The organism is Cobetia sp. MMG027 (genome assembly GCF_027947415.1).
In the GTDB taxonomy this organism is placed as follows: domain Bacteria; phylum Pseudomonadota; class Gammaproteobacteria; order Pseudomonadales; family Halomonadaceae; genus Cobetia; species Cobetia marina.
Genome location: NZ_JAQJIO010000001.1, coordinates 173,015 through 403,700, shown reverse-complemented (window position 1 = coordinate 403,700; position 230,686 = coordinate 173,015). Strand labels below are relative to the sequence as shown.

Annotated in this window: 197 protein-coding genes, 3 tRNA genes and 1 riboswitch (1 of these 201 only partly in view); of the genes, 89 read left to right on the top strand and 111 right to left on the bottom strand. The window is 60.9% G+C overall.

Features of this window, described 5'->3' with window-relative positions; translation table 11 throughout:
• The 3 genes from PJK54_RS01725 to PJK54_RS01715 all read right to left on the bottom strand — a co-directional run.
• Positions 1 to 971, bottom strand: partial view of an IlvD/Edd family dehydratase gene (locus PJK54_RS01725; protein WP_271302075.1) — the 5' portion only. It extends 829 nt beyond the left edge of the window; only the first 971 of its 1,800 coding nucleotides appear in the window; the start codon lies at positions 969 to 971; its stop codon lies off the left edge, out of view.
• Positions 972 to 982: 11 nt separating this feature from the next.
• Positions 983 to 2,728, bottom strand: a complete 1,746-nt coding sequence (locus tag PJK54_RS01720; RefSeq protein ID WP_271302074.1) for an IlvD/Edd family dehydratase — start codon at positions 2,726 to 2,728, stop codon at positions 983 to 985.
• A gap of 758 nt (positions 2,729 to 3,486) precedes the next feature.
• A complete protein-coding gene (locus PJK54_RS01715; RefSeq protein ID WP_271302073.1) occupies positions 3,487 to 4,467 on the bottom strand; it encodes a LysR family transcriptional regulator in 981 nt (326 codons plus the stop codon).
• Positions 4,468 to 5,330: 863 nt separating this feature from the next.
• On the opposite strand from PJK54_RS01715, the gene PJK54_RS01710 reads away from it, so the two are divergent.
• Complete coding sequence (locus PJK54_RS01710; RefSeq protein WP_271302072.1) at positions 5,331 to 6,350, top strand: SMP-30/gluconolactonase/LRE family protein; 1,020 nt, start codon at positions 5,331 to 5,333, stop codon at positions 6,348 to 6,350.
• A gap of 462 nt (positions 6,351 to 6,812) precedes the next feature.
• Here PJK54_RS01710 and PJK54_RS01705 read toward each other — a convergent pair whose 3' ends face one another.
• Entirely contained in the window at positions 6,813 to 8,342 is a 1,530-nt protein-coding gene (locus tag PJK54_RS01705) for a UxaA family hydrolase (protein WP_271302071.1), read from the bottom strand.
• A 292-nt stretch (positions 8,343 to 8,634) separates the two neighbouring features.
• Between PJK54_RS01705 and PJK54_RS01700 the strand changes: the two genes are divergently transcribed.
• From PJK54_RS01700 to PJK54_RS01665, 8 genes are all read left to right on the top strand, one after another.
• Positions 8,635 to 9,939, top strand: a complete 1,305-nt coding sequence (locus tag PJK54_RS01700; protein ID WP_271302070.1) for an L-fuconate dehydratase — start codon at positions 8,635 to 8,637, stop codon at positions 9,937 to 9,939.
• A gap of 198 nt (positions 9,940 to 10,137) precedes the next feature.
• The gene (locus tag PJK54_RS01695; protein ID WP_271302069.1) at positions 10,138 to 11,190 is read left to right on the top strand and encodes a TRAP transporter substrate-binding protein; all 1,053 of its coding nucleotides are present in this window, start codon (positions 10,138 to 10,140) and stop codon (positions 11,188 to 11,190) included.
• Positions 11,191 to 11,264: 74 nt separating this feature from the next.
• On the top strand, positions 11,265 to 11,756 hold the full coding sequence (locus PJK54_RS01690) for a TRAP transporter small permease (RefSeq protein WP_271302068.1): 492 nt from the start codon (positions 11,265 to 11,267) through the stop codon (positions 11,754 to 11,756).
• Positions 11,753 to 13,009 (top strand): TRAP transporter large permease, encoded by a 1,257-nt coding sequence (locus PJK54_RS01685; protein WP_271302067.1) that lies wholly within the window; start codon positions 11,753 to 11,755, stop codon positions 13,007 to 13,009. Before PJK54_RS01690 ends, PJK54_RS01685 begins: the two co-directional genes overlap by 4 nt.
• 30 nt (positions 13,010 to 13,039) lie before the next feature.
• A complete protein-coding gene (locus PJK54_RS01680) occupies positions 13,040 to 14,497 on the top strand; it encodes an FAD-binding oxidoreductase (protein ID WP_271302066.1) in 1,458 nt (485 codons plus the stop codon).
• A gap of 2 nt (positions 14,498 to 14,499) precedes the next feature.
• Entirely contained in the window at positions 14,500 to 15,672 is a 1,173-nt protein-coding gene (locus tag PJK54_RS01675) for a fumarylacetoacetate hydrolase family protein (RefSeq protein ID WP_271302065.1), read from the top strand.
• 54 nt (positions 15,673 to 15,726) lie between these two features.
• A complete protein-coding gene (locus tag PJK54_RS01670; RefSeq protein WP_271302064.1) occupies positions 15,727 to 17,304 on the top strand; it encodes an aldehyde dehydrogenase (NADP(+)) in 1,578 nt (525 codons plus the stop codon).
• A gap of 318 nt (positions 17,305 to 17,622) precedes the next feature.
• Positions 17,623 to 18,615, top strand: coding sequence for a nucleoid-associated protein (locus PJK54_RS01665; RefSeq protein WP_271302063.1), 993 nt, complete (start codon positions 17,623 to 17,625; stop codon positions 18,613 to 18,615).
• Positions 18,616 to 18,721: 106 nt separating this feature from the next.
• On the opposite strand, the gene PJK54_RS01660 is transcribed toward PJK54_RS01665, so the two are convergent.
• Positions 18,722 to 19,600 (bottom strand): ABC transporter substrate-binding protein, encoded by an 879-nt coding sequence (locus tag PJK54_RS01660; RefSeq protein WP_271302062.1) that lies wholly within the window; start codon positions 19,598 to 19,600, stop codon positions 18,722 to 18,724.
• Positions 19,601 to 19,957: 357 nt separating this feature from the next.
• Here PJK54_RS01660 and PJK54_RS01655 point away from each other — a divergent pair, with 357 nt between their 5' ends.
• A complete protein-coding gene (locus tag PJK54_RS01655) occupies positions 19,958 to 21,985 on the top strand; it encodes a TonB-dependent receptor domain-containing protein (RefSeq protein ID WP_271302061.1) in 2,028 nt (675 codons plus the stop codon).
• 123 nt (positions 21,986 to 22,108) lie between these two features.
• Here PJK54_RS01655 and PJK54_RS01650 read toward each other — a convergent pair whose 3' ends face one another.
• Positions 22,109 to 22,714 carry a short chain dehydrogenase gene (locus PJK54_RS01650; protein WP_271302060.1) on the bottom strand — a complete coding sequence of 202 codons (606 nt, stop codon included), beginning with the start codon at positions 22,712 to 22,714 and terminating at the stop codon, positions 22,109 to 22,111.
• 169 nt (positions 22,715 to 22,883) lie between these two features.
• Between PJK54_RS01650 and PJK54_RS01645 the strand changes: the two genes are divergently transcribed.
• Positions 22,884 to 23,774 (top strand): LysR family transcriptional regulator, encoded by an 891-nt coding sequence (locus tag PJK54_RS01645; RefSeq protein ID WP_271302059.1) that lies wholly within the window; start codon positions 22,884 to 22,886, stop codon positions 23,772 to 23,774.
• A gap of 80 nt (positions 23,775 to 23,854) precedes the next feature.
• Here PJK54_RS01645 and PJK54_RS01640 read toward each other — a convergent pair whose 3' ends face one another.
• Both PJK54_RS01640 and gcvA read right to left on the bottom strand, forming a co-directional pair.
• Positions 23,855 to 24,307: a DUF417 family protein gene (locus PJK54_RS01640; protein ID WP_271302058.1), complete on the bottom strand. Its 453-nt coding sequence runs from the start codon at positions 24,305 to 24,307 to the stop codon at positions 23,855 to 23,857.
• Between the two features lie 233 nt (positions 24,308 to 24,540).
• A complete protein-coding gene (gene gcvA, locus PJK54_RS01635) occupies positions 24,541 to 25,482 on the bottom strand; it encodes a transcriptional regulator GcvA (RefSeq protein WP_271302057.1) in 942 nt (313 codons plus the stop codon).
• Between the two features lie 203 nt (positions 25,483 to 25,685).
• On the opposite strand from gcvA, the gene PJK54_RS01630 reads away from it, so the two are divergent.
• From PJK54_RS01630 to PJK54_RS01595, 8 genes are all read left to right on the top strand, one after another.
• Entirely contained in the window at positions 25,686 to 26,357 is a 672-nt protein-coding gene (locus tag PJK54_RS01630) for a cupin domain-containing protein (RefSeq protein ID WP_271302056.1), read from the top strand.
• Positions 26,354 to 27,466 (top strand): flavin monoamine oxidase family protein, encoded by a 1,113-nt coding sequence (locus PJK54_RS01625; protein ID WP_271302055.1) that lies wholly within the window; start codon positions 26,354 to 26,356, stop codon positions 27,464 to 27,466. The genes PJK54_RS01630 and PJK54_RS01625 overlap by 4 nt, the downstream gene beginning before the upstream one ends.
• Before the next feature lie 104 nt (positions 27,467 to 27,570).
• Positions 27,571 to 27,957, top strand: coding sequence for a DUF1360 domain-containing protein (locus tag PJK54_RS01620; protein WP_271302054.1), 387 nt, complete (start codon positions 27,571 to 27,573; stop codon positions 27,955 to 27,957).
• Between the two features lie 347 nt (positions 27,958 to 28,304).
• The gene (locus tag PJK54_RS01615; RefSeq protein ID WP_271302053.1) at positions 28,305 to 28,757 is read left to right on the top strand and encodes a carboxymuconolactone decarboxylase family protein; all 453 of its coding nucleotides are present in this window, start codon (positions 28,305 to 28,307) and stop codon (positions 28,755 to 28,757) included.
• A 69-nt stretch (positions 28,758 to 28,826) separates the two neighbouring features.
• Positions 28,827 to 29,063: a hypothetical protein gene (locus PJK54_RS01610; protein ID WP_271302052.1), complete on the top strand. Its 237-nt coding sequence runs from the start codon at positions 28,827 to 28,829 to the stop codon at positions 29,061 to 29,063.
• A 67-nt stretch (positions 29,064 to 29,130) separates the two neighbouring features.
• A complete protein-coding gene (locus tag PJK54_RS01605) occupies positions 29,131 to 30,255 on the top strand; it encodes an ABC transporter substrate-binding protein (RefSeq protein WP_271302051.1) in 1,125 nt (374 codons plus the stop codon).
• Positions 30,248 to 31,315 (top strand): FecCD family ABC transporter permease, encoded by a 1,068-nt coding sequence (locus PJK54_RS01600; protein WP_271302050.1) that lies wholly within the window; start codon positions 30,248 to 30,250, stop codon positions 31,313 to 31,315. The genes PJK54_RS01605 and PJK54_RS01600 overlap by 8 nt, the downstream gene beginning before the upstream one ends.
• Positions 31,309 to 32,058 carry an ABC transporter ATP-binding protein gene (locus tag PJK54_RS01595; RefSeq protein WP_271302049.1) on the top strand — a complete coding sequence of 250 codons (750 nt, stop codon included), beginning with the start codon at positions 31,309 to 31,311 and terminating at the stop codon, positions 32,056 to 32,058. Before PJK54_RS01600 ends, PJK54_RS01595 begins: the two co-directional genes overlap by 7 nt.
• Here the strand turns inward: PJK54_RS01595 and PJK54_RS01590 are convergent.
• Positions 32,036 to 32,935, bottom strand: coding sequence for a DMT family transporter (locus tag PJK54_RS01590; protein ID WP_271302048.1), 900 nt, complete (start codon positions 32,933 to 32,935; stop codon positions 32,036 to 32,038). The genes PJK54_RS01595 and PJK54_RS01590 overlap by 23 nt on opposite strands.
• A 969-nt stretch (positions 32,936 to 33,904) precedes the next feature.
• On the opposite strand from PJK54_RS01590, the gene PJK54_RS01585 reads away from it, so the two are divergent.
• The 6 genes from PJK54_RS01585 to PJK54_RS01560 all read left to right on the top strand — a co-directional run bounded on the left by PJK54_RS01585 (position 33,905) and on the right by PJK54_RS01560 (position 43,786).
• Positions 33,905 to 34,450, top strand: coding sequence for a hypothetical protein (locus PJK54_RS01585; protein WP_271302047.1), 546 nt, complete (start codon positions 33,905 to 33,907; stop codon positions 34,448 to 34,450).
• Entirely contained in the window at positions 34,447 to 36,012 is a 1,566-nt protein-coding gene (locus tag PJK54_RS01580; RefSeq protein WP_271302046.1) for a DEAD/DEAH box helicase, read from the top strand. The genes PJK54_RS01585 and PJK54_RS01580 overlap by 4 nt, the downstream gene beginning before the upstream one ends.
• A 334-nt stretch (positions 36,013 to 36,346) precedes the next feature.
• Positions 36,347 to 37,294, top strand: a complete 948-nt coding sequence (locus PJK54_RS01575; protein ID WP_271302045.1) for a site-specific integrase — start codon at positions 36,347 to 36,349, stop codon at positions 37,292 to 37,294.
• Between the two features lie 364 nt (positions 37,295 to 37,658).
• A complete protein-coding gene (locus PJK54_RS01570) occupies positions 37,659 to 38,573 on the top strand; it encodes a hypothetical protein (protein ID WP_271302044.1) in 915 nt (304 codons plus the stop codon).
• Between the two features lie 126 nt (positions 38,574 to 38,699).
• Positions 38,700 to 41,189, top strand: coding sequence for a hypothetical protein (locus PJK54_RS01565; protein ID WP_271302043.1), 2,490 nt, complete (start codon positions 38,700 to 38,702; stop codon positions 41,187 to 41,189).
• The gene (locus PJK54_RS01560) at positions 41,186 to 43,786 is read left to right on the top strand and encodes a site-specific integrase (protein WP_271302042.1); all 2,601 of its coding nucleotides are present in this window, start codon (positions 41,186 to 41,188) and stop codon (positions 43,784 to 43,786) included. Before PJK54_RS01565 ends, PJK54_RS01560 begins: the two co-directional genes overlap by 4 nt.
• 436 nt (positions 43,787 to 44,222) lie before the next feature.
• Here the strand turns inward: PJK54_RS01560 and PJK54_RS01555 are convergent, their stop codons facing one another.
• The 4 genes from PJK54_RS01555 to PJK54_RS01540 form a co-directional block, all read right to left on the bottom strand.
• Positions 44,223 to 44,897 carry a nuclease-related domain-containing protein gene (locus PJK54_RS01555; protein ID WP_271302041.1) on the bottom strand — a complete coding sequence of 225 codons (675 nt, stop codon included), beginning with the start codon at positions 44,895 to 44,897 and terminating at the stop codon, positions 44,223 to 44,225.
• Positions 44,898 to 45,248: 351 nt separating this feature from the next.
• The gene (locus PJK54_RS01550) at positions 45,249 to 45,590 is read right to left on the bottom strand and encodes a DUF427 domain-containing protein (protein WP_271302040.1); all 342 of its coding nucleotides are present in this window, start codon (positions 45,588 to 45,590) and stop codon (positions 45,249 to 45,251) included.
• A gap of 91 nt (positions 45,591 to 45,681) precedes the next feature.
• On the bottom strand, positions 45,682 to 47,001 hold the full coding sequence (gene egtB / locus PJK54_RS01545) for an ergothioneine biosynthesis protein EgtB (RefSeq protein WP_271302039.1): 1,320 nt from the start codon (positions 46,999 to 47,001) through the stop codon (positions 45,682 to 45,684).
• A 143-nt stretch (positions 47,002 to 47,144) separates the two neighbouring features.
• On the bottom strand, positions 47,145 to 48,140 hold the full coding sequence (locus tag PJK54_RS01540) for an ion transporter (RefSeq protein WP_271302038.1): 996 nt from the start codon (positions 48,138 to 48,140) through the stop codon (positions 47,145 to 47,147).
• Between the two features lie 425 nt (positions 48,141 to 48,565).
• On the opposite strand from PJK54_RS01540, the gene PJK54_RS01535 reads away from it, so the two are divergent.
• A complete protein-coding gene (locus tag PJK54_RS01535) occupies positions 48,566 to 48,916 on the top strand; it encodes a cupin domain-containing protein (protein ID WP_271302037.1) in 351 nt (116 codons plus the stop codon).
• A gap of 22 nt (positions 48,917 to 48,938) precedes the next feature.
• Here PJK54_RS01535 and PJK54_RS01530 read toward each other — a convergent pair whose 3' ends face one another.
• The 3 genes from PJK54_RS01530 to PJK54_RS01520 all read right to left on the bottom strand — a co-directional run bounded on the left by PJK54_RS01530 (position 48,939) and on the right by PJK54_RS01520 (position 52,807).
• The gene (locus tag PJK54_RS01530; protein WP_271302036.1) at positions 48,939 to 49,889 is read right to left on the bottom strand and encodes a LysR family transcriptional regulator; all 951 of its coding nucleotides are present in this window, start codon (positions 49,887 to 49,889) and stop codon (positions 48,939 to 48,941) included.
• Positions 49,890 to 49,994: 105 nt separating this feature from the next.
• A complete protein-coding gene (locus PJK54_RS01525) occupies positions 49,995 to 51,347 on the bottom strand; it encodes a sodium/glutamate symporter (RefSeq protein ID WP_271302035.1) in 1,353 nt (450 codons plus the stop codon).
• A gap of 146 nt (positions 51,348 to 51,493) precedes the next feature.
• Positions 51,494 to 52,807, bottom strand: a complete 1,314-nt coding sequence (locus PJK54_RS01520) for an NAD(P)/FAD-dependent oxidoreductase (protein WP_271302034.1) — start codon at positions 52,805 to 52,807, stop codon at positions 51,494 to 51,496.
• A gap of 395 nt (positions 52,808 to 53,202) precedes the next feature.
• Here PJK54_RS01520 and PJK54_RS01515 point away from each other — a divergent pair, with 395 nt between their 5' ends.
• The gene (locus PJK54_RS01515) at positions 53,203 to 53,661 is read left to right on the top strand and encodes an META domain-containing protein (RefSeq protein ID WP_271302033.1); all 459 of its coding nucleotides are present in this window, start codon (positions 53,203 to 53,205) and stop codon (positions 53,659 to 53,661) included.
• A gap of 178 nt (positions 53,662 to 53,839) precedes the next feature.
• Here PJK54_RS01515 and PJK54_RS01510 read toward each other — a convergent pair whose 3' ends face one another.
• Together PJK54_RS01510 and PJK54_RS01505 are read right to left on the bottom strand one after the other, a co-directional pair.
• On the bottom strand, positions 53,840 to 54,616 hold the full coding sequence (locus tag PJK54_RS01510; RefSeq protein ID WP_271302032.1) for an SDR family NAD(P)-dependent oxidoreductase: 777 nt from the start codon (positions 54,614 to 54,616) through the stop codon (positions 53,840 to 53,842).
• Between the two features lie 84 nt (positions 54,617 to 54,700).
• A complete protein-coding gene (locus PJK54_RS01505; RefSeq protein WP_271302031.1) occupies positions 54,701 to 56,497 on the bottom strand; it encodes an NAD(P)/FAD-dependent oxidoreductase in 1,797 nt (598 codons plus the stop codon).
• Between the two features lie 421 nt (positions 56,498 to 56,918).
• Between PJK54_RS01505 and PJK54_RS01500 the strand changes: the two genes are divergently transcribed.
• The 4 genes from PJK54_RS01500 (at position 56,919) to PJK54_RS01485 (ending at position 62,423) form a co-directional block, all read left to right on the top strand.
• Positions 56,919 to 58,958, top strand: coding sequence for a sigma-54-dependent Fis family transcriptional regulator (locus tag PJK54_RS01500; RefSeq protein WP_271302030.1), 2,040 nt, complete (start codon positions 56,919 to 56,921; stop codon positions 58,956 to 58,958).
• Between the two features lie 538 nt (positions 58,959 to 59,496).
• Positions 59,497 to 60,486, top strand: a complete 990-nt coding sequence (locus tag PJK54_RS01495; protein ID WP_271302029.1) for a DUF1852 domain-containing protein — start codon at positions 59,497 to 59,499, stop codon at positions 60,484 to 60,486.
• 97 nt (positions 60,487 to 60,583) lie between these two features.
• Positions 60,584 to 61,618 (top strand): methionine synthase, encoded by a 1,035-nt coding sequence (locus PJK54_RS01490; protein WP_107335139.1) that lies wholly within the window; start codon positions 60,584 to 60,586, stop codon positions 61,616 to 61,618.
• Positions 61,619 to 61,907: 289 nt separating this feature from the next.
• Complete coding sequence (locus tag PJK54_RS01485) at positions 61,908 to 62,423, top strand: flavin reductase family protein (protein WP_271302028.1); 516 nt, start codon at positions 61,908 to 61,910, stop codon at positions 62,421 to 62,423.
• 358 nt (positions 62,424 to 62,781) lie between these two features.
• Here the strand turns inward: PJK54_RS01485 and PJK54_RS01480 are convergent, their stop codons facing one another.
• The 8 genes from PJK54_RS01480 to PJK54_RS01445 form a co-directional block, all read right to left on the bottom strand.
• Entirely contained in the window at positions 62,782 to 64,617 is a 1,836-nt protein-coding gene (locus PJK54_RS01480; protein ID WP_271302027.1) for an AAA family ATPase, read from the bottom strand.
• A 43-nt stretch (positions 64,618 to 64,660) separates the two neighbouring features.
• Positions 64,661 to 66,319: an ATP-binding protein gene (locus tag PJK54_RS01475; RefSeq protein WP_271302026.1), complete on the bottom strand. Its 1,659-nt coding sequence runs from the start codon at positions 66,317 to 66,319 to the stop codon at positions 64,661 to 64,663.
• An 86-nt stretch (positions 66,320 to 66,405) separates the two neighbouring features.
• On the bottom strand, positions 66,406 to 67,104 hold the full coding sequence (locus tag PJK54_RS01470; protein ID WP_271302025.1) for a phospholipase D-like domain-containing protein: 699 nt from the start codon (positions 67,102 to 67,104) through the stop codon (positions 66,406 to 66,408).
• 222 nt (positions 67,105 to 67,326) lie between these two features.
• Positions 67,327 to 67,833: a hypothetical protein gene (locus PJK54_RS01465; RefSeq protein WP_271302024.1), complete on the bottom strand. Its 507-nt coding sequence runs from the start codon at positions 67,831 to 67,833 to the stop codon at positions 67,327 to 67,329.
• Between the two features lie 281 nt (positions 67,834 to 68,114).
• Positions 68,115 to 68,408 (bottom strand): nucleotidyl transferase AbiEii/AbiGii toxin family protein, encoded by a 294-nt coding sequence (locus PJK54_RS01460; RefSeq protein ID WP_271302131.1) that lies wholly within the window; start codon positions 68,406 to 68,408, stop codon positions 68,115 to 68,117.
• Between the two features lie 28 nt (positions 68,409 to 68,436).
• Positions 68,437 to 68,736 (bottom strand): hypothetical protein, encoded by a 300-nt coding sequence (locus tag PJK54_RS01455; protein WP_271302023.1) that lies wholly within the window; start codon positions 68,734 to 68,736, stop codon positions 68,437 to 68,439.
• A 51-nt stretch (positions 68,737 to 68,787) separates the two neighbouring features.
• The gene (locus tag PJK54_RS01450) at positions 68,788 to 69,150 is read right to left on the bottom strand and encodes a nucleotide pyrophosphohydrolase (protein WP_271302022.1); all 363 of its coding nucleotides are present in this window, start codon (positions 69,148 to 69,150) and stop codon (positions 68,788 to 68,790) included.
• A 107-nt stretch (positions 69,151 to 69,257) separates the two neighbouring features.
• Positions 69,258 to 71,648, bottom strand: a complete 2,391-nt coding sequence (locus PJK54_RS01445) for a DNA/RNA helicase domain-containing protein (protein WP_271302021.1) — start codon at positions 71,646 to 71,648, stop codon at positions 69,258 to 69,260.
• A 627-nt stretch (positions 71,649 to 72,275) separates the two neighbouring features.
• On the opposite strand from PJK54_RS01445, the gene PJK54_RS01440 reads away from it, so the two are divergent.
• Complete coding sequence (locus PJK54_RS01440) at positions 72,276 to 72,629, top strand: hypothetical protein (protein ID WP_240499551.1); 354 nt, start codon at positions 72,276 to 72,278, stop codon at positions 72,627 to 72,629.
• Between the two features lie 104 nt (positions 72,630 to 72,733).
• On the opposite strand, the gene PJK54_RS01435 is transcribed toward PJK54_RS01440, so the two are convergent.
• The 6 genes from PJK54_RS01435 to PJK54_RS01410 all read right to left on the bottom strand — a co-directional run bounded on the left by PJK54_RS01435 (position 72,734) and on the right by PJK54_RS01410 (position 80,096).
• On the bottom strand, positions 72,734 to 73,657 hold the full coding sequence (locus tag PJK54_RS01435; protein ID WP_271302130.1) for a LysR substrate-binding domain-containing protein: 924 nt from the start codon (positions 73,655 to 73,657) through the stop codon (positions 72,734 to 72,736).
• A 221-nt stretch (positions 73,658 to 73,878) separates the two neighbouring features.
• The gene (locus PJK54_RS01430; protein ID WP_271302020.1) at positions 73,879 to 75,429 is read right to left on the bottom strand and encodes an amino acid racemase; all 1,551 of its coding nucleotides are present in this window, start codon (positions 75,427 to 75,429) and stop codon (positions 73,879 to 73,881) included.
• A 136-nt stretch (positions 75,430 to 75,565) separates the two neighbouring features.
• A complete protein-coding gene (locus PJK54_RS01425; RefSeq protein ID WP_271302019.1) occupies positions 75,566 to 76,888 on the bottom strand; it encodes a dicarboxylate/amino acid:cation symporter in 1,323 nt (440 codons plus the stop codon).
• 345 nt (positions 76,889 to 77,233) lie between these two features.
• A complete protein-coding gene (locus tag PJK54_RS01420) occupies positions 77,234 to 78,223 on the bottom strand; it encodes an ABC transporter substrate-binding protein (RefSeq protein ID WP_271302018.1) in 990 nt (329 codons plus the stop codon).
• Between the two features lie 278 nt (positions 78,224 to 78,501).
• Positions 78,502 to 79,203, bottom strand: coding sequence for a pseudouridine synthase (locus tag PJK54_RS01415; protein WP_077372850.1), 702 nt, complete (start codon positions 79,201 to 79,203; stop codon positions 78,502 to 78,504).
• Complete coding sequence (locus PJK54_RS01410) at positions 79,203 to 80,096, bottom strand: nitrilase family protein (protein WP_176493057.1); 894 nt, start codon at positions 80,094 to 80,096, stop codon at positions 79,203 to 79,205. Before PJK54_RS01410 ends, PJK54_RS01415 begins: the two co-directional genes overlap by 1 nt.
• 404 nt (positions 80,097 to 80,500) lie before the next feature.
• Between PJK54_RS01410 and PJK54_RS01405 the strand changes: the two genes are divergently transcribed.
• From PJK54_RS01405 to PJK54_RS01395, 3 genes are read left to right on the top strand one after another with little or no spacing between them, the layout of a single operon-like run.
• A complete protein-coding gene (locus PJK54_RS01405) occupies positions 80,501 to 80,854 on the top strand; it encodes a DUF1904 family protein (protein WP_271302017.1) in 354 nt (117 codons plus the stop codon).
• Positions 80,851 to 81,831, top strand: a complete 981-nt coding sequence (rarD, locus tag PJK54_RS01400) for an EamA family transporter RarD (RefSeq protein ID WP_176502661.1) — start codon at positions 80,851 to 80,853, stop codon at positions 81,829 to 81,831. The genes PJK54_RS01405 and rarD overlap by 4 nt, the downstream gene beginning before the upstream one ends.
• Positions 81,832 to 81,868: 37 nt before the next feature.
• Positions 81,869 to 82,891 carry a YihY/virulence factor BrkB family protein gene (locus PJK54_RS01395; RefSeq protein WP_077372841.1) on the top strand — a complete coding sequence of 341 codons (1,023 nt, stop codon included), beginning with the start codon at positions 81,869 to 81,871 and terminating at the stop codon, positions 82,889 to 82,891.
• A 213-nt stretch (positions 82,892 to 83,104) separates the two neighbouring features.
• Here the strand turns inward: PJK54_RS01395 and PJK54_RS01390 are convergent, their stop codons facing one another.
• On the bottom strand, positions 83,105 to 83,536 hold the full coding sequence (locus PJK54_RS01390) for an OsmC family protein (RefSeq protein ID WP_077372838.1): 432 nt from the start codon (positions 83,534 to 83,536) through the stop codon (positions 83,105 to 83,107).
• A gap of 318 nt (positions 83,537 to 83,854) precedes the next feature.
• Between PJK54_RS01390 and PJK54_RS01385 the strand changes: the two genes are divergently transcribed.
• Together PJK54_RS01385 and PJK54_RS01380 are read left to right on the top strand one after the other, a co-directional pair.
• A complete protein-coding gene (locus tag PJK54_RS01385; protein WP_084208978.1) occupies positions 83,855 to 84,295 on the top strand; it encodes a hypothetical protein in 441 nt (146 codons plus the stop codon).
• 429 nt (positions 84,296 to 84,724) lie between these two features.
• Positions 84,725 to 85,888 carry an oxidoreductase gene (locus PJK54_RS01380; protein ID WP_077372832.1) on the top strand — a complete coding sequence of 388 codons (1,164 nt, stop codon included), beginning with the start codon at positions 84,725 to 84,727 and terminating at the stop codon, positions 85,886 to 85,888.
• Between the two features lie 71 nt (positions 85,889 to 85,959).
• On the opposite strand, the gene PJK54_RS01375 is transcribed toward PJK54_RS01380, so the two are convergent.
• From PJK54_RS01375 to rloA3, 9 genes are all read right to left on the bottom strand, one after another.
• On the bottom strand, positions 85,960 to 87,135 hold the full coding sequence (locus PJK54_RS01375) for an NAD-dependent epimerase/dehydratase family protein (protein WP_333781904.1): 1,176 nt from the start codon (positions 87,133 to 87,135) through the stop codon (positions 85,960 to 85,962).
• Positions 87,132 to 89,087 (bottom strand): ArnT family glycosyltransferase, encoded by a 1,956-nt coding sequence (locus PJK54_RS01370; protein ID WP_271302016.1) that lies wholly within the window; start codon positions 89,085 to 89,087, stop codon positions 87,132 to 87,134. The genes PJK54_RS01375 and PJK54_RS01370 overlap by 4 nt, the downstream gene beginning before the upstream one ends.
• Entirely contained in the window at positions 89,084 to 90,877 is a 1,794-nt protein-coding gene (locus PJK54_RS01365) for an ArnT family glycosyltransferase (protein WP_271302015.1), read from the bottom strand. Before PJK54_RS01365 ends, PJK54_RS01370 begins: the two co-directional genes overlap by 4 nt.
• Positions 90,874 to 91,347 carry a lipid-A-disaccharide synthase N-terminal domain-containing protein gene (locus tag PJK54_RS01360; protein WP_271302014.1) on the bottom strand — a complete coding sequence of 158 codons (474 nt, stop codon included), beginning with the start codon at positions 91,345 to 91,347 and terminating at the stop codon, positions 90,874 to 90,876. The genes PJK54_RS01365 and PJK54_RS01360 overlap by 4 nt, the downstream gene beginning before the upstream one ends.
• Complete coding sequence (locus PJK54_RS01355) at positions 91,347 to 92,318, bottom strand: glycosyltransferase family 2 protein (RefSeq protein ID WP_271302013.1); 972 nt, start codon at positions 92,316 to 92,318, stop codon at positions 91,347 to 91,349. The genes PJK54_RS01360 and PJK54_RS01355 overlap by 1 nt, the downstream gene beginning before the upstream one ends.
• 253 nt (positions 92,319 to 92,571) lie before the next feature.
• Complete coding sequence (rlmF, locus tag PJK54_RS01350) at positions 92,572 to 93,762, bottom strand: 23S rRNA (adenine(1618)-N(6))-methyltransferase RlmF (RefSeq protein ID WP_271302012.1); 1,191 nt, start codon at positions 93,760 to 93,762, stop codon at positions 92,572 to 92,574.
• A 295-nt stretch (positions 93,763 to 94,057) separates the two neighbouring features.
• Positions 94,058 to 94,924 carry a siderophore-iron reductase FhuF gene (gene fhuF, locus PJK54_RS01345; protein WP_271302011.1) on the bottom strand — a complete coding sequence of 289 codons (867 nt, stop codon included), beginning with the start codon at positions 94,922 to 94,924 and terminating at the stop codon, positions 94,058 to 94,060.
• 129 nt (positions 94,925 to 95,053) lie between these two features.
• Entirely contained in the window at positions 95,054 to 95,437 is a 384-nt protein-coding gene (locus tag PJK54_RS01340) for a thiol-disulfide oxidoreductase DCC family protein (RefSeq protein WP_271302010.1), read from the bottom strand.
• A gap of 102 nt (positions 95,438 to 95,539) precedes the next feature.
• A complete protein-coding gene (gene rloA3, locus PJK54_RS01335) occupies positions 95,540 to 96,157 on the bottom strand; it encodes a retropepsin-like aspartic peptidase RloA3 (RefSeq protein WP_271302009.1) in 618 nt (205 codons plus the stop codon).
• 312 nt (positions 96,158 to 96,469) lie between these two features.
• Here rloA3 and PJK54_RS01330 point away from each other — a divergent pair, with 312 nt between their 5' ends.
• Positions 96,470 to 97,156 (top strand): DUF4396 domain-containing protein, encoded by a 687-nt coding sequence (locus tag PJK54_RS01330; RefSeq protein WP_084208988.1) that lies wholly within the window; start codon positions 96,470 to 96,472, stop codon positions 97,154 to 97,156.
• Between the two features lie 223 nt (positions 97,157 to 97,379).
• Here PJK54_RS01330 and PJK54_RS01325 read toward each other — a convergent pair whose 3' ends face one another.
• From PJK54_RS01325 to PJK54_RS01300, 6 genes are all read right to left on the bottom strand, one after another.
• The gene (locus PJK54_RS01325) at positions 97,380 to 98,108 is read right to left on the bottom strand and encodes a YebC/PmpR family DNA-binding transcriptional regulator (protein ID WP_077372806.1); all 729 of its coding nucleotides are present in this window, start codon (positions 98,106 to 98,108) and stop codon (positions 97,380 to 97,382) included.
• Positions 98,109 to 98,318: 210 nt separating this feature from the next.
• On the bottom strand, positions 98,319 to 98,672 hold the full coding sequence (locus tag PJK54_RS01320) for a TusE/DsrC/DsvC family sulfur relay protein (protein WP_077372803.1): 354 nt from the start codon (positions 98,670 to 98,672) through the stop codon (positions 98,319 to 98,321).
• 83 nt (positions 98,673 to 98,755) lie between these two features.
• Positions 98,756 to 99,046, bottom strand: coding sequence for a sulfurtransferase complex subunit TusB (gene tusB, locus PJK54_RS01315; protein ID WP_084208989.1), 291 nt, complete (start codon positions 99,044 to 99,046; stop codon positions 98,756 to 98,758).
• 160 nt (positions 99,047 to 99,206) lie between these two features.
• Entirely contained in the window at positions 99,207 to 99,635 is a 429-nt protein-coding gene (gene tusC / locus PJK54_RS01310) for a sulfurtransferase complex subunit TusC (protein ID WP_271302008.1), read from the bottom strand.
• A 10-nt stretch (positions 99,636 to 99,645) separates the two neighbouring features.
• Positions 99,646 to 100,035, bottom strand: a complete 390-nt coding sequence (gene tusD, locus PJK54_RS01305; RefSeq protein WP_077372797.1) for a sulfurtransferase complex subunit TusD — start codon at positions 100,033 to 100,035, stop codon at positions 99,646 to 99,648.
• Positions 100,036 to 100,232: 197 nt separating this feature from the next.
• Positions 100,233 to 100,901, bottom strand: a complete 669-nt coding sequence (locus PJK54_RS01300) for a Bax inhibitor-1/YccA family protein (RefSeq protein ID WP_065392578.1) — start codon at positions 100,899 to 100,901, stop codon at positions 100,233 to 100,235.
• 254 nt (positions 100,902 to 101,155) lie between these two features.
• Here PJK54_RS01300 and PJK54_RS01295 point away from each other — a divergent pair.
• The 3 genes from PJK54_RS01295 to PJK54_RS01285 all read left to right on the top strand — a co-directional run bounded on the left by PJK54_RS01295 (position 101,156) and on the right by PJK54_RS01285 (position 102,919).
• Positions 101,156 to 101,246, top strand: a tRNA-Ser gene (locus PJK54_RS01295).
• Between the two features lie 196 nt (positions 101,247 to 101,442).
• Positions 101,443 to 101,533: transfer RNA gene (locus PJK54_RS01290), tRNA-Ser, on the top strand.
• Between the two features lie 174 nt (positions 101,534 to 101,707).
• Positions 101,708 to 102,919: a DEAD/DEAH box helicase gene (locus PJK54_RS01285; RefSeq protein ID WP_191236775.1), complete on the top strand. Its 1,212-nt coding sequence runs from the start codon at positions 101,708 to 101,710 to the stop codon at positions 102,917 to 102,919.
• Between the two features lie 74 nt (positions 102,920 to 102,993).
• On the opposite strand, the gene PJK54_RS01280 is transcribed toward PJK54_RS01285, so the two are convergent.
• From PJK54_RS01280 to PJK54_RS01270, 3 genes are all read right to left on the bottom strand, one after another.
• Entirely contained in the window at positions 102,994 to 104,124 is a 1,131-nt protein-coding gene (locus PJK54_RS01280; protein ID WP_167593029.1) for a GGDEF domain-containing protein, read from the bottom strand.
• Positions 104,125 to 104,322: 198 nt separating this feature from the next.
• Positions 104,323 to 106,032, bottom strand: coding sequence for a potassium/proton antiporter (locus PJK54_RS01275; RefSeq protein ID WP_271302007.1), 1,710 nt, complete (start codon positions 106,030 to 106,032; stop codon positions 104,323 to 104,325).
• 121 nt (positions 106,033 to 106,153) lie between these two features.
• Complete coding sequence (locus tag PJK54_RS01270; protein WP_084208992.1) at positions 106,154 to 107,113, bottom strand: hypothetical protein; 960 nt, start codon at positions 107,111 to 107,113, stop codon at positions 106,154 to 106,156.
• Positions 107,114 to 107,238: 125 nt separating this feature from the next.
• Positions 107,239 to 107,352, top strand: a riboswitch (TPP riboswitch).
• Between the two features lie 61 nt (positions 107,353 to 107,413).
• On the opposite strand from PJK54_RS01270, the gene PJK54_RS01265 reads away from it, so the two are divergent.
• The 3 genes from PJK54_RS01265 (at position 107,414) to PJK54_RS01255 (ending at position 110,183) form a co-directional block, all read left to right on the top strand.
• A complete protein-coding gene (locus PJK54_RS01265) occupies positions 107,414 to 108,166 on the top strand; it encodes an ABC transporter ATP-binding protein (RefSeq protein ID WP_077372784.1) in 753 nt (250 codons plus the stop codon).
• The gene (locus PJK54_RS01260) at positions 108,163 to 108,930 is read left to right on the top strand and encodes an ABC transporter permease (RefSeq protein WP_077372781.1); all 768 of its coding nucleotides are present in this window, start codon (positions 108,163 to 108,165) and stop codon (positions 108,928 to 108,930) included. The genes PJK54_RS01265 and PJK54_RS01260 overlap by 4 nt, the downstream gene beginning before the upstream one ends.
• A gap of 65 nt (positions 108,931 to 108,995) precedes the next feature.
• Positions 108,996 to 110,183 (top strand): ABC transporter substrate-binding protein, encoded by a 1,188-nt coding sequence (locus PJK54_RS01255; protein ID WP_240499555.1) that lies wholly within the window; start codon positions 108,996 to 108,998, stop codon positions 110,181 to 110,183.
• Positions 110,184 to 110,298: 115 nt separating this feature from the next.
• Here PJK54_RS01255 and PJK54_RS01250 read toward each other — a convergent pair whose 3' ends face one another.
• The 3 genes from PJK54_RS01250 to PJK54_RS01240 all read right to left on the bottom strand — a co-directional run bounded on the left by PJK54_RS01250 (position 110,299) and on the right by PJK54_RS01240 (position 113,484).
• The gene (locus tag PJK54_RS01250) at positions 110,299 to 111,549 is read right to left on the bottom strand and encodes an MFS transporter (protein WP_271302006.1); all 1,251 of its coding nucleotides are present in this window, start codon (positions 111,547 to 111,549) and stop codon (positions 110,299 to 110,301) included.
• 41 nt (positions 111,550 to 111,590) lie between these two features.
• Positions 111,591 to 112,427 (bottom strand): alpha/beta fold hydrolase, encoded by an 837-nt coding sequence (locus PJK54_RS01245; protein WP_077372775.1) that lies wholly within the window; start codon positions 112,425 to 112,427, stop codon positions 111,591 to 111,593.
• Between the two features lie 148 nt (positions 112,428 to 112,575).
• Complete coding sequence (locus tag PJK54_RS01240; RefSeq protein ID WP_271302005.1) at positions 112,576 to 113,484, bottom strand: LysR substrate-binding domain-containing protein; 909 nt, start codon at positions 113,482 to 113,484, stop codon at positions 112,576 to 112,578.
• A 168-nt stretch (positions 113,485 to 113,652) separates the two neighbouring features.
• Between PJK54_RS01240 and PJK54_RS01235 the strand changes: the two genes are divergently transcribed.
• The 3 genes from PJK54_RS01235 to PJK54_RS01225 all read left to right on the top strand — a co-directional run bounded on the left by PJK54_RS01235 (position 113,653) and on the right by PJK54_RS01225 (position 117,179).
• Positions 113,653 to 114,705, top strand: a complete 1,053-nt coding sequence (locus PJK54_RS01235; protein WP_240499556.1) for a YeiH family protein — start codon at positions 113,653 to 113,655, stop codon at positions 114,703 to 114,705.
• A 178-nt stretch (positions 114,706 to 114,883) separates the two neighbouring features.
• On the top strand, positions 114,884 to 115,150 hold the full coding sequence (locus tag PJK54_RS01230; protein ID WP_077372769.1) for a GrxA family glutaredoxin: 267 nt from the start codon (positions 114,884 to 114,886) through the stop codon (positions 115,148 to 115,150).
• Positions 115,151 to 115,424: 274 nt separating this feature from the next.
• Positions 115,425 to 117,179: a monovalent cation:proton antiporter-2 (CPA2) family protein gene (locus PJK54_RS01225; protein ID WP_077372766.1), complete on the top strand. Its 1,755-nt coding sequence runs from the start codon at positions 115,425 to 115,427 to the stop codon at positions 117,177 to 117,179.
• Between the two features lie 92 nt (positions 117,180 to 117,271).
• Here PJK54_RS01225 and PJK54_RS01220 read toward each other — a convergent pair whose 3' ends face one another.
• On the bottom strand, positions 117,272 to 118,171 hold the full coding sequence (locus PJK54_RS01220) for a DMT family transporter (RefSeq protein WP_077372763.1): 900 nt from the start codon (positions 118,169 to 118,171) through the stop codon (positions 117,272 to 117,274).
• Between the two features lie 116 nt (positions 118,172 to 118,287).
• On the opposite strand from PJK54_RS01220, the gene PJK54_RS01215 reads away from it, so the two are divergent.
• Positions 118,288 to 119,058 carry a DUF1338 family protein gene (locus PJK54_RS01215; protein ID WP_077372760.1) on the top strand — a complete coding sequence of 257 codons (771 nt, stop codon included), beginning with the start codon at positions 118,288 to 118,290 and terminating at the stop codon, positions 119,056 to 119,058.
• A 376-nt stretch (positions 119,059 to 119,434) separates the two neighbouring features.
• Here the strand turns inward: PJK54_RS01215 and nhaD are convergent, their stop codons facing one another.
• Positions 119,435 to 120,742, bottom strand: a complete 1,308-nt coding sequence (gene nhaD, locus PJK54_RS01210) for a sodium:proton antiporter NhaD (protein WP_271302004.1) — start codon at positions 120,740 to 120,742, stop codon at positions 119,435 to 119,437.
• Positions 120,743 to 121,016: 274 nt separating this feature from the next.
• On the opposite strand from nhaD, the gene PJK54_RS01205 reads away from it, so the two are divergent.
• From PJK54_RS01205 to PJK54_RS01185, 5 genes are all read left to right on the top strand, one after another.
• Positions 121,017 to 121,919, top strand: a complete 903-nt coding sequence (locus tag PJK54_RS01205; RefSeq protein WP_176493044.1) for an acyltransferase — start codon at positions 121,017 to 121,019, stop codon at positions 121,917 to 121,919.
• The gene (locus PJK54_RS01200) at positions 121,906 to 122,856 is read left to right on the top strand and encodes a LysM peptidoglycan-binding domain-containing protein (RefSeq protein ID WP_271302003.1); all 951 of its coding nucleotides are present in this window, start codon (positions 121,906 to 121,908) and stop codon (positions 122,854 to 122,856) included. Before PJK54_RS01205 ends, PJK54_RS01200 begins: the two co-directional genes overlap by 14 nt.
• A gap of 324 nt (positions 122,857 to 123,180) precedes the next feature.
• Complete coding sequence (locus tag PJK54_RS01195; RefSeq protein WP_084208998.1) at positions 123,181 to 124,338, top strand: glycosyltransferase family 4 protein; 1,158 nt, start codon at positions 123,181 to 123,183, stop codon at positions 124,336 to 124,338.
• A complete protein-coding gene (locus tag PJK54_RS01190; RefSeq protein WP_077372749.1) occupies positions 124,310 to 124,861 on the top strand; it encodes a phosphatase PAP2 family protein in 552 nt (183 codons plus the stop codon). The genes PJK54_RS01195 and PJK54_RS01190 overlap by 29 nt, the downstream gene beginning before the upstream one ends.
• A gap of 75 nt (positions 124,862 to 124,936) precedes the next feature.
• A complete protein-coding gene (locus PJK54_RS01185) occupies positions 124,937 to 125,698 on the top strand; it encodes an alpha-ketoglutarate-dependent dioxygenase AlkB family protein (protein ID WP_084208999.1) in 762 nt (253 codons plus the stop codon).
• Here PJK54_RS01185 and PJK54_RS01180 read toward each other — a convergent pair.
• On the bottom strand, positions 125,690 to 126,613 hold the full coding sequence (locus PJK54_RS01180) for a LysR family transcriptional regulator (RefSeq protein ID WP_084209000.1): 924 nt from the start codon (positions 126,611 to 126,613) through the stop codon (positions 125,690 to 125,692). The genes PJK54_RS01185 and PJK54_RS01180 overlap by 9 nt on opposite strands.
• A 427-nt stretch (positions 126,614 to 127,040) precedes the next feature.
• Here PJK54_RS01180 and PJK54_RS01175 point away from each other — a divergent pair, with 427 nt between their 5' ends.
• The 3 genes from PJK54_RS01175 (at position 127,041) to PJK54_RS01165 (ending at position 129,288) form a co-directional block, all read left to right on the top strand.
• On the top strand, positions 127,041 to 127,742 hold the full coding sequence (locus tag PJK54_RS01175; RefSeq protein WP_077373240.1) for a CoA transferase subunit A: 702 nt from the start codon (positions 127,041 to 127,043) through the stop codon (positions 127,740 to 127,742).
• Positions 127,743 to 127,834: 92 nt separating this feature from the next.
• Entirely contained in the window at positions 127,835 to 128,497 is a 663-nt protein-coding gene (locus PJK54_RS01170) for a 3-oxoacid CoA-transferase subunit B (RefSeq protein WP_084209001.1), read from the top strand.
• 584 nt (positions 128,498 to 129,081) lie between these two features.
• Positions 129,082 to 129,288, top strand: a complete 207-nt coding sequence (locus PJK54_RS01165) for a cold-shock protein (RefSeq protein WP_077372737.1) — start codon at positions 129,082 to 129,084, stop codon at positions 129,286 to 129,288.
• Between the two features lie 277 nt (positions 129,289 to 129,565).
• Here the strand turns inward: PJK54_RS01165 and gcvT are convergent, their stop codons facing one another.
• Positions 129,566 to 130,699 carry a glycine cleavage system aminomethyltransferase GcvT gene (gcvT, locus tag PJK54_RS01160; protein WP_271302002.1) on the bottom strand — a complete coding sequence of 378 codons (1,134 nt, stop codon included), beginning with the start codon at positions 130,697 to 130,699 and terminating at the stop codon, positions 129,566 to 129,568.
• Between the two features lie 145 nt (positions 130,700 to 130,844).
• The gene (locus tag PJK54_RS01155) at positions 130,845 to 132,206 is read right to left on the bottom strand and encodes an alanine/glycine:cation symporter family protein (RefSeq protein WP_373996116.1); all 1,362 of its coding nucleotides are present in this window, start codon (positions 132,204 to 132,206) and stop codon (positions 130,845 to 130,847) included.
• An 877-nt stretch (positions 132,207 to 133,083) separates the two neighbouring features.
• Between PJK54_RS01155 and gcvH the strand changes: the two genes are divergently transcribed.
• Complete coding sequence (gene gcvH / locus PJK54_RS01150; RefSeq protein ID WP_077372729.1) at positions 133,084 to 133,476, top strand: glycine cleavage system protein GcvH; 393 nt, start codon at positions 133,084 to 133,086, stop codon at positions 133,474 to 133,476.
• 207 nt (positions 133,477 to 133,683) lie between these two features.
• On the top strand, positions 133,684 to 136,578 hold the full coding sequence (gene gcvP, locus PJK54_RS01145; RefSeq protein ID WP_271302001.1) for an aminomethyl-transferring glycine dehydrogenase: 2,895 nt from the start codon (positions 133,684 to 133,686) through the stop codon (positions 136,576 to 136,578).
• Between the two features lie 156 nt (positions 136,579 to 136,734).
• Here gcvP and PJK54_RS01140 read toward each other — a convergent pair whose 3' ends face one another.
• From PJK54_RS01140 to PJK54_RS01110, 7 genes are all read right to left on the bottom strand, one after another.
• Positions 136,735 to 138,387 carry an ABC transporter substrate-binding protein gene (locus tag PJK54_RS01140; protein WP_240499748.1) on the bottom strand — a complete coding sequence of 551 codons (1,653 nt, stop codon included), beginning with the start codon at positions 138,385 to 138,387 and terminating at the stop codon, positions 136,735 to 136,737.
• 317 nt (positions 138,388 to 138,704) lie between these two features.
• Complete coding sequence (locus PJK54_RS01135; RefSeq protein WP_271302000.1) at positions 138,705 to 140,711, bottom strand: DUF4955 domain-containing protein; 2,007 nt, start codon at positions 140,709 to 140,711, stop codon at positions 138,705 to 138,707.
• 214 nt (positions 140,712 to 140,925) lie between these two features.
• The gene (locus PJK54_RS01130) at positions 140,926 to 141,198 is read right to left on the bottom strand and encodes a DUF2160 domain-containing protein (protein ID WP_043334560.1); all 273 of its coding nucleotides are present in this window, start codon (positions 141,196 to 141,198) and stop codon (positions 140,926 to 140,928) included.
• 73 nt (positions 141,199 to 141,271) lie between these two features.
• Positions 141,272 to 142,072, bottom strand: coding sequence for a carbohydrate ABC transporter permease (locus tag PJK54_RS01125; RefSeq protein WP_077372718.1), 801 nt, complete (start codon positions 142,070 to 142,072; stop codon positions 141,272 to 141,274).
• Between the two features lie 11 nt (positions 142,073 to 142,083).
• Positions 142,084 to 142,953, bottom strand: coding sequence for a carbohydrate ABC transporter permease (locus PJK54_RS01120; RefSeq protein ID WP_077372715.1), 870 nt, complete (start codon positions 142,951 to 142,953; stop codon positions 142,084 to 142,086).
• The gene (locus tag PJK54_RS01115) at positions 142,953 to 144,167 is read right to left on the bottom strand and encodes an ABC transporter ATP-binding protein (protein WP_271301999.1); all 1,215 of its coding nucleotides are present in this window, start codon (positions 144,165 to 144,167) and stop codon (positions 142,953 to 142,955) included. The genes PJK54_RS01120 and PJK54_RS01115 overlap by 1 nt, the downstream gene beginning before the upstream one ends.
• Positions 144,167 to 145,333, bottom strand: a complete 1,167-nt coding sequence (locus tag PJK54_RS01110; RefSeq protein WP_084209007.1) for an ABC transporter ATP-binding protein — start codon at positions 145,331 to 145,333, stop codon at positions 144,167 to 144,169. The genes PJK54_RS01115 and PJK54_RS01110 overlap by 1 nt, the downstream gene beginning before the upstream one ends.
• A gap of 438 nt (positions 145,334 to 145,771) precedes the next feature.
• On the opposite strand from PJK54_RS01110, the gene PJK54_RS01105 reads away from it, so the two are divergent.
• Positions 145,772 to 147,796, top strand: a complete 2,025-nt coding sequence (locus tag PJK54_RS01105; protein WP_271301998.1) for a sigma-54-dependent Fis family transcriptional regulator — start codon at positions 145,772 to 145,774, stop codon at positions 147,794 to 147,796.
• 141 nt (positions 147,797 to 147,937) lie between these two features.
• Here the strand turns inward: PJK54_RS01105 and PJK54_RS01100 are convergent, their stop codons facing one another.
• The 6 genes from PJK54_RS01100 to PJK54_RS01075 form a co-directional block, all read right to left on the bottom strand.
• The gene (locus PJK54_RS01100; RefSeq protein WP_077372706.1) at positions 147,938 to 148,789 is read right to left on the bottom strand and encodes an ABC transporter permease; all 852 of its coding nucleotides are present in this window, start codon (positions 148,787 to 148,789) and stop codon (positions 147,938 to 147,940) included.
• A 3-nt stretch (positions 148,790 to 148,792) separates the two neighbouring features.
• Positions 148,793 to 150,094, bottom strand: a complete 1,302-nt coding sequence (locus PJK54_RS01095) for an ABC transporter permease (RefSeq protein WP_077372703.1) — start codon at positions 150,092 to 150,094, stop codon at positions 148,793 to 148,795.
• 158 nt (positions 150,095 to 150,252) lie between these two features.
• Positions 150,253 to 151,410: an extracellular solute-binding protein gene (locus tag PJK54_RS01090; RefSeq protein WP_271301997.1), complete on the bottom strand. Its 1,158-nt coding sequence runs from the start codon at positions 151,408 to 151,410 to the stop codon at positions 150,253 to 150,255.
• A gap of 100 nt (positions 151,411 to 151,510) precedes the next feature.
• Positions 151,511 to 152,650, bottom strand: coding sequence for an ABC transporter ATP-binding protein (locus PJK54_RS01085; protein WP_373996111.1), 1,140 nt, complete (start codon positions 152,648 to 152,650; stop codon positions 151,511 to 151,513).
• A 432-nt stretch (positions 152,651 to 153,082) separates the two neighbouring features.
• Positions 153,083 to 153,244, bottom strand: a complete 162-nt coding sequence (locus PJK54_RS01080) for a YqaE/Pmp3 family membrane protein (protein ID WP_043334518.1) — start codon at positions 153,242 to 153,244, stop codon at positions 153,083 to 153,085.
• An 82-nt stretch (positions 153,245 to 153,326) separates the two neighbouring features.
• Entirely contained in the window at positions 153,327 to 153,587 is a 261-nt protein-coding gene (locus PJK54_RS01075; RefSeq protein ID WP_240499559.1) for a hypothetical protein, read from the bottom strand.
• Between the two features lie 335 nt (positions 153,588 to 153,922).
• On the opposite strand from PJK54_RS01075, the gene PJK54_RS01070 reads away from it, so the two are divergent.
• From PJK54_RS01070 to PJK54_RS01055, 4 genes are all read left to right on the top strand, one after another.
• Positions 153,923 to 154,672, top strand: coding sequence for a glutathione peroxidase (locus PJK54_RS01070; protein WP_077372697.1), 750 nt, complete (start codon positions 153,923 to 153,925; stop codon positions 154,670 to 154,672).
• A 114-nt stretch (positions 154,673 to 154,786) separates the two neighbouring features.
• A complete protein-coding gene (locus tag PJK54_RS01065; protein WP_077372695.1) occupies positions 154,787 to 156,271 on the top strand; it encodes a dihydrolipoyl dehydrogenase in 1,485 nt (494 codons plus the stop codon).
• 212 nt (positions 156,272 to 156,483) lie between these two features.
• Entirely contained in the window at positions 156,484 to 156,903 is a 420-nt protein-coding gene (locus tag PJK54_RS01060) for a CBS domain-containing protein (RefSeq protein WP_084209010.1), read from the top strand.
• A gap of 655 nt (positions 156,904 to 157,558) precedes the next feature.
• On the top strand, positions 157,559 to 158,995 hold the full coding sequence (locus tag PJK54_RS01055) for a D-serine ammonia-lyase (protein WP_271301996.1): 1,437 nt from the start codon (positions 157,559 to 157,561) through the stop codon (positions 158,993 to 158,995).
• Here the strand turns inward: PJK54_RS01055 and PJK54_RS01050 are convergent.
• A complete protein-coding gene (locus tag PJK54_RS01050) occupies positions 158,972 to 159,556 on the bottom strand; it encodes a YqaA family protein (protein ID WP_084209012.1) in 585 nt (194 codons plus the stop codon). The genes PJK54_RS01055 and PJK54_RS01050 overlap by 24 nt on opposite strands.
• 149 nt (positions 159,557 to 159,705) lie before the next feature.
• Positions 159,706 to 160,521 carry a transcriptional regulator GlcC gene (glcC, locus tag PJK54_RS01045; protein ID WP_077372683.1) on the bottom strand — a complete coding sequence of 272 codons (816 nt, stop codon included), beginning with the start codon at positions 160,519 to 160,521 and terminating at the stop codon, positions 159,706 to 159,708.
• A gap of 360 nt (positions 160,522 to 160,881) precedes the next feature.
• On the opposite strand from glcC, the gene glcD reads away from it, so the two are divergent.
• From glcD to PJK54_RS01025, 4 genes are all read left to right on the top strand, one after another.
• Positions 160,882 to 162,381: a glycolate oxidase subunit GlcD gene (glcD, locus tag PJK54_RS01040; protein ID WP_271301995.1), complete on the top strand. Its 1,500-nt coding sequence runs from the start codon at positions 160,882 to 160,884 to the stop codon at positions 162,379 to 162,381.
• A 181-nt stretch (positions 162,382 to 162,562) separates the two neighbouring features.
• Positions 162,563 to 163,765 (top strand): glycolate oxidase subunit GlcE, encoded by a 1,203-nt coding sequence (gene glcE, locus PJK54_RS01035; RefSeq protein WP_271301994.1) that lies wholly within the window; start codon positions 162,563 to 162,565, stop codon positions 163,763 to 163,765.
• Between the two features lie 28 nt (positions 163,766 to 163,793).
• Positions 163,794 to 165,119 (top strand): glycolate oxidase subunit GlcF, encoded by a 1,326-nt coding sequence (gene glcF, locus PJK54_RS01030; protein WP_176493034.1) that lies wholly within the window; start codon positions 163,794 to 163,796, stop codon positions 165,117 to 165,119.
• A 73-nt stretch (positions 165,120 to 165,192) separates the two neighbouring features.
• Complete coding sequence (locus tag PJK54_RS01025; RefSeq protein ID WP_271301993.1) at positions 165,193 to 165,600, top strand: GlcG/HbpS family heme-binding protein; 408 nt, start codon at positions 165,193 to 165,195, stop codon at positions 165,598 to 165,600.
• A gap of 123 nt (positions 165,601 to 165,723) precedes the next feature.
• On the opposite strand, the gene PJK54_RS01020 is transcribed toward PJK54_RS01025, so the two are convergent.
• Positions 165,724 to 166,629 (bottom strand): LysR family transcriptional regulator, encoded by a 906-nt coding sequence (locus PJK54_RS01020; RefSeq protein WP_271301992.1) that lies wholly within the window; start codon positions 166,627 to 166,629, stop codon positions 165,724 to 165,726.
• Positions 166,630 to 166,821: 192 nt separating this feature from the next.
• Here PJK54_RS01020 and mgrA point away from each other — a divergent pair, with 192 nt between their 5' ends.
• The gene (gene mgrA / locus PJK54_RS01015) at positions 166,822 to 167,850 is read left to right on the top strand and encodes an L-glyceraldehyde 3-phosphate reductase (protein ID WP_191236757.1); all 1,029 of its coding nucleotides are present in this window, start codon (positions 166,822 to 166,824) and stop codon (positions 167,848 to 167,850) included.
• Between the two features lie 187 nt (positions 167,851 to 168,037).
• Here mgrA and xylB read toward each other — a convergent pair whose 3' ends face one another.
• The 10 genes from xylB to PJK54_RS00965 all read right to left on the bottom strand — a co-directional run bounded on the left by xylB (position 168,038) and on the right by PJK54_RS00965 (position 179,128).
• Complete coding sequence (gene xylB / locus PJK54_RS01010; RefSeq protein ID WP_271301991.1) at positions 168,038 to 169,555, bottom strand: xylulokinase; 1,518 nt, start codon at positions 169,553 to 169,555, stop codon at positions 168,038 to 168,040.
• Positions 169,556 to 169,579: 24 nt separating this feature from the next.
• Positions 169,580 to 170,281 (bottom strand): nucleoside/nucleotide kinase family protein, encoded by a 702-nt coding sequence (locus PJK54_RS01005; RefSeq protein ID WP_307722823.1) that lies wholly within the window; start codon positions 170,279 to 170,281, stop codon positions 169,580 to 169,582.
• A gap of 60 nt (positions 170,282 to 170,341) precedes the next feature.
• Positions 170,342 to 171,184, bottom strand: a complete 843-nt coding sequence (locus PJK54_RS01000; RefSeq protein WP_141392384.1) for an L-iditol 2-dehydrogenase — start codon at positions 171,182 to 171,184, stop codon at positions 170,342 to 170,344.
• Between the two features lie 26 nt (positions 171,185 to 171,210).
• Positions 171,211 to 171,921, bottom strand: a complete 711-nt coding sequence (locus PJK54_RS00995; RefSeq protein WP_240499560.1) for an HAD family hydrolase — start codon at positions 171,919 to 171,921, stop codon at positions 171,211 to 171,213.
• A gap of 26 nt (positions 171,922 to 171,947) precedes the next feature.
• Positions 171,948 to 173,195 carry an ABC transporter ATP-binding protein gene (locus PJK54_RS00990; protein ID WP_271301990.1) on the bottom strand — a complete coding sequence of 416 codons (1,248 nt, stop codon included), beginning with the start codon at positions 173,193 to 173,195 and terminating at the stop codon, positions 171,948 to 171,950.
• A gap of 90 nt (positions 173,196 to 173,285) precedes the next feature.
• Positions 173,286 to 174,170 carry a carbohydrate ABC transporter permease gene (locus PJK54_RS00985; protein WP_077373218.1) on the bottom strand — a complete coding sequence of 295 codons (885 nt, stop codon included), beginning with the start codon at positions 174,168 to 174,170 and terminating at the stop codon, positions 173,286 to 173,288.
• Between the two features lie 31 nt (positions 174,171 to 174,201).
• Entirely contained in the window at positions 174,202 to 175,089 is an 888-nt protein-coding gene (locus tag PJK54_RS00980) for a carbohydrate ABC transporter permease (protein WP_043334545.1), read from the bottom strand.
• Between the two features lie 258 nt (positions 175,090 to 175,347).
• Entirely contained in the window at positions 175,348 to 176,691 is a 1,344-nt protein-coding gene (locus tag PJK54_RS00975) for an ABC transporter substrate-binding protein (protein ID WP_077372660.1), read from the bottom strand.
• Between the two features lie 701 nt (positions 176,692 to 177,392).
• Complete coding sequence (locus PJK54_RS00970) at positions 177,393 to 178,349, bottom strand: sugar-binding transcriptional regulator (protein ID WP_077372656.1); 957 nt, start codon at positions 178,347 to 178,349, stop codon at positions 177,393 to 177,395.
• A 185-nt stretch (positions 178,350 to 178,534) separates the two neighbouring features.
• Entirely contained in the window at positions 178,535 to 179,128 is a 594-nt protein-coding gene (locus PJK54_RS00965; protein WP_077372653.1) for a Yip1 family protein, read from the bottom strand.
• A 289-nt stretch (positions 179,129 to 179,417) separates the two neighbouring features.
• Here PJK54_RS00965 and dctP point away from each other — a divergent pair, with 289 nt between their 5' ends.
• Together dctP and PJK54_RS00955 are read left to right on the top strand one after the other, a co-directional pair.
• On the top strand, positions 179,418 to 180,413 hold the full coding sequence (gene dctP / locus PJK54_RS00960) for a TRAP transporter substrate-binding protein DctP (RefSeq protein WP_271301989.1): 996 nt from the start codon (positions 179,418 to 179,420) through the stop codon (positions 180,411 to 180,413).
• Between the two features lie 163 nt (positions 180,414 to 180,576).
• Positions 180,577 to 181,572: a TRAP transporter substrate-binding protein gene (locus PJK54_RS00955; RefSeq protein WP_271301988.1), complete on the top strand. Its 996-nt coding sequence runs from the start codon at positions 180,577 to 180,579 to the stop codon at positions 181,570 to 181,572.
• A 110-nt stretch (positions 181,573 to 181,682) separates the two neighbouring features.
• Here PJK54_RS00955 and PJK54_RS00950 read toward each other — a convergent pair whose 3' ends face one another.
• The gene (locus PJK54_RS00950; protein WP_271301987.1) at positions 181,683 to 182,321 is read right to left on the bottom strand and encodes a LysE family translocator; all 639 of its coding nucleotides are present in this window, start codon (positions 182,319 to 182,321) and stop codon (positions 181,683 to 181,685) included.
• Between the two features lie 357 nt (positions 182,322 to 182,678).
• On the opposite strand from PJK54_RS00950, the gene PJK54_RS00945 reads away from it, so the two are divergent.
• Both PJK54_RS00945 and PJK54_RS00940 read left to right on the top strand, forming a co-directional pair.
• Complete coding sequence (locus PJK54_RS00945; protein WP_271301986.1) at positions 182,679 to 183,140, top strand: HIT family protein; 462 nt, start codon at positions 182,679 to 182,681, stop codon at positions 183,138 to 183,140.
• A 180-nt stretch (positions 183,141 to 183,320) separates the two neighbouring features.
• Positions 183,321 to 183,854: a hypothetical protein gene (locus PJK54_RS00940; RefSeq protein WP_271301985.1), complete on the top strand. Its 534-nt coding sequence runs from the start codon at positions 183,321 to 183,323 to the stop codon at positions 183,852 to 183,854.
• Positions 183,855 to 183,904: 50 nt separating this feature from the next.
• Here PJK54_RS00940 and PJK54_RS00935 read toward each other — a convergent pair.
• Both PJK54_RS00935 and PJK54_RS00930 read right to left on the bottom strand, forming a co-directional pair.
• Positions 183,905 to 183,978: transfer RNA gene (locus PJK54_RS00935), tRNA-Gly, on the bottom strand.
• 160 nt (positions 183,979 to 184,138) lie between these two features.
• Entirely contained in the window at positions 184,139 to 185,179 is a 1,041-nt protein-coding gene (locus PJK54_RS00930) for an adenosine deaminase (RefSeq protein WP_333781903.1), read from the bottom strand.
• 309 nt (positions 185,180 to 185,488) lie between these two features.
• On the opposite strand from PJK54_RS00930, the gene PJK54_RS00925 reads away from it, so the two are divergent.
• Entirely contained in the window at positions 185,489 to 186,559 is a 1,071-nt protein-coding gene (locus tag PJK54_RS00925) for a Bug family tripartite tricarboxylate transporter substrate binding protein (protein ID WP_271301984.1), read from the top strand.
• Positions 186,560 to 186,609: 50 nt separating this feature from the next.
• Here the strand turns inward: PJK54_RS00925 and PJK54_RS00920 are convergent, their stop codons facing one another.
• Positions 186,610 to 188,265 (bottom strand): MFS transporter, encoded by a 1,656-nt coding sequence (locus PJK54_RS00920; RefSeq protein WP_271301983.1) that lies wholly within the window; start codon positions 188,263 to 188,265, stop codon positions 186,610 to 186,612.
• A 392-nt stretch (positions 188,266 to 188,657) separates the two neighbouring features.
• On the opposite strand from PJK54_RS00920, the gene PJK54_RS00915 reads away from it, so the two are divergent.
• Genes PJK54_RS00915 through PJK54_RS00905 form a run of 3 tightly spaced genes read left to right on the top strand, consistent with a single transcriptional unit; the run spans position 188,658 to position 191,601 of the window.
• Entirely contained in the window at positions 188,658 to 189,644 is a 987-nt protein-coding gene (locus tag PJK54_RS00915; RefSeq protein ID WP_084209024.1) for a Bug family tripartite tricarboxylate transporter substrate binding protein, read from the top strand.
• A complete protein-coding gene (locus PJK54_RS00910) occupies positions 189,644 to 190,081 on the top strand; it encodes a tripartite tricarboxylate transporter TctB family protein (RefSeq protein ID WP_077372626.1) in 438 nt (145 codons plus the stop codon). Before PJK54_RS00915 ends, PJK54_RS00910 begins: the two co-directional genes overlap by 1 nt.
• Positions 190,081 to 191,601 carry a tripartite tricarboxylate transporter permease gene (locus tag PJK54_RS00905; RefSeq protein ID WP_077372623.1) on the top strand — a complete coding sequence of 507 codons (1,521 nt, stop codon included), beginning with the start codon at positions 190,081 to 190,083 and terminating at the stop codon, positions 191,599 to 191,601. Before PJK54_RS00910 ends, PJK54_RS00905 begins: the two co-directional genes overlap by 1 nt.
• A gap of 91 nt (positions 191,602 to 191,692) precedes the next feature.
• Here the strand turns inward: PJK54_RS00905 and PJK54_RS00900 are convergent, their stop codons facing one another.
• Positions 191,693 to 192,361 (bottom strand): helix-turn-helix domain-containing protein, encoded by a 669-nt coding sequence (locus PJK54_RS00900; protein ID WP_170877353.1) that lies wholly within the window; start codon positions 192,359 to 192,361, stop codon positions 191,693 to 191,695.
• A gap of 178 nt (positions 192,362 to 192,539) precedes the next feature.
• Here PJK54_RS00900 and PJK54_RS00895 point away from each other — a divergent pair, with 178 nt between their 5' ends.
• The 4 genes from PJK54_RS00895 to putP all read left to right on the top strand — a co-directional run bounded on the left by PJK54_RS00895 (position 192,540) and on the right by putP (position 199,314).
• Positions 192,540 to 192,905 carry a hypothetical protein gene (locus PJK54_RS00895; RefSeq protein WP_077372617.1) on the top strand — a complete coding sequence of 122 codons (366 nt, stop codon included), beginning with the start codon at positions 192,540 to 192,542 and terminating at the stop codon, positions 192,903 to 192,905.
• Positions 192,905 to 193,663, top strand: a complete 759-nt coding sequence (locus PJK54_RS00890; RefSeq protein WP_077372614.1) for an AraC family transcriptional regulator — start codon at positions 192,905 to 192,907, stop codon at positions 193,661 to 193,663. Before PJK54_RS00895 ends, PJK54_RS00890 begins: the two co-directional genes overlap by 1 nt.
• Before the next feature lie 408 nt (positions 193,664 to 194,071).
• Complete coding sequence (putA, locus tag PJK54_RS00885; protein WP_442870662.1) at positions 194,072 to 197,362, top strand: bifunctional proline dehydrogenase/L-glutamate gamma-semialdehyde dehydrogenase PutA; 3,291 nt, start codon at positions 194,072 to 194,074, stop codon at positions 197,360 to 197,362.
• Positions 197,363 to 197,832: 470 nt separating this feature from the next.
• Positions 197,833 to 199,314: a sodium/proline symporter PutP gene (gene putP, locus PJK54_RS00880; RefSeq protein WP_077372611.1), complete on the top strand. Its 1,482-nt coding sequence runs from the start codon at positions 197,833 to 197,835 to the stop codon at positions 199,312 to 199,314.
• 114 nt (positions 199,315 to 199,428) lie between these two features.
• Here the strand turns inward: putP and PJK54_RS00875 are convergent, their stop codons facing one another.
• The 10 genes from PJK54_RS00875 to PJK54_RS00830 all read right to left on the bottom strand — a co-directional run bounded on the left by PJK54_RS00875 (position 199,429) and on the right by PJK54_RS00830 (position 209,583).
• Positions 199,429 to 201,156, bottom strand: a complete 1,728-nt coding sequence (locus tag PJK54_RS00875; RefSeq protein WP_271301982.1) for a glucosyltransferase domain-containing protein — start codon at positions 201,154 to 201,156, stop codon at positions 199,429 to 199,431.
• Between the two features lie 165 nt (positions 201,157 to 201,321).
• The gene (locus PJK54_RS00870; RefSeq protein ID WP_240499561.1) at positions 201,322 to 202,161 is read right to left on the bottom strand and encodes a mechanosensitive ion channel family protein; all 840 of its coding nucleotides are present in this window, start codon (positions 202,159 to 202,161) and stop codon (positions 201,322 to 201,324) included.
• Positions 202,162 to 202,347: 186 nt separating this feature from the next.
• Positions 202,348 to 203,073, bottom strand: coding sequence for a hypothetical protein (locus PJK54_RS00865; RefSeq protein ID WP_084209027.1), 726 nt, complete (start codon positions 203,071 to 203,073; stop codon positions 202,348 to 202,350).
• Entirely contained in the window at positions 203,048 to 204,259 is a 1,212-nt protein-coding gene (locus PJK54_RS00860) for a hypothetical protein (RefSeq protein ID WP_271301981.1), read from the bottom strand. The genes PJK54_RS00865 and PJK54_RS00860 overlap by 26 nt, the downstream gene beginning before the upstream one ends.
• A gap of 5 nt (positions 204,260 to 204,264) precedes the next feature.
• The gene (locus PJK54_RS00855) at positions 204,265 to 204,684 is read right to left on the bottom strand and encodes a GtrA family protein (RefSeq protein ID WP_084209029.1); all 420 of its coding nucleotides are present in this window, start codon (positions 204,682 to 204,684) and stop codon (positions 204,265 to 204,267) included.
• Positions 204,674 to 205,780: a glycosyltransferase family 2 protein gene (locus PJK54_RS00850; protein WP_271301980.1), complete on the bottom strand. Its 1,107-nt coding sequence runs from the start codon at positions 205,778 to 205,780 to the stop codon at positions 204,674 to 204,676. The genes PJK54_RS00855 and PJK54_RS00850 overlap by 11 nt, the downstream gene beginning before the upstream one ends.
• A gap of 508 nt (positions 205,781 to 206,288) precedes the next feature.
• Positions 206,289 to 206,591 (bottom strand): cyd operon YbgE family protein, encoded by a 303-nt coding sequence (locus tag PJK54_RS00845; RefSeq protein WP_167593034.1) that lies wholly within the window; start codon positions 206,589 to 206,591, stop codon positions 206,289 to 206,291.
• 58 nt (positions 206,592 to 206,649) lie between these two features.
• Entirely contained in the window at positions 206,650 to 206,751 is a 102-nt protein-coding gene (gene cydX, locus PJK54_RS00840) for a cytochrome bd-I oxidase subunit CydX (protein WP_024951692.1), read from the bottom strand.
• A gap of 90 nt (positions 206,752 to 206,841) precedes the next feature.
• Positions 206,842 to 207,975, bottom strand: a complete 1,134-nt coding sequence (gene cydB / locus PJK54_RS00835) for a cytochrome d ubiquinol oxidase subunit II (RefSeq protein ID WP_271301979.1) — start codon at positions 207,973 to 207,975, stop codon at positions 206,842 to 206,844.
• Between the two features lie 6 nt (positions 207,976 to 207,981).
• Positions 207,982 to 209,583, bottom strand: coding sequence for a cytochrome ubiquinol oxidase subunit I (locus PJK54_RS00830; RefSeq protein WP_084209032.1), 1,602 nt, complete (start codon positions 209,581 to 209,583; stop codon positions 207,982 to 207,984).
• Between the two features lie 554 nt (positions 209,584 to 210,137).
• Here PJK54_RS00830 and PJK54_RS00825 point away from each other — a divergent pair.
• The 3 genes from PJK54_RS00825 (at position 210,138) to PJK54_RS00815 (ending at position 212,942) form a co-directional block, all read left to right on the top strand.
• Positions 210,138 to 211,001 carry a lipopolysaccharide kinase InaA family protein gene (locus tag PJK54_RS00825; RefSeq protein WP_271301978.1) on the top strand — a complete coding sequence of 288 codons (864 nt, stop codon included), beginning with the start codon at positions 210,138 to 210,140 and terminating at the stop codon, positions 210,999 to 211,001.
• 364 nt (positions 211,002 to 211,365) lie between these two features.
• Positions 211,366 to 211,959, top strand: a complete 594-nt coding sequence (locus PJK54_RS00820; RefSeq protein WP_065392614.1) for an OmpW/AlkL family protein — start codon at positions 211,366 to 211,368, stop codon at positions 211,957 to 211,959.
• A 278-nt stretch (positions 211,960 to 212,237) separates the two neighbouring features.
• Positions 212,238 to 212,942, top strand: coding sequence for an OmpW/AlkL family protein (locus PJK54_RS00815; protein ID WP_240499562.1), 705 nt, complete (start codon positions 212,238 to 212,240; stop codon positions 212,940 to 212,942).
• 81 nt (positions 212,943 to 213,023) lie between these two features.
• On the opposite strand, the gene PJK54_RS00810 is transcribed toward PJK54_RS00815, so the two are convergent.
• Positions 213,024 to 213,986 (bottom strand): DMT family transporter, encoded by a 963-nt coding sequence (locus PJK54_RS00810; RefSeq protein ID WP_271301977.1) that lies wholly within the window; start codon positions 213,984 to 213,986, stop codon positions 213,024 to 213,026.
• A gap of 160 nt (positions 213,987 to 214,146) precedes the next feature.
• Between PJK54_RS00810 and PJK54_RS00805 the strand changes: the two genes are divergently transcribed.
• Positions 214,147 to 215,772, top strand: coding sequence for an aminotransferase-like domain-containing protein (locus PJK54_RS00805; protein ID WP_271301976.1), 1,626 nt, complete (start codon positions 214,147 to 214,149; stop codon positions 215,770 to 215,772).
• On the opposite strand, the gene PJK54_RS00800 is transcribed toward PJK54_RS00805, so the two are convergent.
• Positions 215,769 to 216,656, bottom strand: coding sequence for a carboxylate/amino acid/amine transporter (locus PJK54_RS00800; RefSeq protein WP_084209035.1), 888 nt, complete (start codon positions 216,654 to 216,656; stop codon positions 215,769 to 215,771). The two genes, PJK54_RS00805 and PJK54_RS00800, sit on opposite strands and share 4 nt — an antisense overlap.
• 28 nt (positions 216,657 to 216,684) lie before the next feature.
• Here PJK54_RS00800 and PJK54_RS00795 point away from each other — a divergent pair, with 28 nt between their 5' ends.
• The gene (locus PJK54_RS00795) at positions 216,685 to 217,209 is read left to right on the top strand and encodes a DUF6314 family protein (RefSeq protein WP_271301975.1); all 525 of its coding nucleotides are present in this window, start codon (positions 216,685 to 216,687) and stop codon (positions 217,207 to 217,209) included.
• 78 nt (positions 217,210 to 217,287) lie between these two features.
• Here the strand turns inward: PJK54_RS00795 and PJK54_RS00790 are convergent, their stop codons facing one another.
• The 4 genes from PJK54_RS00790 to PJK54_RS00775 form a co-directional block, all read right to left on the bottom strand.
• Positions 217,288 to 217,971, bottom strand: coding sequence for an alpha/beta hydrolase (locus PJK54_RS00790; RefSeq protein ID WP_271301974.1), 684 nt, complete (start codon positions 217,969 to 217,971; stop codon positions 217,288 to 217,290).
• A gap of 636 nt (positions 217,972 to 218,607) precedes the next feature.
• The gene (locus PJK54_RS00785; RefSeq protein WP_254696438.1) at positions 218,608 to 219,369 is read right to left on the bottom strand and encodes a haloacid dehalogenase type II; all 762 of its coding nucleotides are present in this window, start codon (positions 219,367 to 219,369) and stop codon (positions 218,608 to 218,610) included.
• A 424-nt stretch (positions 219,370 to 219,793) separates the two neighbouring features.
• The gene (locus PJK54_RS00780) at positions 219,794 to 220,126 is read right to left on the bottom strand and encodes a hypothetical protein (protein WP_271301973.1); all 333 of its coding nucleotides are present in this window, start codon (positions 220,124 to 220,126) and stop codon (positions 219,794 to 219,796) included.
• Between the two features lie 116 nt (positions 220,127 to 220,242).
• A complete protein-coding gene (locus PJK54_RS00775) occupies positions 220,243 to 220,584 on the bottom strand; it encodes a hypothetical protein (RefSeq protein ID WP_271301972.1) in 342 nt (113 codons plus the stop codon).
• 927 nt (positions 220,585 to 221,511) lie between these two features.
• Between PJK54_RS00775 and PJK54_RS00770 the strand changes: the two genes are divergently transcribed.
• Positions 221,512 to 222,726, top strand: coding sequence for a DUF1853 family protein (locus PJK54_RS00770; protein ID WP_271301971.1), 1,215 nt, complete (start codon positions 221,512 to 221,514; stop codon positions 222,724 to 222,726).
• A gap of 274 nt (positions 222,727 to 223,000) precedes the next feature.
• Positions 223,001 to 224,341 carry a branched-chain amino acid transport system II carrier protein gene (brnQ, locus tag PJK54_RS00765; protein WP_219815740.1) on the top strand — a complete coding sequence of 447 codons (1,341 nt, stop codon included), beginning with the start codon at positions 223,001 to 223,003 and terminating at the stop codon, positions 224,339 to 224,341.
• Between the two features lie 114 nt (positions 224,342 to 224,455).
• Here brnQ and PJK54_RS00760 read toward each other — a convergent pair whose 3' ends face one another.
• A complete protein-coding gene (locus tag PJK54_RS00760; protein ID WP_077372558.1) occupies positions 224,456 to 224,956 on the bottom strand; it encodes a gamma-glutamylcyclotransferase family protein in 501 nt (166 codons plus the stop codon).
• 28 nt (positions 224,957 to 224,984) lie between these two features.
• Positions 224,985 to 225,350, bottom strand: coding sequence for a YqcC family protein (locus PJK54_RS00755; protein WP_084209041.1), 366 nt, complete (start codon positions 225,348 to 225,350; stop codon positions 224,985 to 224,987).
• Between the two features lie 76 nt (positions 225,351 to 225,426).
• On the opposite strand from PJK54_RS00755, the gene PJK54_RS00750 reads away from it, so the two are divergent.
• Together PJK54_RS00750 and PJK54_RS00745 are read left to right on the top strand one after the other, a co-directional pair.
• Positions 225,427 to 227,415, top strand: coding sequence for a cation:proton antiporter domain-containing protein (locus PJK54_RS00750; RefSeq protein WP_271301970.1), 1,989 nt, complete (start codon positions 225,427 to 225,429; stop codon positions 227,413 to 227,415).
• Positions 227,416 to 227,552: 137 nt separating this feature from the next.
• Complete coding sequence (locus tag PJK54_RS00745; RefSeq protein ID WP_084209043.1) at positions 227,553 to 227,810, top strand: late competence development ComFB family protein; 258 nt, start codon at positions 227,553 to 227,555, stop codon at positions 227,808 to 227,810.
• Between the two features lie 174 nt (positions 227,811 to 227,984).
• Here PJK54_RS00745 and PJK54_RS00740 read toward each other — a convergent pair whose 3' ends face one another.
• The 3 genes from PJK54_RS00740 to PJK54_RS00730 all read right to left on the bottom strand — a co-directional run bounded on the left by PJK54_RS00740 (position 227,985) and on the right by PJK54_RS00730 (position 230,386).
• The gene (locus PJK54_RS00740) at positions 227,985 to 228,749 is read right to left on the bottom strand and encodes an amino acid ABC transporter ATP-binding protein (RefSeq protein ID WP_077372546.1); all 765 of its coding nucleotides are present in this window, start codon (positions 228,747 to 228,749) and stop codon (positions 227,985 to 227,987) included.
• Positions 228,746 to 229,420, bottom strand: a complete 675-nt coding sequence (locus tag PJK54_RS00735; protein ID WP_077372544.1) for an amino acid ABC transporter permease — start codon at positions 229,418 to 229,420, stop codon at positions 228,746 to 228,748. The genes PJK54_RS00740 and PJK54_RS00735 overlap by 4 nt, the downstream gene beginning before the upstream one ends.
• A 231-nt stretch (positions 229,421 to 229,651) precedes the next feature.
• Positions 229,652 to 230,386, bottom strand: a complete 735-nt coding sequence (locus PJK54_RS00730; protein WP_103751385.1) for an amino acid ABC transporter substrate-binding protein — start codon at positions 230,384 to 230,386, stop codon at positions 229,652 to 229,654.
• Positions 230,387 to 230,686: the final 300 nt, after the last annotated feature.

Sequence of the window (230,686 nt, the reverse complement as noted above, 5' to 3'; positions counted from 1 at the left end):
TCGCTGAGATAAGCTCCAGCAGGCATAACGTTAGCTAACAGCGGTACTTCATGGCCCAAACGCTGCCAGTCGTCATTGTCGAGTTCGACTCCAGCGTGGCGAGCGATGGCGTTGATGTGGATCGGCGCGTTGGATGACCCCCCTAGCGCCGAGCAGGTAACGATGGCATTTTCGAACGCATTACGGGTCAAAATGTCGCTCGGCCGCAAATCTTCCCAGATCATGTCGACGATGCGTTCACCAGTCTCGTAGGCAACCGCCCCTCGCTCCTTGTAGGGCCCGGGGATCATCGCTGAACCGGGCAGGCTCATGCCTAGTGCCTCGGCCAGCGAGTTCATCGTCGAGGCGGTGCCCATGGTATTGCAGTGGCCCACGGAGGGCGCCGAATCGGCTATCCGCGAAAGGAACTCCGGGTAGTCGATATCCCCGGCGGCCAGTCGCTTGCGCATCTCCCACACCACAGTTCCGGAGCCGAGTCGTTCACGGCCTCGCCAACCGTTGAGCATCGGCCCGCCCGACAGCACTATGGCAGGGATATTAACTGTTGCCGCGGCCATCAGACTGGCCGGAGTGGTCTTATCGCAGCCGGTGGTTAGTACTACACCGTCCAGCGGATAACCGTGCAACACCTCGACTAGCCCTAGATAGGCCAAGTTACGATCCAATGCCGCGGTAGGCCGGCGCACATTTTCATGAATCGGATGCAATGGGAACTCGAATGGGACCCCACCAGCAGCGCGGATACCATCCTTGACTCGTTTCACCAACTCAATGTGGTGCCGGTTACAGGGCGCCAGGTCAGAGCCTGATTGGCAGATACCAATGATCGGCCGGCCACTGGTCAACTCCTCTAAAGTGACCCCCTGGTTCATGTAACGCTCTAAGCACAGAGCAGTGGTGCCCGGATGATCCGGGTTGTCGAACCAATAGCGCGAACGCAGGCGGTCCTTGGTCATAAGTCGTTTAGTCATAGGAATGCTCCTCAGTGCGAGTGGCACGGCACATCGGCGCCCCGCGAGCCAACCAGAAAATCGAAATCGCAACCTTCGTCGGCCTGCAACACGTGCTCAATGTAGAGCTGTCGATAGCCACCACTGCGGGCGATCTCTTTCGATACTGCAGTAGGGTCGCCCTCGGCTAGACGCGCCTCAAGTTCAAGTTCGTCGACTTCCAGGTGCAGCCGGCCGCTGTTGCAATCGAGCTCAATCCAGTCACCGTTGCGCACTGCGGCCAATGGCCCTCCTGCAGCCGCTTCCGGGGCCACATGCAGCACTACGGTACCGTAGGCAGTACCACTCATCCTGGCATCGGAGATGCGCACCATATCGGTTATGCCCTGCTCCAGCAGCTTGGAGGGTAAGCCCATGTTGCCGACCTCAGCCATGCCGTGATAGCCGCGTGGTCCGCAGTTTTTCATCACCAATATACTGTTGGCATCAACATCTAGGTCCGTGTCGTTGATACGCGCCTTGTAGTCGTCGAAATTCTCGAACACTACCGCGCGACCACGATGCTGCATCAGCTCGGGGCTTGCCGCAGAAGGCTTGAGTACCGCACCGCCCGGTGCCAAGTTCCCACGAAGCACGTACATACCACCATCCTCTCGCAATGGATTGTCGAGTGGACGAATCACCTCATCGTTGTACAACGGGGCGTCACAGACGTTCTCCCACAGGGTCTTGCCATTGACGGTCAACGCGCCCTTATGGGGCAGAAGATCGGCTTCACCGAGACGCTTGAGCACCGCAGGGAGTCCACCAGCGTAGTAAAACTCCTCCATTAGGAAGCGCCCAGAGGGCTGAAGATCGACAATGGTAGGCGTACCTCGGCCAACTCGTGTCCAGTCGTCCATTCTCAGGTCGACGCCTATGCGACCGGCGATAGCCTTCAAGTGAATTACAGCATTGGTGGAGCCGCCTATAGCTGCATTGGTGCGAATAGCGTTCTCGAAAGCATCCTTGGTCAACACTTTTGAAAGCTTCAGATCCTCATCGACCATTTCGACAATGCGGTTTCCGGAAAGGTGCGCCAGTACATAGCGACGTGAGTCAACTGCTGGAATCGCCGCATTATGAGGTAACGAGGTGCCGAGTGATTCCGCCATACAAGCCATGGTGGAGGCAGTGCCCATGGTGTTACAGGTACCCGCTGAGCGAGACATTCCGGCTTCGGCGGCCATGAAGTCGTGTATCGATATCCTGCCTGCCTTGACCTCTTCGGAGAGCTTCCATACCACAGTACCGGAACCGATATCCTGGCCCTCGTGTTTGCCGTTGAGCATCGGCCCCCCCGTCACCACAATCGTCGGCAGGTCACAGCTGGCAGCGCCCATCAGCAACGCTGGAGTGGTCTTGTCGCAGCCTACTAGCAATACAACTGCATCCATCGGATTGCCGCGGATAGCCTCCTCGACGTCCATGCTCGCCAAGTTACGAGTGAACATCGCCGTGGGGCGAAGATTAGACTCGCCATTGGAAAATACTGGAAATTCCACCGGGTAGCCGCCGGCCTCGAGTACGCCTTTCTTGACATGCTCAGCGATTTTACGGAAATGGGCGTTACAAGGCGTCAGCTCTGACCAAGTATTACAAATTCCGATGATTGGCTTGCCCTGAAACTCGTGATCGGGAATGCCCTGGTTTTTCATCCAGCTGCGGTACATAAAGCCATTCTTGTCAACGGTACCGAACCACTCGGCGCTGCGCAGCCAGCGCTTGTTATTTGGCATTAAAGCCTCTCCTCATCGCTTATCGCGGCCTGTTCTCATGTTGAGTGTCTCATCGTGAGCGTGCCCTTAGGGCGACGATCATAGAGTGACGGTAGCTGGACAATGCATCGTAGTCGACACATACAAAGGTATATGTTGAACACAAGACTCATATGAACAACATTTCGCCGCCGTAAAACCACCGTCACAACACAACAACAGATTCGATGGAGAGCCTCGACGCCCTACCTTAATATGCTCAGCTTGCTGATCACCGGCACAATGATGATGCTCGGCCTGACGCCAGCCCAAGCGGTGTAATACGAGTAGAAGTTGCTAGGCTCAAGAATCGCCGGCGACCCCATCTTCTAGATAAGGCAAGATGGGCTGACCGAATAGAAATCGTAATTGACAACGACCTAGATGCGGCCCCGCGCCTGGCTGCTAGTACTCGAGCATCGTACTAGTCATATTATGGTCTATGTCTGGCTGTCCGACGTCGAAGTGTGTCAAACCATGGTCCATGGCAGATCTACCCAGCCATCTTAGATTCGCCCATTACCTTGGTAGGTTGCGTGGCGATCCATCGCTTCCTGGCCCCAGTGCATTACCAAGACCAGTCGCAGGGCCTGCTACTTGGAGTACTGTCCGATGGCAATTCCCCCAGCGTCAAACGCTTGGTCGACGTCCATCGCGAGACCTAAGTTCCTAAAGATTTAGAAAGTTGTCATCAGAATGAACAGATGAAACAGTACGGGACGGCATTTGCCGTATCGTTTTCATTGAGAAACATCCGAATCGTCAGATAGCACCGAGTTATCTGTCAGATCAACGACTAGATCGCGCAAATGGTTGATTATCTCCTGTGCGACGGGCGACAGTGGCTCATTGCGCCGAGTTATGATGCCGTAGTAATCGAGAGGTTTACCAATCACACGCTTAAGTACCGCGTACTGCCCACTTTCAAGCGGTCGTCGTAATACCGAACGTGGCAGGACCGCCAGCATGTCGGATGCTTGCAACAATTGTAACGTCGCCTGGATCGAAGTAGTCTCGACAACATCGTTTGGCGAAGTTACGCCCTCCTCAGCCAATGCAGCTTCAAATACGCCTCGCATGGGACTACTCAAAGGATGCAGAATCCAAGGCCAGCGACTAAGTAACTCGAGGTCAGGCACTTTATCATCTAACACCAATGGATGATCATGTCGTGCAACCAACCGCAGCGGTTCATTAAGTAAGGGCTCGAAATCGAATAGGTTGTGTTGACTAATATGCGTCAGTCGACCAATTACCAAGTCAAGCCGCTTGCACTCGAGTTCAGCCAACAGCCGATCACTTGTCTGCTCTTGCAAGTCTATGGATAATCGCGGCCGTTGACGCTTAAGTCGCGCAATCGCCGCTGGCAGAATCTCAGGAGCCGCCGCAGGAATCGCGCCAATCAACAGCTGGCCATAGCCTCCTTCACGTAGATCATTAATATCACTGACAAGGCGATCAGCATCATTTATCAGTCGCCATGCATGGCGAATTACCTGTTCTCCAAGCTCGGTAGGCTGCATGGCACGCGGCAGTCGTTCGAAGATAGCGAAACCAAAATATTCCTCGAGATCACGCAACATCTTGCTCGCTGCAGGCTGGCTCAAATGCATCATACGAGCCGCTGAATGCATATTCTGACTCTGCGCTAGCGTTGTGATTAATGTCAGATGCTTAAAACGTAGCCAACCACGAAGGCTAGAAGATGACAGCTTTTCCATGATCACGGGAACCCATTGCAGTGCGAAAAATCTATACTCGTAACATGCCAGCATCATAATGACTTGAAAGGGATACTGGGTCACAAGCTCGAGTTAGCATTTACCGAGAACTCATCATAAGCTAATGTAGTTTTTCAGCAAGCCTTATTATAGCAGCATAGTAGATCTGTTTCTTTGACACTAAGCGCATGGTCACTAATGAAGACCCTCAGGCTCGGATGGAGACGAAGAAATAACGTTCAGTCCAAGACTTAGCTAGGATGCACTCAGCGCGCAGTCTACCAGATTTACTCGCTGAAGGCAGCGTGTAAAAATATTAAGCTAGGTAAATTACATTAAAACATTAGGATTATAGATCGCGAGTTGAGCGGACAGGCAGAGCTCCGATGACCGATGAAATATTCACGAGGATGCAGTATGAAATCCAAGAGATGAAGCGCAAGATCGGAGGGTGGAGTAAGAGAATAAAACATTAAAAGTCTAATACTCTCTTGACGACCGACTCTCGAAAGAATTCTTATTAATCTAGCGGTTTAAAGGGAGCTATACGAGACAGAAGTTATGTCAGATCTTTGGAGTACAGTTGAAACGGCCATTATTTCTTGAATCACCTGACAGCTTATCCAAGCTCGGATCGGATCATCACCACCATCAGGCCGCCTTGTACAGTGGTCAAGAGAAATACGCCTCATAGGGTGTCGCCTGCAAGCCCGAGAGCCGCTACGACGTAGCGGCCGTTCTACTTCGGCGGCGCCCCCCTGAAAATGTTAGCCATACGTATGTCGCAGTTACACATACGCTCCATCAGGTCATTCTCATTAAAGCACGCCGAACAACAAACACGCTTTCACATGAGGTGATATATGACGATTGGACGCCGTCAATTCCTGGTCGGGACCGCCGCACTGACCGCTGCGGCGAGCTCGCCCTCTCTATTCGCCCGCGCCGAAGCGCCCGAGCGCTATCCTAACGATTGCTGGGAGGTGCTCGACGAGCGGTTCGAACGCTACATGCTATTCAACTCACCGCTGCAGCGGATCTGGAGCGGCGGGCTGTGGCTCGAAGGTCCGGTTTGGAACGCCGTCGGCCGCTTTGCCGTGTTCAGCGACATCCCCCGCGCGCGCCAGATGCGCTGGGATGAGGCCAGTAACACGGTCAGTGTGCTGCGCCACGAGGTCGGTCACTCCAATGGCAACGCCTTCGACGATCATGGCCGGCTCATCGCCTGCGAGCACTCGCCCGCCAGAGTGGTCCGCTATGAGTGGGATGGCAGCGTGACCGTATTGGCCAACGACTGGCAGGGCAAGCGTCTCAACGCGCCTAATGACTTGGTCACGCTGCCCAACGGCGGCATCATCTTCACCGATCCCGGTTACGGCGCCCACGTGGACTACGAGGGCCACAAGCGCGATCTGGAGATCGAGCCGGCTGTTTATTACGTTGACGATACCCTAGACGAGCCGCTGCGCCTGACCACAGCGCCCTACAAGCCCAACGGCATCGCTCTCAGCCCGGACCGGCGCACACTCTACGTAACCGATACCGCGCCATCGCACTATCCCGACCAGCCACCCGCCATCTTCCGCTTCATGCTCGCGGAGGACGGCAAGGCCGTTTCAGACGGCGAGCGCTTGGTCGAAGGTCAGGGCGAAGGCTACGATGGAATGGCCGTGGACAAGGATGGCAATCTCTGGGTCGGAACCTCCGGCGGCGAAGGCAAGGACGGCGTCAGCATCTTCACCGCCGAGGGTGAGCGCATCGGGCGCATCCTGCTGCCCGAGGTCTGTGCCAATGTCTGCTTCGCCGGCGAGGACCGCAACCGACTACTGATGACCGCGAGCCGCTCCATCTACACCCTTTACACCGGTGCTCGCGGCATTTAAAGCCGCCTTGCCGCCGCTGGTGATCCTCGGAAATCTGTAGGCCATCCGCGCCGGCGCTCGATTCGTCAAAACCAATTTTAACCAACTGTTCCACCACGCGGATCGCGACCTTGAAACCATGGCCCGCGTGGCGGAACAGCCGGTCTTACCTACCATAAAGGTGGAGACCGGCGCCTACGCCGTACTACTTACCAGCGCTATGACACTACCAGGCGTCGAAGTCTAGCTGTGTAACTCCATCCGGTTGTTTACCCCCCCCCCAGCCGGCTATGCGGAAGCTGGTAATTAAGAGTGGAATGCGGTTGATAACCAAGACGCCACCCATCATAACCGACAAGGGCTATTTCGTAAGATATATCACCATAATATCACCGCCAATCCAGTACATTATGCATGTAATCATTTGACAAAATCACATAATCACCTTTAGCAATATATTTACGAAGCCGCCTCCGATTTTGATCAGGTAATTGCTCCAACCATCCAAGGTACGAATTCGTTATTACCGTAACCAAGAGTCTCGCTAGAGCTGAGCTGACCGGAGGCTACCGATATGATGTGTTCGAAAATCTCACGACCAACGCTATCTATGCTCCCTACCCCTTCGACGATGATACCGCAGTTGATATCCATATCTTCACGCATGGCCTCAAACATACGAGTGTTGGTCGCAAGCTTAAGGCAAGGCGCAGGCTTGAAGCCCGATACCGACCCTCGCCCGGTGGTGAAGCAGACCATATTGGCCCCCGAGGCAATCTGACCGGTCACCGATGCTGGGTCATAACCGGGGCTATCCATGAAATTGAGTCCGCTTCTCACGAGCGGCTGGGCATATTCGAGTACGTCATTGAGGCTCGATGTGCCACCCTTAGCTACTGCTCCCAACGACTTCTCGAGAATCGTCGACAAGCCTCCCGCCTTGTTGCCCGGCGACGGATTATTGTTGAGCTCTGCCCCATTAATGCGAGTATAATGCTTCCACCAGGCAAGGCGCTCAAGCAACTTGACCGCCACTTCTTTGTCGATGGCACGATCAAGCAATAGATGCTCCGCCCCATAGATCTCAGGCGTCTCGCTTAAGATCACGTTCCCGCCGTGTTTCACAATAAGATCTGCAGCATGGCCAAGGGCTGGGTTAGCTGAGATACCCGAATAACCGTCAGAACCACCGCACTGTAGCGCCACGGTCAAATGATTTAGCGCCGCCGGACGCCGCACCGCGGGGCCCTTCGCGCGAGCCATTTCCAGCACCTTCTCGCTGGCCAGTCGAATGCTTGCGCGAGTGCCCCCTGCCTCCTGAATATTGAAATAATAAATGCGCGAGATATCTGTCAGGCCTGACTTCTCGACCAGTTTCTTGACCTGATTCGTCTCGCAGCCCAGACCGATGATTAGCACGAAAGCAAAGTTAGGATGTCGGGCGTACCCCGCTATCACCCTTTCGAGAAAAGTGAAGCCGTCGGACTCGGTGTTAATGGCACACCCTGATCCATGAGTAACCGGAACAACACCATCAAACCCCAGCGCCTCGATATCTCCGCTGGCATTGAGTGATTCCGCCGCCATCTTGGCCACCGTCGCCGAACAATTCACCGTCGATAGGATGCCAATGTAGTTGCGTGTCCCAACCTGGCCATTGTCCCGATGGTAACCGTCGAAGGTCCGATCATTTTCCACCATCGCCGTCTTCTCGGCTGAAACGAAATTCATCAATGAAGAGTCGCGCTCACGCATTGCCAAGTTATGCGTGTGCACGTGCTCGCCGATATCAATATCTCGACTAGCAACACCGATGACTTGACCGTATTTGATGATCTCTTCGCCGTTAGCGATCGACATCACTGCCACCTTGTGTCCTGCATCGATATTCTGCTTGGCAAGATGTTGGCTACCGTCAACAGGATAGCCTTGAGGGATAGCTCGGGTAGCAACACCTACATTATCAGCATCATCCAGCCTGACCAGCACATGTAAATCATTGATCAGTTCCATGCCAGCACCTCGAAATAGATATTGCTAGGGGGGGGACTACCAATGCTTCCACGAGATGACACTTAAGGACAACAACCAAGAAACATACATTCGTATTTAAAAAATTTCTTTAAGGTGAATTCCTCCCCATGCTGTGCCCCCCCACCCGCAGAACATCAGGGCACCAGACCACCGATAACCAAAACGAATCGCTAAAACTTATTTTTGATTGGATAGATATCAAAGAGTACACATACGCTGCTAGGACGCTAGACCCTACCACGACTTAAAAAACGACCACCCAGGAGTAAAGATGACCACCATAACTCACCTCGAAGTGCGCGATATCCGCTTCCCAACCTCACGGGACCTAGACGGCTCAGATGCCATGAATGCTGCCCCCGACTATTCGGCCACTTACGTAGTACTTTCCACAGATGCAGACGACGGGCGCGAAGGTCACGGCCTGACTTTCACCATCGGTCGCGGAAATGAGGTGTGTGTAGCTGCCGTGAATTCCTTGTCCTCACGCATCGTGGGGCGTGAACTGGAAGCGATAACAGCCAACATGGGTAGCTTCTGGCGAGACCTAATCAGTGGAGATAGCCAGCTGCGCTGGTTGGGCCCAGAGAAAGGAGTTATCCACCTTGCATGTGCCGCTATCGTCAACGCCATCTGGGACCTTTGGGCTAAGCGCGAAGGCAAGCCCATCTGGAAGCTGTTAGCCGACATGACCCCTGAAGAACTAGTGCGCTGTCTGGACTTCCGTTTCGTCAGCGATGCCCTGACCCCAGGCGAAGCACTGGCAATCCTCAAGCGTAACGAGTCTGGAAAGTCCAAGCGCGAGGCGTATATGCGAGAGGCCGGCTATCCGGGCTACACGACATCAGCGGGGTGGCTCGGATACACCGAGGACAAAGTACGTCACTTGGCGCGAGAGGCACTTGCAGAGGGCTGGGAGCATTTCAAGCAGAAGGTCGGTGGTGACCTGACTGAAGATCGGCAGCGCGCACAAATTCTACGCGAAGAAATTGGTTGGCAGCGCACCCTGATGATGGATGCTAACCAGATGTGGGATGTCGACGAGGCTATCGCGAACATGCGCAGCCTCGCAGAGTACGCCCCGCTATGGATCGAAGAGCCCACCAGCCCGGACGATATCCTTGGCCATGCAGAGATCCGCGCCCGCCTTGCTCCATCAATCGGTGTTGCCACTGGTGAGCACTGTCATAACAGGGTGATGTTTAAGCAGCTACTCCAAGCCGAGGCAATTGACTTCTGTCAGCTCGACGCTGCACGGCTGGGTGGGCTTAACGAGGTGATCGTTGTGTTGCTGCTCGCAGCCAAGTACGACGTTCCAGTTTGCCCACATGGCGGAGGCGTTGGACTGTGCGAATATACCCAACATATATCCTTGTTTGACTACATTGCCGTTTCCGGTTCGCTTGAGGGTCGACTTCTTGAGTACGTGGATCATTTGCACGAGCACTTTCTCGACCCGGTTCGTATCAATAAGGGCCGCTATCTAGTGCCAGAGGGCCCTGGATACAGCATCACTATGCACCCCGAATCACTGGCACGCTTTCAGTTCCCAGATGGTGAAGCTTGGCAGCAATGATTTGACCTTCAACATATCTGCAGCACTTCGACCAATGGCCAAGTCTCATCAGGTGCCTCCTCGTGTAAGTTGAACATAAAGGAGGCATTGATAAACATAACTAAAATTAATGTAACCATAATCGGCCATACGTAGCGCACTGCGCTCGGATGGCACGCCGCGAAACGTAGACACGCTAGCCATATCAAGGAACCAAGCATGCACACAACCACAATGACGCGTGTGACTTCTCTGATCGGCGCCACACTGCTAGGTTTAACCACCTTACAGGCCAGCGCCGCACCTGAAATTCCACCAATTCCTGCCGTCCAAGGCGACGTTGTCCAAGCTGAAGGTGATTTCAAGATCAAGTTCAGTATCGGCACCACTCAGTCCGGTGCCCAATATCGAGGTCTAGAGTATTTCGAAAAGATCGTCGAACAGCGTAGCGATGGCCACATCCAGGTCGAACTCTTCCATAGCGCCCAGCTTGGAGATGACCTTCAAGCCGTCAGCAACCTTCAGTCCGGCACACTCGAGATGACCGCTCCCTCCACTTCGCCTCTAGTGGGAATGTTTCCGGAATTTGCTGTCTTTGACTTGCCATTCCTATTCCCCACCCCAGAAGTTGCCGATACGGTCTTGGACGGTGAGATCGGCCAGAAGATGCTCGATGACGCTTCGCGACAAGGACTTGTCGCTATTGGATGGGCCGAAAATGGCTATCGTCAGCTGACCAATAGCGCTACACCGGTTACGTCTCCCGACGACCTGGACGGCCTGAAGATTCGTACAATGCAGAACGATATCCACTTAGATATCTGGCGAACGCTCGGTGCCAACCCGACTCCAATGTCTTTCGCCGAGCTATTCACAGCGCTAGAACAGGGTGTGGTGGACGGCCAAGAGAACCCCTGGATCACTATCGAAGCCTCTAAGTTCATTGAGGTGCAGGACTACGCCAGTGAGACTAACCATGTCTACACGCCCTTTATTACGCTGGTGTCCGAACGTTTCTGGAACCGCCTACCTGCAGGCTATCAGCAGTTAGTGCGAGACGCTGCCAAGCAGATGGGTGACTACGAGCGCGAAGTTAGCCGTACCCTGAACTATCAAATCAAACAGCAGCTGAAGCAGTCCGGCATGCAGATAACTGAACTAACTCCGGAGCAAGTCGAAGTATTCCAAGAGAAGCTGGCCCCGGTTTATGACGATTGGCGCGACAAGATCGGCGGTGAGCTGATCGATGAGATCCGAAAGGCATCACAATAAACGCGGATATGCCGTAGTGGGGCGGCCAGCGCCGTCCCGCCTATACCTTAACGCGCCAGTCACAAGAGTCCGCCATGAACGCTAGCTCAATCTCCTCTCGTTCTTCAGTACTGGGGTTGCTCAAGCGCAGCCTCGAGATCGTCATTGGCCTGCTGGTCCTGGGGGTCGTCTTCTGTGTGGTATCTAACGTCTTCGGTCGCTTCGTACTCAACTACTCCTTCGTGTGGGCCGAAGAACTATCGCGAGTGCTATTCATCTGGCTAGTGCTGCTCGGCGCCGGATTAGGCAGCCTCAACAACGAGCATGTCTCGGTTACCTTCTTCAAGAACATGGCACCACCGAAGATCCGTAGAGTCTTCGGCATTCTCTCAGTACTAATCATCTATGTCGTATGCGTTTGTATCCTCCTCGGCTTCCAGCACTTGGTCGCCGGCTACATCAGCACAACCCCACTGCTAAAGCTTCCTAAAACCCTGCTATACAGTGCCATGCCCGTCATGGCGGTGCTGACATTGATTGCCAATACGATCTTCCTATTTCAGCTGCTAAAGCGGAGCCCGAAATGATTCTCTGGAGCCTGTTGCTAGGCCTAGCATTATGCATCGTGATCGGCATGCCGATCTCCTTCGGGCTCGCTGCTATCAGCCTGTTCATATTCGTCTCTGCTGACTACGCACTGAGCCCCATCGTTTCGGAGGCTGTTAACGGTCTTGATTCCTTCCCACTGCTAGCGATCCCCTTGTTCATCCTAGTAGGGGAGGTAATGAGTGAAGGCGGTATCGCCAAGCGTTTGGTGCGCCTCGCTAGCGCCATGGTCGGCTTCATTTCCGGAGGGCTCGGCCAAGTTGCAGTACTGACCTCAATGTTCTTCGGGGGCATCAGCGGCTCGGCAGTCGCCGATGCCTCGGCCGTCGGAAGTATGATGATAGATCCCATGAAGCGCCATGGTTACTCGGCCCCGATGGCAACTGCGATAATCGTTGCCGCCTCGGTGGTAGGCATCATCATCCCCCCATCAATCCCCATGATTCTGTTTGGCGTTGTTACCGGCACATCGATCTCGGCATTGTTCTTGGCCGGAATAGTTCCAGGGATATTGATCACTTTGGGGCTTGCCGTCACTACCTATCTCCAGTCGAAAAAGAATGGCAAGGCCCAGCCTTTCGATGCCAGCGAACTCTTGGCTGCATTGAAGAGCGCCTTTTTGGCTTTGCTGCTTCCTGTGATCATCGTGGGAGGGATTCTGAGTGGAGTCTTCACGCCTACTGAAAGTGCCGCAATCGCACTTCTCTATGCTCTAGTAGTGTCAATGTTCGTCTACCGCAGCTTGCCGCTGAAGCGTTTCTTCCAACTTTGTATCGCTACCGGCAAGCTTACCGGGGTCGTCATGCTGTTGTTGGCGTTCGCCAATGTTCTGGCCTGGCTATTAACCGCCAATATGATCCCCCAACAATTGGTCGCTAGTCTGTCGGCGTTGTCGGATAACATGTTCGTAATCCTAGGCATTTTGAGCTTATTCCTGCTCATCGTCGGCTTCTTTATGGACTTGACGCCCGCCATGGTCATCCTTGCCCCGCTGATGACTCCAATAGTAGTTAAGCTCGGCATCGACCCGGTCTATTTCGGTGTATTGATGTCGTTCATCCTTGGCATCGGTTTGATCACACCTCCAGTGGGTACCGTGCTTTACGTCGGTTGCGGCGTCGGCAAGGTCAGTATGGAGCACCTGGTCAAGAGCCTACTGCCCTTCTATTCCACACTACTCCTCCTACTAGCCCTATTCCTGGCCTTCCCCGGATTAGTTCTATGGTTCCGCTAACCCCACCAGATCAAGGAAGAGGAACTCAGTATGAACATTAGTTCTTCAGAAGTCATATACGCCTTGAACGCGCTACTTGGTGAGGGCGGCATCTTGGAGTCGTCGCAAGACCTGTCGCGCTACGCAGTAGATTGGGCAGGCGATAGGCTCGGCAGCCCTCTAGCTGTGGCACGCCCACGAACCACCGAAGAAGTGGCCGGGATTGTCGAATTCTGCCACCGCCATCGGGTGCCCATGGTCGCGCAAGGCGGTCATACCGGCCTAGTTGGTGGCGCCCTACCCGATGCCGGGCAACCAGAACTGGTAATCAGTCTAGAGCGCCTCAACCAGATTCGTGAGCTCGACCCTCTAAATTTCACCTTGAGCGTGGACAGTGGCTGCGTACTACAGACTATCAAGGACGTAGCCGCAGAACACGAATGCGACTTCCCCCTAAGCCTCGGTGCCCAAGGCAGCTGCCAGATCGGCGGAAACGTCGCAACCAATGCCGGCGGACTCAACGTTCTACGATACGGCATGATGCGCCAGCTAGTGTTGGGGCTGGAGGTAGTATTGCCCGACGGGCGTATTTGGAATGGAATGCGTGCGCTGCACAAGGACAACCGTGGCTATGACCTAAAGCAGCTGTTCATTGGAGCCGAAGGCACGCTAGGCATCGTCACTGGAGTGGTTCTCAAGCTATTCCCTCAACCCCAAGAAACGCGCACCGCGCTGGTCGCTGTGCCAGACGTTTTCGCTGCGCTAGGACTCTATGCTTTGGCAAGGCGCAGTTGCTGCGACCTCCTGAGCGCCTTCGAGCTGATCCCACGTGCCTGCATAGAACTCGCCTTCGAGGCAGCACCCGATTTGCCCGATCCACTGGAAACTCCAGCACCTTTCTATGTACTGCTGGAAATTACCGCCAGCGGTCCAGTCGATCTCGATGCCATGATTGAGCACCTTTTCGATAGTGGCATGCAAGCCGGACAAGTACTCGATGGTGTGCTAGCCAGTAGCGACGCCCAAGCTGCTCGCCTCTGGCGGATTCGCGAAGCCATGGTTGAGGGCCAGCAGCTCCATGGCGAGCATCTGCGCACCGATATAGCGCTACCGATCTCCACGCTGGGTAACTTCTTTAATGAAGCCAACCGAGCCATGGCTGCAATCTCACCTCAAACCACAGTCATCGCCTACGGACATATCGGCGACGGCAACCTTCACTTCAACCTACTGCCGCCTGCCGAGCTGGAGCTCACTGCCAAGCGCGTGCTGCTTCACGCACTCGAAACAGAACTATTCGCCATAGTCGAAGATTACCAGGGCAGCATCAGCGCCGAGCACGGCATCGGACGCACCAAGCAGACCGCTTTCCTCGATGGTCTCAGCGAGCTTGAACGCGAGCTGATCTCCGATCTCAAGCAACTTTTCGATCCAGATGACCTGATGGCCGCCGGACGAATTTTGCCTCGCGTGACAGCCCCAGCCATACACTACCAGTCACAGGAATGAGTATGCATCACGTCGATATCCATAAATGCCTCCCTCATGATCTCGATCGAGCTATGCTGATTGGCCGAGTCTGGCGCGAGATGCAGCACCCAGGCCCTGCAATCGTGATCGTCCGCGATGGCGAGGTGCTTGACATCTCTACACACATCGCGACCATCGCCGACCTGCTCGACCTAGCAGATCCTGCCGCCTTTGTTCGAAATGTTGACGGCGAATCGCTGGGGCGGGTCGAGTCTCTACTCGAGAACTCGCTGAACAATTCAAGCAATGCTCCCCGCCTGCTCGCGCCATGCGATCTGCAGGCAGTCAAAGCCTGTGGTGTAACCTTCGCGGTCAGCCTACTCGAGCGCGTGATCGAAGAGCAGGCTGCTGGCGACCCGCAGCGAGCCGGAGAACTACGTCGCGAGATTCAGTCCCTGATCGGCGGTGACCTGTCACGTATACGGCCAGGCTCTACCGAGGCCCTGGCTCTTAAAGCCGATCTCCAAGCCCGTGGCGCCTGGTCGCAGTATATGGAAGTCGGCATCGGTGAAGATGCCGAGGTGTTCTCCAAGGCTCAGCCGCTCTCATCAATAGGATTCGGAGAGTCCGTCGGCCTGCACCCCGCTTCGCGTTGGAACAACCCCGAGCCCGAAATAGTTCTCGCCGTAGATGCCTCAGGTACTCCGCGGGGTGCCAGCCTCGGCAATGACGTTAATCTGCGCGATATAGAGGGACGTAGCGCCCTGCTTTTGGGCAAGGCAAAGGATAACAATGCTTCCAGTGCCATCGGTCCCTTCATCCGCTTATTCGATGATCACTTCACGATGGATACCATTCGCCACGCGCAAGTCTCATTGCGCATCGAGGGGGCCGATGATGACTTCGTGCTGGAAGATTCTAGTGACATGCGCGAGATCAGCCGCGATCCGCTGGAGCTGGTATCGCAGACTCACGGCACTCATCACCAGTATCCCGACGGCTTCATGCTGTTTCTCGGCACTATGTTCTCGCCTGTTCAAGATCGTGATGGCCCCGACCAAGGCTTTACTCACCACCTAAACGATCGCGTGACCATCGCGACGCCCAGTCTCGGCGCCCTGATCAATCACGTCGATCGCAGCGATCGCCTGCCAGCCTGGACTTACGGGCTACGCTCACTCTTCTCCCATCTCGCCACACGTGGCCATTACTAAAGCGCTTCAAGAACGACCACTAGCATTTATCTCAACCATGAGTCAGGAGACTATATGACCCTGGAAGGCAAGCAACTCATTGGCCAACAGGCCGTACTCAGCAATGGCAATGCCATCCACGCAGTGGACCCCGCTACCGGCGAAACCCTCGAACCCGGCTATAAGGCAGGCTCGAGAGCGGAGGTCGAGCGTGCCTGTGAACTGGCCTGGACAGCCTTTGATGCCTACCGCGAGACTGGCCTCGAAGCCCGTGCGTGCTTTCTCGAAACCATCGCTGAGGAGATCGAGTCAATCGGGGATGATCTTATCGTGCGCGCCATGGCGGAGTCCGGACTGCCCCGTGGCCGGCTCGAGGGTGAACGGGGCCGTACATGCGGTCAGCTACGCCTCTTCGCACAGGTCGTACGCAATGGCGAGTGGCTCGATGTGCGCCTTGACCCTGCGTTACCTGAGCGTCAGCCAATGCCGCGGGTCGACCTGCGCCAGCGTCACATCGCATTGGGTCCCGTCGCCGTGTTTGGTGCCTCCAACTTCCCGTTGGCGTTCTCCGTAGCCGGCGGTGACACTGCCTCGGCGCTGGCCGCAGGCTGCCCAGTCATTGTCAAAGCTCACGCTGCACATCCCGGCACCTCCGAGCTGGTAGGTCGCGCCATACAACGCGCCGTAGCCAAAAGCGAACTGCCCGAAGGCGTGTTCTCACTACTCTATGGCTCCGGACGTGAGCTCGGCCAGGCATTGGTTCGCGATCCGCGCATCAAGGCGGTGGGCTTCACCGGCTCCCGCTCGGGCGGCACCGCTCTGATGCAAACAGCCCAAGAACGCCCCGAACCGATCCCCGTCTACGCCGAGATGAGCTCAATCAATCCAGTGTTCCTATTGCCTGAAGCACTCAAGGCACGCGGCAAGGAACTGGGTAATGCCTTTGTCGGCTCTTTGAACATGGGAGCCGGCCAGTTCTGCACTAACCCGGGCTTGGTCATCGCGGTAAAGGGCGAGGCACTCGATGCTTTCGTGGCTGCCGCCAGCGAGGCGGTAAAAGACTCCGCGGCCCAAACCATGCTGACCCCAGGCATTCATGATGCCTACGTGCAGGGCGTCGACGGTTTTCTGCAAAGCAGCACTGCCCGCGAAGTCGCCCGCGGCGGCGCCGGTGAGGGCCAAAATGCTTGCCAGACCGGGCTGTTCTTGACCTCTGCCAAGGACTTCATGAGCGATGAGACGCTACAGGCCGAAGTGTTCGGTGCCACTTCACTGGTGGTTGAGTGCACCGACCTCGACGAGGTCAAGCACGTGGCAGAATCGCTAGAAGGCCAGCTCACCGCCACCCTGCAGATGGACGAAGACGACCTAGGCGCAGCCCGTTATCTGCTGCCTGTGCTCGAGCGTCGCGCTGGTCGCGTGATGGCCAACGGCTGGCCGACCGGCGTCGAGGTATGCCACGCCATGGTCCACGGTGGCCCCTATCCTGCCACCTCTGATTCACGGACCACCTCGGTAGGTAGCGCTGCAATTTATCGCTTTCTGCGCCCAGTCTGCTACCAAGACCTGCCACAGAGCCTGCTGCCCGAAACACTGCGTGACGGCAATCCTGCCGGGATCAGCCGCTTGATCGACGGCCACCGCGAGACCTAAGGTTCTTGCGGTCTTAGAAAATATTACCAGAGTGAACAGGTGATACTGAACGGGACGGCATTTGCCGTCCCGTTGTCATTGGTAAGCATTCGAATCGTCAGACAATACAGCTAGAGATAAAAAGATATCGAGAGTTGATTGAAGGATTACTGCAACTGGCAGCGGGCTAAAGCATTCACTACGGGTATTTCGATCGCTCCCCCCCCTTGGGAAACCTGATTATACTGCCCAGGCCTAGTTGACCACTACAGCCCTACCACTGCCGAATCGTGGCAGGTATCATCCCCAGCCCGTTCATCGCAGCCGAGGGAGGTTTCCATGCCGATCCTGCACAGCATCATTCACCGTATCGACAAGGGCAATAGCGAGACGCCGGCCCAGCTGGTGCCTGCCGCCACCGCCCTGCCGGCATCCGATGCACTGGAGGATCTGGTGTCCGGGCTCAATGATGCCTACCACGGCAAGGCTAAGAACTGGGGGCGTTTCAATGAAGACGCACCTGCCGCCTTCCCCACCGAGCTGGCGTCTTTCCTCGCAGGTGATACCGATTTCGCGAGCCTGACCCAGACGCTTGCCGGTCGACTCATGCCATTGATCGATGACAACCTCCCGACAGGCGGCCATCTGCTGGTGGTGGATCACCAACAGGGCGAGACGCGCCACCTGTTCATGGCGTTGCTGCACCATCGTGACGGCTTCGCGATCGACGAGTCTCTCGCGGTAACCCCCGCCCGACAGCTCAACATGACCCAAATGTCGCTGGCCGCACGACTGGATATCAGTCAGTGGCAAGGCAGCTCGACGTCTCACCCCTATCTATCCTGGGCGCGCGATCGCGGACGCACCAAGCTCGCCGAGGCCTTCGCCGAAACGCTGGGCGCACAGGAGCAGCGGGATGCCGGCCAGGAAACTCGCACCTTGCTCAAGGCCTTCAGCGACTATGTCGAGAAGGAAGACATGGCCGAGGAGGCCAGCCGCGAGAAAACTGATACCCTGGTCGACTACGCCACTGATCAGGCCAAGCTCGGCGAGCCGATCACGCTGGATCAGCTGTCAGAGCTGATCGATGAGGAGCATCCGCAGGCCTTCTACGATCACATTCGCAACAGTGACTATGGGCTGTCGCCGGAAATCCCGCCGGACAAGAAGACGCTCAACCAGTTCAAGCGTTTCACCGGGCGCGCCGCGGGCGTCTCGATCAGCTTTGATTCGCACCTGCTGGGCGACTCGGTGGAATACGATGAAGCCACTGACCGTCTGATCATCAAACAGGTCCCGACCGGTCTGCGCGATCAGCTGAAGCAGCGCTAAAGCCTCTGATCAGACAACATCGCCTGATGCACATCAGGCAGACACACGAAGGCCAGGCAGATGCCTGGCCTTCGTGTGTCTGACAAGAAACCGTGTGCCCCGGCCTTTACAGCCCTTCGAGAATTTCATTCATCTGAGCACGCACACTCTGCAAGCCATTGCCGGAGAGATACCAAAGCCCCGGGGATAGCACGGTGACACCAATGTCCGCGCCGCCAGCATCGGCCAGCGCGGCCTCAAGCACGTCAGCATCCATCGGGGTCTGGCCAATGGCAGCACTGCGATCAACCACATACAGTGCATCTGGCGCCATCTCAGCAATGTTCGCCCATGACAGCGGATAGAAGGTGCGCTCGCCACGGCTGACCGGCTCCACGGAATCCGGCAACGCCGGCTGTTCGATCTGCAGCAGCTCAGTCACTACCGGCTCGTTACGCAAAGCATAGCGACCGTCATTGTGAGTCACGACCAGCACTCGAAGATCGTTAACGAGCCCCTCCCGTGCCGTATCGATTGCAGACTCAAGCGCTGCAAGATGATCGTGCGCCTTTTCCTTAGCATGATATGGGGACGCCAGGCTCAGCACCTTGTCACTAAATGCTTCGAAGTAATTGCCTTCTTCGAGAGTGACATCACGCGTCTCCGCCACAGCCTTGAGCGCCTCAAGCGATCCAGACTGACGGCCGGTGACCAGAATCAGATCCGGCTTCAATCCCGCGATCGCCTCGACATCAGGCTCCTTGAGTCCGCCGACATCTGCTCGATCTTTGATCAGATGCGACACATAGGCGGGTGCAGACTGATGTGGAACCCCGACGAGATGCTCGGCCAAGCCCAGCTCATCCAGCGTATCGGCAGCGCCCCAGTCCAAACTCACGACGGAAGGGCCATGCTCTCCCCCGGCGACTTCGTGTGCCTGTGCACTCAAGGGTAAAGCAGCCAACAACAGAGTAGAGACAGATAAGGTGAGCCCAGCGACGTTCATCGATACCCCTTTTATTGAATAATAATTAATATCATTTGTGTTTACGATCCTAGCACGGCTATTTCCTCAAAATCATGCAACTGTGCGTTGCACAATCCGCAATTTACGATCAACTTCATGCCATTACCGAGGGTTGCGTAGAACGCAACCCTGACGACAAAGAAACACACCTAAACTAAAAAATACGAATGTTTATCATTTGTTTTCGTAAATATGAATAAAAGATCGACACTGTTGCGATGGTGCCTGTCGCATTCCCTACCCGAAGTCGACGTCAACAGAGCACTCAGTGGCCCACAACCCTAAAAACCTCGTGGCCCAATAACGACATAATCGCGATCTCAAGGATTCAGGAACATGACAGCCCCCGCACTCCCCTTTGCTCGACCAGCCTTGGCTATCGGTATCACCGCCGCGTGTCTACCTACTGGCGCACAGGCTGACGATTCCAGCCAGTTGGAACCGGTGGTGGTGACAGCTTCCGGCTACGAACAGGTGATCTCGGATGCCCCTGCCAGTATCTCGGTCATTACCGGCGAGCAGCTCAACAAGCAGTCGTACACGGACATCACCGATGCCATGGATAATGTGCCTGGCGTCTATGTTACGGGGGGTGGGAATTCTCAGGACATCAGTATTCGAGGGATGGACAACAGCTACACGCTTTACATGATCGATGGCCGCCCTCTCTCGGCTGGCCGCTCCGTCAATACCAATGGCAATGATGAAGGCAAGCAGATCGGCCTCCCCCCGATCTCGATGATCGAGCGAGTGGAAGTGATTCGCGGGCCGATGTCATCGCTGTACGGCTCACAAGCCATGGGCGGCGTCATCAACATCATCACAAAAAAAGTGGCGGATGATTGGTCGGGATCTATCACGACGGAATACACCCATTCGCTCAACGACATCAGCAATGACGGGCAGCAACTGAGCTTCTATACCAGCGGGCCGCTCATCGAAGGCTTGCTCGGTCTCAAGGTCCACGGAAACTGGACCGGTTATGAAGAAAGCGATTACCAGGGCGGTAGCGACAATGCTGAAAGCATGCCCGACAGCGACACACGTCAAGGAGGAGCCGAATTCACGCTGACCCCAGATGAGGATAATGCGTTCACGCTCGGCTATACCGCGTCCAAGAAGGAATATACCCACAATGCTGGCGTGAGTATCGCAGACGACTCCGAGACCAGTCGCTACCGCTACGACAAGGATGTCTACACCCTGGGTCACAAGGGAAGTTACGGCAGCTTCCTCACGGACACCTATCTGCAGCACGACATCTCGGAGAACGTGCTGGATTCCGATGACGAAAAGCGCGAAGAAGTCACCACGCTCAACAACCAGACTACATACTTCTGGGGCGACCATATGCTGACCTTCGGCGGTCAGTACAAATTCGAGCAGCTGACCGATGAGACCAATGGTCTACTGGCCTCAAATGTCCCGGGGGCTGTTGATAACGTCGATCGCTGGATTGCCGCGCTATTCGTTGAGATGGAATGGAGTCTCACCGAAGATCTCAACGTCACCACCGGAATCCGCTACGACGACGATGAACTGTTTGGGGGCCACCTCTCGCCACGCGTCTACGCCAACTACCATCTTGACCCGCAATGGACACTCAAGGGCGGGGTCTCTACGGGCTACAGCCAGCCGAGTCTTTCCTCGGCGACAGAGGGCTTTGGACGTCGAACTGGCCAGGGCAGTGCCATCATCATCGGCAACGAGGAGCTGGCCCCGGAAACCAGCACCAACTACGAGCTGGGCACCGTCTTCCAGAACCAGTCAGGGACGCTCAGTGCCGGTGCTACCCTGTTCTACACCCAGTTCAAGGACAAGATCTCTGAAGATCGCCTCTGCCAAGGCCCGGATGCAGGTTTCTCAGATCCCGCCTTCCGCGAGTGCAGCTATGCCGGCACTGACTACTATTTCGTCAGCACCTATCGCAACATCGACGAAGCCGTCATGCAGGGGATCGAGCTGTCACTGGACTATGCCATCACTCCTAGCGTGAACCTGAGTTCCAGTTACACCTACACCGACTCCGAGCAAAAAAGTGGTGAGTTCAAGGGCGAGCCCTTGAACAAGGTCCCGGAACATATGCTCAACGTCGGGCTGGACTGGCAAGCGACTTACGACCTGAACCTGTGGGCACAGGGGAACTACCGTGGCGAAACCAGTGATTACCTGTCACGTACCAGCATGAGCGAAGGCACGCCCAGCTATACCTTCTTCGATGTAGGTGTCGTCTATGCCTTGAACGAGAACGCTCGCGTCAAGGCTGGCCTCTACAATATCGCTGACAAGGAAGTCACCAATGACACCTACGGCGTGGTGCTGGATGGCCGACGGTTGAACCTTGGGCTGACCATGGACTTCTGACCCTCGACCAGATCCATTCATGCTTACGCAACAAGGGGAGCCGAGGCTCCCCTTGTTGCGTTTCAGTTCCGAGCATCAATGCAGTTCACCAGTCACGATGACAGGTGCCTTTATCAGCCCCCATCAGGCATCCACAAAGATCACTTCTCCAGTGATGAACCCATCGACGGAGCGCTCGAACGCCTTGCCGACCAATGCGCTCGGCACTGGCTGGAAGCCCGGCATCATCTCGCCATACACCTCCCAGGCCTCTTCCAGCACGGTGGGATTGATGGCGTTGATGCGAATGCCACGCGGTAGTTCGTAGGCAACGCATTTGACGAAGGTATCGATCGCACCGCTGGTGGTGGCGTCCGCGATCGCCATGGGTATCGGCTTCACGTTGAGAATACCGCTGATCAGAGTGAATGAACCGCCCTCGGCAATGTAGCGCTGACCGACCCGAACGAGATTGATCTGGCCCATCATCTTGCTCATCACGGTGGTCATCCACTGGGATTCACTCATCTCGTCAAATGTCGCGTACTCGCAGTAGCCGACAGTATTGACTACCGCATCAAAGTGCCCGACCTGCTCGTAGAGATTGATGATCGACTGCTCATCCGTGATATCGACGATATGATCGACCTCCCCGGAACGCCCTGCAGTGATCACCTTGTGGTTTTTCAGTCCGCTCAGTGCCGCTTGCCCCATCTTGCCCAGTGCACCTATCACGATGACGGTTTTCATATTGCGCTTCCCCTGTGGTTGAAAGGTGGTGTGTCTTTCGAGTTCGCACAGTGTAGAAAGGCAAAAATACAAACAGAAACAATCGTTTCGTGTAGATGATACAAGCTATATTGGTATCACTGACACGACAGCGCGGCAGTTCTGATGCACTGATCTCACGAGGCACACCATGGCAAAGCTGGAACGATTGGACATCAAGCAACTGCGCGTCTTTCAGGCGTTGCTTCGCGAGCAGAATGCTTCCAGGGCCGCAGGACAGTTGGGGCTGACACAACAGGCAGTGAGCGAACAACTCAAGAAGCTGCGCGATATCTTTGGCGACCGCCTGTTCCTGCGCAAGACGCACGGCCTGGTACCGACGCCTCTTGCGCAATCACTGGCACCCAAGGTCGACGGGATCCTCCTCGAGCTACAGAGGTTGCTCACTCCACAGGAGTTTGACCCGGCAGCCGTGCAGGGCACCTTCGTCATTTCCGCCACCGACTACGCGCAGCAGATCGTGCTGCCAGCCCTGCTGGCCGAACTACGTCGCGAAGCCCCGGAACTCAAGATCGTGGTGAGAGACTTCGAGATCGATACTCTGCATGCCTTGATGGAGAGCAATCACGTCAACCTCGCCATCGCCTTTCCCGATTATCTTCCAGAGTCCTACCCCAGCCGGCACCTCTTCTCCGATCGTCATGTGTGCATGACCTCGAAGCACTCCTCGATCGCTGATCAATCCGTGGCACTTGCGGACATTGCCCGCCATCCGAACATCATTGCCTCGCCCTCACGCCCAAACCTGAAGGGCTCGCTGGATGACTGGTTCAAGGCGCAGGGCCTTGCCCGCAATATCGCGATCTCCGCCCCCTGCTTCTCGGTCGTCCCTGCTTACTTGGAAGCCACAGATTCAGTAGCGTTTCTCCCTGCCAGAGCGATCACTGGAGGTGAGCTGGTAGAGCTGGCACTCGAAGCGTTACCGGAGCCCTTTGATGTCACCGCCGCCTGGCACCCTCGCTATAACGACGACCCGCTGCATCAGTGGGTCGTGACCCAGCTCATTAATGTGACTGGCTGATGACCCGCCAGGCCAGACGTGAGCCAAGCAAAAAGCGCCCGGCAATATTGCCGGGCGCCTTGAGGCTTAATAGAGAGAAATCACTCAGCGTTGATCGGTCGATTTCTTTCCACCATGCTGACGGAAATTGCCAGGAAGAGAATGTCCTTCACCAGGAAGAAGTTGGCGACCAGTACGCCATCCGTGACCTTCCAGACATCAGGTGTCGTGAACAGAAAGCTCAGGGTGGACAGGAAGATGATGCTGCCGGCAATCCCTGCATAGTAGCCCACCTGGCGATACTTCAGTCCGACGATCATGGCGATCGCCACCAGTATCTCTGACAGCCCGACTAGATTGGAAACCATCTGGACTGACATCACGTCATACAACCAGCTCATGGCAAAGTGATTGGCCACCAGCGGCTCGATCAATCCCGCCTCCGTGGGCGTAAACTTGTAGATACCCAGCCACAAGAGCAGGAGCACTACGCCAAATACACCGACGTAGTAACCATAACGTCCCTGATTCACTGCCTGAGAACCCTGCTGCATACTGATATCTCCAATTGCATCACTTCGTGATAGAAGTCGATTAAGTATTCCGACAAGGCTGTCAGGTCAGCGTGTTGCACGGGCTGCTCATGACATCTCGCGTTCGATGCAGGGAGATACGGGTTTGCTATTCAACCGGATGCAGTAAAAAAGGGATTATCACTTTTCCTTTTCATCAGAGGACTCAGGGACCTTACATACTCCTCCAGACTTGCTTTTGACCGCAAAGCCACTCACAACGCTGGCGCCGAGGGTATTCGGCAACTGAGCCCGGCTTCTTCCAGCAACCATTCCCGGAATGCCTGTACCTTGGCCACATGAGTGACCTCGGGTCGGTGGATCACGTAATAAGCCAGGGAAGAGGCACACATCACCTCATCAAACAGCCTGATCAGACGCCCCGATACAATGTCATCGTGAACCATGACACCACGTGCCAACGCAATGCCCTGACCATCGATCGCGGCCTGCAGCACTGCGGCAGAGTTGTTGATCTGCAGACCACGCGATGAATCGGCATCAGTGAGGCCAGCCTTCCTGAACCAGCCGCCCCACGAGGGAAAGCCGTCATAGCCTTCCATGGACAAATCATGGATCAGGGTCTCGTCCAGAAGTGCTGCGGGACTTTGCAGGCGATGAGGGTCACGCAACAATTGTGGCGAGCAGACGGGATAGACTGCTTCATGCATCAGCTCCTGCGCCACCACGCCCTTCCACTTGCCTGGCCCGTAGCGTACCCCGATATCCACCCGCTCCCGCGAGAAATCGATCGGCTTGTGGTTGGTGTCCAGATGCACATCAATGTCCGGCCACGCCGCCTGAAAACGATGCAGTCGCGGCAGTAGCCATTTGGCGGCAAAGGCGGGACTGACCGTCACTGTCAGCACGCTACGCCGAGTGCCATCCTTGAGGCGCTCCACCCCGAGTGACAGCTTCTCGAACCCGGCGCGGATGTCCGGCAACGCCTGCTCTGCAAGCTCTGTCGGGACAAGGCGTGTCTTGCCGCTGTTGGCACGATGAAACAGCGAGTCACCCAGCCACTCCTCCAATCCCCGCACAAGTTGGCCGACAGCGGCAGGAGTCACGTGCAGTTCCTCTGCCGCAGCGGCAAAGCTCTTGTGGCGGGCGCTCGCTTCGAAGGCACGCAAGGCATTCAGATGGTTGGGTGATGTCATGGCGATAAAGTTTTTCTTTCCCTACTGCCTAGTTAATCTCGTTTGTTGAATGGGCAACCAGCTTCCAGAATACCCGCAATCACCGATCGTGACACCTTGCCGGTATGTGTCCAGTCCTGCTCATGCCATGACGCTCGAGTGTGATGACCGCCAGACATTGAAAAAGATTTTCTTCCCCTTTCGCCTACGTGGAGATGCTCTACATGCGCCTCAATGCCGACTTCTCACAACGTGCCAGCATCACACCCGATCACTACCAGTGGGTTCCGTCCCCCGAGGGAGGCGTCGAACGCATGATGCTGGATCGTATCGGGGAGGAGAAGGCACGGGCCACCAGCCTGGTCCGATATGCACCAGACTCCCACTTTTCAGCGCATGAGCATCCACAAGGCGAAGAGATTCTCGTGCTGTCCGGCACCTTCACGGAAAATGGCTCGCTCCACTTTCCTGCAGGCTGGTACCTGCGCAACCCGCCAGATTCGCGACACACTCCCAGCAGCACCGACGGCTGCGTGATCTTCGTCAAGCTGCGACAGATGCCGTCCGAGGAGCATGAGGCAGTACGCATCAACACGCGGGATCCGGCCAACTGGCATGAGCAAAATGGCCGGGAGATCTGCCCACTGTATACCAGTGCCACCGAGCAGGTGAGTCTGCAGCGCTTGGCGCCACATGCCGAGCTCCCGCTGATGACAAACACTGGCGGTGCCGAACTTCTCGTGTTGGAGGGCTGCCTGCACCCGGGGCACGGGGCCTGCCCTGCTGGCAGCTGGCTGCGTTTGCCACCCAGCGAACCGCTGATGCTTTCCGCCGGTACACAGGGGGTGACCTTCTACCTCAAGACAGGCCATCTGGCCATTCAGGAGACGCCATGAGTCAGCACTCATCAAGAGTCATCATCATTGGTGCCGGACTTGCAGGCCTGTATGCGGCCTGGCTGCTGGAACGCCGAGGCATGCGGGACTACCTCGTGCTGGAGGCTCAGTCAGCCCCGGGAGGAAGGATCGCGTCCCTGCAGCCAGCAGGCGTCGACACCGGTACGAGTCGGCGCCTGGACCTGGGGCCGACCTGGTTCTGGCCTGAGCATCAGCGCGAGATGGAACAGCTGATACAGACACTGGACCTGGAGTGCTTTGCACAACAAACGGCAGGCGCCAGCCTCCTCGAGCGCGCCACGGACAAGAAACCTCTGCGCACCGCTGGCATCAGGGATTCGCTGACCGCCATGCGTATGGTGGGAGGAATGGAGGCGCTGATCGAGCGACTGCGTCGCGATATTCCCGCGGACAAGGTATTGACTGGGAAGGTCGTCCGTCACCTCGAGCGCTTGCCAGACGGGATTGCGCTGAGCGCAGAGGATGGCAGCGGACATCGCATGAACTATGAGGTGGAGCAGGTCTTGTTGGCTGTTCCGCCACGCCAGGCACTCCAGCATATCCAATTCACGCCGGCACTCCCGAGCGCCTTGACGACACAGTGGCAGCAGACCGCGACCTGGATGGCTCCCCATGCCAAGTATCTCGCGGTCTACGATCGTCCTTTCTGGCGCGAGACCGGCTTGTCCGGTACCGCACGCAGCGCACGTGGCCCGATGGTGGAGATTCACGATGCCAGTCCAATGGAAGGCTTAGGTGCACTCTTCGGATTCGTGGGAGTACCGGCTGGTTACCGACGTCAGATCACGCCGGAGGCATTACGTCAGCACTGCCGCGCACAGCTGGGTCGCCTGTTTGGCCCTCAGGCGGCCAGCCCCCAAAGCGATGTCCTCAAGGACTGGGCTACCTCCCCATTCATCGCGAGCCCGGCAGACCTGGAAGACGTGGCATCCCATGTCTCGGTCCCGCCACCGGAAGCGAATGATGGTCCATGGCATCAACACCTGTTCGGCATTGCCAGTGAATGGTCGCCGCAATTCCCGGGCCACCTCGCGGGCGCCATCGATGCTGCCACCCAAGGTGTCAACCGGATGCTGACCGCACGCTAGACGGAAGGCTGAGAGATAACCAGACACCCGCATCGACAGACATTGAGCACGACCCACTCACTTTTCCTCACTCGTCAGTTTGACGAAGACACACAAGGATCCACATGACTACCGTATTTTCCCCCGAGACGCTGAACGCGCTATGGACCTGCTTGGTGATGGCCCTGGCGGCCAGCAGTATCGCGATCTCGATCACCCAGGGTGAGCTGTTCGCACCGTTGCGTCAGTACGCACAACGCTTTGGCCACATGATCGGCCACCTCTTCCAATGCTTCTTCTGCATCAGCCACTGGGTGGTCTTCGCTGGCATGGTGTTCTATCACCCGACCCTGACGAATAGCGGCTTCGTCCTGGTGGACTGGATCCTGGCCGGATTCTTCACCTTGACGCTCTCCACCCTGGTGAGTGGCTTGCTGTTCAAGGTGCTGTTGACCGGCATGGCGAAGAAAGTACGCGACAAGGAAGTAAAGGAAATCTTCGCGGCCAAATGACCACCGGGTCATGCCCCTGACCACATCGCACCAACTGACCTGCGCAGCTAGGCAATCCATTTCAGAGCTAACACGTGGCGATGCTCCTACTGCATCGCCCATCTCCGCATATTGCCACTTACCACCATCATTGCCGCACCTTGCGACAGGCACCACTACGACGTGGGTGCGTCACGGGGCATGGCTTTTTTCTAGACACAGGAAGCCCCATGTCACAGTCAAACTCCTTCCCGCAATCAAGCACCACCCTATCCTCCTCCCCCTCCCTGGCGGCAGGTCTTAAGACAAAACCACGTGTCACTCCTTGGCAAGACGGCGATGCCGTCCCTGCTGACCTGCTGGAAAGCATGCAAGCACGCCGCCCCAACCGAGAGCTGATCGGGATCGATCGCTATCTGCTCAAGAGTGTGCCCCTGGCCACGGGCTGGAATGGGCTGCTAGGCCGTGTTCGCAAGGACTTCACGCTCAGTCTGGAATATCGCGAGTTGATCATGTGTCGCGTAGCTGTGCTCAATCGGGCCGAGTTTGAATGGCAAGTACACCAACCCGCCTACCTGGAGGCCGGCGGCACACAGGAAAAATGTGATGCGCTGCGTGAGGAAGGCATTTCATCTCGTTTCAATGAAGAAGAACGTGCATTGCTGGCGTTGACAGATCAATCAACCCGCCAGGTGGAAGTCGATGGCGCCATCATCGAGACACTCAAGACCCTGTTCGGTGAACAGCAGACTGTTGAAGCCGTCGCCACGGTTGCCGCCTACAACATGGTCTCTCGCTTCCTGGTGGCCTTGGCCATCTGAGGGGACTGCTGACACAAAACGTTCAGAAAGCAGCGCTCGTCGTCTGAGGAGCCATCCCCGTGGTGTAAGGTGCTGCTGACCGCTATTTTCTCTCCCCCTTCTTCCGCCTTCGTCGGCCCCAGACAACGTCGCTTGCTGGGGCCGGTGCCGTTGGCCGACACCATCACACAATGTCGTTGCCTCTTGGAGTACCAGGTAACGGCACTGACGAAAAATCGAGACAACAGGGCCCATATCGACGCTCATTGGGAATTACTTCATAATCGCAACGCTGATGATAATGATATGCAACTGCTGATGATGTGAGCTCCTGTGTAAAAGTCAACATCTCCCCATCGCTGGCGTTGCCCCTCCACTTCTCAACGAGCACAACATGAAGCCCTTTCTCACCACCGCCGCCTGCGGGTTGTTACTCGCGGTAAGCAACAGCGTCTCTGCCGAAGTCATCACCCTGACCGATATCGCCGGCCGGCAAGTCACCCTCGACACCCCGGTCGAGCGCATGATTCTGGGCGAAGGTCGCCAAGTCTATCTGCTGGGCGCACTGGAGCCCGAGGCTCCTTTCGACAAGGTAGTAGGCTGGCGTGAGGACTTCTCTCAGGCGGATCCGGACAACTATGCCCACTATGCCGAGCGCTTCCCCGAACTCGAGAAGATTCCGACCTTCGGCGGCTTCAAGGATGGCACCTTCGATGTCGAGCAGGCAGCAGCCCTGAAGCCGGATGTGGTGCTGATGAATCTGGAAGCGCGTCAGGCAACCGAGGACGCAGCCTATGACGACAAGCTGGCACAGCTGGACATCCCGATCGTCTATGTCGACTTCCGCGAGGATCCACTCGAGAACACCACGCCGTCGATGCGCCTGATGGGCCAGTTGCTGGGCAAGGAAGACAAGGCGGAGGCGTTCATCGCCTACACCGAAGAGCAGATGGCACGCGTCACCGATGTCATCGCGAAGCAAGACCCACAGCGCCCTGACGTCTTCATTGACCGCGCCGGCGGTTACTCCGACGACTGCTGCATGAGTTTCGGGCCGGGCAACTTCGGTGAATACGTCGATCTGGCCGGCGGCCACAACATTGCCGAAGGCATCATTCCTTCCACCTTTGGCACCCTGAATCCCGAGCAGATCATCGCTGCCAATCCTGAACATGTCGTCGTGACAGGGGGAAGCTGGGATGCCTATGTGCCGGGCGGTAAATGGGTCGGTGTCGGCCCGGGGGCCGATCAGGATCTCGCTCGCGAGAAGCTTCAAGCTCTTACCCAGCGCACCGCCATGACGGGCATTCAAGCCGTCGACGATGCCAACTTCCACGCCATCTGGCATCAGTTCTACAACAGCCCCTACTACTTCGTGGCAATTCAGAAGATGGCCAAGTGGTTCCACCCGGAGCTGTTTGCCGATCTTGACCCGGAAGCCACCATGCAGGAGCTGCACGAACGCTTCCTGCCCGTGGACTACGCACCTGGCTACTGGGTATCGCTGAAAGATGAATGATGTCACCTCTTCCGCTCCCCTCTCGCAAGGGGGGAGCCACTACCGCGCCTCGGTGGTCAAACGACAACTGATTCTGGTGTCACTGGGCGTGGCACTGTTCCTGAGTCTGTGTCTGGACCTGTCGCTCGGTCCGGCACGCTTCCCTCTCGACGAGGTCATCGCGGCACTGATCTCACCGGACTCCGTCAGTAATCAGGTGCGTGTCATCCTGTGGGAAATCCGCATGCCCGTCGCCCTGATGGCGCTGGTGGTCGGTGCCAGCCTGTCGGTGGCAGGCGCCCAGATGCAGACCATCCTGAGCAACCCCCTAGCGAGCCCCTTCACTCTGGGCATCTCGGCAGGCGCAAGCTTTGGTGCAGCATTGGGACTCGCCTTCGGTGTCGCGATCATCCCGGCGGCCCTCGACTATGTCGTGCCGATCAATGCGTTCGTCATGGCCATGATCACGGCCTTCTTCATCCACGCCTTGAGCATGAAGCGTGGCGTGACGATCGAGACCATCGTGCTGCTCGGCATTGCCATGGTCTTCATCTTCAATTCATTGATGGCCCTGATCCAGTTCTTCGCCAGCCAACAGGCCGTAGCCGCCGTGGTCTTCTGGACCATGGGCAGCCTGACCAAGGCCACCTGGCCCAAGTTCTGGGTCTCGCTCGGCGTTCTGACGATCGTGCTGCCGCTGCTGGCGCGTCATGGCTGGGCACTGACGGCTATGCGCCTGGGGGATACCAAGGCGGAAAGCATGGGGGTCAAGCCCAAGGCGCTGCGTCTGGAAGTGCTGGTACTGGTCTCGCTACTGGCTGCCATCGCCGTGGCCTTCGTCGGCACCATCGGCTTCATCGGTCTGGTCGGTCCACATATCGCGCGACTGCTGCTGGGGGAAGATCAACGCTTCTTCGTGCCTGGCTCTGCCCTGTGCGGGGCACTGATTCTCTCGATCGGCTCGGTGCTGTCGAAGATCATCCTGCCAGGCACGGTGATCCCGATCGGCATCATCACCTCATTGGTCGGCATCCCCTTCTTCCTGTTCCTCATCCTGCGACAGAAGTCATCCTCATGGTAACGCTCACGCTTGATCGCTTGTCCGCCCACTATGGTCGCCGCCAGATTCTGGCGGAGGTCACGACGCCCTGCTTTGAAGGGGGCCAGGTGGTGGCCTTGCTGGGGCCCAACGCCGCCGGCAAGTCGACCTTGTTCCGGCGCATCCTCGGGTTGATCGACGGCGGTGGGGAGGCACGCGTCGAGGGCGCGACTCATCAGCGCCCCATCGGCTACATGCCACAGGACACCGGCGTCAATGCCGTGTTGACGGTCTATGAATCGGTACTACTGGCGCGCATGCAGGGGCGCAGCCTGAAGGTTCAGCCTGAGGACATGGCAGAGGTAGAGCGTGCACTGGACGATCTGGGAATCAGCGCGCTGGGCGAGCGGGACATCAGTGATCTGAGTGGAGGCCAGCGCCAATTGGTGGGGGCCGCCCAGGCGCTGGTGCAGTCACCCGAGATTCTGCTGCTGGATGAGCCAACCTCCGCACTGGATCTGCATCGCCAGCTGCAGCTGTTGACCATTCTGCGCCGCCTCGCCCGCGAGCGAGGCATGCTGATCATTGCCGCCTTGCACGACCTGGGCCAGGCATTGCGCTTCACGGACCAGGCCATGCTGCTTCAGAACGGCCGCCTCATCGCCAGCGGCCCGACCGCTGAGGTGGTCACCCCGGAGCGACTGCGTGAGGTCTATCGCGTGGCTGCCCGCATCGAGCCCTGCTCCCAGGGGCAGCCACAGCTCATCGTCGAAGAGGCCATCTGATCTGACGCCCTTCGAAGGCGGCCAGCCCTGCTCCTGCCAGCATCAGGGGCAGGGCAAACAGGAAGCCACTCGAGATGGGGGCATGGAAGATCAGCAGGTCCGCCAGAATCGGCCAGAGCAACGCGACATACTCGAAGGGTGCCAGGCGGGACGCCTCAGCGTAACGCAATGCCAGTGTCATGCAGATATGCGCGGCCCCCCCGAACAATCCCGACAGCACCAACAGTCCCAACGCCTCCTGGGAAAGCGGCGCCCACCCCATCGGTAGCGTCGCTAGGCCTGCCAAGGCCGAGACCAGGATGAAGTAGAAGGCGATCGCCCCGGCCGTCTCGGTACGCGAGATACGCCTCACCGTCAGCAACGCGCCAGTCGTCAGCAGTGCCGAGAGTACCCCCAGCACGTAGCCGGTCACATTGCCGGTACTGCTCTCGAGGTTCAGCGACGGCAGAATCAATACCAATACCCCCGCCAAGGCCAGTCCCAGCGCCAACGCCCGTTGCCGACTGAACCGCTCCCCCAGCAAGACCACACCACCCACGGCCATCATGACCGGCGTCAGCTGCGCCAGCAGGGTCGCCTCCGAAATGGGCAGCAAGGCAACCGCCGCAAAGGAGGCAAACATCGCGGCCGCACCAAAACCGGAGCGCAGCAGATGCCCTCCCGGTCGACGGGTCGCCAGACCACGCGGGAACTCCTTGCGCCACATCATGAAGATCATGATCGGAATCAAGGCAAAGGCCGAACGAAAGAACACCGTCTGCCCTACTTCCACCGCCTCGCTGACCGCCTTCACACACACCATCATGCCGGTGAACAACACACCGGACAGCAATCTGAGAACAATTCCGGCCAAAGGCCGATCCGCCAACTCCGTCATGACTGTCGATTCGCTACGCGGCTGAAAGAAAGGCAGCATTCTCCCGATTCCCTCGACGGAATGCCATGGCAACGTGCCACGCCAGAGGCGAATTTTAGCGGTATTGAGGCTACTCCAGAGCGAACGCTCCTTTTCCACCGTTTTCTTTCTCAGCCCTACCACGGATTAGAGAGAAATTGCTCATGACGCTGTCACATGGCCGCTCTCCCCTCATCGTGGTCACACTGCTTAGCAGTCGACAAGTCATCTCGCTAGCCAAGGCAGATCAATGGTTCTCGGACACTCAACATTCTCCAATGCCTCTGACGAAATGAAGTAGCGCACGAAACGAACCGACGGGTGATATTTACGGCCTCTCATTCATCTGCTAGATTTGGTTTATCGAGGCAAAATCCTCGGTCGGGTTTGGCGACTCGAATACCTCTAGGCGCATCAGCGCCCCAGACCATGACAGGCGCTTTTTTTGTGTCTGCCATGCGTTATGGCGGTCGTGCGTGGGAGACCTCCGGGTCTGCCGGTTTCCTAGAGTGCCGGTTCGCCAACCCGTGTACGGCCGCCCCCATCACTGTTTGGCGACAGCGGGTGCGGCTCCTCAACTCTAGGAGCTTCAACCATGGTCATTCAGACTACGGCATCTCCGCGTAGCCCCGATCTGCCTACCCCCTATGGCGGCTATCCCGATCCCCCTTCCCAAGACTGTCGCGCACGCGTCGTTGGCGACTGCAGCGAGGTGCTGTCATGACCTCGAATTCTTCTCACACCACACCAACACCCTCATCTACTCCTCTTGCGCCCTCTGCTACGGGCAAGGCAATAGCCGAGTCTTCCCAGACGCCTGGGACTTCGGTGTCACACGACTCGTCATCTACCGTCACCTCAGAGAGCCAGCGTCGCTCTCCTCCCCCTCACACCTCGAGCACTCCCACATTCCAAGATTCCTCGACTGCCGCAGCTTATCGGCGAGGACAGTTGATCAAACAGCACTTCCAGAAGTGGCTTAAAGCCTTGAAGGATAAACCGACTCATTTCACGAAAGTCAGCTGCCGCAACGAGCTGATGAAACATCCAGAGTTGGCGGGCTATAAACCCATTATTGTCCTGCAGCGTGTCGGTGACTTGATCGATCGCCTGGTCATTGATGGTCACGTTGTACAATCCGACACCATCGGCAAGCGTCGCCGTGTCTATCAACTCATCGATAGCACTTCGGAGCGCTCACCGGATATCCCACTGCCGAGCAATCGACAGGAACTGCCCACGTCGAAAACCGACAGCACATCGCACCTACCGCTCGATGCAGCACTGCAGGAACAACGTCGAGCCTTGAAAAAATCCATGCGGGCCGCGAGGGCGGAAGCCGAGCACCTCTATCAATTGGCAAAGGACTATCCGGAGGCGAAACCCGACATCGCTCCACTTCAGGAGGATGCAATTCAGCGCGCTTGCGAACTCCAGGGACAACTGGCTGCCGTGCTGGCGCTCTCTGCAAAACGCCATGCTGGAGGTGCCTCATGACACCGCGTCAGATCAATCGATTACTGCCCTCTCTGACAAGCCCAACACTCAGAGCCTGGCAAGCGCGTTGTATTGAGACAGCGCTTCAACGGCTTTCGGATCAGCGGCCCCATTTCCTGTGCCAGGCCACCCCGGGTGCGGGCAAGATGCTGATGGCCGCCGTCCTGGCTGAGGAGCTGATTCTCAACGGGAGCATTGATCACCTCATCTATCTCGGCCCCACCTCTGCCGTGGTGGAGCGTGCACGCGAGACGTTTTCGCAAATTCTGGGGCGGCCCATGCAGGGCAGGCTGGGGGACATCGGTATCGCGCTGACCTATCAAGCGCTCAGCTTCCGCCTGGAGGACCTCAAGCAACTCTGTCGCCAAGGGCGTGTACTGCTGGTCTGGGACGAAAGCCACCATGCCGCCGGCGCGACAGCGTGCGCCGCAAAAAACACCTACACCAGCTCGGCAGCCACCGGCGCCAATCAATGGGGATTGGCGCTCTTGGCATTGGAGCGCGATGTTCGCTTTACGCTCGCCTTGTCAGGCACTCCTTGGCGCACTGATGGCAGTTGCCTTCCGATGCTGCGTTATATGGCACCGAGCCATGAAGACGCCTCAGCGTCCGAGCCATCGGTGCCAACCCTGCCATCGGCGGACAGTGACCGCCTCGCGCTGATCCCAGACTTCACTTATCCCCTGCGTGATGCCATCCAAGATGATGTCTGCCGTACTCCCCAGATCTATTTAATAGATAACGACGACATACGTCTGGTGGCTGAGAAGCAGGCGCAGCACGAGACACTGTATTACCAAAGCATCCCGGCCTTGCTGCGTCACCCAGGGGTGCATTACGCCGCCTTGCTGCGTCACCCCGGACCTCAGCAGCATTTGCTGGACGTCAGCTGCCAACGCTTGCGACAGCTTCAGGAGAAAGACCCGACCGCCGCAGGATTGGTGGTGGCATCCAACATTTCTCATGCAGAAGACATCGCTGATTGTCTGAAACAGATGGGACAGACGGTGTGCCTAGTAACCAGCCAGACGGAAGGAGCGCACGCACAACTTGAGGCGTTTCGCTACGGCCATACCTCGTGGATTGTCTCCGTCAACATGGTCAGTGAAGGGATCGACATTCCCCGCCTGCAAGTATGTTGCTACCTCAGCCACGTCAGAACCGAGCAGTATTTTCGCCAGGTACTGGGCCGAATCATTCGGCGTCGACATGCACAGGATGATGCGTGCTATTTCTATGCGCTCAACGAAAGCACATTACGGCACTACGCCTACCGGCTTTTTGACGACTTGCCCGACGAGCATGCTGCGATCCAACTGGATCCCTTCTCTTCCCTGACACTACCCGCCCCAAACGTCTATCCAGCCAATGATTCGATAGGCTCCAACAATCCTGGCACAAGCGGAGAACTACCCACGATTGAAATGAATGGCGCGCTACATGCTCAGGCCCCCATGAGTGAGTGTGTGAGCCTGTCAGAGGAAATACGAGAGATAACTCTCGATCTGGCAAATGATGTGGCGTTCTCCAACGCCTTCTTGGCGCGCCTGGTATCGCTCTGACCACAGGCAGCGATTCGGCTGCACCGCCTGCACGACCAGGCAGATGATTTCACTTTTCTTCAACCCCATCCCAGATATAACACTCACATATCATGCACTTGCTAGTGGTATCCCTCCAATAACCCTAAGCATGCGTGACTCTCGACTCTCCATGCTTTCTGAGGCATGCATTTCGGGTTGGCTGATTTACGAAGGGTGATAGCGTGAAATTGGTTGGCCGCCTCACAAGCGCATGTCGGCCATCATTCCAACTTTTCGACATCGATGGAGATCCCTCATGGTGTCCAGACCACCGACAGGCATCCACCCGCCTCAAAGACGGAGACATCAGGCAATGCAAGTGATCCCCTATCAGGGAAACCAGGACTCTCTGCCGGGACTTTGCCTGACGGTCTCGGCACGAAAGCTGATCATGGCAAGCCTTGCACCGAGTACCATCCGAGCCTTCCAAAGCGACATACGGATGTTTCTCAGACGTGGCGGCACCCTCCCCAGCACCGACACGGAGATTGCCAACTACCTCACCCGGTGTTTCGAGGACGGTTATAAACCGAATACGCTCAAGCGACAGCTGTGCTCGTTACGGCGTTGGCACCTTGTCATGAATTGCCCCACCCTGGGCAATGAGCAAATGATCAAGGGGGTCATGCGCGGCTGTGCACGCCTCAATGAAGTGCCGGTGAAACGTGCACCAGCCTTGATGCGAGACGATCTGCATCAGCTGCTGAATAGCCTGAATTTGAGCGAGTTGCGAGATCTGCGCGACGCCGCCATGTTCTGCCTGACGTTCTATGGAGCATTTCGTTACAGCGAAGTCCTCAACCTTCGTGTCGAGCACCTCACATGGGATACACGAGGCGTGTTGGTCAGGCTCTCCCGCAGCAAGACCAATCAAGAAGGACGTCATGAAGTCAAAGCTATTCACCATGCGGATACCTCGCTCCCCTACTGCCCCGTCAATCTCCTGTATCGCTGGCTGAAAGCCGCCCATATCCAGAGAGGTGCGGTATTTCGCAGCGTCTCGCTGGGCGGCAGGCCAGGAGGCTCGAAACTCTCTCGAACTGCTTTTCAGAATGCGTTGATCAGGGGGCTTGAGCGGTCAAACCTGGCTTCACGCGGATTCAGCACACATAGCATGCGTGCTGGCCTGATCACTGAAGCTCATCTGCGGGGGAAGAGCCTGGAGCAGATACAACGCGTGACAGGTCACAGGCATCTCAGCACCTTGACGGAGTACATTCGGGTCGCAGACCCTTTCGAAAACAGCGCCAACGACTTTTGATAAACATGAGCAATGCATTAACGTTCAATAATCGATGAATTGACAAAAGCAATCGCTCGAGGGCTCGTAATACAAAATACCTACCAAGTTTGACGCCAAGAATCCCTAATGCTCTCGAAACGGTCGATTTTGACGGTTAAAAGATACCTTAGATTCTTGCCACTTGAGTTATGCTATTAGTACACACTGATTCATCTTGGATATATCAGGAGGCGGCACTCCCAGAGATATCGTTCTACAGGTCGGGTGTATTACTCGACTGATCATCACTACTCAAAGTTACTCGCGTTTGCTGGACATGAACTCGACGAATGATTCTCTCATACGTCTCGGCCCCCCTTTGCCTATCGTTGGAGTCATCAATATGCCAGATGCTACCTATACACCGTCACTAGTGAAAATCAGCGCTGACAAGACGCTTGTCATCTATCAGCGAGTACTCGAGGTGGACACCGCCGAGCTTATGAACGAGGAGCATGCTTTTCGACCAACGGTCGCGACAGAGAGCCTGCCCCTAGCGCCTGTCCGCTTCTGCAGCAACGTTCAGTCGACTCACACTTCCGAGGAGTTCGTGAATTTTCATGTCATCCAAGCCATCGTATCCACACAGAAAGTGCCCGTTTCACAAAGTGTATTTTGCATCGAGATCGATATCGGCAGACTCAACGAAGATGAAGTCCAGGTGGTGAGATTCTATTACCAGGTGCTACAGCCTCTGCTCGAGCTTGGCTGGGAATGGATCAATATCCACAACCTACATACCACTGGCGATATCAAAATAAACGAAAAGAAATTATGGAACCATATACTTATAAACTTCATTAGTGATGAAAGATTACAATACGCATGGAGCAATGTAGTCACTCAACGAAACTTGCCAATAACACGCAAGCAAATCTCATCAATGTTCAGGCATCGTTATTCTGTTGACTCGATCAGGAAATTTATGAACGAAATAAATAAAAACACAAATACTCACCAAAGCGGTGTATCTAAAGATAGGAATACGGTACACGCTGCTACTGCCGCTGAAACAAATAATAAAAACACAAATACTCACCAAAGCGGTGTATCTAAAGATAGGAATACGGTACACGCTGCTACTGCCGCTGAAACAAATAATAAAAACGCTCATAGTAAACGAAAAGATAATAGGAAGCAGCAACCAGATATCAATAAGAAAAGCAACGCTAAAGAAAAAAGCAAGCACTCGAATAACAAGGAGGAAACCGACTCGAATCCGCAAATGGGACTTGCACTTTCAAGTTCGCCTTACTGATAAACAGGAGGATTTCACGTGAGTGAACACCAACTACCTGACCAAATATTGGCTAATTACGACCTCAATGCGATCGGGTCCCGCTGGCCCCTTATACCGGAGTGGCTCAAGAGGAGCCTCCCACCCTTGATTGCCTCAGAATATCGCCTCAGTGCTCGCCTCTTTGCCGCCGATTACTCGGTGCCAGACCTTGTGCCCCAAGTAGAAGAGTTTCTAGAAAGCCAATTTTTTATGGAAGATGAGTCACATCGAAATCATAGAATGTCTCACTGCCTTCATTACACGGTGAACTACCGATTTACATCGCTCACTGATCCTCGCGTAAGCAGTATCCGAAAGCTGCTTAGACTGATTTTTTGTCAGCCTCGTCGTACTGTGAGACGTGGCTCTGCAATCAAATATTACGCCCAGATACTTGAGCTTAGAAAGACGCTTAAGCGGCTACTTGACTGGGGCGACCTGGATGATATTCACAACAGTTTCCCCAGACCCATTTCCCCTACCCTGGGAGAGCAGTTAGTTCCTCCTCCCGAGCATTTTTCTGATGCTGATTTGGAGCTGCTCGAACAGTTTCTTTATGCCTATGATACAGCAACTGATCGTCTATCGGAGCATCCCAACCATCTGCGCAATAAGAAAGCGACACGAGCTTTGCTTGACGAAATTTATCAGTCGAGCCAGCTCACTCGTAGCCCAATAATAAAACAGCATAGAGCTCGCAATGAAAATCAAAAAAGACGCCAACATGTCGATACCATTCTTCGTGATTCGCCACTTTGGGCCAGTGACAAATCTTACAAAATTCATGCTGAATATACCGACTATCGCTCCCTTGACAGGTCAATCCAAGCACTTGACCATGCCTTAATAGAGGATGATGAAGAGCTCACGGATGACAATGAAAATCAGAATGAATCATCATCTAATGATCTGAACCAAAGCAGTATCTCACCCCTCGACCCAGTGAAAGAGCTATTCCATAACACGCTGCTTTCACAAGGCGATCAGGCGCTTCACCTTGAGAGCGTACAGCTCTTGCAACAGGCCCGCAGTCTCAAGACATCTGCAGACATCAGCCTACGCCCACAAGAAGAGGTTCTAGCAGCTTTACGTATCTTCCAACCACCGAAAGATGAGGAATTTCTCATAGAATCTGAGAGTGCCATTGCAAACCGACAAGCCTTGGCATTTCTTAGCATTCTACTTTGCAGTGGAATAGCACCTGAGCGCTTGCTGCAGACGACGGTAATCTCCCGATCCCCCAAGCTGCCCCTCAATAGCGACAGCAATCGTGAGTGGATCATCTGCCAGACGCTGGATCAAATTCCCAGCTGGTCACCGGAGGAGGGGCTACTCCACTACTCTGTCAACAAGGCACCTACCGAAACCATCATCACGTTGCCCTTGCCCAACGCTCTCAATCACTCACTCATGGCCGAAAAGGTATGGCTCCCCGGCGCCCAGCCTTTCAAAGCACTGAAATCAATAATCGAGAAAAAACTCAAGCGCTGGGGGGATAATCGCCCGGGAAGTACCCTGACGTTGAGGCGCGTGTCTGCCAGTCATCATCATTGGGTGGTGCCTGCCTGTGAAGATGAAGTAATCGCGACCTGGTTGCGAGGCGAGCTCCCGCTCTCACTCTCTGCCCCGGCAACGTATCGAACGATACCTCTGCACAAGATTCAGAAGGCTTTTCTCTCGGCTCAAGCTGCGCTTGGCCTATTTCCCTTATTAGAAGAAGACTGTCGTACACCTCGCAAAGATCACACCGTGGGATCCACAAAAGCCCAGGAGCCGAGCTATTTCAAACGTCCGCTTCATTTGCTGACGCAACTTACCAAGAACCACGCCATGCTGGTTACCTCATTGATTACCTCACAAGGGAATCGTAGTAGCGACTTACGGGCAGTCGGCGAAGCCATTGCCCGGCAAGGTCAGATACTGGGAGCGCTGACCTTACTTGCATGGCAGCTCTGCACCTTGGCTCGCCCAATTGGATCCAAAACCCAATGTGAGCAGCTGGAAAATACGCTCTGGCTACGCGACAAGGATTCGGCTCGGGCACAGGAAGGCCGCCAAATTCCACTTGTCCCTGCCCTTGGCGCATTGCTCCGGCTTCAGCATGAGTGGCGGGAGGAATGGCAACGATGGTGGAAACGCCACGGTGGCAAAGCAGACTTTCTTAGGCATGAACAAGTCGCCTACCCCGTTCAATGGAAGTTCAATGCCTCGACAATGATGTTGACGCAGCAACGCATGCAGCATGCTGACTGGCGACAGTGGCTCAAGGATCTTCCAACATTCATGCCTTCGCCTTTAGCAACTGAATTGAGCCAGTGGGGCCACCAGCCTTCCAATATCACGCGCCACAGCATGCTCACCGCGCTCCAATCGCGACTTTCTCACGCTGAATTTAGCGCACTCGCTGGGCACACCACCCAGGGGCACTCACTCCAATCCCCGGCCAGTGATCGGAGCCTGATTCAATCGGCGACACGAAGCGCACTAACCGATATCGCCAGACTATGCGGCTTGACACCGGATCTGCTTCACAGAGACGACCTCCCATGGCCCATTGAGCACGCCGGACCAGCCATTCAAGGAGATAGAGGATGAGCGCTGTTACCCCCATTGACCTTCGGAAGAAAACCGATGTACCTGCCCAGGCCACGCACCAAGAGCTTACAACTCCGAAGCTGTCTCCGATCGAGCTTTCGAAAACACTGGGTAGGATATTCCGTCGCTGGGATGATCCAGGTCATCGCCTTTTCTCCTCTTCTGAAGAGCTCAGACATTTCCGCAAGAATGTCGCACGCTACGCCTGGCGACGGCATAAGAAAAAGGTAACCAGAGCACAGGCTAGAGCGCAAAGTGCGCCTTCCACCAAGCCGTCTCGCGCTCGACACAATGCCATACGCTTGAACCAGCGAGATGTACAAGCCTTGATTCGCAACGCCATCCAGCTTGCCAAGGAAACTGAACTTGACTTCAGCTCCCGAAAGGTCACCAAGGAAGTCGCGCTTGTACTGACTCATCTCAACCGAGAGCCTGACTTCGAGGCTACGATTCCAACCAGTATCAAACGCCCGGTCAGACCCTCATCCGCGGCTACCTCATCACGAGATATCAAGGTTCAGCAACGGGTGCTGGATTCGGTACGCGCCCTGCAGAGCATTCCCGCCAACCAATGCACGCCAGAGCAGTCTCTTCTCTTCCTGGCCCTGAGCATGGGTACCCTGCTAGGGATGGAGGAAGAAGTGATTCGCCATACCTTGCTGAACTTGAGCCCAGAGCACCTGCCACGCCTGAACACCAAGCGCGGCCCTCACTATTGGTTCATCGGCTGTCTGCCAGGGTTATCTCGATCACATCCAGCCCATTACCGGCTAAAAATCCCGAATCATCTCAGGAGGCTACTCAGGGCTTGCCGTCAGTCCCCTGCCCCCTCCTCCCAGCGAGCCGATGTATGGTGGTTCTCCTCGGATGCTACGCTGGATCTGAACAGTCCATTAGAAGCGCGAGCTGCCCATCTGGATCAGCTCTTGGTCACCGGTCTGTCACAGCTGCTAGATAGCCAGGCACCACGCAGGACTGGTTCCTCCGCTTCGCTGAAGAGTGTTCGATCATTGCTTCGTCATGCCTTTCGGTGCACGACATTGTTGGGCCCTGCGCCCATCTGGTCACAGCTGCTTCGGCGCTATCCCCTGCCGGTGTGTAGCTGGCGTTCTCCTTGGCAGCATGACGAAAGCCTCTTTTTATCGGCGGCATCCCTCCCTACCTCCGGTACGTCAAGCGCTTCCGGCGCCATGGATGTCTCTGAACCGAAAGACATCGAGACCGATCTTCACACCCCTGAACTTCTTATGGGAGGAGGCGACAGGAGCAACGAATCGTCACCATCTACCTCTTCCCGATACCGGCAGGATCAACTATCAACAGACTGGTATGTGAAAGCAGGCAACCAGCTATATGCGTATATCACCGAACTGGAGCATGAAGGTCTGATAACCCCCAGAGGGGAATCTGCGATCCAGCGGCATGACGCCATTACGTCTCGCTACGCGAAGAAGCTGATACACATGCTGGGCGAAGACAGCTACCCACTCTGGATACTGCTATGGCTGTCTTATCAATCGAGCACTCAAGGCAACAAAGCCAGCACGCTCAGGACTTACCTGAGTCGACTGACGCCCACCTCCTTGATGATGTTGCCCGATATCCCATGGTTGACGCTCTGGGATGGAGAACTGATGGAGGCGATCAGCGAACAGCTACCGACTCAGAAAGGCTGGGACACTTCGACGTCCCACAACTTCTTCCAGACGTTCAATCAGTTCATCAGCTTCTGCCAAGGTAACGATCGATTAACGGGTATTCCCCCCGTGCAGGGTGAGGGAGGTCGCTTCATCAGTACATTGCGTACACATCTGATCATGCCGCACGAGGCGGAACATCTGACCCGGGCGCTCTCCCGAAGACGGAGTGGATTGCGGCGCAGCTGGCTGATCGCCTTCCTCCTTGGCTACTACGGGGGCCTGCGAGCTGGAGAAGTCATGGCATTGACACTGCATGACGTCATCATCAATCAGCCGGGAGATGACGGCCCCACCTACTGTTACGTAGAAATCCATGCTGGGAAGACCGCAAATGCTCGTCGCAGCATTCCTCTTCACCTTTTGATATCCCCAGAATTGATGACGCTGGTGAAAGAATGGATTGATAGGCGCCGAGAGTCCTTTGCTGGCCAGCATCGTTTGAAGAACATTGCCTTGCTGGGGCCAGAAAGCTCTCCGCTGGGCTATTCAAGAGAGAGCCTGCTGACCCCGCTCATGGCATGGGCCCGGCAGTCTCTCCGAGGTGCCCTCACGCCCGGACTGAAGTTGGAGGACATCCACTTCGATTTTCATCTCTTGAGGCACAACGCGATCTCGTGGCTCGTACTTCGCCTCTACAGCGACGACTACCCTCAGCTCCTGGATCGTCTTTCCTCCGCCTGCCGAGGGCATTGGTCCTTCACTCCCCCAGCACTGGCGAACTGCCGCCGAGCGGTCTACGACGTACTGGAAAAAGATGCCAAGGTACGAGGTCATCGTCTCGAGTTACTCGCCAAGTTGATCGGGCACCGCAACTCTCAAACACTGACACATCACTACACGCATGTGCTGGGTGAGATACATGGTGAGGTACTTCTAGAGCTGATGAAGCGACGCTGAAGGCGAAGACCGCATACTCGCATACTGGCTGTCGCCTATCGAAGCCGAAGCGCAGGTGGACGGCGGGCTAGAGATAGCCCAACCCCGATGCATCACCCTCCATCACTTGCGGTGTTGCATTCAGAGTCCACCTGCGCCATCTCACGCTCCGCAGCCGGGATGAATCAGGAGGTGCAGTGGGCCGTCCGAGTCTGTACACACGGATGGAGCATTAGCAGTTCATGCGTGGTGCGATGATCTCCTTGATACTTTGACAGCCTGATCGCCCTCAATTGTCATGAAAGAGAAAAATCAAAGCGCTCACAGCCCGCATACTAACCATTTTCCCTGCAGGGAAAATTTATGGTTAGCTTCGCTATGTCTGGCTAATTATCCCTATAGGGATAATTTTTGGATTCATAGAATAATTGCAGCACTTATTCCCTGAATCCAAGCATCACACCGTCTGTGTCGCACGACACTCCGGATAGGCCGAGCATCCCCAGAACTGTTGGCCCTCTCGCGCACCGGCCTTGACAGTGCGCAGCACCATCCGGCTGCCGCATTTCTGGCATTCACGTCTCACCTGTGGAGCATTGCGCTGCTTGAGGTGCTGTACATGGGCACGCTGCGTCGCCCGAGTCGGGGCCAGACGCCCCGTCAGCAGCGCCTCATGCATGGCCTCGACCTGCGCCTCGCTGAAGACGGGGTTCTGGAATGACTGTACGAAGGGAACGAAGTCAGTGCCGCGCGTCACGTTGGCTGGCATCTCGCCTTTGAGCCTGGCACTACCAACGAAAATGATCACCGAATGCAGGTGTTCGAATGGCACGCCAAGCGTCGTCTCCAGCGCCTTGAGATGCTTGTAGTTCTGACGTAACGGGTTCTGAAAGCTGAACGACTGGCAAGGAAACTGCTGGGTCCAGTTCGCCTCATGCTCACTGCCGAAGATCCAGCCCTTCATGTTCTTGGTTTCCAGCACGAAGCAGCCGTAACGCGACAGCAGGACGTGATCGATCTGGGTCGTCCCGCTCGGCGTCTTGAGGGTGACATTGTGCAGCGTTCGGTAGCCTTGTTTGCCGAGGCGACGTGCCATCCAACGCACCCGCCACTCGCCGATGCGACCTTTCATGCGGGGGGACTTGAGGTAACGACTGACGAAAGACGCCAGGACGAGGCATAGCAGTACACTCATCACTGGCGCGATGCTCGAAGGGACAACCACTGTCTTGACTCCTGGTGCAGCCTGTACGGAAAGGAATCAAGCGGGGTGATTCGTCCAACCGGAGTACTGAGTCTGGATAAGGGAAAGATAAGGCTGCACTGCACCCGATGGCTGAGCGCGGTGCACCAAGCTGCAGGATTCTAACCCTCTGGCGAACGCCAAGCCACTGTTCTCTATCGGTTTATCTCTGAAGCAGAGCACGGTGAATCGTTGTGCATCGACGAGGGAATCAGGTTGGCGGCGAGCCATTCGTCTGAATCACTCCATCTCCAACGTGACCTTGTCAGCATCGAATGCCAATCGCTCGGCGATCGCCTGCATCTCCTCGATGGGCTGGTCGTAACTCCAAGCGATATCAGGAAGATCTGGCAGCGAGTAATAGGTGCTGTCGCCCTTGAAGGGACAATGGGTGACGGTGTGAGAGACCGAGAGCTTCGCCATTGCCACATCGATACGCGGCAGGTAGAGCCTCGGCGGATAGCCTTTCTCGCGCAATTCCAGCGCGTTGCCGGTGTCGGCGATCACCGTTTTGCCAACCAGAATTCGCACGCGTGAGGATAGCGGATGCAGCGTAATACGCGGTTCGGGGTGGCCGGCCATGAACACTCCTTTACGGATTGGAAGATGAAAGTGGCAGGTGAAAGCGACAGATGAAGTTGCTTGGCAACGCGTTCTGAACGGGATCAGCCCATCATGCCCCACCGTCCCTGGCGAGACGAAAGCCGGAGAACGCCCAGCGCGCCTCGGGTGGGAAGAAGTTGCGATAGGTCGCGCGGATGTGGTCGGCGGGCGTGGCACAACAGCCCCCACGAAGCACCATCTGACCGGACATGAACTTGCCGTTGTACTCGCCCAGACTGCCCGGCAACTTGCGAAAGCCCGGATACGGACGATAGGCACTGCCCGTCCACTCCCATACATCGCCGAACATCTGACCCGGCGTGCCTTCGGCTCTCGCGGCCGCGACTGGCTGCAGATGATCCTGGTCGACGAAGTTACCCGTGAGTGGGACATCCTGAGCGACGGTCTCCCACTCGGCCTCGGTGGGCAGGCGCGCGCGCGCCCACTGTGCGTAGGCATCGGCCTCGAAGAAGCTGACGTGGCAGACCGGCGCATTCAGATCCACTGGCACCAGGCCGCCCAGGGTGTAGTGATGCCAGACGCCGTCGCGTTCGACCCAGTAAAGCGGTGCTCGCCAACCTTCCGCCTTGACCGTCGCCCAGCCATCCGCCAGCCAGTGCTCGGGAGTGGTATATCCATCGTCCTGCATGAAGGCGAGAAACTCGCCGTTAGTCACTGGACGATCCGCCATCTGGAACGCTTCGACAAACTGACGGTGGCGGCCCATCTCGTTGTCGTAGGCGAAGCCACCCTCGGATGCATCATGGCCGATCTCGCGAATCCCGGCTGGATAGGCCAGCCAGCCCAGCGGCGGCACCTCCCGCGCAGGCGTCGGTGCCAAGCCTGGCGCCAGATCATCCCGATAGGCCGGGCACAGCGGGTTCTGTGCCAGGATGTGCTTGATGTCCATCAACAGCAGCTCCTGATGCTGCTGCTCATGCGGTAGGCCCAACTCCAGGCGACGCAGAATCTCCGGCAGATGTTCCTCAGGCGGATTCTCCAGCAGCGCTTGCATGGCCTTATCGACGTGTGCGCGATAACGATAGACATCGTCGACGGTCGGGCGCGAGATTGCGCCACGCTCGGCGCGCGGGAACGGCACGCCATGGGTCTCGTAGTAGGAGTTGAAGAGGTGATCATAGGCGGGATCGAGCGTCTGATAGCCGGGCTGAAACGGCTTCAGGATGAAGGCCTCGAAAAACCAGCTGACATGGGCGATGTGCCACTTGGGCGGGCTAACATCCGCCATGCTCTGCACCATGTAGTCTTCCTTGTGCAGCGGCGCACAGATCGCCTCGGTAGCAGCTCGCACTCGCTGGTAGGTACCTAGCCACGCCTTCGCCTGCTCAAGGTCGTGAGTATCGCTCAAGGGTTGCGGTGCATATGACATCGAGACGTCCTTTTGGGTGTTGCAAATCCATTGCCGAGATACTGATGTCGGGAGGTCGTGGCCGACTTTCAAGGGTTGCCCCGCGCAGAGAGTTGTCATGCACGCTGGCCAGTCGCGATATGGCTATGCAGGCACACCTGGCTTCACTCGTATTTCTTCTGCCAGCTCTTCACGGCGATGCGCTCCTTGAGCAGATCCAACATGTCGATCAGTACCTGCTCGGTGATCTGCTCCGTCCTGGGGTCAGTGCGCGACCAGGCATCGAAACCACTCTCTGCCAGATGCCCCACCAATGCCGAGAACTCCTTGGAGCGCAGGCCGACCAGTGCTTCATCGACAAGGTGACAGGCCAGATCCGACAGCGAACTTTCGAGCCCTTTCGTCAGCTGGGTGCCCATGGGCAGGCGCGAGACACGCTGGAGCTCCGGGCTCTCCGCAAGGGTACGGCTGACCAGGCCCCGCACATAGCGCAGGGTATCGTCGCGATTCTGGGTATAGACATCCCCCGCCATGGTCTCGAGGCGCTGACTGATCTCCTGGATCAAGGCCTGCTTGCGAGGCTCCACCACACGCTCGATCACCGAGGATGAGAGGTCATCGCTGTCGCGCAACTGCTGCTGCACGTTGTCAAGCATGCGCAGGGAGATACGATCCGTCAGCTCCTCCAGCAGGATATCGAGATACTTGGCCGCCACTCCGTAGAGGTACCAGCGGCGAACATCGATCATGCCGAGGCGTTGCAGACGGAACAGCAGCGAGATCACACGCAACACACGCAACACACGGAAGCCGCTCAGCGGGATACACCCCAGCACGTCATACCAGTGCACGAAGGGATAGAAGAACCAGCGGTGATAGCGTCGCTCCGCAATGGCCACTGCCCACCCCGCCAGCACATCGAGCAGGAAGACGGCGACGAACGCCAGGTCGATGGAGAGGAAATTGGCGTGGATGTTCTGCTCATAGGCCGCATGCAGCCCGGGTGTCACAGCCTCGAAGGCCGTGTTCAGCGGGGGAATCAGGAAGAGGCTATCGAACAGCAGCAATGCCAGATTGGCGATCACGAGCACGATGATGAATAGATCCCACCACAGATGTATCCGCTCCCTGGCGGACGAGGGCGTGCGGGTGGCTGGCATGACAACTCCTTGCTGACTCTCATGTTGACTCTCCCGACCCAACTAGCATCGGTGCACTTTCAGCCTAGCGTACGAGATGCTGCACAGAGCGGGCAATGTTACCGATACCAGCGTGGCAGCGTTTTCTCGACGCATACGTGCGTTGGACATCCACGCCCCTTATCCAAGCCACCTACCAAAAACTCATCCGACGCTGATCCCAACACCGTATCAAAGACACCATATACAAACGTCAAAGCTGCAAGGGCTCAGTACGTCAATGCGCTATAGCGTGTCTTATACCTCCCATTAAGTTTATTAATACAACTCGATCTCCTGCGTCATTACTGACATAACGTACCTTCAAATAAAACGTGTCCGGCTCATCACACTCACTGTGGGTACTCTGTTGTGAACCGGTTTTATTATTTACTGAAGGGACATACATGACAGCGATAAAATTTGATCATATAGACACGGCCTTTACCCATCGAGGAGGCCCACCGGGACATGCCGAAGTCGGGCGTACCGTATCGACGGAACTGAGTGAAACCATGGGGGCCGGCTTTGCACGCTGGGAAGGTGCCGAGGTCGAGTGGACGGTCAAATACGACGAGGTGATCTTCGTGATCACCGGTGAGTTGATCGTAGAGACACGAGAGGAAACGCACATCATTACACCGGGGCAGATGCTGTGGCTGCCCAATGGCACCTGGCTGAAGTATCGAGGCCATGCGCTATTCGGGTATGCCGTTTATCCCGGAAACTGGAAGGCATTGCTCGAACAATCCAGCTGATCAAAGCGCCTTGGCGATCACCTCAACGAATATGCAACATGTCATCGAACTCTGGTTTGATGACATGTTGGTAGTGCTGTTGGCAAAAACGTGCCAGCTCCAAGGGTAAAGAGCCTTGTTCCCCTTGCCAGGCAAGCAGATACAGCCCACGTTGCAAGACTGCCCCCGGCAAGGGCACCACGCGCACACGAAAGGCTTCATGCCTGGCGTGCATCAGACTGAGAGCCGTGGTGATGCCCCATCCCAGATTGGCCTGTACCAGGGCCAACAGAGAATCTGTCGTATCGAACTCGACCCTGCGGCGACTCTCCAACCCCATGCGGCGCAGATGAATATCGATATCCAGCCCCATCCGGGAATGCCGGGAATACCGGATCATTCCCAACTCCTGACTAAGTCTGACCATCTCTTCCAATGATGACACCTGTCGATCCGGCGGTAATACCAGCAGATAGGGATCGCTGAAAAGGTGATAACGCTCCAGGCCATGCACATGCTCCAATGCACTGGAAGTTACGACGACATCGATATTTCGCTGCAAAAGGTTCTGCTCATTCGGCTCACAGAACCCCGAACGAAGAGTCAGCTCCTCCACCTTGTCCCCCAGTCGATTCACGACGACAGGAGCAAAGACAGAGGCAAACGAATCCACAAATCCACAGCGGAGAAAGCGTGTCGCATCGATCGTGGCATGGCTGACACTGGCCATTACCCCTCGTGCTTCACTCAAGAGTGTCTGACTTTCCCGATAGAGGCGATCCCCCGCCACTGTCGGTTTCAGTGGGCGGCACTGACGATCAATCAGCGCCACTCCCAGCTGCTTTTCCAATCTTGACAACGACTGGGACATGGCCGACTGCGTCACCCCCTGCAGTCGCGAGGCCTCTGCCATGCTGCTGCAATCGATGATCTGACAGAACGCCTGTAGTTGACGGAGATCGGGGAGCTCAGAACGAGGCGGAAGGCTTGCCATGATGAGAAATACCTGGAAGTAAACAAAAAAAGCTCCTGCAGGGGCGTCTTCCCACAGGAGCCAATGACTTTCACTATATCACGCACTTGCTGGCCAGGCCGTCTTTCAGCTACGGCTGGCAGCTCCACCCCCTGCAATGACAGATGAGCCTCGGAAAAGCCGAGCGAGCAATTGGACCACAGCGATGTATACCAGCATCCCTCCAAGCGCCTGCCAGCCGTACCCACTCAGCACGAGCATTGGCATGAGTGAAATCAGCAGGATATCCACCACTGCACCTGGCACATAAGCAATTGCGTAATCATCCAACACCTTGCTTTTCATCTCCGGGTCTGCGACTCGTAGCAAGAGAATTCCCATCGCGACAGTGCCTGTCATCCACCCCCAGCTGAAGATCCCTTTCTCGAACCATTCGGCCCCCAACATGCGCGGTGCAACGACCAACACAAGGAAGAGGCACATGATCAGCCCCGCGACCATCAACAGTGCCATCGGCACAGCGTAGGTAATTAGCACTGAAATCTGGATGGAAGCGATACCAAACACAATGAGAAAGTCCGTCGAGGCTCCGGCAGCATGATTGAAGATGCCATCATCCAGAAAACGTGCAGCTCCCGCCTTTTGCAAGATCACGCGAGCAATACACCCAATCAGGAAAGCGCAGGCAAACTTGGGTACCGAGACCATGTCGTGCAGTGAAGACAATGAGAGGCTCATGAGATAGGCAAGCGCTGTCACGACCAACACAATGGCAGTATGAATGGCAAAGACATCCACCGAGATGGAAGATATACCCTCCCGGGCCAGCACTCGACGCTTGTCTTCTTTGACCAGACCGCAGCGCAGCTCACTATCCATCTCGGAAAAGCGCGGCAATCCCTTCAACCAACCGCGTTGTACTCCATAGTTGAGCAACCCCATCCCGAGGAAGATGGCCGCAAAGATACCGAAGGTAGCAGAACTGAGTGCCAGGGTGGTGGCATCATCCCAGCCCAGTTGACGGAAAGATTCCCCGATGGCAACAGCAGTACCATGACCGCCCATGAAACCTGCCGGCATGATGAGCCCGAAGCCTGCGTTGAGCTCCGGCCAGAAGGTCGCTGCCATCATCGCACCCACCACGAGGCCTACGCACCATTGCCCTACGGTCACGGTCTGATTGAAGGCCCATAGCGAACCAGCACGTCCCAGCACTTCCCGTGGGCCCGGAAATTGAGTTGCCAGCCCTACTGCGGCAAAGATCACCGTGATCAGCACCCCGGCATAGGCGGTAAAGCTCTCTGACCAAGGCAAGACATCCAGGACGTAAGGGCCAAGCAACAGTCCGAGCAGACCGGCAATCATCGAGACCGGGATAAACATTTGTTGTATGAAGGGCACGCGGACACGAATGACCTTGGCCAACAGCAGCAATAGACTCGCGATCCCCATGTCGAGGACAAGATCCCAGATATTCACATTCAGTTCTCCACTCGTTTTTTGATATTGTTTTGGTGAATCGCGCCTTGGGTTGTATTTCCACCCGCTCCACCGACTTCCTCATGACATAAGGCATGGCGCCCTGATGTCTGTTATCTCCCCTTCTGGCTTACGTGAAGGCGTTATCAAAACTCGCTACGACTGGCCCAAGCTGCATGACGCATTCGGGCACGCACTCCTACCCCAAGGAAAGGTTGTGGAGGGTTTCGCCCAGGCTTGCCAGTAATGGCTAACATGCTCGAAAGCAGCTCGGAATCTTCACCCAATGCCATTTCCGCCAGCAATCGCCCGGAAATGGTGCCACGACCGACACCCACACTTTGATGTATCCCTGTCATCCAGGCGCCGTCCGCAACCTTGCCGAACCAGGGCTCGAAGTTGGTCGACAAACCACACGCCCCGCCCCAGGTGGACTCGAAGGGAACATGTGCCAGTTGAGGGTAGCGAGCCAGGAAGGACTCTCGATGCCCTTGACGGATAGCCTCACGTTCATTCAAGTCATCGTGATACTTGGGGACGTAGCGATACTGATTTCGCACCATCAACCGGAAATCATCTGTCATGCGTAACGTTGTACCAGCATGATCGGCGGGCGTTAGGCCCCACTGACGATTCAGGAATCCTCGACGCTCTGCATGCGTCAAAGGGCGCGTCATGCTGGCAAAGGTCATCACCGGCAGCATTCTATTGCGCAGGAATCCGAATTGCCCCGAATAGATGTTGGAGGCAAGAATCACCTTCTTGGCCCTGACACTCCCTGCTTGTGTCGTGGCTATCCAGCCCCCAGCCTCGCGAGTGAGGGACGTGACGGGCGTCTGCTCATGTAAAGTCACATTTGCCGGCAAGCTATCTGCCAGCCCTCGGACAAGTGCTGCCGGCTGCATCAGCGCACCACCCGCCGTGTAAATCGCTGACGCATAATGCCGAGTCCCCAAGCGTGTGGCCAACGCCTCACGATCGAGCCTTTCATAGGGATAATCCAGCGCCTTGAGACATTGCTCATAATGAGTGAGAAACGCCAGTCCACGCTCCCCCACCGCTCCCTGATACTTGCCCTCGATGGACCAGCCACACTCGATACCAAAACGCTCGACATGATGGCCCAGGTCCGCTATTGCCTGACGGTTGAGCTTGAGCTGATGTTGCTTACGCGCATCATCATGACCCTCAAGGTCACGCTTGTGAGGAAGGTCGATCACGAATCCTGAGTTACGCCCCGACGCCCCTTGCCCGACACGTAACGCTTCCAGCAGTACTACCGAGCTGTCAGGCCTCAGCTCCCCCAGTCGACGAGCGGCTGCCAACCCAGTGAAGCCAGCTCCGATGACAAGCCAGTCCACCTGCTTGTCGTGCTTGAGTTCGTTGGCATCAAAACGTGTTTCCAACTGGTGATACCAGCCATTAGATCCATCATCTTGGGGGAGTATTGTCTTGGTCATTACCTTCTCTCACACATGCAGGACGGCATATTGACCGTGTCGTCCAAAGCGGCTGAGCTCGCATGTTGAGAGGAGCTGAACGATGTCTCTAGCAGCATCACGAAAAATTAAGTATCGCGTTAATGAAAATGAAGCCTGATTTCGGCTTATTCCGATAACGCTTCGGAGTTGAAGATTTGAGCACCCACGTTGCCCTGCTCTGTGTCTTCTGAGTATTCTTAGCTCACAACTTTCGTCTTATATATTTACCAAATATAATATAATCATAAGTTACACACTGACCGAATTATCGCGTACGTGTCAGCAGAACCTCCAGGGTCGCCAAGATGTCACACATATTTGGACCACCCCAAACCCAGCGCAGAATAGCCCCATTTCATTAAGGAGAGACCAGGATGAAACACAATCGAGTGATGACATGGGCCGCCGTGATGAGCGCAGTATTCACCTTGAGCGGCTGCGCAGGCGCTCAATCCTCCGCCGACTCTCAAGCCGTCGACGAGCCGCTAGAGAACACCTACTGGAAGCTGGTGGCACTCGAGGACCAGCCGACACCCGTGGTGGATGGCAAGCGTGAAGCCCATATCGTCTTGCATACACAAGACTCGCGAGTGGCCGGTTCCACCGGCTGCAATCGCCTGATGGGGGAATATCACCATGACGAGCAAGAACTCGGCTTCGGCCGTTTGGCCACCACGCGCATGGCTTGCCCCGGTGAAGTAGCGACGCTCGAACGCGATTTCCTCGCAACACTCAATGACGTGTCGGGGTGGCAGATAGAAGGCAAAACATTGACGCTGATGGATGAACAAGGGGCATCGCTCGCCCGCCTGGAGGCCGTTCACCTTTATTGATTCCTATCACTGGCCGCTCAGCGCAGGGTGAGTGGGCCTGAAGGCACTGCACAGAAGACACCACAGCGCCGCCTTCCGTTGCCGGAGGGCGGCGCTGTGTGATGCGATGATCCCTTGCCGTCAGCCACTGAGCTCAGCCTTGCTCTCAGTACTGACTCAATGCTGGCTCACTGCCTTCTCATAGCGTGAAGCCACCATCAACGGCGATGGCCTGCCCTGTCACGTGTTCGGCCTGGGCGAGGTAGACCACCAGCTGCCCCATGTCCTCAGGGGTCTGAGCGACTCCTTGGGGCAGCAGGCTCTTCTGCAGGCGCTCCCATGCAGCGGGCTCGCTTTCGCCTTCTTCGCTCCAGCGCGCGGAGAGTCCGCTCTCACCCCGCCACATGCCGGTGCCGACGATGCCCGGGCAGAGCGCATTGACGGTGATGCCTTCCGCTGCCACTTCCTTGGCGACGGCGTTGGTAAAGCCGATGACGGCGAACTTCGAGGCACAGTAGTGCGACAGGTCAGGGAAGCCGACCTTACCGGCCATCGAGGCCACATTGATGATCCGCCCGAAGCGGCGTGAGCGCATCACGGCGACCTCGGCCTGAGTGCACAGGAAGGTCCCTCGGGCGTTGACGTTCATGACGCGATCCCACTCCTCCACTGTCAGTGCATCGATGGAGTAGATACCGATGATGCCGGCATTGTTGACGGCGATATCAAGTGGGCCAAGTCCAGCTTCGGCCTCTTCGATCAAGCGCCGCACCGATGCCGCATCCGAGACATCAACCTGCAGCGCCAGACATCGTCTACCCAGCGCCTCCACTTTTGCCGCCGTCTCGCGGGCAATGGCGAGATCCAGATCCGCCACCACGACATCCGCACCCGCCTTGGCCAACGCCAGCGCGACCCCCTGGCCAATACCGCGCCCACCCCCTGTCACCAGTGCAATCTTGTCGTTCAGCTGCATGAGTCGTCTCCTGAATCTCTCACTGAATCCTGCAAATACTGCGCCGCTGCCATGACGCTGGAACACTACCCAGCGCCACCGGCCTCAGCTCAGGTGGTGGACTTTCTGAAGGCCGTAGACCGGCGTCGGGATACCCTCGAGTCGCGCCTTGAGCTGCAGCGCCAGATACTGGGAATAGTGGCGGGACTGGTGCAGATTGCCGCCGTGGAACCACAGCGCCTGCTGCTGGGTCGGCTTCCACATGTTGCGCAGCTCGCCCTCCCAGGGACCGGGGTCCTTGAGCGTATCGGAGCCCATGCCCCAGCATTTACCAACCTTGTCGGCGACCTCCTGTGAAATGATTCGTGCCGCCCAGCCATTCATCGAGCCGTAGCCGGTGGCATAGACGATCAGATCAGCGGGCAATTCCGAGCCATCGGTCAGAGTGACCGAGCGCGGATTGATGCGCTCGATGCCAACGCCACTGCGCAACTTGATGTCACCATTGGCGACCAGATCACAGGCGCCCACATCGATGTAGTAGCCGGAGCCGCGTCGCAGGTATTTCAGGAACAGGCCCGAGTCATCATCGCCGAAATCGAGCAGGAACCCCGCCGCCTCCAACCGGCGGTAGTAGTCGGCGTCACGCTTGCGGATCGCCTCGAAGATCGGGCGCTGGAAGTCAGGCAGTATCCGGTAGGGAATCGAGGCAAAGATCAGGTCCGCCTTGTGGTGATCGATGCCGTTTTGCACTGCCTGCTCGGAATAGAGCGGCCCCAGCGCCTCTTCCATCAACGAGTTGGACTTCACCACATGCGTGGAGGAGCGCTGCAGCATGGTCACGTCTGCATCGTGCTCCCACAGCGCGGCGCAGATATCGTGAGCGGAATTGTTGGCCCCCACCACGACCACCTTCTTGCCACGATAGGCGTCCGGCCCCGGGTGCTGACTGGAATGTTGCTGCTCGCCTTCGAAGGTCTCGGCTCCCGGGAAGTGCGGCACATTGGGCATGCCCGACATGCCCGTGGCCAGTACCAGCTGCTTGGGCCGCAAGGTCACGGGCTTACCGTCGCGCACCACCTCGACCACCCACTCGCCGCTCGCCTCATCGAACTGCGCACTCTCACAAGCCGTGGAGTTCCAGTAATTGAGCTCCATGATCCTGGTGTACATCTCCAGCCAGTCCGCGACCTTGTCCTTGGGCGCGAACACAGGCCAGTTTGCCGGGAAGGGGATGTAAGGCATGTGGTCGTACCACACCGGATCATGCAGACACAGGGACTTGTAGCGATTGCGCCAGGCATCGCCCGCACGTGGATTCTTGTCGATCACGATGGTTGGCACATCCATCTGTCTGAGCCTTGCGGCCAGCCCGATGCCGCCCTGACCGCCACCGATGATCACGCAATACGGCTGGCGCTCGTAGCCCAGCTCAGCCTCTTCACGCTGACGCGACTCAAGCCAGGTCTCACGTTGCTTGTTGGCACCATGCTCGGCGCCCTTGGGGCGTTGCATACCCAGCGGTTCGGGGAATTCCTTGAGTTCGCGCATGGCGGTCAACAACGTCCAGCAGCGCCCTTCCTTCAGGCGCAACAAGCCCTTGCCGCGTGCATCTGCGGTCTCGAAGGTGAACCAGGCTTCGACGATGCCGCCAGCCTCACTGGCCTCACCATCCAGTTGCCAGCGAGAGGGAGCGACATGCTCGAGGGTCGCCGCGAGCATCGATTGGATCTCATCCTTGCCCTCTGAGGTCTTGAGATTCCAGGTGAAGGCGATCAAATCGCGCCAGTAGCATTCCTCGCCAAACAACGAGAGAACCCGGGCGATATCGCGCTGAGTCAGGGAGGACTCGAAATCATCGAGCCATTGCTGAGCGATCTGAGTTGGCGTGCGTGCGGTCATGGCGTCTCTCCGCGTGTTGTTGGTTGTTGTAGTCACGCCCTCCATCCAAGGCATCAAGCATGCCAGCTTTGTCATGCACGACAGACAAGGCTCGTAAGCACCTGTCGTGCATGACAAATATTCGCCACTACCGCATCACCACCCTCTTCGTCTCGCTGGGCGTTTTACCTTCTTCGTGACAACTGTACGCCGTACGCCTGACACGTCGCGTTACACCTGTAACGCCCCGACCAAGGAGGCAGGACAGGGTGATTGACGCTCCCGCCACACCGCATACGCTTGAAGGAGCACACGCCGCTTTTGCCATGGTCCTTGTCGTGACAACTGCGCTTGCCACTTTCACAAGCGCCATAGTCACTTTCACAAGCGCCATCGCCACAATCAAAAGAGCCGTCTCAAGACGGCCAGCGCCGAGGCAGCCATGATCCGCCAACTCGAAACGATGCCGTCCGACAAGCGGCAGCATATCCAGACCCTGATGCAACTGGGCGAAGGCCGCGATGCCTTCCCCAAGGCTCAGCGAGATGTCATCCGTCGCTCCTGGCAGCGCTGCCTAGAGGAATACCAGCTCGACCCCAGCCGCCCTCGCCCGGTCCGGGTTCTCACTCAGCAGGCACTGCGCGATCATCAGGAATCGGCGGATGAGTTGCTGCACGTGGCGCGTGCCGGTGTGGAGCGGCTCTATAGTCAGATCGCACAACATGGCTATGCGCTGATCCTCACCGATCAACGCGGTATCGCGGTGGATTTTCGGGGGCAGCGTGATCAGTTGAGTGAGCTGCGGCGCGCGGGCCTCTATCTCGGCTCGGATTGGAACGAGCGCTATGCCGGCACCTCGGCGGCGGGCACTTGTCTGCACGATGGCGCTGCCGTCACCTGCCATCAGCGTGAGCACTTCGATGCTACCCACATCGACCTGACCTGCACGGCGGCCCCCATCACCGATCCCCAGGGCCGAGTGATCGCTGCTCTCGACATCTCGGCACTGAAATCCCCCCGCCCGCAGGAGAGCCAGACCTTTGCGCTCTCCCTGGTCACCCTGCATGCCCGCATGATCGAGGACGCCTACTTCCTGCATCGCTATCGGGATTGCCTGATCCTGCGCTTCGACACCGCGCGGGAATTCGTGCACCTGAATGGTCGTGGCCTGTTTGCCATTCAGGAAGATGGCAAGGTGATCGCCGCCAACCACGAAGGCCGGCGTCTGATTGATGCGCATCTGGCGCGCTGGCCACCGTGGACGGTCTCCACCCTGCCCGCCGTCACGCAGCTATTCGATGGGGAGCTCAATGAGCTGTTGAGCATTCCGCACGCCAGCCGGGACCAGATTCGCGCCTTCCGCCTGCGGGCGGATGACGCCATCGTCTTCGTGACGCTGATCGAGCCACGCGGCTATCCAGTGCGGGCCCTCCCCACCGTCAGCCAGCAGGATGACCCGGTGCCCGAACTGGACCAGCTCGCGGGAGATGACCCTTCCATGCACCGGCTGCTCAAGCTGGCGCGCCGCATGCGCCACGAGAGCGTGAGCATCCTGATTCGTGGCGAGACGGGTACCGGCAAGGAAGTGTTGGCGCGGGCGCTGCATGACAGCGGGCCACGCGCCAAGGCGCCCTTCGTGGCGGTGAATTGCGCCGCCATTCCGGAATCACTGATTGAAAGCGAACTCTTCGGCTATCTGCCGGGCGCCTTCACGGGAGGAAGACCCAAGGGCATGCGTGGCCTGATCCAACAAGCCGACGGTGGCACGCTCTTTTTGGATGAGATCGGCGACATGCCGCTGCCGCTTCAGTCACGCCTGTTGCGCGTCCTCGCCGAGCGGGAGGTGTCGCCACTGGGGGCCGAGACGCCCATCAAGGTGGATATCCGCGTCATCACTGCCACGCATCGTGATGTCCCGGAGCTGATCGCCAGCGGCCAATTCCGCGAAGACCTCTACTACCGACTCAACGGCGCCGAACTCCTGCTGCCCGCGCTGCGTGAGCGTGCCGACCGCCACTACCTCATACGCAAGCTGCATGCGGACCTGCAGGCCGAACGTGATCAGTCACTCCATCTGCGCGCCGACGCCATCAGTGCACTGCTGAGTCATCACTGGCCGGGCAATATCCGCCAACTGCGCAATGCAATTGCCTTCGCGATGGCCACCGCGGAAGGCGATGAAATCACCCTGCATGATCTGCCGGAGGTCTGCCAGACCCACACCGGCAGCGCCCGCGGGGCTGCCGGTCCGCTTGCCACTGCCTCCTCCTTTGCTTCCGGCGCTTCCTCGAACCCGGCCTCTCCAGCGTTCGCATCTGCAGGAGCTGATGCGGACGCCAGCGAACTGCTCGAGCTGTTACGCCACACGGATTGGAACGTCAGCCAGGTCGCCCGCCAACTCGGCGTCTCACGCCCCACCATCTACCGCCGCATGCGCCGCCACGGCCTGGTGGCGCCCAATCATCAGCCACTCGCCTCATGAGCCAGCTGCATCTTCATGGCCGAGTATGAAGAACGAGAAGAGTGCATGAGGGTGTCATGCTCTGAAGCGTCAGGTGCTTGCCACACACACAGGCCCGAGCGGAAGTTCGGGCCTGTGTGTTTTTCAATTCTTTCCCCTCTTACCCCTTTTTCCCTTCTTACCCACTTCTCGCGTCAACGTCTCTGCGGCTCACGTTGCACGCTTGCTGAGCCCGCCTACCCCCGTTCGTTTCGCCTGTTTTCACCGAACCAGACAGACGCTCGCCACCATCATGAACTCCATTCAACTTGAACATTAAAAAATCCAGTTTGTCTCATGAAGCGGGGCAATGGATACTCACCTGCATCAGATCGTTGATGAAGACTTCCCATGACGCTGCACTTCACAGCCAGCACACGGAACGTGATGGCGAGCAGCGTGCCTCTCCCGGCATGGATGCGTTCTCACAGAGAGCAACCCGCTCACGAGACGCCTGAAAGATCACGGGAAGATGTCGACGACACAGTGAATTTTCTCTCTCAGGATCAGGGTGAACGCCATGAGCAACGAATTCGGTTTCAGCATCAAGAGTCTGCGCTTCGACGAGAATTACACTCCGGCGGAAAACACCCGCCTGACCACCAACTTCGCCAACCTGGCGCGTGGTGAGAGCCGTCAGCAGAATCTGCGCAGCACGCTGAACATGATCAACAACCGATTCAATGCACTGGCCAACTGGGACAACCCCAAGGGCGATCGTTACTCCGTCGAGCTGGACATCATCTCCGTCGAGCTGAACATCGATGCGGCGCGTTCCGACAATGCCCTGCCGATCATCGAGATCCTGCAGACCACCATCGTCGACCACCAGACGAATCAGCGCATTGACGGTGTGACCGGCAACAACTTCTCGTCCTACGTACGCGATTATGACTTCAGCGTACGCCTGCTGGAGCACAACAAGGGCAAGGACTCCTTCAGCGTGCCGGAGCAATTCGGTGAGCTGCACGGCAACCTGTTCCAGGCCTTCGTGGGTTCCCCCACCTACAAGGAATGCTTCAAGAAGCCGCCGGTCATCTGCATCAGCGTCTCGACCACCAAGACCTATCAGCAGACCGAGAACGTGCACCCGATCCTCGGGGTGGAATATCGCCAGGATGATGATTCCCTGACCGATGAGTACTTCAACAAGATGGGCCTGAAGGTGCGCTACTTCATGCCGCCGGGCAGCGTCGCGCCGCTGGCCTTCTACCACACCGGCGATTTGCTCAACGATTACAGCAATCTGGAACTGATCAGCACCATCAGCACCATGGACACATTCCAGAAGATCTATCGTCCTGAGGTCTACAACGCCAATTCCGTGGCCGGCAAATCCTATCAGGCGAGCCTGAAGCAGCAGGACCATTCACTGACGCGCATCGTGTACGACCGCGAAGAACGCAGTCAGCTCGCCATCGAGCAGGGCAAGTTCGTGGAAGAGAGCTTCATCAAGCCTTACCAGAACCTGCTCGAGCAGTGGTCAGCCAACTGGTCCGCCAACCGATAAATTCATCATTGGTCAGCTCACTGATCCGCAAACAGCGCGCGCTGATCGACGAACGACATTCACTATCTGAACCATTCCAAGGACAAGGTTATTCATCATGACGAGATTACTCCCGACCTCCACCGCTGGCAGCCTGCCGAAACCGTCCTGGCTCGCCGAACCGGAGGTCCTGTGGTCCCCCTGGAAACTCGAAGGTGAGGCACTGGTCGCAGGCAAGCAGGATGCCCTGCGCGTCTCCCTGCAGGAGCAGCAACACGCCGGGATCGACATCGTCAGCGATGGCGAGCAATCGCGTCAGCACTTCGTCACCACCTTCATCGAACACCTGAACGGCGTGGATTTCGAGAAACGCGAAACCGTCAAGATCCGTGATCGTTACGAAGCCAGCGTGCCGTCCGTGGTCGGTCCGGTCTCTCGCCAGAAGCCGGTGTTCGTCGAGGATGCCAAGTTCCTGCGCTCGCAGACCGATCAACCGATCAAGTGGGCACTGCCTGGCCCGATGACCATGGTCGACACCCTCTTCGATGGCCATTACAAGAGCCGCGAGAAGCTGGCGTGGGAATTCGCCAAGATCCTCAACGAGGAAGCCAAGGAACTCGAAGCGGCAGGCGTCGACATCATCCAGTTCGATGAACCGGCCTTCAACGTGTTCTTCGATGAAGTGAATGAATGGGGCATCGCCACGCTGGAGCGCGCGATCGAAGGCCTCAAGTGCGAGACCGCCATCCACATCTGCTACGGCTACGGCATCAAGGCCAACACCGACTGGAAGAACACCCTGGGCTCCGAATGGCGTCAGTACGAAGAAGCCTTCCCGAAGCTCCAGCAATCCAACATCGATATCGTGTCGCTGGAGTGTCACAACTCCCACGTGCCGATGGAGCTGATCGAGCTGATCCGTGGCAAGAAGGTCATGGTCGGCGCCATCGATGTCGCCAACAACACCATCGAGACGCCGGAAGAAGTCGCCGAGACCTTGCGCAAGGCGCTTCAATTTGTCGATGCCGACAAGCTCTACCCCTGCACCAACTGCGGCATGGCACCGCTGTCGCGTGAAGTCGCCCGCGGCAAGCTGCAGGCACTCAGCGCCGGTGCCGCCATCGTGCGCAAGGAACTCGAAGCGCAGCGCTGATCGCTTGGCGAAACACTGAACTGGCCAAGGTACAGCGCGGGCCAAGGCACAGCACTGACAGACAGCGCCAGGCTAGTTCCGAACCGAGTTAGCTTGACGATAGTGCTCGAGAGTGAAAGCAGCAGGGGCTGATACCGCCGCAAACAAAAATGGCCATCGTGAAGGATTCACGACGGCCATTTTTTCATCACTCACATTCTTGTCACTCAAGCCCCCAGTCTCGCGCTAACGCTGCAGCCCCTCCCCCACGGCTGACAATTACCACCACCCCATTCTTTCAGGATTTGCCATGTCGCTCTCCAACACTAACCCAGCCCCCACCATCGACCCCGCCAGTTTCCGTGAAGCCCTCGGTCACTTCGCCTCCGGCATCACCATCATCACTACCCAGGTCGACGATGAACCGATCGGCTTCACCTGCCAGTCGTTCTACAGCGTCTCGATGAACCCGCCGCTGGTCTCCTTCAGCGTCAAGGCAAGCTCGTTCAGCTACCCGAAGATTCGCCAGGCAGAGCGCTTCGCCGTCAACATTCTCTCCAGTGAGCAAAGCCACGTCTCCAACCAGTTCGCCATGCGTGGCGCAGACAAATGGCAAGGCATCGACTGGCAGCTCTCCCCCCTCGGCAACCCGGTGATCAATGACAGCCTGCACTGGCTAGACTGCAAGATTCACGCTGAGCACCCCGCAGGTGACCACCTGATCGTGATCGGGGAAGTGAAGGGAATGAACTTGAATGTTATAGGGACGGCGCGGCCGTTGTTGTATTTCAAGGGGAAGTATGGGGGCTTGGCTGGAGGAGGATAAGACTGGAGGATACTGGTCGGCTGAAACCTTTGGGATCAGACTAGGAGATTAAGAGTTTGCTTTTAAAACAATAAGCCACTGATATCCTTGGAAAAGCAACCGTAATCTAGCGAAAGGTACAGTTCTTTGGAATCAGTAACTTAGCGAAGGTTGGGGATAGCAAACGAAGCTGGTGTATGTACCGCTCGTGTACCGCCTGAGGCCACCCTCTCTCGAAAAGTATGCCTCAGGGGGAACGAAAAACTGCTCGCCTCAAAGGCATGCTGACCGCTTACGGCCAAGAGCGGCCATTAAGTCTTCCCTGATGTAACGCGTGGTTCAGGTGCGCCGTAGGCGTCACTTGGAACCATTGGTTATATTAGTCGGTTTCACACATATCGATAATCTCGTTCACTATTGTCACGAGGTCGTCGCACATTTCGCTTCTTTTTATATTCCTTATATATTCATATTTATTAAACTTCACCCTGAAATATTTATTTATTCCATCGATAACGGGCTTGACATCCTTCCCAAATAGGCCTTCTGTGTTGCTTTCACGATCAGAAAGTTTGTAAGTGTCTGGAACAACTAATCCATGCTCTTCGGAAAGGTATTTTTTTACGGCATCAACGTCTTTTGCAATTTCCGGATTGCGGCAGTTTTTGGTAATGTATCGGCTTATGGCGCTCGGAATCACTAGATAATTTTCTATTTCTCTTCGCCTTAAAGTCCGATAAAGCATTATTATATGCTCTTGAGAATCGTCTCTTTGCTCGTATTTCCCACCATCGTGAAGATTTATATTCGTCGTATTATAATTGGCATCGTCAAGGTCACGGAGACTGTAGGCTAGTATGTGACACCCCGTCTCTTGCGAAATTTTCTGATTTAGCTCAACGATTAATGTCTTTCTCTCTTTATGTTTTTTATTTGTTACCCACTCAACAATATTATCAGGCCATTTCTTTCCCATCACTTCACAAACAGATTTTAGCACCTCTGTATCGCTAGAGTTTTCGACCAGCAAGATCTTTTTATGTTCAATAATCGAATCTAAAAGTGGAAAGTATTTGCTACCCAGACCCTCTAGTACCAAAACTTTCTCTTCATTACTTTTCAGGTACTCTGCTCTAGGGCTTTCTACGTGTAATACCTTCCTAAAATCAATAAGCTTAATCAAATCTGAGCTATGACTAACCATGAGAATCTGCTTATTATTATGCTCGCAGATTTTCTCTAGCTTTTCTAAAAGGAGTGATTGCAAAGATGAGTGGAGGTGAGCATCAGGCTCATCCAAGAGAAGCACATTATTATTTTTATCTAAAGCTAGTGCGAAAACACTTAACCATTGTAGAAATCCACTCCCCTCAACCATCAAATCCCTCTTACTAGAAATAACCCTTTCCTTTTCTCTAGTTTCAGGATTTCGAATAAGATCTAAAACGTCTACGCTTATAAAATTATGAAACTGGCCATCAAAATCATGAACATACAGATTTACGTGAAAAACTTCAGCTAGTATTTCCCTTAGCTGTCTCCACTCAGTGTTGATTTCTTTTAAGACCTGTTGGTCTGATTTCGTAAGTCGTTTCTTATCTGGAAATAGCACATTTTTCTTATCTTCCAGCACCCTCTCATGATCATCATGCAAATCTAGAAGAAGATTTCTTATCACAGATCCGGCTTGGCCCTTTCCGATCAATTTACGCCGGTCCGCTACAGAAAGCCAACTCTCGTTCTCATCCATGCCACCAAATGGTGGAAGGTATGCAATAGTTGGTATTTCATCATTAGCCGAAAGGTTAGAATCTGATTTTTTAATCGCGAAATTATTGCCGTTGAGCGTGTATGAAATTTCTAAAAACAAGCTCCTATTCCCTGCCCCCTTCCATCCAACTTTTATTTTTAATTGATATGAGCCATTTGTTTTTTGATTTTTCCAAAGGTATTTCAAAGAAGGAATACTGATTGGTGTAAAAGACTCAGGGGCAACGCCCAGCCCTTTTTTATCAACGTCGTATTCTTGGAGAAGCGACTCCTCACCCTTATAGTTGACGAGAAGTATTTTTGCATATTCCCAAACAGCTAACGCATGCAATATGCTAGTTTTTCCAGAGTTATTCACCCCTGAGACCAACGTTAAACCTTCATTGTTGAGGTCGACATTGATCTCATCAAACTTTTTGAAATTAGTTAACTCAATTAAGTTCACTCATTACCACCTTATACGAATATACCAGGTATTAGATACGATTTCACTTGTTGAAGTGATTTTGCACATACTCGACTAGTTTCGGTCCTTCAAGCTTATCCGTAGCTGGGTTGGTGCGAACATAAAATTCCTTTCCGTCGAGATAGCACGGAGACATCGCTGGCTTGCAGTCAACCATTAGCACATTAGCATCGCCAAGATCCACCAATCGGTGATTTATATAAGGGTAATTCTGCTCGCCTACACGTTGCTTGATTTGATTTTTAAAGTGAAGCAGGAACGCATCTGTGCTCTTGTGAAATTTTTCCACCTCGTAGTTGATCCCAGTAATATCCCCAGCGTCAGTTACGCCAACCAAAAGAATGCCTCCATTCGTGTTAAGAAACGCAACAATCGTTTTCAATGCTGATAGTTCGATGTACTTTTCCTTTGTTCCCTTTCGTACGTCTAGGTTGAAGCTTTCCTTAAATTCAACGGTTGCAGATTCGCCCTCCCGAGACAAGTTCATGACCCTATCGGCTTCGGTAAGACCGCCAATCGTTTCCAGCATACTGTCTACTTGGCCCCGTATTGCAGAGGCGCTTCCGGGATTCAGAGCTAGCTCGCTTTGGAAGTTTGCAATTGCCGCTTTCAAAGTTTGAAGCTGAATGTGCGAGCATACGATCTCTTCCTGTTCTTTCAAGCTTGGAACAGCAATTTGCGCTTTAGCAAGGTCAGATTTATTTATTCGCGATATTACTGCCCCACGTGTCTGAGACCTCAATATCAACAAGCCTAGATCGGAGCGAAAGAAGGCAGCAGCGTACTGGCTCTTGACTACGCCGGACAAAACTACCTGAATGAGGTTGTGATGCTTAATCGTCACAGATGATAGGTCGTCGGTAACGATGGAAGTCCCGACCGTTGGCACATAGATCGAGTTGTCCCTATGCTCCAAAGACTCGCCGGATCGAACCGTATTCATTTCAATAGCTATCTCGCTTAAGACATAGCTCTTGTAGTCTTTATATTGAGTTTTTAGGCGATCAATCTGAAGCCTTGCCTTCAAGCTTTCGAAGCCATCAAATCTCCTATCCGCAAGCGACATTCCTTCGTGTAGCGAATTCGACTCCGACTCATCACCTCTACTAAATGCTTGAGCGATTGCGACAGCCTGGGATTCTTCCTCCAACTCAGCAACAAAAAGGGTAGAACGATCTTTTCGACTAAACGCAACAATTACTGGTCGAATGGCGGTTGTAGTTAAAAGTTTCGAAGGGACATTGAAGACACCATTTAAATAGAAACCCTCGTTTTCTAATGCTTCCTGAAACTTTGGACCCTCGGAAATCCCGAACGCGGGCGGTTCCACAATTGCAACACACATACCTTTGGGAGTGAGCAAGTGAAGTGCTTTGGAAAGTTCTATCCAGTTTCCCCGGGCACTGATAGTTGAACCTCCGATCTCGATTTTTTTACGGCCCATCCCCAACGGAAGATCGACGACCACCAAGTCATATCTCCGATTTTCCCCAACACTGTCAGGCCAATCAAAACCTTCGACTATGGTCTCTGCATCCGGTAAGTCGAGTGATGATTCACTCGAAATCTTTATAGCTATCGCTGACTCGGCTAATTTGGACGCAGCCAACGCTTCAACAAAACTCTCCACAATAAAATTTGGATTCATTACCACCCCACTCTCAATATTTCCACGAAGCATCTAACGCCTTGCATCAGCGGAAATAAAAAGCGTTTCGAGCGCAGCGAGGCTTTTTATTTTCCGCTGGATGCTTTGGTCAGCATTGTTTAGGTACCGATACGCCATTCTGGAGCAGCCCAATCAGAAGTCCAGTCTAGCTCTTCAGACATTGCAGCTATCTGGCCGAATTCGTCATAGTAAGCTTTTACAATTTTTGGCTCTGTTAAATATAGAGCATTCTCAAGTGACATAGACGCATTTCTTGTCAAATTGAAAGACCCCGTCCAAACTGCATAAGGCTTGATTATTTCGTTGCCATGCTCATCTGTACCATCAATTTTGGCGAAAACGAGAAACTTGTTATGCATTCTTGGGAAAGCAGGTTTTTTGTCTCTATTATGATTTCCTACACAGCGTACGGAATCCAGTGATGGGTCAGAGCAAACAGATACCGAGTTCAGAATGTTGTCGAACGAATACCTTGTTAGACTGCAGGATAATGCATCATACTTTTCCCGGAGTTTATTTTTCCAATTGTTGTTTACTCCAAAGTCAGGACGAAGAAAATCTTCTTTCTGAATAACTATCGATACATCATTAACTTGTGATAGAGCATCAAGTATTAAGTCGCTTGTAAGCCATGCTACGGCACCGAATACTGCATCTGCTTCTGAAATATGCTGCAAGAGCTTTTTCTCAATATCTCTGAAATAGACTGAGACACCAGCCGTTGAGACACTATTATCAACAAAGTTTTTGTCGAAATTGCCATCATTATCTAATTGATAGTTATTGAGATTATCCATTCGTTATTCCTAACTGTGCTAACAGGTATTAGACAGCGCGCTCGTTTATTGACTTGAACGAGCGCGCGCGTTCAACATTCTTATACCGTCACATCAAATCACTGAATTTTCGTTGTATTTTCGTTGACGTAGCTATATAACACCAATCAACGAGCATGCTGCCATTTCCGACATGTCGGTATTGGATCGCTACCCGCCATGACAGACTCCTACCGTAAGTTTTTACTCAACACGCGAGTCACAGCTCGACCTCCCCGCCAGCAGCTTGAGGATCAGCAGCGCAAACTGCCTCCCCGTCTCCTCATCCTCCAGCAACGGCATGCTGAGTTTCTCGTGGTCGCTGAGGGCGTCGAGTACGGCGTCGGTGACCTTCTTGGGGAAGAGGCTGTGCATCACCTGATCTTCGCTGTGGTTGCGCACCTGGGCCATCACCGCTTCGTCGCGTTCGATGCGGTCAGCGATGCCGTTGGCGAAATGGAGCTTGTCGTCGTCGCTGACCTGTGCGCCGTAGAGGTCGTTGAGCCAATCGATGATCTCGGCCAGGCGCTGCTTCTCGGGGTCGTGTGGCTTGCCTGAGCCCACCTCACTGACCGGGGTGAGGCCGTAGTCGCCCTCGGCTTCCTCCAGGCGCAGGCGCTTCTTCTCGCGCTTGGTGAGGCGGTAGTGGGGCAATTCCAGCCAGTGACGTACTTCCAACCGCCGGCAGACATGACCTTGATGATGTTCCACTGGGGCTGAGCTTCCCTGCTGTTCGCCATGTCAACCCTGCGCGTAGCGTAATTATGCGTAAGAGCCTAGCGTTTAAAGGATATAAGGAGAAGTCTACTTAAGACGGTGAGTCGCAGGGATATTGGGCATTATCTCCGAAGGCTACTCAGAGCCTGTTCCAAGAGCGCCAGAGACTGACGGTGCTTGTCTGGTTGCATTCTCCGAATATTGGCGAGCTTCCAGCGCACGGCAGGCAGCCGATCAACGCCAGAAAGAAAAAGCGGCGTCCAGTCAGGCGCCCCCTACTTGAAGGACAGCAGGAAGCGAACGTCTTCATCCATCATCAGCAACTCATCGCGGACGCGCTCCAGCTCCTGCAATGGAACGTCAACCCTGGCCATTCCGACAAACTCCTCTCGGTAGACGTCACCCAACGGCTTCAACCTCGGGTTGATCACTTCGTTCAAGAGCCTGGGGTGCCCCAGCAGATAGATCAGAAAGCCTTCGAATACACTAGGATCATGACCGCCTTGGTTCAGCAGCAGCTTCACATCGAAAAGGTCCCGGGGGTGCTGACGATCTAGCGCGGCGCAGATCTTGCCGCCATATTTGTTATGAAACCTATCACTGCTCTAGAAGATTTGACACTCCTTCCAAGCCTATAACCCTATGGTCCTCAATAATAAACCCAAGATTACCTAAGCCTATCTCGAAATGTCTTTTCTTTAGAACCTCACTCAACGTTATATTATCAAGACCAAATGGATGATACGGATGCTCAGGCTTTCGAAGCATTACCTGAACAGCTTGGGCCGCTTTTGGATATCCGCCTGACTTGACTATTTGCGTATGTATTAAGATAGCAGCTCTTTTCCTTCTATCTTTAACATCAATAAGGCTATCGTCATCGATTAATTCAACCATAAACCACTCTATTTTTAATTTTGTGTCATTAATTGAAAATTTAACTTGCTCTCACCTATCGCTCATAAAGTTCGTGTACTTTTTCGCACTACCCTTCACTTGATCGATGGGATATTTCTCCGCATTCTTCTCCATCTTCGCCCGGCATGCCGCTTCAATATCCACATTAAGCTTGCCCGCCAGCCGGACTAGGTAAAGCTGAACGTCAGCAATTTCATCACGGACGGCGGCCAGTTGCTTCTCATCAAGCACTTGAGACTGAGCCTCGGTCAGCCACTGGAAGCACTCCTGTAGTTCAGCTGCCTCCACCGTCAGTGCCATGGCCAGGTTCTTGGGCGAGTGGAACTGGTCCCAGTCACGTTCGGCGGAGAACTCTTCCATCGCATCGTGAAGCTGCTTGAACGGGTCTGTCATAACAAACTCACCTGATAATTGGGTATTGGATAGCGAGTAGCATGACGATTCTGCCACTCGCTATCCAGCTAGCACCGCCATAGACAGCCAACCGGCCGGTCACTCGCTTACAGTACGGAGAGGAATTCGCCGATAACCTTCAAATCTTCAAGCTCGTCCTCGAGCACGATGTCCTTGTAGCCAAAAGCATTGGTTTGGGGCTTGAGTAATATCCGCTGGTTCACGAATTCGCCGTACTCCTCGACCTTCTCACTCTGATACAGCTTGATCGTGAGGCTGCCGCCGTGGTCGGGGTCTTCAATGGCGCGATGCTGCACCACGACGACCTTGCCTTGCCGTGTGCCGCCGGGATTGGCACGAAACAGGCACCAAGCGCCATTGGGGATGCGCCGATTCATCGACTCCCCCACTACCCGACTGACGAACAGGTCAGGGCTTACACGGATATGCTCAGGTAGCTCGACCCAGTGATGGGTGTCAGCGATTTGCATCTCGCTGAACTCGCCAGCGGCGATACTCAGGTCGTACACGGGCACATGGCGCTCGAATGGCGCTGCCAGGTCACGCGTCACGATGGGAAGGTGCAAGCCACCCAGCGTCTCGGCCTCTTCCGTTAGCTCGGCATGCTTCAATGAGGCCTGTGAATGAGCGAAGGCCGCAAAGTACTCTCGGGTCTCTCGATCCGTGGCATAGAGGTAACAGCCCTTCTGGCCTCGCGTCATCAGCGTTCGGTAGGTGTTCTTGACGATCTGATCCGCCACGGCACGAGCCTGCTCTGGTTGTTCCTTGAGCATTTTCTTATACCCATGCACCGAGCGGTCTTGCCCTGCTCGTTTGGCTGCGTCTGTCACCACGCGGCCATCACGAATCACGAAGTCGTCGCCGATGATGACACCGACGTAATCAAACTCGAGGCCTTGGCAGGTATGGATGCAACCTACCTGCTCTGCTGATCCATCGGCAATCGCCCACAGCATGCCATCATCATCGAGGTTCCACTGGGCAGCGAAGCCATGCTCAGGGAAGACAATGTCCATGGCGTGCTTATTCTTCTTGCTCGCCCAGGGCCAGCAATAACCCGCTACCATTCGTGCCTTGTTGGCTTTGCGGTTCTTCTCGAGAATCGCCTTGCGCAATTCGCTCGGATCATCGAATACCTTGAACTCGTAATCGATACCGTCGAGATCGGTGTTGGCCGTCGTCCGTATCTGCAGGGAATGATCCAACCAGGCGAGATAGCCATCTGAACCATTGCAACGAAACTGTGAGGAGAGTTCGAGCTCATGCACCTCGGCGCCGCATTCATCTGCCCGACGTTTGACCTCCTCTACCGTCCCGACATCCTTCAGCGTGACCCGCTGCGCTTCATCGATGAAGAAGATGGAAAATCGCGATGCCGAGATGATTTCCTTGATCTGGCTCTCACCCAGGTTCTGATACATCCCGGATTTTTCATTCAGGCGATGTGCTTCATCCACGATCAGCGCATGAAAGGTATCAGGCTCCGCGCTGACGTAGCTGCCTGAGCCCTTGAACAGGTTATCGATGTGGGTCTTCTTGCGCGTGCCGGTCAGACGCTTCTTGAAGACTTCACGGGGGGCAGAGTTGCGAGACACGTACTGCGTCATCATCTCACGGTTCGTCAGCTCGACGAGTAGGTTGATCGCGACTACTGACTTGCCCGTCCCCGGCCCGCCCTTGACGATCAGGCACTGCTTATTGCCGCTGCTCGCCTTGTGAGCGAGATCCACGGCGGTTTCATAGACAAGCTTTTGCTCATCGATCATCAAGAATTCAGCATTGCCCTGCATCATCGAGCTGAGTGCATCCGCCAGATTCTTGCTCGGCTTGATCACACCGTGCTCGATGCGATACATGATGTCGTTGCTGTCGCCGTACTTGATATGCTGACTCAGAAACCTGGAGAGCTTCAGGGCATCCGGTGAGATGAAGACAGGAGCGCGGCTAGTATGGTTCGCATAGAAGGGGTCATTGATGGCATTGCCTTGCTTCATGTTGTGCAGATAGGCACAAGGCACCAGCCGGATCGACTCGGAGCGGACGGTCTCGTTGTAGTCCTCGATCAGCGCACCATAGGACCAGGCTTGATAGGAGGGATGGTTGGTCTCCCGTACACCGCCCCCTAACTGAGTGCGAACGATAGCATCTTTGGTCGTCACCTCAGCGGTCTGCCACTGCTTCAACTCAATGATGACAGCAGAGTCCTCACGCTGATCATTCTTGCCGGTCAGAATGAAGTCCACTCGGCGATTGGTCAGCGGAATGTTGTATTCGATGGCCACCCCTGCCGAAGCGGGTATCCCCTCGTCGAGGAGAACGCTCATCATGAAGCGCAAGGAGTTCTCCCAGGAGGCCACCTCATTGCGTGGCGAATTGCGGCTTAGTTTGCGTGATACCTCATTCTCGATAGCGTCAGCGATGACATTGGCCCGGACGTCGTCAATGAACTGCTGCTTGGTGGCGTTGTAAACCAGCATGCCCGTTGGGGCTCCTCTCTGTGGTGTGCATCGTTTCTCATGCCATCACACGGCTACCGCACGGCGCTTACCGCTGGGGCGAGCTCCGTCTCATGGTCTTCCACCATGGCGTCCTGCCTTGGCGAGAAATGCATATTTGAATATAGGAAATTTCAAGAAACCTAATAATAGCCGAGTCGAGGCAAGCGCGAGAAGGAATTCGTTAGTTCGCTGCGACACAATGCGTCGCATTTACGAGACACTCAGCTCGATACCAACGCGTCTCGCCGCGCCCTCCCCTCTATCGCACTCAAATTCATACCGGAAATTTCCGCCCCATTCGTCAACGCTTACGTGCTCGGTCTGACTAAACTGATACCCAGCTTCATCAAATTCATACGCCTACGTAAGACATTGCCAACAAATCCCAAAATCCACTTTCCCCAGCCCCACGGGAAATTTCCGCCCAGGCACGGAAAATTCCGGTTTTTCTGACCAACAATATCGCTAACTTACTGATTTACATAGAAAGTGGTGATAATCGAGGCTCTGCTTCGCGCTCACATTCGGGGATATAAAAAACTAATGTTGCACTGCAGCATCAACAGGCGTAAGACTGTCATGAGGTTCCTTTACGTGGAGAGCACAATGACTCAACAACCTGCCTGGTCTGAGTTGGTCCCGACGACACCTGCTGCGATGTTCGATGTCTGGAAGCTGGGGACGACATCGGTGGAGATGTGGTCGACGGCGATGTCGACCATCATGTCGCGCACGCAGTTGTGGGGGACGCAGTCGCCGCTGGATCCGAAGATGATCGCGGAGAACCAGAAGATGGTGTCGGAGAAGATCGCCGCCAGCTGGGAGATGTGGTTCGTGATGCAGAAGGCGTGGATGAACGCGATGTCGGGTGGCAAGGTCGTGCCGTGGTGGACGACGGGTACGCAGTTCATCAAGCCGCTGCACAAGCGCACGACGGCCAATTCACGGCGCCTGTCGTGAGTCTGCGATACCCTTGCGCGAGCCTGGCGAGATGATGGATGAGAGCGAAGACCAGTGGCGGTGGGCGGAAGACGCTCACCGCCACTGGCGTTATGAACGAGAGGTCACCCTTGAGTGGCGGAGGTGGCTGTGCGGCTGGCTTGCGTGTCCAGGCAGGCTTGCCAGATGCGCTCCGCGACCTGTTGTTCGTGCTCGGCATGCCGAAACAGGCAGATATCCAGCGGAGCGGTGTGGCGGTCATCCCCGACGATGCGCAGGCGGCCGGCGTTGAGATCATCCCGTACGGCGCGCTCCGGTACCCAGGCGATACCGCTGCCGGCCAGGACCCCGCGCTTGAGCACGTCTGACATCGAGCATTCGTAGCAGAAGTTGAGGCGTGCCGAGAGGGATTCCCGATTGAGGATCAGCGCGGTGAGTCGCCCGAGATAGCTGTCACTGGAGTAGCAGAGGTACGGTTGCGGAGTGTCGCTTTCCAGCGAGAACAACGCCTGCCCTGCCTCATCCACTGCACTCACCGGCACCAGACGCTCGGATTCCAGCACGATGGAGGGATAGCGCACCATGTCGGTGAGCGTCGGCAGCAGTGGGCTGTTGTAGGCGAGCATCAGATCACAGTTGCCGCTGATCAGCGCATCGACACAGCCGGCGACGTGGTCCGGCACGATACGCGCCTTGAGCTTGCCCAGTCGAGTCTGGAGTTGTTCATGCCAGTCGACGAAGAAGCTGACCGCCAGCGTGTGGGAGGCCGAGATCGACACCACTTCTTCGATCTTGGGCACGAAGCCCAGTGCTTCTTCCCGCCCGACCCGCAAGACCGAGAGCGCATCCTGCGCCGTCCGCTGGAAGGACTCGCCGGCCGGTGTCAGCCCTACCGGAAACAGGCTGCGATCAATCAGGGTCGCGCCCACCCAGTATTCCAGATTGCGTATCCGGCGGCTGAAGGCCGGCTGAGTCACGTTGCGCAACTCAGCCGCGCGCGAGAAATTGCGCGTGACGGCCAGCGTGAGGAAGTCTTCCAGCCAGTTCATTTCCACGGCGATTTCCTGGAGTGAGGCATGTAGCGCCGCAGTATAGCGTGGCTGGTCTTCCTGTCCTCTTGCATGCCTTCCTTCCTTCCTTCCTTCCTTCCTTCCTTCCGCGTAGTCAGTGCTGTCTGTTTCCCTCGCTGTTTTCACAGCGCTACATTCTCCACCTCGACGTCTTTGACACGAGGTCATCGGCACGAGGTCATCGGCACGAGGTCATCTGGCTATTGCGCCAGGGCGATGCAGCGGCGTGCCAGTATCTCCGAGGGGTCCAGCAAGGCCACGCGCTCACGCAGCGCTTTCGGCAACTCGATCAGCGGCAGCTCCGTACAGCCCAGAATGACCACCTCTGCCCCCTGGGCCAGCAGGTGCTCGATGGCGGCTTCCAGCATCAGACTGCATTCGCCTGAGGTGTGGCCCGCCTTGACGCCCTGCTGCCCGTAGATGGCGTCCATCACGCAAGCCTGATGGGAGGCGTCCGGCACCAGCGTCTCACGCCCCGAGGCTTCGAGGATGTCGTGGTAGACCCGACTGGCCACGGTGCCACTGGTCGCGAGCAGCCCGACCCGCGCCACCGGCGTCTCCCGCGCGGCGATATCCTCCACCACCGCATCGAGCATGTTGACGATGGGGATGTTGAGGTAGGGCTGGATACGCGCCACGAAGGCATGCGCGGTATTGCAGGGAATCACGATGGCATTGGCACCATCCGCTTCCAGTCGCTGACAGGTGGCGAGCATCGGGATGCTCGGGTCTTCCCCGTTGCCGATCAGATTGGCGGTGCGATCGGGAATCTGCGGATTCTGCTCCACCACCATCTTGAGGTGATCCTGATCGCGCTCGGCACGTGTCAGTCCCACCACCTTGCGCATGAAGTCCACCGTCGCGGCGGGCCCGACCCCGCCCAGCACGCCCAGCTTGAACTGTCGCCCTTCCTGCTCGCGATCATGTCCCAGCGCGTACTCGGCGTAGATTCGATTGGAATCCAGCAACGGCACCGGAATCAGGGGCTGCAGCGAGGCCATCATCACCGGGATCTCGCTCAGGCCCGGCACGATGATCTCCGCACCCTGACGAATGAGATCATCGCAGGCTTCCATCAGCTGCTGCAGACATTCACCGCCATGATGGCCGCTCTTGATGCCCGTCGGGCCATAGATGGCCTCCATCAATGCCTCGCGCTGCACGCGCGCCTCCGGGTAGAGCACCTCGAGCTCCGCGCCGGGCTCGGCACCTTCCGGTCGGGTCATGGGTTCAGAGACGGGCCCGGACAGACGACGCGTGAAGATGCCAGAGGCGCGCACGTAGCTTGAGGTCAGCACACCGATCTTGCGAACGTCGGGGTACTCGCGGCGAATGCGGTCCTGCAGTGCCTCGAAGATATCCACCACGTTCACGCTGATTTCCGGGGTGATCTCGGCCAGGAAGGTATGCGAGAGAAAGCATGGCACCAGCGCATTCTCGACCTTGCCCTGCATGTCCTTGAGCACGTTGTAGACGTAGAACTTGCGGCGCAGCGGGTCATAGCCCTCTTCCGCGATGCCGGGGCCATCCTCGAAGTGGCGTTGCTCGAAGGCGATGTCCACCCGGCGCGGGGGCTTGCAGTACTGGGCCGCACGCACGGTCTTGAGCAATACATCCGCGCTGCCCAGCGCCCCGAGCCCGCCGACCACACCGTAGCGGGTGACGGTGTCCGGCGCGTTGCGGGGCCCGCCAGCAGCGAGTCCAGCCGCAGAAAGCCGATTGACAGAAAGCCGTGTGGCAGACGCTTCCATGGCGCGATTCTCCTGACCATCTTTGATATGCCTGTCGGCCTGAGGGCGACAGATTCCTGGGGAAGGAAGACCGGCAGCGCCTCCTGGCTGCCGGTCAGTGGGAAGTGAAGGCCACTTCCCTCCATCAGCGCGACGCTCAGCTCAAGGTCGAACGCATCACGTGCGGGGTGTTGAAGACCTCTTCATCGAGTGCCTTCTCGCTCTTGGCGACCAGACAGCTGACCGCGCAGTCGCCGGCCACGTTCAGCCCGGTACGTGCCATGTCGAGCACACGGTCGATCCCGGCGATGATGGCGACCCCTTCCAGCGGCAAGCCGACGGAGGTCAGCACCAGCGACAGCATGATCAGCCCCGCCCCCGGCACGCCCGCCGTGCCGATGGAGCCCAGGGTGGCGGTCATGATGATGGTGACGTACTCGGTCATGCCCAGATCGACACCGTAGGCCTGGGCGATGAACAGCGCGCAGACCCCCTGATACAGCGCGGTGCCATCCATGTTGATGGTCGCGCCCAGCGGCAGCACGAAGCTCGAGACGCTGCGCTTGACGCCCAGATTCTGCTCGGCGGCCATCATGGTCACCGGCAGGGTGCCGGAGCTTGAGGTGCTGGTGAAGGCGAGCATGATCGGCTCGACACTGCCCTGGAAATACCGCACGGGATTGAGGCGCGCGACGAAGCGCAGCAGGCCGCCATATACCACCACGGCGTGCACGATGCAGCCCAGATAGACGATGGCGATCACCTTGGCCAGCGGCGCTAGCATCGCCAGCCCGTAGGTCCCGGCGACCCAGGCCATCAGCGCGAAGACACCGTAGGGCGTGAAGGCGATGACGATGCTGGTCATTCGATAGATGATTTCCGCCGCGGACTCGAAGAACACGCGCACCGGACGCGCCTTCTCCCCGACCAGCGTGATGGAGAGGCCGAACAGGATCGCAAAGACGATGATCTGCAGCACATTGCCCTCGGCGAAGGCCTCGACGGCATTGGTCGGCACCAGGCCAAGCAATGTCTCGACGGCGGTCGGCGCTTCCCGCACCTCGACACCGGCGGCGCTGCCAAGGGCGATGCCCACGCCCGGCTGGAAGAGAGCCGCCAGCCCCAGGCCGATGGTGATCGCCACCGCCGTCATACCCAGATACAGCCCCAGTGTCTTGAGGCTCAATCGCCCCAGGCGGGAAAGGTTGTCGAGCGATGCCACGCCGGTGACCAGCGAGACGAAGACCAGCGGCACGATCAGCATCTTGATCGCGCGGATGAACAGATCCCCCAGCGGCTTGATGTCGGCGGCGATATCGGCGCGGCCGGTCTGGTTGAGCAGGATGCCCAACCCAAGGCCCAGCACCAGTGCAATGAAGATCTGTTTCCAGAGCGGCAAGCCTGTCCACGGGGACAGCAAGCGCGCGACGGGACCGGGGGTGCGCGAATCGCGCTCGGCGAACGAATCAGTATCAGCCATGAGGTAAACCCTGCTTGTCATTGTTGTTTGCTGCGCGTTGAGGCGACGCAGAATGCGGGGTCATGGTGATACAGCGCGAACAGGTCCGACCAATTCTTTATTTTGATTTTCCATGCAAGATTTGCATGACGATGCCGCGATGGGGCTCGACGGGCAGTGAGAAGGTGCCAGAAACGCAAGAACCCCGCTCCAGGAGCGGGGTTCTGATCAGACATTGCCGGCGACAACAGGCACGCAGGCCGTGTCATCCAGTGTCGCCGAGTTTCAAGACCGAGTTTAAAGACCGAGTTTCAAGACCGAGTGTTCAGCCGTGCAGACGGAAGTGACAGGTTCGGGATCGACACGTCAGGCGTCCGGCAGGCCAAGCGCCTTCTGCACGGCAGGCCAGGCGGGTTCGCCATCTCGAGTGGTCACGCCTTCCAGCCAGCCCTTTACCTTGGCGGGATTGGCCTTCATCCAGGTGCCAGCCACCTCTTCCTGCGGGCGCTCTTCCTTGCCAAAGCCATAGATCAGCTCGCTCTGCTCCTCGGAGGTGAAGGCGATCTGGTCCAGGAAGACGGTGGCGTTGGGATGCGCTTGCGACCATGCCTTGTTGGCCAGGGTCTTCACGTCACTGGCGCCGCCACCCGGGCCCCACAGGTCCTTGGGGTCCTCCAGGAAGACCATGTCGTATTCGACCCCCATCCAGTGCGGGGTCCAACCGACGAACATGACCCACTCATCGCGCTTGATGGCATTGGCCACCGTCCCCAGCATGCCGGCGGTGGAGGATTCCTTGAGGTCCCAGTCACCCAGGCCATAGATGTCTTCGTCGACGGCACGGTTGGCGATCTCGCTGGAGCCCGAGCCGATCTCGATGGAGTAGATGGTCTTGTCGAACTTGTCGGCGAATTCCGGCTTGTCGACATCGTTCAGTGAGGTGACGCCGGCTTCGGCCACATAACGCGGTACGGCGAAATTGGCTCGCGCGCCGTTCACGTTGTTGCCCAGATCGACCATGGCGCCTTTTTCCATCGCCGCGTTGTACATGGTGCTCTGCCCCGGCAGCCAGGCGGCCAGATAGACATCCACTTCCCCGAGCGAGATGCCTTCATAGGTGATCTGCGCGCCCAGCTGACGCGTGGTGGGGGAATAGCCCAGCGCCTCGAAGATCTCGGAGGCGATTTCGGTCTTCATGGTCACGCCCGGCCACGGCGGCGCCGCGAATACCACACTGGCCTCTTCCGCGGCGCTTGCCGGTGCCGAGAGGGTCGCCAGCAGCAGGCCACTGCCCGCCAGCGCCATGCGCAGCGGCAGGGGTTTTATCAGGTGGGACTTGGTGAAGGGGGACGACATAGTGGATTTTCCTCGTTGTTGTTATGGAGACGCCATTGTCATGAAAATACTGGAAACAAGCGTTTGATTGAAGACGATCTCAGTATAAATTTCACTTCTGCAAAACGCACTTCCCGCAAAGAATTCACAATACGAGCAGACAACGCTTACCCTAAGCGCGATCGTTGGATCGATACAAGGCTCGGCGGCCAACGACGCACATGAAAAAGCCCCCGCCATTGAGGAAAATGACGGGGGCTTTTCATGACGATATGGCGCTGATGGTCAGACGCTGACAATCAGAAGCTGGCGATCTCTTCCGGACGCAGGAAGCGACATTCGCCGGGTTCCAGCTCCGGGTCCAGCTCCACGTCGCCGATGGCTTCACGGTGCAGGGCTTCGACATGATTGCCGATGGCCGCGAACATGCGCTTGACCTGGTGATAGCGGCCTTCGGTGATCCACAGCAGACCCACGGTGGCCGTTTCCATCTCCAGGCGTGCCGGACGCGTCGGCTTCTCTTCGCCATCCAGCATCAGGCCGTGTTCGAAATCTTCCACCGCACGCGCCAGCTCATCCCCTTCCAACGGGCGCGCCAGGGTCACGCGATAACGCTTGGCACAGGCTTTCTTGGGTGAGGTGACGCGGTGGTTCCACTGGCCGTCATCCGTCATCAACACCAGACCGGTGGTGTCGACATCGAGACGCCCGACGATGCTCAGGCGCTCGACATTGGGCAGCTCGATCAGGTCGTGCGCGCGCTCATACAGGCCCGGCTTGGTGGTGCATTCGACATTGGCCGGCTTGTGGAGCATCAGATAGCGCAGGCCCATCAGCTCCAGGTGCTCGCCGTTCCATTCGACGCGCATGCCATCCTTGACGGCACGCGCGGTGTTCTTGACTACCTCACCATCCACGGTGACATCGCCGCGATGCACGACCTTCTTGGCATCGCTGCGGCTGAGATCCGTGGTTTCGGTAAGGAATTTGTCCAGGCGCATCAGGCCTCCAGAGTGAAATGATCGGCGTCCATCCACGCCGGAAACTTGGTTCGAAACTCGTCGAGGGCGCCGCGTTCAAGCGTCACCGTCTCGATGAAGGGTTGGTCTGGCGCGGGGTCGAGGATGGGCTCGCCCTTGTAATCGCAGACCATGGAATCGCCGGTATAGTGCAGCCCGTTGGCATCGTCACCCACTCGGTTGACGCCCACCACATAGGCCAGATTCTCGATGGCGCGTGCCTGAAGCAGGGTGCGCCACGGATGCCGCCGTACGCCCGGCCAATTGGCCACGCACAGCAGCAGGTCATATTCGAAGGCGCTGCCGGTGGCACACTCTGCCGCGCTCATGCCGCCAATCACGGGGCGTTGACGCAGCCAGGTCGGGAAGCGCAGGTCATAGCAGACGGACAGCTGGATCCGGAAGCCATTGAGCTCGACGATCACCCGCTCATTGCCCATGCCATAACGCTCATGCTCGCCTGCCATGCGAAACAGATGGCGCTTGTCGTAATGTCTCAGCTCACCACTCGGCGTGGCCCACAGCATGCGGTTGTAGCACTCGTCTCCCTCGAGTACCGCAATGCTGCCCGTCATCACGCAACCGCGCGCGACAGCCTGCGCCTTGAGCCAGGCGACACTCTCGCTGGTCTCCATCGGCTCGGCCATCTCACGGGAATTCATGGTGAAGCCGGTGGCGAACATCTCGGGCAGCACGATGAGGTCGGTCAGGGCATTGTGGCCGTCAGGGCCGGTCGTCAGGCCAGCGGCGTCCAGCTGCTCGCCCAGCAGGCGACAGTTCTCTGCCGGGTCTTCCCAGCGCAGATCGGCCTGCACCAGGCTGACACGCAACTTGCCTGCGTCTTCCCACGTTGCTGATGGATTCGTCACTGTCATGCCGTCTCCCTGATCCTCGGTCATCTTGCCCTCATGCCGCCCTCCCGGGACACGCCTTGCGGGTGATGGAGGGCGTGAGGCCTGCATGCCATCGCGAGCATGAATGCGCCCATTCTACCGTCTGTGGCGCTCAGATGTGAGAGGCAATGCGGGAACTGGCCGACAACTCCGCGCGGCTCAGCCAGCGGATGTGTGCATGAGTCGCCGATGATATATTGACCATCGATATGCTGCCGCGGCCTGAAGGCGCGACGCAGGCCATCGCTTCCCCTTATGCTGATGTTGCGCGGGGCTTGATGCCGGCTCCGTCAGCGCCGGCTGATGAAGCCCGGCGCATGGACCTCGGTCCGCCTGTCGCCCACGCGCGCTGTCACCCCCACTCATTCGTGCTCCAGGAGCCCTGCATGCCTCAGCTTCGCTTCCATGGCGTTACCCCCGCCCGTCTCGCCCCCGTCTCGCGCACGCTTGTCGACCAGCTCAGTGAGGCCACGGCGACGCCGCGCGATGAGTTCACGCTGGAGTGCATCAGCACGCAATATGTCTTCGACGGCCAGACGGTGGATGCCTTTCCCTTCGTCGAGGTGCTGTGGTTCGAACGCGGCCAGCAGGTCCGTGACGTCTGTGGCGAGGCCATCCACCAGGCAATGCGCGAAGCCGGCTACCCCGAGACCGAGACCTTCTTCCTCGCGCTGTGCCCCTCGGGCTACTACATCGCGGGCAAGCCACTGGCTCAGGATGGCGAGAGTGACTCGCGATGAGCCAGGCGCAGAGCACGCCCGAGAGCGATGAAGCGGCAGCCCTGGCCCGTCGCGAAGGCCTCAAGGGGGTCGGCTACGGCCTGACGGCCTATGCCATGTGGGGCTGCTTTCCGCTGTACTTCGCGCTGTTTTCCGGCATCCCCGCCTGGGAGGTGTTGCTGCACCGCATCCTGTGGAGCTGCGTGTTTCTCATCCTCCTGATCAGCCTGCTGAAGCGCTGGTCACCGATTCGCAGCGCATTGTCCAGGCCACGGCAACTATGGCCGGGGCTGGCGTGCGCCTTGTTGATCGCGGCCAACTGGGGGATCTACATCTTCGCGGTGGAGCAGCATGAAGTGCTGCAGGCAAGCCTCGGCTACTTCCTGACGCCATTGGTCAACGTGGCACTGGGCATGCTGGTGCTCAAGGAGCGCCTGACTCGCCTGCAAGGCGTGGCGCTGGGGCTGGCGGCGCTGGGCCTGAGCCTGCAGTTTCTCAATCTCTCCGAGCTGCCCTGGATCACCCTTTCGCTTGCGCTGTCCTTCGGCACCTACGGGCTGCTGCGCAAGCGTGTCGCGCTGGATGGCCTATCGGGGCTGTTCGTCGAGACGCTGATGCTGGCGCCCCTCGCCCTGCTGTTGATCGCGGGTCTGTGGCAGACAGGCGAGTCACGCTTTCTGGCCACGGGCATCGGCCCGCTGGAGCTGCCCGCCAGCGTGCTGCTGATGTCCAGCGGTATCCTGACGGCGCTTCCGCTGCTGGCCTTTGCCGGCGCGGCACGCCGCCTGCGCCTCGCCACCGTCGGCTTTCTGATGTACATCAACCCGAGCATGCAGTTCGCCATCGCGTTGCTGGTATTCCACGAGACCTTGCAGCCCTCGATGCTGCTCACCTTCGTGTTGATATGGTCAGGGCTGGCGCTCTATTCGACCTCGACCCTGCTGGCACATCGAGCCGAAAGCCGCAGCCGACGGGCACTCAAGGGCGGCACCTCGTGACGCCTTGCCAGTCCACCGACTCTCCAGGAGGCCATTGATGCCGGACACGGCTGACGATACCTGGCGCGCGCGACTGCTGCGCTTTCTCCCCCGCCTGATCGCTTTCGCCTGGCGGGTGCTGGGCCAGTTCATCGCCAATCGTGGCGTACTGCTGGCGGGGGGAGTGGGCTACAACATCCTGCTCTCCAGCGTGCCGTTGTTCGCCCTGAGCTGCGTATTGCTGACGCATCTGGTCGATGAGTCACGTCTGATGAGCATCATCGCCATCCAGGTCCAGCATCTGGGACCCGGGCAGGAAGACGTGCTGCTGGATGCCGTGCGCAAGCTGCTGGACAACCGTGACGTGATCAGCTGGATCGGGATGGGGGGCTTGCTGTTCTTCGCCGGGCTGGCCTTTCGCATGCTGGAGGATGCCATCGCGCTGATCTTTCATCAGCACCCGGTGATTCGCAAACGCAGTGCCTGGATCTCGGCCCTGCTGCCCTATGCCTTCGTGATGGTACTGGGGGCCGGCCTGCTGGCACTGACCCTGCTGGTGGCACTGGCCTCGGCGATGAATGATGCCCTGACCCTGCTGACGGGTATCGAGGTCACGCTCGGCGAGGCGGGCAGTGAAGTGATCTACCTGATCAGCATCGTCGGCATGTTCGGGCTGTTCAGCGCCATCTACAAGATCCTGCCCCAGACACGCGTCTCCACTCGCCGTGCACTGGTCGGCGGGCTGGTCGCGGCGACCCTGTGGGAGCTGACACGTCTGGCGCTGAGCTGGTACTTCACTCACCTGTCCTTCGTGGGCGCCATCTATGGCTCGCTGGCCACCTTGATCGTGTTGCTGCTGGGCCTGGAGGTTGGCGCCATCATCCTGCTGCTTGGCGCTCAGGTGATCGCGGAACTCGAGCAATGCTCACGCGAGAACATCCGCTGGTACCGCACGCCCAGCCGTACCCCTCTGACGCGCCTGCAATCCCGTCGCAACGCCATGCAACATGCCGGGGCGATCAGCGAAGAGGAACTGCCACCCGATGAGCCAGATGATGCGAAAAGGCCCGACGAACGCTGACCGCAATGGAAGCGGATGGAGATAGGCTAGAGAGAAATGGAAAGAGAGATAGAGAGATAGAGAGTTAGAAAAAAAGAAATAGAAAAAAGAGAGATACCACGCAAAAAACCGCCCCTCAGGGCGGTTTTTTCATTGGCGCCCCCCTGCTGAGGGGATGCGCCTTCACGCGACAGCTGCCTCACCCTAAAGAGCCGAGGGCAGCTGGCGAGCGTCTCAGCTGTCGAGAGACGCCTCAAGGGTGATCTCGGCAGTGAACAGCTTGGAGATCGGGCAGCCGGCCTTGGCCTTCTCGGCGGTCGCCTGGAAGTCCGCGTCACTGATACCCGGCACCTTGGCCTTGGTCACCAGCGCGATCCTGGTGACGCTGAAACCGCTGTCATCCTTGTCCAGATGCACGGTCGCGCGGGTATCGATGGCGCTCGGCTCATGGCCTGCCTCTCCCAGCATCATCGACAGCGCCATGGAGAAGCAGCTGGCATGTGCTGCGCCGATCAGCTCTTCAGGATTGGTACCCGCGCCGTCTTCGAAACGCGTATTGAAACCATAGGGCTGATCCTTGAGGGCACCGCTTTCACTGCTGACGGTACCTTTACCCTGCTTGACGCTACCTTCCCAATGCGCGGAACCGGTTTTCTTGATCGTCATGCGTGTCTCCTTGACTGGGTGAACTCTCAGGGGGCCGTTGCCCTCTCCCCATCACATTGTCATGCCAGGCGACGACTTCAAGGGTCCGACACCAGATAACCGCCCTGACCACCGGATACGCCAGCCACCTCACCTGCCAGCGATGCAGGAACGTCAGCGAGAGTTGATTTCTCGTCATCTGCCCCGATCTCTGTTCCATCAGCGTCCAGTACAGCGCAACGGCTGGATGTCTCTTGCACAACGAGCAAGCGCTCATTGACTTGCTCACGGAATGGCCTGGCCCATGCTCCACGCCGTTTCCCCAAAGGAGCACTCGACATGTCATTCACGACCCCCTCGCCCTTCCGAGCAGGCGCTTCACGCAAGACGCGCTACGGTGTCGGCATCGCCGCCGTGATGCTGGGCTGCCTGAGCCTGTCACCGGCCTATGCCTTCGACGAGATGAATACCGAGACGGGAGTCAGTGGTGCCGCTGCCTCCCAGCACTCCTCGAACGGCGAGCCGACCACCAGCCACTCCACGCGTACCGCTGAGGATTCCCGCGACAATGGGGCGAATTACCAGCAGCACCAGCAGCCCGAGGCCAGCCAGCAATCCAAGGATGAGGCCAAGCGTCAGGTACAGAAGAGCCTCGACGGCGGAGATATCGGAAGCCAGGGGGGGCGACATGCCAATACTGGCCAGGCCAAGCCGACCGAGAACTGGTTCGGCTGCCCACCCTCCGGCGGCAAGCAGACTGCCCAATGTGACGGCAAGTGATCGCCCGGGCTGAGCCCTCGCGCTAGACACGATTCCCGCGGATGAAACAGGCCCGCAACCCTTGGTTGCGGGCCTGTTTCGTTGCATGCACATGCGTGGGTGCAGGGCATGTGCATGGAAAGCAGTACACCGTTGCCACAATATGCAGCAACCGTGAATTGATTACGAAAATCCCTTGATATTCAGGCAATTACGCAATCAAGTTGTCGAAACGACAACACTCTCCTTCCAGTGATCCCGCTTGTGACACCCCACCTCGGCAGGCACGATATATCGCATACAGATGATCCGTCGATCATCCCTCAAGGCCACTGCACGGCGTCTGCATGACGCCAGCACTGCATCGATTTCCGTCTTGTTCAGTACGCAGTCAGTGCAGGTCCCACGACCGGATACGACAGCGGAGTCATCTCCGCAGGAGAGTTACGCATGACAGACACCAAGACACTGTTCACCGCCCACACGCTTGGCGAGCTTGAGCTTCGCAATCGCCTGGTGCTCGCGCCGATGACCCGTACCAGCGCCCAGGAGGATGGCCTGGTCCACTTCGACATGGTCGATTACTACCGCGATTTCGCGCGCGGCGATTTCTCGTTGTTGGTCACCGAGGGCCTGTACACCGATGAGGCCTTCAGCCAGGGCTACGCCAACCAGCCGGGACTGGCCACTCAGGCCCAGCAGGACAGCTGGCGCCCGGTGGTCGAGGCCGTGCATCAACAAGGCGGCCGACTCATCGCCCAGTTGATGCATGCCGGTGCCCAGACTCAGCACAACCGCTTCAAGGATGAGGTGGTCGCACCCTCAGAGAGCCGGGCCAGTGGCGAGATGCTCAGCTTCTACGGCGGCTCCGGCCCCTTCCCGCTGGCTCGCGAGATCAGCGAATCGGAGATTCACGAGGCCATCGCCGGCTTTGCCACCAGTGCTCGCCTGGCCAGGGAAGCTGGCTTTGACGGGGTCGAGCTGCACGGTGCCAACGGCTACCTGATCCACCAGTTCATCAGTGAGCGCTTCAACCAGCGTGACGATGCCTGGGGCGGCGATGCCACTGCCCGGCTGGCCTTCCCGCTCGCGGTGATCCGCAGTGTGCGTGAGGCCGTCGGCGACGACTTCCCACTCGGCATGCGGCTGTCGCAGGGCACCGTGACCGAGCCGGACCTCAGCTGGGCCGGTGGACCTGACGCGGCTCGTGCGCGCTTCTCGCACCTGATCGAGGCTGGCCTGGACTTCCTGCACCTGACGGGTGGCGATGTCGCCGCACCCGCCTTCCCCGAGGCAGCGAATGCTGACGAGCGCTCGCTGAGCCTGACGGCGCTTGCCGACCAATCGCGCAAGGCACTGGAGTCAGACATCACGCTGATCACCAATGGCGGCGTGGACAGCCCCGAGAAGGCAGTGGCGGCGCTTGAGCACGCCGACCTGGTCGCGATCGGGCGTTCGGCACTGGCCAATCACGACTGGCCCAAGCGCGTGAAACGCGACACCTGCCTGACGCCCTTCGACTTCGCGATGCTGTCTCCATTGGCCACCCTGGCCAACGAGGAAGACTGGCGCATCGCCAACGACAAGCCGGCCAACTGCGAAGGCCGCTGCTGATGTCGGCAGACTGAAGCAGGACGCAGCGGGCCCCGCCACTCAGTGGCGGGGCCCGCTGCGTTGGAAACCCGTCAAGCCTTGAAGGGCGCTTCTGCACTGAAGGCCAGCCCCGCCGATGCCGGCGGTCTGATGCTCGTCATGCCGCGCAAGGTGCTCAAGTGCTGGGCCGTCATTCCCCTCGCGGCTTCCGACGCCTCGTGCTCTCGCTCATCCTGCGTCTCGCTCAGCAGCGACGGATAGTGCCGCGCCCACTCGGCCAGCTCCTCAAGCCCCGTGGCAAGACTGACCACTGGCCGAAAACCGGTCAGCGCCTGGAGTGCCGAGGTGTCAGCCCAGGTGCGCTCGACATCGCCCGGCTGCATCGGCAGCAGACGTCTGCGGGCCGTGATGCACAGCGCCGCTTCCAGTCCGTTGATGAAGTCTCCCAGCGCGATGGGCTCGCCACGGCCGAGATTGAGCACCCGTGACGGTGCCGCGCTGGACACCTGAGCGGGTGGCAGCGGCATGAGACGGAAGATGCCCTCCACGATGTCACTGACATGGGTGAAGTCACGTGCCATCTGCCCCCGGTTGTAGACATCGATCACCTCACCGGCCAGCAGCTTGCGCGCGAATCTCAGCGGCGCCATGTCCGGTCGGCCGCGCGCGCCATAGACGGTGAAGAAACGCAGCCCCGTCACCGGCATGCCATAGAGGTGCGAGTAACTGTAGGCCATCAGCTCATTGGCTCGCTTGGTGGCGGCATACAGCGATAGCGGCCGCTCCCCCACCTGGGCTTCCTGCAGAGGCTGAGCGGCGTCATCCCCATAGACGGAGCTGCTGGAAGCGTAGAGCAGATGACTCGGACGCGCGGCACGGCACGCCTCGAGAAGGTTGACGAAGCCGACCAGATTGCTGTCGACGTAATCGAAGGGCTGGCTGATGGAATGCCGCACCCCGGCCTGGGCGGCCAGGTTGACGACCACCTCGAAGCCCTCGTCCTTCATCAAGGCGAGCAACGCCTCGCGCTCGACCAGATCCAGCGGCACGAAGCGGAAACTGCCCGGCCGGCGGCCATCGCCGCACTCTCCCGCACACTGGCTGGCCAGCGTCTCGAGGCGCGCCAGACGATGCCTCTTCAGCGCCAGCGGATAATAGGGATTGAGGTTGTCGAGTCCGACGACCTGCATGCCTTCCTGCAAAAGGCGCTCGCACAGCGCGGCGCCGATGAAGCCTGCGGCTCCCGTGACCAGAATCTTCATGCTCATTGTCTCTCCTGCGCGGACATGTCCCGCTTTAATGACGCGGACGGCAAGCCACCCAACGCCGCTGCGGGAATCGTCATCACTCGATGGCGTCCCTGATGGAAGATCCGTGAGGTATCCGCCTTGCCATCCGCTGCCGCCTGACACCAGTCGCGCATGCCGGCCAGCGGGCCTTGCGTGCCTGGCAGACGCAGACACTTCTCCGCCTCGATCACCAGCCAGCCATCCGGATGCGCCGCCTGCCAGGCGCTAAGCGACCCCGCATCCCGCGTGAGCGTCTCCAGTGGCCGGGTCAGACGGCCGGTGAATTGCCAGGTCGCTTGATAGTCCCAGCCGACGACAGCCACCTGCTGGCCAGCCTGCTGTCGGCCATTGATCCATTGCGCGATGGCGGTCTGATCCAGACGCGGCCACAGCGGGCGCAATGTCAGGCTCAACAGACAGGTCACCAGCAACACGCTGCCCAGCACCAGGCGGCGCTGCGCATTCAGGACACCGTCGTGGCGGGCCTGCACACCCGACACCTGACGCGCACTGATTGCCCCTGACGTCGCGCTGGACGGCCACAGGCCTGACATCAATGCCAGCAAGCCCGCGCCAGCCAGGAAACTCGACAGGCTGGCACTGCTTGAGGCCACCAGTGCAGAGTCCGCCGACCATCGTGCAAGGCCTGTCGGCGCCAGTGACGGCATCACGATGACCGCCAGTGCCAGACTGGCAACGCCCAGTCCACCGCTTGTCATCGCCAGCAGCCGCAGCGCCCCATGAGCCGGTGGCTGACGAAGCGCCGCCCAGGCCAGCAACAGGCTCAGCGGCACCAGCAGCGGCATCAGGTAATGCACCTGCTTGCCGGAGATGAGCGAGAAGATCAGCAGGCCACTCAGCGCCCAGACGCGTCCCAGCCTCAACAATGGCTGCTCGGCCGTCGGCCGCTGGGCAATCGAGGCCAGAAACCCCTCCAGCAGCAGACGCGGGCGCAGGCTGAACGGGAAGATCAACACCACAAGCCATGGCAGATACCACCACAGCGGCCGCGCATGATCCTGCGCGGAGACGACCCGATGCGCCGTCTGCCCCCACAGCAGGTCCTCCACGTAGCTGGCCGGCCCGGTGATGACGGCGGGCAGCAACCACACGCACAGCACCACGAGACCCAGCAGCAGACTCATTCCCCAGCCGCGCCACTCGCCGGCCCAGACCTGGCGGGCCTTCGCCTGAGTCCACCAGGGGCGCGAGCCGACCACCACAGCAAACCACAACAGCGCCACCGGCCCCTTGGCCAGTAGGGCAAGCCCCAGCCACAGCCCACTCTCCGCCACCGCCTTCCAAGGCAAGGGCTGAGCCCCCTGTGGCGAACACCAGGGCCGCAGCGCCCCCAGCAGACAGGTAGTCAGCAGTACATCGAACATCAAGGCCTGGCTGTAGAGCATCCACATCAGGCAACCGGCGAGCGTCCAGCGGGTCAGAGAGACCCACTGCTCACGCACCTGCCATTCATCGCCCTCCCCCGCGGCCACCGGCCACAGGGTGCGAGCGACGCGTCCCAGCTGCCAGATCCCCAGCAGACTGACCAGCGGCATCAGCACTTTCGGCCAGACTTCATTGACCCCGAAGACCGCCCAGCCAGAGTGGATCAACCAGAACAACAGCACCGGCTTGTCCGCGTAGGGAGCGCCATTCATGCTCGAGACGAACCAGTGACCGGAATGCCACATCTCCCACGCCACCGAGACATAGCGGGTTTCATCGATGGGCAGATAGGGTCGCGCCAGCGCTCCTGCCATCAGCAAAGTCAGCCACAGTGCCCAGCACAGCCGCTCGCTGGCACACAGGTTGGCCCCTGAGCTGACGGCGCTTTCGGCCAGTGCCATCGCCTTGCGCCAGCGGCCAGCCCGGGTGGCGGGCTCCGTCTCGCTGCGCTTGATCACACGTGAGCGGGGTGTCTGACGTTTCATGGGCGGGCCTCCGTCATCACGTCATGGCGCCCGGGGAGGCCGATCAACCGCGCCGCCTCATCGGAGACCGAGGTCGGCGCCAGATACATCGGCGCGGCATCAGCATCGCCGCGACACGCCAGCGCCGCTCCTCCGGGTAGCAGGGCCCAATGTTCATCCGGTTCACTCAGCGTGATGGCCTGCGTTGCCTCCAGGCAGGCATGCCGCTTGAGCATCCTGGGAGTCATCAGGGCCCAGCGATGCTGCGGTGCCGCTTGCAGCCAGGCATACAGCCGCGAGAACTGGTCCGCCTCCGACGTCTTGTAGCCGAAGTGCCATAGCGGCTGGCGCGCCTGCAGGAGGTACTGCTCCCGGAAGTCAGGGATCGCCAGCGCCTGGTGATCACTTTGCTCGGCGACCTGAGCCATCAGTGCCGCCGGATTGCGCACCGGGTCCATCAGTCGCGCGCCCCAGGTCCCCCACAGGACCCAGAAGACCACCAGCCAGCTGCCCAGCGCGAGCAGGCCACCACGTGGTTTCCACCCCGCGCACAGCGCCACGCCAGCCCCTCCCAGAAGCCCCCACCATCCCCAGGGCACCAGGCCTTCCTGCTCGGCAAGCCTCGTCAATGCCGGAAGTCCAGCGGCCCCCAGCAGTGCCGCGCCCAGAAAGATGCCGGCAAGTCCCGCGCACAGCGCGAAGGCCAGCCAGGCGACATGCCGCTTTCTGGACAGGCCGGGCAACAAGGGCGCCAGGCCGACCACCAGCAGCGGCAGCGCCGGCAGGAGGTAGACGCCCCGCTTGCCGGGGGACAGCGAGAAGAACACCACGATCAAGACCGCACCGCTCAACGGCAGCCAGACGCGTAGATCACGACGCCACAAGCGGGTGGCGAGAGCCTTCGGCCACCAGGGCAGCGTCAACAGCAGCGGCATCCACGCCCAGGGAATCACCTGGGTCAGGAAGTAGTGCCAGGGCTTGAGGTGGTGCCAGCTGTCGGCGTAGCGCTCGGCGGTCTGCTTGAGCAGAATGTTGTCGCGATAGGCTGCCAGCTCCGGGTCGGCAGAGAGCAGCGACATCACCAGCATCGGCCCGACCCAGACCAGTGGTGCTGCCAGCAACCAGCAGAGCCCGATCAACAGCTCACGCCAGGACAGCTGACCGGCACGCTGGCCACCACTGCGCCAGCGCGACGCTCGGCGCATGGCCAGCAGCCAGAACGGCAACATCAGGAGCGGCAGGAAGCCGACTCCCTTGGTGATGATGCCCAGCCCCATCGCGAAACAGCCAAGATGGAAGTAGCGCACACCATCATCGAGCAGTGCATGGCGCAGCATCCCCCAGCAGCCGAGCATGATGAAGGCGGTGACCAGCATGTCGATCTGCGCGGTACGTGCCTGCAGCACGAACTGCAGCGTGGCGATCAGCCACAGGCCGGCGATGAAGGCGACGCGCTTCCCGTGCAGGCGACGGATCAGGTCCACGCTCAGCGCCAGCGTCACCACCCCGGCGACCAGCGACGGCAAGGCGAAGCCGATGCGAATGTCGCCACTCACGCCGGTGGCCAGGCCACTGAGCCACATGAAGATCGGCGGCTTGTCGGGATAAAGCTCCCCCCCGCGATGCGGCAGCCACCAGTGGCCGGTGACCCACATCTCGAGACCGTTGAGCGCGAAGCGTGGCTCATCCGCCGGCCAGGGCATGCGCATGCCGAGCCCGATGGCCGACACCAGCAGATACAGCAGCGCAAGGCTCCACCAGGGGTGACGGGCGAGGCGTTGATAGAGACGGGCTTGAAGCATCGTCGTCATGCGCACGATGCCTTGTGCCGAGCACTTCGTGCCTCGAGTCGCGCCACCTCATGGGCGAGCCGGGCATTCTCCTCCGCGAGTCGAGCGTGTTCGGCCCGCAGCCGACTGTCGCCGGCCGCGAGGAGTGAGCCCTCCGGCTCGCAGGCCTTTGAGGAAGCGGTGGGCTTCTCGACGCTCGATGCATCGTCACTGGCCGCCTGCTGGCGTGAGGCGCGGTCCCGCTTGATCAGGCTCAGGTTGCGCAGATAGATGAGGAGTCCGGCCCCCTGGCCGGCGATGAACACCGGGTCCTGGCGATGGATGGCATACGCCAGCAAGGTCATGCCGCCTGCCAGCGAGAACCACCAGAAGGCGCGCGGCACGATGGAACGACGCGCCTTCTCGCTGGCCAGCCACTGGATGATGAAGCGCGCCGAGAACAGCGCCTGACCACCGAAGCCGAGGGCCACCCACCACGGATTGACATCCATCAGTGTGCTCCCCGCGCCACGCCGGCGTGAGGTGTGGCGATGCCAGAGAGATCGACCGCCCCAGTCGCCCTGCCGGTATCGATCCCCGACATGTCTCTGGCGGCATGTTCGCCGACTTCCGATACATCACGGCTTCTGCAAGCGGGATGGAGCGCGACCTCCAGCGGCGACAGCGTCTCACTGACGGCATTGCCGGAGAGATTCTGCAGCGGCGAGGGCAGGCGCGAGCGACGTACCAGCCACATCACGCCGATGATGTCGCTGATACCGACCCACAATCGATCGAAGAAGCCGTACTTGGAAACCCCGGCGACACGCTCACGATGGCGTACCGGCAAGGACTGCACCTTGCCGCCCTGTGCCCGCACCAGCGCAGGCAGGAAACGGTGCATGTGATCGAAATACGGCAGACGCAGGAAGACGTCACGACGTGTGACCTTGATGCCGCAGCCGGTGTCCGGCGTATCGTCATGCAGCAGCGCCTGGCGGATGGCATTGGCCAGCCGCGAGGACACGCGCTTGACAGCGTCATCGCGGCGTTCGGTGCGATGCCCCGCCACCATGTCCAGTCCCTCGAGACTGGCCAGTGACAGCATGTCCGGCAGGTCTGCCGGGTCGTTCTGGCCATCGCCATCCAGGGTCGCCAGCCATTCGCCACGCGCCAGACGTGCGGCCTGCCACAAAGAGGTGCTCTGCCCGAAACTGGTGTCATGGTGATAGGGACGCAGCCGCGAATCTTCCAGGGCTGCCTGCGTGAGCCAGCGCCAGCTGTCATCGCTGGAGCCATCATCGACCACGATGATCTCGTAACGCCGACCGGCGAGTGCCGCATGCACCTCGGCGATCAGCTTCGGCAGGTTGTCTCGCTCATCACGCCCGGGTATCAGCACCGAAATCCCCTCGCTCGAGGAATCCTCCTGCGCTGACACATGCGGTGAGCTGGGGGTGGGCATTGCGGTTGAGGACGGCATGGCACGGCTCCTGGCGAGGATGGGGCGGAGAACATGACGGCCAGTTGCCGATGCCCCTGTTGATCTGGGCAGGCAGGCCGCGCGTTGCAGCAGAGACTGCGCGCGAACCATTAAGACAGCATTAAGTGAGGCTCAGATGACACCCGCCAATGCAGAAAGCCCCCGTCGCGCGGGGCGACGAGGGCTTCCTCAAGGGTCCATGATGCTGCCGGAGACTGTGCTGCAAAGGCCTCGGCGAGAGCCGGCGTCAAGGTCAGTCGTGATTCTGCCAGTGGTCTCGCCCCCACTGCCGGCGCTCGGCGGGCGTCAAGAATGACCAGACCACACAGCGACTGATCTTCTGTCCCTGGGACATCTCGATCACCCGCACCTCGCTGGCACCGCTTGCCGCCAATGCCTGCTTGATCCCCGGCAGACTGCTGGCATGCGCCACCAGCGAGCTGAACCACAGACAGCGCGACGCCACGTCACGACTCTCGCTGACCATGCGCGTCACGAAGGCTTCCTCTCCTCCCGGACACCAGAGTTCGGCCGCCTGACCTGCGAAATTCAGCGCGGGTGCCGACTGGGCGCTGTGTCGGCGAGACCTGTCGACCCTGGATCTGTCGTCACCAGCCCGCTCCTGGCGAGTCCTGCCCTTGCGCGAGGCATTGCCGCGCTGCTGGCGCGACTTGTCCAGCCCCCGCCATTTGCGCTGCGCTTCACGCGCCATGTCAGCTTCGCTGGCATGGAATGGTGGATTGCACAGCACCAGATCGAAGCGTTCCGCCTGCCCCCATAGCCCGGCGAAGAGCGCACGCCGATCCCGTTGCAGACGCAGCTCGATCTGACCACGCAGCACCACATTGGCCATCACGTTGCGGTGGGCCGATTCCAGCGCCGTGGCGCTGATGTCACTGCCGACCATCTGCCAGCCGAAGCTGCGATTGGCCAGCAACGGATAGATGACATTCGCACCGACACCGACATCCAGCGCCCTGACTCGCTCCCCCGGGGGCAACTGCCCCCGCCCGTTGGCCTCGACCAGCAGGTCCGCCAGATAGTGCAGATAGTCGGCCCGGCCGGGAATCGGCGGACACAGATAGCCCTCGGGAATGTCCCAGTCGCTCACCCCGTAGTGATGACGGAGCAAGGCGCGATTGAGGGCCTTGACGGCCATCGGGTCCGAGAAATCGATCGAGGCGTTGCCGCCCGGTGTCGTGATGAGAAAGGCCGCCAGTTCCGGGCTGACCCGAGTCAGCGCCGACATGTCATAACGCCCCCGGTGGGGATTGCGCGGGTGCAGCTCTCCCTTGCGGGCCGGTATCACCTTGACGGGCGCCGCGCTGGAGGTGGCGGGCTTCCCTCGGGAGGCCGGCTGCCGCCTGGCGGGCGAGTCGTGTCGGGAAGAGGCATCGGACTTGGACGGGGAAGCACCGCGTGGGCGGCGCGAAGAGGAGGACATGACGACATACCAGGCAATGACGGGGCCCGCCATCTTACCAGAGGGCGCAGTGACAGGCGGCTACCCTCGGGCAACTTTGCCCACCGCAGACGTCCTGTGCTTGGAAAACGCCCATGGGAGGACGTTCACGGCGAGAATTCACCACCATCCGGCGGGAGCCGCGGGAGCCGCGAGAGCTGCGAGAGCCACAAGTGCGATAAGCGAGGGCCCGCCAGACGAGGCGCGGCTCAACCAGGGGCTTTGCTCAACCAGGGTCACTGCTCAATCAAGGTCACGGCTCAACCAGGGTCACCGCTCAACCAAGGTCACTGCCGATCAGTGCCCCACGCGCGTTGGCACGCTGGTCGACTCGGCGCGCCTGGGCACGGCGTGCCGTGGGACGCTCGATGGCCAGCGGGCAATTGCTGCAATAGCCAAGGCATTCGATACGGTAACGCACGCAGCATACCTTGCGGGGCACATGCCGTTCGCCATGGCGGTCCATCACCTCGCTGACCGGCTGATACAGCGGATTGCGCCGCCCGTCCGCCAGCACCCTGGTCGCCATCAGCTGGCGTGCCGGCGCGGCCTGCGCGACCCACCCCTGCTCCTCCAGCATGCCGACGATGTACACGAAGTAATGTGCCGCGTTGCTCCAGAAGACCTTGGGACCCAGCGGGGTATGCGGCACGAGGCGCTCAATGACGGCCTCGAGATGCGCCAGATAGCCCTGGAAGCGCACCTGCAGCCGCGCCTCCTCCTCTGCCGCCGCGATATCTGCCGTGAGGCTGACGCCCTGACCTGCCGCGTCATCGAGTATCAGCTGGGTGACCACACCATGCTCGCCAAGGCGCAGCGAGAGATGGCGCAGCTCCAGCGGCAGTTGATGGTCGAGCAGCAGATTGGCCGCCAGTGGCAGCGATACCATCGAGGACAACAGGTACTTGGACCACTGGGAAAGCAGTGCCCGCTCATCCGGTGCCTCCGCGCCCTGCTGCCCCTCGTACTGCATGCCATGTGCGGCGATGCAGGCCGAAAGCCAGCCGGGGCTGAGCACATCACGTGCCGGCACGACACGGTCCAGCGATGACTCGCCACCTGCCTGCGCCTGAGCGCTGGTAGTGATCAGGTCCCGATAGGCAACCATCGGACCGGCAAAGAGCGGGGAAAGCGCGTCGATCATCGGTAGGCTCGCAGACATGAGGAGACGGACGGTGCCTCACATACTAACGAAAACTATTAGCATTTGCATATCAAAAAAGCGTGATGGACCTCAGGCGTGTCTTCCCTCTCTCGTCAAGCCTGCCGCCCGTCAGAGCCTGCCATCCCGGCATAGCCGACGCCTGACCCAGGCATCATAGAGACGAGTCAAGGTCGGCTCGACCAGCGGACGAGTGATCAACCACCCCAGCCAGGCAAGGCCGGGGAGACGGGCCAGCAGCAGACGGTACGCCGGCATGCCATCGCAGATCCGCTCATCGGCCGTCTCGACATGCAATGACAGCAGCGCGCGCTGCAGGGAAATGCCCCGCGCGGCGAGACGCTCGGCATGCTCCGTCGCATCCCACCACTCGACGCCAGCATCGAGGCGCGACAGTCGCTCATAGCGTGCACGCTCACGCCGACATACGGGACAGCGTGCATCGTAGTAGACCTTGAGGGCCGCTCGAGACGGCGGCCGGGCGGAATCCGACATGCTCTGACTCTCCGGGGGATGAATGTCAGCGTCTGGCCATCAGGGCTGCTGATCAGAGCTGGTGATCAGGACTTGTGATCAGGGCTGGCGCAGGGCCACGGCTCAGGAAGCCGCGCCGATCCGCTCGGAATACTGCTTGTCTTCATAGCGATGCAGCGGCGCATCCTCGCCACAGTCCGGCGTGGTCTGGAAGGTCTTGCGCACGTCGAGCACGCCCAGGCTCTGGATGGTGCGACGCCCCAGCAGTACCGGGTAATTCATGCCATCACGATCCCGCAGACTGAACTGCTCCTCGTAACGTTCGCCCCCCATGCACAGGGTCATCAGGACTACCGGGCGCGTATCACGTCCGCCGGCGCCGGAGACGGTCAGGTCACGATAGAGCGGGCGCTCGAAGGAATTCTCGACCATGTCGCCGCTGGCCTCATCCTCGACCTCCACGTCAAAGCGCACCCATTCCTCGTCGTCACGCGTGAACGTCTCGATGTTCTCGGCGTGCATCGAGGACGTCAGCGCGCCGCTGTCCAGCTTGGCCTTGACCAGCACGCCCCAAGGCTCGATGGTCGCCTTCTCCACCCAGCCGAAGACCTTGTCCTCCTCGGCCTGAGCCGCCGTTGGCAATGCCAGCGAGGCGATCAGCCCGAGCCCGGCAGCCCCGGCAAATTGACGGGTGACGCGTGAAAGAGAGCGTGAAAGAAAGGTAGCAGCGTGTCTCGACATCGTGACTCCTGATAAAGGTGGCGACATTGCCAGCGCAACGTCCAACATCTTTCACCATGGAGGTTTGCACCAAGGTTAACAAGCCATGAGAGCACCACATGACATGTCATCGCGCCGCTACGTTGCGTTTGTGCACCCTTGATCTCGCGCGCCTTGTCCATCAGGTATCACTGAGTGCCCGGGCATTGCCTCGCTGAGATCGCCTCGCTGAGATCGCCTCGCTGAGATCAGCGCCATGTCATCACTGCAGGAACATCGGCGCCGGGCCATCCGTGCCATCCCATCAGAATGCCCGATACGACAGGAGGTCCCATGCAATCCGCGCTACGTGATCTACTTTCCGACTGGAGCCTGTTTCTCGGCTGGTTACTGCTCATGCTGCCGTCACTGGTCTGGGTCCTGCGTGACCTGACGACCAGCAATGCCCATCTGGCGCCGATGATGAAGTGGGTCTGGGGGCTGACCACGCTGTACTCCGGAATAGTGGGCCTTCTCGTCTATCGCTTTGCCGGGCGCCGCCAGATCGCGGACAACCGTGATGCACGCAAGGGACTGAGAAGCGTCGCGCACTGCTATTCGGGCTGCGGACTCGGGGAGTTCGTGGGGGTTGTGCTGGCGGTGGGTCTGCTGGCACTGGGCAACTTCGCGACGGCGATCATCACCTTCCTCTTCGCCTACCTGTTCGGCTTCCTGCTGACCGTCGGCCCGATGCTTCAGGCCGGCAGCGATGACAAGCGCAAGGTCATCCAGGATGCGTTCAGAAGCGAGACCGCCTCGATCTTCGTCATGGAGCTGGTGGCCATCTCGGTCGACCTGTGGCTGGGAGGCAGATCAGGCATGCATGACGCCCTGTTCTGGAATTCGATGGTCATCTCGCTGAGCCTTGGCCTGCTCGCCGCCTGGCCCGTCAATGTCTGGCTGGTGAAGCGCGGCATCAAGGGAGGCATGGCCGACCCACGCGAGACGGACCCGCATGCCCAGCATCACGCGCACTGCTGAGCCAGTCGCCGTGACGGTGGTTTGGTCTGCACTGCCCTCACGCTTTCCTGGTGCTGCTCTTGCGACGATCTCGCCTCGCTTTCTTGAACGTACCGCTTTCTTGAACGTACCGCCTTCTTGAAAGAGCAGACAGGAAAAGGCCCCGCCGGGGAAACCGGCGGGGCCTTGCGGGCTATCGTCTCAATGGCTCATGCCACGGGACCTGCCGTGATGCACAGCTCGGTCAGACGAACTCGCCATTGTGATGGACCTGCTGCACGTCTTCGCAGTCATCGAGCATCTCGAGCATCTTGTTGAGCAGCTCGGCGTCGTCACCGCTGACCTCGGTGTGGATCTGCGGGATGAAGCTGATCTCGTCGACTTCGAAATCAAGGTCTTCCCCGAAGAGATCGGTCAGTGCGCCCTTGGCCTTGAAGTGCTCGGTGGTCGGCGTCAACACGGTGATGATGCCATCATCCAGCTCGATATCGCTGACATCGACGTCAGCTTCCATCAGTGCCTCGAGCACCTTCTCCTCGTCGTCTTCCGCACCCTTGAAGGACAGGATGGCGCGGTGATCGAACATGTGCGAGACCGAACCCTGGGCGCCCAGCTTGCCCTTGCCCTTGTTGAAGCAGGTACGCACTTCACCGAAGGTACGGTTGTTGTTGTCGGTCAGGCAATCGACGATGACCATGACGTTGCCCGGACCGAAACCTTCATAGCGGGCCAGCGCGAAATCTTCACCGCCGGCGCCCTTGGCCTTGTCGATGGCCTTGTCGATGACGTGAGTCGGCACCTGATCCTTCTTGGCCTTCTCGATCAGACGACGCAGGCTCAGGTTACCGTTGGGGTCGACACCACCGCTCTTGGCCGAGACGTAGATCTCGCGTCCGTAGCGTGAATATACGCGCGCCTTGTTGAGTGAAGTACGCGCCATTGACTCTTTACGGTTCTGGAATGCTCTTCCCATGCAAGTCGACTCTTGTCCGCCTGAATTCAAATGCCCTTGCGATCGTGTCGCGGGACCTGATGCACCGCCGCCAGCTGGCCGCGATGCATTGCTGCAGGGAATAGTAACGCAGACCGCGCTCTGCGTCGCCATCGCGCCGCTCTGCTCGGCGCGGACTTGAGGGTTGTGTGCATGTGCCCGGCGCGATTGTCGGCGCGGCAAGGCACTGCCTCACAGGCAGTTGGTCGGCTTGGGCAGTCCTGCCAGGCGCGCGCCCACCTTGGGGGGACTGTCAGGAAACAGGCGCATCAGATGCAGCGAGCGCCCCTTTTCCGGCCCGAAGCGCTGGGTCATCGCCTTGGTCAGCGGCCGCATGGCCGGGGAAAGCGAGAAACGCTGATAGAAATCCCGCAATACCTCGATGACCTCCCAGTGTTCAGGGGTCAACTCACGGCCTTCTTCCGCCGCCAGCCGCTCGGCCAGCGCAGGGCTCCAGTCCTCGAGATCCACCAGATACCCCTCGGCATCAAGACCGATCTCACGTCCGTCGAGAGAAAGCGTACGTACCGTTTCACTGCTGGCCATTGCTCATCCTGATGTTTCGTTCCACTCAAGAAATGACATGCGACATGCCTGTCCGGCTGGCGTGACACCTCGCGCCGCGCCGCTCAGAACCAGGAGATCGTCTTGTCCGCGGCCTCGGTCAGCGCAACGAAGCCATCCACGTCCACCACGATCACGCTCGCGCTACAACGGCCCGACAGGCCACGTGACTCGAGATCCTCACGCAAGGCGAACAGACGCCCCTCCAGGCCGACGAAATAGTGCTCCGCGCCAGCCAATGCGCCGTTGACACCATCCTCGATCAGCAGCAGCTGGTCCTCGGGCCCCATGGCATTGAGCGCATCATCCAGAATGCGACTGGAAAATGGCGAGCGATTGAGAAGATGAAGATTCATGCAATTATCCAGTCAAGGGAGGCAGGAGTGCGCGGGACAGAGACGCGCCCGCGAAAGACGTGAGCCGCACGCCCGCCAGTGCGATCTTGCGCCCGAAGCGAGAGCGCGAGGGTGATGATGGCGGAGCATACCAGCCGCACGCCCGGGCGTCAGGCAGGCCTCAGAAGCTCAAGACCCGCGAGAAGGCGCCGGTCAGCGCCACGATATCGTCGTGCTCCATCAGGGTCACCGGCAACAAGGCGATATCCTCGACGCTCAGGCCCCGTGCGCGCAGGGCGGTGGCATCCACATAACAGCGCTGGACATCGTACATGTCCAGCGCTGCCAGGAGATTGTCACTGCCCTTCTGCCCCAGCGCGCCCGGTTGCTGGCCTTCCAGCAGGGCCAATACGCCATCCCCACTGAACAGCAACCCGACCTCGCGCCCGAAGGCCGCCGCGACCATCGCCGCCTCCAGCCCCTCGCGCAGCCAGCTGCTGCCATGCGGCGCGTGACGCAACAGGATCAACAGATCGCCCGGCGCGAGGTCATCGCTCACCTGCCCAAGGTCGGCAGCGTGCGTCGCTGTCTGTGACATCGCATCACTCATGGTGCTCTCCTCAGGCGAAGGTGATCAGGTGGTCATTCTCGAGCGTGGCTTCCACCAGCTGCCCGAGTCCGGTCAACTCGAAGGGCGCCTCGAGGGTCGCCCCCTGCTTGCCGTGTCGCGCGGCTTCACGCTCATCGAGCATGCCACGCCTGAGCCCGGCTGCCACGCACACCTGCAGACGGGTCTCGCCCTGCTCCGCCAGCGCGATCCAGCGGTCCCGCAGATGTGGCTCATCCTGAGGAGGTGCCATCATCGTCGCCGCGTTGTAGACGCCGTCGTGATAGAAGAACACCGTGCTCAGACGATGCCCGCGGGCCAGCAACGCCTCGGCGAAGCGCAGGGCCGAATGACTGGCCTGCTGACTGTAGGGACCGCCGTAGACGGCCAGAGCGTAACGCATGTGAACCTCGAGTCGGCTGCGCATTGAGGGCGACATTCTAGCGCGAGTGGTGGCATCTGTCAGAGCCCCGCATCGCCACCACCACCGCCGCGACGTACCGCCGTTCCCTGCCGCCGCGCCGTGTCCATGCCCCACAACGCAACGACCCCGCCGAGGCGGGGTCGTTGATGCAAGGCTTGCGGGGTAGCGTCTGACGATCAATCGTCGGATGCAAAGCCCAGCAGCGCCAGCAGGCTGACGAACATGTTGTAGATTGAGACGTACAGGCTGACCGTCGCCAGCAGATAGTTGGTCTGCCCGCCATGGATGATCTGGCTGGTCTCGAACAGGATCGCCGCGGAGGCGAACAGCACGAAGCCGGCCGATACTGCCAGCGCCAGACCACTGATGTTGAAGATCATCGCCGCCAGCATCGCCAGAATCAGCACGATGGCACCCGCGAACAGGAAGTTGCCAAGGAACGAGAAGTCCTTGCGCGTCACCAGTGCGACCGCGGACAGACCGGCAAAGGTGATGCCTGTCATGCCGAGTGCCGTCATCACCAGCTGAGCGCCGTTGGGCATGCTCAGGTAGGCATTGAGCACCGGGCCGAGCGTGAAGCCCATGAAGCCGGTGAAGGCGAAGGTCGCGAAGATGCCGGCGGTGGAATTCGCGGTCTTGTGGACCAGGAACATCAGACCGTAGGCACCGATCAGCAGCACGAAGATGTTCATGCGGCCCACGCCCATGCTCATCGCCACGCCAGCGGTGAGCGCAGAGAACAGCAGCGTCATCGCCAGCATCATGTAAGTGTTGCGCAGTACCCGGTGGGTACTGAGTGAGCGGCTCGCGGTATCCTGCGAGACCTGCCAGGAGCTGTTAGCCATGGTGTCTATCCTCAGGTTGCTACGATGGATGCATCGAATTGACCCCAGCATGCCCGTCGGGGTTTCCCTAATCAAGAGACAGGACGATGAAAAGCCCGTTTCATGCAACTATCCAGCGCGCAAAAGGCAACCTCATCCTCGCTCTCCCCGCACAGTATGGCACTCGCTACCTTTCAAGCATCTGAACGGAAAGGAAATTCACTCCAAGTCCTTGACGCGGCCAGAGAAATCCGTAGTATTTCATCCCGTGAGTCGGAGGGATGGCAGAGCGGTTGAATGCACCGGTCTTGAAAACCGGCGTAGGTTAATAGCCTACCCAGGGTTCGAATCCCTGTCCCTCCACCACCTTGATTCCGAAAGCCCCGTCTACTTCAGGTAGGCGGGGCTTTTTCGTGCTCGCCCTGTCGCCTGGCAGCCGGCAGCGCTCAAGGGCGTTTGATGATCACCGCAAGTGATTGTCCGCGATGGCTTTTCCGAAGATTTTTCTTCGCCCACCTCTTGCTATTCTCATCAGTTTCGGTAGTATTTCGCTCCGTGAGTCGGAGGGATGGCAGAGCGGTTGAATGCACCGGTCTTGAAAACCGGCGTAGGTTAATAGCCTACCCAGGGTTCGAATCCCTGTCCCTCCACCACCTTGAATTCCGAAAGCCCCGTCTACTTCAGGTAGACGGGGCTTTTTCATTGCACACCTGCCTGCAGTGGCCATTCCTCATGGCATCCTCCCGGGGAGGTACAATGGATCACTCAACGCCTTGCGACACCCCGTGGTCGTACAATCCCTCCTCCCCTTGAAAAATCGAGACACCATGCCATTTTCCGCCCTTGGATTGAGCGACCCCATCGTCAAGGCCGTTACCGAGCAGGGTTATCAGACTCCGACCCCGATTCAGGCGCAGGCGATTCCCGTCGTGCTGGCCGGCGACAACCTGATTGCCGCCGCGCAGACCGGCACCGGCAAGACGGCAAGCTTCGTGCTGCCCCTGCTGCAACAACTGATAGACGCCCCCGAGGTTCGCGCCAAGCGAGTGCATGCCGTCATCCTGACGCCGACGCGTGAGCTGGCCATCCAGGTGGAAGACAACATCCGCCAATATGCCGCACATCTCACGCTCAGCTCCATGGCGATGTATGGCGGCGTGGACATCGCCCCGCAGCAACAGCGTCTGATCGAAGGCGTGGACATTCTGGTCGCGACGCCAGGGCGTCTTCTCGACATGTTGACCCGACGCGCGATCCATCTCGACGAGACACGCACCCTCGTCATCGATGAAGCTGACCGCATGCTCGACATGGGCTTCATCGCCGACATCAACAAGATCGTCGAGAAACTGCCCAGCCAACGTCAGAATCTGCTGTTCTCCGCCACCCTGTCGACCCAGGTACGCATGCTGGCCAGAACCGCGGTGACGGACGCCGTGGAGATTTCCATCGCGCCGGAAAACACCAGCGCTCCCGAGATCACCCAGAGCCTGATCACGGTCGACAAGGAATTCAAATCCGCACTGCTCAGCCACCTGATCCAGAGTGGCGAGTGGCAGCAGGCGCTGATCTTCATCGAGACCAAGCGCGGTGCGGCCAAGCTGGTCAGCCAGCTGGAGAAGCGCGGCATTGGCGCCGAATCCTTCCACAGCGGACGCAGCCAGGCGGTCCGCGAGCAGCTGCTGGCAGACTTCAAGGCAGGCAAGGTGCCATTTCTGGTGGCGACGGGCGTCGCGGCGCGCGGCATCGACATCGATGACCTGCAGCGGGTGGTCAACTATGACCTGCCGGATGAGGCAGAGAACTATGTGCACCGTATCGGACGCACCGGACGCGCCGGGGCAAGCGGTGAAGCCATCTCACTGGTATCGCGTGATGATTTCCGCAACCTGTGCGCCATCGAGCAGCATCTGGGCAACTTCATCGAGCGTGTGGTGATCGAAGGGTTCGAGCCCGGACTCGCCGTGCCCGCCTCGACGATGGACCCGCTGCCACGCAAGCCGGCCCGCGCTCGCCGCCGACCTGCCGGCAAGCGCTGAGCCATTCGCGCACCGTACGCGACACCGCGACAGTGGAACCTCCTCCACTGTCGCTCTCACTGCTGATCACCGCCTCACGACCTGCTGCCGTGAGATTCGCTGCTGCGCGATACCGGCCCCAGCTGGTTGTCGCTGACGAAACGATTGCAGCCTTCGCGCTTGGCGCGGAACAGGTTGACGTCCGCCTTGGCGATCAGGCTTTCCAGATCCTTGTCCCCGGACTGGCGCTGGGCGACGCCGATCGAGAGACTGACATCGAGACTGTTGATGCCGTCATTGATGACGAAGGGCAATGCCGAGGCCCCCTTGCACAGACGCTCCGCCACCTGGTCGGCGCGCTCACCATGCAGCCGCGGACTCAGCAGCACGAACTCCTCCCCGCCATAGCGACCGATCAGATCCTCTCCGCGCAGGATACTGCGCATGCGCTTCACCAGCTCCTTGAGCACCTGGTCGCCCGCCGCGCGTCCCCAGGTCTCGTTGATCAGCCCCAGGTGGTCGACATCCACCATCATCACGCTGATGGGCTGTGTTCCCATCAACATCTCACGCCCCTTGTCGATCAGTTCCGCGCGACTCAGCGCCCCGGTCAACTCATCGAACCGCTCGCGTGACTCGAAACGCTGGCGCAAGCGATCCGCCGACCACCCCATCTGTACCAGCACGAGGGTGAAGAACACGGTCAGAACGCAGAGATTGATCAGTCGGAACGCGAATGCCCACCCGGGCGGCAGCGGATTGGCCACCCCCTGGAACATCAGCACGACATAGGCCAGCAGCGGCATGCTCAGGCAGATGAGACACAGCAGCAGACGTCGCGTGAAGGGCATGCGAATGCAGTAGATGCACAGCAGCGCACCGAAATAGAAATAATCGAAACCGGGGGCTGGACCGAAATAGCCCAGAGACAGACTTATCTGGGCACAGGTACCCAATGCCAGCAGGTTGGCGGCCAGCACCTCTCGGCGCGCGCGATGCAGCTGCAGACAGACAAGGTCCACCACCAGCATGCCCAGATCCAGCGCCAGAATGCCCATCTCTCCCAGCCAGAGCATCAGACCGGCATACAGCAGGTGACTCGCTATCGCGAGCACATACACCACATTGAAGGTGGCGTGGAAGGTCTTCTCGTCCTCGGTGAGGCCTGGTGGGAAATCCTCGAATCGCAACAGCCAGCGCGCAAGGTGTGGATGTGGACTGCCCATGAGACTATCTCCTTGGCTGCTGACCACCATTCGTGGCCAGCCAGACCAGGCGGGTAAAGGCCTGACGAGCCAAGGGTACGTCATCCCTCAGTCGAAAGGAGATCAGCACATTACACGCAATGCATAAACCCGCCACCAAGCGCCGTGCCAGCCTGGCGTCACGACAGGCAGAACCGGGTCACGACGGAAAGATCCGCGTCAATGCAGGCGCAGCCCCACCTTGGTGATGCGATTGCCCTCGACCTCATTCACCACCCAGTGAATGCCATGCCAGTCGACATCATCCCCGACCACCGGCACCCCGCCGACTCTGCGGGTGATGAACTCGGCGATGGTCAGGTGCTGCTCGCCCTGAGAGAGCGTCAGTCCGTAGACATCGGCGATATCCTGCATGTTGGCATCCCCTTCCAGGGTGAAGGTGCCGAAGAAGGCGCGCTGTTCATGCTGCAGACTCTCGCCATTGAACATGCGATTGAGGCTTGGCACATCACAGGAGCGCCCGACGACGCACAGCACGTCCTTCTGATGCAGACAGGTGCTGCCCTTGGGATGGATCAGCACCTTGTTGCGGAACAGCGCCCCGACCTTGGCCCCGGAGGGGAAGCGCAGCATACGCAAGGCCACGCCTTCCAGCGCCGTGTTGTCGACCCGGTAGACCAGCATCTCGTAATCGTTGACGGGCATGATGCCCAGCAGATTGCGGCGGCTGGGCTGTGCGCCCGGCGGCACCACCACCCTGAGCTTGCGCGCCATGGGAGCCAGCGACGAGCCCTGCACCAGCAGCGAGATGATCACCACGAAGAAGGCGACATTGAAGTAGACGCCGGCATTCTCGACCCCGGTGATCACGGGGAAGATCGCCAGCACGATCGGCACCGCCCCCCTCAACCCGACCCAGCTGATGAACCACAGCTCTCGCCAGCGGAAGCGGAAGAAAGGCTTGAGACACAGGATCACGGCCAGGGGGCGCACGAACAGGATCAGCGCCACACTCAGAATGGCGGCCGGCAGCGCGAACTGCAGCATCGTGGAGGGTGAGACCAGCAGACCCAGCATCAGGAACAGCACGATCTGGGACAGGTGGGCCAGTCCGTCATGCACCGGCAGGATGTGTTCGAGGTGGCGCCCCGGATGATTGCCGATCATCAGGCCACACAGATAGATGGCCAGGAAGCCACTGCCACCGAGCTCATTGGTCGTCGCGAACAGGCTCAGGCCCAGCGCCAGCGCCAGCAGGGAATAGAGGCCGGGCGCCAGATCCAGATAGCGCATCAGACGGGCGATCAACCAGCCACCGGCGATCCCCATGCCCGCGCCGACCCCGAACTGCAGCGCGAAGCTCATGAGTCCGGCGGCGACCCCCGTCAGCTGTCCGGTCAGTATCTCGGCCAGAGTGATGGTGAGGAAGATGGCCATCGGGTCGTTGGTACCGGACTCGATCTCCAGCGTCGCCCCGACCCGCTCGTTGAGGTGCACCCCCTGCCCGCCCAGCAGCGAGAACACGGCGGCGGCATCGGTGGAGCCGACGATGGCACCGACCAGCAGGCCTTCGATCAAGGTCAGATCAAACAGCCACATGGCCAGCAGTCCCACCAGCCCGCTGGTCATGAAGACCCCGACGGTCGCCAGCACCAATGCCGGCTTGAGACCCGCACGGAAGGTCGAGAGGCGGGTGCGCAGCCCCCCATCGAGCAGAATGAGTGCCAACGCCAGGTTGCCGATCAGGTACGCGGTAGAGGCATCATCGAACTGGATGCCGAGCACGCCATCCTCCCCCGCCAGCATGCCGAGCCCCAGGAACAGCAACAGCAGGGGCATGCCGAGACGAGCCGAGACCCGACTTGCCAGCACGCTCAAGGCGATGAGCATGCCCGCCAGCAAGAAGTAATAGTTCAGATTCTCTACCACGTGTGCTCCCCCGCCATTCCCGGCACCAAGTCTCGAATCACGTCTGCGACGGCCCAGAGACAGTATTCCATGTCAGCGACGAGGCTGCAGAGAAATTTCTCAAATATTCATGGACTTGCGATCAACATGTCAGGCTTCTCGGCGACACCCAGGCCGGGGCTGCCGCCAGCTCGGCGTAGCGGGTCGGACCGAAGGCTTCCATCGCCCACAACAGGGCTCGGCACAGCTCACGCTGACCGTCGATATCGACCATGCGCCCATGACGCGAATAACCGGCGAGGAAGGCCTCACGCTGACTCGGCGTCTCCAGCAACAACTCGATCAGTGCCCAGTCGAACTCGATCGGGGCCCACACCAGAGCCTCCCAGTCGCTCCATACCCAGCCGGTGGCGGCGCACAGATATTGGTCCGCGCGCAGGTCCGGCAGACTCCAGACGGCGCGAGCGGGATGCGAGAAGGTGCGTGATGGCAGGTCCCCCAGCTCGTGGGACAGGGGATGGCGCGCGAGAAAACGCGTCACGCGGGCATTCCAATGCAGCAGCGGCATGGGCTGGGCAAGGGGCTGACCAAAGCCGGACACGGTGTCCTGATGCAGCCGCCCGACCTGATCTCCCAGCAACTCACAGAAGGTGTCACTGAGATCACTGGGCTGACCGCTGGACCACGGCAGATGCCAGACGGGCGCGCCATCGAGACGCCCCAGATAGGTCAGCGGCAGCGGAGGGATGGGCAAACGCGCCGGCAACGCGCCCGCCAGCCGTGTCAGGGCCTCAGGTTGCGCCCAGCGATCGGCGCCGAAGACACCGCGCATCGCTCGCCAGAAGGGGTCGTGATCCGGGCCGGTCCGCGCCAGCTTGATAAGGCCGGGGGTGCCGCCACGCTGCCGCCACAACCAGTTGGCACTATCCGGCCAGGCAAGTGCCAGCGGCTCCAGAGCATGCCCCAGATAGGTGGAAAGACGGCGAGTCAGCGCATCCTCCGGCCAGCCATTGGGCACGGATGTCGCGTCTGGCATCACGGGTCGCCGCGGTGGCACGGGATAACCGCTGGAGCAGGTCGAGAGATCCGGGGTATCAGGCATGTTGATCTCCTTGAGGCTGCGATACCTCGATAGCATACCCAACACCGGGCCATGCAGCATAGCCACACGACAGCCACCCCGACGATGGCAGGGATGCAACCGGCGGGCAGGTGACGGTACACTGTCGGCCTGGATGGGGGTGCCCGAAAGTGGGCTGAGAGCCGATGCGTCACGTCGCATGGCAACCCCTGGAACCTGATCCGGTTGATACCGGCGGAGGGAATTCCGGTCACCTGCCCAAGCGTCAGGCGCCCTGCGTGCTTCCTCCCCTCGGCATGCCGCCTGACCACGGATGACACTGTGTCGCTGGGACTCTCCCTCAACAACGCTCGCATCGATTACGCCAGCCATACGCTGTTTCGTGATCTGTCGGCGCGTCTGGATGCCGGAAGCTGGACGGCCCTGCTGGGCCGCTCAGGCTGCGGCAAGAGCTCACTGCTGCGCCTGCTGGCCGGCCTCGAGATGCCCGACCATCACACGCTGGAACTCACCACCGATGATGGCAAGCCACTGGCGGGTCGCGTCGCCTGGATGGCGCAGCAGGACCTGCTGCTGCCCTGGCGCCGGGTGCTGGACAACCTGTGTCTGGGAGATGATCTCCATCGTCGCCCTCGCGATACCGAGCGGGCTCGCGAACTGCTGGCAGCGGTGGGTCTGGAGGGGCGCGAGCAGGCCTGGCCAGACGCCCTCTCCGGCGGGCAACGCCAACGCGTCGCATTGGCGCGAACGCTCTACCAGCAGGCTCCGGTGGTGATGATGGATGAGCCCTTCTCCGCAGTGGACGCCATCACGCGACTCGAACTGCATGATCTCGCCAGCCGGCTGCTGGACGGACGCACCGTGTTGATGGTCACGCATGACCCGCTCGAGGCGCTGCGCCTGGCCGACCAACTGCTGGTACTGCGCCCGGGCCGCGACAGCCAGCAGGGGGCAGTGCTCGACTGCCTGCCCGGGCTCTCGCCGCCTCGCCCGGTGCCGCTGGACCTGCCCGCCCTGCAGCAGGCCCAGTCCGAATTGATCACACGCCTGCGCGACGGCGAGGAGACGCCATGAAACGCCTGCATGCCCTGCGTCATCTCGCCATCAGCGCCGCCGTCCTGCTGGGACTCTGGCAACTGGTGATCATCACCACGGCCGTGCCGCCCTACATCCTGCCAGCGCCACTGGCAGTCGCGGAGGTGCTGGTCCGTCAGGCCCCGATGCTGGCACACCACGCCGGCATCACCTTCGCCGAGATTCTTGGCGGGCTGGTACTGGGGGTCCTTCTCGGACTGAGCACCGCGCTGGCACTGGCGTTCATCCCTCGTCTGCGGCGCACCCTGCTGCCATTGCTGCTGATCAGCCAGGTGATCCCGCTGTTCGCGATCGCTCCACTGCTGGTGCTGTGGCTGGGCTATGACATGCTCTCCAAGGTCGTGATGGCCACGCTGATCATCTATTTCCCCGTGGCCTCCACCGGCTACGACGGCTTGCGCCAGACTCCTCAGGGCTGGCTGGATCTCGCCCATACCCTGGGTGCCAGCCCGTGGCGACTGCTGCTGCATGTCCAACTGCCCGCCGCGCTGCCGGCATTGGCTTCCGGCGTGCGCATGGCAGCGACAGCCGCTCCCATCGGGGCCGTCATCGGTGAGTGGGCCGGCGCAAGCCAGGGCCTCGGCTATCTGATGCTCAATGCCAATGCCCGGATGGAAATCGACCTGATGTTCGCCGCCCTGCTGGTGCTGGTCGCCTTTTCGCTGCTGCTGTATTTCACACTGGATGCCCTGCTGCGTCGCCTGATGCCCTGGCATCGGGATCGCCTGACCCGTTTGAACTGAGCGCTTCCGGCTGTCAGGCGATGTCCTGACGGCCTCACATTCTCGACACCACAAGGAATACCGCCATGCCATTCTCGCCATCGGCGATCCGCCGTTCCGGCAAGCTGTCCTGCCTCTTCGCGACGCTGCTGACAACCCTCAGCCTGAGCACCTTCGCCCTGTCAGCCGAGACTGGCGCCAGCGCCGAGCCCCAGGCCCCGACCGCCAGTGACAGTGCAGCGGCAGCGGTCACCCAGGCCGGGCAGGACGGTGCCACCCTCGAGCCAGACGCTTCTGCCAAGCAGACTGCCGAGACCGAGCAACAGACCCGCCCCGCCGCTGGCGATGTGCAGGACCCGCAAGCGGCCGCCACCGATGCCAAGCCCCTCACGCACCTCAAGGTCATGCTCGACTGGTACACCAATCCCGGCCACGGGCCGCTGGTGCTGGCTCAGGAACTGGGCCTGTTCAAGCAACATGGTCTGGACGTCGAGCTGATCGCTCCGGCAGACCCCAGCGTCCCCCCCAAGCTTGCCGCAGCGGAGCGCGTCGACATCGCCATCAGCTATCAGCCCCAGCTGCACCTGCAGGTGGATCAAGGGCTGCCGCTGGTGCGCATCGGCACGCTGGTGGCCACCCCGCTCAACGTGGTGGTCGTGCGCGCGGACAGTGACATCCAGTCGATGGCCGACCTCAAGGGCAAGCGTGTCGGCTATTCCGTCGGTGGCGTGGAGGAAGTCCTGCTGTCCACCATGCTCCAGAACAGCGGCCTGACACTGGATGACATCACCCTGACCAACGTCAACTTCTCGCTGACGCCGTCACTGCTGACCCGCAAGGTCGATGCCGTCACCGGGGCATTCCGCAACTTCGAACTCGCCCAGATGGCACAGGAAGGCGTCAAGGGCCGCGCCTTCTACATCGAGGAAGAAGGCGTACCGACCTATGACGAACTGATCTTCGTCGCCAACAGCGACAGCTATTCTCGCAAGCACGAGCAATACGCCGCCTTCCTGTCCGCCGTCGGTGAAGCCACCGCCTGGATGATCAACCACCCTGACAAGGGCTGGAAGCTGTTCCGCGAGTCCGACCCGGCACTCGATACCGCGCTCAACAAGAAAGCCTGGTATGCCACCTTGCCGCGCTTCGCCCTGCGTCCGGCCGCACTGGATGCCGGCCGCTACCGTGACTTCGAGAACTTCCTGTACGAGCGCGGCATGATCAAGCAGCGCCAGTCACTCGACCACCTGGCCATCGACGTCAACGCGCCCTGAATAGACGGCCGATGACAGACACGACGACGCCCTGCCGGTTTCCCGACAGGGCGTCGTTTGCTTTCTGCCAGATGACGCGAGGATGCCCTGCCCCTAGCCTCCCAAGACCTTCCTGTCAGCGCCTGCCATCCACCGGACTGCCGGCTGACGCCCGCCTGACCAGACGCCGCGCCAGCCACGCCATCAGCACAGGCTGGATCACCAACGCGACCACCAGCACCGCCACGAGCAATGGCATGCCCTCAAGGGCGCCACCCGGCGAGCTGACCAGCAGCGCCGCCCCGAGATAACTGCCCGCGGCAGAACTCAGGTGCTGAACGGCGCTCTGGGTGCTGGTGAAGGCGGCCCGCTCGTGCTCGGCAGGAATGAAGCTGTTGAGCGTGTTCTGTGCCACCCGCCGCGCCGAGGAGAACAGCATGTAGGCACCAAACCCCACCCACACCAGCGACGGCCCCGGCGAATGAAGCAGGAAGGCCCAGCCCACCAGCGCCGTCAGCAGACAGGTAATGGTGCCGGGCCAGACACTGCCGAAGCGATCACACAGCCGCCCGGTCAGCTGCATGCCCACCAGCGACAGTCCGCCTCCGATCATGTAGAGCCCGCCGAGATCCTCGCGAGGCAGATCGAGATTGAACAGCAGATAGCTGGAGAGATTGGGAATCACCAGGAAGTTGCTGAACATCGCGGTGGCGATCAGCGCCAGCCCGAGCCGGTGATTCGGCTGCGCGAGAATGGTGGCGATGGAGGTACCGGCGCGACTGCGAGGATTGTCCAGATGCCCCCGGATCGGCGGCAGCACCCAGGCCAGCAACCCGCAGACCAGCAACGCCAGCAGCGCAACGGCCCGGAACGGCGCCTGCCAGCCAAAGCCTTCGGACAACCACAGCGCGAAGGGCAGCCCCAGCACCGAGGCCACCGAGAAGGCCCCCATCACCATCCCCATGGCGCGCCCACGCCGGATTCCCGGCACGACATCGATCACGATGGCCAGTGCCGTGGCCGCCGCCGGCCCACCGAACAGCCCGCCCAGCATGCGCGCGGCCAGCAGCGTCTCGAATCCGGTGGCGAAGCTCGCGATCAGATGACACAGCGCAGCACCGAACAGAAAGCCCAGCACGGCCCAGCGACGATCGAAACGATCCGCATGCCGCGTCCACAGCAAGGTACCCACCGCCGCCGCCAGCGGGTAGCTGCCGACGATGTAGCCCAGGTGGTCCAGCGGAATGCCCAGCGACTGCGCGAAATCCGGCCCCAATGCCATCACCATGGTGAAACCCATGATGACGGCGAACTGCAGCAGCGTGACCAGCGCGATCACCAGACGCTCGTGACGCGTCACCGGTATCGTGCCGTCTTCGTCAGGCACGCGGGGCGCCGACAACGGCGCAGGCGTATGACGTGAGCCGCTCAAGCGCGTGCGACGCGTTCAAGAAACGTCTCGACGGCTTGCTGGAACTCGCTCGCTCGCTCGGCATGCAGCCAGTGGCCGGCATCCAGCGAGGCATCTTCCAGGCGCGGGAAGCGCTCACGCATTGCCTGGAGCCCGTCGGCCTGCACGTAATTGGAACGTTCGCCCCACAGCAGCAGGGCCGGCAGTTCCACCTCGCCGTGTGCCTGAGGCGCCTCGACGATCTGGGGGTAACCCGCCGCGATGTGATCGAGCCCGACTCGCCAGCCCATACTGCCGTCCTCATCGCGCACCAGGTTGGTGGCGAGGAACTGACGGATAGCCGGCGTTTCCACATGGCGTGCCATCACGTTGTCAGCGTCCTTGCGCGAGGCAGGACGCGCCTCACGCACGGCCTCGAAGGCCGCGAATATCTCATCGTGCCCGTGTCCGTAGGCGATGGGCGCGATGTCCGCCACCACGAGACTGCGCAGTCGTTCAGGTGCCTGCAGTGCGACCTGCATGGCCACCTTGCCCCCCATGGAGTGCCCCATGAGATCACAGGTGGGGATATCGAGCTGATCGAGCAGAGCGATCACGTCAGCGGCCTGCTCCGGGTAGCTCATGCCCGCCACATGCGGGCTGCGACCATGATTGCGCAGATCCACCGCGATGACGCGACGCGACTGCGACCAGAACTTGATATGCGAGCGCCAGTTGTCCGCGCTCCCGAACAGACCATGCAGAATCACCAGCGGCGTCGCATCCTGCTCACCCGCCTCATTGCCCTGTGCGGCTTCACGGGCATCACTCTCGTTGTAGAAAAGCTCGACCGTCGTGCTTGTCGCAGTGCTCATCATCATCTCCATGGACGCTAGACAGACCCTCAGACGCTCCCGACCCTCACGCATCGCCCGCGATGGCACGCGCCAGTGCGAAGCGGCAACCTCGTGGCCGAGTGTCAGAAAACGCTCATGTTAGCAGACTATCAAGCCGCCGCGCGGCTCACCGCGGACTGGCTTCCAGATAGACCTTGACCGCCTGCCACAGGGGGCTTCGATAGCGCTCCGGATGCCAGAGCATGGAAAAATGCCGCTTGAGGTTGAGCTGGGGCGTCTCCAGCACGACCAGCTCCCCGCGTGACAGCTCCGCATCCACAGACAGGCGCGAAAGGCAGCCCAACCCGAGGCCGGCAAACACAGCCTGCTTGATGGCCTCATGCTGCCCCAGCTCCATGCGCACCTTGAGACGCTCGATTCGCCCATGCAGTGCACGTTCGAAGACCGCCCGCGTGCCCGACCCTCCCTCTCGCAGAATCCAGTCGGCATTGGCCAGATCCTCGTCATCGAGTGCCGTTGCACGTATCGCCAGCGGGTGGGACGGCGGCGCCACCACTACCAGTTCATCCTCACGCCAGGTCTGGCTCATCAGGCGTGGCGCGTGACAATCCCCTTCGATCAGCCCCAGCTCGGCATCGTAGTTGAGCACCGCCTCCACCACCTGATGGGTATTGCGCAGGCGCAGGTTGAGCTCGGTCCCGGGGTTTTCACGCATGAAGGCCCCTGCCAGGCCGGGCAACAGCCAGGTCCCGATGGTCGCGCTGGCGGCGATTTCCAGCTCGCCTCGCAGGACCCCCTCCTCCAGCCCGGGCTCACGGGCCTCCAGCTCCAGTGCATGGGTCTGTTCCAGCAGCTGTTCGGCACGCGCCAGCAGACGACGGCCATTGGCATTGAGGGCCAACCGGCGCCCGAGTCGCTCGAACAGCGCGACGTCAAGATGGCGTTCCAGCTCTGAAAGCGCCTGGCTCGCCGCCGATTGCGAAAGCCCTATCTCTCGGGCGGCACCACTGACCGAGCCCTGGCGAGTCACGGCGACAAAGACCTGTAATTGGCGCAGGGTGATATGGATCTGCATATCGGTTTTTCCGGTAAGTGGTAAAGGAATAATCGACTAACTTCCCAATGATATTCCTGCATAAACTATTCATCAAACCAGAAGCACTAAGCATGCAACGTCCTCACAAGCACTCAAGATCTTCACGCGACAAGACCTGACCCGACACGCCCACCAAGGAGAAAGCCAATGGACGCACAGACGCTGACTGCCCCCCCTGTCACGGAACGGCTGCGCCGAATGGTGCCGGGACTCGCGCTGTGCGGCGGGCTGACACTGGCGGGGCTGGGGCTGCACGCCATTCCGACCCTCGCCGCGACCGGCGTCAGTCCGCTGGTCTTCGCGCTGCTGTGCGGCATCGTGGTCGGCAACCTGCCCGTCACTAGCCGACATGCCCGGGCACTGGCACCAGGGCTGCATGTCGCGACCAAGAAGCTACTGCGACTCGGCATCATCCTGTTCGGACTGTCGATCACCTTGCAGCAGATTCTCGGCCTGGGGTGGAGCGTGGTCGTGCTGGATGTCATCGTCATCGCCGCCGTGTTGAGCTGCGGCTATTTCCTGGGCACGCGCTGGCTGGGCCTGGATCGCGATACCGCCTTGCTGACGAGTGCTGGCTCTGCCATCTGCGGCGCCGCGGCCGTGCTGGCGACGGAATCCATGATCAAGGCACGCCCGGCAGCCACCGCCATGGCCGTGGCCACGGTGGTACTGTTCGGCTCGCTGGCCATGCTGGCCTACCCCTTGCTCTACCCGTTGACCGGCATGCATGAGGGGCTGTTCGGCATCTACATCGGCTCGACCATTCACGAGGTCGCTCAGGTCGTGGCGGCAGGTGAGGCGGTAGGCCCGGATGCCCTGGCCAATGCCCTGATCGTCAAGTTGATGCGCGTGATGATGCTGGTCCCCTTCCTGCTCCTGCTGCCCAAGCTGTGGGCCATGCGCAGCCGCAGCGAGGGGGATGACCGCGATGCCGGCGGCAGCATGACCATTCCCTGGTTCGCCCTCGGTTTCATCGCCATGGCCGGGATCAACAGCACCGGCGAGATTCCTGCCGCCCTGCACGCCAACCTGTCCGTGCTGGGGAGCGTCGCCCTGACCATGGCGATGGCGGGACTCGGGGTCGAGACACGCATGGATCGCCTGCGCTCACTGGGCATGAAGCCATTCCTGCTGGCACTGATCCTGTTCGTGTTGCTCATGGTCGGCGGTTTCGGGGCCAACCTGCTGTTGATGGGGTGATACACGCCGGCAATGATTGAGTGTCGCAATCACCCAATTAGTGCCGCTCAATTGGCAAACCCGGTGAGGCTCAAGCACAATGGCATCCATCCATTGACTCACCGGTTCTGCCGGAAGCCTACGAACATCACGTCACGGTGGGCTTGACGAGTATCACGTACCCTCCAAGGAGAATCTCATGCTGGCAGTCATCTTCGGTCGTCCGGGTTGCCCGTTCTGCGTCCGCGCCAAGGAACTCGCGGAAGAACTTACCGCCAAGCGCGATGATTTCGATTTCCGTTACATCGACATCCACGCCGAGGGCATCACCAAGGCCGACATGGAAAAGACCATCGGCAAGCCGGTGGAAACCGTGCCGCAGATCTTCGTCGATCAGACCCACATCGGTGGCTTCACCGAGTTCAACCAGTACGTTCAGGACGAGGCACTGATGCCGCAGGCCTGATCATCGCCTCGACTTCTGTCTGATCCTGGAAAGCCCTCGCCCATGGCGGGGGCTTTTTTTGCAGCCGGCATGCCAGTTGCTCAGCTGATGCCCCTGCCACGCGCGCCGTCAATCAAGGGGCCAGCTTCCCACCTCTCGCCAGTGCCTTGACTCGTGCCTCCCTCAGGGCAGCCACTCACGGCAACGGGAAAGTGCGCAGCGGAGCGCTTGCGGCGCTTGCAAGCTGCGGCGACAATTCGCCTTTCTCCGCACGTAGCTGGACAAGGAAGCAAACATGAACATGTTGATGGAAGGCGCCGTGCTGCTGGGCTGCGCCGTGGTTGCCGTGCCGCTCTTTCAGCGCCTGGGGCTGGGGTCCATCCTGGGGTATCTGGCGATCGGGGTGCTGCTGGGGCCGTCATTGATCGGCTTCATCTCGGAACCGACCGAGGTGCTGCACTTCGCGGAGTTCGGCGTGGTCATGCTGCTGTTCATGATCGGACTGGAACTCGAACCCAAGCGCCTGTGGGACATGCGCCTCAAGCTTGCCGGGCTCGGCAGCGCACAGATGCTGCTATGCGGAGCGCTGCTGACGCCCGTCGGGTTATGGCTGGGCCTTGAACTGCCGGCCGCCGCCTTGCTGGGCCTGATTCTGGCGCTGTCCTCTACCGCCTTTGCGCTGCAGGTGCTCAGCGAGAATCAACAACTGGCGACACCCCATGGCCAGTCAACCTTCGCCATCCTGCTGTTCCAGGACCTGGCCGTGATTCCACTGCTGGCGCTGCTGCCGCTGTTCGCCGACAACTTCGACGCTTCCACCGGCTCCGGCTGGGCCGGTGTCGCCAAGGGCATCGGCATGGTGGCGGCGGTCATCATCGTTGGCCGCTTCGTCGTTCCGCGCCTGTTGAAGATGGTGGCACGCAGCGAGATCCACGAGATCTTCACTGCCGCGGCACTGTTCGTGGTGATCAGTACCGCCCTGCTGATGGAATGGGTCGGGCTTTCCATGGCACTGGGGGCCTTCCTCGCCGGGGTGCTGCTGGCGGATACCGTCTATCGCCACGAACTCGAAGCCAACATCGACCCCTTCAAGGGCCTGCTGCTGGGGCTGTTCTTCATGGCGGTCGGGATGTCGGTGGACGTCTCGCTGGTCATGGAACGCCCGCTGACGGTGCTGGGCCTGACACTGGCGCTGATGGTCGGCAAGGTGCTGGTCATCACGCTGGTGGGCCGCGTCGCACGCCTGAAGCTTGCCGAGGCACTGCCACTGGCCGCCGTACTGGCTCAGGGCGGAGAATTCGACTTCGTGTTGCTGACCGCCGGCATGGCCGCCGGCATCTTCGATCAGACGCTTACCAGTCTGGTCATCAGCGCCGTGACGCTGTCCATGGCCGCCACGCCCTTCCTGTATCGCTATGCGCGCAAGTTCGGTGCCGCGCGCGAAGCCAAGCGCCCCTACGATGAAGACTTCGGTCAGGAAGCCCCGCCGGTACTGATTGCCGGTTTCGGACGTTTCGGTCAGATGAGCGCGCGCATTCTCAAGACCCAGGGCATCAACTTCACCGCCCTCGACCCCAACATCACCCAGGTCGAGTTCGTGCGTCAGTTCGGCTCGCGCATCTTCTACGCCGACGCCAGCCGATCGGAGCTGCTGCGAGCGGCTGGCGCCGAGCACGCACAGATCATGCTGGTGGCGGTCGATGACGCCAGGATGACCACCCAGATCGTGCGCACCGTTCGACAACAGTTCCCGCATCTCAAGCTGTTCGTGCGGGCCCGCAATCGCCACCATGCCTGGGAGCTGATGGAGCTGGGCGTGGAACACGTGATTCGCGAGACCTACGCCAGCAGCCTGGAAATGGGCAACGAACTGCTGGTTGCCATGGGCTATCCAAGCGCACGTGCCGCCGAAGTGGTCCGCGCCTTCCGCGAGATGGATGACACCATGCTCAAGAGCGATTTCGAGAACCGCCATGACCCCGAGGCGCTGGTCACCAGCGCCAAGAGCGCCATGGAAGAGCTCAAGCGCCTGTTCCAGACCAAGGGCTGATGTCCACTCTCGCCAACTGCTGTCGCTCCAGAACCGAAAACGCCGCCCCGAGAGGGCGGCGTTTTCGGTTCTGGCATCCACTGGCGTGCCATTCAGCTGCGAGTCACGGCTCCCCCGCGCAGGCGAGCGCGCCACTGCGGCCCGAAGAGATAGGCACACAGGCCCACGACGATGAAGAGCGCCCCCGCCAGCACGCGGCTGGAGACTATCTCGCCATTCAGGGCAGCGCCGAGACTCATGGCGAATATCGGCGTGATCAGGGTGGCCAATGCCACGGTACTGGCGGACAGGCGTGCCAGCACGAAGTAATAGCACAGATACCCGATCAACGAGCCGAAGATACCCAGGTAGACGATCGCCCCCAGCGGGCGCTGTGTCGGCCATGCCTGCGGCACACCATCGACCAGCAGGGCCGCGAGAAGATAGAGCGGAAGCGAGACGAGCAGCGCGCCCTCGGTCTGCACCAGCGGATGAAGCCCTGCTCGCTCTCGCTGGACCAGCACGCCGGAAGCGGCAAAGCAGTTGACCGCCAGCAACATGGTCACCACCCCCTTCCAGCTGCCCGGCGGTAGCGCCAGCGAATCCGAGACGGCGATGGCCAGTCCGCCCAATGCCAATGCGAAACCTAACCATTGCAGCTTGTCAAGAGGCGCACTTTTCAACCACCAGCGCGCGTAAAGTCCTGATAGCAGAGGAGCTAAGCCGAAAAGTAACGACATGATACCGCTTGGTAACCAACCGGCAGCAATATAGGCGAAGTACATCCCACCCCATATCCCCAGTGCAGCCGCCACGTAGCTGCGAATTGCCACGCGACCGAAATCCATTTTCAGCCCGAGCATGCGTAACAATGGGTAACCGATACATGCGGCAATTAACATTCTTCCCATGGCAGACCAAGCCGGCAGCCACCCGGAAGCACTCCATGAAATCGCCAGCGGTGTGGTCGACCACACCATGAGAACCACGCAATACGCCACCAGCACTGGCATTTTCACACTCCGAACAGTCGGTCAGAAAAAAAGGACAATGTCGTTGAATGGCCTTATCTGGCAGGTACCTATAATCGCTCCAGCACAGGGTGCCGATATCCCGTCAAGGAGGCTTCATGCAACGCGAGGAATTTCTACAACAGCTATGGCTGGACTTCGTTCACCGCCATCCGGATATCGGAGCGCTGGACATCTGGCCGGATGGCATCAGGCCCGAATATCTGATGTTCGTGACACTGGATCAGGGGCCATTTCGCAGCGAGAAACTGCGTCCCAGCCTCTATCATCAGGGCTATCGACGCGTGAAGCAGTACGCCATGGCCGACCGTGGCCTACTGGTGGATCTGCTGCTGCCGCCGGATGGTGGCTCGGCAGTCATGCTGGCCGAACTTCAGGCCAATAGCCTGCCTCCCCTTCACCGAGACCTGCTGAAGACGCTCATCAGCCAGAGTCACCGTGACGACTGCAAGGGACAGAACCTGCTGGCGCCGTGCCGCCCATGGGACATGCCGGACTGGCCCACCTTCGAGCGTCTGCTGGAAGCCAACCCGCTGGCGGCATGGCTATCGGTGATGGGCCCGCGCCTGCATCACGTGGGCTTCAACGCCGACGAGCTGGGAGAAACGCTTGAAGCTGTCTGCGAAGGCATGCTGATGCACGGCATGTCGCCGCAGAGCGGGCGCCACCATGCCGTACTCCCCATCAACCCCAAGCTGCAATACCACTACTATCCCGCGCACGCACAACGCATGGTATTCGCCGAAGGTGATGAGCACATGGTGGTGCTGGGAGGGCTGGCCCTGCTGGCAACGGCCGACAGTGGCCAGCATCAGCGCGCCGCCGAGCAACTGCTGCCAGAGCACACGCTCTGCCAGCTGAGTGCCTGACGGACAAGATTCACGAGCCAGATTCGTGAGCCAGATTCGCAAGCAGTAGTGCCGCAACGCCCCTGACGCCTCTGGCGTCAGGGGCGTTTTCATTGGCAAGCCATGTCATGACTCACCGCCATGGGCTCCCCTCGCGAGCCACTGGCTGTCGTGCGCCATGCTCGGGTGCCCCATGAGGTCTGCTGGTGGCTCAGAGCCGTAATACGTTGGTCGCAAGCAGGTTATCAACAGAAGCTGTGGAAAAAGCTGTGAAGAATCTCTGTACATCCACTCATCGGCTTCGCGATCTGGCGACCGATGTCAGATTGATCAAAAATTCACCACTTCACCGCTGAGCGCCTGACTGTCACGAAAAAAGCCTCCGAAACCACCTCGCCTAGCGCAGCAATGAGCCCAGTGACATGAGCGCCACTCCCAGGTCCATCGGCGTGTCGGTGACCTGGCCCCCCAGCCAGTAGGCGCCGACGTATCCGACGCTGTACGCCAGCAGCAGCGCCGGGAAGAAGCGCAGGTAGCTCATGAAGGTCACCTCGCGCACCTTGGAGAGCGCAATCACTCCAGCGGCCGACCCGATGATCAGCAGTGATCCGCCCACGCCAGCGGCGTAGGTCAGCGCCAACCACTCAGCATCGTTCATGCCGACATCCGCCTTGAGCACCGCAGCCGTCAACGGCACGTTGTCGACCAATGCCGACAACAGGCCGATCAGATAATTGGCCTGCATGGCAGGCATCACGTCATAGAGCTGTGCCAGCCCTTCCAGCAGGCGGGCTTCCTTGAGCGCTCCCACCATCAGCAGGATACCGAGGAAGAATAGCAGAGTGTCGAATTCAATTATCCTGATGTAATCAAGAATTCTGCGCTCTTCGCTGTCACTGCGTCGCTCGGCCACATGCCCGAGCAGGAACATGATCGACATCCCGAACAGGAAGGTCAGCAAGGGCGGGATACCGAACAGCACGTTCAGGCCCAGCGTGGAGAGGATGGTGGCGAGAAACAGCCAGGCCACGAAGCGATCCAGACGCCGGGTCGGACGGCGTTCACGCGACAGATGGACTTTTCCCCCAAGCCCGGGCAGCAGCAGCGTCGCCAGCAGCATCACGCTGACGAAGGCCGGGATGGCCAGCAGCATCAGCTCACTGATACGCACCTTGTCGGCGAGGAAGATCATCAGTGTGGTCACATCACCGGTGATCAACGCCACCCCGCCGGAATTGACGGCAAACACCGCCAGCACCGCGAAACGCAGCGTCTTCTTCGGCGGCAATCCCAGAGACAGCACCAGCGTCAACGACACCAGCGTAGCGGTGATGTTGTCGGCCAGAGAGGAGAAGGCAAAGGCGAAGGTGCCGGTCAGATACAGCAGGCCTCGCTCACCGATGCGGCCCGGCAGCAATCGATAGATGAGATTGGCGATCAGTCCCTTGGCATTGAGAAACGCCACGAAGGTCATCGCCGCCATCAGAAACAGCCACAAGGTGGCGATTTCCAGCAGATTCTCGTTGAGCGACTCACCGACGTCATCGACTCCCAACGCACCGGGGCCGAAGATGAACAGCAGCAACCAGCTGAACGTCCCCAGCAACAAGGTCGTCTTGGCCTTGTTGAGATGAATCACGTCCTCGATGGCGATCAACACGAAGGCCCCGATCGCCAGCCCCACCAACACTCCCTGCAACCACATGTCGCTCTGCTCCCTGAAAGGGCGTCCATCTCGTGAGAGGACGTCGAGTGGCGGTGCATGCTCACGACGATGGCCGAGTGCCATGTCCGGCCTTCCTTTGCACCGGCCGACAGGAAAGTCGGCGCGCGAATGACACCACAGCTCACGAACCGCCACCATTCGACATCAGATGCGTACGGTTTGCGCAACGTCGAGTTGCTGTCCTCCACGCAAGCGGGGTGGGTTTCCTGTCACGGGTGAATTAGGATGGCGCGATCTGCTGAAGGAGTCGTTCATGTCGAGTATCAGAGGCGTCATCAGCCTGTTGTTTCTGATCATCAATACCCTGTTCTGGTCGGTACCGCTGTACCTGCTGGCATTGCTCAAGCTGCTCAGCCCGTCCCGTCGTCTGCAGCTTCATCTTCTCGAAGGGCTGAACCGTCTCGCCATGGGGTGGATCGGCACCAACAATCTGTGGATTCGCGCCTGGATACGCCCCCATTGGCAGGTCAACGTGCCGGACGCCCTGAAGGATGGCTCCGCCAGGCGACGCTGGTGGCTGGTGATCTCCAACCACCGCAGCTGGACGGATATCTTCGTGCTGCAGTATGCATTGCATCATCGCACGCCCATGCCCAAGTTCTTTCTCAAGCGCGAGTTGATCTGGGTCCCCGTCATCGGCCTGGCCTGGTGGGCGCTGGAATTCCCCTTCATGCGCCGCTACAGCCGTGAACGACTGGCCAATGACCCGCGCCTGGCGGAACGCGACCGTGCCGCGACACGCCGCATCTGTGAGCGAGCGGGCCAGTCGCCCATGTCGATCTTCAACTTCGTGGAAGGCACGCGCTTCACGTCAGGCAAGCATGATCAACAGCAAAGCCCGTACACTCATCTGCTCAGGCCGCGCGCCGGCGGCAGCGCTCAGGTGATCAGCATTCTCGGCGACCGCCTGTCAGGCATACTCGACGCCACGCTGGACTATCGTCACGCCAGCGCGAGCTTCTGGGAGTTTCTGTGTGGCAAGGGGGGAGATATCCATCTGGATATCGTGCAACGCCCGGTGGAACCCTGGATGCTGAACGGGGATTATCACGCGGACGCTGCCTACCGCGAACGGTTTCAGCAATGGCTCAATCAGGTCTGGAAGGACAAGGATGCCCGACTGTCACGTGCAGGACACGACATTGAACAACTCTGACATGCCCCACGAGCCGCTGGGCGCTGTGCGCCTGACCGTGGGCGCCATCTCGACATTTCTCCACAGGACATCTCGCGCGCCGCTGCGGCTACTGGCGTGGCTGAGCCTGGCACTGTGGCTGACAGGCTGCGCCACCGGCAGCTACTCCGGCTCACCGGCAGGCCAATGGATCACGATCCAGAAGGGCGACACCCTGGGGCAGATCGCACGCGACGCTGACATTCCCCTGTTGCGCCTCACCCGCTTCAACCCCGGCGTCAAGATCCGTGACCTCAAGGTCGGGCAACGCATCCTGGTGCCCACCGCGCGTGAGCGTGCCCCCTCCGGTGGCCCCTATCGCTATCAGCTGCGCCCCGGGGACACCTACTCGAAGATAGGCCGTTACTTCGGAGCCAATCCTCAGCGCATCCAGACCGCCAACCCGGGGCTTCCCCCCAATGACCTGAAAGTCGGCACCCTGATCTCGGTTCCCCTCAATGGTGGCCCCAGCCGAAGCGCTTCCAATGCGCGTGCCAGCGGCGGCAGTCTCGTGGCACGCCCGGATCCGGGTCCGCTGAAGAAACCGCGTCAATCGTGGCGCTGGCCTGCCGCCGGCGAAGTCATCAGCGAATTCGGCACCAACCGCAATGGCCAACTGGCCCCGATGCGGATTCGCACGGCCAGCAATGGGGTCGCCAGCGCGCCGGCCAGCGGTGAAGTCCGCTTTGCCGACAACATGCGGCAATTGGGCAATGTGGTCATCCTCCACCATTCAGGCAATCTGCAGAGCGTATTGGCGCAGTGTGGAGAGATACTGGTCAAGGTCGGTCAGCAGGTCACGCCGGGCACCCCGCTGTGTCGCGTGGCACGTCGCAATGACGGTCAGCCTGAACTGCTCTTCGACGTGCGCCATGGCGGCAAGCCGATCAATCCACGCGAGCTGCTCGAGAAACGCTGAAACTGGGGCTGCCGGCCTCACTGGCGAGCCCTTCAGGGGCTCGCCTTGCCAAACGAGCGTCGGGCATGCCTCGCCCACGGCGTCCTTCATGCCGCGCCTGTCGCCCCCGCGTCAGTTTCGGCCAGCGTGATTGATCTTTGAGCTGTGACCTGTGACCGCCTTGAATCCGCTGCCTCCTGGCAGCATTGCCTGCTGGAGATTGCCCGCTGGAGTGACCGCGGCTGCAACGACACCTGCGTGGGGTGTCATCACTTCGTCACCTCGCTGTTATGCAGGCGTCACTCCCATGGCCAATACTTCGTTCAAAGGTTATCAGGAGCCGTCATGGAGCGTATCGCCTTTGTCAGTGAAACCTGGCACCCGGAAATCAATGGCGTGGCTCACACGCTGAGCCATCTGTGCGATCAACTCATCACGCGGGGCTGCGAGCTGCAGCTCGTGCGGCCCGCACCCCGCGACGGCAGCCATGAACCACGAGTCGCGCAGGAGCTTCAGGTACGCGGCTTCCGTCTTCCGGGCTATGACACCGTCCAGATCGGCGCCCCTGCCCTGAGACGGCTGACGGCGCTGTGGCGCCAGCATCCGCCCTCCGTCATCTACATCGCCACCGAAGGACCGCTGGGGGTCAGTGCCCTGATGGTCGCGCGTCGCCTCGGCGTGCCCGTGGTGGCAGGCTTTCATACCAATTTCGACCAGTACAGCACCCACTATCATCTCAGGGCATTACGCCCCCTGGTACGTCAGGGGCTGAAGCACTTCCACAATGCCGCCAACCTGACACTGGTCCCGACACGCACCCAGGCCGCCACTCTCGCGCAACAGGGTTTCAAGCATGTCCGGGTCGTGGGACGCGGGCTGGATTGTCAGCGCTTCTCGCCCGTTCATCGCAGTGAAGCGCTGCGTCGCCAGTGGGGCGTCGGCCCTCAGCAGCCCGTCGCGCTGCATGTCGGCCGCCTGGCGGCGGAAAAGAACATCGAGCTGTTGATTCGCAGCTACGAGGCCATGCAGGCCGTGCAGCCGGATATCGCGCTGGTACTGGTGGGCGATGGCCCGCTGCGCGAACGCCTTGAGCAACGCCTGCCGGAGGCGATCTTCGCCGGCTTCCAGACCGGCGAGGCGCTGGCTGCCCATTACGCCAGTGCCGACCTGTTCCTGTTCCCCTCGCTGTCGGAGACCTTCGGCAACGTGGTGCTGGAAGCCATGGCCAGTGGATTGGCCGTGGTGGCCTTCGACTACGCGGCCGCTGCGGAAGTGATCCGCGATGACCACCAGGGGTTGCTGGCCCCCTGCACCCAGCCGGACAGATTCATCGAACAGGCAGTGGAAGTCTGCCAGCGACCAGCGCGTATCGCACGTCTCGGAAGAGCAGCCCGTGTACGCGTCGAGCCCATGGCCTGGAGCCAGGTCGCCGAGCATTTTCTTGCCTGTCTACGCCTCGCCGAGGAGAAGCCCGATGCACGATCGCAGCCTTCCCGTCTTTGAGCGACTCGACCTGCTGGAGTGGCGGCTGTGTCGCCAGGTGGCACGTCTGGCGCTGTATCGGCCGATCCTGACCCTCTTTCGCGTGGTCTCGCGCCTCGGTGACTGGCCCGTCTGGTTGCTGCTGACACTCAGCCTGCCCTTCCATCACGTGCAAGGTGGCTGGTTGATGCTGGAATTCGGACTGGCGGCGGGGGCCGGCGCCCTTTTGTATCGCGCCCTCAAGACCCGGCTGTGCCGTGAGCGCCCCTTCATCACCTTCACGACCATCCAATGCACCATGCCACCGCTGGATCGCTACAGCTTTCCAAGTGGCCATACACTGCATGCGGTGCTGTTTGCCAGCCTGACGGCTCAGCAGCTACCGGAACTGGCCATTCTCGTCACGCCGCTTGCCATGTTGATCGCGCTTTCCCGCGTGATCCTGGGACTGCACTACGTCAGTGACGTGCTGGCGGGGGCGCTGCTGGGACTCGGGCTGGCTGAAGTGGCCATCCTGAGTCTTGAGTCCCTGACAGGACTCTGAGCCCAGTGCACGCTCTGTCGGCGGCAGGCCACCTTCGACTTGCCGACAGTCAATTCGCTCTGGCAAGCTCGCCTCATGACGATATCCTCCGAGGCCGGCGACCTGTTCGCCACGCATCCTCAACACGCCCCTTCCCGCACCCCGCCAAGCGGACAGCGACCGGCCGGCCTGCCGGACGACTGGCAGACACTGGCCCATGGCTGGTATCGCCATCCGCTGCACCCGCTCTATCTCAAGCCAACCGCTCTGACTCCCCTGCAGGCCGACCAGGCACTGGTCACGCTGGATACCACGCTCGACTGGCAGCGGCCGAGCTTGAGCGTGCATGGCAAGACGCATCCCATCCCTCGCCGTCAGGTATGGATGGGGGACGCCGGGGCTCGCTATCGCTATTCCGGCAGCCTGTTCGAGCCAGCGCCATGGCGTCCGATGGCCTGGCATCTGGGGGAGCTTGCCCGTCACGCCATCAACCGCGAGCTGAGCGCGCAGCCGGGGCAGGAACGCCACATCGACCAGCACTTCAACAGCCTGCTGGCCAATCGCTACGCCGATGGCAATGACCGCATGGGCTGGCATAGTGACAATGAACCGGAGCTTGGCGACCGCCCCATCGTGCTGGCCCTGTCACTGGGAAGAGAGCGGCCACTGCGCTTCAAGGGACACCCCCGCAGCCCCTACGCACAGGACCCTGCCTTCAACCTGTGGCTGCCCCATGGCTCATTGCTGGTGATGGGGCGCGGCTGTCAGGACCGACTGCATCACGCCCTGCCGCCACGCAAGCTCGAGGGCGTGCGCATCAGCCTGACCTACCGACAGCTATTGACGGCGTCACGCTAGATCCTCATCAGGCACGGGCGGCGGCGAGACGGGATAGCGGGCCCGCAGGGTGTCCAGCATCGCCTGGACCGCGACCGACAGCTCATGACGGCCGCGGCGAATCACGCCGACCCGTTGCTCGATGACCGGCCCTTCCAGCTCCAGGCACCGACATCCCAGCGCTGACATCTGATCGGCGCTCATCGCCGGCACCGCGCTGACGCCAAGTCCCTCTGCCACCATGCGTCCGCAGGTCACCAGCTGGTGAGTCTCGAAGGCGACGGTGAGCTTGAGCCCCGCCTCTGCCAGGCGCCGCTCCAGCATGTGTCGCACGCCCGAGGGACGTTGCAGGGTGATGAAATCCTCTTCCAGCAGCTGATCCCAATGGATGGTCTCGGGAGCGCCCTGCAACAGGGCGTGCCCCTCGGGAATGATCGCGATGTAGCGATCCTCGAAGAGTGATTCGAAGACAAGGTCCTCGCGTACCCCGGGATCAAAACAGATCCCCAGTTCCACGCGCCCATCGGTGACACGCTCCACGACTTCCTCGGCGATCACGTCATTGACCTCGATGGTGATCTCCGGGAACTGCCGTCGAAAATCCGCCAGTACTCCTGGCAGCAGATTCCCGGCGAAGGTCGGCATGGCAGCCAATGCCACACGCCCGCGTCCGAGACTGAATCGCTGGCGCATCTCGTCCTCAGCATGCTCCCAATCCGACAGTATCCTGCGAGCCAGTGGGAAGAAGGCCCGTCCTTCCGGCGTCAGGCTGACCTGTCGAGTGGAACGCTGGAACAGACGCCCACCCAACGACTCCTCCAGATTCTTGACGGCCAGCGACAATGCCGGCTGGGAAAGATGCACCAATGTGCCCGCTTCCACGAAGGACAGGGTTCTGGCCACTGCGACAAAGGCTTTCAACTGTTTCAAGGTCATGCGGCATCCTTCCTGTGGGGTCCCTGGGGGACGCGCCTTGAGATGACATTCGGGGAAACAGGCTCAACCCGTCGCCGGGAGACCCGTCGGCCTCTACACCATTGGTCCAAGGTGGCCAGAGCCGCTTGCGCAGCCTTGCACCGCGAGTCGTCCAGCCCTGTCGTGCATATCCGCCGCTGACCCGCACCACAGGCGGATCTGTGCAGGAAACGAGCGGGCAAGGCGATATCGTACTGCCCCAAGACTCTTCATGAAAACTTATCAATGGATAGAAAAAACAAACTTATCAAATATATACAGCCACCAGATTGTCGGCAATGATGCACTCAAGCCTTTGCCAGACGCCTGCCCCAGGCGCCGGCCACGGAAGATGAGCAGCGACTCATCACCGTCAAAACGACAACACAAGATGCTCAAGGAGAACTTCATGGCAGGATTCAACAAGGTAGTGACCCGCTACGCCGATGCCATGGCGGGCCTGGAAGACGGCATGACGGTGATCGCCGGCGGATTCGGACTCTGCGGTATTCCCGAGAACCTGATCCAGGAGATCAAGCGTCGTGGCGTGAAGGACCTGACCGTCGTCTCCAACAACTGCGGCGTGGACGGCTTCGGGTTGGGCATCTTGCTGGAAGATCGCCAGATCAAGACCATGATCGCCTCCTACGTCGGCGAGAACGCCCTGTTCGAGCGCCAGCTGCTGGACGGAGAGCTCGAGGTCATCCTGACCCCCCAGGGCACGCTGGCCGAGAAGATGCGCGCCGCCGGGGCCGGCATCCCCGCCTTCTTCACCGCGACCGGCTACGGAACGCCCATCGGAGAAGGCAAGGAAGTCCGCGAATTCGACGGTCGCCCTTATATTCTCGAGGAAGCCATCAAGGGTGACTTCGCGATCGTCAAGGCGTGGAAGGCCGACCGCTACGGCAATGTCGTCTACCGTCACACGGCACGCAACTTCAACCCGCTGGCCGCAACCGCAGGCAAGATCACCGTGGTCGAAGTCGAAGAGCTGGTGGAACCCGGCGAGCTGGACCCGGCCGAGATCCACACTCCGGGCATCTATGTCGACCGCGTCATCAAGGGCAGCTTCGAGAAGCGCATCGAGAAACGGACCGTTCGCTCGCGTTGAGCCAAGGCTCCGCCTGCATCCGTTTTCTCGCGACGACACTCCCCGACACGGCAAGGCGTCACCTCGATGGCGCTTCAGACAAGGAATACATCATGGCTTTGACACGCGAACAGATGGCCCAGCGAGTGGCACAGGAAATCCAGGACGGCTCCTACGTCAATCTGGGCATCGGCATACCGACCCTGGTCGCCAACTACATCCCGGATGGCATCGACGTGATGCTGCAGTCCGAGAACGGCCTGCTTGGCATGGGACGCTATCCCTATGACGACGAGGTCGACGCCGACATGATCAATGCCGGCAAGGAAACCGTGACCGCCATCGATGGCGCCGCCATCTTCGACTCCGCCGAATCCTTCGCGATGATTCGCGGCGGGCACGTCGATCTGACGGTACTCGGCGCCTTCGAGGTGGACGTGAACGGCAACATCGCCAGCTGGATGATCCCCGGCAAGCTGGTGAAAGGCATGGGCGGCGCCATGGATCTGGTGGCGGGTGCCGAGAACATCATCTGCACCATGACCCACGCCTCCAAGCATGGTGAGTCCAAGCTGCTCAGCCAGTGTGAGCTGCCACTGACCGGTGCCGGCTGCATTCGCCGTGTACTGACCGACCTGGCCTTCCTCGAGATCAAGGACGGTGCCTTCCACCTGCTGGAACGCGCGCCAGGCGTCAGTGTCGAGGAGATACAGCGCCTGACCGCAGGCAAGCTCATCGTGCCCGACAATGTCCCCGAGATGCAGCTGGACGCCTGAGACGGCCCAGATGCATCGCTTGACACTCCATCTCTCCGGCGATGATGGGCGCATCATCGCCGCTCTCCGAGAGTCTTGATGGTTGCAAGACCATCCACCGGCAGCGCTGCCATCGCTGCCGGTTTTTTTATCTCTTTCCCTCACCAAGCATGACGACCTGGCGGATCATCCGCGAAGCTGTCCATTGCCTTGAAAGCCCGTACACACGCCCCATCCCCACGACGATGCCTCACCTTGGCAACCTCTCAAGCGTGGCAATATACGGCGAGGTTCCACACCGACCAGAAACTAGGATAACGGGATAAAAGCAAGTCACTGTCAATCCTTGCGAAATCTGGAAAACTGACTGGCGCAATGCCGCCCATTCGAGAAGAATCTGCTCACGAGACACCCGACCAAAGGCGAAGTTTTTGATATTTCATTTGACCTTGGAGGCGCGGCAGCGCAGTATTGATCTCGTTGGTTAGCAAGTCGTATATCGTCAGTCGTGATCGAAACACTTCGGTACCTGGTGCATATCCTCCTTGTTTTACCCACGTATATCGGGTAACTCCCGGCAATATCATCAGTAAGGAATTACGATCATGGCAACTGGTACAGTCAAGTGGTTCAACGACACCAAAGGTTTCGGCTTCATTTCTCCGGACGACAACGGTGACGACCTGTTCGCACACTTCTCCGAAATCCAGGCTGAAGGCTTCAAGTCTCTGCAAGACGGTCAGAAGGTTTCCTTCGACGTCACCCAGGGCAAGAAAGGCCTCCAGGCCGCTAACATCAAGATCATCGACTGATCATGAGTTAGCTGAAAGAGACTAACCTCTCTTTCCACAGAAAAGCCCGCTTCGGCGGGCTTTTCTGCGTCTGGAGATTGCCTCGAAAGCCGTGACGGCCCCTCCCCTGCCAGCCAGTTCCGTCGTGCCTCAGCGCCACTTGCCTGCAGCGCACGACACGATCCAGTTCTCCCGGACCAGAGCCGAGCCTGATGCCTGACGCCTCCCACAGACAAAGAAAAAGGGACCGCCGAAGCAGCCCCTTTCCCGTCCAGCCTTGCCTGTCTTCAGCCCATCATCAGCCGCGGTAATAGCGCTGCTCGACGAAGGGCATCTTCGTCACGGTCATCGGCAGTCGCTTGCCACGTACGTCCGCGAAGACCTGAGTGTCCAGCACGCTGTGCGCGATCGCCACATAGCCCATGGCGACCGGCTTGCCGTAGCTCGGGCCGAAGCTGCCCGAAGTCACGACACCGATGCGGTTGCCCTCGCCGTCGAAGAGCTTGGCACCTTCGCGAATCGGAGCACGCCCTTCAGCCACCAGACCGACTCGCTTGCGGGTGTGATCCTTGTTGGCGATCTGGGTCAGGATGACGTCCGCCCCCGGGAAGCCGCCTTCACGTGCACCGCCCTGACGACGCACCTTGCCCAGCGCCCAGATCAGGCTGGCTTCCACCGGCGACGTCGTGGTGTCCAGATCATGGCCATACAGGCACAGGCCAGCCTCGAGACGCAGTGAATCCCGCGCCCCGAGACCGATGAACTCCACCTCTTCCGCCGCCAGCAGCAGACGCGCGAAGCGCTCCGCCTCAGCATCGGGGACGGAGATCTCGAAACCATCTTCACCGGTATACCCGCTGCGACTGACCCAACACTCGATGCCATCGATGGTGACATGGGCATGATGCATGAAGGTCAGCTCGCAGGCCTCGGGCGACAGACGCTGCATGACCGCGTGAGCCAGCGGCCCCTGCAGGGCGAGCAGCGCCCGATCCTCCAGCACCTCAAGCTCGATCTCCATCGGCAGCCCCACACGCAGATGCGCGACGTCCTGATCCTTGCAGGCAGCATTCACCACCACATAGAGGTGATCGCCACCATTGACGATCATCAGGTCATCGAGAATACCGCCGGTATCACTGGTAAAGAGTCCGTAACGCTGCATGCCCACCGGAAGATCGACGATGTCCGTCGGTACCAGCGTCTCCAGCGCCGCCTGCACGTTCTCTCCGCGCAGAATCAGCTGCCCCATGTGCGAGACATCGAACAGCCCCGCCTTGGCACGCGTATGCTCGTGCTCCTTCTTGACGCCCAGCGGATACTGGACGGGCATGGAATAGCCTGCAAACTCGACCATCTTCGCTCCCTGCTCGACGTGCAGGTCATGAAGCGCGGTCTGCTTGAGACCGGTGACAGCGGCGGAATCGGACATCATCATTCTCCTGAGTGGCATGCAACATCTCTCCGACAGCCAGGTGAATCTGGCCCTGTGCTGCCGGAGGCTAGTGATCGAGATAGGACAATCTGAGGGGGCTCACCCCGCCGCACCTGCCAGCGACGGGGGGCTCCTGATGCGATCAGCGGTCTTCGCCCGCCAGCACTTCCTTGCCGTCAAAGTAGTCGCGGGTCAGCTTGAAGACCACCGGCGACAGCAGCGCCAGACCAATCAGGTTCGGAATCGCCATCAAGGCATTGAAGGTATCCGCCATCAGCCAGATGAGATCCAGCTTGGCCATCGCGCCCACCGGAATCGCGATCACGAACACGATGCGATACAGCATGATGGCGCGCGTACCGAACAGGTACTGGAAGCACTTCTCGCCATAGAAGGACCAGCCAAGGATGGTGGTGAAGGCAAACACGGCCAGCGCGATCGCGACCAGATGGTTGCCGACACCCGGCAGGGCCTGATCAAAGGACATGGAGGTCAGCGCCGCCCCCGTCTCACCAGAAGACCACAGGCCGGAGGTGATGATGGCCAACGCGGTGATGGTGCAGATGACGATGGTATCGATGAAGGTGCCCAGCATGGCGACCAGCCCCTGACGTACCGGGTTCTTGGTCTGCGCGGCAGCGTGGGCGATGGGCGCACTGCCCAGGCCGGCTTCATTGGAGAAGATACCGCGCGCCACACCGAAACGGATGGCCGCCATCACCGCCGCACCGGCAAAGCCGCCAGTCGCCGCGACTGGATTGAAGGCGTAAGTGAAGATGAGGCCGAAGGCGTGACCGATCTGGTCAGCATTGATCACCAGAATGACGATGCCCGACAGGAAGTAGGCAATCGCCATGAACGGCACCAGCTTGCCCGCCACGCTGGAGATGCGCTTGATGCCACCCAGAATGACCGCACCTGCCAGCACCATCATCACGACACCGGAGGCCCAGTGCGGAATGGCAAACGAGGTTTCCAGGGCATCCGCCACGGAGTTGGACTGCACGGTATTGCCGATGCCAAAGGCCGCGAAGCAGCCGAAGAAGGCAAAGGCGCCCCCCAGCCAACCCCACTTGGCCCCCAGTCCGTTGCGGATGTAGTACATCGGACCACCGACGTGGTTGCCGTTGTCATCCACTTCGCGATAACGCACCGCACAGACGGCCTCGGCGTACTTGGTCGCCATGCCGACCAGCGCCGTGATCCACATCCAGAAGATCGCTCCCGGTCCACCCAGCGCGATCGCCGTCGCCACACCCGCGATGTTGCCGGTACCGATGGTAGCGGAGAGTGATGTCATGAGGGCATTGAACGGCGACATCTCGCCATCGCCATCCTTGCCGGGCGCGCGCCCGCTCCACAGCAGCTTGAAGCCGGTACCCAACTTGCGGATCGGCATGCCCTTGAGGCCCGCCTGAAGATAGAAGCCGACCCCGAGCAGCAGGATCAACATCACCGGGCCCCACACCACGCCATTGATGGCGGTAAAGAGAGAACTGATCATTTCCACGCAGATTTCCTCCGCTGAATTGTTGTTATGACTCGATGCGAGGAGAGACACATCGGAAATCCCGTCTGGCCAGCCGGTCAACCGGCCAGCACGCCAAACGGACAGCTCACATTAGCGGAAGCTTCCAGTCTTCACTACCCCAACAGGGCTTTACGCTGGAATGTGAGCAAAACGTCACGCAAAAATCATGAAAATGTGTCAATCGCCTGAGGGATTCAGCCCGTTGATGGGCGTCACTCAGTGGATATCTCTTTCCCTTGTGCCGGCAACCTGAGCCTCTCCCGGGTCTTCCCCCACACCTCTCGCGGGCAGTCCCGTGACGACAGGCACGCTCCGGCGGGCTCTCCTCGGGGATACCTGCCATCAGGACACGCCTGATGATCAGAGCGTGAAGGAGCTTCCCTCAGCGAATATGGGTGTCGCTGCCTGCGACACCATTGACAGCACGTGAATCTGGACACAACATGGGAAACAAGTTTCCAATACGAAACAGGCGACACTCTACCTCGACTCAACAGGGCTCGCAAGCGCAGGAAAGTGGCATCAGATTCTCGCTGGAAACCCACCTCCCGTCAGAGAATGAGGACCTGGAGAACTGACTTCCAGCGGAGAAAAAACGGTCTGGACCCTGCACTCATGGGCCTTGTGCGCCGATACCTTCGCGCCATGGCGCAGATAGACCGGGCGTGGCAAGGCGAGACACTGGACGCCCGGAGCACGACGGACCACGATTAAGAGGGCAACTCGCTTGCCACTCGCCAAAAGTCGTAGAGGCACGCCGCGCTCAGCTACTGCCACGTGTCGAGACCTTCGTGCATAATGGCGCAACGATTCCCTGAATCAGAAAATCTTTTCACATAGGAAAACACTCATGAGCAACATTCCTGCCACGCTTAAGTACACCGAGAGTCACGAGTGGGTTCAGGACAACGGTGACGGTACCGTGACCATCGGCATCACCGACCACGCTCAGGAAGCGCTGGGCGACGTCGTCTTCGTCGAATTGCCGGAAATCGGTCGCGAACTGGCGCTGGAAGAAGAGTTCGGTGTCATCGAGTCCGTCAAGGCGGCCTCTGACCTGTACGCGCCGCTGGCCGGCGAAGTCATCGCCGTCAACGAGAGCCTCGAAGACGCGCCGGAATCCGTCAACGAAAGCCCCTATGACGATGCCTGGATTCTGAAGATGAAGGTCGCTGACAGCGCCGAGCTGGAAAAGCTGCTCGACGCGGACGCCTACACCCAGCTGGTGGAAAGCGAAGCCTGATCACGGTTGGCCTCCAGCCGCTGTCCGAGACAGCGCTGTCACATGGCTGGAGGCCGCTTGCCCGTCTCACCCGGTAGTACGCTGGCTCGGCGCCCCAGCCGAGGCTTCACGATTCCCGACGCCCTGCCCGCCCTCCTGCGCCGGCAAGGCGATGTTCCTCCCGCGGACTGTCACTTGCAGTTCCCGTTGCAGCACAGGATTCCTTGCATGGCTCACGAGACGCTTACCCTGGCCCAGCTGGCCGGGCACGATGATTTCATTTCCCGTCACAATGGCCCGACTGCCGCCAATGTCACGCGCATGCTGGCGACACTGGGTGAAGACAGCATCGAGACGCTGATTGACCGCACCGTGCCGGCGGCCATTCGTCTGGGACGCGAGCTGGACCTCGAAGGGCCGCGCACGGAATCCGAGGCACTGGACTATCTCAAGCGCCTGGCGCGTCAGAACAAGGTATTCAAGACCTATATCGGCCAGGGATATCACAACACCCACCTGCCGGCGGTCATCCAGCGCAACGTGCTGGAGAATCCGGGCTGGTATACCGCGTATACGCCGTACCAGCCGGAAATCGCCCAGGGCCGTCTCGAAGGGCTGCTCAACTTCCAGCAGGCGGTGATGGACCTGACCGGCATGGAACTGGCCAATGCCAGCCTGCTGGATGAGGCCACCGCCGCGGCCGAAGCCATGGCGCTGTGTCAGCGTGGCAACAAGAAGAACAAGAGCAATCGCTTCTTCATCGCCGACGATGTCCTGCCCCAGACGCTGGACGTCATGCGCACGCGTGCCGATTACTTCGGCTTCGAGCTGATCATCGATGCTGCCGAGAAGGTCGGTGAGCACGACATCTTCGGCGCCCTGTTCCAGTATCCGGGCAATACCGGTCAGGTACGCGATCTCGCACCGCTGCTGGACGCGGCACGCGCCAATGGCGCGATGACCGTGGTGGCCGCCGACCTGCTGAGCCTGGTGCTGCTCAAGTCGCCGGGCAGCCTCGGCGCCGACATCGTCGTCGGCACCTCCCAGCGCTTCGGCGTGCCGATGGGCTTCGGCGGCCCGCACGCCGCCTTCTTCGCCACCACCGACAAGCTCAAGCGCTCGATTCCGGGCCGCATCATCGGGGTCTCCAAGGACTCGCGCGGCAATCCGGCGCTGCGCATGGCGATGCAGACCCGCGAGCAGCACATCCGCCGCGAGAAGGCGACCTCCAACATCTGCACCGCCCAGGCACTGCTGGCCAACATCGCCGGCTTCTACGCTGTCTATCACGGTGCCGAAGGCCTCAAGCGCATCGCCACCCGTGTCAATCGTCTGACCAGCATTCTGGCCGAAGGCGTCACGCGCTGCGGCATGACACTGGCCCACGACAGCTGGTTCGATGCCATCACCGTCACCGGCGTTGATGCAGGCAAGATCCATGGTCGCGAGCTGACCCACGAGATCAACCTGCGCCACCACGGCGATGGCCGCATCACCATCAATCTCGACGAGACCACCACTGCCGCTGACGTCGGCGTGCTGTTCGACGTGCTGCTCGGCGAGGAGCACGGCCTGTCCGTCGCCGCGCTGGACCAGGACCTGCTGGCCAAGGGCGCAAGCGCGATCCCGGCGGCCTGTCAGCGTGACAGCGACTTCCTGACCCACCCGACCTTCAGCCGCTACCACTCGGAAACCGAGATGCTGCGCTACCTGAAGCGCCTGGAGAACAAGGACCTGTCGCTGACCCACGCGATGATTCCGCTGGGCAGCTGCACCATGAAACTCAACGCCACCACCGAGATGATTCCGGTCACCTGGCCCGAATTCGCCAACGTCCACCCGTTTGCGCCCTCGGATCAGGTGGTCGGCTACAAGCAGATGATCGACGAGCTGTCGGCCTTCCTGGTCGAGATCACCGGCTACGACGCCATCTCCATGCAGCCGAACTCCGGCGCTCAGGGGGAATATGCGGGACTGGTCGCGATCCGCCGCTACCAGGCGTCCATCGGCGAGGGCGCGCGCGACATCTGCCTGATTCCCAGCTCCGCCCACGGCACCAATCCGGCCTCCGCCGCGATGGCCGCCATGAAGGTGGTGGTGGTCGAGTGTGATGCCAGCGGCAACATCGATATTGCTGACCTGCGTGCCAAGGCTGAGCAGCACAGCGACAAGCTGTCCGCGATCATGATCACCTACCCGTCCACCCATGGGGTGTTCGAGGAAACCGTGCGCGAGGCCTGTCAGGTCGTTCACGATCACGGCGGTCAGGTCTACATCGATGGCGCCAACATGAACGCACAGGTCGGCATCTGCCGTCCGGGAGACTTCGGCGGCGATGTCTCGCACCTCAACCTGCACAAGACCTTCTGCATTCCCCACGGTGGCGGCGGACCGGGCATGGGCCCGATCGGCGTCAAGTCACACCTGGCACCCTTCGTCTCCAACCACGTGGTCACGCCGCTGGAAGGCGTGAAGCCGGAATGCACCGCCGTCTCGGCCGCCGCCTTCGGTTCCGCGGCGATCCTGCCGATCTCCTGGGCCTACATCAAGATGATGGGCGCGCAGGGGCTGCGTGAGGCCACCGAGCTTGCGATCCTCAACGCCAACTACATCGCCACGCGTCTCGATGGGCACTATCCGGTGCTCTATCGCGGCAAGAACGGCACCGTGGCGCATGAGTGCATCATCGATATCCGCCCGCTGAAGGCCGCTTCCGGCATCAGCGAGGAAGACATCGCCAAGCGCCTGATCGACTACGGCTTCCACGCCCCGACCATGTCGTTCCCGGTGGCGGGCACGCTGATGGTCGAGCCCACCGAGTCCGAGTCGCTCTACGAGATCGACCGTTTCTGTGAGGCGATGATCGCGATTCGCGCCGAGATCGCCCGTGTCGAGCAAGGCGAGTGGACCCTGCAAGACAACCCGCTGGTGCACGCGCCGCACACCCAGGCCGACCTGATGGACGCCGAATGGAATCGTGGGTATTCCCGCGAGATCGGTGCCTTCCCGAGTGAACACGTCAAGGCGGCCAAGCAGTGGCCGGCCGTCAACCGGGTCGACAACGTGCATGGCGATCGCCAGTTGATCTGCTCCTGCCCGAGCATCGACCTCTACCGTGATTGAGAGTCTCGATTGAGAGCCAGCAATGAGGCAGTGTTGAAACGCTGTCGCTGATCGCTCTGGCAAAAAAACGCCCCTGCCGGGTAACCGGCAGGGGCGTTGTCGTTGCAGCTGTCCGTCAAGCGCTTGCTCAGTGGCGCAATGACGCGCCAGCCGAGATCACTCCTTCCAGCTCTTGAGCAGCTCGTCATAGGCGATGGTCTCGCCCTTGGGCTTCTCGTTGTCCAGCTTGGCCTTCGGCGCACCCGGCTGGGCGAACCAGTACTCCGCATCACGTTCCTCGTTGAGCTTCGGCCCACAGTTGTCCATCACCTTGGCGCGCTCGAGACGCTCGAGAATGCGGTCCTGCGCCTTGGCCAGGCCATCAAGCGCTTCCTGCGGCGTGGCTTCACCACTGGCGGCCTGGGAGATGTACTGCCACCACAGCTGGGCCAGTTTCGGATAATCCGGCACGTTGGTGCCGGTCGGCGACCACTGCACCCGTGCCGGGCTGCGATAGAACTCGACCAGACCGCCCAGCTTCGGCGCGGCATCGGTCATCGCCTGGGACTGGATATCCGACTCGCGGATCGGCGTCAGGCCTTCCAGGGTCTTCTTGAGCGAGACGGTCTTGGCGGTCACGAACTGCGCATATAGCCAGGCGGCGTGACGATTCTTCTCCGGCGTGGAGTCGAAGAAGGTCCAGGCACCCACGTCCTGATAGCCAAGCTTCATGCCCTCTTCCCAGTACGGGCCATGCGGTGACGGCGCCATGCGCCACTTGGGCGTGCCGTCGTCGTTGACCACCGGCAGACCATCTCTTGTCATGTCAGCCGTGAAGGCGGTGTACCAGAAGATCTGCTGGGCGATGTTGCCCTGGGACGGTACCGGGCCGGACTCGGAGAAGGTCATGCCCTGAGCTTCCGGCGGTGCGTACTTGCCCAGCCAGTCGACGTACTTGGTGGTGGCATAGACGGCCGCCGGGCCATTGGCCGCGCCGCCACGCGTCACCGAGGAACCCACCGGCTGACATTCCTCGACACGAATGCCCCACTCATCTACCGGCAGGCCGTTGGGCAGGCCCTTGTCGCCGGCACCCGCCATGGAGAACCAGGCATCGGTGAAGCGCCAGCCGAGTGACGGGTCCTTCTTGCCGTAATCCATGTGGCCATAGACCCGCTTGCCGTCGATTTCCTTGACGTCATTGGTGAAGAAATCGGCGATGTCTTCATAGGCTGACCAGTTGACCGGTACGCCCAGCTCGTAGCCGTACTTGTCCTTGAACTGCTTCTTCAAGTCTTCACGCTCGAACCAGTCGGCGCGGAACCAGTACAGGTTGGCAAACTGCTGGTCCGGCAGCTGATAGAGCTTGTCATCCGGGCCGGTGGTGAAATCCAGCCCGATGAAGTCATCCAGATCCAGGGTCGGCGAGGTGAAGGCCTTGCCGTCGCCTTCCATCATGTCGCTGATCGGCACGACCTTGCCATAGCGGAAGTGCGTGCCGATCAGGTCGGAGTCATTGACGTAGCCATCGTAGATGTTGCGCCCGGACTGCATCTGGGTCTGCAGTTTCTCGATGACGTCGCCTTCCTGGATCAAGTCGTGGGTCAGCTTGATGCCGGTGATCTCGCTGAAGGCCTTGGCCAGCACCTTGGACTCGTATTCATGGGTGGTCAGGGTTTCCGAGGCCACCTTGATTTCCATGCCGCGCAGCGGCTCGGCGGCCTTGATGAACCACTCGAGCTCGGACATCTGCTCGTCCTTGCTCAGCGTGGAGGGTGAGAATTCCTGGTCGATCCACTTCCTTGCCGCATCCTGATACTGATCGGCCATGGCCTGACTGGAAAGACCTGCGAGCCCCGCCGCCGTGGCGAAGGCGATGGCGTAACGCAGGCGTGCGGGTCGAATGATGTGCTGACTCATGGGATGTCCCTTCATTGGCGTTATTGTTGTGTCGCGTCGTCCAACAACCACTTCCGTCAATCACGTGTCGCGCGGCGCGATATGCCGCGCGTGTCTCCTGCCGGTACTGCTTGTCCTCCTGTCGTTCCGGGTACGCTGTCTTGCCTTTGCTGCGTTGCTGCTCGGCTGGCCGGGCATCTGACTGTCAGTCCGTCTGCCAGATACCCGACGGATTCAAGCTTTCCGGGTCACGGGTGCGTCTCGCGAAGCAGCGCACGTTGAGCACGATAGAGCGAAGCTGGCTCAACGGCCTCGCCGGGGGATTCCACTCGCGCCTGCAGCTTGTCCAGCGCCTCAAGCTGCGGGTAGTCCGTCACGCCCTTGGCGTTCATCACCCGCTCGTAATCATGGCGACTGGCAATGCCCAGCGCGCGGCCGGTGGCGCCCACTACCGTCGGCATGATCACCTTGCCGAAGTGTGAGTCGGCGCGCATGAAGGGCCAGGCATCGTGCGGCTTGCCGGTATTGACCGGATTCCACAGCACCAGCCCGCGCAGATGATTGGGCTGATGGCCGACACTGGCGCCCCAGCGGTCACGTACATGGCCGCCTCGCTTGCGGTCGAAGAGATTGTCCCGCGGCTGCTGACCATGCAGTTCGATCCCACTGTCACCGCCATGCTCCAGTTCAAGGTAGACGTTATGGGTCGCGTAGCGGGCCACGCCGGGCGCATGCCAGGCATGACTTTGGTCGACCACCTGCCTTGCCAGCACCTGATTGCTGTCACTGATCGTCATCGCGATATGCCCCGGCTTGCCGGTCATCCTCACGTCCTCGAGCGTCACCTGGGAGCTGTGGCGCACCTTCACTCCCTGATTGAAACTGTCGAGCCGGACATCACGCACCCAGCCATCGGTGATGCCATCGAGATCCAGCAGGCCGAAGCCGCTGTCGTCCTCGGCGCTGCGATGATGCTTGAAGCGCCCTCGCCAGTTGCCCTTGAGCGTGATGCCTTCGACCCCGACCTCATGCGCCGGATGGATGCGCGCGATACGCCACTGCTCACCGGGGAAGCGCTCGTGCACCACGGGCAACGACAGCGTCAGCCGATTGCCTTCTCGTGCCAGCACACGGTAGCGAGCGCGCTTGACCACCCCATCCCGCTCGATCAGCCAGCGCGACTTGCCGGTTCTGGCCTCCTTTTCCATCTGATAGGGTGCCAGAGCACGCGCTACCGCTTGCGGGCGCTTGTCGATGCTCTCCAGCAATACCTCATCCCCCGCCTTGAGCGATGACGCCTGTGCCACGCCCGCCAGTGTCACCGTGTCCTGCGTATCGGCAGGCTGCACGCGAGCCGTCGCGGCGATCGGCTGCCAGGCTTCCTGACTCCCGCCCTCGGCCAGCGTCCTGCCTTCCTCCAGATTGCCAAGATGCAGCAACCAGGGCGTGCTCCAGTACCAGCTGGCGTGCAACGGCAGCATCGGTCGGGTCTGCTTGAGACGGGTCCTGTCGCTTCCGTCTCCCGCCAGTGTCCAATGACTGCCGGCCAGGCTCAGCCCCTGCATCTTGAGCAATGCCTCGCGCAGCGTCTGCTGGCGCGCCTCATCCGGGACTGCCGCCTTGAGCGCGATCATCCGTGCATAGAACCAGTCGCGCTCCGCGGGGCCGAACAATACATAGTCACCGGCAGGGAAATAGAGCACCCCGTGCCGCTGAGGGCTGTCCGCATCATGCTCCCCCTGCTGCTGCCAACGACGCATCGCGGCATGGGCGCGCAGTACCGCATCTCGGTCACTCACGTCGTCCGTGCCATCAGCGCCATAATCCGTGACATCGAAGCGCCTGACGCTGCGAGACTCTGATTCCCGCTTCCGCGCCTCTTGTGCATTGGCTCCCGTCGCCAACGCCGCCGGGAGTTCTCCTCCCTGGTGATAGCCAGCTTGCGAGAAGTCCGGCAAAGGCAGTGGCTCACGCTTGTCTGCCGGCAGCGCCTGATTGGCCTGCCACACCCGCTGATACGCCTGCCACAGGGGGGATTGAGTCTCGTCCTGCGCTTGCCCCGCTGCAGGATGCTTCCCGCCAGCCCCGCCCTGCTGATCCTCTACCGACAAGGGAGTCGTGACCCACCAGCCGATGGCGACGACACAGACAAGGCTCAACCCTGTCAGCCCGGCACGAATGACACGACGGCTTTTCCTGCCGGAAGAAACAGAGGCAGTGGTGGACGAATGACGCGAGGATTCGGTAGACGACATGCAGCAGGGTTCCAGAGCGATGACAGATGACACTGGCTTGGCCAGTCAGAACCGCTTGGGACTCCTGTCAGCACCTCGGGTTCCCTGTTGCCACAAGGCGACGCTGCCCGTCGTCAACGCTCACACCCCATTCCCACATCTCACTTCACCTCTCGTTTCTTCACTTCTCGTTTCTTCTCATCCCCCCTCACTTCACCCTCACCTCATCCCCACTTCATCCCCACTTCATCAACACCAGCATCCAGACGACACAGACGATGCTGATCATCCACAGCACCTGATCAGTGAAGCCCAGCCACAGCAGATGCAGCCAGCCGCTGGAGAGCAGGCCGATGAACAGTCTGTCGCCACGCGTGGTCGCGATGGGCAGAAAGCCCTGACGACTCAGCGTCGGGGTCACGAACTGCCAGGCGGTCATGCCCAGCAGCAGGGTGCCGATACCGGCAAAGAAGAGTGACGTGGGCAGTGTCCAGGCCATCCATTCCATCATCATGTCCTCTTGTAGGCCGTCAGCAGCGACTCGCTGGCGGCAATGACAGCGGCGCTCGTCTGGCCGCCGCTCACACCCGACCCAGGGCGAAGCCCTTGGCGACGTGATTGCGCACGAAGTAGATCACCAGGATGCCGGGAATCAGCGTCAGGGCGCCGGCGGCGGCCAGCACGCCCCAGTCGATGCCCGAGGCCGAGACCGTTCGCGTCATCACCGCCGCGATCGGCTTCGCCTCCGTCGAGGTCAGGGTTCGTGCCAGCAACAGCTCCACCCACGAGAACATGAAGCAGAAGAAGGCGGTCACCCCGATGCCCGGGCGAATCATCGGAATGAACAGCGTCAGGAAGAAGCGCGGAAAACTGTAGCCATCGATATAGGCCGTCTCATCGATCTCCTTGGGCACGCCGGACATGAAGCCTTCCAGAATCCACACTGCCAGCGGCACGTTGAACAGACAGTGCGCGAGTGCCACCGCCAGCGGAGTATCGAACAGTCCCACCGAGGAGTAGAGCTGGAAGAACGGCAGCAGGAAGACCGCCGGCGGTGCCATGCGATTGGTCAAGAGCCAGAAGAACAGATGCTTGTCACCCAGGAAGCGATAGCGCGAGAAGGCATAGGCCGCCGGCAGTGCCACCGTCAGCGAGATGGCCATGTTGAGCACCACATAGCTCATCGAGTTCACATAGCCCATGTACCAGCTGGGGTCGGTGAAGATCACCCGGTAGTTGTCGAAGGTGAAGTTCTCGGGCCACAGGGTCAGGCCGCCGAGAATCTCCTGATTCGACTTGAACGACATGATCAACAGCCAGTAGATCGGCACCAGCAGAAACAGCAGGTAGATCGTCATCACCAGACGCTTGCGTGTTTTCATCACTCGTCTCCTCAGGCGTCGTCACTGTCCTGGTGGGTCATGGCGGTATAGAACAGCCACGAGACCAGCAGGATGATGAGGAAGTAGATCAGCGAGAAGGCAGCGGCGCGTCCGAGATCGAACTGGCCGATCGCCATCTGGGTCAAGGTCTGGGACAGGAAGGTCGTGGTGGTACCCGGCCCGCCACCGGTGAGGACGAAGGGCTCGGTGTAGATCATGAAGCTGTCCATGAAGCGCAGCATGATGCCGATCAGCAGCACGCTCTTGAGCTTGGGCAGCTGGATGTAGCGGAACACGGCCCAGGGTGAGGCACGGTCGATGCGCGCAGCCTGATAGTAGACATCGGGAATGGCGCGTAGCCCCGAGTAGCACAGCAGTGCCACCAGCGACGTCCAGTGCCAGACATCCATCACCAGCACCGTCACCCAGGCATCGGCCGGGTTGGAGGCGTAGTTGTAATCGATGCCCAGTTGTCCCAGCGCCCAGCCATAGAGCCCGATGTCCTCACGCCCGATGATCTGCCAGATGGTGCCGACCACGTTCCAGGGAATCAGCAGCGGCAGGGCCAGCAGGATCATGCACAGCGAGACCATGAAGCCCTTGCGCGGCATCGAGAGCGCCACGGCGATCCCCAGCGGAATCTCGATGGCGAGAACCGCGAAGGAATAGACGAACTGGCGAACCAGCGAGTCGTGCAGGCGCTCGTCGCGCAGGATCTCGCGATACCATTCGGTCCCCACGAAGAAGCGCGTGGAGGGATCGAAGATGTCCTGCACCGAGTAGTTGACCACCGTCATCATCGGGATGATGGCCGAGAACGCCACCACGATGACCACCGGCAGCACCAGCCACCAGGCGCGATTGTTGTGTGTGCGTTGCATCAGGCGTTTCCTCCCGGCTGCTCTCCACTTTCCCCTCTGGCAAAGCTGTCCGCTTCGCCGCTGTCGGGCGCGCCGGCCTGTGACAGGTCCAGCAGATGCTCATCGAGATAGAAGCGCTGCCAGCGGGCCGGTAGCCGCAGCCGCACACGCCCGACAGGGATAGGCGCATCTTCCTCGATACGTGCCTTGAAGATGCAGCCACCGCCGATGTCGAGATCCACTACCTTGTAGGTGCCAAGATCCTGCACCAGCGTGACCTGACCACTGAGCCAATGCTCGCGGATGTCGGAAACCGCCGCAGCGGGTGAGCTGTCGCTGGCCTCGAGCTCGACGAATTCGGGGCGAATGCCCAGCTTCAGCTCGCCCTTGCGCTCCTCAAGCGTCGCCAGCAGCGCCCGTGGAAGGTGCAGCAAGGGCGCGTCCTCCCCCGCCCCGAGCCGCACGCCCTCTGATTCCAGCGTGATGCTGGCCAGATTCATGCCCGGCGAGCCGATGAAGTAGCCCACGAAGGTGTGAGCGGGGTCCTCGAACAGCTCGCGCGGGGTACCGAACTGCACGATGCGGCCTTCATACATCACCGCGATCTTGTCGGCGAAGGTCGAGGCCTCCAGCTGGTCATGGGTGACGTAGACCATGGTGATGTTGAACTGCTCATGGATCTGCTTGAGCTTGCGCCGCAGCTTCCACTTGAGGTGGGGGTCGATGACGGTCAGCGGTTCATCGAACAGGATGGCGGCCACGTCATCACGCACCAGCCCGCGGCCCATCGAGACCTTCTGCTTCTCGTCGGCCGTCAGGTTGCTGGCACGCCGCGTCAGCAGGTCTTCCAGCTCCAGCACCTGGGCGATCTCACGTACCCGAGACTGCACCTTGTGCTCCGGCTGGCGCTGATTGCGCAGTGGGAAGGCCAGATTGTCGAAGACCGTCATGGTGTCGTAGACCACCGGGAACTGGAACACCTGAGCGATGTTGCGCTCTTCCGGCGGCAGCCGATTGACCACGCGATCATCGAAGCGCACCTCGCCCTCGGAGGGGGCCAGCAGCCCGGAGATGATGTTGAGCAGCGTGCTCTTGCCACAGCCCGACGGGCCGAGCAGCGCATAGGCACCGCCCTGCTGCCAGACATGGTTCATGCGCCGGATGGCGTAGTCACTGTCAGCCGCAGGCGTCGCCAGGTAGCTGTGCGCCAGTTCATTGAGGTGTATTTCCGCCATCAGGCCAGCCCTCCGCCAGTCGTGGTGGGTCGCTCGGGCGAGCGGATCAGTGCCCCGTCGCCGCCCGGGCCTGCCACTTCACCGCCAGCGCGGCCCTTGTCATCCGCGAAGACGAACAACTTGTGCGCGGGGGCATAGACCCGGATGGCATCATCCACGGCGAAGTCGTGGATACCGGACAGGTGCAGCACCAGGGAGTGATCGTCATTGCTGACATGCAGGAAGGTCTCGGAGCCGGAGATCTCGGCGATATCCACCGTGACGGCGAACTCGAGATCATCGTCGGCCAGCGGCGCCAACCCCAGATGACTGGGACGGATACCGAAGCGATAGGCCCCGCTCTCGAGCCCCACCAGTGGTGTGGGCAGCACGAACCGGCTGCCCTGCTCGCCGGCACTGGCGGCACCGGAGAACGCCAGTTCACGCCCACGCACCTCGGCCTCGAACAGATTGATCTGCGGCTCAGAGTAGAGCTTCGCCGCCTCGACACTCACCGGATGATGGTAGACGGCCTCGGTAGGCCCGGACTGCAACACCCGCCCTTCATGCATCAGGGTGGTGGTGCCACCGAGCGCCAGCGCCTCACCGGGTTCGGTGGTGGCGTAGACGGCGATGGTGTTGCGGGTCGCGAACAGGCTGCGCATCTCGTGGCGCAACTCTTCGCGCAGCTTGTAATCAAGATTGACCAGCGGCTCATCGAACAGCACCAGGTCAGCATCCTTGACCAGCGCCCGCGCCATGGCCGTACGCTGCTGCTGACCGCCGGAGAGCTCCGCCGGCTGACGCGCGAGAAACTGCTCGATATGCAGCATCTCGGCGATCTCGTGCACGCGGCGACGGATTTCCTCCGGCGCCATGCGCGCCAGCTTCAGCGGCGAGGCGATGTTGTCGTAGACGCTCAGACTCGGGTAGTTGATGAACTGCTGATAGACCATCGAGATGTTGCGCTCGCGCACCGGGCGGCCGGTCACGTCCTCGCCGTTCATCACGATTCGCCCATCACTGGGCACATCGAGGCCTGCCATCAGGCGCATCAGTGAGGTCTTGCCGGACAAGGTGCGTCCCAGCAGCACATTGAAGGAGCCGGGCTCGAAGGTCAGGTCCACCCTGTCGATATGGGTCTCGCGGCCAACCCGGCGGGTGACCGCCTCAAGGCTCAAGGACATGGCGCTGTCTCGTCTGGTGAAAGTCATCGGGGCAGGGACACGGCCAACCGCTGCCGAGTGTTCATACCCACCTGGTGGCTCTCATCTAGCGAACCCTGTGCCAGCCGCGCGCAATCCCGTCGTCACAGACGCCCTCCACACGCCCTCGGATACCGCCAGATCGCCCTCTTTCGCTGATCATTCAGCCACTTGCCAGATGCGACCAAGGCAGGGGCAGACCATGGTCTAGCCCGTCAACCACCCCGTCTGCCGCTACTCTGATGAACAGTGTCTGAACACTGGAGTCCTCGGAACTGAACACTCGCCACGCACAAGTGAACATTGCCGTGAACACTCCCCCAGACCGAAAACAGCATCGATGACAGCACCGATAACAGCACCGATAACAGCATCAATAACAACAGAGGCCTGAAAGGCCCGCCGCACAAGGGATGTCTCATGACAGCACGCCATCATTCCGCCAGCCACGTCGATAACCACGTCGATAACCACACCGCCGCCACCCCAGCTCACTCCACGCCCCATCCCGCCGCTGCTCCCGTGGCACTTCAGCATTCCTCACTGGTGTGTCCGCCGGAAGAGCTCGTCTGGCGTCAGCGTCAGGCCGCCAGCCTGATGGCGACGGTGGCGTCAGCGGTGGCCGGTCATACCCTTAACCTGCTCGATCACTGGCAGGCGTGTCTGGTACTGACCGACCGCGACGGCGTGGTGCTGGCAAGCTACGGCCATCAACAGCTGCTGGGCAATGACGCCACCCTGCTGCGCCCCGGCGCGCGCTGGCGCGAGGAATCGCTGGGGCATAACGCCATTGCCGAGACGCTGAATGCGCCGCGCGCCAATCGCCTCGCACGCATCGCGCTCGACGCGCATGACGCCGAATGCCTCAAGGGGCTGGCCAGTGCCAGTGCCGCCCTGCTGGCGCCCGCCAGCTGGAGCAGCCGCCGCGGGCTGACACCCGGTGCCTGCGAGGGCTGCCTGGGACTGATCTGCGACCCCTATCGCGTCCGCCAGTACAGTCTCGGCATGCTCGGCGTACTGGCGGATGACATCGAGCAACGCCGTCTCGATGAGGCGCTCGGGCATGATCATCATCTGTTGCGCCTGCATCTCAACCGTTCTCAGCTGGACTCGCCCAGCGCCGCCCTGCTGGCCGTCACGCCGCAGGGCCAGGTCGCGGCCGCCAGTCGCAGAGGGCTGCAACTTCTGGCAGCGCACCTTGAGCTCCCGCCATCGCCAGATTGCGCGGAACACCCGGCGGACAACGACAGCTGCGCCACGCGCGATGACCTCCATCTGTTGCTGGGCCAGCCCCTGGCTCGCTGGCAGCTGGACTGGGCACCGCTGGCCCAGCTTGACGACGCGGAGTGCCTGACGCTCACGCAACACCCGCATTTCACGGGCTACGCCTTGTGCGGTGTCCTGCCCAGGCCACGCATTCAGGCACGCGCTCCAGCCACTCACCCCACCGATGAGCGAACTGGCCCGCTGGCCACTCAGGCCGCTGCCTGCCATCCGAGCCTTGCGCGCCTGCATCATGGCGATGCCGGCTGGGCCCGAGTCTGCGAGCTGCTGGCACGGCTGGTGAACGCTCGCCTGCCACTGCTGCTGCAGGGCGAGACAGGTGTCGGCAAGGAAGAGGTGGTCAAGGCGCTGCATCAGGCCAGTCATCGCGCCCATCAGCCACTGGTCGCCATCAATTGCGCGGCATTGCCCGATGAGCTGGTCGAGGCTGAGCTGTTCGGGTATCGGCGCGGCGCCTTCACCGGTGCCGACCCTGCGGGGCGCGAGGGCCGACTGATCGAGGCCAATGGCGGACGCCTGTTTCTGGATGAGATCGGCGATATGCCACTGCATGTCCAGGCGCGTCTGCTGCGCGTGCTGCAGGAGCGTGAAGTCACCCCGCTGGGCGGCGGCAAGCCGCAGCGAGTCGACTTCGAACTGGTGGCCGCCACCCATCAGCCTCTCAGCGAGCTGGTCAAGGCAGGTCACTTCCGGGCGGACCTCTACTACCGACTGTGTGGCGCCAGCATCGCCCTGCCGCCACTGCGCGATCGCCAGGACATGGCTGGATTGAGCCATGCCCTGCTGACACGGCTGTGCCGGGAGCAGCAACGCGAGCTGCCACGCATCACCCCTGATTTCCTGAACCGTCTCATGCAGCATGATTGGCCAGGCAACGTGCGTGAGCTGGACAATGTGTTGCGTCTGGCACTGGCGCTGTGCGATGGGCCGTCTCTTGAAGCGTGCCACGTGATGCTGTCGGGCGAATTCAGCAGCGCATCGCATGCACAACATTGCGCCATGCTGCCGCCCGAGAAGCCTCCCCTGCCCCCGCTGCATGACCTCTCCAGTGCCGAGGAGCTGCAGAGCGCGCTGGACGCGCTGGGCGGCAACGTCTCGCGTCTCGCTCGGGAGCTGGGCATCAGTCGCACCACGCTCTACAAGCGACTCGGCGCGGCCTGACGCAGCAGGCTTCTCCTCAAGCCCCGGCCCTGAAACGCCCGTGCCCCCGCAGACAGACTCTGCGGGGGCACGGGCGTTTCACACGACTCACATTTCTTACCGCTACCAAGCACCTAACACTCAGCACTCAAGGACAGGGAGTCAGCTCGGCGTCAGGCCGCGCAGGCGCTCATTGCGACGGCGAATCAGCTCCAGTGTCGTCAGCAGCAGGATCGAGACCAGCACCAGGAGCGTGGCCACCGCCAGAATCGTCGGACTGATCTCCTCGCGGATACCGGACCACATCTGGATCGGGATGGTGGTCTGCGCCGGCCCGGCGATGAACAGCACCACCACGACTTCATCGAACGAGGTGATGAAGGCGAACAGCGCACCGGACACCACGCCCGGCGTCACCAGCGGCAGGATGATGCGGAAGAAGGTGCGACTCGGACTGGCCCCCAGCGAGTGCGCCGCCCGCGTCAGAGAGTGATCGAATCCGGAGAGCGTCGCCGTCACCGTGATCACCACGAAGGGAATGCCTAGCGCGGTGTGCGCCAGAATCACGCCCAGATAGGTCTGCGTCAGCCCCAGCTTCGAGAAGAAGAAGAACATCGCCGCGGCACTGATGATCAATGGCACGATCATCGGCGAGATCAGGATCGCCATGATGGTGTTGCGAAACGGCATGAAGCGACTCGAAAGCCCAAGCGCGGCAAGCGTGCCCAGTACCGTGGCCAGCACCGTCGCACATACCGCGACGAAGATGCTGTTCTTGATCGAGCGCATCCACTCATCCGACGTGAAGAACTCCTGATACCAGCGCAGCGAGTAACCCTCCGGGTCCAGCGACAGCATCTTCTCGGAGAAGGTAAAGTAGGGTTCGGCATTGAACGAGAGCGGAATGATCACCAGGATCGGCCCGATCAGGAACAGGAAGATCAGCGCACAGAGTGCGCAGAACACCCAATGCCAGATCCGCTCACCACGTGTTGCATAGGAAGGTATGGCCATCTGTCACCCCAGTTTGACCTTGTCGACACCGATCAGGCGGTTGTAGACGAGATAGAAGAGGATCACCACGACCAGCAGGATCGAGCCAATGGCCGCTGCCAGTCCCCAGTTGAGCGAGGTCTGCATGTGATAGGCGATGAAGTTGGTGATGAAGCGGCCCGACTGCCCGCCCACCAGTGCCGGCGTGATGTAGTAGCCGATGGAGAGGATGAAGACCAGAATCGAGCCTGCTCCGATACCCGGCAGGGTCTGCGGGAAGTAGACGCGTCGGAAGGCGGTGATCGGCCCGGCACCCAGCGAGCGCGCCGCGTGCATGTAGCTGGGCGGAATGGTCTTCATGACCGAGTACAGCGGCAGGATCATGAAGGGCAGCAGGATGTGGGTCATCGCGATGATGGTGCCGGTCTTGTTGTAGATCATCTGGATGCGCGCCTCCTCGGCGAGTATCCCGACGCCCACCAGCATGTCGTTGAGCACCCCCTGCTGCTGCAGGATCGCGATCCATGTCGTGGTGCGTACCAGAAGCGAAGTCCAGAACGGCAGCAACACCAGAATCATCAGCAGATTGCCGCGCCCGGCAGGCAGGGTCGCCAGCAGCCAGGCCACCGGATAGGCCAGCAACAGACATAGCCCGGTGATCGCGGCGCTCATCCAGAAGGTGCGGATGAACAGCGAGACATGGATCTGCAGATATTCCGGCTTCTCGACGATCTCGCCAGTGGGAGAGAACTGACGATCCACCGCCGCCAGATAGTAGGAAGCCGTGTAAGGCGTGGACTCGCGCTTGATCAAGCGCCAGATGTCCGGGTCCTGCCAGTCCTCATCGGCCTCGATCAATGCCGCCTTGTAAGGGGCCTCCATGCGAGCGGCCTTGCGTGCACTCTTCATGAACAGTGAGCGCATGCCCGACATTTCATAGTTGAGACGTGAAGCGACACGCCCGAGATTGCGCGCCTTGAGGCCCGCGGCAAGGTCATCTGCCAGCGCGGCGTAGGTAGCCTCATCCGGCAATCCCTCGCCGTCCCAGTCAACCAGCGCCTCACTGGTGCGCGGCAGATAGGTGGAGACTTCCGGGTTGTCGACACTGCGCGACAGCATGTCGAAGATGGGCATGACGAAGGCCAGCCCGATGAAGATCAACAGCGGTGCCACCAGCAGCAACGCCTTGAGACGGCTGCGGCGGATGGCACGATTGAGACTCTGTTTCAGGGGCACGCCGTCGGCGGTGGTCAGTGCCGCGCCGGGTGCTCCATTAGGGTCATGTTCTGCGCTTCCGGACGTGGCCGGGGCGGAGGAATCGCTCATCCTGCACTCCTTGATCGGCTATCCGAGGATGCCTGAGCCGTCAGCCGATTCCCGCACGTGAAGGCGGGGACGAGCACGAACTGCCGGGCGATCAGGCATGATCAAAAAGGCCCCGGCGCGCGGTCGTGCGCCACCGGGGCCATCGGGACAGTGCGGAATCAGCGTGCCAGCCAGGCGTTGAAGCGCTGGCTCAGCTCATCGAGGTTGTCGGCCCAGAACTCGTCATCCTTGGGAATGGCGGTCTCGAAGTTGGGGCCGTAGGTCGGCATGTGCGGCTTCATGTCGATGCCCGTATCGGCGTGGGTCGAGACCAGCGCCGCAGACGAGGTACGTGCCGGGCCGTAGGAGATGTACTTGGCCTGATCCGCCAGACGCTGGGTGTCGGTGGCAAACATCAGGTAATCCTTGACCTTGTCGAGCTTGCCGGTCGGGACGACCCAGCCGTCCAGCTCGAACACCTGAGCATCCCAGACGATGGCGAAGGGCTGCTTCTCGTTGACCTCGGCATTGAAGATACGGCCGTTGTAGGCAGAGGCGAAGGCCACTTCCTTGTCCGCCAGCAGCTGCGGCGGCTGGGCACCCTCCTCCCACCAGATGACGCTGTCCTTGATGGTATCGAGCTTGGCGAAGGCACGCTCGATGCCTTCATCGGTCTCCAGCATGTCGTAGACCTCTTCCGGTGCCACACCATCAGCGACCAGTGCCCATTCCATGTTGTTGATCGGCTTCTTCTGCAACGCACGCTTGCCGGGGAACTCCTCGAGATTGAAGACATCATCGATGGAATCCGGCTGCTTGTCCTCGGGGAACATCTCGGTATTGAAGGCCACGATGTTGGAATAGACGATCTGCGGCACGAAGCACTCACTGAGCGAGCCTTCGATGAAATCCTCACTGGCCGGTGTTCCATCCGGCGCTGCCGCGAACAGGGTGTCCGGGTCCAGCGGCTCGATCAGCCCTTCGGAGCAGGCGATCAGCGCGTCGCTGGGCAACATGTCGACCAGATCCCAGGTGACGTTGCCTGCCTGTACCTGGGCACGCAGCCCCGAGAGCGCATTGGACGACTTGTCGATATTGACGACGGTATCGCCGCTCTTCTCTTCCCATGGCTCGTGATAGGCCTTGAGCTGGCTTTCACTGTACGCCCCGCCCCACGACACGATATTGAGTGTCTCGGCCTGAGCCGCGGTGGCGCCAAGGCTTGCCGTGGCGACCGCCACGACCAGAGCGGCACGCAGTGGCATGCTTGCCCCTGTGCAGGAACGCGACACCTGGGCGATGCGACGTGAAGAGATGAATCGATTGATCACTGACATGGGTGAATCTCCCTGAATTCTTGTTGTTGTACTGCACTCTTGTCGCGAATCGTGCTGTTGCTCTCTCGGGTAAGGCCTGCGTTCGTCTCCTATGCTGTCGTCAGGCATCCAGTGCTCGGCAATCGCAGGCATCCCACCCGACCTGCAATGTCTGTCCGGGCCGCAAGGGTGGATAGCCTTCGGCATTGGGTGTCTTGATGATGAATTCGTCACTGCCACATACCGCCACTCGCGTGCGCAGATGATCTCCAAGATAGATCACCTCAAGCACCTCGGCGGTAAAGACATTGTCGGGGGGGGATGAAACACCTGCCTCTTCGCTGGACAGCAGGCGCACCCGCTCCGGGCGGAGCGACAGCTGGGTACGCTCGCCAATCTCATTGACGGCGACCTTGAGTGCCCGCACCTGCTCGCCACTGTCGAGGGTCACGGTGCAATGCGCGTCTTGTGCTTCCAGCTGTGTGACCTGCCCGTTGAGGCGGTTGTTCTCGCCGATGAAATAGGCGACGAAGGCATTCTCCGGCGCTTCATATAGCGCCTCGGGGGTCGCCAGCTGCTGGACGATGCCATCATTGAAGACCGCGATGCGGTCCGACATGGTCAGCGCTTCCGTCTGATCATGGGTCACGTAGAGCATGGTGACGCCGAGACGCTGGTGGATGCGCTTGATCTCGAACTGCATCTCTTCACGCAGATTCTTGTCAAGCGCCCCCAGCGGCTCATCCATCAGCACCAGTTCCGGCTCGAAGACCAGCGCGCGCGCCAGGGCGACCCGCTGTTGCTGTCCGCCGGAGAGTTGTCCAGGGCGGCGATCCCCGAATTCGCCGAGCCGCACCATGTCCAGTGCATTGGCCACCTTGGTGGAAATCTCTTCCTTGCTCATGCCGCGCACTTCCAGCGGAAATGCCAGGTTCTCGGCCACGCTCATGTGCGGAAACAGGGCGTAATTCTGGAAGACCATGCCGATGCCGCGCTTGTGCGGTGGCAAGTCGTTGATGGGGGTACCGTCGAGAAGGATGTCGCCATGAGTCGGCGTTTCGAAACCCGCCATCATCATCAGGCAGGTGGTCTTGCCGGAACCGGACGGCCCCAGCAGGGTGACGAACTCGCCGCGCCGGACTTCAAGATTGAAGCCCTTGACCACCAGCGTTTCGCCGTCATAGCTCTTTTGCACATCATTGAAGATCGCGAAGCAGGAGCTGGTCTCCTGCGGCGCGTCGGGCTCTGCAGTCATGACCATGCGTGGTATCCATCATGTTGTTGTTATCGCGAAGCCCGCGATCGACCGGGCTTCACCCGCCCCGTGATCACTGCTCTCACTGCCATTTGACCCTACGGTGGCAGACCAAAGGCGACAAGCGGCACTCCCGCTGAATAGCGTTGAAAGCAGGCTATGCGAAAGTCTGAACATTGGACTATGAGCACGTTGCTTCCCGCCGCGAACCTCTCTCGCGGGACTCACGGGGCAAGGGCCTTGCCCGGCGAGCGCCCACTAGAAAGCCCCGCCTGCACGAATGTCAGACGGGGCCTCAGATCTTTCAACTTTCCAGGCCAGGTGGCGGCACCGATCATGTCAGCCGGTCGAATCAGCCGGTCAAGTTCGCAATGCCTCACGGGATGCGAACCCGCCACACGGGGCCCGGACCGCCCGGATCGGGTCGCCCAGACCGGGTCAGAACTTGGTGATGACCCACACGGCGTGGATGATCCCCGGCAGGAAGCCGAAACAGGTCAGGATGATGTTGATCCAGAAATGCTTGTTGGCGACCCCCACCTGCATCAGTACGCCCAGCGGCGGAAGGATGATGGCCAGAATGATGCGAATGATATCCATAGTTTGCTCCTTGCGGGTGGAATTGGGTGACCTGATCCTCTCGTCCAACGTCTACCTGCAGCGTGACACACGAATGACGCACTCATGGCTTCCGTGGCGGTTCATCCTCATCTGTCGAGTCCTGCGACTTGACCCGGGAGTCACGATTGACCTTCTGTGCAAGCGACTCGGACTCCGCTGCCAGTTGCTCGTGATAACGCTCCCAGTCCTCCCAGTCATGTGGCGTGCCACTGCGGGGGCGGTGACTGCCCGACTCACGTGCACGTGCCCAGGCGTGTTCTTCCAGACTCTGAGGCTTGTCCTCCTCCTTGTCCTTGTCGCCATCCAGGCCGTGCTTTGCCATGTACTCTCTTGCGTTCATCTGCTGCCTCGCTTGTCAGGCGCGAAACCTGACGATGCTGTGACTTACCCACTACCTGCGGCTGACACCGAGCAATATCAAGCCTGCACACCGCTTTCGAACAAAAAACTCCGCAAACGTTCAGTCGTCCAGGCTCACGTCATCAAGAAAAGCTATCGTATCGCTTGATGCAATCAAATTCACCCGCCCCCGGCATCTGCATAGACTGGCTCCAGTTTCGCAAGGCACTGATTCTTCGAGGTCCTGCTTTCCTTTTCGAAGTCTTCATCGCCTGCCAACCCATTCAGTATTCTCTTGTCGAGATCGGAGCCAATTTCATGCAACTCGAGTCACACGAAGGCCAGCAAGTCCCCAACGTCAGCTTCAAGATTCGCCGCGACGGCCGTCTGGTCGAGCGCACCAGCGAGGAGATCTTCTCGGGCCGCAACGTGGTGGTCTTCGCCCTGCCGGGTGCCTTCACCCCGACCTGTTCCTCCACCCACCTGCCGCGTTACAACGAACTGGCCGATCGTTTCTATGCGGTCGGGATCGACGAGATCGTCTGCCTGTCGGTCAACGACGCCTTCGTCATGGAATCCTGGGGCGAGCATCAGGAAGCCGAGAACCTGAGCCTGATCGCCGATGGCAACGGTGACTTCGCACAGGGCATGGGCATGCTGGTCGACAAGAGCGATATCGGCTTCGGCAAGCGCAGCTGGCGCTACTCCATGCTGGTGCGCAACGGCGTGGTCGAGAAGCAGTTCATCGAGCCGCAGAAACCGGGCGACCCCTTTGAAGTCTCCGACGCCGACACCATGCTGGATTATCTGGACCCGGAAGCAGGCCGTCCCAGCTTCGCCACCCTGTTCAGCAAGCCGGGCTGCCCGTACTGCGCACGTGCCAAGCAGATGCTTGATGAAGCCCGCATCAGCTACGAAGTCATCGAAGTCGGCACCCGTGGCGTGACCTCTCGCACCCTGCGCGCCATGACCGGCCAGGCCACCGTGCCTCAGGTCTGGATCGACGGTGAGCACGTCGGCGGCAGCGATGAAGTCGCCCGCTACTTCGGCAGCCTGACCAGCGCCTGAGCGCTTCACGCTGACGTAACCCCATCGCCATCTCGTTTCATCATGCGCGGGTCACCCCGCGCCTGAGACCCCATTCAGTCAGGTGCGCCGCTGGCGCACCTTGAGGAGTACGACGTGAACGAACGCCAGGTTGAAGTCGCCATCATCGGCGCAGGCAGTGCAGGACTCGGCGCCTATCGCGCCGCCAAGGCCCACACCGATTCCGTGGTCATGATCGAGGGCGGCCCCTACGGCACCACCTGTGCCCGTGTCGGCTGCATGCCCTCCAAGCTCTTGATCAGTGCGGCGGAAGCCGCGCATCACGCCCGTGATACCGCACCGTTCGGCATCAATATCGAAGGCGAGGTCAAGGTGGATGGCCGCGCCGTGATGGACCGCGTCAAGCGTGAGCGCGACCGCTTCGTCGGTTTCGTGGTCGAGTCCGTGGAAGGCATCCCGCCGCAGGACAAGCTGCGCGGCAATGCACGTTTCGAGACCGCCAACAGCCTGATCATCGGCGACAACGAGACCCGCGTGACCTTCGAGCGTGTCGTGATCGCCACCGGCTCACGCCCCAGCTACCCGGGCTTCTTCGAGAATGCCGGTGACCGCCTGATCATCAACGATAACGTCTTCGAGTGGGACGACCTGCCGGAATCCGTCGCCGTCTTCGGCCCGGGCGTCATCGGGCTGGAGCTGGGCCAGGCGCTCACGCGTCTCGGCGTGCGCATCCGCATGTTCGGCGTCGGCGGTGCCATCGGCCCGCTGCGTGACGAGAAGCTGCGCGCCAATGCCGATCGCGTCTTCAACGAGGAGTTCTATCTGGACCCGGACGCCAAGGTCGAGAAGATCGAACGTGTCGAGGACGAGAACGGTGCCGGCGTCGAGATCACCTTCATCGAGCGTGGCAGCGAAGCTCGCCTGACCGAGCGTTTCGACTATCTGCTCGCGGCGACCGGTCGTCGCCCGAATGTCGATCGCCTAAATATCGACGCCCTCGGGCTGAAGCTGGACGAGCGCGGCGTGCCGATCTTCAATCGCCACACCCTGCAGACCCGTCTGAGCGACGACACGCCGAGCCATGTCTTCATCGCCGGTGACGCCAACAACGACCTGCCGCTGCTGCACGAGGCCTCCGACGAGGGCCGTATCGCCGGTGACAACGCCGGTCGCTTCCCCGAGGTGCGTGCCGGTCACCGCAAGAGCACCATCGCGGTGGTCTTCAGCGATCCGCAGATGGCGACCATCGGCCTCTCCACCGCCGAGATCGAACAGCGCTACGGTGCCTGCGACTGCTACGCGGTCGGCGAAGTCGACTTCACCGGCCAGGGCCGCTCCCGCGTGATGCGCATGAACAAGGGCATGCTGCGCGTCTATGGCGAGCAAGGCACTGGCCTGCTGCTGGGTGCCGAGATCTTCGGTCCCCGTGCCGAGCACCTCGCCCACCTGCTGGCCTGGTCCCATCAGCAGCGCATGACCATCGAGCAGATGCTGGAAATGCCCTTCTATCACCCGGTGATCGAGGAAGGTCTGCGCACCGCGCTGCGGGATCTCAATGCCAACCTGCAGCTGGGGCCGGCCGTGGTCGAACGCTGCATGGAGTGCGGCCCGGGCGACTGATCTCGCCGCACGACGCTCGGGGAGTCTGATGGCCACTGGCGATCGGACTCCCCGAGACAAGGCGACAAGCGGCGTCGGGCAGCTCACGATGGGATGCTCTATGCTCTGAACGAGACGTCGACATGCCGTCGGCTACCGCCTGGCGGGTAGCCGACATCCATCGAACGACTCCCTGCCCGGGCGTCGTCAGCGGCGAAGCAGGAGACCTGCCCATGAAAGCCACACAACTGAAGGTCCCTTCGACCCTTCGCGACATCATGTCCCGCGACTGTTATCGGGTGAAGGCACGCACCAGCATCCTGGAATTCGCCCACGGCCTGACCCATCACCGTCTGCCGGGTGCGCCTGTGGTCGATGACCTGGATCGTCTGGTCGGTTTCATCTCGGAGCAGGACATCCTCGGCAAGCTGCTCGACAGCGCCTATCACTGCGGCCAACACGCACAGGTCGGTGACCTCATGCGTCACGAGGTCCTGAGTGTCGGCCCCAATGACAGCATCACCGACCTTGCACAGCGCATGAATGGTCATCAGCCCAAGGTCTATCCCGTGGTGGAACAGGGACGCCTGATCGGTGTGGTGACACGTCGTGATGTCCTGAGTGCCCTGCTCACCATGCAGGCGGGTTGCTGAACTGACATCCGGCGCGTGATTGCCTGACGACGCTGGCCAGACATGGCGCCGCGTGAAGGAGCATGCAGAAGCATGCAGCGCCCATGAAAAAGCCCGCGCAGACATCCTGTCTGCGCGGGCTTTTTCATGTCTCTTTGACCATCCGATGTGCGAGGCCTTGCCTCACATGATTACCTGCCAGCTAACCCATTCATGTCCGGGTCATGATTTCTGGAGCGTCACGCCAGGACGGAAAAGCGCTTGCGAACGCAAGTCATGACGTTCTCTCGGGCAATGACGCCGTAGCATTGACTCGATGACCACGCACTCGTGACCAAAAAAAACCGCCAGGCAGTGCATGGCGGTGGATAAGAACAGTTAAAGCCAGACATAACATCGCGATAACATCATGTCCTTGCCAACTATGACTGCAGCTTTGGCATTTCTATCCCGAGGGTGGCCAAAAAAATCGGCCTTTTTTGTCACAGACCTTTACCAGATGTGAAAGCTGGGCTACGTGCGTTGCCTTATGAAGACGCATGAGTCGGCTCGCATCATGTGCAGGGCCGAATGTGCAGGCCCAATTGATCACGAGACATGTCGGGCAAGGACGCGCTAGCCTGAGGCCTGTTCCCCATTGCTGCGCAATCGAGCCCCCCCATCACAAGGACATCGCATGCCTGCCACGCCCCATGATCTGAGTGCCCTCACCCTGCATCATCCGGAAATTGCCACTCTGAGGGCTCGCCGGGAAATCAGCTGGCTGAACCCCGGACGACTCGACATCACGCAAGCGCAGGCCTCGCCGGCATTGCAGGCAAGTGGCGTGGGCGAACAGGATATCGAGGCTGCCGAGGCGCGCCTGGCACGTTTCGCGCCCTGGATTGCCGAGGCCTTTACTGAGACGGCCGCCGCGTCAGGGCGCATCGAATCACCGCTGGTGGCAGCGCCCAGCTTGCAGCAGGCGCTGGGCGAGTCCCTTGCCACGCCTGATACCTCCCATGCCTCCGGGCAGACACTCCCCGGCCGCCTGATGATCAAGTGTGACCATCAACTGCCGATCTCAGGGTCCATCAAGGCACGTGGTGGCATCCACGAGGTGCTCAAGCATGCCGAGCGTCTCGCCATTGACGCAGGGCTTGTGCGTCTTGATGACGACTATCGCACCTTCGAACACCCCGCGATTCAGGCACTGCTGGCCAACCAGCGGATACTGGTGGGCTCCACCGGCAACCTTGGACTCAGCATCGGGATCATGAGTGCCCGACTCGGCTTTCGCGTCACCGTCCACATGTCGGCGGATGCCAAGCAGTGGAAGAAGGATCTGCTGCGCTCGCGTGGCGCAGAGGTCGTGGAGCACAGCGGCGATTACAGCAAGGCGGTCGAGGCTGGACGCCGGGAGGCGCAGCAGCCAGACGCCCACTTCATCGATGATGAAAGCTCGCGGGATCTGTTCATGGGCTACGCCACGGCAGCCAGCCGCCTCGCGCGGCAGCTCGAGGATCAGGGGATTGCCGTGGATGCCCGCCATCCGCTGTGCGTCTACCTGCCGTGTGGCGTCGGCGGCGGCCCGGGCGGCGTGGCCTACGGCCTCAAGCAGGTCTTCGGTGACGCCGTGCACTGCTTCTTCGCCGAGCCGGTCAATTCCCCCTGCATGCTGCTGGGCATGTTGACCGGGAAGCATGACGGCATCGCGGTGGAGGATATCGGACTGGACAATCGCACCTGTGCCGATGGCCTGGCGGTGGGGCGCGCCTCGGCCTTCGTCGGACAGGTGATGGCATCGCTGCTCAGTGGCATCTACACCCTGTCGGATGACAGCATGCTCGAATGGCTGGCGCTGGCGCATGACAGCGAAGGGCTCAAGCTTGAGCCATCGGCGCTGGCCGGGGTGCCCGGCATCATCCGCGTGCTGCGCAATGACGCTCCCGAGTGGCACGCCTGGCGAGCGGCTGTCGGGCTGGATGACGGCGAAGTACAGGCCAGCACCACCCATGTCATATGGGCCACCGGCGGCAGCATGGTGCCCGATGAGATCTGGCAGGCCGACTATCAGCGTGGCAAGGCGTTGCTGGCGACTGCCGGCAGATCAGGCGATGAACGCCTGCCATAACCACACGCCCGTCAGGGTCAGCCCGATCACGCCCAGTGGGCGTGAATAGCGTTGCCAGAGGGCCATCGCCTGATCCTCGACCAATGCCACCAGGGCCGCCAGTCCGAAATAGCGCACTCCGCGCCCGACCAGCGCCGCCAGCAGGAACAGCCCGACCGGATACCCGCTGGCACCGGCGACCAGCATGGCGCTCTGAAAGGGAATCGGCACGATGCCGATCAGCATGATGGCGAGGAAGCCCTGCTCGCTGAAGCGCTGCTGGAAGGCTTCGAAGGCCTGCTGGCCGCCGAAGAAGCTGATCAACCCATCGCCCCACGCCGCCAGTGCATAGGCCCCGAGATAGAACCCCAGCAGCGCCGCGGTGAGGTTGCCGGCCAATGCCACCGCGGCCACTCGCCAGCGGCGCTCGGGATGGCGCAGCATCCACGGGATCAGGATGACCTCGATGGGAATCGGGATCAAAAGGGTTTCCAGCATCGAGGCGATGAACAGCCACAGCATGGCGTGGCGGGATTGATTGAGGCGGTCGAGCCAATCACTCGCGGAAGAGAGTTTCCACATGAAGGCAGCACGTTGTCCTGGATGATGAGCTGACCACTTTGCCTTGAGTCCGCCCCGCTTGCCAGCCTGGCCACACACCTAGCCACACGCCTGACCTCGAAGCCTGTTCTCAAGATCAGCTCTCAAGGCCAGCTCTCAAACCCTGCGCGCTACTCGAAGCCTTCCAGACGCATGGCAGAGCGGATGAGCCGCTCATCTTCCGCTTCCAGCTCACGCAGACTGTCGCGAATGCCGTGCAGGTGGTCCAGCGCCGCGCTTTCGGCAGCGTCCGGCTGCTGGTCCATCACCGCACGATAGATGGCCGTGTGCTGAGCATTGATCTGGCCGCGGGGAATCGGCCGATGGTAGAGATTGCGCAGCGAGGCGAACACCGAGCTGAGCAGCAGGTCATTGATGCCCTTGAGCGTATGCACCAGCACCGGATTGTGGGACGCCTCACAGATGGCGTGATGAAAGGCGTGGTCGTGACGCGCCAGCTGCTGGGCATCCGGCAGCGCCTCATCGCCCTGCGCTGAGGACGGGAAGTCCGGCGGATACTCGCGCACGCAGGCCGCCATTGCCTCGTAATGACGCCGGATCAGTACTCTATCCGCCGGCGTGCCGCGCTGGGCGGCCAGTCGCGCCGACTGCCCCTCCAGCAGCGCGCGCACCTCGAGCAGGTCATACAAGGTGCGCGGCTGGTCCCGAAACAGGTGCATCAACGGACTGATATCGCCGCTCGGCAACAGCTGAGCGACGCTTGAGCCCTTGCCGTGGCGCGTCTCGATGATGCCCTTGCCGCGCAACAGCCTCAGCCCCTCGCGCAGCGAGGCGCGTGAGATACCCAGTCGCTCACAGAGCCTGCGTTCCGAAGGAATCATCTGACCCGGCTTGAGCACACCATCCAGTATCAACTGCTCGAGGCGCGCCGCCGCATGCTCCGGCGCACGCTGCTCACCGCACGCCATTCTCTCTGACACCTGCATCCCTGCCCCTCCCCTGATGAACCGGCCGAGCCAGCCCGGCTGGCCTCTCCCGGGGTGCTCGTCTCTCGTCTGCCGCTCGCCTGCCCACATACGGCAAGGAGACTGCCGCCTTTCTCACTGGTCAGACCACGCTCTCTACCCTAGCGAGCTCTCCTGTCGGCAGCGATACCCGATGACATGAACTAGACGAATGTCTGGTCAGACCACTGTGGCTTCGCATGGACAAGGCGCAGCCCTCACTGCCAGATTGGAGACACACCCGCGCGTCGTGACCTGCACACCCGACACGCCTCATGCATCACCGGCGCAATGGACACCCGACACGGCATCGCGAGTACCGGACTCTCCTGGAGGCATGGCATGAATATCCTGTATGACCCGACGCTGGATGGCCCTCTCCCCCAGCACGAAAAGTCCCGGGTACTGGCGCACCTCACCACGCTGCTGCCCGACCTCACCCTGCTGCATCGCGAAGAGGATCTGCATCCCTTCGAATGTGATGGACTGGCGGCCTATCGCGTCATGCCGATGCTGGTCGCGCTGCCCGAGCGTGTCGAACAGGTCGCCGCCCTGCTGCGCGAATGCCACTCGCTGGGGGTTCCGGTGGTCACGCGCGGTGCTGGCACTGGCCTTTCCGGCGGCGCCTTGCCACTGGAACAAGGCGTGCTGCTGGTGATGTCGCGCATGGCGCGCATTCTCGAGCTCGACCCCGATGCGCGTACCGCGCGCCTGCAACCCGGGGTGCGCAACCTGGCCATTTCAGAAGCTGCCGCCCCATACGGGCTCTACTACGCGCCGGACCCCTCCTCGCAGATCGCCTGCTCCATCGGCGGCAACGTGGCCGAGAATGCCGGCGGCGTGCACTGTCTCAAGTACGGCCTGACCGTGCACAACCTGCTCAAGCTCGAGGTGCTGACCATCGAGGGCGAGGCGATGACGATCGGCGCCGACAGCCTCGACTCCCCCGGGCTGGACCTGCTGGCGCTGATGACAGGCTCCGAAGGCATGCTGGGCGTGGTCACGGAAGTCACGGTGCGTCTGCTGCCCCGCCCCGAGACGGCCAAGGTGCTGATGGCAAGCTTCGCCGATATCGACAAGGCCGGCCGTGCGGTGGGCGACATCATCGCCTGCGGCATCATCCCCGGCGGGCTCGAGATGATGGACAACCTCGCCATCCGCGCCGCCGAGGACTTCATCCACGCGGGCTATCCGGTGGAGGCCGCGGCCATCCTGCTCTGCGAGCTGGATGGTACCGAGGCCGATGTCGTTGATGATTGCGCACGGGTTCGCGAGGTGCTGGAACGCGCCGGTGCCACCGAGATCCGGCTCGCCCGTGATGAGGCCGAGCGCGCGCGCTTCTGGGCCGGACGCAAGAATGCCTTCCCTGCCGTGGGTCGCATGTCGCCCGATTATTACTGCATGGATGGCACCATCCCGCGCCGCGAACTGCCCGCCGTGCTCAACGGTATCGCCGAACTCTCGCGCCAATCGGGGCTCGCAGTGGCCAATGTCTTCCATGCCGGTGACGGCAACATGCACCCGCTGATCCTGTTCGATGCCAACAAGCCCGGGGAGCTTGAGCTGGCCGAGGAGGTCGGCGGCAGGATTCTGGAACTGTGCGTGGCCGCCGGCGGCAGCATCACCGGCGAACATGGCGTGGGCCGCGAGAAGATCAACCAGATGTGCGCGCAGTTCAATCACGAGGAGATCAGCGTCTTCCATGCCGTGAAGGCCGCCTTCGACCCCACCGGGCTGCTCAATCCCGGCAAGAACATCCCGACGCTGGCGCGCTGTGCCGAATTCGGTGCCATGCATGTGCATCACAACCAGCTGCCACATCCGGAGCTGCCGCGCTTCTAGACAGCTGCCGCGTTTCTGGACAGCTTGCGCGCGTCTGGACGGTTTTTCTCGGTTCTGGACAGCTCGCACATTTGCCGCCACCAGACATTCTGCCACCTGATTTTCGCCACTTCATCGCCACTTCATCGCCACTTCATCGCCACTTCATCGCCACTTCATCGCCACTTCATAGAGACATGCCATGCCAGAGCCAGATGATTCGCTCCAGGATCAGGTGCCAAGCCATGCCGAGTGCGCCACACCTGCCGCCAGCCAGCACACGCAGGAACACAATGCCAGTGAGGCACTTTGCGAGCAGGTCCGCGCCGCCCATGAGGCGAGACGCCCGCTGCGCATCGCCGGCAGTGGCAGCAAGGCCTTTCTCGGGCGTAATGTCGAGGCCGAAGGTGTCCTGGACATGCGCACGCACCACGGCATCACCCACTATGACCCCGTGGAGCTGATGGTCTCGGTACGTGCCGGCACTCCGCTGGCGACGCTGGAGGCCGTGCTCGCCGAACAAGGCCAGCATCTGAGCTGCGAGCCGCCCCACTTCGGCCCCGCAGCGACCGTCGGCGGCACCCTTGCCTCTGGACTCAGCGGCCCACGCCGCCCCTGGAGCGACAGCCTGCGCGACCTGGTACTGGGCACGCGCATCATCAGTGCCGACGGCAAGGCGCTGCGCTTCGGCGGCGAAGTGATGAAGAACGTGGCGGGCTACGACCTCTCGCGCCTGATGTGCGGTGCCCAGGGCACGCTGGGCGTGATCAGCGAAGTCTCGCTCAAGGTGATGCCGCGCCCGGTGGCGAGCGAATCGCTGTGCCTGGAGCTAAGTCTCGCCGAGGCGCTGACTCGCCTGGATGCCTGGGGGCGCACGCCGCTGCCGGTCACGGCGACCAGCTGGCATGACGGTCGCCTCACCCTGCGCCTGGAAGGGGGCGAGCGTTCGGTCCAGGCCGGGCGCGAGCAATTGGGCGGCGAGGTGTTGATGCCTGACCAGGCATCGGCGCACTGGACTGAGTTGCGTGAGCACCGCCTGCCCTTCTTCACCGCGCGTGCGCCACATCAGGCCCTGTGGCGACTGTCCTTGCCGCTGGCACTGGATCACGTCGAATGGCAAGCCGCCGTCAGCGAGCTGCTGGGTCATCTTGAGGACGCCGACCTGCTGTGTGACTGGGCAGGCGCCCAGCGCTGGCTTTACAGCGACGCCCCCGCTGACAGGGTTCGTTCGCTGGCCAGCCGGCTGGGTGGCCATGCCATCTGCTACACCCCGGGAGCCGTCGCTGCCGAGGACAGTCCATTGATGCCACTGGCCGCCATCAATGCCCGTTATCACCTCCAGCTCAAGCAGCAGCTGGATCCTCACGGCATCCTCAATCCCGGTCGTCTATATGCCGAGATGTGATTCACTTCATGACGGGAGACGCACCTGAATGCAGACCCACTTCAGTGACGCCGCACTTGCCAGGCCGCACATCCAGCGAGCCGACAAGGTTCTGCGCAGCTGTGTACATTGCGGCTTCTGCAATGCCACCTGCCCGACCTATCAGCTGCTGGGCGATGAGCGCGATGGACCGCGTGGACGCATCTATCTGATCAAGCAGCTGCTGGAAAGCGATCCCGAAAGTCCCGACGAGGCAGTTCGCGAGCAGGCAACGCAGATCACCCGCGAGACCCAGCAGCATCTGGATCGCTGCCTGAGCTGTCGCAGCTGCGAGACCACCTGCCCGTCAGGCGTGCAATATCACACCCTGCTGGATATCGGCCGTCAGGAACTGGAACGGCGCGTCGGGCGCCCCTGGCGTGAGCGCCTGCTGCGCGCCGGGCTGCGCCATGCGCTGGTCGAGCCTGCTCGCTTCAAGGCCTTGCTGGCACTCGGGGTGCGCTTCCGCCCGCTCGCGCCGGGCGCGCTGGCCGACAAGATCCCGCTGGCCCGCGAGCACGACCGTCACGCTGAGCACCCGGCCGTCCCCGTCACCGCGACGCCTTCTGATCAGGCGCTTTCGCGTCAGGTGCTGATGCTGGAGGGCTGCGTGCAACCGGGTCTGGCTCCCAACATCAACGCCGCCACCGCCCGCGTGCTGGCGCGCTTCGGCATCGGCGTCACGCCGATCCGCGAGGCCGGCTGCTGCGGCGCCATCGACTATCATCTCAACGCCCAGCAGGCCGGTCGCGCGCGCATGCGTGCCAACATCGATGCCTGGTGGCCGGCCATCGAGGCGGGCGCGGAGGCGATCGTGCAGACCGCCAGTGGCTGCGGCGCCTTCGTCAAGGAATATGGCGAGATGCTGGCCGATGACCCGGACTATGCTGAGCGCGCCGCGCGCGTCAGTGCCCTGGCGCGTGACATCGTCGAGGTGCTCGGTGAGGAGATCGCCCGCGATGACCGACCGACGCTTTCCGCCGCCTCCCCCGACCCGCAGCCGCTGGCCTTCCACTGCCCGTGCACCCTGCAACATGCCCAGGGTCTGGGCGGTGAAGTGGAGAAGATATTGCGCGCGCTGGGCTTCACCCTGACCCCGGTCGCCGAGGGGCATCTGTGCTGCGGTTCCGCCGGCACCTACTCGATCACGCAACCGGAGTTGTCACGCCAGCTGCGAGACCGCAAGCTTGAGGCGCTGGAGGCCAACGGGCCTGCGCGCATCGCCACTGCCAACATCGGCTGTCAGACGCATCTCTCGAGCGCCGGACGCACGCCGGTAAGTCACTGGATCGAACTGGTGGATGACGCCCTGCCCGAGACGCTGCCGCAGGCATGACGATTCACCGTTATTGTTATTGTTACTCTTGCTGTCACTTTCACTCACTCGCACCACTTGCCAAGGAAGCCCGATGATCACTCGCCACGTACTGACCCTCGCTGACGTCAATCAGATGCTGGACGCCGCCCAGAAGGAAGCCGAGACCAACGGCTGGGCCGTTTCCATCGCCGTTGCCGACGATGGCGGCCACCCGCTGGGCCTGCGTCGCCTGGACGACACGCCGGCGATGACCGGCTACTTCGCACAGCAAAAGGCCAAGAGCGCTGCCCTGGGGCGCCGCGAGACGCAACTGTTCGAGGACTCCATCAACGGCGGACGCACCGCCTTCCTGTCAGCGCCGGAGCTTGAAGGCATGCTGGGCGGCGGCGTGCCGGTGATGGTCGAGGGCCAGATCGCCGGCAGCATCGGCGTGTCCGGCGTCAAGCCGGAGCAGGATGCCCAGATCGCCAAGGCCGGGGTCGCCGTACTGGGTCTCTGAGACCCCGCCAGCCTGGTCAAGAGGCCTCACCGGTCTGAATAAAAGGCGATTAAAAAGACCGCCGCGCCCATCAGGGTACGGCGGTCTTTTTGCATACGCCACTCTTGCGTCTGTGCCTTTCGGTCACGCACTGCGAGGTGGCATGGCGGCTTCCACCGCCGCCATGAAGGCGCGCAGCTTGCCCGACTGCGGCAGGCGCTGGGGATAGAGCATGTAGATGCTGTTGGGCTCGCCCTCCTCGTGCGCCAGCAGACGCACCAGACGCCCCTCGGCCAGCTCACGATCCACCAGGTAATGAGCGACCCGGATGATGCCGGCGTGATCCAGCGCCTGCTGCTTGAGCAGACGATGATCATTGATCGCCAGTCCGCCAGCGGGGCTTACCTCACCACTGGCCAGCGGCCAGCCGGATTGCCCGGCCCAGCGGTGGCAACGGTGGTCGGCAAGTGCTGCGGCCGTGTGAGGGGTGCCCTGCGCCGCAAGGTACTCGGGCGAGGCACAGCAACAGTGGACGTAATCCAGCAGGCGCCGCGCGATCAGGTTGTCCGGTGGCGTGCGCGTGGCGCGAAACGCCACGTCAAACGGTTCGCGCGTCAGATCATGACTCTCGTAACTGACGTCCAGGCGCAGCTCGACCGCCGGGTGGCGGGCCTGGAAGGCATTGCAGACCCCGATCAGATAGCGCTCGGCAAACAGCACCGGCGCCGTGATGCGCAATACGCCGCTGAACCCCTGTCGCAGGTGCTCCCTCCCATGCTCGAGGTCGTGCTCGAGGTCACGCTCCAGTGCCAGCAGCTCGCTGCGCACGCCTTGCATGCGCTGGCGGATACGCTCGCCCTCCTCGGTCAGGCGCACCGCCCGCGTGGTGCGAATCAGCAAGGGCGCCCCGATATCGTGCTCAAGCCGCCGCACCTGCTCGGAGAGATGGGCGCGCGAGATGCCCAGCACCCTGGCCGCCTGCGTGAAGCTGAGCGATTCCGCCACCTGAGCGAACAACATCAGGCGCTCTACCTGCTTGTGATGCTGCATCCAGCCTGCTCCTCATGACAGCTACTAGGGATTTCAGTGATCGAGCCTGCCATAGCATTGTACGTTCTGGCGAACAATCTATTCGTTCGCATGTGCTTATCAGACCGACAGACGCGACCTAGACTGAAGGTGTCATCCGAGGTCATTTCCTCCTTGAGACATCCCCGCCTTCACTCGCGAAAGGACTCCGCCATGCGCTATACCCCGGCTGAAGATCGCTACGAACGCATGCAATACCAGCGCTGCGGCAAGAGCGGCCTCAAACTGCCCCGCCTGTCACTGGGGCTTTGGCACAACTTCGGCAACAACGCCCATGAAGACAATGCGCGCGCCATCTGCCACACCGCCTTCGATCTGGGCATCACCCACTTTGATCTGGCCAACAACTACGGGCCGCCCCCGGGCAGCGCCGAGGAAATGTTCGGCCGCATGCTCAAGCGCGACTTCGCCGGCTATCGCGATGAGATGGTGATCTCCACCAAGGCGGGCTATCACATGTGGCCTGGCCCCTACGGCGAATGGGGCAGCCGCAAGTACCTGCTCTCGAGTCTGGATCAGAGCCTCAAGCGCATGGATCTCGATTACGTCGACATCTTCTACTCGCATCGTTTCGACCCCGACACGCCGCTGGAAGAGACGATGGGGGCGCTGGACAGCGCCGTGCGTTCCGGCAAGGCGCTCTATGCGGGCATCTCCTCCTACAATGCCCAGCGCACCCGCGAAGCGGCCGCCATCCTGCGCGAGCTGGGCACGCCGTGCATCATCCATCAGCCCAGCTACTCGATGATCAATCGCTGGATCGAGGAAGACGGCCTGCTCGACACCCTCGATGACGAGGGCATCGGCTCCATCGTGTTCTCGCCGCTGGCCCAGGGCGTGCTGACCGACAAGTATCTGGGCGGCGTGCCACAGGACAGCCGCCTGGCACGTGGCGGGGCGATCAAGGAAGACCACCTCACCGAGGGCAACCTGGAGCGGGTGCGCGCCCTCAATGCCATCGCCGAGCGGCGTGGCCAGTCGCTGGCGCAGATGGCGCTCGCCTGGGCACTGCGCGGCAACCGCGTCACCACCGCACTGATCGGCGCCAGCCGTCCGCAGCAGGTCAGTGATTGCGTCAAGGCGCTGGATCACCTCGACTTCACCCAGGCCGAACTCGACGAGATCGACCGCTACGCCGTCGATGGCGGCGTCAATCTGTGGGCGCGCTCGTCCAATGCCTAAGCTCGTGCATAAGCTCGCACCCAAGTTCTCGCTCAAGCACGCAATCTAGAGCCTGATAGCGTACGAGAGCCTGATAGCGTACGTATGAGCTGCGACTGATGCAGTGAAGTGCCAGACAACATCGCCCCCGCCGAGTGAGCCTCGACGGGGGCGATGTTGTCTGGCTTGAAGCGCTGATGGCAGGAATTCAGCCGCCGGTGGGAATGCCGTGCTCGCTGGCCAGCAGCGCGCGGTAGTCAGCGTAGCCCTTGCGGTAGGCGGCCACTCCCTCGGGCTGGGGCTGGGTGTGGGTCGTCAGGTCCAGCGCCACCAGCCGATCACACAGCGCCTTCAGCGTCTCGCTGCGTGGCCCCTCTCCCTGCGCGTCCCGCTGGCGCAGACACCAGCCGGCCTGAATGGCGGCGCCCAATGCGGCGGCCTCGGTCACCTGCGGGCAGACCACCTCGAGGTCGAGAATGTCCGCCAGCATCTGACGCCACAGCGGGCTCTTGGCACCTCCCCCCACCAGCCGAATCTGGCGCGCCGCACTGCCCAGCGGCCCCATGCACTCAAGCGCGTAGCGCAGGCCGTAGCTTGCGCCTTCCATGGTCGCGCGGCACAGGTTGGCCGGGGTGGTGTTGCGGCTGTCCAGCCCATGGAAACTGGCCTGGGCACGCGGCAGCATCGGCACGCGCTCGCCATTGAAGAACGGCAGGATCTGCACGCCCTCGGCCCCGGGAGGCGCGCTTGCCACCTGCGCGGAGAAGGTATCGATGTCGAAGCCGAACATCTCGCGCACCCGCGTGGTGGCAGAGGTGACATTCATGGTGCACACCAGCGGCAACCAGCCGCCATCGCTGGCGCTGAAGGCAGCCACCTGAGGGTCACAGCCCTCGGGATACTGAGCTGACCACGCGCATACCGTGCCGGAGGTGCCCATGCTCAGCGTGACGCGCCCCGGCGCGATGTTGCCGGTGCCGATGGCACTCATCATGTTGTCGCCGCCACCACTGGAGACGATGACGTCGTCACGTAGCCCGAAGCGCGCGGCGATCTCGGGCCGGATATGCCCGGCGGGCTCATGGGATTCGATGAGTCTGGGCAACACGCGCTGCGCGTCCAGTTCCGGGGCGATCTGCGCGAAGACATCCTGATGCCAGCAGCGGCGCCGGGTATCGAAATAGCCGGTGCCCGAAGCGTCGCCATATTCGGCGACATGCTCCCCGGTCAGCCAGAAATTGAGATAGTCATGCGGCAGCAGGATGCTGGCGATGCGCTGATAGCGCTCAGGATGCTGTTCACGCAGCCAGGCGAGCTTGGAGGCGGTGTAACCGGTCTGCAGCACCAGTCCCAATGCCTCCAGACAGCCCGCCTCTCCGCCCAGCGCCTCGATCAAGGCGGCGTTATGCTCGCGGGTCTCGGTATCACACCATAGCTTGGCCGGATAAAGGGGCACGCCCGCCTCATCCAGCACCACCATGCCATGCTGCTGACCGGACACCCCGATCGCCTCGATGCGCCGCGGGTCCAGCCACGAGGTGGTCAGTGCCTCATCGAAGGCACCTTCCAGCGCGGCGACCCAGTCGAGCGGGTCCTGCTCACGGCGTCCGTTGGCCCCTTCCTGCAGCGCATGACTGCGCTGGCCCTGGGCCACGATCCGCCCGGAGTCCGGGTCGAGAATCACCACCTTGGTGCTCTGGGTTCCACAGTCAACGCCAACCCACATGCGGCTCTCCTTGCCATCCATCATTCAGCTGTCATCCGCGTCGGGGCCGATGGGGTCGTTCGCCAGACGCCAGCGCCAGTCGGCGTTGAGCGAGTCCTGCTTGATCAGATGCGCATTGAGCATGTCCTTGTGATGGGTACGCTCATGGGCACCCCGCGCATCCTGGCCCATCTCGCGCCAGCGATGCAGCAGGCGCGGCACCAGGACCTCATCCTCGATGTCCAGGAAGATGCGGATATCGAACAATTCCAGCAATGCATCCCAGGGCGCGTGGCGCAGCAGCAGATAGTTGCCCTCGACCAGCACGATGCGATGACGGGGCTCGACCACGCGGCCTCCGGCACGCGCCAGATCCAGCGGGCGGTCGAACACCGGCACGGCCACCGGGCCATCATCGGCGCGCACCCTGACGAGGTCGTGATAGAGCCCGCGCGCATCGAAGGTCTCCGGAGCGCCCTTGACGTAGAGCAGCCCCAGAGGGGCCAGCACGGCGTTGTCGTAGTGATAGCCATCCATCGGCACCACCACGGCGATGCCGGGTTCCAGCGCGTTGAGGGTCTCGCACAGGGATTCCGACAGCGTCGACTTGCCCGCCGCCGGCGGACCGGCGAGGGCCACGATGGTACGTGTGCGCTGACTGGAGGCATGTTCCGCCAGCACACGGCTGGCCATGTCGTCCAGTGAGGGCGACATGTGGGCCAGGCGAGAATCGGGTAAAGATGTCACGTGACTACCTCATTCATGGATGCACACCGCTTGCAGCAGGACGGAAGGTGTCTTTCATCCTTAGCTCATCCAGTTGCCACCGTCGACATTGAGTGTCTGGGCGACGACGAAATCGCTGTCTTCACAGGCCAGGAATACCGCGGCGCCGGCGTGGTCATCCGGCAGTCCCATGCGCCCATAGGGCACGGCCTCCCCGACCAACCGCTTCTTCTCTCCCAGCGGGCGCTGTTCGTGATGGGCAAACAGCGCATCGACCTGATCCCACATCGGCGTATCCACCACGCCCGGCGCGATGCCATTGACATTGATGCCATGGCGGATGAGATCAAGTCCGCAGGACTGGGTGAGACTGATCACGGCCGCCTTGGAGGCGCAATAGGCGCTGACCAGCGCCTCACCCCGCCGCCCTGCCTGCGAGGCCATGTTTATGATCTTGCCGCCCTGCCCGCGCTCGACCATCGTCCTGGCCACCGCCTGCAAGGTGAAGAACAGCCCTTCGACATTGACCGCCAGCTGGTGGCGCAACATGCCTTCGCTGACCTCAAGCACCGGCGCCATGGCGAAGACGGCCGCATTGTTGACCAGAATGTCGATCGGGCCCAGCTGGGCCTGCACGCACTCCAGCATGCTCTGACGCGAGACGCTGGAGGTCACGTCCAGCGTCACCGCCAGCACCCGCGCCTGCGGCCCGGCCTGTGCACGCAGTCGCTTCGCGGCACGCTCGGCCGCCTCGCCATTGATGTCTGCCAATGCCACATAGGCACCTTCCGCGACATACCGGGTGGCGATGGCCAGACCGATGCCTCCCGCACCGCCCGTGACCACGGCCACCTTGCCCTTGAGCCTTGCACTGCGGGACACCGGCGACGTCACGGAGTCACTGTCAGCGCGTCCAGAAGCCATGTGCATGTGTCACCCCCTGACGGTGCTCATGTGGCGCTCAGGTCGCTGGCCTGTCCAGCATGCAGCTGGCGAATCAGACCGTTGACCTCTTCCATGGTCGCACAGCTCTGCCAGGCACCCGCCTCCTGCTGACGCTGCGCATGCCCCGGCGGAATATGTCCGGCACCGGTAAAGCCGATCACGCGCAGACCGGCCGCGACCGCCGCGCTGACACCGGCCAGGCTGTCCTCGACCACCACGCATTCCTCGACATCACGCCCCAGCTGACGCAGTGCCAACTGATAGACATCCGGCGCAGGTTTCGGCCGTGCGACCTGCTCGGCCGTGAACAGCGGCACCTTTCCCAACCAGCGATCCAGACCCGTGGCGGCCAGCGAGGCACGCACTCGTCGCTCGGCGCTGTTGGAGACGATCGCCACCGCCAGACCCCGGGTCATCAGCTCGCCCAGCAGTTCCGCCATGCCCTGGATGGGCGCAAGCTCACTGGCCAGACGCGACTCGATGGCGTGATCGATGCGCTCCATCGCCTGCGGCGGCAGCGTGTGTGCGCTCATGGCCTCCAGATGCCCCAGAATGGCATCAGTGGTCATGCCCAGCGCCGCACGCAGCTCCGCCTCGGTATCCAGGTCCGGCAGCCATTCCCCCAACTGACGTGACAGCACCTCCTCCGCCAGTATCTCGCTGTCCACCAGCACGCCATCACAATCGAAGATCACCTGCTGCAAGGGTGTACTCATGTCGGCCTCCTCCTCGGGCTTCCCGTTCATGCGCGGGCTGCCTGTGCGGCACCGGCACTGGACAGTGAATTGTCCTGACGCGTCAGGCTGGTCAGCGGGTGACGGTTGAGATTCTGCAATGCCAGACCCGCGGCGGTGAACAGGTGCGCACGCTCGGTCTCGAAGCCGTAGCGGATGCGGTCTCCCACACGGCTGTCGACGTCGCCATCCGCCATCAGAATCCAGCCGCTGTCGGACTGCTCGTCAGACTTGAGGCCGCCGATCGGCGCATCGCCGGAGCCGTCCGGGGTCGCCAGATAGAGCGACGTCACCCCGCCCAGACGCTCGATGACCTGAATCTGACCCGTGAACGGGCCATTCTCGTCGAGCACCAGATGCTCCGGCCGCACGCCCAGCGTCAGGGTATCGCCGACACACACCGAGGCACCGTCTTCCGTCTGACTCACGACCGGAATCAGGTGCTCACTGCCATCCGGCAGACGCACCGTGACCCCTTCGACCGCCACGGTGGTGACGGAGAGGTCGAGGAAGTTCATCTTCGGTGAGCCGATGAAACCGGCCACGAAGCGATTGCGCGGGTGATGGTAAAGCTCCATCGGCGAGCCGACCTGCTCGACCACACCGCCCTGCAGCACGACGATCTTGTCAGCCATGGTCATGGCCTCGACCTGGTCGTGGGTCACGTAGATCATGGTCGCCTTGAGCTCGGCATGCAGGCGCGCCAGCTCGATGCGCATCTGCACGCGCAGCGCGGCGTCCAGGTTGGAGAGCGGCTCATCGAACAGGAAGATGCTCGGGTTGCGCACGATGGCACGCCCGATGGCGACACGCTGACGCTGGCCACCGGACAGTGCCTTGGGCTTGCGATCCAGCAGCGGACCCAGTTGCAGCACCTCGGCGGCCGCGTTGACCTTCTCGGCACGCTCTTCCTTGGAGACGCCGGCGAGCTTGAGGCTGAAGCCCATGTTCTCGCCCACCGTCATGTGCGGGTAGAGCGCATAGCTCTGGAAGACCATCGCCAGGCCGCGCTCGGCCGGGCCGACATCGTTCATGCGATTGCCGTCGATCAGGATGTCACCGGACGTCGCGTTCTCGAGTCCGGCGATCATGCGCATCAGCGTGGACTTGCCGCAGCCGGACGGGCCGACGAAGACCACGAATTCCTGGTCCTTCACTTCCAGATCGACCCCCTTGATGACCTGGGTCGTCGTGGCGCTGGCGCCACTGCCGGAGGTGAATTCCTTGACGATGTTCTTGAGCGTGAGTGTGGACATGGGAAGTTTCCTTATCCGCACCTGCCCTCGGGCAGGTGATGGCAAAATTTGGGTGGCATGGCATCAAGGCGACATGCGTATGGCGCGCCGTTACTTGACGGCACCGAAGGTCAGGCCGCGAACCATCTGCTTCTGGGTCATCCAGCCGAAGATCAGGATCGGCGCGATGGCGAGCGTGGAAGCCGCGGAGAGCTTGGCCCAGAACAGCCCCTCAGGACTGGAGAAGGAGGCGATGTAGGCAGTCAGCGGTGCGGCGTTGGAGGTGGTCAGGTTCAGGCTCCAGAACGCCTCGTTCCAGCTCAGGATCACGCACAGCAGGCCGGTGGAGGCGATGCCCGGCAGGGTCAGCGGCAGCAGCAGATGGAAGATCTCCTGCAGCGTGCTGGCGCCGTCCATGCGTCCGGCCTCCAGGATGTCCTTGGGAATGTCCTTGAAGAAGGTGTAGAGCATCCAGACCACGATCGGCAGGTTCATCAGCATGTAGATGATGATCAGGCCGGTACGGCTATCCAGCAGTCCCAGATCGCGGAAGATCAGGTAGACCGGCAGCAGCACGCCCACGGACGGCAGCATCTTGGTGGAGAGCATCCACAGCAGCGTGCCCTGGGTGCGCTTGGTGGGCAGGAAGGCCATCGAGTAGGCGGACGGAATCGCGATCAACAGCGCCAGCAGCGTGGCCCCCAGCGAGATCACCACGCTGTTGAGGGCATACTTGAAGTAGTCCGCACGCGCCTGGATCTCGATATAGCCCTCGATGCTGGGCGTGAAGAACAGGCTCGGCGGCGTGGCGATCGCCTCGGCCTCGGTCTTGAAGCTGGTGAGGATCATCCAGAAGATCGGGAAGAACATCACCAGCGCGATGGTCCAGGCCACCAGGGTCAGGACAAGTTTCTTGTTGATCACGCTGCGGCGCGCACGACTGGCGCTCACTGCTGCGCTGGCGGCGGCCACGGAATTGGAAGTTGAAGTCGACATCATTGAGTCTCCCTGTGCTGAGCGCTTGTCATCAGTTCTCGAGATTCTTGGCGACGGTACGCACCAGGAAGAAGGCCACGATATTGGCCAGGATGATGGCGATCACGCCACCGGCGGAGGCACCCCCCACATCGAAGTCCAGCAGGGCGCGGATGTAGATCAGGTACGCCAAGTTGGTCGAGGCCAGCCCCGGACCACCGGAGGTGGTGACGAAGATCTCGGCGAAGATGGTCAGCAGGAAGATCATCTCGATCATCACCACCACGCTGATGGCACGCTTCAAGTGCGGCAAGGTGATGTAGAAGAAGATCGCCACCGGCCCTGCCCCGTCCATGCGTGCCGCCTCGACCTGGTCGTCATCCAGTGACTGGATGGCGGTCAGCAGGATCAGCACTGCGAACGGCAGCCACTGCCAGGTGACGATGATCACGATGGAGGTCAGCGGCAGGCTGGCGAACCAGTCGATGGCCGGCAGACCGAACAGCCCGGCGACCCAGGCGAGAATGCCGTTGACCGGGTGCATCATCATGTTCTTCCACACCAGCGCACTCACGGTGGGCATGATGAAGAACGGCGCGATCACGAACAGACGCGCGACGCCACGCCCGAAGAATTCCTGCTGCAGCAATACCGCCAGCAGCGTACCGCCGACCACGGTGGCCACCAGCACCCAGCCCACCAGCAGCAGGGTATTGCCCATGGCCGTCCACAGGGACGGGTCGGTCAGCAGATAGTAATAGTTGTCGACGCCGGCAAAACCGGACACCGACGGCATCATCAGGTTGTAACGCTGGAAGGAGAACCACAGGGTCATGACCAGTGGTACCAGCATCCACATCAACAACAGGCTTACGGCTGGGGCTTGCAGCGACAGGGTTCGCAATCCCCCGACGGTGCGTCCGGATGCTCTCGTGCGCATGGTGAGTCCTTCGATACGGTGAGGAAGTCCGGCAATGCGGTGGGCTTCAGGCCGAGGCTCCCCGTGCCACACCGCAAGGGCGTTGCAGGAGTCTCGAGAGGAAGAGGTTGCCGCGGGTGCCGGACGGGCTCCCGCCGTGCTTCGAGTCAATTCGTGTTGAGGCTCAAGGCAAGGCGGGAGGCCGTTGGAACATTCAGGTCAGATCAGACCAGATCCTTTGAGATCACAGCTGTTGAGATCACAGCCGTTGAGATCAGATCAATAGCCCGACTGGCGCATGGTGCGCTCGGTGGAACGCTGGGCGGAGGACAGCGCCTGCTCGACCGACATCTGGCCCGCCAGCGCCGCGGCGATCATCTGACCCACCTGGGTACCGATGGACTGGAATTCCGGGATGGTCACCATCTGCACGCCGACATACGGCACCGGCTCAAGCGTCGGATCGGTCGGGTCGGCACTGGTGATGGCGTCCATCACGAAGCCGGCGAAGGGGGCGGCGTCCTTGTAGGACTGATTCTCGTAGGTGGAGACACGGGTGCCCGGCGGAATGCTGGCCCAGCCTTCACGCTCGCCGACCAGATTCACGTATTCCTGGGATGTGGCCCAGGTGATGAAGGTCTGGGCGGCATCCTTGGACTTGGAAGACTCAGGAATGGCCAGTGCCCAGGACCACAGCCAATGCGAGCCCTTCTCCGTCTTGGCGATCGGCGCCGGTGCGAAGCCCAGCTTGTCAGCCACGGAAGATTCCTTCGGGTTGTAGAGCTTGCCGGCTGCGGACGTGGCATCGACCCACATGCCGCACTTGCCGCTGGAGAACAGCGCCAGGTTCTCGTTGAAGCCGTTGGAGGTCGCCCCCGGCGGGCCGTACTTGCCCATCATGTCGACGTAGAAGTTGATGGCCTCGCTCCAGGCCGGCGAGTCCAGCTGCGGCTCCCACTCCTCATTGAACCAGCGGCCACCGAAGCTGTTGACCATCGTGCCCAGCACCGCCATGTTCTCGCCCCAGCCCGGCTTGCCACGCAGGCAGATACCGTAGACGCCTTCATCCGCGGAGTTGAGCTTGGCGGCCCAGTCGTTGACCTGTGTCCAGGTCGGCTGCTCCGGCATCTCGATACCGGCCTTCTCGAAGAGGTCCTTGCGGTAGTAGAGCATGGAGCTCTCGCCATAGAACGGCAGCGCGTAGAGGCCCTGGTTCTCGCCTTCGGTCAGGCTCAGACCATCACGCACCGGCTTGATCAGGTCATCGACCTGATAGTCGTCCGGCAGATTGTCGAGCTTGGTCAGCCAGCCGTGCTTGGCCCAGATAGGCACTTCATAGGTACCGATGGTCATGACATCGAACTGGCCACCCTGGGTCGCGACATCGGTGGTCAGGCGCTGACGCAGCACGTTCTCTTCCAGCACCACCCAGTCGAGAGTGATATCCGGATGCGCCTTCTCGAATTCGCTGGTCAGGCTCTGCATGACCACCATGTCGGCGTTGTTGACGGTCGCCACGGTGATGGTCTCGGCACTCACCTGTGCGCTGAGCGGCGCAATGGCGGCGACGCTGGCGAGCGTGAGCAGATGACGGCGGGGCTTGGTGATGTGAGGTAGGCGCATGAGGGCACTCCATCGGGCGTTATTGGCATTGTTCTTTTCGAGGGTAGCGGCACCTGAGGCACCGATACCTTCCCATCTACCGGTCTGGTGCTCGAATGTCCTGGCGAGACATCTCGGCACAAATACGTTCGATCAAAACGTCATTCAGTGAACAAATGATCGGATCAGACCTTTGAAAAAGCAAACTCTGAAGCGCTATACCTTGGGCTATACCACCTTGGGATCTGATCCTTTGGGTGTAGACCGATAGCCGGCATGACCTCTGAGCTTGCGACCCGATCAGCCTATACAGATATTAGCGTTAAACGAAACAACGCAGCCCTTGATCGAGGCGGAATTCGCCGCCATTGAGTCGAACAATCCTGCCGGAATGTCTGACAAGAGATGGCAGGTTTCGCAGCAAAAGCCGTGGGCCAGACGAAGGAAGGAGAGAAAGAAAGAGAAAAGAAGGTGAGAAATAAGAGAGAGAAAAAGAACAGACATGGCGGCGCGATGTTGTGTGCATATCCCAGGCATCGCGACAGCAAGACAACGCCAGACACTGTCCCCGCCCTGCTCCCGATGACTCTCCCGGCGCCTTGTATGGCGTCTATCCACGAGAGCCTGTCATCGGGAGCCTGTCGTCGAGCGCAAGCCGTCAGCAGAACGCCATCAGAATGCCCCCATCACTCTGAAGCCATTCGAAGGCAGCCGTCCCCTGCTCAGTCCTTGAGTGCCGCGCAGACCCGCTGGGCGGCCACCTCATCGATGATCAGCCCCTGCAGCCAGCCACCGCGCAATGCACTCAGAATGGCCGGCACCTTGTCGTGCCCGCCCGCCAGCCCGATCAGCGGCTGTGCCTTGAGCGAGGTCAGCGGCACGCTGGTGATGCGCTGCGCCAGCGGGCAATCGATCAGCTGTCCATTCATGTCCAGCGGCCAGCCCATCAACTCGCCCACGGCACCGACTTCCATCAACTCATCGCGCTCGGCGGCGCTGATGAACTGATCCTGGAACAAGGTCGCCTGGGCATCGAGTCGCCCGATGCCGATCATGCCCACATCGGCCTCGCAGGCGACGCTGAACACCGCCTTGACCAGACTCTGACTGAGCAGTGACTCCTTCTCCTCGACACTGGCCGCCACCACCGGTGCAGGCAGCAGAAAGCGGTCCGCGCCGATCTTGTCCGCCAGCAGCATCACGCCGTCATAGCGGTTCGAGGAGCCATTCAGAGCGACATTGCCGACCAGCGACACGATACGATGCTGGGGCCGCTCACTGCGGCTCAGGGCTTCCACCGCCGCACGCACCGCGCGTCCGGTACTCAACGAGATGGTCTGTGGCTGCTGTCGACCGAGATAGAACGACAGGCGCTCGGCACCGGCCACCGCGAGATACTCCGCAATGCTTTCCGGCGACTGGGTGTCCGAGGGCACCACATCGCAGAAGCTCAGACCGAATCGCTCCACCAGCGCATCCGACAGCGCCATGCTACTGGCCACGGGGTGATCGATGGAGATCTTGACCAAGCGTTCCTGACGCGCCAGCGACAGCAGGCGCTGTATTCCCGGGCGAGAGACCCCAAGCTGGGTGGCAATCTCATCCTGGGTTCGCCCTCCCACATAGGACAACCATGCGGCACGCGCAGCCTGCTCCAGTCTCAGCTCAAACTTGTCCATGCGCTTTCTTCCACACTGTCTATTGAGTCCAACACTTTCCACGCCGCTGCCGCCGAGCACAAGGGCCACGGACCAACACGGTCACGAAACGGCGACGCCCCGCCGGTGAAGGCGAGGCGTCGAAGGGGTGTTTTCTCGAGCAGATGGCATCACGTCACTGACATCGGGGTCGTTGCCTCACGGGGCTACATGAACCAGCGTGCGCCGTACCCCCACAGCAGCACGGTCACCGCCAGCAGTCCTTCCAGCACCAGCACCCCGATCCCGAGCGTGGAGCCGGTGACCAGAAAGCCTTCCTTGTTGGAGATGTCCAGCAGTGGCGGGATGCCCAGATACAGCAGATAGGCGCTGTAACACAGGCCGATGGTACCGGCGAGAATGCACAGCCAGATGATGGGATACAACGCCACCAGGCCTGCCAGGAACATCGGCGTGGCCACATAGCCTGCGAAGATGATGCAGCGACGACGACTGGGATGACCCGAGAAGCGCTGCGACAGCAGGTGTATGACGGTGCCCATGAAGGCGATCGCCGTCAGGATGGCGATGTAGAAGGCGATACCGGCATAGAAGGCATCGAGGGGTTCCAGCAGGATGGCGTGGCCTTCCGTCAGGCTCCAGCCGACCTGGGTGGTACCGATGTAAGCGCAGATGACAGGCACCAGCGCCATGAGCAGCACATGATGTGCGTAGAGGTGGGTGATGGATTCGTGTTCCTTGCGGATGGTCTGCCATTCCCGTTGCGGATGTGCCATCAAGCCCCATACGTGGGTCAGCATGTGGTCTACCTCCCGTTGACAGTCGTCGACAATCCGGTCATGCGGTCCCGGCGCGGAATTCGTGTCAGGGCAGTTGCACGGCCTTGTTCTGAGCGTAGACCACATTGCGTCAACTGGCAGTTCAACGCCCGTTGCGCCGCCCTGAACCCTGCGTTGGTGCAGGGGAAAGGAGAGCGGCGGCTTGCGTTGACCGAAACACCAACGGCAAGGGAGGCGCGAATGAGAGATACTGGATGTATCAGACACAACGGATGGATGACGACACATGCCAACTGGACAGCGCTCAAGCATGAAGAGAGTGCTCGGAGTGATCCTTGCCCTGGGTCTGGCGCCAATGGGCGCGGACGCCCGGGCTGACTCGGTCGAGCTGACCATGAGCCGGGAGTATGGCCCCCAGACCATGATGGGGCAGCGTGCCCAGGCATTCGTCGAGAAGGTGGCCTCGCTCAGCGAGGGAGAACTGGTGATCCATTTCGGTGAAGGCCCGCTGACTCGCCTGCGGTCAGTGAATCATCTTGAAGCCATCAACGCCGATATCATTCAACTGGCGGACTCCCACAGCGGCGCCCTCGCCACCAGCATGCCGCTGTTCAGCATCAGCTCACTGCCCACGCTGGTCGACAATCCGCGCCAGGCCCGAGAGCTCTATCGCCTGGCTCGCCCGAGTTACGAGGCACTGCTGGCGCGCCATGATCAGATTCTGCTCTACGCCCTGCCCTGGCCTCCCAGCGGGCTGTGGTCGCGCAAGCCGATCACCACACGCGATGACCTCCGGGGCGTGCCCGTGCGGGCCTACGACCGCAATACCCAGCGCGTGCTGCTGAACCTCGGCGCCATCGCCAGCGTGCTGAGCTGGGAGCCGATGCAACAGCAACTGGCCGAAGGCCGCATCGAGGCCGTGATGACCTCGGCATTGGGTGGTCTGACAGCCGAGCTCAACCGCACGCTGGATCACTACACCGCCCTGCAATACGCCATGCCGCTCAATATCGTGCACATGAGCCAGGCGAGATTCGAGGCCCTCGACGCCCCCCAGCGCGAGGCGCTGCTCACCGCCGCGGCAGAGATTGAAGATACCAGCTGGGACGCCATCGCCGGCATCCTGGAAGAGACGCACGCCCAGCTTGAACACGCGGGCGTGACTGTCCGCAATCCCCTCACGCCTGATCTCAAGCAGTCACTTTCCCGCGCCAGCATCAGCGTGATCGAAAGCTGGCGCAGCAAGGTAGGCCCGAAGGAAAACGAATTGCTGGATCACTATCTTGACGTGCGCTCCACGCTCTAGCGCCGCCACGCTCTCCAGTCCGCCCAGGTGTCTCGCGACACCCGGGCATGAAGCGCGAGCCATTCGGTCTGGCGGATCAGCCCCGAGCCGAGGGCCGTGGGAGCGCCCTCGAGTGTCCCGATGCCGGACACCCGGAATGACAACAACGAGAAAGGCCCCCACCATGACGCCATCCTCTCCTCTACGCCGATTCCGCTCGCTCATGGCGCTCACCGCGCTGTTGACGATCCCCCTTGCCCAGGCCCAGACGACGCTCAGCATGAGCAGCGACTACGAGCCCGATACCCTGATGGGCCAACGCGCGGCAGAATTCAGCCAGGAAGTCACCAGGCAGTCCGATGGTGATCTGGCCCTGACGCTGCGCTCGGACATTCGCTCGGCCAGTCACCTGCAGGCCACTTCCGCCGGCGTCATCGACATTGCCGCGACGCTGAGTGGTGCCCTCGCCGAGGAGATTCCCTTCTTCGGCATCTCGTCGTTGCCGGCCATCGCCTACAACCTCAAGGAAGCGAACCGTCTCTATCAGCTCGCCAAGCCCCGCTATCGCGAGCTGCTCGAGGACCACCACCAGATACTGCTGTTCGCGCTGCCATGGCCCCCAAGCGGCCTGTGGAGCACTCGGCCCATCGCCGATGGTGATGACCTCAAGGACATGCCGATTCGCACCTATGACCGCAACACGCAGCGTATCCTGCTCAATCTGGGGGCCGACCCGCGAGTCATGAGCTGGGGGGAACTCAAGCCCCTGCTCGAAGCTGGCAGCATCCACGGCGCCCTCACCTCCGCCATGGGGGGTGTCAGCGCCGAGCTCTACCGGTACATGCCCAATTTCACGACGCTCAACTACGCCATGCCGCTCAATATCGTTCACATGAATCGTGACAGCTTCGATCGTCTCGACAAGCGCCAGCAGACGGCACTGCTCGCTGCCGCGAAGGCAACGGAAGAAAACGCCTGGGCATCTGCTGAAGCCGTGCTCGCCGAGGCCTATACCACCTTGCAAGCCAATAGTGCACGCCTGATCACCCCTGCACCGCCGGCACTCCACCGTGACCTGGAAGCCGCCAGCCAGCATGTCTTCGATAGCTGGAAGCAGAAGGTGTCACGTCAGGACGGCAACCTGCTCGAAGAGTATCTGGAATCACGTCCTGAACGCTGAGCCTTAAAGCACTGATGATCAACAGGCTCCAGACACGACAACGGCACCCTAGGGTGCCGTTGTCGTCTTCGTGCGCTTCACGTCTTGTGCAATGGCAGCCAAGGCTCGGCTCACCGATGCGACGCCGCCAGTCCCGCGCCGGCCACGACGAACAGACTGCCCGTGGTGCGATTGAACAGCCGCACGCGCCGGTGGCTATCAAACCAGCGACTGATGCTGGAACCCGCATGGGCGTAGGTGCTCATCGTCAGCAGGTCCACCACCAGCCAGGTCAGCGCCAGCACCACGAACTGGGGCAGCTGCGGCTGGGCCATGTCGATGAAGTTGGGGAACAGCGCGCCGAAGAACAGCAGGTCCTTCGGGTTGCTGATCCCGATACCGAAGCCCTTGCGGCACAGTTGCCAACGCGTGGCTCTGGCGCGGGTCTGGCCCTCCTCCCCCACGGCGTCGAACACCACCGGCTGGGATGGCGCCCGCCAGGCCTGAATGCCCAGATAGATGAGATAGAGTGCCCCGACGATCTTCAGCACCAGAAACCCCGTCTCCGACGCCGCCAAGGCCGCGCCGAGGCCCAGCGACGACAAGCCCATCAACACCAGTGACGCCGCCGCTCCGCCCGCCACCGTCGCGAAGGAGCGGCGTCGACCGTGGCGCAGGCCATGATCCATGCACAGCAACGCAAACGGTCCGGGAAAGGTGATCAAGGCGGTGATGACGCTGACATATGCCAGCCAGACGGTGAGTTCCACTGGGGGTTCCTTGTCGTTCAACGAGTGACGAACTGCTGAAAGGTGACCTGCCAATATCGCGACTCTCCGCCACGTCAGCAACACTTTTCGCTTCGATCGGCTCGGCAAGACAGTCACGTGGCACTTCATCGAGCAGGCTGCTGCCGTTACCCCTTCTGCGGGAACTGCCAAGCATTGACAACCAGACTCCATCAAACTTCACTCATACAAGGAGACTGACAAGTTCTCTTTACAAGGGCTCAGATCACAAGGCTCATATCACACGGCTCAGATCACAAGGCTCAGATCACAGGGCTCTGATCACTGTGACCCAGAATCAGGACGAATCTGACGACACTTAACTACCAGGGAAGGATCATGAGTGACTGCATATTTTGTCAGATCGTTACCGGCCAGAGTCAAAGCCATGTCGTGGCCGAAGATGAGCACTTCCTGGCCTTCCTCTCTATTTTCCCCTCTACCCCGGGCAACACGGTCGTCATCCCAAAACGCCATCTGGGCAGCTGCGTGTATGAACAGGATGACGAGGTGATTCTCGGCCTGATGCGTTTCACGCGTGGCGTGGCGCGCAAGCTCGATGCCTACTTCGGGACAGCACGCACCGCCATCATCTTCGAAGGTTATGGCGTCAACCACCTGCACGCCAAACTCATCCCGCTGCATGGCACCCAGCCAGGCGAATGGCAGGCCAGACACTCGAAGATGAAGTACTACATGACCGAATACGATGGCTACGTCGTCAGCGCTGATGGCCCGCGTGAGGATGATGCGCAACTAGCGGCACTGGCGGAAGAGATACGTTATAAGAGAAACTCATAAATATTTTTCCTAGGCATCGATATGACCAACATACACTAAAAAGAAGATTGCGTTAAAGTTAACTTCGACAACATTTTGACTAATCCAGATAGCGTAGAAACATTTAAGCCACTACTAGACATCAAACTATATGCAAAATGAAAAAACTGTGCTTAAACCATATATAAGGAAGACAATCTCATGGAACGATTTTTTCAGTCGATCGAAAGAGCTATAGTATGTCATGATTGGTATGGGGCTCTCTCGACTGCCTTAACTATTCCAGACATCGCAGGTAAATTTGAAAACCCTCAACTTAAAGTTGGTCAACGATATAAACAGTGGTACAGAGAGTGGCTCCAAGAAACCTATACTGGAAAGGGAGCTGCACTTGACGGCCACATATTCTTGAGTGATGAGGACTGCTATGGTTTAAGTTGCAGTTATTTACATGCAGGTGGTGCCGAGCTCGAGAAAAAAGCCAAACATACACTCGAAAAGTTTCATTTTATAGAACCGCCTAATTGGGGGTCAGCTCATAGAAATATGGTAAATGGAAATATTTTACAATTACAAGTAGATAAGTTCTGTGAAGATATAGTTCTGGCTGGTAGGGAATGGGTTACTTGGGCTAACTCAGAACGTCAGGATATTATTGAAAGAATGGATAGTTTGCTCTTTATCCATAATGCTAACAACGGGATACCAGGGCTGATAGAGATTCACAAAGATTAAAGGAGGGAATCGTAAAAAAGCCTCCCGAGTGGGAGGCTTTTTGAAGAATCTGGAGCGGGTGAAGGGAATCGAACCCTCGTCTTAAGCTTGGGAAGCTTCTGCTCTACCATTGAGCTACACCCGCAGGGCGGTGCATTGCGCACGCCAGAACTGCATTGTACTCAACGACTTAGCACGGTCAAGCAACATCTGATGGAGCGCTTGCCGCAGGCGGCGTCATGCTGGCGATGTTGGTGGCCAAGCCATTGATTACATTCAGTATTCGAGCGTCAGTGATAATTGCGTCACGCCACGCAGCTGTCGAGTTGCGCCAGCAGTACATCACGGCGGGTGTCACTCATGCCGAGGCCTTCGGCGCGCTGCGGGAAGGCGGCGTCGATGGCATTGCGACACAGGGTGAGCCACTGCGTCTCGCTGAGATCCAGCGCCTGCTGCACGGCGATGAAGTTGTCGAGCATGCCGCCACCGAAATAGGCCGGGTCATCCGAGTTGAGGGTGATATTGAGCCCGGCCTCGATCAGCTTGGGCAGCGGGTGGTCGTCCATGCGCTCCACCACCTTGAGCGCGACATTGGAGAGCGGACACACCGTCAGCGGGATACGCCGCTCGGCGAGTTCCGCGACCAGCGCCGGGTCTTCCAGGCAGCGCACGCCGTGGTCGATACGCTCCACCCCCAGCACCTCAAGCGCGGTGCGAATGTACGCAGCCGGCCCCTCTTCGCCGGCGTGAGCGACACGGTGCCAGCCGCGCTCCCCCGCAAGCTGGAAGACCTCGGTGAACTTCTCCGGCGGGTTGCCGATCTCGGCGCTGTCCAGCCCGACCCCCACGAAGCGTGACTCGAAGGGAATCAGCGCCTCGAACAGTTCGCGTGCAGATTCCGCGGAGTGGCAACGCAGGAAACTCGGCACCAGTGCCGAGGTGATATCGAATTCCTTCACTGCCTCACGACAGGCGCGCTCCAGCCCCGCGAACTGGGTGGCCAGGCTCACGCCACGTGACAGATGCGCCTGTGGGTCGAAGAACAGCTCCAGATGCTTGACGCCATCGGCACTCGCGCGACGGAAATAGTCCTGCGCCAGTCGGTAGAAATGCGACTCGTCATTCAGCACGCCCATGCCCTGATAGTAGAGCGCGAGGAAGGCGGGAAGATCCGCGAAGTCATAGGCCGTCTCGACTTCCTCCAGAGTGGCATAGGGCAAGGCGATGCCCTGCTCCGCCGCCAGCTCGAACATCAGCGCAGGGGTCAGCGAGCCCTCGATATGCAGGTGCAACTCCACCTTGGGCAGGCGGGCGAGAAAGTCATGCATGCGCGGGGTAAGGGTCATGGCCCGTCTCCTCAATGAAAGGCGGCGGCTGGGAGATCGCGAAACGTTCATCACAGCCTGATGGCGCAATTCTAGCAATCCCGGGACCACCTTGAGGAGAGAGGCTTGGGGAAATGCCGATTCCTGCCAGGACGCCTCAGCCCTGCGCCTTTCCGCTGCGCGCCGAAATAGGCTATTTTCGTTCATTCGTACTCTCGCAATGACTCGCCATGCCAGAACCCGCGAGTACGCAAGCCAGCCGCAGAAGACACGCCGCCCTGGCTGACATAACCATAACGATCGACGCTGAACACCCAAGGACACCCTGCCATGTACGCCACCTTGCCTGCCCGCCGCACCTTGCTGCGCCGCCTGCATTCTCGCCTTGCTGCGCCTCATCGTGCCGGCGCCCTGCCCGCTGCCCTGCTGCTGAGTCTTGGCCTGATGACACCATTGAGCGCCTCCGCCGAGGAAAGCGCGGCCGATGACGTTGCCCCCAGGGGCAAGACTGAATGTATCGCCCCCGCCAAGCCCGGTGGCGGCTGGGACTTCACCTGTCGCAGCGTGGCACGCCTTCTCGATGAGCAGAATCTGATTCCCGCCGGCATGCAGACACTGAATGTGCCCGGTGCCAGCGGGGGTGTCGCCTTCGCGCACGTGAAGTCAAAACGCCATGACGATGAGCAGGTCATCGTGGCGGCCTCCAGCGCCACCACCACTCGCCTGGGGCAGCACGCCTATCAGGACGGCAAGGTGGACGACGTGCGCTGGCTGGTGACGCTGGGCGCGGATTACGGCGTGATCGCGGTGGCCGCAGATTCCCCCTACCAGACCCTGGGCGACCTGATGAGCGCCATGCAGGCAGACCCCAAATCAATCCGCTTTGCCGGGGGAGATGTCGCGGGCGGCTTTGACCACCTCAAGGTACTGATGGCCGCGCGCGAGGCGGGAATCGAGAATCTGCGCGCCCTGCCCTATCTGGCCTATGACTCCGGCTCCGTGGCCATCACCCAGGTCATGGGCGGCCACCTGGAAGCCTTCACCGGCGACATGACCGAGGCCCGCGGCTTCGTCGAATCCGGCCATCTGCGCCTGCTGGCCGTGTTCAGCGAAGAGCGCCTGCCCGGCCAGTACGGCGACATTCCCACCGCACGCGAACAGGGCATCGACGTGGTGGCCCCCAACTGGCGGGGCTTCTATCTGCCGGGTGGCGTCTCCGATGCCGCCTTTGCCTGGTGGGAGCAGACCCTCAACCGCATGGCGGATACGCCCGAGTGGCAACAGGTGATGCAGGACAACGGCCTGATGCCCTTCCACAAGTCCGGCAAGGCGCTGGAGACCTTCATCACCCGCCAGGTGAGCGATGTGGAGCAACTGTCGCGTGAGCTGGGCCTGCTGTGACGGCCTGTCGTCGCAGATAAGCGTGAGACGCGCCCCTCACTGAGCGGACCTCAAGGCGTGGACGGCGGCCACTGGGCCTTGAGCGCGTCGTGAGACGTAGATGTCTGCCACGCCGGCTCGTCTGATCCCCCCGCTGCGGCGGAGTCTGTCCTATCTGACTTCGCGGCGGCGGGGGTTTTTCTGCCGTCTCTCTGATCAATAATGCTCTGCTCAATACCGCTCTGATCAATAATGCTCTGCTCAATACCGCTCTGATCAATAATGCTCTGCTCAATAACGCTCTGATCAATGGCGCTCTGATCAATGGCGCTCTGATCAGCAGCGCCCTGAATGTCCACTGGCGTCTCATTGGCCGCAAAGGCCTCATCGAGTGCCTCTTCCAGCGCCTCCTCGAAGGTTTCCTCCAGTTCATGTTCGAAGGCCTCTTCCTGTGCGGCCGCTTCAGCTGCCGCTAGCGCTTCCTGCTCGTCCTCGGCATGTTCATGCGCCCACTCCACCGCCACTTCCACCGCCATCGGTGACGCCGTCGGCAGGATATTCAGATAGCTGTCGGTGTCCTCCAGCGGCACCCTCGCCTTCTGGGTGACCTGATAGAGCGCATATAGCGAGATGGCCACGAAGGTGACGGCCAGCACCAGCCAGAAGGCATGGGGGTCGAGCATCTCCATCGCGCCCCCTGCCGCCAGCGGCCCGAGGATGGCACCGAGTCCGAAGGAAAAGACCAGCCCGCCCGAGGCGCCCGGCATCTCCTCGGCAGACAGCGAGTCATTGGTGAAGGCCAGCAGCAGGGCATATAGCGGCGTGGTCACCCCGCCGGCGAGGAACGCGGCGGCGATCAACGGCCACAGGGCATCTTCCGCCATCCAGCCCAGTGCGCAGGACGCTGCACCGGCGGCGGCCAGAATCCCGATCAGCACTCGGCGATCCATGCGGTCCGACAACCAGCCGATGGGGGTCTGCAATACCAGCGCGCCGGCGAACAGCGTGGCGATGAACAGCGCGATCTGAGCCCCCGAGAGGCCGATCTGGGTGCCGAATACCGCGCCCATCCCCGACTGGGTGGCGTAGACGCTACCGAGCAGAAAGATGCCGATGGCCCCCAGCGGCGAGGCCCGGAACAGCTGACCGAATGACATGGCCCGCGAGACTTCCACCACGGGCGCCACGACCGCCGACAACAGGATGGGGCCGAAGGAGACCGACACGAGAATGGAGGCGCAGATGAACAGCACGGAAGTCGCGGCATCTCCCAGCGTCAGCAGACCCTGGGCCCCGATGATGCCCAGGGTCTGCGCCATCATGTAGGCCGAGAGCACCTTGCCACGGGTCTCGTTGCTGGCCGCCGCGTTCAGCCAGCTTTCCGCCGTCACATAGATGCCGGACATGCAGAAGCCGATCAACATGCGCAGCAGGGTCCAGGCCCAGGGCTCGGTGAGCAGTGGCAAGGCGATCAGTGCCGCCGAGATGAAACTGCCCAGCGCGGCGAACACCCGCACATGTCCGACCCGCTGGATCAGCACCGGGGTATAACGTGCCCCGGAGAGAAACCCCACGAAGTATCCCGAGGTGACGATCGCCAGCTCCGCCGAGGAGAAGCCCTCGATGGCGCCACGCAGGCCGATCAGCGTGAAGTGCATGCCGTTGCCGAGCATGATCAGCACGATCCCCAGCAACAACGCCCACACTCCCCCCAGTACCTTGACCATGACGCCTCCTGTTCCTTGCCCCTCGCTCGTCGTCAGGCGATGGCGGGCTTCGGCTACACGCTAGCCCTCGCCAGCCGGCGCTGCAGTTGCTGCAACGCCGCATGAGGTCTCATTCACGACATGCCATGCCGTCATGACCGATAGCAGGACAACGTCGAAGCCCCTTCGATGCACCGTCCTGGTGCAGGGAGGCGTCTTTCGACCAAGGTCGGTGCGACGAATGGTGATCTTGCGAGGCAGGGCCGAGGGGACTAATTTCACCATACAGAATAAAGTTCTGCCTTACAGAACTGTAAGGTTGCTGACAGGAAACCGGGAGACGAAGCCCGCCACTGTCCTGCCAGCGCAAAGAGTGCATACCAACAACAAGCTCAACGACATCAGAGGTCGCCATGACACGCCATCTGTCTCTCAAACTCCTGACCGCCGCGGTGGTCACCGCCATGTCCGCCCAGGCCCTCGCCTTCGAGCCCAAGGGCAAGGTCGACTGCATCGCACCGGCAGACCCGGGCGGCGGCTGGGATTTCACCTGCCGCAGCGTCGGCAAGCTGCTGTCTGATCTCGAATACGTGCCAGGCAACGTCCAGACCATCAACATGGCCGGTGCCGGTGGTGGCGTCGCCTTCGCCCATACCGTCTCCAAGCGCGCCGGTGATGAGCAGCTGCTGGTGGCCGCGTCCACCGCGACCACCACGCGTCTGGCTCAGGGTCAGTTCCCGGGCATGAATCAGGATCAGGTCAACTGGATCGGCGCACTGGGCGCGGATTACGGCGCCATCGCCGTCTCCAAGGACTCGCCCTACAACACCTTGAGCGAGGTGATGGAGGCGCTGAAGAAAGACCCGAAATCCGTCAAGTTCGCCGGCGGCAGTGCGGCAGGCGGCTGGGATCACCTCAAGGTACTGATCGCCGCCCAGGCAGCCGGTGTCGAGAACCTGCCCAAGGTCTCCTACCTGTCCTACAACAACGGCGGTGAGGCGATTACCCAGGTCGTCGGCGGCCACGTGCAGGCCTTCACCGGTGACATCTCCGAGATCCAGGGCTTCATGGAGTCCGGTGATCTGAAGGTACTGGCCGTGCTTTCCGAAGAGCGCCTGCCGGGCAAGCTGGCTGACGTCCCCACCGCACGCGAGCAGGGGATCGATGCCGTCGCGCCCAACTGGCGTGGCTTCTACATGCCGGCCGACATCAGCGATGACGCCGAGCAGTACTGGACCACGACATTGGACAACGTCTACACCAGCGATGAATGGAAGGACGTGATGACCAAGAGCGGCCTGATGCCGTTCCACAAATCGGGTGCCGAGTTTGATGCCTTCGTGAAGGCGCAGATCAAGGACATCCAGACGCTCTCCAAGGACATTGGGCTGATTCGCTGATGAATGACCGCATCTTTGGTCTGCTGATGCTCACCCTGGCCGTCGCGTACGGCTGGGGTGCCCAGCAGTTCCCCGAACCCTTCGGTGGGGCCGAGTCCATCGGTCCTGAAACCTTCCCTACCGTGCTGTCCATCGTGCTGGGCCTGAGCAGTCTGTACCTGATCCTGCGGCCTGACCCTGACCAGCACTGGCCGTGGAGCCGCACCGGCGCCGAGATGGTGCTGGCGATCGTGATCCTGTGCCTCTACACCGCGCTGCTGGAGCCGCTGGGCTTCATCGTCACGACCACCGCTGCGGTCGGCACCCTGTGCTGGCGCATGGGGGCCACGCCGCTCAAGGCCTATGCCACGGGGCTGGTCGGCGGCATCGTCGTCTTCGCCCTGTTCAACTTCGTGCTTGAGCTACCACTGCCGCTGGGCATTCTGGAGGTGGCGTAATGGAAAGTCTTGGCTTCTTGATGCAGGGCTTCGGCATCGCCCTGCAGCCAGAAAATCTGATGTTTGCCGTGCTGGGTGCCTTCCTCGGCACCTTGATCGGCGCCCTGCCGGGTCTGGGCCCGGCCAATGGCGTGGCCATTCTGATTCCGCTGGCCTTCACCCTGGGCCTGAGCCCGGAGACGTCGCTGATCCTGCTGACCTCGGTCTACGCCGGTGCCATGTACGGCGGGCGCATCTCCTCGATCCTGCTCAACATCCCGGGCGATGAGCCGGCGATGATGACCTGTCTCGATGGCTATCCGATGGCCCAGAAGGGCAAGGCCGCCGAAGCGATGGCCATCTCGGCGATCGCCTCCTTCATCGGCAGCCTGATCGCTACCATCGGCCTGATCGTGATGGCACCGTGGCTGGCCAGCTTCGCGCTGACCTTCGGCCCGGCGGAGTACTTCGCGCTGTTCGTGCTGGCCTTCGCCACCCTGGGTGGCATCACCGGCAAGAACCCGGTCAAGACCCTGATGGCGGCGGCCATCGGCCTGATGATCGCCACCGTCGGCATCGATGCCTCCACCGGCACCCAGCGCTACACCTACGACATTCTCGAGCTGTATGAAGGCATCGACTTCATCATCGCCATCGTCGGTCTGTTCGCCATCTCGGAACTGCTGTTCTTCATCGAGCAGCACGCCGGGGAAGGCAAGGCGATGATCGCGATGAACAAGATGACCCTGAAGCTCAAGGACATCGTGGCCATCCTGCCGACCGCCTTCCGTGGCGGGGTGCTGGGCTTCATTTCCGGCGTGCTGCCGGGCGCCGGGGCCTCGCTGGGCAGCTTCATCAGCTACACCCTGGAAAAGAAGATCATCGGCAAGAAAGGTCACTTCGGTGAAGGGGACCCGCGTGGGGTCGCCGCGCCGGAAGCCGGCAACAACGGGGCGGCCTCCGGTGCCCTGGTGCCGATGCTGACACTGGGCGTGCCCGGTTCCGGTACCACTGCGGTACTGCTGGCGATGCTGATCTCGCTCAACATCACCCCGGGACCGCTGATGTTCTCCCAGCACGGTGACATCGTGTGGGGCGTGATCGCGGCACTGCTGATCGGCAACGTCATCCTGCTGCTGATGAACATTCCGATGGTCGGCATCTTCGTCAAGCTGCTGTCCGTGCCGCCCAAGTACCTGCTGCCGGTGGTGACGATGGTCGCCTTCGTCGGCATCTACTCCATCAGCCACTCCGCCTTCGACCTGTACTTCATGGTCGCCTTCGGGGTCGCCGGCTACTTCCTGCGCAAGCTGGACATCCCGCTGGTACCGGTCATCCTGGGCATGCTGCTGGGCCCGGAAATGGAGAAGAACCTGCGCCACGCCATGCAGCTGTCCGACGGCGACTGGACCATCCTGATCGGCAGCCCGCTGGCCGTGACCCTGTGGTGCATCGCCATCGCCGGCCTGCTGCTGCCGGTGATCGTCGGCCCCATCCTGCGTCGCCGCATGGGGGCCGCCAAGGCCGCCACCGACGCCTGAGGCAAGCGCTTCCTGCAAAGGGAAGACGGCCAACCACACGACGCCCCCGCCGGTTACCCGGCGGGGGCGTCGTGTCATCCAGCCCCCCTCCTCACCTGGCGCTCTGCTGCCACTCCTGCATCAGCTGCCGTGCCTGACCGGGCGTCAAGCGAGCCGATGGTCCGCTGAGCATGATGACTTCCGCCGGGGCCAAGCCCTCATCGTGATGCGGGGCGACGCTCACGGCCAGGGCTGCCACCGTCAGCCCCGCAGCCTCACCGACCTCGATCTCGCCACTGTCGATGCAGTGATGCAGCAAGGCGGATAGCGCCTCCTCGATCCATTCCCCCTCCTCCAGCTGATGGCGCAGCGGCGCCTCACTGACGCGAACATAGCGACAGATCGCCTGACGGGGGCGGGTCAGTCCCTCGACGGGACGCGCCTGCGCAGCCGGGCCATGCTCGACCAGCAGCAGGCTGGCCGTCTCACCACTGGCCGCATGCAGGCGTGCCAGCCAGCCACGCTGCAGGGTCTCGCGGGCATCGAGTCCGGGTGCCAGCTCGGCGAAGCGCCCAAGCGCCGCGCCGATGGCATAGATTCCATGGCTGTCACGCGTCACGTAGCCGAAATGCTCGAGCGAGCCCATCAGACGCAGAATCGTGCTCTTGTAGAAACCGCTGGCCTGGGCCAGCTCGTTGAGCGTCAGACGAGGCGTATCGGGGGTGAAGGCTTCCAGCAGGGTCAAGGCACGCTCGACCGCTTCCACGCGTTGATTGGCCATGATTCGGCATTCCCCTTGGATGGACGGGTCACTCATGACCCTGCGGATGTCGCGAGAATCATGCCATATCGTTCTGCCAGACAGAACATCACCCGACACGCCGGACTGACGATGGCGCCGGACAGGCGTGGTAGAATGCCCCATCATTCCCTCGGCTCTGCCCGCACAAGGTTCGCTCATGACCATCTTCATCATTACCTTCGTGGTCTGCCTGATCGTCAGCGTCGGCACTGTCGCTCTGCTCATGATGTCGCGCACACCGCGATTCCGTACCGATTTCAGTGATATCGCCCGCGTGCTGGATCAGGCGGTCAGCGGCGAGATCAACGAGAACGAGTGGCATAGCGTGATCGGCTACCCGATTCGTCATGATGAATATCTGGAAAGCCTGCGCCGCCGCTGTCAGGGCATCTTCGACAAGCACGCCAGACCCTGGCAACTGGCGCAGGGCGGCGCGTTGTTCTCCCGCGAGGGGCGTGAGGAACTCAACGTCCTGCTGGGACACCTGCGCGCCCGCACGGGCGTGGCGGAGACCCGCGCCTGATGGTCAACAGCGAGATGCGCCTGATCCCGCTTTCCAACCTGCGGGAGCACCATGATCACAGCTACCACCAGCTGGTGATCGGGCTGGATGGGCTGGCCGAATTCGAGATCGAGGGCCAGGGCGGCGAGATTCGCCCCCTGACCGGCTGTATCGTGCCGGCAGACCACGTGCACTATTACGCGGGCATCGGCGAGAATCGCCAGTTGATTCTGGACCTGCCGGATGACGCGCCCTATCTGACCGGTCAGCATCGTGACCTGAAGCGTCTGTTCGAGCGCCCGCGCTTCTTCACGCTGGATACCCGGCTGCGCGGCTATCTGGAATTCATGCTCGCCGAGGTCAATGATTATCAGCAGGCCCCCGGCGACCTGCTGGCTGCCACCTTCCTCGCCTGTCTCAACTCGCGTATCGCCGAGCCGATGAGCGCCCTGAACGGCACCGGCCGCCAGCTGGATCTGGTCGCCCTGAACCGCTTCATCGATGCCAACCTGCATCGCCGACTGAGCGTGGCGGATCTGGCACGTCAGTCCCACCTGTCCGAACAGCATTTCAGTGAGCGCTTTCGCGTGTTGACGGGGCTTTCGCCCTATCAGTACCTGCTGCGCCGCCGCCTGGACGAAGCGCGCCATCTGCTGGACAGCAGCGACCTCTCCCTGTCGCAGATTGCCGAGCGCTGCGGCTTCGCGAATCAGAGCGCACTCTCGCACGCCTTCCGCAAGCACCTCGGTTTCCCGCCTTCCGCACTGCGCAAGTCCTGAACGCCCCCACCCAGCGTCTCCCGATCGCAAGCTCTGACCACAAGCGCTGAGCGCCAGCGCTGATCACAAGCCCTGAACGCAAGCCCCGGCCAGGGGCGCTGTCCTTAGAGCGTGACCGGCAGGGATCTGACACAGGACACTCCGACCTTGGTCTAACAAGTTCACAGCAATTGACGTCATGCTTTTCGACGAAGGTCGCAGATAGCGGCAGGTTTCACGCCACGCCCGTGGATTTGACACGCGAAGCCGAGAAATTGGAAAGACCCGCCCCCCTGCACCACCCTACATTCTCCGGTATCCAACAAGACGTGCCGATGTCCCGCCCGGATGCGCCTCGCATCACCTTCGCGCATCGTGCCCGGCAATCCTATCTGGCGTAATGCCACCCAGCAGCAGGGGGTTTGCTCAATGACCACCGTCACTCCGGCCGTTCCGGCCACTACCCAGCCGTCCGATTCCCTCAAGGAAACGCCGCGTACCGCTTGCCCGCTGGGCGAGACGGTGCTGCGTGCCGACGAGATTCTGGCGCCGAATACCTGGCAACGCGATCCGAGCAAGCTGTTCTCACGGGTCAGCGACCACTATCTGGTCGACGAAGATGGTTTCGTGGCTGAGCTGGTCAAGCTGCTGGACGTCAACGATGCCGACATCAAGCGTGTCGGTGACAAGGCCGCGGAGCTTGTCCGCGAGATTCGCACCATGGACACCGCCGTCGATTCCATCGACGAGCTGCTGCAGCAATACAGCCTCGACACCCAGGAAGGCGTGCTGCTGATGTGCCTGGCCGAGGCGCTGCTGCGCATTCCGGACAAGGACACCGCCGATGCGCTGATCGAGGACAAGCTGGGCGTGGCCGACTGGAAATCCCACCTCGGCCAGAGCGAGTCCTGGTTCGTCAATGCCTCCACCTGGGGCCTTCTGATGACCGGCAACGTCATCAAGATGGATCTGCCCAAGAATGACGGCAAGCCGGCGACCTTCATCAATCGCATGGTCAACCGCATGGGCGAGCCGGTCATCCGTCGCGCCATGTATCAGGCCATGAAGATCATGGGCAAGCAGTTCGTGCTGGGCCGTGACATCAAGGAAGCGCTCAAGCGCTCCCAGCCGCAGTTCGAGAAGGGCTACACCTACTCCTACGACATGCTCGGCGAAGCCGCCTGCACGCGTGCCGATGCCAAGGGCTACTTCGATGACTACGCGCGCGCCATTCGCACCGTGGGCGAGACCTCTCGCAAGCTGAAGGCCGCGACGCCGTCACCGTCGGTCTCCATCAAGCTGTCCGCCCTGCACCCGCGTTATGAATTCGGCCGTCGCGAGCAGATTCTGGAAGAGCTGGTCGCCAGCGTGCGCGAACTGGTCAGCATCGCGCGCGAGCTGGAAGTCGCCATCACCATCGATGCCGAAGAGGTCGATCGCCTCGAGCTGTCGCTGGAAGTCTTCCGCGCCGTCTACGAGAGCGACACCTGCCGCGGCTGGGGCAAGTTCGGTCTGGTGGTGCAGGCCTACTCCACCCGCGCTCTGCCGACGCTTCAGTATCTGAACCGCATCGCCGACCTGCAGGGTGACGAGATCCCGCTGCGCCTGGTCAAGGGCGCCTACTGGGACAGCGAAATCAAGGAATCCCAGGAGCTGGGGGTCGACGGTTATCCGGTCTTCACTCGCAAGGCCTCCACCGATGTCAGCTATCTGGCCTGCGTGCGCTTCCTGCTGTCCGAGAACACCCGTGGCCGCATCTATCCGCAGTTCGCGACCCACAACGCTCACACCATCAGCACCATTCTGGACGTGGCCAACTCAGGCGAGACGCGCCAGTTCGAATTCCAGCGTCTGCACGGCATGGGCGAGGCGCTGTACGACGCCGCCCTCAAGCGCGCTCCCGAAGGGACCTGGTGCCGTATCTATGCGCCGGTCGGTGCCCACAAGGACCTGCTCCCCTACCTGGTGCGTCGCCTGCTGGAGAACGGCGCCAACTCCTCGTTCGTCCACCAGCTGGTCGACCCGCGCGTGCCGGTCGAGAGCCTGTGCGTCCACCCGGTCACCACGCTCTCCCAGTTCAAGAGCTACCACAATCCGCGTATCGCCCTGCCGCCGCATATCTATGGCGAGGGCCGTCGCAACTCACGCGGCATCAATCTGAACATCAACAGCCAGTACCAGCCGCTGATGGACGAGATGGCCAGGTTCATGGACAGCACCTACGACGTACGTCCGCAGCTGGCCTTCGATGTCGATGCCAATGCCGAACGCCGTCAGGTCGTGACCTGCCCGTTCGATCGCCGCGTCACCGTGGGCCACGTGCAGTGGACCAGCGCCGATGAAGCCTCCCGCGCCATCGACGCCGCCTGGGCCGCCTTCCCGCGCTGGGAGATGACCCCGGTCGAGGAGCGTGCTGCCATCCTCGAGCGCTTTGGCGATCTGATGGAAGCCCATACCGCGGAGCTGATGACCCTGTGCTCCCGCGAGGGCGGCAAGCTTCTGACCGATGGCATCGCCGAGATTCGCGAAGCCGTCGACTTCTGCCGCTACTACGCCAACCGTGCGCGTGCCGACTTCGGTGCCCCCACCGTCCTGCGTGGCCCGACCGGCGAGCACAACGAGATCCTGCTGGGCGGCAAGGGCGTGTTCGCCTGCATCAGCCCCTGGAACTTCCCGGTCGCGATCTTCTGCGGTCAGATGGTCGCCGCGGCCGTCACCGGCAACACCGTGGTCGCCAAACCGGCCGAGCAGACCTCGCTGGTCGCGCACCGTGTCGTCGAGCTGCTGCGTGAAGCCGGCATGCCGCGGGATGTCGTGCAGCTGCTGCCGGGCGATGGCCCGACCGTGGGCAGCGTGCTCTCCAGCGACCCGCGCATCACCGGCGTCTGCTTCACTGGCTCCACCCAGACGGCCCAGATCATCAACCGCTCTCTGGCGGCTCGTGAGAATGCCCCGCTGCCGAGTCTGATCGCCGAGACCGGTGGCCTCAACGCCATGATCGTCGACTCCACCGCCCTGCCGGAGCAGGTCGTCAATGACGTGGTGCAGTCCGCCTTCCAGAGCGCCGGGCAGCGCTGTTCCGCCCTGCGTGTGCTCTACGTCCAGGAAGATGTCGCCGAGCGCGTCATCAGCCTGCTCAAGGGCGCGATGGATGAGCTGAAGATCGGCGATCCGCGCGATCTGGGCACTGATGTCGGCCCGGTCATCGATGAAGAGGCACGCGCCGGTCTGCTCAAGCACATCGAGGAATATCGTGCCCAGGGCCGCGTGGTGGCGGAAGCCCGCATGGACCCGGCGCACACCGCCGAAGGCACCTTCGTCGCGCCGATCGCGCTGCGCATCGACGGCATCGACAGCCTGGAAAGCGAGCAGTTCGGGCCGATCCTGCACATCGCCACCTGGAAAGGCGGCGATATCGACAAGGTCATCGATACCATCAATGGCCTGGGCTATGGCCTGACCTTCGGTGTGCATTCCCGAAACGAAAGTTTTGCTAATGCAGTTGCACAGAAAATTCGTGTTGGTAATGTCTACGTCAACAGGAATATCATCGGCGCAGTGGTGGGTGTACAGCCGTTTGGTGGTCAGGGCTTCTCCGGTACCGGTCCGAAAGCCGGCGGCCCCCACTACCTGCACCGTTTCGCCACCGAGAAGACCCGTACCATCAACACCACGGCACTCGGCGGCAACGCGTCTCTTCTGGCCATGGGCGACGAATGATCGGCGCTATCGCCGGTGACGGGCTCGGCATGACGGGCCTGCACGACGAGTAGCATCGGTCCCGCCTGACAGAGGACTGCATGCCGGACGTGCATGAAGTAGTCAGGCAATGGGCATCAGGACGATGCCTGGCACACCCTCTCTGCAGCACGGGGGGTGTGCTTCGGACACCGACAGGGATGCCACTTGGCAGACAGGCCGATTGACTGGCCTGCCTGCCAGGTGCCCTGCGGTGTCCGTTGCCGTTCTCCTGCTTGATTCGACGGCGACATGCGGGGACGGAGAGGCTTCAGATGATTCGTTTATGCGCTAGTCTGAACATATACAGAATGGCACCAGCCTTTGCTGGACGGTGACATTCGGTAGGTGCTCAGGGCCATGGCGGTGATGCACCAGGCGGTGCCATCTCCTCCGGGATTATCGGAACGCTCGACGTCCGACAACAATAAATGCAAAGGATTTACTCCACGATGGTCGAAAATAGCCCCACAATTCTCATCACGTTTGCCGTCTATCTGGCGGTGATGCTTGGCATCGGCCTGCTGGCCTACAAGCGCACCTCCAACATGTCGGACTACATCCTGGGCGGCCGCTCACTGGGCCCCTGGACCTCCGCGATTTCCGCCGGCGCCTCTGACATGTCCGGCTGGCTGCTGCTGGGCCTGCCGGGTGCGGCCTACCTCAGTGGTCTGTCCGCTGCCTGGATCGGCATCGGCCTGCTGGCCGGTACCTGGCTCAACTGGCTGATCGTCGCCAAGCGCCTGCGTATCTACAGCTTCGTCGCCAGCGACTCCCTGACGCTGCCGGATTACTTCGAGAAGCGCTTCCGCGACAACTCCAAGATGCTGCGTGTCATCTCGGCCGTCTTCATCCTGCTGTTCTTCCTCTTCTACACCAGCTCCGGTCTGGTGGCGGGCGGCAAGCTGTTCGAGACCGTCTTCGGCCTCGACTACACCATCGCCGTGACCGTCGGCACCATCGCCATCGTGTCCTACACCTTCTTCGGCGGCTTCCTCGCCGTGTCGTGGACCGACCTCATCCAGGGTCTGATGATGGCCGCCGCGCTGATCGTGGTGCCCATCGTCGCGCTCACCGACATGGGTGGCGTGGCAGAAGCGAGCTCGCGCATCACCGCCGAGAACCCGCTGCTGCTGGAATGGTTCCGTGACGCCTCCACCGGTGAAGCCCTGACGCTGGTCGGCATCATCTCGTCACTGGCCTGGGGTCTGGGCTACTTCGGTCAGCCGCACATCCTGGCGCGCTTCGCGGCCATCCGCAGCGAGAAGGATGTCGGCACCGCACGCACCATCGCCGTCATCTGGTCAGCCCTGGGGCTGTTCGCCGCCATCTGCATCGGCCTGCTGGGTCTCGTCTATGTGCCGAAGGATCTGGCCGACAGCGAGAAGATCTTCATGGTCATGGTGAACTTCATCTTCCACCCGGCGGTCGCCGGCGTGCTGCTGGCCGCCATCCTGGCTGCCGTGATGTCCACCGCCGACTCCCAGCTGCTGGTGTCTTCCTCTGCGCTGGCCGATGACTTCTACAAGGCACTGTTCAAGAAGGACGCGACCCAGTCCGAGCTGGTGTGGGTCGGTCGCTTCGCCGTGATCGGCATCGCCATCATCGCGTGGGTGCTGGCACTGGACCCGAACTCCAGCGTACTGGGCCTGGTGTCCTACGCCTGGGCCGGCTTCGGCGCGGCCTTCGGTCCGGCGCTGATCATGTCGCTGTACTGGCGTCGCATGAACCGCTTCGGCGCTCTGGCCGGCATCATCGTCGGTGGCGTGACCGTGGTGGTCTGGAAGCAGCTGTCCGGCGGCATCTTCGACCTCTACGAGATCGTGCCGGGCGTCATCTTCGCCTACATCGCCATCTACGTGGTCAGCATCATGACCGCAGCGCCGAGCGATGAGATCACCGACGAATTCGAACAGGTCGAGAACCACGCCTGATCGAACTCGGCAGCATGATCTGCCGTGAGACACGACAACGCCGCCCCTCGGGGCGGCGTTGTCGTGTCTGGATAAGCGTCTGGGCAAGCGCCTGGGCAAGCATCTGGACGCACGTCAGGGTCTCACGTCTGCTCGGCGACAGTTCTCGGCGGTGCGAAAGTCGATCACCCAGACACCCTCCCGCAAGGTCTGGGTGAAGATTCTCGGCGATCCCCCCTCATCTCCCGGGGCATCCACTGACGCGCGCTCGTCACAGACAGGCGGCTCCTTGATACTGGCCTTGCGCTCATCATCGCGCAGCAGGGTCGCCGCACTGGCACCGGCCATGCGCAATCTCACCACAGCCCAATAGTTGTCAGGCGTGAAGGCGGCGATCAGGTTCTGGCGCACGGCGGGCACCTGACGCTCAGCGACCCGCGCCAGCGGTGCCAGCGGCGCCTTCCCCAGCACCTGCACCGCCAGCTCGTCATCGGGCCGATAGGTGGCGCGGTCACGTGGTGAGGTGATCGGCAGTCCCAGCTCACGTGCCTGGGTGACGATCTCACGCGCCAGCTGGGTCTCATGGGTCTGCTGGGCGGCCAGCGCATTGCTCCAGGCCGCGAAGATCAACCAGTGACGCAGCAACAGCAGTGCCGCCAGCGCCAGCAGACAGCGCCGCAGCGTGAAGCGCTCGGAGCCTCTCGCCTGCCGGCCCGCCAGGCTCAGCATCAGGGCACCGCCCAGCAGTGCCCCCCAGCCCACCAGGGTGCGCGAGTGAAAGACCGGCTCCGCCAGCATCAGCATCGGCCCCCACAGTGCAGGTATCAGCAGCAGCGCCCACAGCAGACGACTCAGACGCTCCAGCGTCAGCTGGCGCGAGGACACCTGGCGTGCGCCATGCCGCCGGCCTGCTGTCATCAGCGCCGCCCCCAGCGCTACCACCAGCAGGCTGCCACTCAGTGCCCCGCTGACGAGATCCAGTCCGCCACGCAGGGCGGCAAGTGCCTGTACGAGATGCTGCTCCAAGGCGGCCAGCAGCGCCGGCAGATCCCCCAGCGACAGCATCTCGCCGTGCTGCTGGCTGTAGTCGCCCGCCACCAGCAGTCGTGACAGCGGCAGGTAGAGCAGCAAGGCAGCCAGCACCAGTCCGCCGCGCTGCAGCAGCGCAAGCCAGGCGCGCCATACCGATTCACTCTGTTCGGTCTTTCCCTCTTCGAACTTCCTCTCTTCGGTATTTCTCTCTTCAGCCTCTCTCCTTTCGACCCCGCGCGGGCGCGACCCCATCAGGGCGTCCAGCAGGCTCAGTACCAGAAAGGCGTTCAGCGCCGGCTGGTAGCAGCACAGGGCCAGCAGCAGCAATCCCAGCGCCATCAATGAAGGTTGCCAGCGGCGCTGCGAACGTTGCACCGGCCCGTGGACACCCGGGCGCAGGATCAGGCTGGCCAGCATCGCGCTGGCAAGCCCGAGACTCATCGGCAGGCTGTCGTAGGCATAGCTGAAGTTCTGCAGCGTGAAGGGTGTCAGCCAGATGAGCGCATTGCCCAGCACGCAGACGCCCGGCGAGAGCCCCGGCACCCGGCGCCACCAGACCAGCGCCATACCGGCCGCGATGCCCCAGGCCGCCAGCTGCGGCAAGGGCGCGACATTGACAAGCTCTCCCCCGAAGCCCAGCAGGCGCATCACGCCTTCCGCGGCCGGCCGGGCATTCAGCCCCCATCCGAAGTAGCCATCCAGGGTACGACTCATGTCATCCAGATAGAGGGCCTGCTGGCTTAACAGCGGCACGAGCCCGATGCCGAGCACGGCCAGGCTGGCAAGCAGAAGGCGCCACGCCTGGCGACGTTGGCGACGAGTCAGATCCATGATCATGTACAAGAGACGACACTCCCGGTCCTGGAGGATGAACCACTGCCACACTCGAGAGTAGCTGACTCGCGCCACAAAAAAACGCCACCCGAAGGTGGCGTTCTTTTGTGTCATATCACGGCATGTCATGGCATGGCATGCCATCACGCGAGGACAGGTGGCTTACTCGGCCGCCCTGCCCGGCTGATGGATATGCACATCGCGCTGCGGATAGGGGATGCTGATGCCGCGCTCATCGAAGGTCAGCTTGATGCGCTCGGTCATGTCCCACTTCAGTGCCCAGTAGTCGGAGGCCTGGCACCACATGCGGAAGTTGAAGTTGACCGAGCTGTCGGCCAGTTCCGCCACGGCGATCAGGTAGGACGGCTCCTTCATGATGCGCTCGTCGCTGTTGACCAGCTCCTCGAGCACCGCCTTGACCTGACGGATGTCGTCGTCATAGCTGACCCCGACCACCAGATCCAGACGACGTGTCGGCAGTGCCGAATAATTGGTGATGGTCTGGGACATCACGCTGGAGTTGGGCACGGTGACCTTGCGATTGTCCGGCGTCACCAGACGAGTCTGCAGCATGGTGATCTGGTCGACGCTGCCGGACGTCCCGGCGGCCTCGATGTAATCGCCCTTCTTGAACGGACGCAGCGTCACCAGCAGGAAGCCCGAGGCCAAATTGGACAGTGAGCTCTGCAGTGCCAGACCGATGGCCAGACCCGCCGCACCCAGCGCCGCGATCATCGACGTGGTATCGACCCCCACCTGATCCAGCGCGGTCAGCAGCACCATGACCACCAGAATCGCGTAGGCGATCTGACCGACGAAGCCTGCTGCCGCCTCGTCCATGCTCTTGCGCTGCAACAGCGAGGTGACCCAGCGGGTCAGACGCTTGGCCACCCACATCCCGAACACCAGCACGGCCAGTGCTGACAACAGGGTTCCGCCCCACCACAACGCCAGCTCGAACAACTGGTCGGTTTCCATGGGAATGGCATTCAGAAAATCCACACTAACTCCTTGTAAGCCCCTTGCGATGACAGTCACTGACTACCGGGCGCTTTCTCTTGATAGGACGCGAGCCGTTCACCATCAGGCGAACTGCCGCTCGGTCGGACGGATCATTCACGTTGCCGCGCGCACAATTTACCTGACTATCGTCGCCGCGTCAGTGCCATCGCGCGCCGCCGGTCAGGGTCATGGAGCACTGTCGGGCGGCGTCAGCCCCAGGGTCGAGCGCAACATCACGCTATCCAGGCGCAGGCCAACGGGAAACTTGTTGCCATCGATCCCGACATCCCGCGGGGCAATGGGCGGCGGCCCCTTGAGCGTCAGATGCAGGCTGCCGTCCGGCTGGATCAACCGCTCCGGCACCTCCACCTCGTGGCTGGCCTGACGACCGCCCACCGGCCAGCGGGCCAACAGCTCGCCTTCCCCCCACACCTCCACCGGGCGGGGTTCGGCGTCATCGGGATAGCGTGACAGCGCGAGTGCCACCACGACCGGCTGCCTGAGGCCCGGCGTGACCTTCAGACGCAGACCCACCTGCGCCTGGCGTGCACTGACCGGCCGATCCTCCTTGGGCGAATAGAACCCTTCCCACAGCACGCCGCAGTTGCCAAGCGGCTCCCCCTTGCGCACGGGATAGCGCTCGCCCAAGGCGAGAACCGGTACCTCGCCCATCGGGCGATAGCAGGTGGTGGCGTGTTCGATGAAGTAGCGTCGGTAGTGGTCATCCACCTGAGGGGTGCGTGCCAGCCACAGCATGCAGAGTTCGAAGGCCAGCACGGCGGCCGTTGCCAGCAATAGCCAGAGACGCCGCCGGCTCAAGCGGGTCGGCACGCCGTAACGCGCGTCGGCACGCCCTCCCGAAGTGGCGGAGAGGTCCGCACTCACATCAGACGAGCCAGAATGCGGCGTCATACCAGTTCTCCACCAGCCAGAGGTTGAAAAGCGCGCCCAGGGCGACCAGCCCCCAGGCAAGTCGGCTCGGGAGGCGCGTGAGCAGATCCAGCAGCGCCAGCACGAACACCGGCATGCCGATCAGGTAGCGCGGGATGGCGTCCAGCCCCGTGGCCAGCGGAATGAACAGGGTGAACGCCGCCAGGCCCATCTCCAGCCAGCGCCGCTGCAGGCCCAGCCAGCCGATCAACGCGATGCCGATCAGCGCCATGCTGGCCTGCCAGGCGGGCCGGAGCGTTTCCGGCGCCGTGAACCAGTACCCCAGCCCCTGCACCAGATTGACGATGGGATTGCCCATCTCGCGGCCCCAGGAGATCTGCACGTGACTGAAGGCCAGCGCATCGCCCGTCTGGTGGTAGAGCACCGCCATGAACAGAAACAGCCCCAGCGGCCCCATCACGCCGATCAACAGCCAGTCGGGGCGGCGCCACAGCTCGGCGAAGGCCGCCAGACGCAGACGCGCCAGCAGCTCGATGCCCATGGCGATGACCCAGAACACCCCGGTGGCTCGTGTCATCGACAGCAGCAATGTCCACAGCATCACCCGTCCGGTGCGCTGACAGCGCCAGTCGATCAGGGACGCGAGACACAACAGCCAGAACAGCGATTCCGAGTACAGCGCACTGAAATAGAAGCTGTACGGCATGCTGGCGACCAGCCACACGAACAGCAGCGGCGAGGCATCAGGGCGCGTGATGGCAAGATAGCGACACCCCAGTCCCAGGGCCGCCGCCAGCAGCACATTGCTCAGCAGTACGCCCATCAGCTCCGAGTCGAGCTGGCCGCCCAGCGTCACCAGCCACAACAGGGCAGGATAGAGCGGAAAGAAGGCCCAGTTGGCGGCATCACCGTCGCTCATGCCCCGGGCTTCGACATCGTAGCCACGGGTCATGATGCCCTTGAACCAGCTGCCATCGAACTGGGCCATGGCATGCAGGTAGCTTTGATCGCCATGGGCGGCGATGGCCAGCCACGCAAGCCGCGTGATCACCAGTGCCAGCAGGATATGTGCCCAGGGAATGCTGGCGGTGCGTGCGCGCACCAGCGCCTCGCTCGGCGATGGCGTCTCGGCGATCAACGCGGCCCCCAGGGCCGCCAGCCGCCCCTTGCCCATCCGCTCGGCCTTCACGGCAGTGCTGTCGTTCATGAGGCTCATTCCTTGAAGGCCCAGAGTCGTGATGCCAGATAGGTCACGACGGGTACCGAGAGCGTCGCGATCGCGATGGCCACGAAGCCGCTCATGCCGAGCCCCTGGATCAGCACGGCCAGCAACCCGTTGTTGAGCGCGAAGCCGCTGGCCGCCACCAGCGCGAACCGCCAGGCGCTGCCCTGTCGCTTGAAGGTCAGACGTCGATGCCCCACCAGCGAGACCTGGAAGGCCACACAGAAGGCCACGATATTGGCGATGAATTCATTGAGCGGTGGCCAGAGAAACAGCATCAACGCGGCGACCGCGAGGTGCACCCCCGTGGCGGCCAGCCCCACCAGACCGAAACGGGTGGCGGTGCCAGCTTCCTGTCGTGCCCGCTCTGCGGTGCTGGACGTCTGGCGTGACGTGGCATCATCCCTCACGCGAGTCTCCTCGCGTCATGTCAGGCTCGGCACTCTGACAGGATTCACGGCGGCGACTGGCCTCACGGTCACGCTGTCCGCGCAAGACCCGCGCCGTGCTGAGGCCACTGTCCAGCCCGCTGTCCGGCGAGGTAGCGCCACCGGGGCCATCCTGCAGGCTGTCGTGATCGATCAGATACAGCGGGCGCTGCTTGGTCTCCATGAACAGGCGCCCGAGATATTCGCCCAGCACGCCGATGGAAATCAGCTGCATGCCGCCGAAGAACAGCACCGCGATCATCAGGGACGCATACCCCGGGGCATCAATGCCGAACAGCACCGTCTTGCTGATGATGACGAGAATGTAGAGGAAGGACAGCCCCGCGATGCACGCGCCGAGGTAGGTCCAGACCCGCAGCGGCCAGGTCGAGAAGCTCACCACGCCGTCCAGGGCGAAGTTCCACAGCTTCCAGTAGTTGAACTTGGTCGTGCCGGCGGTCCTTGCCGGGCGCTGATAGGTGACGCCAACCGAGCGATAACCGGGCCAGGAGAACAGTCCCTTCATGAAACGGTTGCGCTCCGGCATGCGGCGCAACGCCTCGACGACCCGACGATCCAGCAGTCGGAAATCCCCGGCGTCCCGTGGAATCTCGGTAAAGGTCAGGCGATTGAAGATGCGATAGAACCATCCTGCCGTCTTGCGCTTGGTGGCGGTGTCTTCATCACGCGCGGCGCGGACGCCATAGACCATGTCGTAGCCGGCCTGCCACTGGGTGATGAATTCGAGTATCACCTCGGGCGGGTCCTGGAGGTCGACATCCATCGGCACGATGGCATCGCCTCGCGCCTGCTCGATGCCGGCGCTCATGGCCGCTTCCTTGCCGAAGTTGCGTGTCAGGCTCAGATAACGAATGCGTGAGTCATCGGTCGCGGCAGCTTCCAGGCGCGCCAGGGTGGCATCGCTGGAGCCATCGTCGACGAACAGGATTTCCAGGTGCGGTACCTGCGCTGCCAGGGTGGCATCGATGGCGGCAAGAAACGGCGCGATCGTCTCCTCTTCATTCATCACCGGCACCACCAGCGACAGCACCCAGTCGCCTGATTGGCGCCGCGTCATGTCGCGTGGGATATAACCTGCAGACGCCGTGGACGGCCTGCTTCCCTCGGGTCCGCGGGCCGAACCGCGGGCAGAGTCAACGGATGATCGCATGCCTTCCTCCTCGAAGAGCGGTCTGGATATCGCTCGTGAACCATTGTTGTTGATATCGGTCGCCCAGCCATACCCCCACGACAGCACGCTCGGGCGCACAGGGGGTCTCTTGTGTTAGGTGGGGCTCGCAGGAGGGATTGCAATGACGCCTCGCCCACCACGCCCGGATGCACAAGCCCAGGGCATGGGCCAAGGGCATGAGCGAATCGCGGTGACCTCCAGGCCCCCTCTCACGCGGTTGCACTGGCGTTATAGGGCGCGGACTGGCGGGATGTAAAGCGATATCGCATGTCGCTGCCGCTCAAGAAGGGCTCGCTTGCCTCCCCGGTGACACTTCTCGCGCCAGCATCCCCCCAACGCAAGAGGGGCCACTCATGGAGTGACCCCTCTCGGGACTTTCAAGGCATCGCGGTGGCTAGCTCATGCTCAGGGCGATCAGGGTGATCAGCAGCAGACACCAGCTCAGCGGTGCGCCCAGCAGCCAGGCGCGCGTGGCATGACGCGGCACCAGCCCGACCCCATGCGTGAAGCCGGCCCCCAGCCCCCACAGCGCGATCAGCAGCATCAGATAGCGCGGCCCGGTGGCCATCGAGGCGATGGCATCCGGCCCCAGCAGCATCCAGATGGCCACCATGGCAGACAGCAGCAGCGAGGCCAGATGGGCAGGGCGAGTTCGGCACCAGGCCGGTGGTCGTGAGGCGTACCAGGGTCGTGACATCGAGCTCTCCTTGATCAGAACGGTCGGCGGCGCAGAAGCATCGTTGAGGCCGCCTGCCTCAATCATCGTCAAAGGTGTGAGTCTGCTCAAGCCACAATGCATTGATGATGCCCGCGAAGCAGGCCAGCAGTACACCGAGAATCCAGGCGAAATACCACATGAAGTCGTCTCCCGGCGAGGGCGGTGCCCTCGCCCAATGATGCAATTATGAAGCGTACGGGAAAAGCGGTTGCAGCGTCGGCTGCCTGCCTCAGTACAGACTGTGTCCGTCCTGCTCGACGTGACTCACCGTGACGCGCCGCCACATCTTCACGTAGCACCAGGTGGTGTAGAGGATGATGGTCGGCACCATCACCAGCCCCGCCACGGTGACGATGGACAGTGTCAGTTCGCTGGAGACCGAATCCCACAGCGTCAGGCTGGCTTCGCCCATGCGCGAGGACGGCACGATGAACGGGAACATGCTGATGCCTGCGGTGGCGACCACACCGCCGACCCCGACGGAACTGGCCGTGAAGGCTGCCCCGCCCTGACGTCTGGCCGATAGCCACATCGCGGTGACGATACCCGCCACGGCGCTCAAGGGCGCGAGCAACGTCAGCGGCTCACGCGCGTAGACATCCATCCAGCTGCCGGGGCCGACCTGCTTGTCCAGCAGCTTTAGCGCCGTGCCGGTATCGCCCATCTGATCGATGCTGTAGCCCATGCCGGACAACCACACCCACAGTCCGCCCAGGCCAAACAGCCCGAGCGAAAGCAGTCCCAGCGGCTGCACCAGACGCGCACTGCGCGCCGCCACGGCGTCATCGGCACGCGCCACCAGCCAGGTACCGCCATGCAGCATCACCATCACGACGGACAGCGCCGCACACAGCAACGCGAAGGGATTGAACAGCCCGAGATAGCTGCCGTCGTAGCTGGCACGCATGTACTGATCGACTTCCAGCGGCACGCCCTGCAGCAGGTTGCCGAAGATGAGGCCGAAGAAGGCAGTGGGAATCAGGCTGCCGGCGACGATGCCGCGGTCCCACCAGCCCCGCCATTGGGGGCTCTCGAGCTTGGAGCGATAGTCAAAGCCCAGCGGACGGAAGAACAGCGAGAACAGGATGGTCAGCATCGCGAAATAGAAGCTGGAGAACGCCGCGCCATAGACCACCGGCCACACCGCGAAGACGGCACCGATGGCGGTGACCAGCCATACCTGATTGCCATCCCAGTGCGGCGCCAGCGTGTTGATCACCACGCGCCGTTCGCTGTCACTGCGACTGACCAGCGGCATCAGCATCGCCGCGCCCATGTCCATGCCATCGGTGATGACGAAGCCGATCAGCAGCAGACCCACCGCCACCCACCAGAACAGCTTGAGGATCTCGTAATCCCACATGATCCATTACTCCTTGAATGACAGCGAAGGATTGAGCGACATGCCCTCGTCGTCTCGCAGGGCGCCGCGCTCGAAGTGATAGCGGCCGGTATGCAGGGAAGAGGGTCCCTTGCGCGCGAAGTGGAACATCAGCCACATCTCGATCACGAAGAACAGGCTGTAGAAGGCCAGGAAACCGCCGATGGACCACCATAGATCCGACTCATCCAGGCTCGAGGCCGCCATGAAGGTCGGCAGAATCTCTCCGACCGCCCAGGGCTGACGCCCGAATTCGGCCACGAACCAGCCGGTCTCCACCGCGATGAACGGCAGCGGGATCGACAGCAGGCAGATCCACAGGAAGGGGCGCACATCGAAGCGATGCTTGGCACTCATCCATACCGCGACGATGAAGATCGCGAGCATCGCCATGCCACAGGCGACCATGATCCGGAACGAGAAGAACATCGGTGCCACCGGGGGGATCGAGTCGGCCGCGGCCTTGTCGATCATCTCCGGCGTGGCATCGGAGGGCGTCTCGACATAGCGCTTGAGCAGCATGCCGTAACCGAGATCTTGCTTGACGGCATCGAAGGCCTTGCGGGTCGCGATATCGTCCTGACCCTCCCGCAGCTGCTGAAGCAGATCATAGGCCTGCATGCCATTGACGATGCGTCCGCGGTGCTCCTCGGTCAGCTCCTTGATGCCCGGAATCTCGGTATCCAGCGAGCGCGTACCGATCAGCCCCATCACATAGGGAATGTGGATGCCGTAATCGGTGTGCTGGGTCTCCTCGTTGGGCAGACCGATCAGCGTGAAGGACGCCGGCGCCGGCTCGGTCTCCCACATCGCCTCGATGGCGGCCATCTTGGCCTTCTGGACATCCCCGACTTCGTAGCCGGACTCATCGCCCAGCACGATGACCGAGGCCACCGAGAACAGTCCGAAGGCCGCGGCGATGGCGAAGCTGCGCTTGGCAAAGCCCAGATCCCGCCCCTTGAGCAGGTAGAAGGCGCTGATGCCGAGCACGAACATGGCGCCGGTCACGTAGCCTGCCGACACGGTATGCACGAACTTGGCCTGGGCGACCGGATTGAAGATGACATCCGCGAAGCTGGTCAGCTCCATGCGCATGGTCTCGAAGTTGAAGGCCGCCCCGACCGGATTCTGCATCCAGCCATTGGCGATCAGGATCCACAGCGCCGAGAAGTTGGAGCCGAAGGCGACAAGCCAGGTCACCATCAGGTGCTGACGCTTGCTCAGGCGGTCCCAGCCGAAGAAGAACAGCCCGACGAAGGTGGATTCGAGGAAGAAGGCCACCAGGCCCTCGATGGCCAGCGGCGCACCGAAGATGTCGCCGACGTAATGCGAGTAATAGGCCCAGTTGGTGCCGAACTGGAACTCCATCGTCAGGCCGGTGGCGACACCGAGCGCGAAGTTGATGCCGAACAGCTTGCCCCAGAACTTGGTCATGTCCTGGTAGACCTGCTTGCCGGTCATCACATACAGGGATTCCATGATGGCCAGCAGGAAGGCCATGCCGATGGTCAACGGGACGAACAGGAAGTGATAGAGCGCGGTCATGCCAAACTGGAACCGCGACAGCTCCACTACGGTATCGGAGATCATGTCTAACCCCTTTGCGATAAGACGAACGGCCAGACTGCCGTCTCTGCATGCGCTTGCCACCGACGTCGGGGGCAGTCTCCCCCCGACTCCCGCCGGCAAGCGCACAGGCAATGGCACCGTGGTACCAAGACCTTGGTCGGACATTCTCTGCCCTCTCGCGACAGGCTCCAGATGACAGGTTGTCGCAGCCGCACTCCGGCAAGCGCCGCCTGCGGGGATCGCAAGCCCATGAGCTGACAGCGGAAACGTCCATGGCCCGCATCATTGCTGGGCTGGCGCGCAGTGGACCGCCAGCGGCCTCTCAACGCTCTTCCTGCGCACCTGCGCGACACCTGCGACCTTCCACCACACGCCACAGAGCACGGGCCTGCACGACAGCAGCCATGCACGGCTCGGACAATCCTGCGACGCGTGTTGAATGCGCAGACACAGGAGTTGCCGATCAGCGACTATCACTTCACCAGCAGGCTAACTATCATAGGGCGATCCATCGCTGGGTCCTGCGGCAGGGATTGCCCGTGACCCACCTCCCCTCTTTCGCTCGTGAACTTGCCATGACCTCCTTTTCCCGCCACTCCCTGTCCAGCGCCTCTCGGGGCCCACGTGCCACGGCGCCCCGTGGCCATGCCGACTACTGTGACCCCGCCCTGGGGAATCTGCTGGATTACCACGGCCTGAACCGGTTCGAGGCCCTGTGGCACGTGGCCGCCCAGGACGTTGATGCCCCTAACCGTGAGCGCGGAGGCATCTCGACGGTCTCGCTGCTCACTCTCGAGGACGAGCAGGGCCAGACACATCGCCTCTACCTCAAGCGCCAGACCAACCATCTGGGCCGCAGCCTGTCACGCCCACTGGGCGAGCCGACCTTCTCGCGCGAGTGGCGTGCCATCCGCCACTATCACGCGCTGGGCATTCCTTCGGTGGATGCCGGCTGGTATGGCGAGCGCCGCACCAGCAAGGAGTGGCGCGCCATCCTGATCACCTTCGATCTCGACGGCCGCGATGATCTGGACCACTGGCATGCACGCTGGCCGGCGCTGGACGATACCCGACGCACGCAAGTCATCACTGCCAGCGCACGTCTCGTGCGACAGATTCATCAGGCCGGCATGATGCACGGCTGCCTGTTCCCCAAGCATCTGTTCCTCAGCCGCCCACAGCCCGCCGCCGACGGTACCAGCGCCATGCAGGAACAGATGGATGCCGTCATCATCGACCTGGAGAAGACCCGACGCTTCGTGCTGCGCCGTCACGAGTGCCAGCGCGACCTCTACGTGTTGTGGCGCCGCCTCAAGGCCTGGCAGGCAGCGGAGTGGCGAGAGTTTCTGGCCGTCTACCTCGACTGTCCCGCGCAGAGTGACGAGGTCAGTCGATGGCTCAACGAGCTTGAAGCACGTGCCCAGCGCAAGCGTCGCTGAATTCCCACACTGGTGGGCGCATCGCGCATTGCGTAGCATGCGCTCACCTCACGAGCCGCCTACGACCAACGTCTCATGAATCTGTCGTGAAAATGAACAGCCCTGTCGCTGTCCTGCGCCACCTCCAGTCTCACCCTCGAGACATGCACCTTTTCTGAAATAATCGGTAACATCCGCTAACAAGACGTCAAATATGTTTTCAAACATTGTTCTAAAAAAATGCTTGCCAAAAAGAACAGTGTTTTTTATAGTTCATCTCGTCCCCTGAACAAGGCAGCCTTGCCACACTCGGTACATCCCCCGAGTTCGCCAGGCACCGCCGACAGGAAGCCCCCGAGGCCACAAGCTTCAAGGAGAACATCACATGAAAACCATCAAGATCCTGACTGCTACCGTCATCGCCGGCACCATGGCAATGGGTGCACAATCTGCACTGGCCTACGGCAAGGGCGACATCTTCCTGCGCGGCGGCGTTGCCAAGGTCGACGGCAAGAGCAACAACGGCAATGGTCTGATCGCCAAGGATGAATCCGGTTTCGCCGGCTCCGTGGGCTACATGTTCCACGACAACCTGGCAGTTGCTCTGCAGTCCACTGAAGCATTCAGCACCGACTGGAAAAACAGCGACGGTGGCTTCGATCAGATGCCGATCAACCTGATGCTGCAGTACTACCCGCTGGGCGGTACCGAAGCTCGCGTTCAGCCTTACGCTGGCGTCGGCCTGAACTACACCCACTTCTCCGGTGAGTCTGCCGGTGGCCAGAGCATGGACATCGACGACAGCTACGGCGCTGCTGCCGAGCTGGGTGTTGACCTCAACATCAACGAATCCTGGGCCGTCAATGGCTTCGCTCGTTACGCTGACGTCAAGGCCGACACCAAGATCAACGGCCAGGACGTGAACGACACCGAGCTGGACCCGGTCACCGTCGGTGCCGGTGTCACCTACCGCTTCTAAGTGCTGAAACACGCACTGACGAGCCGCGCCGAGCCATGACGCATCAGGGGTGATCCCCTTGCCTCATTGACGACGCACAAGAACGCCGCAGGCCTCAGGGCCTGCGGCGTTCTTGCATGCGCGGACAGTCGGCGAGACAGACGGAACTTGATTTGAATCAAGTGTGACGGACCCTTGTCGGACATGACGGCAAACCCTTGTCATGGATCAATTTTTCGTCGACATGAGCTCCTAGACTGACATCTCCTTTCTCACCCCCTGTCACTTCGGGAGCGAACATGTCAGCCGCACAGTCCTTCTTGCCCTTCTCCTTCTGCCGGTCCTCTTCACGCCCGCTGCGCATGGCGGCGATCACGGCCGCACTCACGCTGACTGCCACGTCGGCTGTCGCTGCGCCGTTCTCGTCGACTGACTCAGGCCTCGAGAACCTCGATTATGGTGCCGGCCAGTTCTGGACGCGTGCGGGTGTCGCCAAGGTCTCGCCTAAGAGCGACAACGGTCGCATCGATGCCATCGGTGCCGACGTGGACGTCGATGATGACAGCGCCTTCGCCTTCACTCTGGGGTATCGCTTCACCGATACCCTGGGGATCGAGCTGCTGGCCGCGCAGAATTTCGAGCATGACATCTCGCTGAATGGCCAGAAGGCCGGCTCCGTCGATCATCTGCCACCGACCCTGACACTGCAGTACTACCCCCTCGGTGGACGCGACTCCCGCATCCAGCCGTACATCGGTGCAGGCGTCAATTACACCCACTTCTCCGATGAAACCCTCGATGACGGCACCAAGCTCGAGATGGATGACAGCTGGGGCGCGGCCGCACAGATCGGTGTCGACCTGGTCATCAATGAGCATTGGGCGGCCAACGTCGCTGCCTGGTATCTGGATATCGATTCCGATGTCACCGTGGCGGGCAGCGTCAACGACAAGGTCGAGATCGACCCGATCGTGACCATGGCCGGTATCAGCTATCGCTTCTGAGTCGCGCATCTGACTGGCCACAGACGACAACGCCCCGCCAGCCCATCACGGGCCGGCGGGGCGTTGTGCTTTCAGGGCGAATCAGCGCGAGGGGGCCTGCCCGCTGCTCGGTGCCGACGTCTCGGGCGCTGACGGCGACGTGTCGTCAGCCGGCGCCCTGGCTACCTTGCCCGGACGGGGGCGATCCAGCACCAGTCCCAGCACGACCAGCGCCGCTCCCACCACCATCAAGGCGGTCCACTGCTCATCGAACAGCCACCAGGCCATCAGCGCGGCACACGGTGGCACCAGGAAGAAGGTACGTGCGACCTGGTGGGCCTCGCCACGTTCGAGCATCAGCATCAGCAACCAGATGGCACCCACCGAGATGGCGATCACCAGCCAGGCGAGGGTCAGCAGCAGACGAGGCGTCGGGTCGAAGGCGAAGCTACCTACGCTGCTGGCTGCGATGAGGAAGACACAGCCCGCTCCCAGATACTGGAATACCAGCCCCTCCACCAGCCCCATCCGACCACCGACACGCTTCTGCCACAGCGTCGAGCTGGACACGCCGATGAGCGCCACCAGACACCACAGCAGGCCGATCATCGGCCACTCGAGCGTAGCGCTTGCGGCGCCTGCCCCCTGAAGCACGCCCGCCCCCAGCACCAGACTGACGCCAATCGCGCCACACCCCAGCCCCAGCCACTGCCTGGCGCCCAGACGGATACCGAACAGCGGCAGTGACAGCGCAGCCGTCACCAGAGGGTGCAGGCTGACCAGCAAGGCCGTCAGCCCCGCAGGCAGCCCGGCCTTGACCGCCGCGAACACGCCACCCAGATAGGCGCCGTGCAACAGCATGCCGATGCCCATCTGAGCCAGCTTGTCATGGCGCTGCCCCCATTGGCGCGGCTTGCGGCGTATCCACAGGATCAGCCCCAGCACCGGCAGTACCAGCAGGCTACGCACCAGCAGCAGCGTGAAAGGCTCAGCATCCAGGGTTCCGAAACGTGCGGCGATGAACCCGGTGGCGAACAGGAAGACGAAGGTCAGCGGCATCCACATCAGATTGACTCCAGAGCACGAGAGACGGGACCTCACTGTCCCGAGGAGCGCTCACACCGAGCGCGTCAGGCATCGCCGGCGTGATGTGACATGAGCTTGCCGCGAAGGCATCAGGGGATACAAGATACAGAGAATGGCTTTTTCAGGGGATACAGTCCGCATGAGTGGCACTCAAGACCTCCCATCAGCGCCGCGCTACCAACAACTGGCGACGCGCTTGAAAGCCGAGATGGCGACGGGGCAACTCGTCCCCGGACTACGGCTGCCCTCATTGCGCCGCCAGGCGGCCCTGTCAGGGCTGGGACTCAACAGCGTGATCCGCGCCTATGGCGAGCTGGAATCCGCCGGCTTCCTCGTGGCTGTCCCGCGCCGGGGATTTCAGGTCGCGGCCGCAGCGGCGCCTCCCTCTTCCGCCAGCCGCGATCACGATGCCGCCCCGTCACGCTGCACCCCTCTTGCCACTCCGTCACTGGCCATCGATGACCCGGCCTGGCAGGCCATGGCACATGCCAGCGACCCGGCGCTGGCTCCGCTGGGCGCGGCGCATCCCGAGCTGGATGCGCCCGCCGTGCGGCGCCTCTATCGGCTGGTGCGCCAGAAGCTCAAGCATCACGCCGAATCCCCCAGCGCCTACGCGCTGCCCCCGGGCTCCCCCGCCCTGCGCGAGGCCATTGCCTCTCACCTCAGCCACCATGGCCATCACTGTCACGGTGACACCCTGTTGCTGTGTCAGGGGGCTCAGCAAGGCATGTCGCTGATTCTCCGACAATGGCGCGCAAGCCGGGGACGCTGCCGCATCGGCATCGAGGCCCCCGGCTATTTCGGTGTGCTTGCGGCGGTGGAAGCCAATGGTCACGAAGCCATTGCCCTGCCGACACATGCCGGAAGCGGACTGGATATCGAGGCATTGGCCAGACTGCTGGAGGAAGGAGAGGCAAGGCAGATGGACAGGCGGCAGACGTGTGCAGGCAAGACGCGGCCAGAGATGCCGCCCACGGCCGGGAACCGACACGGCAAGGCCGCCCTCGACGCGCTGATCGTCTCACCGGATTGCCACAACCCGCTGGGTGGCCAGCTGAGCCTGACGGATCGAGATCGCCTGCTCAAGCTGGCCCAACGCCACGGGGTACAGATCATCGAGAATGCCACCTTCGCGGAACTGAGCTTCGACACCCGCCTGCCCTGGCTGATGGACCTCCATCAGCGCCAGACAACGCCACTGGGACAGACAATATCACCGGAACAGGCACCCGGCGTGATCATGGTGGGATCGCTGTCCAAGACGCTCGACCCGCGAGCACGCTGTGGCTGGGTGTGGCTCCCACGGTCCGAAAGCGTGACGCCTGACGCCGAGCTGGGCATGCAGGGGCTGATTCGCGCACGCTGGGCCGATGGCATGGGCGACATGCCATGGATGCACGCCGCCCTCGCGGAACTGATCGCCAGCGGCGATTACGGGCGCCATGTCCACCGCATGCGCCGCTGCTACGCGAAGCGCCTGCAACTGCTGCGCGAGACGCTTGCCTCTGCTCTCGGCGATGGCGTCTGGCTGCCCGGTGTCAGTGGTGGCTATCTGCAGTGGTGCGGCCTGCCGGGACTCGATGGCGCGGCCCTTTCCCGCCTGCACCGCGAGCTGCTCGAGGCTGGCATCGCCACTCTGCCCGGCTACCTGTTCAAGGCGGTCAGCCCCGGCCTGCGCCTCAATGCGGCCCAGCTGCAGGACGATGAGACCCTCGCACGATTGACCACGACCCTGCGCAACGCGCTGCACGGAGCCGATGCCTAGCGAACGCTCTGCGCCTCACGCGCGCGCTGCTCACGCTGGCGCGCCCAGAACTGATTGATCAACAGCGCCAGCACGATGACCGCCCCGCCCAGCGCGAGACGCGGCAGGTCCGCGTCGCGATTCCAGATCAGCAGATTGACCAGCAGTCCCGCCGGTACCAGCGCATTGTTCATGATCGCCAGGGTACCGGCATCGACGCGCGTCGCTCCCTTGTTCCACAGGAAGTAGCCCATCCCGGACGCCACGATGCCCAACCAGCCCAGCACCACGAAGTGCACCGGCTGCGAAGGCAGCTTGTCGGTATTGCCGAACAGCAGGAACATCACGACCACCAGCGCCAGGGCGCCAAGATAGAACCAGCCGAACACATGACGGTGCGCGACACCTTCAGGCAGCTGGGGCGAGAGATGACGATAGGCGACCTGGCCGATGGCAAAGCACAGATTGGCCCCCTGAACGACGGCAAAGCCGAGCCAGAAGCCCTCGGTGACCCCGTCGTAGCGAATGATCGCCGCACCGATGACCGCCACCATCGCCGTGAGCAGGTAGAATGGCGACAGCCGACGTTTCATCATGTCATCCAGGAGGGTGATGTAGATGGGCGTGAAGATCGTGAACAGCAGCACTTCCGGGACGGGCAACAGCAGGAAGGAGCGGTAGAAGAAGATGTACATCAGCCCCAGCTGCACCGCACCGATGGCCATCAGCTGCCAGCGGATGCGGCCACTGATCGCCCGTGGGCGCAGAAAGGGAGCAAAGATCAGGCTGGCTAGCACGATGCGTGTCAGCACGGCCAGATAGCTATCGACCTGACCGGACAGGTAGACGCCGATCAGGGAAAACGAGAAGGCCCACAGGGCCGTGACACCGATCAGGTAGGACATGACGAGTAAACCCGTTAGGCAGAGAAAGTTGACAGGCATTGTAACCCTCCACGCGCTGCTTGAGCAGATACGCCACCTGGAATTTTCGTCACGCTCAGGGCCTGCCTCACGCAACGCCTGGTCCGGCCATGGCAGCGGTGAAGTGCGCCTCGAGAAGGAGATGCCTGATGGGGCCGGCAGGACTGGGGCGGAAGACTCGTGGGACATCCTCTTCAATGAACAGGGGCAGTTCCGACTGGAGGGCCAGGCCAGCAGTGTCACGTTCCGCAATCGCTATCGCTGGCGACTGAGCCCCGATGGCACGGCCCTGTCACTGAGCCATGAGCGCCGCGGCCGCGATGCGGCGGTCTTCCTGTTCGACCTGATCGAGGCTCCCGCAGGCGATGGTGACCACTTCATCAGCCGCGAGGCACACCTGTGCATCGATGACCTCTATTCCGCCACCCTCGTCATCGTGCGCGATGCGGATGACAAGCCCTGCGGCTTCGACCTCGACTGGCGCATCACCGGCCCGCGCAAGGATGAACATCTCGCCTATCGCTATCGCTGCTGAACGTGACCCGCGCTGCCGGCACATGAAAACGCCGCTGACGAATCACTCCGTCAGCGGCGTTGTGGGACTGGCGGCCGATCAGGCCAGCAGGCGTGCCGTGAACCATTCGCCGATCGCCTCGATCTCCTCGAGACACACGGCGTGCGCCATCGGCCAGGTGTGCCATTCAAGCGGATGCCCGAGGGCGCGAGCACTCTCGGCGCCAGCCTCCCCCAGTGCCAGCGGCACGATGTCATCCTGGGTGCCGTGATGGACACTGATGGCCAGCCCCTGATTGGCGGCTGACGGCGTGATGGTCGCGCTGGTGGCGAAATAGGTGGAGAGCGCCAGCAACCCACCCAACGGCCGCTCACAGCTCAACGCCGCCTCGTAGACCACGGCACCGCCCTGAGAAAAGCCTGCCAGCAGGATGCGCTCACTGGCGATCCCCTGCGCGACCTGCTCCTCGATCAAGGCATGCACGTAAGCCGCGGACTCGCGCAGCTGCACTTCATCGACACGCCGCCCAAGATTCATCTCGAGAATGTCGTACCAGGCCGGCATGCGCATGCCGCCATTGACGGTCACGGCCAGCTCACGCGCGTGCGGGAAGACGAAACGTACGCCGTGATCCGCCGGCAATCCCAGCGCCGGCACCACGGGCACGAAATCACTGCCGTCCGCCCCCAGCCCATGCAACCAGATGACACAGGCATCCGCCTGGCCCTGAGGCTCGATGATCTGCGGACTACGGTGGCCATGCTGGGGTGATGCGTCGTTCATCTCTGCGCTCCTGTCTGGAAAAGGGGAATGCCGCCCAGCCTACCATTGACATTGCCTTCTGCCACCTGCGCTCCCCTCATTCAGAGCCCGACCGCGCGATGCAGCACGCCTGCTCGACCTGTGCTCCCCCTCTTCTGGCGCGCCCTCACCATGACACTGCCTCTGGACGCGAGACATAAAAAAACCCGCCAATCGGGCGGGCAATGAATGTCGGGACAGCGACACCCAGGACAGGAAAGCGCTTGAGAAACCGTGCCTGCGGGGGGCTTTCTCAAGCACTCTGGGTCTTTCTGACGAACATCCTTCTCGAGATCGCCTGAGGACTGTCACGCCACCTCGATGCGACCTGTCAGCGCGCCATTCCATCATCACGCACCATCGATCCACATCAACGAAATACAGCGCATGACAGCGCATGACAGCGCATGACAGCGCATGACAGCGAACCACCATCACGAAATCTCGACAATATCGCCAGAATACTTGCGGAGTATTCACGATGAATCTGCCAGGCGATGGGACCGGCAGCCTCCCGATTGACAGGATATGATTTCTGTCAAAGGAGATTCGCCAGCCCCACCGATACCGCGGACTTCAGGGTGACAGGATCTCGATACCCCCCGCCAATCAAGGAAATTACTCCAGAATGTCGGCCAGTTCGTTCACATCCTTCACGACATGATCCGGCGCCTTTGACAGCGGGAAGAGTGCCTTGCCCGGGCGGGCGATGAAGGTGGTCTGCAAGCCCGCTTCCTTGGCACCCGCGACATCCCAACCATGTGCAGCGACCATCATGGCTTCTTCAGGTTCGACATCGAGCTTGTCCAGCACCCACTCATAGGAACGCAGGTCCGGCTTGTAGATCTGGATATCTTCAATGCTGTAGCGAGCATCAAAATACGGCAGCAGTCCCGCGTTCTCGAACTGGGCCTTGACGCCCTTGTTGGACGAGTTGGTCAGACTGACGATCTTGTAGCCTTCGGCCTTGAGCCTGGCCAGACCTTCCTTGACATCAGGGTGAGGCGGGAGTGTCAGCAACGGTGTGATGATGGCCTTCTTCGCCTGCTCATCCGTCAGTTCGACACCGTTGTTCTGCGCGACCACCAGCAACGAGGCGACACCGATCTGCCCAAAGTCGTGATAGTCCCGGGTCACGGTAGACACCAGGGAGTAATGCAGCATGGTCGAGAACCACAGGGGCAGCAGGTCTTCTCTTCCCCCCAGTGCCTCACCGACCGAACTGCGCATCGAGGTCAGGTCCAACAGCGTTTCATTGACATCGAAGATGAGCACCTTGGGCTTATCGACGACATCATCCGCCATCGCATTCCCCGACATCAGGCCGATACCCAACAACACTGAACCTGCCACCTTCTTGAGTTTTCCGCGCACCATCATGGGTCTCCACTTGATCGATATCATGGCATCCGGCCTCGACATTTCCGGTATGCCGCTCGGCAATCAACAACGTTTAATCACCGTGACTCACCATGACACCCTCACCATGAACTGGCGATGAATCTTCACGAAAAACGCGGGAAATATCTGCAATTATCCAGATTAACAATCCTTCCTTGCGAGGGCTGACTGGCTTGTCATTCTCGAGCGCCTATCACGCCTTGCACCCCAGAAATCGTCTCAAATCTGTCCAATGATACATCGCAGATATCAGCATCCAACCGGCGTAAATTTTGGCAAGAATGCCTCACGAAGACTCAAGAAAATCCTCTAACACCTTGTCGACATCCAGCACATACCATGCGCAGAGACGACCCACCCGGTGGCGGTAGCCAAGACCATCCACCAATGCGATCCCCTGTCCTCAGACGCTTTCGCTCAGGGCATGCTGGACGCGGGTAGCGGAAACGCTCTTGCCGGCATCATTGACGTACTGGCGGGAATCACGAGTGATCTGCGCCTGCTGACCATTGACGCTCTGGTTGTTCAGCGCCTGCTCGACACGACTGGCCGCAACACTCTTGCCGGCGTCGTTGAGGTGCAGCGGCTGAGTCGCTGCCTGCTGGGCCTGACCGTGGATCACGGATTCGCTGATGGTGGCGCGGACCTGCTGGTCGGCAACGCTATCAGCGTTGGCAACGCCTGCGGTGGTGACGGAGAGAACGGCGGCGGCGATGAGGGCATTGAAGGTCTTCATGATGTGACTCCTGGAAATGACACTGACGAAAGAGGTAGGGAAAGACAGAGTGCTTGAGAGCGACGCGCCGAGAGGCCGTGTCTTGCGACCCGTTGACGACTCAGCGTTGCATCGACTCACACGTTGTCGCTGATGCTCTGCTGGACTCGGCTGGCTGCGACACTCTTGCCCTGCTCGGAAACGGTGTCATTGGCCCGGGATACGGCAGCGGTCTGCTGGCCACGAATGTGCTCGGCATTGAGTGATTGCTCGACACGTCCGGCGGCAACGCTCATTCCAGTCTCCGCGAAGCTCTGCTGGCTGGTGGCTGCCGGCTGGGACTGGCCGATGATCTGCTGGCTGTTCAGCGCATTCTGGACGCGCAGAGCGGCAGGGCTGTCATCAGCGGCAAGGGCGGACGTGCTGGCAGTGGCGATGACGGCGGCGGCGATCAATGTCTTCAGTGTGGTGTTCTTCATGGTCTATCTCCTGGTCCTGGGTAGCGGATGATTCCGCGTGAAGTCGTTGTCAGCGAGTGAAGGATCTGGCGGGTAACCCCTGTCCGGGCTCCGTCCTCCATTGGCTGTGGGTCGTGCTTCGCTTAGATAATTAACAGACTAATCTTTATTCCGCTTTCTAACTAGCTGTGCCATTGGAAGCTCACTGTTTCGTCTTGAGCAACAAATTCGCGGTAGGCTGTCGATTCCGGGGCCAGCATCTTCCGCGCGCCCCTCGAGATCGACAATTCATGTCAGAGTCATGAACAATTCTTGTATAACTATAATGGTGCAGAAACTTCCTGATTCCGTGCCGAGTCAGCCATCTGACTGACGCCTTGCCCTGGCAGAATCCTTCGGTGTTCGAGAGAAATCCCTGTCTCGAGACTCCCCTCGGGAAAACATGTCGCCAGCGGTGAAGTGTGTCGTCATGTTCTGATGATACATACGCCAAGGCCTTGAGACTGGATGCAGTAGAAAGAGAAATAATGCGTTTATTTTTCTGTCGGCCAGCGACAGGAAGCCGGATAACTCCCTTGCAGAGCAGAGGATTGCTCACCCCGGTCGCCCGAATTGTTCCTCACCCACCGAGTACGCCGAAGGTCGCTTCCACCATCGCCGGGGGCCCTGGCTCAAGCACGCTGCCTGGGCGCGCTCGTCAGATGACGGCTCCGTCCTGGTCAGGTGACAAGGGGCATTCAGACCTCAAGAGACACGCGCACATTGCCTGCATCTTGTCTGCATGTTGCGTACATTCTTTGTTGAACACGCCGAGAGACGTGCAGCGCGTGGAGTACCGGCCTGACCATCACGGGTTGGTTCTCATGAGGAATCAATCCTCAACGACGATGCCCTCGCCAACGTCGTCAGCAGAGGTCGCGGGTCCCTCTGGCACGAATGGCCGCGTGGGTGAGTGAGCGTTACACTGGCGACATGCCCAACCCGCCACCCATTCCTGACAATGACGCGCCTTTTCAGGCCCCTCCCACCCGCTGGCCGAAGACTGCCGGGCAGACCCTGCGTGGCGAATGCGAGCGCTATACGCATCCGCGCGTCAGGGATATCGCCTGGCTGTTGAGTGCCCCGGACCTGCTGACACTGCTCCCCTATCAGCGCCCGGCTCTCGAGGCGTTGGGACTGGGCGACGTCATCGCTCGCCATCGCTGGCTGAGCGAGCTTGAGCAGGCCCCCGAGGCACTGGAATCCGCGGTGGATGAGCGTCGCCACCATCGGCTCGGTCTCTATCACGAGCTGCTGTGGCGGTTCGTACTGGCCCACGCCCCGGGCAGCCGACTGTTGGCCCACAATCTCAGGATCATGGAAGGCAAGATCACGCTGGGCGAGCTGGACATGCTGTATCTGGCGGCAGGCGATACGACCCCCACCCACCTGGAAGTCGCGATCAAGTTCTATCTGGGATTGCCACAAGGTCCGGGGCCGGCGGATGGCCTGGAGCGCTGGATCGGCCCGGGTGGCGCCGACAGTCTCGCCATCAAGACGCGACGCAGTCTTGCGCACCAGCTGCCACTGGCGCTCAGCGAGCGGGGGCAACAGACGATTCGTCAGGCGCTTGGCCTACCCGTGTGCGACGCCGCCGAGGCGACGGGAGACTCGGCCCCCGGGTGGCTCGCGGGCCAATGCCTGGCCATGCCCGGCGGTCTGTTTCGCCCCTGGCAGCCGGAGACACCTGCCGATGAGCAGCTGCCGCCACCGCGTCACTGCCATCCTTCAAGCGCGACGCAGGCTGGCTGGTGGGTCCCCGTGAGCCAGTTTGCCGCCTTCTGCCAGAGCCTCGACAGTACCGCGATGGATACCGCGCCGCTGCTGGGCTGTCTCAGGGAAAAGCCCGCCTGGCTGGCCCCTCCCCCTGCGCAATCACTGACCGGGTGGCGCGAGCTGCAACTCTGGCTCGAGGACTATTTCGCGCCCTCTGACGGGGAAGCGAACCCACCAACGGGCACTCCCCGGCAGGCGCCGCCTCAGCATCCGCGTCAGCTATGGCTGGAACGCGCGCCGCACCGGCCCTTGGACTCGCGACACGACACCCCCTCTCAATGGCGGGTATTCGTGGTGCCGGATGGATGGCCTCACTTCATCCCGCTGCCCCCGGCTTCCCCCACCTGACGACTCACGTCGCGATCAGGCCGGCAAGCGGACTGCTCGGGAGGGAGTACTCACTTTGTCTTGATGCGTGAAATCAACGATAATGCGCCGCGTCAGATTCAGGCGACTCACAGGTTGGCCTGTTTCTCGCCATGAGACGCGGGCTTCGCACTACCCCGCGAGCCCGAGTCTGCTGGTGACCTCACCCCTGTCGCTGGCCAACGGCTTCCCGGCAGCGTGTCGACTCCGACATCCTGCTGCCGCAACGCATCCGCTGAATCCGTAGGACGTCATCTTGAAAACACGACTTTCCAGCCTCGATATCGTGGCGCTGGGCTTCATGACATTTGCGCTCTTCCTTGGCGCTGGCAACATCATCTTCCCGCCTCAGGTAGGTCAGGGCGCAGGGGCCGAGTTCTGGCCGGCGGCACTGGGCTTTCTAACCACCGGTGTCGGCATGCCGCTGGCCGGAATCGTCGCGGTCGCCGTGATCGGCGGCGGGCTCGACAAGATCACCTCCCCGCTGCCCAAGTGGGCGGCAGCGGCCTTCGGCGTCGCCATCTATCTGTCCATCGGGCCGATGTTCGCCATCCCGCGTACCGGCACCGTCGCCTTCGAGATGGGCATGCGTCCGTTCATCGACATGACGCCCGAGTCAGGCCTGGCATTGCACTCGGTGGTGTTCTTCGGCATTGCCACCCTGATCGCCCTGAGCCCCGGCAAGCTGATGGACGTGGTCGGCAAGTGGCTGACCCCGCTGTTGATCGCGCTGCTGGCACTGATCGCGCTGTTCACCATCATCGACCCGCAGGGACCGCTGGGCCCGGTGAGCCCCGAGTGGGCCGAAGCGCCCTTCATGACCGGCTTCCAGCAGGGCTACCTGACCATGGATGCGCTGGCCTCGATGGTGTTCGGCATCCTGATCGTCTCCGCGATCAAGGCGCGTGGCATCACCGCCACCGCTGACGTGACGCGCTACACCCTGTGGGCCGGCGCGATCGCCGCGATCTGTCTCGCCGCCGTCTATCTGCCGCTGACCTACATGGGCGCCACCAGCCATGCTCTGGTGACGGAAGCCGCCAAGGGCGAACTGATTCCGGTCTACGTCGAGGCCTTGTTCGGGGATGCCGGCAAGCTGATCCTGGCGCTGGTCATCACTCTGGCGTGTCTGACCACCGCGGTGGGCCTGCTGACTTCCTGCGGCGAGTTCTTCCATCGCTTGCTGCCGAGCGTGCCCTACCGTCTGCTGGTGATCGTGATGGCCGTGGCCTCGGCGTTGATCGCCAACCTGGGCCTCTCGACGCTGATCAGCGTCTCGATTCCGGTGCTGGTCACGCTCTATCCGCTGGTGCTGGTGCTGACGCTGCTCTCCTACCTGCGCCCGCGCCTGCATGATGCACCGCGCGTATTCGCCTGGAGCCTGGGCCTGACCCTGCTGGTCAGCCTGCTCGATGGCTTCGAAGCCAGTGGCATCGATTCCCTGATGGCCATCTCGCACCGCATCGAGCCGCTGCTGCCGCTGGCCTCCATGAATCTGGGCTGGCTGGCACCTGCACTGGCGGGCCTGATCATCGGCATGCTGACCAGCCGTCGTGACCAGACGAATCTGGACCCGGTACTGACCGAGCAACGCTGAGCGCCCCTCGGCCCTCCCCTGGTGGCATGATGTTGCCAGGGCGTTGCCATGAAAAAGCCCGCCCCTCGTGATGAGGGGCGGGCTTTTTTCGTCACGGCTGTCGTCTCTGGCGTCTCAGCGCGGCGTGCTGCGTGACAGCCCCAGCCGTGCGAGCGTGTCATCATCCAGCGAGTGCACCGCTTCCACGTCTGCCAATGCCGTGAAATAGTCCGGGGTCAGGAAGTCACGCCCACCCAGCAGGTGCTCGAGATACTCACGGGCCGGCTTGAGTCCCTGACCGGTGCGCTCCGGCAAGGCGATGTACACCCAGGCCTCGATGACACCGTCACGTGTCACGATGGCATGACGAAAGCGCTCATATTCATGTGGGCGCCCCTCGTAGGGGTCCATCAGGGTGATCTGCTCAGGGTCGCGCAGCTCGTAGAGCACCCCTTCGACACGCTCACCCCGCGCCGGTTGCACATTGGCATGTGCGATCCCCGGAACACGCGACGCCTTGTCGAAACTCAGCCGATGCTCCTCCAGCCAGCCATGCAGGGCACGACGCGTGTCACCGATGCGTGCCGCGACACGCGCCGGATTCATGTTGCTTCCGTAGGCGAAGTAGTACGGCATACCCGTCTCCCGTGTGAACCGCGACGACTCAGTTGTCGGTGATCAGCGTATCGATCTCGCGCACGACTTCCGTCATCGCCACGCGGCGCTCCGGACGCGCATCCTTCAACCAGGCCTCGATGGCAGGCGCCACGTCACACTTCACCGGGAAGCTGCCACGCGCGTCACACAGTGCCTCGAGACGCGCGATGAACACGAAACGCAGCCACTGGCCCATGTCCATGCGGTCCACGCAGAAGGGCTCCACGCTCATGAAGGCCTCTGGGGTCGGTGTCTCCATGCGCCACAGATCCGCCGCCTTCATCGTCGCTTCCAGGCGTGCCAGCAGGTCACGCAATTCGTCATGCGCGTTGCCGGCGAGTTCGCCGTCCTGGGGTATTTCGGTCGGGTTCATGACACCTCCGTCAATTCATGCATGATGCGTTCACGGTATTATCCCGTTCATACGCTTGGAAGGCCAGGAGGGCCAGATGGCAGATAGCCTGTTCAATGACGTGATGATCCTGCTGGGGGCCTCGGTGGTCGCGGCGGCGCTGTTCCGACGCCTGCACCTGCCACCGGTACTGGCCTATCTGGCGGTGGGCTTTCTGGTCGGCCCGCATCTGGCAGGCTGGATAGGCCGTCCGGAAGAGCTGGCCTTTCTGTCGGAGTTCGGCCTGGTCTTTCTGTTGTTCTCGCTGGGATTGGAATTCTCGATGCCCCGCATGCGAGCCCTCAAGACCACCGTCTTCGGACTGGGGGCCTCCCAGGTGGTGGTCTGCAGCGGACTCTTCTGGGCGCTGGGCTGCGCACTGGGGCTGACCCCTGCCGCGGCGCTGGTCGCGGCCGGCGCACTGGGACTTTCTTCCACGGCCATCGTGACGCGGGAGCTGGCGCGCTGGAACGAGCTGGACAGCCCCCACGGCCATGCCGCGGTGGGAGTGTTGCTGTTTCAGGACCTTGCCGCCCTGCTGTTCCTGATCCTGATTCCGGCCATGGCGGGAGATGGCAGCCAGCTGCTCAGCGATCTGGGCGTGATGCTGGCCAAGGGCATCGGCCTGGTGGTGGTGATGATGGCCATCGGCAAATGGGTGCTGCCACTGGTCTTTCAGGAAGTCGCGCGCTCACGCTCGGAAGAGCTGTTCGTGCTCACCGTGTTGCTGGTGGCCCTGTTCTCGGCCTGGCTGACCCATAGCCTGCACCTTTCGATGGCGCTCGGCGCCTTCCTGGCGGGCATGATGCTCGGTGAAAGCCATTACCGGCATCAGATTGAGGCGGACATTCGCCCGTTCCGGGACATCCTGCTGGGCCTGTTCTTCGTCTCGGTCGGCATGCTGCTCGACCCGCATGTCCTGCTGGCACAGTGGTACTGGGTGGTGATCGGCGTGATCTGCCTGCTGACCACCAAGGCACTGTTGATCACGGGGCTTGCCAGACTCTCCGGACGACCACTGGATTCGGCCATGCGCACCGGCCTGGTGCTGTCACAGGGCGGAGAGTTCGGGTTTGCCCTGCTGGCACTGGCCAGTCAACAACAGCTGATGGACACCGATACCGTGGGACTGGTGGTGGCGATCATCATCGGCTCGCTGGTCGTCACGCCCTCGCTCATTCGTCACAACCAGCATCTGTCGCAACGTGCCTGCCGCTCACATACCCCCACCCAGGAAAATCCGCACACCACGGCGCAGTTGAGCGAGGCCACGGCCCTGCTGCACGACCACGTCATCGTGTGCGGCTTCGGGCGTGTCGGTCAGACGGTCGGGCGCTTCCTGACCCAGGAGAAGCTCCAGTGGATCGCCATCGATGCCGACCCCATCCGCGTGCATGAAGCCGCCAGCGCGGGTGAACCGGTGGTCTTCGGTGATGCCCAGCGTCAGGACATTCTGCGCGCACTGGGCATCGAGCGCGCCCGCCAGGTGGTGATCACCGTCAACCAGCTGCCGCATGCACTGGCCATCCTGCATGCCATCCAGCCGTTGCAGCTCCCCGAGCTCAAGGTGCTGGTGCGCACCCAGGATGACGCCGACCTGGACACCTACAAGGCCGCCGGCGCGACCGAGGTGATCCCGGAGGTACTGGAAGGCTCATTGATGCTGGTCTCGCATGTGCTGGTCAATCTCGAGGTGCCATTTCGCCGTGTGGCGCGCTCGATCCAGAAGGCCCGCGAGGCCCGCTACAGTCTGCTGCATGGCTACTTCCACGGCCAGCAGTCCCAGCTGACCGACAAGCGTGGCAACCCGCTGCTGAGACGCCATCCCGTGACCCTGACCGAGAGCACCTGGGCCTGTGAGCGCCGACTGGACGAGATCTCCCTGCCGGAGCGCAGCGGTATCCTGATCTCCCGCATCGTGCGCGCCAACGGGGACTGCATCGAGGAGCCCACGGGTGATCTTCGTCTCGCGTGTGGCGATACGCTGGTATTGTCCGGGCTGGCTGATCATATTGAAGAGGCAGAAGCGCGTCTGTTGTCGGGCTGAGGCTCTGTCCGCCGGACGGGCACAGGAGACCGGCCTTTCGACAGCAGGCAATGACCGCCTTCGTCACGTCACAAGGGAGACTCATCATGCACGGACAGCACGCAACGTCTTGCTCGACCCAGGGGAGCCCACAGTCGATGGGCGTCCACAATTACATGGAGCAGCTGGTGTTCGATGGCATACGCCTGCATGCCACGGCCAGCGGCATGGATGGCGACAGCCGCGAGGATGTCGCCTGCATCGCGCTCAATCAGCTGGCACCGCGCTACATCCGTCATGATGTGGACATGGCCTTCTACATGACCCCTGCCGAACAGGAGCTGCTGGAAGAGCGTGTGGCCCTGGCTCTTGATGATGCGGTGGCCAGGGTGCACAGCATGCCGCGACGCAGCTAGTCGCCGCCCTCTTCTGCCCCGGGCGCATCCCCGCGATGCGCCCGGGCAATCTCGATGCTCGCCATCAATCACGACGGGCCTCACCAACCACGACGAGCCTCACCAACCACGACGGCCCACCTGCGCAGGCAGGTGGGCCGTCGTGATGAGGGTTGCCCTTGAGATGGCAGCCGCTCAGATACCTGCCGCTCCCTGCGGCGGGACTTCATCGAGCACCTTGCGCAGGAAGGCGCGGGTGCGGTCATCCTTCGGCGCGCTGAACAGCTGACTCGGTGGCCCCTGCTCGACGATACGCCCGCCTTCCATGAAGATGACGCGGTCAGCGACTTCCCGCGCAAACTGCATCTCGTGGGTGACCACGATCATGGTCTGACGCTCCACCGCCAGCTGCTTCATCAGCTCCAGCACTTCGTCGACCCATTCCGGGTCGAGCGCCGAGGTCGGCTCATCGAACAGGATGACCTCGGCCTGGGCCGCCATGGCACGCCCGATGCCGATGCGCTGCTGCTGTCCACCGGAAAGCGCCGCCGGGAAGGCATCCGCCTTCTCGCTCATGCCGATGCGCTCGAGAATCTCGCGGGCGCGTTGATGCGCCTTGGCCTTGGGCCAGCCATTGACGACGATCAGGCCCTCGGCAATGTTCTCAAGCGCCGTCTTGTTGGCGAACAGCGCATAGTTCTGGAACACGAAAGCGCTGTTGCGACGCAGGGCAAGAATGTCATGGCGACTGGCGCGTGTGGCCGCGACCTTGTGCTCGCCGATCTGGATTTCCCCGTCATCGGGTTGTTCCAGGAAGTTGATGCAACGCAGCAAGGTGGACTTGCCGGTACCCGACGGGCCGATGACGACGATGATCTCGCCCTGCTTCACTTCCAGCGTGATGCCATCGAGCACGGCCTGCCCGCCGAATTTCTTGATCAGATTTCTGACTGCAATCATCGCTGATAGGCCTTGTTGAGACGTTTCTCCATCCAGCGCTGCACGAAGGACAGCCCTTCCACCATCACCCAGTAGACGATGGCCACCATGATGAAGGATTCAAAGTACAGGAAGCTGCTGGCCGCTTCCTTCTGGGTCGCGCCCATCAGTTCGGTCACCCCCAGCGTGAAGGCCAGCGACGTGGACTTGATCATGTCCACGAAGTAGTTCATCAGCGTGGGAGCCGCCACACGGGCTGCCTGTGGCAGCACGATGCGACGCATCAACTGGACATTGGTCATGCCGATGGACAGCGCCGCCTCGGTCTGGCTGCGATCGACGCCGACGATGGCCGCACGGATCGACTCGGCCATGTAGGCCGAGAAGTGCAGCGTCAGGCCCAGAATCGTCGCGGTCACGCCATCGATCTGGGTGAGGAACGACATCACCTGCGGCAGGCCGTAGTAGAACAGGAACAGCTGCACCAGCAGCGGCGTACCGCGGAAGAAGGAGATGAACACCACGGTCAGCGCGTTGAGCACCGGCACCTTCAGCACCCGCACTACCGCCAACAGCGAGGCCAGTACCAGCGCGGCCACCATGCCGATACAGGCCATCTTGAGTGTCAGTGGCAGGTATTTGAGCATGACCGGCAGCAGGCCAAGCATGTAATCGATATTGAGAGTATCCATTCGTTATCCGGACAGGCTGAGGGCTTGGCTGAGAGTCTCACGGAAGACGCCCATCGACGTGATGACGGCAATATCCCGGCGACACGCGGAGCATCATCACGGCAACGGGGTGACGGTTGTGCCGTCACCCCGTTTGCTCACGACATCGATTGACGCGCCTGCACGTGACACACCGTCATGCGTCAGGCTCGTCCACGGGTGCCCCCTGTATCAGGGCGCGCCCGTCAATGTTCAAGGCGTGGTGATGTCATTGCCGAACCACTTGTTGGAAATCTCGGCCAGACGACCATTTTCCTTGAGCTCGGTCAGCGCGGCATCCACCGCGTCACGCTTGGCTTCACCCTCGGCATCCTTGCGGAACGGCAGCGCGTTCTCGAGACGTGAGAACGGCGTGCCTGCCAGCTCCAGCGGCAACGGTGTCTTCTGGATCACCTGGCTTGCACTGACGCGGTCCATCACGAAGGCATCGACACGGCCCAGGGCGGTGTCCTGCTCGATGTTGGATTCATAGGTCTTGATGTCGATCTGGTCGGCGTACGGCAGCTCCTTCATCAGCGCTTCGTAGTTGGACCCCAGATTGACCGCCACGCTGTGCCCCTTGAGGGACTCGACGCCGGTGATCTCGTCATTGCCACGACGCTTGACCACCTGCGCCCCGTCATAGACGTACGGCTGGGTGAAGGCGAACTTGGCCTTGCGCGCATCGGTGATGGTGATCTGGTTGGCCACGGTATCGATACGACCCGCTTCCAGTGCACCGATCAGACCGGAGAAGCTCATGGTGACGAATTCGACATCGTCGCCGGTGATCTCGCCCACGGCATTCAGGACATCCACCTCAAAGCCCTGCAGCTTGTCCTGCTTGACGAAGGTGAACGGGAAGTAGCCTCCGGACATGCCGACCTTCAGGGTGTCGGCGTGAGCGGCCAGGCTGCCCATGGCAGCAGCCCCCAATGCCGCCGCCATCACGGTGCCCTTGAGAGCAGTGGCAGAGAAGACGGCAGCAAGTGAACGTGAATGGCGCATCGGAAATCCTCGATGGTGGCAGACTTATGCGGGCAGGGCATGTGTCGAAGTGCAGACGTCATCCACCGTCCCACACGCAGCGAGCACATGACAGCAACGAATCAGGCATAAGCGACAGCATTTATATGTGATTTAGTTTTATAGAATAACGAGCCTGTCGCGCATTCCCAAACATTTCCTCCACTTTGGTAAGAACGAAAAGGAATAACGCTACATGCGCGAGCAATGATGAGATTCTAG

Coding starts and splice junctions, on each gene's coding strand:
- PJK54_RS01720 (WP_271302074.1), bottom strand. CDS start 2,728: ATGCCAAATAACAAGCGCTGGCTGCGCAGCGCCGAGTGGTTCGGTACC.
- PJK54_RS01715 (WP_271302073.1), bottom strand. CDS start 4,467: ATGGAAAAGCTGTCATCTTCTAGCCTTCGTGGTTGGCTACGTTTTAAG.
- PJK54_RS01710 (WP_271302072.1), top strand. CDS start 5,331: ATGACGATTGGACGCCGTCAATTCCTGGTCGGGACCGCCGCACTGACC.
- PJK54_RS01705 (WP_271302071.1), bottom strand. CDS start 8,342: ATGGAACTGATCAATGATTTACATGTGCTGGTCAGGCTGGATGATGCT.
- PJK54_RS01700 (WP_271302070.1), top strand. CDS start 8,635: ATGACCACCATAACTCACCTCGAAGTGCGCGATATCCGCTTCCCAACC.
- PJK54_RS01695 (WP_271302069.1), top strand. CDS start 10,138: ATGCACACAACCACAATGACGCGTGTGACTTCTCTGATCGGCGCCACA.
- PJK54_RS01690 (WP_271302068.1), top strand. CDS start 11,265: ATGAACGCTAGCTCAATCTCCTCTCGTTCTTCAGTACTGGGGTTGCTC.
- PJK54_RS01685 (WP_271302067.1), top strand. CDS start 11,753: ATGATTCTCTGGAGCCTGTTGCTAGGCCTAGCATTATGCATCGTGATC.
- PJK54_RS01680 (WP_271302066.1), top strand. CDS start 13,040: ATGAACATTAGTTCTTCAGAAGTCATATACGCCTTGAACGCGCTACTT.
- PJK54_RS01675 (WP_271302065.1), top strand. CDS start 14,500: ATGCATCACGTCGATATCCATAAATGCCTCCCTCATGATCTCGATCGA.
- PJK54_RS01670 (WP_271302064.1), top strand. CDS start 15,727: ATGACCCTGGAAGGCAAGCAACTCATTGGCCAACAGGCCGTACTCAGC.
- PJK54_RS01665 (WP_271302063.1), top strand. CDS start 17,623: ATGCCGATCCTGCACAGCATCATTCACCGTATCGACAAGGGCAATAGC.
- PJK54_RS01660 (WP_271302062.1), bottom strand. CDS start 19,600: ATGAACGTCGCTGGGCTCACCTTATCTGTCTCTACTCTGTTGTTGGCT.
- PJK54_RS01655 (WP_271302061.1), top strand. CDS start 19,958: ATGACAGCCCCCGCACTCCCCTTTGCTCGACCAGCCTTGGCTATCGGT.
- PJK54_RS01650 (WP_271302060.1), bottom strand. CDS start 22,714: ATGAAAACCGTCATCGTGATAGGTGCACTGGGCAAGATGGGGCAAGCG.
- PJK54_RS01645 (WP_271302059.1), top strand. CDS start 22,884: ATGGCAAAGCTGGAACGATTGGACATCAAGCAACTGCGCGTCTTTCAG.
- PJK54_RS01640 (WP_271302058.1), bottom strand. CDS start 24,307: ATGCAGCAGGGTTCTCAGGCAGTGAATCAGGGACGTTATGGTTACTAC.
- gcvA (WP_271302057.1), bottom strand. CDS start 25,482: ATGACATCACCCAACCATCTGAATGCCTTGCGTGCCTTCGAAGCGAGC.
- PJK54_RS01630 (WP_271302056.1), top strand. CDS start 25,686: ATGCGCCTCAATGCCGACTTCTCACAACGTGCCAGCATCACACCCGAT.
- PJK54_RS01625 (WP_271302055.1), top strand. CDS start 26,354: ATGAGTCAGCACTCATCAAGAGTCATCATCATTGGTGCCGGACTTGCA.
- PJK54_RS01620 (WP_271302054.1), top strand. CDS start 27,571: ATGACTACCGTATTTTCCCCCGAGACGCTGAACGCGCTATGGACCTGC.
- PJK54_RS01615 (WP_271302053.1), top strand. CDS start 28,305: ATGCAAGCACGCCGCCCCAACCGAGAGCTGATCGGGATCGATCGCTAT.
- PJK54_RS01605 (WP_271302051.1), top strand. CDS start 29,131: ATGAAGCCCTTTCTCACCACCGCCGCCTGCGGGTTGTTACTCGCGGTA.
- PJK54_RS01600 (WP_271302050.1), top strand. CDS start 30,248: ATGAATGATGTCACCTCTTCCGCTCCCCTCTCGCAAGGGGGGAGCCAC.
- PJK54_RS01595 (WP_271302049.1), top strand. CDS start 31,309: ATGGTAACGCTCACGCTTGATCGCTTGTCCGCCCACTATGGTCGCCGC.
- PJK54_RS01590 (WP_271302048.1), bottom strand. CDS start 32,935: ATGACGGAGTTGGCGGATCGGCCTTTGGCCGGAATTGTTCTCAGATTG.
- PJK54_RS01580 (WP_271302046.1), top strand. CDS start 34,447: ATGACACCGCGTCAGATCAATCGATTACTGCCCTCTCTGACAAGCCCA.
- PJK54_RS01575 (WP_271302045.1), top strand. CDS start 36,347: ATGCAAGTGATCCCCTATCAGGGAAACCAGGACTCTCTGCCGGGACTT.
- PJK54_RS01570 (WP_271302044.1), top strand. CDS start 37,659: ATGCCAGATGCTACCTATACACCGTCACTAGTGAAAATCAGCGCTGAC.
- PJK54_RS01560 (WP_271302042.1), top strand. CDS start 41,186: ATGAGCGCTGTTACCCCCATTGACCTTCGGAAGAAAACCGATGTACCT.
- PJK54_RS01555 (WP_271302041.1), bottom strand. CDS start 44,897: ATGAAAGGTCGCATCGGCGAGTGGCGGGTGCGTTGGATGGCACGTCGC.
- PJK54_RS01550 (WP_271302040.1), bottom strand. CDS start 45,590: ATGGCCGGCCACCCCGAACCGCGTATTACGCTGCATCCGCTATCCTCA.
- egtB (WP_271302039.1), bottom strand. CDS start 47,001: ATGTCATATGCACCGCAACCCTTGAGCGATACTCACGACCTTGAGCAG.
- PJK54_RS01540 (WP_271302038.1), bottom strand. CDS start 48,140: ATGCCAGCCACCCGCACGCCCTCGTCCGCCAGGGAGCGGATACATCTG.
- PJK54_RS01535 (WP_271302037.1), top strand. CDS start 48,566: ATGACAGCGATAAAATTTGATCATATAGACACGGCCTTTACCCATCGA.
- PJK54_RS01530 (WP_271302036.1), bottom strand. CDS start 49,889: ATGGCAAGCCTTCCGCCTCGTTCTGAGCTCCCCGATCTCCGTCAACTA.
- PJK54_RS01520 (WP_271302034.1), bottom strand. CDS start 52,807: ATGACCAAGACAATACTCCCCCAAGATGATGGATCTAATGGCTGGTAT.
- PJK54_RS01515 (WP_271302033.1), top strand. CDS start 53,203: ATGAAACACAATCGAGTGATGACATGGGCCGCCGTGATGAGCGCAGTA.
- PJK54_RS01510 (WP_271302032.1), bottom strand. CDS start 54,616: ATGCAGCTGAACGACAAGATTGCACTGGTGACAGGGGGTGGGCGCGGT.
- PJK54_RS01505 (WP_271302031.1), bottom strand. CDS start 56,497: ATGACCGCACGCACGCCAACTCAGATCGCTCAGCAATGGCTCGATGAT.
- PJK54_RS01500 (WP_271302030.1), top strand. CDS start 56,919: ATGATCCGCCAACTCGAAACGATGCCGTCCGACAAGCGGCAGCATATC.
- PJK54_RS01495 (WP_271302029.1), top strand. CDS start 59,497: ATGAGCAACGAATTCGGTTTCAGCATCAAGAGTCTGCGCTTCGACGAG.
- PJK54_RS01490 (WP_107335139.1), top strand. CDS start 60,584: ATGACGAGATTACTCCCGACCTCCACCGCTGGCAGCCTGCCGAAACCG.
- PJK54_RS01485 (WP_271302028.1), top strand. CDS start 61,908: ATGTCGCTCTCCAACACTAACCCAGCCCCCACCATCGACCCCGCCAGT.
- PJK54_RS01475 (WP_271302026.1), bottom strand. CDS start 66,319: ATGCTTCGTGGAAATATTGAGAGTGGGGTGGTAATGAATCCAAATTTT.
- PJK54_RS01470 (WP_271302025.1), bottom strand. CDS start 67,104: ATGGATAATCTCAATAACTATCAATTAGATAATGATGGCAATTTCGAC.
- PJK54_RS01455 (WP_271302023.1), bottom strand. CDS start 68,736: ATGGTTGAATTAATCGATGACGATAGCCTTATTGATGTTAAAGATAGA.
- PJK54_RS01450 (WP_271302022.1), bottom strand. CDS start 69,150: ATGACAGACCCGTTCAAGCAGCTTCACGATGCGATGGAAGAGTTCTCC.
- PJK54_RS01445 (WP_271302021.1), bottom strand. CDS start 71,648: ATGCTGGTTTACAACGCCACCAAGCAGCAGTTCATTGACGACGTCCGG.
- PJK54_RS01440 (WP_240499551.1), top strand. CDS start 72,276: ATGACTCAACAACCTGCCTGGTCTGAGTTGGTCCCGACGACACCTGCT.
- PJK54_RS01435 (WP_271302130.1), bottom strand. CDS start 73,657: ATGAACTGGCTGGAAGACTTCCTCACGCTGGCCGTCACGCGCAATTTC.
- PJK54_RS01430 (WP_271302020.1), bottom strand. CDS start 75,429: ATGGAAGCGTCTGCCACACGGCTTTCTGTCAATCGGCTTTCTGCGGCT.
- PJK54_RS01425 (WP_271302019.1), bottom strand. CDS start 76,888: ATGGCTGATACTGATTCGTTCGCCGAGCGCGATTCGCGCACCCCCGGT.
- PJK54_RS01420 (WP_271302018.1), bottom strand. CDS start 78,223: ATGTCGTCCCCCTTCACCAAGTCCCACCTGATAAAACCCCTGCCGCTG.
- PJK54_RS01415 (WP_077372850.1), bottom strand. CDS start 79,203: ATGCGCCTGGACAAATTCCTTACCGAAACCACGGATCTCAGCCGCAGC.
- PJK54_RS01410 (WP_176493057.1), bottom strand. CDS start 80,096: ATGACAGTGACGAATCCATCAGCAACGTGGGAAGACGCAGGCAAGTTG.
- PJK54_RS01405 (WP_271302017.1), top strand. CDS start 80,501: ATGCCTCAGCTTCGCTTCCATGGCGTTACCCCCGCCCGTCTCGCCCCC.
- rarD (WP_176502661.1), top strand. CDS start 80,851: ATGAGCCAGGCGCAGAGCACGCCCGAGAGCGATGAAGCGGCAGCCCTG.
- PJK54_RS01395 (WP_077372841.1), top strand. CDS start 81,869: ATGCCGGACACGGCTGACGATACCTGGCGCGCGCGACTGCTGCGCTTT.
- PJK54_RS01390 (WP_077372838.1), bottom strand. CDS start 83,536: ATGACGATCAAGAAAACCGGTTCCGCGCATTGGGAAGGTAGCGTCAAG.
- PJK54_RS01385 (WP_084208978.1), top strand. CDS start 83,855: ATGTCATTCACGACCCCCTCGCCCTTCCGAGCAGGCGCTTCACGCAAG.
- PJK54_RS01380 (WP_077372832.1), top strand. CDS start 84,725: ATGACAGACACCAAGACACTGTTCACCGCCCACACGCTTGGCGAGCTT.
- PJK54_RS01375 (WP_333781904.1), bottom strand. CDS start 87,135: ATGAGCATGAAGATTCTGGTCACGGGAGCCGCAGGCTTCATCGGCGCC.
- PJK54_RS01370 (WP_271302016.1), bottom strand. CDS start 89,087: ATGAAACGTCAGACACCCCGCTCACGTGTGATCAAGCGCAGCGAGACG.
- PJK54_RS01365 (WP_271302015.1), bottom strand. CDS start 90,877: ATGACGACGATGCTTCAAGCCCGTCTCTATCAACGCCTCGCCCGTCAC.
- PJK54_RS01360 (WP_271302014.1), bottom strand. CDS start 91,347: ATGGATGTCAATCCGTGGTGGGTGGCCCTCGGCTTCGGTGGTCAGGCG.
- PJK54_RS01355 (WP_271302013.1), bottom strand. CDS start 92,318: ATGCCGTCCTCAACCGCAATGCCCACCCCCAGCTCACCGCATGTGTCA.
- rlmF (WP_271302012.1), bottom strand. CDS start 93,762: ATGTCCTCCTCTTCGCGCCGCCCACGCGGTGCTTCCCCGTCCAAGTCC.
- fhuF (WP_271302011.1), bottom strand. CDS start 94,924: ATGATCGACGCGCTTTCCCCGCTCTTTGCCGGTCCGATGGTTGCCTAT.
- PJK54_RS01340 (WP_271302010.1), bottom strand. CDS start 95,437: ATGTCGGATTCCGCCCGGCCGCCGTCTCGAGCGGCCCTCAAGGTCTAC.
- rloA3 (WP_271302009.1), bottom strand. CDS start 96,157: ATGTCGAGACACGCTGCTACCTTTCTTTCACGCTCTCTTTCACGCGTC.
- PJK54_RS01330 (WP_084208988.1), top strand. CDS start 96,470: ATGCAATCCGCGCTACGTGATCTACTTTCCGACTGGAGCCTGTTTCTC.
- PJK54_RS01325 (WP_077372806.1), bottom strand. CDS start 98,108: ATGGGAAGAGCATTCCAGAACCGTAAAGAGTCAATGGCGCGTACTTCA.
- PJK54_RS01320 (WP_077372803.1), bottom strand. CDS start 98,672: ATGGCCAGCAGTGAAACGGTACGTACGCTTTCTCTCGACGGACGTGAG.
- tusB (WP_084208989.1), bottom strand. CDS start 99,046: ATGAATCTTCATCTTCTCAATCGCTCGCCATTTTCCAGTCGCATTCTG.
- tusC (WP_271302008.1), bottom strand. CDS start 99,635: ATGAGTGATGCGATGTCACAGACAGCGACGCACGCTGCCGACCTTGGG.
- tusD (WP_077372797.1), bottom strand. CDS start 100,035: ATGCGTTACGCTCTGGCCGTCTACGGCGGTCCCTACAGTCAGCAGGCC.
- PJK54_RS01300 (WP_065392578.1), bottom strand. CDS start 100,901: ATGGCTAACAGCTCCTGGCAGGTCTCGCAGGATACCGCGAGCCGCTCA.
- PJK54_RS01285 (WP_191236775.1), top strand. CDS start 101,708: ATGCCATTTTCCGCCCTTGGATTGAGCGACCCCATCGTCAAGGCCGTT.
- PJK54_RS01280 (WP_167593029.1), bottom strand. CDS start 104,124: ATGGGCAGTCCACATCCACACCTTGCGCGCTGGCTGTTGCGATTCGAG.
- PJK54_RS01270 (WP_084208992.1), bottom strand. CDS start 107,113: ATGCCTGATACCCCGGATCTCTCGACCTGCTCCAGCGGTTATCCCGTG.
- PJK54_RS01260 (WP_077372781.1), top strand. CDS start 108,163: ATGAAACGCCTGCATGCCCTGCGTCATCTCGCCATCAGCGCCGCCGTC.
- PJK54_RS01255 (WP_240499555.1), top strand. CDS start 108,996: ATGCCATTCTCGCCATCGGCGATCCGCCGTTCCGGCAAGCTGTCCTGC.
- PJK54_RS01245 (WP_077372775.1), bottom strand. CDS start 112,427: ATGAGCACTGCGACAAGCACGACGGTCGAGCTTTTCTACAACGAGAGT.
- PJK54_RS01240 (WP_271302005.1), bottom strand. CDS start 113,484: ATGCAGATCCATATCACCCTGCGCCAATTACAGGTCTTTGTCGCCGTG.
- PJK54_RS01235 (WP_240499556.1), top strand. CDS start 113,653: ATGGACGCACAGACGCTGACTGCCCCCCCTGTCACGGAACGGCTGCGC.
- PJK54_RS01230 (WP_077372769.1), top strand. CDS start 114,884: ATGCTGGCAGTCATCTTCGGTCGTCCGGGTTGCCCGTTCTGCGTCCGC.
- PJK54_RS01225 (WP_077372766.1), top strand. CDS start 115,425: ATGAACATGTTGATGGAAGGCGCCGTGCTGCTGGGCTGCGCCGTGGTT.
- PJK54_RS01220 (WP_077372763.1), bottom strand. CDS start 118,171: ATGCCAGTGCTGGTGGCGTATTGCGTGGTTCTCATGGTGTGGTCGACC.
- PJK54_RS01215 (WP_077372760.1), top strand. CDS start 118,288: ATGCAACGCGAGGAATTTCTACAACAGCTATGGCTGGACTTCGTTCAC.
- nhaD (WP_271302004.1), bottom strand. CDS start 120,742: ATGTGGTTGCAGGGAGTGTTGGTGGGGCTGGCGATCGGGGCCTTCGTG.
- PJK54_RS01205 (WP_176493044.1), top strand. CDS start 121,017: ATGTCGAGTATCAGAGGCGTCATCAGCCTGTTGTTTCTGATCATCAAT.
- PJK54_RS01195 (WP_084208998.1), top strand. CDS start 123,181: ATGGAGCGTATCGCCTTTGTCAGTGAAACCTGGCACCCGGAAATCAAT.
- PJK54_RS01190 (WP_077372749.1), top strand. CDS start 124,310: ATGCACGATCGCAGCCTTCCCGTCTTTGAGCGACTCGACCTGCTGGAG.
- PJK54_RS01185 (WP_084208999.1), top strand. CDS start 124,937: ATGACGATATCCTCCGAGGCCGGCGACCTGTTCGCCACGCATCCTCAA.
- PJK54_RS01180 (WP_084209000.1), bottom strand. CDS start 126,613: ATGACCTTGAAACAGTTGAAAGCCTTTGTCGCAGTGGCCAGAACCCTG.
- PJK54_RS01175 (WP_077373240.1), top strand. CDS start 127,041: ATGGCAGGATTCAACAAGGTAGTGACCCGCTACGCCGATGCCATGGCG.
- PJK54_RS01170 (WP_084209001.1), top strand. CDS start 127,835: ATGGCTTTGACACGCGAACAGATGGCCCAGCGAGTGGCACAGGAAATC.
- PJK54_RS01165 (WP_077372737.1), top strand. CDS start 129,082: ATGGCAACTGGTACAGTCAAGTGGTTCAACGACACCAAAGGTTTCGGC.
- gcvT (WP_271302002.1), bottom strand. CDS start 130,699: ATGTCCGATTCCGCCGCTGTCACCGGTCTCAAGCAGACCGCGCTTCAT.
- PJK54_RS01155 (WP_373996116.1), bottom strand. CDS start 132,206: ATGATCAGTTCTCTCTTTACCGCCATCAATGGCGTGGTGTGGGGCCCG.
- gcvH (WP_077372729.1), top strand. CDS start 133,084: ATGAGCAACATTCCTGCCACGCTTAAGTACACCGAGAGTCACGAGTGG.
- gcvP (WP_271302001.1), top strand. CDS start 133,684: ATGGCTCACGAGACGCTTACCCTGGCCCAGCTGGCCGGGCACGATGAT.
- PJK54_RS01140 (WP_240499748.1), bottom strand. CDS start 138,387: ATGGCCGATCAGTATCAGGATGCGGCAAGGAAGTGGATCGACCAGGAA.
- PJK54_RS01135 (WP_271302000.1), bottom strand. CDS start 140,711: ATGTCGTCTACCGAATCCTCGCGTCATTCGTCCACCACTGCCTCTGTT.
- PJK54_RS01130 (WP_043334560.1), bottom strand. CDS start 141,198: ATGGAATGGATGGCCTGGACACTGCCCACGTCACTCTTCTTTGCCGGT.
- PJK54_RS01125 (WP_077372718.1), bottom strand. CDS start 142,072: ATGAAAACACGCAAGCGTCTGGTGATGACGATCTACCTGCTGTTTCTG.
- PJK54_RS01120 (WP_077372715.1), bottom strand. CDS start 142,953: ATGCAACGCACACACAACAATCGCGCCTGGTGGCTGGTGCTGCCGGTG.
- PJK54_RS01115 (WP_271301999.1), bottom strand. CDS start 144,167: ATGGCGGAAATACACCTCAATGAACTGGCGCACAGCTACCTGGCGACG.
- PJK54_RS01110 (WP_084209007.1), bottom strand. CDS start 145,333: ATGTCCTTGAGCCTTGAGGCGGTCACCCGCCGGGTTGGCCGCGAGACC.
- PJK54_RS01105 (WP_271301998.1), top strand. CDS start 145,772: ATGACAGCACGCCATCATTCCGCCAGCCACGTCGATAACCACGTCGAT.
- PJK54_RS01100 (WP_077372706.1), bottom strand. CDS start 148,789: ATGGCCATACCTTCCTATGCAACACGTGGTGAGCGGATCTGGCATTGG.
- PJK54_RS01095 (WP_077372703.1), bottom strand. CDS start 150,094: ATGAGCGATTCCTCCGCCCCGGCCACGTCCGGAAGCGCAGAACATGAC.
- PJK54_RS01090 (WP_271301997.1), bottom strand. CDS start 151,410: ATGTCAGTGATCAATCGATTCATCTCTTCACGTCGCATCGCCCAGGTG.
- PJK54_RS01085 (WP_373996111.1), bottom strand. CDS start 152,650: ATGGTCATGACTGCAGAGCCCGACGCGCCGCAGGAGACCAGCTCCTGC.
- PJK54_RS01080 (WP_043334518.1), bottom strand. CDS start 153,244: ATGGATATCATTCGCATCATTCTGGCCATCATCCTTCCGCCGCTGGGC.
- PJK54_RS01075 (WP_240499559.1), bottom strand. CDS start 153,587: ATGGCAAAGCACGGCCTGGATGGCGACAAGGACAAGGAGGAGGACAAG.
- PJK54_RS01070 (WP_077372697.1), top strand. CDS start 153,923: ATGCAACTCGAGTCACACGAAGGCCAGCAAGTCCCCAACGTCAGCTTC.
- PJK54_RS01060 (WP_084209010.1), top strand. CDS start 156,484: ATGAAAGCCACACAACTGAAGGTCCCTTCGACCCTTCGCGACATCATG.
- PJK54_RS01055 (WP_271301996.1), top strand. CDS start 157,559: ATGCCTGCCACGCCCCATGATCTGAGTGCCCTCACCCTGCATCATCCG.
- PJK54_RS01050 (WP_084209012.1), bottom strand. CDS start 159,556: ATGTGGAAACTCTCTTCCGCGAGTGATTGGCTCGACCGCCTCAATCAA.
- glcC (WP_077372683.1), bottom strand. CDS start 160,521: ATGCAGGTGTCAGAGAGAATGGCGTGCGGTGAGCAGCGTGCGCCGGAG.
- glcD (WP_271301995.1), top strand. CDS start 160,882: ATGAATATCCTGTATGACCCGACGCTGGATGGCCCTCTCCCCCAGCAC.
- glcE (WP_271301994.1), top strand. CDS start 162,563: ATGCCAGAGCCAGATGATTCGCTCCAGGATCAGGTGCCAAGCCATGCC.
- glcF (WP_176493034.1), top strand. CDS start 163,794: ATGCAGACCCACTTCAGTGACGCCGCACTTGCCAGGCCGCACATCCAG.
- PJK54_RS01025 (WP_271301993.1), top strand. CDS start 165,193: ATGATCACTCGCCACGTACTGACCCTCGCTGACGTCAATCAGATGCTG.
- PJK54_RS01020 (WP_271301992.1), bottom strand. CDS start 166,629: ATGCAGCATCACAAGCAGGTAGAGCGCCTGATGTTGTTCGCTCAGGTG.
- mgrA (WP_191236757.1), top strand. CDS start 166,822: ATGCGCTATACCCCGGCTGAAGATCGCTACGAACGCATGCAATACCAG.
- xylB (WP_271301991.1), bottom strand. CDS start 169,555: ATGTGGGTTGGCGTTGACTGTGGAACCCAGAGCACCAAGGTGGTGATT.
- PJK54_RS01000 (WP_141392384.1), bottom strand. CDS start 171,184: ATGGCTTCTGGACGCGCTGACAGTGACTCCGTGACGTCGCCGGTGTCC.
- PJK54_RS00995 (WP_240499560.1), bottom strand. CDS start 171,921: ATGAGTACACCCTTGCAGCAGGTGATCTTCGATTGTGATGGCGTGCTG.
- PJK54_RS00990 (WP_271301990.1), bottom strand. CDS start 173,195: ATGTCCACACTCACGCTCAAGAACATCGTCAAGGAATTCACCTCCGGC.
- PJK54_RS00985 (WP_077373218.1), bottom strand. CDS start 174,170: ATGTCGACTTCAACTTCCAATTCCGTGGCCGCCGCCAGCGCAGCAGTG.
- PJK54_RS00980 (WP_043334545.1), bottom strand. CDS start 175,089: ATGCGCACGAGAGCATCCGGACGCACCGTCGGGGGATTGCGAACCCTG.
- PJK54_RS00975 (WP_077372660.1), bottom strand. CDS start 176,691: ATGCGCCTACCTCACATCACCAAGCCCCGCCGTCATCTGCTCACGCTC.
- PJK54_RS00970 (WP_077372656.1), bottom strand. CDS start 178,349: ATGGACAAGTTTGAGCTGAGACTGGAGCAGGCTGCGCGTGCCGCATGG.
- PJK54_RS00965 (WP_077372653.1), bottom strand. CDS start 179,128: ATGCTGACCCACGTATGGGGCTTGATGGCACATCCGCAACGGGAATGG.
- dctP (WP_271301989.1), top strand. CDS start 179,418: ATGAAGAGAGTGCTCGGAGTGATCCTTGCCCTGGGTCTGGCGCCAATG.
- PJK54_RS00955 (WP_271301988.1), top strand. CDS start 180,577: ATGACGCCATCCTCTCCTCTACGCCGATTCCGCTCGCTCATGGCGCTC.
- PJK54_RS00945 (WP_271301986.1), top strand. CDS start 182,679: ATGAGTGACTGCATATTTTGTCAGATCGTTACCGGCCAGAGTCAAAGC.
- PJK54_RS00940 (WP_271301985.1), top strand. CDS start 183,321: ATGGAACGATTTTTTCAGTCGATCGAAAGAGCTATAGTATGTCATGAT.
- PJK54_RS00930 (WP_333781903.1), bottom strand. CDS start 185,179: ATGACCCTTACCCCGCGCATGCATGACTTTCTCGCCCGCCTGCCCAAG.
- PJK54_RS00925 (WP_271301984.1), top strand. CDS start 185,489: ATGTACGCCACCTTGCCTGCCCGCCGCACCTTGCTGCGCCGCCTGCAT.
- PJK54_RS00920 (WP_271301983.1), bottom strand. CDS start 188,265: ATGGTCAAGGTACTGGGGGGAGTGTGGGCGTTGTTGCTGGGGATCGTG.
- PJK54_RS00915 (WP_084209024.1), top strand. CDS start 188,658: ATGACACGCCATCTGTCTCTCAAACTCCTGACCGCCGCGGTGGTCACC.
- PJK54_RS00910 (WP_077372626.1), top strand. CDS start 189,644: ATGAATGACCGCATCTTTGGTCTGCTGATGCTCACCCTGGCCGTCGCG.
- PJK54_RS00905 (WP_077372623.1), top strand. CDS start 190,081: ATGGAAAGTCTTGGCTTCTTGATGCAGGGCTTCGGCATCGCCCTGCAG.
- PJK54_RS00900 (WP_170877353.1), bottom strand. CDS start 192,361: ATGGCCAATCAACGCGTGGAAGCGGTCGAGCGTGCCTTGACCCTGCTG.
- PJK54_RS00895 (WP_077372617.1), top strand. CDS start 192,540: ATGACCATCTTCATCATTACCTTCGTGGTCTGCCTGATCGTCAGCGTC.
- PJK54_RS00890 (WP_077372614.1), top strand. CDS start 192,905: ATGGTCAACAGCGAGATGCGCCTGATCCCGCTTTCCAACCTGCGGGAG.
- putA (WP_442870662.1), top strand. CDS start 194,072: ATGACCACCGTCACTCCGGCCGTTCCGGCCACTACCCAGCCGTCCGAT.
- putP (WP_077372611.1), top strand. CDS start 197,833: ATGGTCGAAAATAGCCCCACAATTCTCATCACGTTTGCCGTCTATCTG.
- PJK54_RS00875 (WP_271301982.1), bottom strand. CDS start 201,156: ATGGATCTGACTCGTCGCCAACGTCGCCAGGCGTGGCGCCTTCTGCTT.
- PJK54_RS00865 (WP_084209027.1), bottom strand. CDS start 203,073: ATGACGCCGCATTCTGGCTCGTCTGATGTGAGTGCGGACCTCTCCGCC.
- PJK54_RS00860 (WP_271301981.1), bottom strand. CDS start 204,259: ATGAACGACAGCACTGCCGTGAAGGCCGAGCGGATGGGCAAGGGGCGG.
- PJK54_RS00850 (WP_271301980.1), bottom strand. CDS start 205,780: ATGACGCGGCGCCAATCAGGCGACTGGGTGCTGTCGCTGGTGGTGCCG.
- PJK54_RS00845 (WP_167593034.1), bottom strand. CDS start 206,591: ATGTCACGACCCTGGTACGCCTCACGACCACCGGCCTGGTGCCGAACT.
- cydX (WP_024951692.1), bottom strand. CDS start 206,751: ATGTGGTATTTCGCCTGGATTCTCGGTGTACTGCTGGCCTGCTTCGCG.
- cydB (WP_271301979.1), bottom strand. CDS start 207,975: ATGTGGGATTACGAGATCCTCAAGCTGTTCTGGTGGGTGGCGGTGGGT.
- PJK54_RS00830 (WP_084209032.1), bottom strand. CDS start 209,583: ATGATCTCCGATACCGTAGTGGAGCTGTCGCGGTTCCAGTTTGGCATG.
- PJK54_RS00825 (WP_271301978.1), top strand. CDS start 210,138: ATGACCTCCTTTTCCCGCCACTCCCTGTCCAGCGCCTCTCGGGGCCCA.
- PJK54_RS00820 (WP_065392614.1), top strand. CDS start 211,366: ATGAAAACCATCAAGATCCTGACTGCTACCGTCATCGCCGGCACCATG.
- PJK54_RS00815 (WP_240499562.1), top strand. CDS start 212,238: ATGTCAGCCGCACAGTCCTTCTTGCCCTTCTCCTTCTGCCGGTCCTCT.
- PJK54_RS00810 (WP_271301977.1), bottom strand. CDS start 213,986: ATGTGGATGCCGCTGACCTTCGTCTTCCTGTTCGCCACCGGGTTCATC.
- PJK54_RS00805 (WP_271301976.1), top strand. CDS start 214,147: ATGAGTGGCACTCAAGACCTCCCATCAGCGCCGCGCTACCAACAACTG.
- PJK54_RS00800 (WP_084209035.1), bottom strand. CDS start 216,656: ATGTCCTACCTGATCGGTGTCACGGCCCTGTGGGCCTTCTCGTTTTCC.
- PJK54_RS00790 (WP_271301974.1), bottom strand. CDS start 217,971: ATGAACGACGCATCACCCCAGCATGGCCACCGTAGTCCGCAGATCATC.
- PJK54_RS00785 (WP_254696438.1), bottom strand. CDS start 219,369: ATGATGGTGCGCGGAAAACTCAAGAAGGTGGCAGGTTCAGTGTTGTTG.
- PJK54_RS00780 (WP_271301973.1), bottom strand. CDS start 220,126: ATGAAGACCTTCAATGCCCTCATCGCCGCCGCCGTTCTCTCCGTCACC.
- PJK54_RS00775 (WP_271301972.1), bottom strand. CDS start 220,584: ATGAAGAACACCACACTGAAGACATTGATCGCCGCCGCCGTCATCGCC.
- PJK54_RS00760 (WP_077372558.1), bottom strand. CDS start 224,956: ATGCCGTACTACTTCGCCTACGGAAGCAACATGAATCCGGCGCGTGTC.
- PJK54_RS00755 (WP_084209041.1), bottom strand. CDS start 225,350: ATGAACCCGACCGAAATACCCCAGGACGGCGAACTCGCCGGCAACGCG.
- PJK54_RS00750 (WP_271301970.1), top strand. CDS start 225,427: ATGGCAGATAGCCTGTTCAATGACGTGATGATCCTGCTGGGGGCCTCG.
- PJK54_RS00745 (WP_084209043.1), top strand. CDS start 227,553: ATGGGCGTCCACAATTACATGGAGCAGCTGGTGTTCGATGGCATACGC.
- PJK54_RS00740 (WP_077372546.1), bottom strand. CDS start 228,749: ATGATTGCAGTCAGAAATCTGATCAAGAAATTCGGCGGGCAGGCCGTG.
- PJK54_RS00735 (WP_077372544.1), bottom strand. CDS start 229,420: ATGGATACTCTCAATATCGATTACATGCTTGGCCTGCTGCCGGTCATG.
- PJK54_RS00730 (WP_103751385.1), bottom strand. CDS start 230,386: ATGGCGGCGGCATTGGGGGCTGCTGCCATGGGCAGCCTGGCCGCTCAC.